Source organism: Asticcacaulis sp. DW145 (assembly GCF_037101385.1).
In the GTDB taxonomy this organism is placed as follows: domain Bacteria; phylum Pseudomonadota; class Alphaproteobacteria; order Caulobacterales; family Caulobacteraceae; genus Asticcacaulis; species Asticcacaulis currens.
The window spans coordinates 420,001-650,686 of record NZ_AP029024.1 but is presented as its reverse complement, the minus strand read 5'-3'; the positions used below and the strand labels follow the sequence as shown (position 1 = coordinate 650,686).

The 230,686-nt window shown below is 60.6% G+C and carries 202 protein-coding genes, 4 tRNA genes, 2 rRNA genes and 1 riboswitch (2 of these 209 running past the window's edge); of the genes, 101 read left to right on the top strand and 107 right to left on the bottom strand.

Features of this window, described 5'->3' with window-relative positions; genetic code table 11:
* From AACH73_RS02950 to AACH73_RS02940, 3 genes are all read left to right on the top strand, one after another.
* On the top strand, window positions 1-2,132 hold the 3' portion of the coding sequence (locus tag AACH73_RS02950) for a PAS domain-containing protein (protein ID WP_338735714.1). Its footprint begins 517 nt before the window's first position; the window shows 2,132 of its 2,649 coding nt (coding positions 518-2,649); its start codon lies off the left edge, out of view; the stop codon is at window positions 2,130-2,132.
* A gap of 75 nt (window positions 2,133-2,207) precedes the next feature.
* Window positions 2,208-3,620 carry a 30S ribosomal protein S6--L-glutamate ligase gene (gene rimK, locus AACH73_RS02945; protein ID WP_338735370.1) on the top strand — a complete coding sequence of 471 codons (1,413 nt, stop codon included), beginning with the start codon at window positions 2,208-2,210 and terminating at the stop codon, window positions 3,618-3,620.
* A gap of 91 nt (window positions 3,621-3,711) precedes the next feature.
* Entirely contained in the window at window positions 3,712-4,317 is a 606-nt protein-coding gene (locus AACH73_RS02940) for a Smr/MutS family protein (RefSeq protein WP_338735369.1), read from the top strand.
* An 11-nt stretch (window positions 4,318-4,328) separates the two neighbouring features.
* Here the strand turns inward: AACH73_RS02940 and AACH73_RS02935 are convergent, their stop codons facing one another.
* Together AACH73_RS02935 and AACH73_RS02930 are read right to left on the bottom strand one after the other, a co-directional pair.
* Window positions 4,329-4,748 (bottom strand): hypothetical protein, encoded by a 420-nt coding sequence (locus AACH73_RS02935; protein WP_338735368.1) that lies wholly within the window; start codon window positions 4,746-4,748, stop codon window positions 4,329-4,331.
* Window positions 4,749-4,886: 138 nt separating this feature from the next.
* Window positions 4,887-5,906, bottom strand: coding sequence for an adenosine kinase (locus AACH73_RS02930; RefSeq protein WP_338735367.1), 1,020 nt, complete (start codon window positions 5,904-5,906; stop codon window positions 4,887-4,889).
* Between the two features lie 64 nt (window positions 5,907-5,970).
* Here AACH73_RS02930 and AACH73_RS02925 point away from each other — a divergent pair, with 64 nt between their 5' ends.
* Window positions 5,971-6,855 carry a hypothetical protein gene (locus tag AACH73_RS02925; protein WP_338735365.1) on the top strand — a complete coding sequence of 295 codons (885 nt, stop codon included), beginning with the start codon at window positions 5,971-5,973 and terminating at the stop codon, window positions 6,853-6,855.
* Here AACH73_RS02925 and nth read toward each other — a convergent pair.
* Complete coding sequence (gene nth, locus AACH73_RS02920) at window positions 6,852-7,490, bottom strand: endonuclease III (protein ID WP_272740702.1); 639 nt, start codon at window positions 7,488-7,490, stop codon at window positions 6,852-6,854. The two genes, AACH73_RS02925 and nth, sit on opposite strands and share 4 nt — an antisense overlap.
* Window positions 7,483-7,821, bottom strand: a complete 339-nt coding sequence (locus tag AACH73_RS02915; RefSeq protein ID WP_338735364.1) for a phosphoribosyl-ATP pyrophosphohydrolase — start codon at window positions 7,819-7,821, stop codon at window positions 7,483-7,485. Before AACH73_RS02915 ends, nth begins: the two co-directional genes overlap by 8 nt.
* A 79-nt stretch (window positions 7,822-7,900) precedes the next feature.
* Between AACH73_RS02915 and AACH73_RS02910 the strand changes: the two genes are divergently transcribed.
* From AACH73_RS02910 to AACH73_RS02900, 3 genes are read left to right on the top strand one after another with little or no spacing between them, the layout of a single operon-like run.
* Window positions 7,901-8,371 carry a low molecular weight protein-tyrosine-phosphatase gene (locus tag AACH73_RS02910; RefSeq protein ID WP_272740704.1) on the top strand — a complete coding sequence of 157 codons (471 nt, stop codon included), beginning with the start codon at window positions 7,901-7,903 and terminating at the stop codon, window positions 8,369-8,371.
* Between the two features lie 38 nt (window positions 8,372-8,409).
* The gene (locus AACH73_RS02905) at window positions 8,410-8,706 is read left to right on the top strand and encodes a DUF3144 domain-containing protein (RefSeq protein ID WP_272740705.1); all 297 of its coding nucleotides are present in this window, start codon (window positions 8,410-8,412) and stop codon (window positions 8,704-8,706) included.
* A 6-nt stretch (window positions 8,707-8,712) separates the two neighbouring features.
* Window positions 8,713-8,997, top strand: coding sequence for a DUF3144 domain-containing protein (locus AACH73_RS02900; RefSeq protein WP_272740706.1), 285 nt, complete (start codon window positions 8,713-8,715; stop codon window positions 8,995-8,997).
* A gap of 33 nt (window positions 8,998-9,030) precedes the next feature.
* Here the strand turns inward: AACH73_RS02900 and hslU are convergent, their stop codons facing one another.
* From hslU to AACH73_RS02870, 6 genes are read right to left on the bottom strand one after another with little or no spacing between them, the layout of a single operon-like run.
* Window positions 9,031-10,329, bottom strand: a complete 1,299-nt coding sequence (gene hslU / locus AACH73_RS02895; RefSeq protein ID WP_272740707.1) for an ATP-dependent protease ATPase subunit HslU — start codon at window positions 10,327-10,329, stop codon at window positions 9,031-9,033.
* Window positions 10,326-10,817 (bottom strand): GNAT family N-acetyltransferase, encoded by a 492-nt coding sequence (locus AACH73_RS02890; RefSeq protein WP_338735363.1) that lies wholly within the window; start codon window positions 10,815-10,817, stop codon window positions 10,326-10,328. Before AACH73_RS02890 ends, hslU begins: the two co-directional genes overlap by 4 nt.
* Window positions 10,817-11,323 carry a GNAT family N-acetyltransferase gene (locus tag AACH73_RS02885; protein ID WP_272740709.1) on the bottom strand — a complete coding sequence of 169 codons (507 nt, stop codon included), beginning with the start codon at window positions 11,321-11,323 and terminating at the stop codon, window positions 10,817-10,819. The genes AACH73_RS02890 and AACH73_RS02885 overlap by 1 nt, the downstream gene beginning before the upstream one ends.
* 13 nt (window positions 11,324-11,336) lie before the next feature.
* Complete coding sequence (locus AACH73_RS02880) at window positions 11,337-11,495, bottom strand: Imm27 family immunity protein (protein ID WP_303651385.1); 159 nt, start codon at window positions 11,493-11,495, stop codon at window positions 11,337-11,339.
* Window positions 11,496-11,500: 5 nt separating this feature from the next.
* Window positions 11,501-12,052 (bottom strand): ATP-dependent protease subunit HslV, encoded by a 552-nt coding sequence (gene hslV, locus AACH73_RS02875; RefSeq protein WP_290796087.1) that lies wholly within the window; start codon window positions 12,050-12,052, stop codon window positions 11,501-11,503.
* A gap of 6 nt (window positions 12,053-12,058) precedes the next feature.
* On the bottom strand, window positions 12,059-12,826 hold the full coding sequence (locus AACH73_RS02870) for a YoaK family protein (protein WP_338735362.1): 768 nt from the start codon (window positions 12,824-12,826) through the stop codon (window positions 12,059-12,061).
* 105 nt (window positions 12,827-12,931) lie between these two features.
* Here AACH73_RS02870 and moeB point away from each other — a divergent pair, with 105 nt between their 5' ends.
* From moeB to AACH73_RS02830, 8 genes are all read left to right on the top strand, one after another.
* Complete coding sequence (gene moeB / locus AACH73_RS02865; RefSeq protein WP_272740713.1) at window positions 12,932-13,699, top strand: molybdopterin-synthase adenylyltransferase MoeB; 768 nt, start codon at window positions 12,932-12,934, stop codon at window positions 13,697-13,699.
* Window positions 13,692-14,117, top strand: coding sequence for an MAPEG family protein (locus tag AACH73_RS02860; RefSeq protein ID WP_272740714.1), 426 nt, complete (start codon window positions 13,692-13,694; stop codon window positions 14,115-14,117). The genes moeB and AACH73_RS02860 overlap by 8 nt, the downstream gene beginning before the upstream one ends.
* Window positions 14,114-14,470 (top strand): c-type cytochrome, encoded by a 357-nt coding sequence (locus AACH73_RS02855; RefSeq protein ID WP_272740715.1) that lies wholly within the window; start codon window positions 14,114-14,116, stop codon window positions 14,468-14,470. Before AACH73_RS02860 ends, AACH73_RS02855 begins: the two co-directional genes overlap by 4 nt.
* 159 nt (window positions 14,471-14,629) lie before the next feature.
* On the top strand, window positions 14,630-15,865 hold the full coding sequence (gene rlmN / locus AACH73_RS02850) for a 23S rRNA (adenine(2503)-C(2))-methyltransferase RlmN (protein WP_338735360.1): 1,236 nt from the start codon (window positions 14,630-14,632) through the stop codon (window positions 15,863-15,865).
* Window positions 15,866-15,983: 118 nt separating this feature from the next.
* Window positions 15,984-16,442, top strand: coding sequence for a DUF350 domain-containing protein (locus tag AACH73_RS02845; protein ID WP_272740717.1), 459 nt, complete (start codon window positions 15,984-15,986; stop codon window positions 16,440-16,442).
* 18 nt (window positions 16,443-16,460) lie between these two features.
* Window positions 16,461-17,288 carry a peptidase gene (locus AACH73_RS02840; RefSeq protein ID WP_272740718.1) on the top strand — a complete coding sequence of 276 codons (828 nt, stop codon included), beginning with the start codon at window positions 16,461-16,463 and terminating at the stop codon, window positions 17,286-17,288.
* 147 nt (window positions 17,289-17,435) lie between these two features.
* Window positions 17,436-18,080 carry a DNA-3-methyladenine glycosylase 2 family protein gene (locus tag AACH73_RS02835; protein ID WP_338735359.1) on the top strand — a complete coding sequence of 215 codons (645 nt, stop codon included), beginning with the start codon at window positions 17,436-17,438 and terminating at the stop codon, window positions 18,078-18,080.
* Between the two features lie 106 nt (window positions 18,081-18,186).
* Window positions 18,187-18,636 carry a hemerythrin domain-containing protein gene (locus AACH73_RS02830; RefSeq protein WP_338735358.1) on the top strand — a complete coding sequence of 150 codons (450 nt, stop codon included), beginning with the start codon at window positions 18,187-18,189 and terminating at the stop codon, window positions 18,634-18,636.
* A gap of 72 nt (window positions 18,637-18,708) precedes the next feature.
* Here the strand turns inward: AACH73_RS02830 and acs are convergent, their stop codons facing one another.
* The gene (gene acs, locus AACH73_RS02825) at window positions 18,709-20,655 is read right to left on the bottom strand and encodes an acetate--CoA ligase (RefSeq protein WP_338735357.1); all 1,947 of its coding nucleotides are present in this window, start codon (window positions 20,653-20,655) and stop codon (window positions 18,709-18,711) included.
* A gap of 165 nt (window positions 20,656-20,820) precedes the next feature.
* Here acs and AACH73_RS02820 point away from each other — a divergent pair, with 165 nt between their 5' ends.
* Window positions 20,821-21,567: a creatininase family protein gene (locus AACH73_RS02820; protein WP_272740721.1), complete on the top strand. Its 747-nt coding sequence runs from the start codon at window positions 20,821-20,823 to the stop codon at window positions 21,565-21,567.
* On the opposite strand, the gene AACH73_RS02815 is transcribed toward AACH73_RS02820, so the two are convergent.
* The 5 genes from AACH73_RS02815 to tsaD are packed head-to-tail and all read right to left on the bottom strand — an operon-like array spanning window position 21,568 to window position 24,608.
* Entirely contained in the window at window positions 21,568-21,855 is a 288-nt protein-coding gene (locus tag AACH73_RS02815) for a type II toxin-antitoxin system RelE/ParE family toxin (protein WP_272740722.1), read from the bottom strand.
* On the bottom strand, window positions 21,848-22,090 hold the full coding sequence (locus tag AACH73_RS02810; protein ID WP_272740723.1) for a type II toxin-antitoxin system ParD family antitoxin: 243 nt from the start codon (window positions 22,088-22,090) through the stop codon (window positions 21,848-21,850). Before AACH73_RS02810 ends, AACH73_RS02815 begins: the two co-directional genes overlap by 8 nt.
* A gap of 39 nt (window positions 22,091-22,129) precedes the next feature.
* Complete coding sequence (locus tag AACH73_RS02805; protein WP_272740724.1) at window positions 22,130-22,465, bottom strand: Rieske 2Fe-2S domain-containing protein; 336 nt, start codon at window positions 22,463-22,465, stop codon at window positions 22,130-22,132.
* Window positions 22,462-23,478 (bottom strand): NAD(P)H-dependent glycerol-3-phosphate dehydrogenase, encoded by a 1,017-nt coding sequence (locus AACH73_RS02800; RefSeq protein WP_272740725.1) that lies wholly within the window; start codon window positions 23,476-23,478, stop codon window positions 22,462-22,464. Before AACH73_RS02800 ends, AACH73_RS02805 begins: the two co-directional genes overlap by 4 nt.
* Window positions 23,475-24,608 (bottom strand): tRNA (adenosine(37)-N6)-threonylcarbamoyltransferase complex transferase subunit TsaD, encoded by a 1,134-nt coding sequence (gene tsaD / locus AACH73_RS02795; protein ID WP_272740726.1) that lies wholly within the window; start codon window positions 24,606-24,608, stop codon window positions 23,475-23,477. Before tsaD ends, AACH73_RS02800 begins: the two co-directional genes overlap by 4 nt.
* A 133-nt stretch (window positions 24,609-24,741) precedes the next feature.
* On the opposite strand from tsaD, the gene hemC reads away from it, so the two are divergent.
* From hemC to AACH73_RS02770, 5 genes are all read left to right on the top strand, one after another.
* On the top strand, window positions 24,742-25,686 hold the full coding sequence (hemC, locus tag AACH73_RS02790; protein WP_338735356.1) for a hydroxymethylbilane synthase: 945 nt from the start codon (window positions 24,742-24,744) through the stop codon (window positions 25,684-25,686).
* A 122-nt stretch (window positions 25,687-25,808) separates the two neighbouring features.
* The gene (locus AACH73_RS02785) at window positions 25,809-26,492 is read left to right on the top strand and encodes a uroporphyrinogen-III synthase (RefSeq protein ID WP_338735355.1); all 684 of its coding nucleotides are present in this window, start codon (window positions 25,809-25,811) and stop codon (window positions 26,490-26,492) included.
* 15 nt (window positions 26,493-26,507) lie between these two features.
* Complete coding sequence (locus AACH73_RS02780; protein WP_338735354.1) at window positions 26,508-27,494, top strand: hypothetical protein; 987 nt, start codon at window positions 26,508-26,510, stop codon at window positions 27,492-27,494.
* A complete protein-coding gene (locus tag AACH73_RS02775; RefSeq protein ID WP_338735353.1) occupies window positions 27,491-29,038 on the top strand; it encodes a heme biosynthesis HemY N-terminal domain-containing protein in 1,548 nt (515 codons plus the stop codon). Before AACH73_RS02780 ends, AACH73_RS02775 begins: the two co-directional genes overlap by 4 nt.
* A gap of 100 nt (window positions 29,039-29,138) precedes the next feature.
* Window positions 29,139-29,214, top strand: a tRNA-Thr gene (locus AACH73_RS02770).
* A 1,892-nt stretch (window positions 29,215-31,106) separates the two neighbouring features.
* Here the strand turns inward: AACH73_RS02770 and AACH73_RS02765 are convergent.
* A complete protein-coding gene (locus tag AACH73_RS02765) occupies window positions 31,107-31,535 on the bottom strand; it encodes a BRO family protein (protein WP_338735352.1) in 429 nt (142 codons plus the stop codon).
* A gap of 1,620 nt (window positions 31,536-33,155) precedes the next feature.
* On the opposite strand from AACH73_RS02765, the gene AACH73_RS02760 reads away from it, so the two are divergent.
* The 3 genes from AACH73_RS02760 (at window position 33,156) to AACH73_RS02750 (ending at window position 36,507) form a co-directional block, all read left to right on the top strand.
* A complete protein-coding gene (locus AACH73_RS02760) occupies window positions 33,156-33,440 on the top strand; it encodes a hypothetical protein (RefSeq protein WP_338735351.1) in 285 nt (94 codons plus the stop codon).
* Between the two features lie 135 nt (window positions 33,441-33,575).
* A complete protein-coding gene (locus AACH73_RS02755; protein ID WP_338735350.1) occupies window positions 33,576-33,842 on the top strand; it encodes a hypothetical protein in 267 nt (88 codons plus the stop codon).
* A gap of 817 nt (window positions 33,843-34,659) precedes the next feature.
* The gene (locus AACH73_RS02750) at window positions 34,660-36,507 is read left to right on the top strand and encodes a type II toxin-antitoxin system HipA family toxin (protein WP_338735349.1); all 1,848 of its coding nucleotides are present in this window, start codon (window positions 34,660-34,662) and stop codon (window positions 36,505-36,507) included.
* A 695-nt stretch (window positions 36,508-37,202) separates the two neighbouring features.
* Here the strand turns inward: AACH73_RS02750 and AACH73_RS02745 are convergent.
* The 3 genes from AACH73_RS02745 to AACH73_RS02735 all read right to left on the bottom strand — a co-directional run bounded on the left by AACH73_RS02745 (window position 37,203) and on the right by AACH73_RS02735 (window position 41,094).
* Window positions 37,203-37,778 (bottom strand): hypothetical protein, encoded by a 576-nt coding sequence (locus tag AACH73_RS02745; protein WP_272740734.1) that lies wholly within the window; start codon window positions 37,776-37,778, stop codon window positions 37,203-37,205.
* A 277-nt stretch (window positions 37,779-38,055) separates the two neighbouring features.
* The gene (locus AACH73_RS02740) at window positions 38,056-39,348 is read right to left on the bottom strand and encodes an HlyD family type I secretion periplasmic adaptor subunit (protein ID WP_338735348.1); all 1,293 of its coding nucleotides are present in this window, start codon (window positions 39,346-39,348) and stop codon (window positions 38,056-38,058) included.
* Window positions 39,349-39,354: 6 nt separating this feature from the next.
* Window positions 39,355-41,094, bottom strand: a complete 1,740-nt coding sequence (locus AACH73_RS02735) for a type I secretion system permease/ATPase (protein WP_338735347.1) — start codon at window positions 41,092-41,094, stop codon at window positions 39,355-39,357.
* 499 nt (window positions 41,095-41,593) lie between these two features.
* On the opposite strand from AACH73_RS02735, the gene AACH73_RS02730 reads away from it, so the two are divergent.
* From AACH73_RS02730 to AACH73_RS02710, 5 genes are all read left to right on the top strand, one after another.
* Window positions 41,594-43,210 carry a calcium-binding protein gene (locus AACH73_RS02730; RefSeq protein ID WP_338735346.1) on the top strand — a complete coding sequence of 539 codons (1,617 nt, stop codon included), beginning with the start codon at window positions 41,594-41,596 and terminating at the stop codon, window positions 43,208-43,210.
* A gap of 730 nt (window positions 43,211-43,940) precedes the next feature.
* Window positions 43,941-44,759, top strand: a complete 819-nt coding sequence (locus tag AACH73_RS02725; protein ID WP_338735345.1) for an AraC family transcriptional regulator — start codon at window positions 43,941-43,943, stop codon at window positions 44,757-44,759.
* 130 nt (window positions 44,760-44,889) lie between these two features.
* Complete coding sequence (locus tag AACH73_RS02720; protein WP_272740739.1) at window positions 44,890-45,198, top strand: hypothetical protein; 309 nt, start codon at window positions 44,890-44,892, stop codon at window positions 45,196-45,198.
* Window positions 45,199-45,451: 253 nt separating this feature from the next.
* Entirely contained in the window at window positions 45,452-46,600 is a 1,149-nt protein-coding gene (locus AACH73_RS02715; RefSeq protein WP_338735344.1) for a hypothetical protein, read from the top strand.
* Complete coding sequence (locus AACH73_RS02710) at window positions 46,597-47,754, top strand: hypothetical protein (RefSeq protein WP_338735343.1); 1,158 nt, start codon at window positions 46,597-46,599, stop codon at window positions 47,752-47,754. Before AACH73_RS02715 ends, AACH73_RS02710 begins: the two co-directional genes overlap by 4 nt.
* A gap of 14 nt (window positions 47,755-47,768) precedes the next feature.
* Here the strand turns inward: AACH73_RS02710 and AACH73_RS02705 are convergent, their stop codons facing one another.
* From AACH73_RS02705 to AACH73_RS02695, 3 genes are all read right to left on the bottom strand, one after another.
* Window positions 47,769-48,215, bottom strand: coding sequence for a hypothetical protein (locus tag AACH73_RS02705; protein ID WP_338735342.1), 447 nt, complete (start codon window positions 48,213-48,215; stop codon window positions 47,769-47,771).
* 66 nt (window positions 48,216-48,281) lie between these two features.
* The gene (locus AACH73_RS02700; protein ID WP_272740743.1) at window positions 48,282-49,085 is read right to left on the bottom strand and encodes a hypothetical protein; all 804 of its coding nucleotides are present in this window, start codon (window positions 49,083-49,085) and stop codon (window positions 48,282-48,284) included.
* Window positions 49,086-49,145: 60 nt separating this feature from the next.
* The gene (locus AACH73_RS02695) at window positions 49,146-50,033 is read right to left on the bottom strand and encodes a peptidylprolyl isomerase (RefSeq protein WP_338735341.1); all 888 of its coding nucleotides are present in this window, start codon (window positions 50,031-50,033) and stop codon (window positions 49,146-49,148) included.
* A 338-nt stretch (window positions 50,034-50,371) separates the two neighbouring features.
* Between AACH73_RS02695 and AACH73_RS02690 the strand changes: the two genes are divergently transcribed.
* Window positions 50,372-50,686 (top strand): DUF485 domain-containing protein, encoded by a 315-nt coding sequence (locus tag AACH73_RS02690; protein ID WP_272740745.1) that lies wholly within the window; start codon window positions 50,372-50,374, stop codon window positions 50,684-50,686.
* Window positions 50,683-52,356, top strand: coding sequence for a cation acetate symporter (locus AACH73_RS02685; protein WP_338735340.1), 1,674 nt, complete (start codon window positions 50,683-50,685; stop codon window positions 52,354-52,356). Before AACH73_RS02690 ends, AACH73_RS02685 begins: the two co-directional genes overlap by 4 nt.
* Before the next feature lie 63 nt (window positions 52,357-52,419).
* Here the strand turns inward: AACH73_RS02685 and AACH73_RS02680 are convergent, their stop codons facing one another.
* The 5 genes from AACH73_RS02680 to ilvD all read right to left on the bottom strand — a co-directional run bounded on the left by AACH73_RS02680 (window position 52,420) and on the right by ilvD (window position 57,768).
* On the bottom strand, window positions 52,420-53,046 hold the full coding sequence (locus AACH73_RS02680; RefSeq protein ID WP_338735339.1) for a DsbA family protein: 627 nt from the start codon (window positions 53,044-53,046) through the stop codon (window positions 52,420-52,422).
* Window positions 53,043-53,435, bottom strand: coding sequence for a protein-disulfide reductase DsbD N-terminal domain-containing protein (locus AACH73_RS02675; protein WP_338735338.1), 393 nt, complete (start codon window positions 53,433-53,435; stop codon window positions 53,043-53,045). Before AACH73_RS02675 ends, AACH73_RS02680 begins: the two co-directional genes overlap by 4 nt.
* A gap of 42 nt (window positions 53,436-53,477) precedes the next feature.
* On the bottom strand, window positions 53,478-54,968 hold the full coding sequence (locus tag AACH73_RS02670) for an SEL1-like repeat protein (RefSeq protein WP_338735337.1): 1,491 nt from the start codon (window positions 54,966-54,968) through the stop codon (window positions 53,478-53,480).
* Window positions 54,969-55,122: 154 nt separating this feature from the next.
* Window positions 55,123-55,839 (bottom strand): DUF4197 domain-containing protein, encoded by a 717-nt coding sequence (locus AACH73_RS02665; RefSeq protein WP_338735336.1) that lies wholly within the window; start codon window positions 55,837-55,839, stop codon window positions 55,123-55,125.
* A gap of 63 nt (window positions 55,840-55,902) precedes the next feature.
* Window positions 55,903-57,768, bottom strand: a complete 1,866-nt coding sequence (gene ilvD, locus AACH73_RS02660) for a dihydroxy-acid dehydratase (RefSeq protein WP_338735335.1) — start codon at window positions 57,766-57,768, stop codon at window positions 55,903-55,905.
* A gap of 655 nt (window positions 57,769-58,423) precedes the next feature.
* Here ilvD and AACH73_RS02655 point away from each other — a divergent pair.
* The 9 genes from AACH73_RS02655 to leuB all read left to right on the top strand — a co-directional run bounded on the left by AACH73_RS02655 (window position 58,424) and on the right by leuB (window position 68,102).
* Complete coding sequence (locus AACH73_RS02655) at window positions 58,424-58,966, top strand: dihydroxy-acid dehydratase (RefSeq protein WP_272740752.1); 543 nt, start codon at window positions 58,424-58,426, stop codon at window positions 58,964-58,966.
* A gap of 96 nt (window positions 58,967-59,062) precedes the next feature.
* Window positions 59,063-60,064, top strand: coding sequence for a ketol-acid reductoisomerase (gene ilvC / locus AACH73_RS02650; RefSeq protein ID WP_338735334.1), 1,002 nt, complete (start codon window positions 59,063-59,065; stop codon window positions 60,062-60,064).
* 208 nt (window positions 60,065-60,272) lie between these two features.
* Window positions 60,273-61,961 carry an acetolactate synthase 2 catalytic subunit gene (gene ilvG / locus AACH73_RS02645; protein WP_338735333.1) on the top strand — a complete coding sequence of 563 codons (1,689 nt, stop codon included), beginning with the start codon at window positions 60,273-60,275 and terminating at the stop codon, window positions 61,959-61,961.
* The gene (locus tag AACH73_RS02640) at window positions 61,939-62,220 is read left to right on the top strand and encodes an ACT domain-containing protein (RefSeq protein ID WP_272740755.1); all 282 of its coding nucleotides are present in this window, start codon (window positions 61,939-61,941) and stop codon (window positions 62,218-62,220) included. Before ilvG ends, AACH73_RS02640 begins: the two co-directional genes overlap by 23 nt.
* Window positions 62,221-62,228: 8 nt before the next feature.
* Complete coding sequence (locus AACH73_RS02635) at window positions 62,229-63,812, top strand: 2-isopropylmalate synthase (protein ID WP_126419456.1); 1,584 nt, start codon at window positions 62,229-62,231, stop codon at window positions 63,810-63,812.
* Window positions 63,796-64,722: a branched-chain amino acid transaminase gene (locus tag AACH73_RS02630; protein ID WP_013478230.1), complete on the top strand. Its 927-nt coding sequence runs from the start codon at window positions 63,796-63,798 to the stop codon at window positions 64,720-64,722. Before AACH73_RS02635 ends, AACH73_RS02630 begins: the two co-directional genes overlap by 17 nt.
* Before the next feature lie 117 nt (window positions 64,723-64,839).
* Entirely contained in the window at window positions 64,840-66,255 is a 1,416-nt protein-coding gene (gene leuC / locus AACH73_RS02625; protein ID WP_338735332.1) for a 3-isopropylmalate dehydratase large subunit, read from the top strand.
* A 162-nt stretch (window positions 66,256-66,417) separates the two neighbouring features.
* Window positions 66,418-67,008, top strand: coding sequence for a 3-isopropylmalate dehydratase small subunit (gene leuD / locus AACH73_RS02620; RefSeq protein ID WP_338735331.1), 591 nt, complete (start codon window positions 66,418-66,420; stop codon window positions 67,006-67,008).
* Window positions 67,009-67,040: 32 nt separating this feature from the next.
* Window positions 67,041-68,102, top strand: coding sequence for a 3-isopropylmalate dehydrogenase (gene leuB, locus AACH73_RS02615; RefSeq protein ID WP_338735330.1), 1,062 nt, complete (start codon window positions 67,041-67,043; stop codon window positions 68,100-68,102).
* 56 nt (window positions 68,103-68,158) lie between these two features.
* Here leuB and AACH73_RS02610 read toward each other — a convergent pair whose 3' ends face one another.
* Window positions 68,159-68,431, bottom strand: coding sequence for a DUF167 domain-containing protein (locus AACH73_RS02610; protein ID WP_338735329.1), 273 nt, complete (start codon window positions 68,429-68,431; stop codon window positions 68,159-68,161).
* Window positions 68,432-68,740 (bottom strand): YggT family protein, encoded by a 309-nt coding sequence (locus tag AACH73_RS02605; protein WP_272740759.1) that lies wholly within the window; start codon window positions 68,738-68,740, stop codon window positions 68,432-68,434.
* Between the two features lie 124 nt (window positions 68,741-68,864).
* Between AACH73_RS02605 and AACH73_RS02600 the strand changes: the two genes are divergently transcribed.
* A tRNA-Ala gene (locus AACH73_RS02600) sits at window positions 68,865-68,940 on the top strand.
* 70 nt (window positions 68,941-69,010) lie between these two features.
* On the opposite strand, the gene AACH73_RS02595 is transcribed toward AACH73_RS02600, so the two are convergent.
* From AACH73_RS02595 to AACH73_RS02580, 4 genes are all read right to left on the bottom strand, one after another.
* The gene (locus AACH73_RS02595) at window positions 69,011-70,486 is read right to left on the bottom strand and encodes a tryptophan halogenase family protein (protein WP_338735328.1); all 1,476 of its coding nucleotides are present in this window, start codon (window positions 70,484-70,486) and stop codon (window positions 69,011-69,013) included.
* A 10-nt stretch (window positions 70,487-70,496) separates the two neighbouring features.
* Window positions 70,497-71,531, bottom strand: coding sequence for a cupin-like domain-containing protein (locus AACH73_RS02590; RefSeq protein WP_338735327.1), 1,035 nt, complete (start codon window positions 71,529-71,531; stop codon window positions 70,497-70,499).
* Window positions 71,531-72,235, bottom strand: a complete 705-nt coding sequence (locus AACH73_RS02585; protein WP_272740762.1) for a SapC family protein — start codon at window positions 72,233-72,235, stop codon at window positions 71,531-71,533. Before AACH73_RS02585 ends, AACH73_RS02590 begins: the two co-directional genes overlap by 1 nt.
* A 131-nt stretch (window positions 72,236-72,366) precedes the next feature.
* Window positions 72,367-75,471, bottom strand: coding sequence for a TonB-dependent receptor (locus tag AACH73_RS02580; protein WP_272740763.1), 3,105 nt, complete (start codon window positions 75,469-75,471; stop codon window positions 72,367-72,369).
* Between the two features lie 445 nt (window positions 75,472-75,916).
* Between AACH73_RS02580 and ahpC the strand changes: the two genes are divergently transcribed.
* Together ahpC and ahpF are read left to right on the top strand one after the other, a co-directional pair.
* On the top strand, window positions 75,917-76,480 hold the full coding sequence (ahpC, locus tag AACH73_RS02575) for an alkyl hydroperoxide reductase subunit C (protein WP_272740764.1): 564 nt from the start codon (window positions 75,917-75,919) through the stop codon (window positions 76,478-76,480).
* 225 nt (window positions 76,481-76,705) lie between these two features.
* Window positions 76,706-78,295, top strand: a complete 1,590-nt coding sequence (gene ahpF, locus AACH73_RS02570) for an alkyl hydroperoxide reductase subunit F (protein ID WP_338735326.1) — start codon at window positions 76,706-76,708, stop codon at window positions 78,293-78,295.
* 72 nt (window positions 78,296-78,367) lie between these two features.
* Here ahpF and argS read toward each other — a convergent pair whose 3' ends face one another.
* A complete protein-coding gene (argS, locus tag AACH73_RS02565) occupies window positions 78,368-80,407 on the bottom strand; it encodes an arginine--tRNA ligase (protein WP_338735325.1) in 2,040 nt (679 codons plus the stop codon).
* A 281-nt stretch (window positions 80,408-80,688) separates the two neighbouring features.
* Here argS and AACH73_RS02560 point away from each other — a divergent pair, with 281 nt between their 5' ends.
* The 6 genes from AACH73_RS02560 to AACH73_RS02535 all read left to right on the top strand — a co-directional run bounded on the left by AACH73_RS02560 (window position 80,689) and on the right by AACH73_RS02535 (window position 88,367).
* A complete protein-coding gene (locus tag AACH73_RS02560; RefSeq protein ID WP_272740768.1) occupies window positions 80,689-80,865 on the top strand; it encodes a hypothetical protein in 177 nt (58 codons plus the stop codon).
* Window positions 80,866-81,268: 403 nt separating this feature from the next.
* Window positions 81,269-81,640 carry a response regulator gene (locus tag AACH73_RS02555; RefSeq protein ID WP_338735324.1) on the top strand — a complete coding sequence of 124 codons (372 nt, stop codon included), beginning with the start codon at window positions 81,269-81,271 and terminating at the stop codon, window positions 81,638-81,640.
* Between the two features lie 30 nt (window positions 81,641-81,670).
* Complete coding sequence (locus AACH73_RS02550) at window positions 81,671-85,129, top strand: response regulator (RefSeq protein WP_338735323.1); 3,459 nt, start codon at window positions 81,671-81,673, stop codon at window positions 85,127-85,129.
* 184 nt (window positions 85,130-85,313) lie between these two features.
* Entirely contained in the window at window positions 85,314-86,141 is an 828-nt protein-coding gene (locus AACH73_RS02545; protein ID WP_272740771.1) for a CheR family methyltransferase, read from the top strand.
* Window positions 86,138-86,707 carry a chemotaxis protein CheB gene (locus AACH73_RS02540; protein ID WP_272740772.1) on the top strand — a complete coding sequence of 190 codons (570 nt, stop codon included), beginning with the start codon at window positions 86,138-86,140 and terminating at the stop codon, window positions 86,705-86,707. Before AACH73_RS02545 ends, AACH73_RS02540 begins: the two co-directional genes overlap by 4 nt.
* Before the next feature lie 100 nt (window positions 86,708-86,807).
* Window positions 86,808-88,367, top strand: a complete 1,560-nt coding sequence (locus tag AACH73_RS02535) for a response regulator (RefSeq protein WP_338735322.1) — start codon at window positions 86,808-86,810, stop codon at window positions 88,365-88,367.
* Here the strand turns inward: AACH73_RS02535 and AACH73_RS02530 are convergent.
* The 3 genes from AACH73_RS02530 to AACH73_RS02520 form a co-directional block, all read right to left on the bottom strand.
* Window positions 88,364-89,431 carry a DNA topoisomerase IB gene (locus AACH73_RS02530; protein ID WP_272740774.1) on the bottom strand — a complete coding sequence of 356 codons (1,068 nt, stop codon included), beginning with the start codon at window positions 89,429-89,431 and terminating at the stop codon, window positions 88,364-88,366. The genes AACH73_RS02535 and AACH73_RS02530 overlap by 4 nt on opposite strands.
* Window positions 89,431-90,729: a glycoside hydrolase family 130 protein gene (locus AACH73_RS02525; protein ID WP_272740775.1), complete on the bottom strand. Its 1,299-nt coding sequence runs from the start codon at window positions 90,727-90,729 to the stop codon at window positions 89,431-89,433. The genes AACH73_RS02530 and AACH73_RS02525 overlap by 1 nt, the downstream gene beginning before the upstream one ends.
* Before the next feature lie 116 nt (window positions 90,730-90,845).
* Window positions 90,846-93,146 (bottom strand): glycosyltransferase family 4 protein, encoded by a 2,301-nt coding sequence (locus AACH73_RS02520; RefSeq protein ID WP_338735321.1) that lies wholly within the window; start codon window positions 93,144-93,146, stop codon window positions 90,846-90,848.
* A gap of 252 nt (window positions 93,147-93,398) precedes the next feature.
* Here AACH73_RS02520 and AACH73_RS02515 point away from each other — a divergent pair, with 252 nt between their 5' ends.
* The gene (locus AACH73_RS02515; protein WP_338735320.1) at window positions 93,399-95,045 is read left to right on the top strand and encodes a M28 family metallopeptidase; all 1,647 of its coding nucleotides are present in this window, start codon (window positions 93,399-93,401) and stop codon (window positions 95,043-95,045) included.
* 174 nt (window positions 95,046-95,219) lie between these two features.
* Here AACH73_RS02515 and phhA read toward each other — a convergent pair whose 3' ends face one another.
* The 3 genes from phhA to AACH73_RS02500 all read right to left on the bottom strand — a co-directional run bounded on the left by phhA (window position 95,220) and on the right by AACH73_RS02500 (window position 96,956).
* On the bottom strand, window positions 95,220-96,086 hold the full coding sequence (gene phhA, locus AACH73_RS02510; protein WP_272740778.1) for a phenylalanine 4-monooxygenase: 867 nt from the start codon (window positions 96,084-96,086) through the stop codon (window positions 95,220-95,222).
* A gap of 125 nt (window positions 96,087-96,211) precedes the next feature.
* Window positions 96,212-96,544 carry a 4a-hydroxytetrahydrobiopterin dehydratase gene (locus AACH73_RS02505; protein WP_272740779.1) on the bottom strand — a complete coding sequence of 111 codons (333 nt, stop codon included), beginning with the start codon at window positions 96,542-96,544 and terminating at the stop codon, window positions 96,212-96,214.
* Between the two features lie 109 nt (window positions 96,545-96,653).
* Window positions 96,654-96,956, bottom strand: a complete 303-nt coding sequence (locus AACH73_RS02500) for a hypothetical protein (protein ID WP_338735319.1) — start codon at window positions 96,954-96,956, stop codon at window positions 96,654-96,656.
* Between the two features lie 245 nt (window positions 96,957-97,201).
* Here AACH73_RS02500 and AACH73_RS02495 point away from each other — a divergent pair, with 245 nt between their 5' ends.
* The 9 genes from AACH73_RS02495 (at window position 97,202) to AACH73_RS02455 (ending at window position 106,863) form a co-directional block, all read left to right on the top strand.
* Complete coding sequence (locus AACH73_RS02495; RefSeq protein WP_338735318.1) at window positions 97,202-99,409, top strand: DUF6311 domain-containing protein; 2,208 nt, start codon at window positions 97,202-97,204, stop codon at window positions 99,407-99,409.
* A 176-nt stretch (window positions 99,410-99,585) separates the two neighbouring features.
* Entirely contained in the window at window positions 99,586-101,703 is a 2,118-nt protein-coding gene (locus tag AACH73_RS02490; RefSeq protein WP_338735317.1) for a DUF6311 domain-containing protein, read from the top strand.
* A gap of 321 nt (window positions 101,704-102,024) precedes the next feature.
* Window positions 102,025-102,498, top strand: coding sequence for a transcription elongation factor GreA (greA, locus tag AACH73_RS02485; RefSeq protein ID WP_041658489.1), 474 nt, complete (start codon window positions 102,025-102,027; stop codon window positions 102,496-102,498).
* 200 nt (window positions 102,499-102,698) lie between these two features.
* Window positions 102,699-103,739 carry a mitochondrial fission ELM1 family protein gene (locus AACH73_RS02480; protein ID WP_338735316.1) on the top strand — a complete coding sequence of 347 codons (1,041 nt, stop codon included), beginning with the start codon at window positions 102,699-102,701 and terminating at the stop codon, window positions 103,737-103,739.
* A gap of 83 nt (window positions 103,740-103,822) precedes the next feature.
* Window positions 103,823-104,809, top strand: coding sequence for a thioredoxin-disulfide reductase (gene trxB, locus AACH73_RS02475; RefSeq protein ID WP_272740784.1), 987 nt, complete (start codon window positions 103,823-103,825; stop codon window positions 104,807-104,809).
* Window positions 104,810-105,039: 230 nt separating this feature from the next.
* A complete protein-coding gene (locus tag AACH73_RS02470) occupies window positions 105,040-105,597 on the top strand; it encodes a 6-carboxytetrahydropterin synthase (RefSeq protein ID WP_272740785.1) in 558 nt (185 codons plus the stop codon).
* Window positions 105,588-105,941 (top strand): dihydroneopterin aldolase, encoded by a 354-nt coding sequence (gene folB / locus AACH73_RS02465; protein WP_272740786.1) that lies wholly within the window; start codon window positions 105,588-105,590, stop codon window positions 105,939-105,941. The genes AACH73_RS02470 and folB overlap by 10 nt, the downstream gene beginning before the upstream one ends.
* Window positions 105,938-106,483, top strand: coding sequence for a DinB family protein (locus AACH73_RS02460; protein ID WP_272740787.1), 546 nt, complete (start codon window positions 105,938-105,940; stop codon window positions 106,481-106,483). The genes folB and AACH73_RS02460 overlap by 4 nt, the downstream gene beginning before the upstream one ends.
* Complete coding sequence (locus AACH73_RS02455) at window positions 106,480-106,863, top strand: hypothetical protein (protein WP_338735315.1); 384 nt, start codon at window positions 106,480-106,482, stop codon at window positions 106,861-106,863. Before AACH73_RS02460 ends, AACH73_RS02455 begins: the two co-directional genes overlap by 4 nt.
* Before the next feature lies 1 nt (window position 106,864).
* Here AACH73_RS02455 and AACH73_RS02450 read toward each other — a convergent pair whose 3' ends face one another.
* From AACH73_RS02450 to uvrB, 3 genes are all read right to left on the bottom strand, one after another.
* A complete protein-coding gene (locus AACH73_RS02450) occupies window positions 106,865-107,482 on the bottom strand; it encodes a DUF3617 family protein (protein WP_272740789.1) in 618 nt (205 codons plus the stop codon).
* 108 nt (window positions 107,483-107,590) lie between these two features.
* Entirely contained in the window at window positions 107,591-107,995 is a 405-nt protein-coding gene (locus tag AACH73_RS02445) for a hypothetical protein (RefSeq protein WP_272740790.1), read from the bottom strand.
* Between the two features lie 300 nt (window positions 107,996-108,295).
* On the bottom strand, window positions 108,296-110,467 hold the full coding sequence (uvrB, locus tag AACH73_RS02440) for an excinuclease ABC subunit UvrB (protein ID WP_338735314.1): 2,172 nt from the start codon (window positions 110,465-110,467) through the stop codon (window positions 108,296-108,298).
* Window positions 110,468-111,087: 620 nt separating this feature from the next.
* On the opposite strand from uvrB, the gene AACH73_RS02435 reads away from it, so the two are divergent.
* The 4 genes from AACH73_RS02435 (at window position 111,088) to AACH73_RS02420 (ending at window position 115,433) form a co-directional block, all read left to right on the top strand.
* On the top strand, window positions 111,088-112,224 hold the full coding sequence (locus AACH73_RS02435; protein WP_272740791.1) for a cell wall hydrolase: 1,137 nt from the start codon (window positions 111,088-111,090) through the stop codon (window positions 112,222-112,224).
* 283 nt (window positions 112,225-112,507) lie between these two features.
* A complete protein-coding gene (locus AACH73_RS02430) occupies window positions 112,508-114,226 on the top strand; it encodes a methyl-accepting chemotaxis protein (protein ID WP_272740792.1) in 1,719 nt (572 codons plus the stop codon).
* 236 nt (window positions 114,227-114,462) lie between these two features.
* Window positions 114,463-114,825, top strand: coding sequence for a hypothetical protein (locus tag AACH73_RS02425; protein ID WP_272740793.1), 363 nt, complete (start codon window positions 114,463-114,465; stop codon window positions 114,823-114,825).
* A 233-nt stretch (window positions 114,826-115,058) separates the two neighbouring features.
* Window positions 115,059-115,433, top strand: a complete 375-nt coding sequence (locus tag AACH73_RS02420; protein ID WP_272740794.1) for a hypothetical protein — start codon at window positions 115,059-115,061, stop codon at window positions 115,431-115,433.
* 95 nt (window positions 115,434-115,528) lie between these two features.
* Here the strand turns inward: AACH73_RS02420 and AACH73_RS02415 are convergent, their stop codons facing one another.
* Entirely contained in the window at window positions 115,529-115,666 is a 138-nt protein-coding gene (locus AACH73_RS02415; protein WP_272740880.1) for a hypothetical protein, read from the bottom strand.
* Between the two features lie 353 nt (window positions 115,667-116,019).
* Here AACH73_RS02415 and AACH73_RS02410 point away from each other — a divergent pair, with 353 nt between their 5' ends.
* Window positions 116,020-116,547, top strand: coding sequence for a TIGR02281 family clan AA aspartic protease (locus AACH73_RS02410; protein ID WP_338735313.1), 528 nt, complete (start codon window positions 116,020-116,022; stop codon window positions 116,545-116,547).
* Here the strand turns inward: AACH73_RS02410 and dusA are convergent.
* From dusA to AACH73_RS02390, 4 genes are all read right to left on the bottom strand, one after another.
* Window positions 116,531-117,562, bottom strand: coding sequence for a tRNA dihydrouridine(20/20a) synthase DusA (dusA, locus tag AACH73_RS02405; protein ID WP_338735311.1), 1,032 nt, complete (start codon window positions 117,560-117,562; stop codon window positions 116,531-116,533). The genes AACH73_RS02410 and dusA overlap by 17 nt on opposite strands.
* Before the next feature lie 149 nt (window positions 117,563-117,711).
* Window positions 117,712-118,749 (bottom strand): LacI family DNA-binding transcriptional regulator, encoded by a 1,038-nt coding sequence (locus tag AACH73_RS02400; RefSeq protein WP_272740797.1) that lies wholly within the window; start codon window positions 118,747-118,749, stop codon window positions 117,712-117,714.
* 128 nt (window positions 118,750-118,877) lie between these two features.
* Entirely contained in the window at window positions 118,878-119,888 is a 1,011-nt protein-coding gene (locus tag AACH73_RS02395) for an SIS domain-containing protein (protein ID WP_338735310.1), read from the bottom strand.
* Between the two features lie 45 nt (window positions 119,889-119,933).
* Window positions 119,934-122,159 carry an alpha-galactosidase gene (locus AACH73_RS02390; RefSeq protein WP_338735309.1) on the bottom strand — a complete coding sequence of 742 codons (2,226 nt, stop codon included), beginning with the start codon at window positions 122,157-122,159 and terminating at the stop codon, window positions 119,934-119,936.
* Between the two features lie 265 nt (window positions 122,160-122,424).
* Here AACH73_RS02390 and AACH73_RS02385 point away from each other — a divergent pair, with 265 nt between their 5' ends.
* Complete coding sequence (locus AACH73_RS02385) at window positions 122,425-123,867, top strand: sugar porter family MFS transporter (RefSeq protein WP_338735308.1); 1,443 nt, start codon at window positions 122,425-122,427, stop codon at window positions 123,865-123,867.
* A gap of 45 nt (window positions 123,868-123,912) precedes the next feature.
* On the opposite strand, the gene AACH73_RS02380 is transcribed toward AACH73_RS02385, so the two are convergent.
* From AACH73_RS02380 to AACH73_RS02345, 8 genes are all read right to left on the bottom strand, one after another.
* The gene (locus tag AACH73_RS02380; protein ID WP_338735307.1) at window positions 123,913-124,920 is read right to left on the bottom strand and encodes an aldose epimerase family protein; all 1,008 of its coding nucleotides are present in this window, start codon (window positions 124,918-124,920) and stop codon (window positions 123,913-123,915) included.
* A complete protein-coding gene (locus tag AACH73_RS02375; protein ID WP_338735306.1) occupies window positions 124,917-125,654 on the bottom strand; it encodes an SDR family oxidoreductase in 738 nt (245 codons plus the stop codon). The genes AACH73_RS02380 and AACH73_RS02375 overlap by 4 nt, the downstream gene beginning before the upstream one ends.
* A 1-nt stretch (window position 125,655) precedes the next feature.
* Complete coding sequence (gene dgoD, locus AACH73_RS02370; protein ID WP_338735305.1) at window positions 125,656-126,843, bottom strand: galactonate dehydratase; 1,188 nt, start codon at window positions 126,841-126,843, stop codon at window positions 125,656-125,658.
* Window positions 126,844-127,130: 287 nt separating this feature from the next.
* Window positions 127,131-129,320, bottom strand: coding sequence for a penicillin acylase family protein (locus AACH73_RS02365; RefSeq protein WP_338735304.1), 2,190 nt, complete (start codon window positions 129,318-129,320; stop codon window positions 127,131-127,133).
* 67 nt (window positions 129,321-129,387) lie between these two features.
* Window positions 129,388-130,749, bottom strand: coding sequence for a Xaa-Pro aminopeptidase (locus tag AACH73_RS02360; RefSeq protein WP_338735303.1), 1,362 nt, complete (start codon window positions 130,747-130,749; stop codon window positions 129,388-129,390).
* Window positions 130,750-131,077: 328 nt separating this feature from the next.
* A complete protein-coding gene (locus AACH73_RS02355) occupies window positions 131,078-131,797 on the bottom strand; it encodes a FadR/GntR family transcriptional regulator (RefSeq protein ID WP_338735301.1) in 720 nt (239 codons plus the stop codon).
* 330 nt (window positions 131,798-132,127) lie between these two features.
* Entirely contained in the window at window positions 132,128-134,977 is a 2,850-nt protein-coding gene (locus AACH73_RS02350) for a TonB-dependent receptor (protein ID WP_338735299.1), read from the bottom strand.
* 262 nt (window positions 134,978-135,239) lie between these two features.
* Window positions 135,240-136,001 carry a LytTR family DNA-binding domain-containing protein gene (locus AACH73_RS02345; protein WP_338735298.1) on the bottom strand — a complete coding sequence of 254 codons (762 nt, stop codon included), beginning with the start codon at window positions 135,999-136,001 and terminating at the stop codon, window positions 135,240-135,242.
* Between the two features lie 161 nt (window positions 136,002-136,162).
* On the opposite strand from AACH73_RS02345, the gene AACH73_RS02340 reads away from it, so the two are divergent.
* Complete coding sequence (locus AACH73_RS02340; protein ID WP_338735297.1) at window positions 136,163-137,128, top strand: prolyl oligopeptidase family serine peptidase; 966 nt, start codon at window positions 136,163-136,165, stop codon at window positions 137,126-137,128.
* Here AACH73_RS02340 and AACH73_RS02335 read toward each other — a convergent pair.
* The 4 genes from AACH73_RS02335 to AACH73_RS02320 are packed head-to-tail and all read right to left on the bottom strand — an operon-like array spanning window position 137,109 to window position 142,765.
* The gene (locus AACH73_RS02335) at window positions 137,109-138,731 is read right to left on the bottom strand and encodes a glycoside hydrolase family 43 protein (protein ID WP_338735296.1); all 1,623 of its coding nucleotides are present in this window, start codon (window positions 138,729-138,731) and stop codon (window positions 137,109-137,111) included. The two genes, AACH73_RS02340 and AACH73_RS02335, sit on opposite strands and share 20 nt — an antisense overlap.
* The gene (locus tag AACH73_RS02330) at window positions 138,728-139,993 is read right to left on the bottom strand and encodes an MFS transporter (RefSeq protein WP_272740877.1); all 1,266 of its coding nucleotides are present in this window, start codon (window positions 139,991-139,993) and stop codon (window positions 138,728-138,730) included. The genes AACH73_RS02335 and AACH73_RS02330 overlap by 4 nt, the downstream gene beginning before the upstream one ends.
* 3 nt (window positions 139,994-139,996) lie before the next feature.
* Window positions 139,997-141,646, bottom strand: coding sequence for a glycoside hydrolase family 43 protein (locus tag AACH73_RS02325; protein WP_338735295.1), 1,650 nt, complete (start codon window positions 141,644-141,646; stop codon window positions 139,997-139,999).
* A gap of 9 nt (window positions 141,647-141,655) precedes the next feature.
* Window positions 141,656-142,765 (bottom strand): endo-1,4-beta-xylanase, encoded by a 1,110-nt coding sequence (locus tag AACH73_RS02320; RefSeq protein ID WP_338735294.1) that lies wholly within the window; start codon window positions 142,763-142,765, stop codon window positions 141,656-141,658.
* A 197-nt stretch (window positions 142,766-142,962) separates the two neighbouring features.
* Between AACH73_RS02320 and AACH73_RS02315 the strand changes: the two genes are divergently transcribed.
* The 3 genes from AACH73_RS02315 (at window position 142,963) to AACH73_RS02305 (ending at window position 147,509) form a co-directional block, all read left to right on the top strand.
* Window positions 142,963-145,119: a glycoside hydrolase 43 family protein gene (locus AACH73_RS02315; protein WP_338735292.1), complete on the top strand. Its 2,157-nt coding sequence runs from the start codon at window positions 142,963-142,965 to the stop codon at window positions 145,117-145,119.
* Between the two features lie 28 nt (window positions 145,120-145,147).
* On the top strand, window positions 145,148-145,690 hold the full coding sequence (locus AACH73_RS02310) for a molybdenum cofactor guanylyltransferase (protein ID WP_272740804.1): 543 nt from the start codon (window positions 145,148-145,150) through the stop codon (window positions 145,688-145,690).
* Window positions 145,691-145,763: 73 nt separating this feature from the next.
* On the top strand, window positions 145,764-147,509 hold the full coding sequence (locus AACH73_RS02305) for an SLC13 family permease (protein ID WP_338735289.1): 1,746 nt from the start codon (window positions 145,764-145,766) through the stop codon (window positions 147,507-147,509).
* Here the strand turns inward: AACH73_RS02305 and AACH73_RS02300 are convergent.
* The 5 genes from AACH73_RS02300 to AACH73_RS02280 all read right to left on the bottom strand — a co-directional run bounded on the left by AACH73_RS02300 (window position 147,506) and on the right by AACH73_RS02280 (window position 153,374).
* Window positions 147,506-148,534, bottom strand: a complete 1,029-nt coding sequence (locus tag AACH73_RS02300) for a methionine synthase (RefSeq protein WP_338735287.1) — start codon at window positions 148,532-148,534, stop codon at window positions 147,506-147,508. The genes AACH73_RS02305 and AACH73_RS02300 overlap by 4 nt on opposite strands.
* A 12-nt stretch (window positions 148,535-148,546) precedes the next feature.
* Entirely contained in the window at window positions 148,547-149,578 is a 1,032-nt protein-coding gene (locus tag AACH73_RS02295) for a DUF1852 domain-containing protein (RefSeq protein ID WP_272740807.1), read from the bottom strand.
* Between the two features lie 102 nt (window positions 149,579-149,680).
* Window positions 149,681-149,874, bottom strand: a riboswitch (cobalamin riboswitch).
* 115 nt (window positions 149,875-149,989) lie between these two features.
* Window positions 149,990-151,180 carry a hypothetical protein gene (locus AACH73_RS02290; protein ID WP_338735286.1) on the bottom strand — a complete coding sequence of 397 codons (1,191 nt, stop codon included), beginning with the start codon at window positions 151,178-151,180 and terminating at the stop codon, window positions 149,990-149,992.
* Window positions 151,181-151,290: 110 nt separating this feature from the next.
* Window positions 151,291-152,472, bottom strand: coding sequence for a hypothetical protein (locus AACH73_RS02285; protein WP_272740809.1), 1,182 nt, complete (start codon window positions 152,470-152,472; stop codon window positions 151,291-151,293).
* A complete protein-coding gene (locus tag AACH73_RS02280; RefSeq protein WP_272740810.1) occupies window positions 152,469-153,374 on the bottom strand; it encodes a response regulator in 906 nt (301 codons plus the stop codon). Before AACH73_RS02280 ends, AACH73_RS02285 begins: the two co-directional genes overlap by 4 nt.
* Before the next feature lie 268 nt (window positions 153,375-153,642).
* On the opposite strand from AACH73_RS02280, the gene AACH73_RS02275 reads away from it, so the two are divergent.
* Window positions 153,643-154,062, top strand: coding sequence for a Tat pathway signal protein (locus AACH73_RS02275; protein ID WP_272740811.1), 420 nt, complete (start codon window positions 153,643-153,645; stop codon window positions 154,060-154,062).
* A 35-nt stretch (window positions 154,063-154,097) separates the two neighbouring features.
* On the opposite strand, the gene AACH73_RS02270 is transcribed toward AACH73_RS02275, so the two are convergent.
* Window positions 154,098-155,702 carry a peptide chain release factor 3 gene (locus AACH73_RS02270; RefSeq protein WP_272740812.1) on the bottom strand — a complete coding sequence of 535 codons (1,605 nt, stop codon included), beginning with the start codon at window positions 155,700-155,702 and terminating at the stop codon, window positions 154,098-154,100.
* A 51-nt stretch (window positions 155,703-155,753) separates the two neighbouring features.
* Window positions 155,754-156,416: a hemolysin III family protein gene (locus AACH73_RS02265; protein ID WP_272740878.1), complete on the bottom strand. Its 663-nt coding sequence runs from the start codon at window positions 156,414-156,416 to the stop codon at window positions 155,754-155,756.
* A gap of 150 nt (window positions 156,417-156,566) precedes the next feature.
* Between AACH73_RS02265 and AACH73_RS02260 the strand changes: the two genes are divergently transcribed.
* Complete coding sequence (locus tag AACH73_RS02260; protein ID WP_338735283.1) at window positions 156,567-157,775, top strand: MFS transporter; 1,209 nt, start codon at window positions 156,567-156,569, stop codon at window positions 157,773-157,775.
* 98 nt (window positions 157,776-157,873) lie between these two features.
* Here the strand turns inward: AACH73_RS02260 and AACH73_RS02255 are convergent, their stop codons facing one another.
* Window positions 157,874-158,263, bottom strand: coding sequence for a hypothetical protein (locus tag AACH73_RS02255; RefSeq protein WP_338735282.1), 390 nt, complete (start codon window positions 158,261-158,263; stop codon window positions 157,874-157,876).
* 64 nt (window positions 158,264-158,327) lie between these two features.
* Window positions 158,328-158,657: a DUF1491 family protein gene (locus tag AACH73_RS02250; RefSeq protein WP_272740815.1), complete on the bottom strand. Its 330-nt coding sequence runs from the start codon at window positions 158,655-158,657 to the stop codon at window positions 158,328-158,330.
* A gap of 72 nt (window positions 158,658-158,729) precedes the next feature.
* On the opposite strand from AACH73_RS02250, the gene AACH73_RS02245 reads away from it, so the two are divergent.
* A complete protein-coding gene (locus tag AACH73_RS02245) occupies window positions 158,730-159,659 on the top strand; it encodes a hypothetical protein (RefSeq protein ID WP_338735281.1) in 930 nt (309 codons plus the stop codon).
* 3 nt (window positions 159,660-159,662) lie between these two features.
* Here the strand turns inward: AACH73_RS02245 and AACH73_RS02240 are convergent, their stop codons facing one another.
* Window positions 159,663-161,459, bottom strand: coding sequence for an ATP-binding protein (locus AACH73_RS02240; RefSeq protein ID WP_338735280.1), 1,797 nt, complete (start codon window positions 161,457-161,459; stop codon window positions 159,663-159,665).
* A gap of 192 nt (window positions 161,460-161,651) precedes the next feature.
* On the opposite strand from AACH73_RS02240, the gene AACH73_RS02235 reads away from it, so the two are divergent.
* Together AACH73_RS02235 and AACH73_RS02230 are read left to right on the top strand one after the other, a co-directional pair.
* On the top strand, window positions 161,652-162,395 hold the full coding sequence (locus tag AACH73_RS02235) for a HAMP domain-containing sensor histidine kinase (RefSeq protein ID WP_272740818.1): 744 nt from the start codon (window positions 161,652-161,654) through the stop codon (window positions 162,393-162,395).
* Between the two features lie 92 nt (window positions 162,396-162,487).
* Window positions 162,488-162,901 (top strand): SufE family protein, encoded by a 414-nt coding sequence (locus tag AACH73_RS02230; RefSeq protein WP_272740819.1) that lies wholly within the window; start codon window positions 162,488-162,490, stop codon window positions 162,899-162,901.
* Between the two features lie 14 nt (window positions 162,902-162,915).
* Here the strand turns inward: AACH73_RS02230 and AACH73_RS02225 are convergent, their stop codons facing one another.
* The 7 genes from AACH73_RS02225 to cysK form a co-directional block, all read right to left on the bottom strand.
* The gene (locus AACH73_RS02225; RefSeq protein ID WP_272740820.1) at window positions 162,916-163,287 is read right to left on the bottom strand and encodes a hypothetical protein; all 372 of its coding nucleotides are present in this window, start codon (window positions 163,285-163,287) and stop codon (window positions 162,916-162,918) included.
* Between the two features lie 421 nt (window positions 163,288-163,708).
* Window positions 163,709-163,963: a hypothetical protein gene (locus tag AACH73_RS02220; protein WP_338735279.1), complete on the bottom strand. Its 255-nt coding sequence runs from the start codon at window positions 163,961-163,963 to the stop codon at window positions 163,709-163,711.
* Window positions 163,960-164,340: a helix-turn-helix domain-containing protein gene (locus AACH73_RS02215; protein WP_338735278.1), complete on the bottom strand. Its 381-nt coding sequence runs from the start codon at window positions 164,338-164,340 to the stop codon at window positions 163,960-163,962. Before AACH73_RS02215 ends, AACH73_RS02220 begins: the two co-directional genes overlap by 4 nt.
* 217 nt (window positions 164,341-164,557) lie before the next feature.
* Window positions 164,558-165,064 carry a PAS domain-containing protein gene (locus tag AACH73_RS02210; protein ID WP_272740823.1) on the bottom strand — a complete coding sequence of 169 codons (507 nt, stop codon included), beginning with the start codon at window positions 165,062-165,064 and terminating at the stop codon, window positions 164,558-164,560.
* Window positions 165,065-165,491: 427 nt separating this feature from the next.
* On the bottom strand, window positions 165,492-165,947 hold the full coding sequence (locus AACH73_RS02205; RefSeq protein ID WP_338735277.1) for a MucR family transcriptional regulator: 456 nt from the start codon (window positions 165,945-165,947) through the stop codon (window positions 165,492-165,494).
* Window positions 165,948-166,074: 127 nt separating this feature from the next.
* Window positions 166,075-167,304 (bottom strand): DUF2336 domain-containing protein, encoded by a 1,230-nt coding sequence (locus tag AACH73_RS02200; RefSeq protein ID WP_272740825.1) that lies wholly within the window; start codon window positions 167,302-167,304, stop codon window positions 166,075-166,077.
* 144 nt (window positions 167,305-167,448) lie between these two features.
* Window positions 167,449-168,435, bottom strand: a complete 987-nt coding sequence (cysK, locus tag AACH73_RS02195; protein WP_272740826.1) for a cysteine synthase A — start codon at window positions 168,433-168,435, stop codon at window positions 167,449-167,451.
* A 297-nt stretch (window positions 168,436-168,732) separates the two neighbouring features.
* Here cysK and AACH73_RS02190 point away from each other — a divergent pair, with 297 nt between their 5' ends.
* The 6 genes from AACH73_RS02190 (at window position 168,733) to AACH73_RS02165 (ending at window position 174,927) form a co-directional block, all read left to right on the top strand.
* Window positions 168,733-169,437, top strand: a complete 705-nt coding sequence (locus AACH73_RS02190) for a histidine phosphotransferase family protein (protein ID WP_338735274.1) — start codon at window positions 168,733-168,735, stop codon at window positions 169,435-169,437.
* 126 nt (window positions 169,438-169,563) lie between these two features.
* Window positions 169,564-171,966 carry a chemotaxis protein CheA gene (locus tag AACH73_RS02185; RefSeq protein ID WP_338735273.1) on the top strand — a complete coding sequence of 801 codons (2,403 nt, stop codon included), beginning with the start codon at window positions 169,564-169,566 and terminating at the stop codon, window positions 171,964-171,966.
* 8 nt (window positions 171,967-171,974) lie between these two features.
* The gene (locus AACH73_RS02180) at window positions 171,975-172,418 is read left to right on the top strand and encodes a chemotaxis protein CheW (protein ID WP_226744684.1); all 444 of its coding nucleotides are present in this window, start codon (window positions 171,975-171,977) and stop codon (window positions 172,416-172,418) included.
* Between the two features lie 75 nt (window positions 172,419-172,493).
* Window positions 172,494-172,859 (top strand): response regulator, encoded by a 366-nt coding sequence (locus AACH73_RS02175; protein ID WP_272740829.1) that lies wholly within the window; start codon window positions 172,494-172,496, stop codon window positions 172,857-172,859.
* Window positions 172,860-172,873: 14 nt separating this feature from the next.
* Window positions 172,874-174,088, top strand: a complete 1,215-nt coding sequence (locus AACH73_RS02170) for a chemotaxis response regulator protein-glutamate methylesterase (RefSeq protein WP_272740830.1) — start codon at window positions 172,874-172,876, stop codon at window positions 174,086-174,088.
* Window positions 174,085-174,927 carry a protein-glutamate O-methyltransferase CheR gene (locus tag AACH73_RS02165; protein ID WP_338735272.1) on the top strand — a complete coding sequence of 281 codons (843 nt, stop codon included), beginning with the start codon at window positions 174,085-174,087 and terminating at the stop codon, window positions 174,925-174,927. Before AACH73_RS02170 ends, AACH73_RS02165 begins: the two co-directional genes overlap by 4 nt.
* A 51-nt stretch (window positions 174,928-174,978) precedes the next feature.
* Here the strand turns inward: AACH73_RS02165 and AACH73_RS02160 are convergent, their stop codons facing one another.
* From AACH73_RS02160 to AACH73_RS02150, 3 genes are all read right to left on the bottom strand, one after another.
* Entirely contained in the window at window positions 174,979-176,280 is a 1,302-nt protein-coding gene (locus AACH73_RS02160) for an IS4 family transposase (protein ID WP_338735271.1), read from the bottom strand.
* A 169-nt stretch (window positions 176,281-176,449) separates the two neighbouring features.
* Window positions 176,450-176,806 (bottom strand): metalloregulator ArsR/SmtB family transcription factor, encoded by a 357-nt coding sequence (locus AACH73_RS02155; protein ID WP_272740832.1) that lies wholly within the window; start codon window positions 176,804-176,806, stop codon window positions 176,450-176,452.
* Window positions 176,807-176,981: 175 nt separating this feature from the next.
* Complete coding sequence (locus AACH73_RS02150) at window positions 176,982-177,494, bottom strand: arsenate reductase ArsC (RefSeq protein WP_272740833.1); 513 nt, start codon at window positions 177,492-177,494, stop codon at window positions 176,982-176,984.
* Between the two features lie 212 nt (window positions 177,495-177,706).
* Between AACH73_RS02150 and AACH73_RS02145 the strand changes: the two genes are divergently transcribed.
* A complete protein-coding gene (locus AACH73_RS02145; protein ID WP_338735270.1) occupies window positions 177,707-178,066 on the top strand; it encodes an MliC family protein in 360 nt (119 codons plus the stop codon).
* 247 nt (window positions 178,067-178,313) lie between these two features.
* Here AACH73_RS02145 and AACH73_RS02140 read toward each other — a convergent pair whose 3' ends face one another.
* The 6 genes from AACH73_RS02140 to AACH73_RS02115 all read right to left on the bottom strand — a co-directional run bounded on the left by AACH73_RS02140 (window position 178,314) and on the right by AACH73_RS02115 (window position 185,393).
* Entirely contained in the window at window positions 178,314-179,015 is a 702-nt protein-coding gene (locus tag AACH73_RS02140; protein WP_013478129.1) for a response regulator transcription factor, read from the bottom strand.
* 447 nt (window positions 179,016-179,462) lie between these two features.
* Entirely contained in the window at window positions 179,463-181,301 is a 1,839-nt protein-coding gene (locus tag AACH73_RS02135) for an SGNH/GDSL hydrolase family protein (protein ID WP_338735269.1), read from the bottom strand.
* Window positions 181,302-181,463: 162 nt separating this feature from the next.
* Window positions 181,464-182,882 carry a glycosyl hydrolase family 28 protein gene (locus tag AACH73_RS02130; protein WP_272740836.1) on the bottom strand — a complete coding sequence of 473 codons (1,419 nt, stop codon included), beginning with the start codon at window positions 182,880-182,882 and terminating at the stop codon, window positions 181,464-181,466.
* Window positions 182,882-183,163, bottom strand: a complete 282-nt coding sequence (locus AACH73_RS02125) for a type II toxin-antitoxin system RelE/ParE family toxin (protein ID WP_338735268.1) — start codon at window positions 183,161-183,163, stop codon at window positions 182,882-182,884. Before AACH73_RS02125 ends, AACH73_RS02130 begins: the two co-directional genes overlap by 1 nt.
* Window positions 183,150-183,404 (bottom strand): type II toxin-antitoxin system ParD family antitoxin, encoded by a 255-nt coding sequence (locus AACH73_RS02120; RefSeq protein ID WP_338735267.1) that lies wholly within the window; start codon window positions 183,402-183,404, stop codon window positions 183,150-183,152. Before AACH73_RS02120 ends, AACH73_RS02125 begins: the two co-directional genes overlap by 14 nt.
* Before the next feature lie 36 nt (window positions 183,405-183,440).
* A complete protein-coding gene (locus AACH73_RS02115) occupies window positions 183,441-185,393 on the bottom strand; it encodes a DUF2075 domain-containing protein (RefSeq protein ID WP_338735266.1) in 1,953 nt (650 codons plus the stop codon).
* Between the two features lie 99 nt (window positions 185,394-185,492).
* Here AACH73_RS02115 and fliI point away from each other — a divergent pair, with 99 nt between their 5' ends.
* From fliI to AACH73_RS02100, 3 genes are read left to right on the top strand one after another with little or no spacing between them, the layout of a single operon-like run.
* Complete coding sequence (gene fliI / locus AACH73_RS02110) at window positions 185,493-186,824, top strand: flagellar protein export ATPase FliI (protein WP_338735265.1); 1,332 nt, start codon at window positions 185,493-185,495, stop codon at window positions 186,822-186,824.
* A gap of 12 nt (window positions 186,825-186,836) precedes the next feature.
* On the top strand, window positions 186,837-187,250 hold the full coding sequence (locus AACH73_RS02105; RefSeq protein ID WP_338735264.1) for a flagellar export protein FliJ: 414 nt from the start codon (window positions 186,837-186,839) through the stop codon (window positions 187,248-187,250).
* A 19-nt stretch (window positions 187,251-187,269) separates the two neighbouring features.
* Window positions 187,270-188,334: an endo-1,4-beta-xylanase gene (locus AACH73_RS02100; protein ID WP_272740842.1), complete on the top strand. Its 1,065-nt coding sequence runs from the start codon at window positions 187,270-187,272 to the stop codon at window positions 188,332-188,334.
* Between the two features lie 29 nt (window positions 188,335-188,363).
* On the opposite strand, the gene AACH73_RS02095 is transcribed toward AACH73_RS02100, so the two are convergent.
* The 11 genes from AACH73_RS02095 to AACH73_RS02045 form a co-directional block, all read right to left on the bottom strand.
* Entirely contained in the window at window positions 188,364-188,834 is a 471-nt protein-coding gene (locus tag AACH73_RS02095; protein ID WP_272740843.1) for a DUF4282 domain-containing protein, read from the bottom strand.
* A gap of 62 nt (window positions 188,835-188,896) precedes the next feature.
* Complete coding sequence (flhA, locus tag AACH73_RS02090) at window positions 188,897-190,912, bottom strand: flagellar biosynthesis protein FlhA (RefSeq protein ID WP_272740879.1); 2,016 nt, start codon at window positions 190,910-190,912, stop codon at window positions 188,897-188,899.
* Between the two features lie 293 nt (window positions 190,913-191,205).
* Window positions 191,206-192,576, bottom strand: a complete 1,371-nt coding sequence (locus tag AACH73_RS02085) for a sigma-54 dependent transcriptional regulator (protein ID WP_272740844.1) — start codon at window positions 192,574-192,576, stop codon at window positions 191,206-191,208.
* Window positions 192,577-192,587: 11 nt separating this feature from the next.
* Window positions 192,588-192,875, bottom strand: coding sequence for a flagellar motor switch protein FliN (gene fliN, locus AACH73_RS02080; protein ID WP_049781676.1), 288 nt, complete (start codon window positions 192,873-192,875; stop codon window positions 192,588-192,590).
* A gap of 47 nt (window positions 192,876-192,922) precedes the next feature.
* Window positions 192,923-193,585 carry a flagellar assembly protein FliH gene (locus tag AACH73_RS02075; RefSeq protein WP_272740845.1) on the bottom strand — a complete coding sequence of 221 codons (663 nt, stop codon included), beginning with the start codon at window positions 193,583-193,585 and terminating at the stop codon, window positions 192,923-192,925.
* A gap of 45 nt (window positions 193,586-193,630) precedes the next feature.
* Complete coding sequence (gene fliG, locus AACH73_RS02070) at window positions 193,631-194,650, bottom strand: flagellar motor switch protein FliG (RefSeq protein ID WP_272740846.1); 1,020 nt, start codon at window positions 194,648-194,650, stop codon at window positions 193,631-193,633.
* A 10-nt stretch (window positions 194,651-194,660) separates the two neighbouring features.
* Window positions 194,661-196,349 (bottom strand): flagellar basal-body MS-ring/collar protein FliF, encoded by a 1,689-nt coding sequence (gene fliF / locus AACH73_RS02065; RefSeq protein WP_338735263.1) that lies wholly within the window; start codon window positions 196,347-196,349, stop codon window positions 194,661-194,663.
* A 279-nt stretch (window positions 196,350-196,628) separates the two neighbouring features.
* Window positions 196,629-196,910: a DUF1153 domain-containing protein gene (locus AACH73_RS02060; protein ID WP_013478113.1), complete on the bottom strand. Its 282-nt coding sequence runs from the start codon at window positions 196,908-196,910 to the stop codon at window positions 196,629-196,631.
* 170 nt (window positions 196,911-197,080) lie between these two features.
* Window positions 197,081-198,499 carry a flagellar hook protein FlgE gene (locus AACH73_RS02055; protein WP_272740848.1) on the bottom strand — a complete coding sequence of 473 codons (1,419 nt, stop codon included), beginning with the start codon at window positions 198,497-198,499 and terminating at the stop codon, window positions 197,081-197,083.
* Between the two features lie 42 nt (window positions 198,500-198,541).
* Window positions 198,542-199,219 carry a flagellar hook capping FlgD N-terminal domain-containing protein gene (locus AACH73_RS02050; RefSeq protein WP_272740849.1) on the bottom strand — a complete coding sequence of 226 codons (678 nt, stop codon included), beginning with the start codon at window positions 199,217-199,219 and terminating at the stop codon, window positions 198,542-198,544.
* Window positions 199,220-199,228: 9 nt separating this feature from the next.
* Window positions 199,229-200,449 (bottom strand): flagellar hook-length control protein FliK, encoded by a 1,221-nt coding sequence (locus AACH73_RS02045; protein WP_338735262.1) that lies wholly within the window; start codon window positions 200,447-200,449, stop codon window positions 199,229-199,231.
* 454 nt (window positions 200,450-200,903) lie between these two features.
* Here AACH73_RS02045 and flgK point away from each other — a divergent pair, with 454 nt between their 5' ends.
* The 3 genes from flgK to mnmA all read left to right on the top strand — a co-directional run bounded on the left by flgK (window position 200,904) and on the right by mnmA (window position 205,583).
* Window positions 200,904-203,021, top strand: coding sequence for a flagellar hook-associated protein FlgK (gene flgK, locus AACH73_RS02040; protein WP_272740851.1), 2,118 nt, complete (start codon window positions 200,904-200,906; stop codon window positions 203,019-203,021).
* A gap of 11 nt (window positions 203,022-203,032) precedes the next feature.
* Window positions 203,033-203,950, top strand: a complete 918-nt coding sequence (locus AACH73_RS02035) for a flagellin (RefSeq protein WP_272740852.1) — start codon at window positions 203,033-203,035, stop codon at window positions 203,948-203,950.
* 424 nt (window positions 203,951-204,374) lie between these two features.
* Window positions 204,375-205,583, top strand: a complete 1,209-nt coding sequence (gene mnmA, locus AACH73_RS02030; protein ID WP_338735261.1) for a tRNA 2-thiouridine(34) synthase MnmA — start codon at window positions 204,375-204,377, stop codon at window positions 205,581-205,583.
* Window positions 205,584-205,680: 97 nt separating this feature from the next.
* On the opposite strand, the gene AACH73_RS02025 is transcribed toward mnmA, so the two are convergent.
* From AACH73_RS02025 to AACH73_RS02010, 4 genes are all read right to left on the bottom strand, one after another.
* Window positions 205,681-206,184, bottom strand: coding sequence for a helix-turn-helix domain-containing protein (locus tag AACH73_RS02025; protein ID WP_272740854.1), 504 nt, complete (start codon window positions 206,182-206,184; stop codon window positions 205,681-205,683).
* 186 nt (window positions 206,185-206,370) lie between these two features.
* The gene (locus tag AACH73_RS02020) at window positions 206,371-206,850 is read right to left on the bottom strand and encodes a hypothetical protein (RefSeq protein WP_338735260.1); all 480 of its coding nucleotides are present in this window, start codon (window positions 206,848-206,850) and stop codon (window positions 206,371-206,373) included.
* Window positions 206,851-207,084: 234 nt separating this feature from the next.
* A complete protein-coding gene (locus AACH73_RS02015) occupies window positions 207,085-208,347 on the bottom strand; it encodes a hypothetical protein (RefSeq protein ID WP_272740856.1) in 1,263 nt (420 codons plus the stop codon).
* A 34-nt stretch (window positions 208,348-208,381) separates the two neighbouring features.
* Window positions 208,382-208,873 (bottom strand): Lrp/AsnC family transcriptional regulator, encoded by a 492-nt coding sequence (locus AACH73_RS02010; RefSeq protein WP_272740857.1) that lies wholly within the window; start codon window positions 208,871-208,873, stop codon window positions 208,382-208,384.
* A 177-nt stretch (window positions 208,874-209,050) separates the two neighbouring features.
* On the opposite strand from AACH73_RS02010, the gene AACH73_RS02005 reads away from it, so the two are divergent.
* The 10 genes from AACH73_RS02005 (at window position 209,051) to AACH73_RS01960 (ending at window position 217,638) form a co-directional block, all read left to right on the top strand.
* Entirely contained in the window at window positions 209,051-210,079 is a 1,029-nt protein-coding gene (locus tag AACH73_RS02005) for a glycosyltransferase (RefSeq protein WP_338735259.1), read from the top strand.
* An 88-nt stretch (window positions 210,080-210,167) separates the two neighbouring features.
* Window positions 210,168-210,244 (top strand) — tRNA-Met (locus AACH73_RS02000).
* A gap of 111 nt (window positions 210,245-210,355) precedes the next feature.
* Window positions 210,356-212,035 (top strand): glutamate--tRNA ligase, encoded by a 1,680-nt coding sequence (gene gltX / locus AACH73_RS01995; RefSeq protein ID WP_338735258.1) that lies wholly within the window; start codon window positions 210,356-210,358, stop codon window positions 212,033-212,035.
* A gap of 508 nt (window positions 212,036-212,543) precedes the next feature.
* Window positions 212,544-212,753 carry a type IV secretory system conjugative DNA transfer family protein gene (locus AACH73_RS01990; RefSeq protein ID WP_338735713.1) on the top strand — a complete coding sequence of 70 codons (210 nt, stop codon included), beginning with the start codon at window positions 212,544-212,546 and terminating at the stop codon, window positions 212,751-212,753.
* Window positions 212,713-213,639, top strand: a complete 927-nt coding sequence (locus tag AACH73_RS01985; RefSeq protein WP_338735257.1) for a HEPN domain-containing protein — start codon at window positions 212,713-212,715, stop codon at window positions 213,637-213,639. The genes AACH73_RS01990 and AACH73_RS01985 overlap by 41 nt, the downstream gene beginning before the upstream one ends.
* A gap of 877 nt (window positions 213,640-214,516) precedes the next feature.
* Complete coding sequence (locus AACH73_RS01980; RefSeq protein WP_272740862.1) at window positions 214,517-215,008, top strand: hypothetical protein; 492 nt, start codon at window positions 214,517-214,519, stop codon at window positions 215,006-215,008.
* Window positions 215,001-216,113 carry an RNA ligase RtcB family protein gene (locus AACH73_RS01975; RefSeq protein ID WP_338735256.1) on the top strand — a complete coding sequence of 371 codons (1,113 nt, stop codon included), beginning with the start codon at window positions 215,001-215,003 and terminating at the stop codon, window positions 216,111-216,113. The genes AACH73_RS01980 and AACH73_RS01975 overlap by 8 nt, the downstream gene beginning before the upstream one ends.
* The gene (gene prfH / locus AACH73_RS01970; RefSeq protein ID WP_272740864.1) at window positions 216,106-216,732 is read left to right on the top strand and encodes a peptide chain release factor H; all 627 of its coding nucleotides are present in this window, start codon (window positions 216,106-216,108) and stop codon (window positions 216,730-216,732) included. The genes AACH73_RS01975 and prfH overlap by 8 nt, the downstream gene beginning before the upstream one ends.
* A gap of 341 nt (window positions 216,733-217,073) precedes the next feature.
* Window positions 217,074-217,370, top strand: a complete 297-nt coding sequence (locus AACH73_RS01965) for a type II toxin-antitoxin system RelB/DinJ family antitoxin (protein WP_338735255.1) — start codon at window positions 217,074-217,076, stop codon at window positions 217,368-217,370.
* On the top strand, window positions 217,357-217,638 hold the full coding sequence (locus AACH73_RS01960) for a type II toxin-antitoxin system RelE/ParE family toxin (protein ID WP_272740866.1): 282 nt from the start codon (window positions 217,357-217,359) through the stop codon (window positions 217,636-217,638). The genes AACH73_RS01965 and AACH73_RS01960 overlap by 14 nt, the downstream gene beginning before the upstream one ends.
* Window positions 217,639-218,436: 798 nt before the next feature.
* Here AACH73_RS01960 and AACH73_RS01955 read toward each other — a convergent pair.
* Both AACH73_RS01955 and AACH73_RS01950 read right to left on the bottom strand, forming a co-directional pair.
* A complete protein-coding gene (locus tag AACH73_RS01955) occupies window positions 218,437-219,288 on the bottom strand; it encodes a hypothetical protein (protein ID WP_338735254.1) in 852 nt (283 codons plus the stop codon).
* 188 nt (window positions 219,289-219,476) lie between these two features.
* Window positions 219,477-220,043 carry a hypothetical protein gene (locus tag AACH73_RS01950; RefSeq protein WP_338735253.1) on the bottom strand — a complete coding sequence of 189 codons (567 nt, stop codon included), beginning with the start codon at window positions 220,041-220,043 and terminating at the stop codon, window positions 219,477-219,479.
* A gap of 566 nt (window positions 220,044-220,609) precedes the next feature.
* Between AACH73_RS01950 and AACH73_RS01945 the strand changes: the two genes are divergently transcribed.
* The 4 genes from AACH73_RS01945 (at window position 220,610) to AACH73_RS01930 (ending at window position 227,644) form a co-directional block, all read left to right on the top strand.
* On the top strand, window positions 220,610-221,488 hold the full coding sequence (locus AACH73_RS01945; RefSeq protein WP_338735252.1) for a MurR/RpiR family transcriptional regulator: 879 nt from the start codon (window positions 220,610-220,612) through the stop codon (window positions 221,486-221,488).
* 164 nt (window positions 221,489-221,652) lie between these two features.
* The gene (locus AACH73_RS01940; protein WP_338735251.1) at window positions 221,653-223,908 is read left to right on the top strand and encodes a TonB-dependent receptor; all 2,256 of its coding nucleotides are present in this window, start codon (window positions 221,653-221,655) and stop codon (window positions 223,906-223,908) included.
* A 138-nt stretch (window positions 223,909-224,046) separates the two neighbouring features.
* Entirely contained in the window at window positions 224,047-225,570 is a 1,524-nt protein-coding gene (locus AACH73_RS01935) for an alkaline phosphatase D family protein (RefSeq protein WP_338735250.1), read from the top strand.
* Window position 225,571: 1 nt separating this feature from the next.
* Window positions 225,572-227,644 carry a phospholipase C, phosphocholine-specific gene (locus tag AACH73_RS01930; protein WP_338735249.1) on the top strand — a complete coding sequence of 691 codons (2,073 nt, stop codon included), beginning with the start codon at window positions 225,572-225,574 and terminating at the stop codon, window positions 227,642-227,644.
* Between the two features lie 611 nt (window positions 227,645-228,255).
* Here the strand turns inward: AACH73_RS01930 and AACH73_RS01925 are convergent.
* From AACH73_RS01925 to AACH73_RS01915, 3 genes are all read right to left on the bottom strand, one after another.
* Window positions 228,256-228,332: transfer RNA gene (locus AACH73_RS01925), tRNA-Met, on the bottom strand.
* Window positions 228,333-228,436: 104 nt separating this feature from the next.
* Window positions 228,437-228,551, bottom strand: a 5S ribosomal RNA gene (gene rrf / locus AACH73_RS01920).
* A 178-nt stretch (window positions 228,552-228,729) separates the two neighbouring features.
* Window positions 228,730-230,686, bottom strand: a 23S ribosomal RNA gene (locus AACH73_RS01915); it runs 821 nt beyond the window's last position.

The following is a 230,686-nucleotide window of genomic DNA, read 5'->3' as shown; positions in this document are numbered from 1 at the left end:
TCGAGATCGAAACTCAGACCGGCGAAGGCGTGGGCGACATCTCCGGCGTGTGGCGCGGTCACTGGTTCACGGCGGCACCGGTCCCCTTCTGGGGTCTGGATCAGAACGGGGCGGTGCTCGACCTCAATCCGCGCGTCGGCAGCCTGCTCGATACACCGCGCGATCAGGCGATGAACGCCAATTGGGCCAAAGTCTTCGTGGCCGATGCCGACTTCCAGAAGGCCGTCGATTTCCTCGCCGACCTGCCGCCCGAAGGTCAGGGCAATGGTCGCCCCTCTTCCATCAACCTGTCGCTGAAGGACGTGCGCGGTCAGACGCACCCGGTCATCCTCACCGCCTGGATCGTCCATACGCAGGACGGCGAAGCGCAGGGCATTACGGTAGCCGCCATCCCGACCACGCAGACCCTTGCGCTCAGCGAAGCCCCCGCCCTGACCGCGCCTGCGGCCCCGGCCCTGTCCGACGATGCGCAGCAGGCGCTCGAAGACCTGCAAAAGGCCGAACTGGCGCGCGCCGCCCTCGGTGTCGGCGTGTGGTCCTACGACCCGGCATCGGATTCGATCGTCGAGGACGAAGGGATGCGCCGTCTGATCGGTCGCGAATTTGACGGTGGCCCGACGCGCATCACGGCCGAAGACCAGTTGCGCGCCAATGAGGTGTTCGGTCAGCTTATGTCGGGGCAGAGCGATACGCTTGATCTCGACCTGACCATTCCGCAGCCGGACGGTTCGGTTCGCCACGTCTCGCTCAAGGGGCAGGCGCAGATGGTCGATGGTCGCCGCGAGCTGTTCGGCGTTGCGCTTGACGTCACCCACGCGAAAGCCGCCGCGACGGTTGCCGTGCCCGTGCCAGAGCCGGTGATTATCGAAGACACGGCGAAGATCGAAGCGCTTCAGGCCGATCTGGCGGCGCTTGACACCGCCCGCAGTGACGCCGAGGCCGAACGCGATGCCCTGCGCGATGAACTGGAAGCCCTGAAAGACGCAGCTTCCAAGGCCGAAACCGCGGAACCCGGCGAAAATCCGGAACTGGAAGCCCTGCGCGCCGAGCTGGAAGCGCTGAAAGCCGAACCCAAGTCGGAACCCGAAGAGAGCCCGCTGAGCGCGGCCCTCGAAGCCTCTCTGGCGGAAATCGAAACGCTCAAGGCACGCGCCAGTGAGCTGACGGCGCTGGAAAACGAACTGGAAACCCTGCGGCAGGATTATGCAACCCTGGCCCAAAGCGCCGCCGAAGCTCAGTCAGATACACGCGATGCTGAAATCGAGGCCCTGAAGGCCGAGGTCGCCGAGTTGCAAGGCCTCAAGGCTCTGGAAGGCGAACTGAGCGCGCTGAAAGACGAAAAGGCCGAACTGGAGGCCGAATTTGCCGCGCTTCAGGCCGCGCCCGCTCCAGAAGCCAAGCCGGAACGCCAACTGAGCGACATCGCCGGAGACCTCAGCCCGCTGCACCGTCAGTGGAAAAGCGACGGCACCCTCACGCGGCTTTCGACCGGCTGGCAGGCCCTGACCGGTTGCGGCGCGCCTGAATTCTTTGGCGAAGGCTGGCTCGACAGCCTGCACCCGGACGATCAGGATCGCATCCATGCCGAGCTGGCCATGCATCTGGCGCAAAAGACGGCGGGTGAACTGTCCTATCGCGTCAAAACGCCCGCCGGTTTTGCTCCGGTGCTGGAACGACTGAGCCCGGTCATGGCGGACGGACAGTTCGAAGGGCTGCTGGGGGTGGCGTTCGACCTGTCAGCGCACCTGCCACCGCCGCCGCCACCGGAAACCGAGGCCGGACCGGACCGTCTGGAATATCTGACGCTGAAAGCCCGCACCGGACAGCTTGAACTGGAGATCGCTCAGTTACAGCTCGCCAAGCTGGAACTGGAGCGTCAGGCCGAACGCCTCGATACGGCACTGATCCTGTCGCAACGCTATGAGACGGTCGGGCGTCTGGCGGGCGATGTGGCCGCCGACTTCTCACAAATGCTGAACGTCATGAACGCCGCGCTCGACATGATCGGGCGTCAGGCCGACAGCCCGGACCTGCGCCGCCTGTCAGAAGCCGCCCTGGCGGCGGGCAAGCGCGGCGAGCGCCTGACGCGGCAATTGCTGGCCTTTACCACCGACGCCAAAGAGAAGGCGTAAGCCGGCGCGGCTGCTATAAAACCGTCGCAAAAACGGCCTATGGGCGGAGGTCTCAACCGTTACGCAGGATCGTTCATGACCGACAGCGCGCCGCTTACCTTTGGCTGGGAAGAATGGGTCGGCCTGCCCGACCTGGCCCTGCCCGCCATCAAGGCCAAGGTCGATACCGGGGCGCGCACCTCGGCCCTGCATGCGGTGGATATCGAGGTGTTCGGCACGCCGGAACGCCCGCGCGTGCGCTTCGTCGTCAATCCCGTGCCCGGCCGCTATGACATCGAGGTCGCCTGTTCCGCCGACCTCAAGGATCAGCGCGAAATCACCTCCTCCAATGGGGAGACGGAGTGGCGCTACGTCATCGAAACGCTTATTTCGATCAACGGGGTCAATCACCCGATAGAGGTGTCGCTGACCAACCGCGCCAATATGGCCTACCGTATGCTGATCGGGCGTCAGGCGCTGGAAAGCCTCGGCGCCCTGGTCGATCCGACGGCGGGGCAACGCCTGCCGGTTCTGTCCTACGACGTCTACAGCCGCGCCGATGCGCCCAAGGCCGTGAAACGCCCCCTGCGTCTGGCCGTGCTGACGCAGGATGCCGGCAACTATTCGATCCGCGCCCTGATCAAGGCGGCGCAGAACCGCGATCACGTCATCGAGGCCATCGAAACCTCGCGCTGTTATATGAACATCAATGTGACGCGCCCCGAAGTGCATTATGACGGCAAGCCGCTGCCGCAGTTCGACGCCATCATCCCGCGCATCGGCGTGCCGATGACCAGCTATGGCCTGGCTGTGGTGCGGCAGTTTGAGACGACGGGCGCCTATTGCCTCAACCGGTCTTCGGCAATCTCCGCCTCACGCGACAAGCTGCACGCGCTTCAGGTGCTGGCGCGCAAGGGCATCCCCATGCCGGTGACGGCCTTTGCCAAATCGCCCAAGGACACCGACTTTGTGGTGCAACTGGTCGGCGGCGCGCCGCTGGTCATCAAGCTGACCAAGGGGGCGCAGGGGCGCGGCGTGGTGCTGGCCGACACGCATCTGGCCGCTGCCTCGGTCATTTCGGCCTTCCGCGACCTCGATGCCGAACTGCTGACGCAGGAATTTATCCGCGAGGCCGACGGCGAAGACCTGCGCTGCCTCGTCATCGGTTCAAAGGTCGTCGCGGCCATGAAGCGCAAGGCCAAGATCGGCGATTTCCGCGCCAACCTGCATCAGGGCGGCAAGGCCCTGTCGGTCGAAATCACGCCGGAAGAAGCCGACATCGCGGTGAAGGCCGCCCGCGCCTTGGGCCTTCAGGTGGCAGGCGTGGATATTCTGCGTTCGCATTCGGGGCCGAAGGTGCTGGAAGTCAATTCCTCGCCCGGCCTTCAGGGGATCGAAAAGGCCTCCGGTGTCGATGTGGCCGACCTGATCATCCGCCATGTCGAGAGCAAGCTGCGCCCGGTCCAGCATCTGCCGAAACAAAACCCGCGCGCCAAACGCCGGGACTGATCCACGCGGAGAGGGGAAGCGTGAGTGAAACGAGCGGGGGTGGGGTGGAAACCCTCTTTCCCCCTGCCCCACTCCATGCCATTTAAGCCCTATGAAGCGCTTTGGCCTGAAGGACGAGGACCTGAAACTGTGGCATCTAGTGACGGCCACGGTGCGTCCGCACGCGCTCAGCAAGAAGAAGCCCGCACCGGTCAAGCCACCCTTCGCCCAACCTGAGATCGAGACGGTTACCATCAAGGGCCTGCCCGAAGGGCAGAACACCCTCTCCGCCCCGCGTATCGAGCGCCCCCTGCCGTTGGTGCCGTTCAAAATCGGTGAGGCCGTGCGCCCACAGAGCGGCTTTCGCCTGAGCGAGGGGACCTCTTTCGCGCCCGACCCGATCGAGCCCAAACGCAAGCGCCGCATCAGCCGCGAACGCGACCCCATCGAAGCGCGCCTCGACCTGCACGGCCTGAACCAGATTCAGGCCGAACAGCGCCTCAAAGCCTTTGTGCAGCAGGCCTGGGCCAATGACTATCGCGCCGTTCTGGTCATTACGGGCAAGGGCATGGCCGAAAACGGCATATTGAAACGCAACGCACCGGATTGGCTGTCCGATCCGGCGCTGGCGCACATAGTGGCCGGGATTTCACAGGCCCACGCCCGCCACGGCGGCTCCGGCGCGCTCTATGTGGCGCTGAAGCGACGTCAGGGCTGAAAGGACTCAGATTAGCCGCGTTCCGTACCGCAATATTCGGCTTCGATATCCCTATAATGGCTCTCATCCGTATTGAGCGGTGTATCGGGGGCCACACTGTTCCTGCGCTCGACAAAGCGCCGGTCGAGCTTGATAGCTTTGCGGATGGACTTGCAGGCCGCAGCCGCATCGCCTCTGGCCTTCTGTGCCTGCGCCTGTTCAAAGGTCGTGCGGGTGCGCTTGCGCAGATCCATTACGACCGCCCAACCCGAACGTTCGGGGCCCGGCTTATACACACCCTCGTTATTCGTGCCGGGTCTGTAGTCACGATCACGATAAACGTTGTCCGGAGACGGGAGGGCGGCAGCGGCCATACGCCCGTCCTGTGCCAGAGCTCCCCCCGCCGAAACCAGCCCCAATACCCCGATTAGACCCCATGCCCTTTTGCGCATGATTCAGCCTCCCTCTTTATGTATGGGGAGGTAATGCACCAACATAAACCATCCCGCTAGGGTGGAGAATGACGTAAGCTCGCGTTTGTGTAAATCGCAATTACTGCACGAAATTGTGTTTTCGTTCGGAAAAAGCGGTCAGATCAGCCCGTTCTGCTTCGCCAGTTCGGCGTAAGAGACCTGCGGGCGCGGGCCGTAGTGGCTGATCACCTCGGCGGCGGCCAAAGCCCCCAGACGGCCGCAGGTTTCCAGATGCAGGCCCTGCGTCAGGCCATACATCACCCCCGCCGCATACTGATCACCGGCCCCGGTGGTATCGACGACCTCGGCCACCGGATAGACAGGGATGTCGTGCGACAGATCGGCCTTCAGCGCCACCGAGCCGCGCTCGGAACGAGTGACGAAGGCCAGATCGGCCTTGGACTTCAGATAGCGCGCCGCCTTGTCGAAATCCTCGGTCTGGAACAGCGACAGAAGCTCGGACTCATTGGCGAAGACAAGGTCGATATGCTGGTCGATAAAAGCCAGCAGGTCGGTGCGCCAGCGATCGACCACGAAGCTGTCCGACAGGGTCATGGCCGTCTTGCGGCCCGCCGACCGCGCGATCTCACAGGCCTTGGCAAAGGCGGCACGGCCCGACGGCGTATCGAACAGATAGCCTTCGAGATAGGTAATCTGCGACGCCCTGATCAGTTGCGGATCGACGTCTTCGGGCTGCACCAGAGCGGCAGCCCCCAGAAACGTCGCCATCGTGCGCTGACCGTCTTCGGTGACATTGATCAGGCAACGGCCCGTGTGGGTCGGGTCGTCGTGCAGGAAGGGCACGTCGAAATGCACGCCGCTCTTTTTCAGGTCGCGGCTGAACACTTCGCCCAGTTCATCGTGCGCTACCTTGCCAATATAGGCCGCCTTGCCGCCAAACGAGGCGACGCCGGCGATGGTATTGCCCGCCGAACCGCCGGATTCCTGTGTCAGGTCTTCGTTATTGGCTTCCGAGCGCGCCACCATCTTGCCATAGAGGTTCAGCGCCCGGTGCTGATCAATCAGCGTCATGCCGCCCTTGGGCAGGCCTTCTGACACGATAAACGCTTCGCTGGCCGGGGCCAGCACGTCCACAATGGCATTGCCAACGGCGGTGACGTCGTACTCAGAAGACATGCGCGATAATCCGGTTGCTATTGGGCGTGTCTTTGCGCAAAAACCGCGCACGGAGCAAGCGAAAATGAAAAAGTCCCTTCTGATGAAGTCACTTCTCATCCTGACCCCCAACCCGGCGCACCCATCGCATCATGGACGCTGGCCCGCCGTGCTGGAGGCCTATCGCGCCGCCTTTGCAGCATTTGAGGTCGAGGCGCAGCCATGGTCGGAGCCTCTGACGCGACCCTATGATCTGGTGCTGCCGCTGGTCGCCTGGGGCTATCACAATGCGCCCGATGACTTCCGCCGCGCTCTGGCCCAGATCAAGGCCAAGGGCTACCGGATGCACAACCCCGCCGAAATCGTCAGTTGGAACGTCGATAAGGCCTATCTGCGCGATCTGGCCGAAGGTGGCATCCGCATCGTGCCGACCCTGTTTACCGACACCCTCACGCCGGAAACCCTCACCCGCGCCCGTGCCGATTTCGGACAGGACGCGCTGGTGCTCAAGCCGCGCATCTCCGCCGGGGCCAAGAAAACCCTCGTCTGGGAAGGGGCCGACGCGCCCGAAGGGGCACCTGAAACGGACGTCATGCTGCAGCCTTTTATGCCCGCCATCCAGTCCGAAGGCGAATGGTCGCTGATCTTCTTCGGCGGCGATTTCAGCCATGCGGTGCTCAAAACGCCCAAGCCGGGCGATTTCCGCTCGCAACCCGACTATGACGCCCATCTGCGGGTGCAGACCCCGCCGGTCGCCGCCGTCGAACTGGCCTATCAGGCGCTGGAATATGTGGGTCAGACCCTGCTCTATGCGCGCGTCGATATGGTGCGCAATGCCGCCGGTGACTTCTGCCTGATGGAGCTGGAGCTGATCGAACCCGACCTCTATCTCAAATACGAAGACACCGCACCGGCCCGCCTCAGCCACGCGGTCGAGCACGCACTGGGGCTATGCGGGCACAGTCACTAACCCACCCCTCGCTTGGGGCATAGGTCTTCGACCAGACAGGCCATGCACTTGGGGCCGCGCGCCGTGCAGGTATAGCGCCCGTGCAGGATCAGCCAGTGGTGCGCCCGCGTCAGCCATTTGCGCGGGATCGAGGCCATCAGTTGCGCCTCGACCTTGTCCGGCGTGGTGGCGCTGTCATCGACCAGCCCCAGCCGGTGCGAGACGCGATAGACGTGCGTATCGACCGCAATGGCCGGCTCGATATGCAGCTCATTGAGCACCACTGAGGCTGTTTTATTGCCCACGCCCGGCAGGCTGAGCAGGTCCGAGCGATTGAGCGGTACCTGACCGTCGAAACGGTTGATCAGGATACGGCACATCTCCATCACATTTTTGGCCTTGTTGCGATAAAGCCCGATGGAGGAGATCATCTGCATCAGCCGTTCTTCGCCCAGATCGAGCATGGCCTGCGGCGTGTCGGCCAGCGCAAACAGCGGCCCGGTCGCCTTGTTGACCGCCACATCGGTCGTCTGGGCCGACAGGGCGACAGCCACCACCAGCGTAAAGGGATTGGAGAAGTTCAGTTCGGTCCTGGGGTCCGGTTGATCGGCCTCAAAGCGCTCGAACAGCTTTTTGACGGCGGCCGCACTACGCATGTGTCGCTTCCGCCGCCATCACATCCTCCCACTTCAGCCATTTCTCGGCGATGGCGGCATTGAGGTCGATACCTTCGGCACGCGCCATCAGCAGCGTCATGCAGATCAGATCGGCCATCTCCATCGCTACCTCTTGCCTGGCCGCTGTGGCGTCGCGCCGCGAACGCCCGGTCATGGCCAGATAGGCCTGGGTAAGTTCGCCCATCTCCTCCTGCATTTTCAGCAGGTGCCAGTCGCCGCTCCGGTCGATGTCATAGACGCGCTCATAGCGGTCGGAAATGGCCTGAAGGCGGTCGATAAAGGGCTCAAGTTCGGGAAGGGGCGCGGTCATGGCGGTATTGTGAAATGATTTCAGCGCCCCCGCAAGACACGCCTTGCGAGGGAAGCATCCGGCGGGCTAAGCCTTTTCCATGATCTGCGTTCTGTTTGTCTGTCTGGGTAATATCTGCCGTTCGCCGCTGGCCGAGGGCCTGTTGCGTCATCACGTCGAACAGGCGGGCTTAAGCGACCGCTTTGTCATCGACTCCGCCGGTACCGGCGGCTGGCACGCGGGCGAAGGGCCGGACCGCCGCTCCGTCGTCGTGGCGGCGCGTTATGGTGTCGATATTTCCGCCCAGTGCGCGCGTCAGCTTCATGGCGACGACTTTTACCGCTTTGACCTGATCCTTGGTCTTGACCGCGATAATGTGCGCAATATCCGCAAAATCGCTCCCGCCGATACGACCGCGACCATCGGTCTTTATCTTGAAGTAGCGCTGGGCCTGACGAAGGATGTGCCCGACCCCTATTACGGCGACACTCGCGATTTCGAAGCCGTCTATCGCCTGTGCGATGAGGCCTCGGCGGCACTGCTGCGCACGTTGACAAAGCGTCCCGCCTAAAGCCACATACGGCACTCTCACATCTAAAGGAGCCGCGTGTGGCCGAAGTCAGCAATGAACGTTTCAGCGAAATGGTCGTCGAACAGATCGAGGTAGCCAACCGCCACCTGCCCGAAAGCGAACCCGGCGTGGCCGGTGCCGCCCTGATGCAGGCGGCGGCGCGCTTTAATGCCTTTGTCTCTTCGCGGCAGTTCGTCAGTGGGCGGATCATGCTGCAAAACAAGGACGCCCATATCGAGCATTATGTGCGTCTGTATAAGCAGTATCTCGAAGAGCAGTTCGCCGACTATGCGGCCAATTACGATGTCTATACCCGTCCCGCGAACAAGGGCTAAGCGACCATGACGTCTCCCGTTTCCAATGAGGTCTTTCGTCAGATGGCCGCCGACCATATCGACCTGACCAATAGCCACGCGCACAACAGCTCGATCGGTGAAGCCGGCGGGGCCCTGCTTCAGGCCGCCACACGCTACACGGCCTTTACCTGCGCCGCTCAAAGCGCCGACAAGACGCAGTTTCTGGCCGCGCGCAAACTCAATGTCGAGCAGTTGACGACGCAGTTCCGCGAACTGTTGCTCAGCCACTATGATGACTTTGGCGACAATTACGAAACCTATCTGAAATAGCAAAAAGCCCCGGAGCGATCCGGGGCCTTTTGTTTACAGAATATAGCGGCTGAGGTCGGCGTCGCCCGCCACCTCGCCCAGACGTTCGCGCACATAATCCGCCGTGATAGTCACGGTCTGGCCCGTCTGATCGGCGGCGGTGAAGCTCAGCTCCTCCATCACCCGCTCGATAATGGTGTGCAGGCGGCGCGCGCCGATGTTTTCCACCTTGGCATTGACCTGCGCAGCCGCCGCGGCCATTTCGGCAATCGCCCCGTCTTCGAAGGCCAGCGTCACCCCTTCGGTGGCCATCAGGGCCTGATTTTGTTTGATCAGATTGGCTTCGGGTTCAGATAAAATACGTCGAAAATCGTCCTGTGTCAGGGCCTTCAGCTCGACCCGGATAGGCAGACGCCCCTGAAGCTCCGGCAGCAAATCCGACGGCTTGGCCACATGGAAGGCGCCCGACGCAATGAACAGGATGTGGTCGGTCTTCACCGGTCCATACTTGGTCGAGACCGTCGTCCCTTCGATCAGCGGAAGTAAGTCGCGCTGCACGCCTTCGCGCGACACATCGGCCCCGCCGCGCTCCTGACGCGACGCCACCTTGTCGATCTCATCGAGGAAGACGATGCCTTCATGTTCAGCCAGCGACAGCGCTTCACGCGACACCGCCTCCTGATCGAGCAATTTGTCCGACTCTTCGGACAGCAGGATCGGCTGGGCCGCCGCGACCGTCAGGCGCACGGTCTTTTGCCGCCCGCCCATGGCCTTTTGCAGCATCTCGCCCAGATTGATCTGATTGCCCGGCTGCCCAGGAATCTCAAAGGCTCCGATCGCGCCCCCCGTGTCGGCGACGGTCAGCTCGACCTCCTTGTCGTCAAGCTCGTTATTGCGCAGACGCTTGCGGAAGCTGTCGCGCGTGGCGGGCTGCGCGGCCGGTCCGACCAGCGCGTCCAGCAGGCGTTCTTCGGCCTGCGCCTCGGCCTTGGCACGCACACCCTGACGGCTCTTGTCCTTGACCATCAGGATGGCCGCTTCGACCAGATCACGCACGATCTGATCGACGTCGCGGCCGACATAGCCGACTTCAGTAAACTTGGTCGCCTCAACCTTGATGAACGGGGCCTGAGCCAGTTTGGCCAGACGGCGCGCGATCTCGGTCTTGCCGACGCCCGTCGGCCCAATCATCAGGATATTCTTCGGCGTGATCTCGTCGCGGATGGCCGCGTCGGTCTGCTTGCGCCGCCAGCGGTTACGCAGCGCCACGGCCACGGCCTTTTTGGCATCGGCATGGCCGATAATATGACGGTCGAGTTCGGAGACGATCTCACGCGGTGAAAAGGTGGTCATTTGGCTTTGCATTCCATTAGCAGGCTGGGCCCCCATTCCGGGCTGATCACTTCCCCATATGGGACGAAACCTGCCTTTTGGTAGGCCCGGATGGCGCGGGCATTGTCCGGGTGCGGATCTGTAACGACGCAGGGAGCCCCTTCGGCAAACAGTTGGACGACGCGCTGACGGATGAAGGCCGTGCCGTGGCCGATACCGACCATGTCCGCCTCGCCGATAATCTGGTCGATGCCGCGCGTCCCCAAGGGGCGATCGAAGAAGTGATGATCGGTATAGAGATGGGGATTATAGTCCTGCATATAGGCAAAAGGCCGGTCATGCAGGCTCACAATCCACGTGTTGAAGTCCGGTTCCTGCAGTATGTCGGCGTCAATAGGCTCCGACGGCCCGCCTGTACCGTCGATCCACCATTGTGCCACATGGGGGCGGGCGATCCAGTCATTGACCAGAGCGATGTCGGCCTCAGTCGGTCGGCGAAACCCGTACATCAGGCGTTCAGTTCCGGTGTGCGCTGCATCAGGACCATGCGGCCGCAGGGCGTCGGGCCGACAGGGACGAAGCCCGCCTTTTCGCTGGCGCGACGCGCGGCGGCGTTGGTCGTTTGGGGGGCCACACGCACGCACAGCGCGCCCTTCTTGAACATGCCGTTGCTGAGTTGGGTCAGGACCTGCGTGCCGATCCCCTCCCCCAGCAGGGCGGCATCGCCGATAAACAGGTCGATCAGAAAGGTGCCCTTCGGCGACTTCGCATGGCAGGGCGTGCCCGGTTCATGATCGGGGTGGCATTCATAGCACTGGGTATAGCCCGCCGGGCGCCCGTTCCAGCTAAAGATCCACGCCGTGGCATTGGCCGCGCCGATATAGGCCAGGGCGTCTTCGACGGCGTCCTCAGCGGTCTGGCCGTCATTGACCCACCACTGGCGCACGTGCGGCGAGGACATCCACAACAGCAGAAGCCCGGCATCGTTATCGGTCAGGGGGCGAAAGGCGATCATACGGTCCTAAAATTCAAAATTGATACTTCTGACGCGCGAAGGTTTCGGAAACCTCATCAAAACGAGGCTGACCACCGCCATGCTGATCACTTTCCGGGTAGGTTTTTTCAAAGTAACGCCCCGTGACGTCATCGTAATGCAGTTCAGACCAGCCGTCGTCAGCAGTGGCCAACTTTCTCACGCTTCCAGCTTTTCCAGAGTGACGCTGTGATTGGTATAGACGCAGATATCTCCGGCGATCTGCATGGCCTTGCGCGCGATCACCTCGGCATCGGGCTCATAGTCCAAAAGCGCGCGCGCCGCCGACAGAGCATAGGTGCCGCCCGATCCGATGGCCGCCACCCCGTCTTCGGGTTCCAGCACATCACCGACCCCGGTAATGGTCAGGATGTGGTTCCTGTCGCCCACCAGCAGCATGGCCTCAAGGCGGCGCAGATAGCGATCGGTGCGCCAGTCCTTGGCCAGATCGACGCAGGCCCGAGCCAGCTGATCCGGATAGAGTTCCAGCTTGGCCTCCAGCCGCTCCAGCAGGGTGAAGGCATCGGCGGTCGCCCCGGCAAAGCCGACGATCACCTTGCCGCCGGCCAGAGTCCTGACCTTCTTCGCGCCGCCCTTAACGATGGTGGGGCCCATCGACACCTGACCGTCACCGGCGATGACCGTCTTGCCATTTTTGCGCACGGCGACGATGGTCGTCCCGTGCCAGTTGGGGAAGTTTTTATCCGTCATGACCGTCTAATTGGCGGTTTCTGTGGGGCCTTTCAAGCCCCGGCGGCGTTTTTGCCGGGACAAGTCGTCCAGCATGGGCACAAGGGCAATCAGACCGAGTCCCAGCGACAGAGGCAACACCGTCACAAAGCCCATATGGCTGAAGCCAAACGCCCCCGTAAGCCCGCCTGCCGCAAAGGCCCCCAGAAGCGACACAAGTAACCGCGCCTTCTTCGGATGAAAGCGCGCCCCGGCGTGGGTGGCATGCCCGAACAGGAAGCGACCGGCCTCTATGCCGAGGTCAGTGATGATCCCCGTCATGTGGGTGGTGCGGATTTCGGCGTGCGACAGCTTGGTCATCAGGCTGTTCTGCAAGCCCATCAGGTAGCACAAAAGCCCGATGGTCAGGGGCAGACTGAGGTTAATATCCCCGATCAGACCCGCAGCCAGCAGACCGAACAGCAGCAGCAACACCGCCTCCAGCCCCAGCGTCAAAGCAAATTCCGAATGCAGCCGCTTCAGCCGCGCCCAGTTGACCAGCAGGCTTGAGGTCACCGCCCCCAGAAAGAAACACAGCACATAGGTGAGCGCCAGAACCGCCGGGCCAAACTTCCCCAGCACCATATCGTCGGCAAAGGAGGCCACCATGCCCGACATGTGCGACGTATAGACGCCGACGGCCAGAAAGCCCCCGGCATTGACCGCCCCGGCGACAAAGGCCAGCGTCACCCCCAGCCGCGCATCGCCCGTTTCCGAGCGCCGTTTGCCGCTGATCTGTCTGAGGGTCCGCCGCATCCAATATCCCTTATATCCTTAAGGGATTATAGGCCGCCGCCCGTTAACGGTAAACGAACAGATGAGGGCTGGCGGGGCGGCACGACGCCCTTTATATCTGAGGTCATGTCCCTGCCCCATGTGCCCCCCGAACTCAGTGACGACGATATTGACCGCTATGCCCGGCACATTGTGCTGAAAGAGGTAGGCGGCATGGGGCAACGCCGTCTGAAAGGCGCCAAGGTGCTGATCGTCGGGCTGGGGGGCATAGGGGCCCCGGCGGCGCTTTATCTGGCCGCGGCGGGTATCGGTACGCTGGGCCTGCTCGATGACGACACGGTCAGTCTGTCCAACCTGCAAAGACAGGTCCTGTACGCCACCAATGATGTGGGGGCGCTTAAATCCGAGGTGGCGCAGGCGCGCCTGTCGGCGCTGAATCCGCACGCCGCGCTGAGCCGGCATCCGGTACGCCTGACGCCCGACACTGCGGCGGAGATCATCAGCGGCTATGACATCGTGCTGGATGGTTGCGACAATTTCGAGACGCGGCATCTGGTCAACCGCACCTGTATGGCATTGGGCAAGACGCTGGTGTCCGGCGCGCTGGGGCGGTTCAGCGGTCAGGTGGCGGTGTTCAAAGGGACGCCCTGCTATCAGTGCCTCGTGCCGGAGATACCGCCGGACGCCGAAACCTGTGAGCGCGTCGGCATTGTCGGCGCTCTGGCCGGGATTATTGGTTCGATGAGCGCGCTGGAGGTGATCAAGCTGATCACCGGCGCGGGCGATCCGCTGATCGGCAATCTGCTGATCTTCGACGGGCTGTCGATGACCTCGCGCGTCATTGCCCTGCCGCCGGAGCCGGATTGCCCGGTCTGTGGAGGGGGCCATGTTTGAATTGACTACCGACCAGCAGTTTCTGTTGCCGTTTCTGGGGCATTTCGCGCTGGTGGCCGGGCTCTATATCTGGCTGACCTGGGAGCGCCAGACGGCGCTTCGCAAGGGGGAGATCAAGCCTGCCGCCTTCGTCAACGCCAATGCCGACCCCGAGCGCTCAAAGCGCGTGGCGCGCAACCTGTCCAATCAGTTTGAACTGCCGGTCTTTGCCCTGTTTGCCGCCGCTGTCATCTATCAGTCGGGCCGCATCGAAGCGATCGACATTGCCGCCGCCTGGCTGTTTCTGATCGGGCGGCTCATCCATACGGGCGTACAGACCCTGACGACGAACGTGCCATTGCGCGGCCTGGTCTTCCTGATCAACTTTGTCGCCGTGGTCATCCTGATGGGGCGCGTGGCGCAGGGGGTGTTTTTATGAAAGCCGCGCTTATTCTGGCGGGCCTGTTGGCCGCCTCCGGTGCACAGGCGCAAACCGTATCCGGCGAAGACCTGTTTGAGCGCTATTGCGCCAGTTGTCACGAAGTGACGGCGGCCAATGGTCAGGGGCCGTCACTCAAGGGCGTGGTCGGCCGCAAGGTGGCCAGCGTGGCGGGCTTTGCCTATTCGCCGGCCCTAAAGGCCGCCGGCGCGAAGGGCCTGCGCTGGGACACCGCGCATCTCGACCGGTTCCTCAGCGATCCGTCAAAGCTCTATCCCGGCACCTACATGCCGCAATCGGTGTCCAAACCCGAAAACCGCGCGGCGATCATCGCGTATCTCAAGGCCCAGTAGAGCCCCCTCCACCCCTTCGGGGTCGCCCTCCCCCGTACGCTTCGCTACAGGGGAGGATGTCAAGCCCATTGGGATACTTCCCAATTAGACATTCCGCACGTTTTCCTGTATAGGCCCCCACTCGCTCCCCGCATCTGTGCCTTTTCTGAGAGTCCCCCCGTGGCCTATACGCTCGACCTGTCCGCCAAACCCGCCGCAAGCGCCAAGGTGAATATCACCGGCCTGACGCGCGATGGCCTGATCGCGGCGCTGAAAGAGTCCGGTGTGGTCGAGGAGCGCAAGGCGAAGATGCGCGCCCAGCAGATCTGGCGCTGGGTGCACCATTACGGCTTCACCGATTTCGACAAGATGACCGATATCGGCAAGGATCAGCGCGGGCCGCTGGCCGAAAAATTCACCCTTGCCCGCCCGGAAGTGGTCGAGCGTCAGGTGTCGAAAGACGGCACGCGCAAGTGGCTGATCCGCATGGCGCCGGGTATCGAGGTCGAAACCGTCTATATCCCGGATGTAGGTCGCTCAGGCGCCCTGTGCGTCTCGTCTCAGGTCGGCTGCACGCTCAACTGCTCCTTCTGCCATACGGGCACGCAGCGTCTGGTGCGTAACCTGACCGCCGCCGAAATCGTGGCGCAGGTACAGGTAGCGCGCGATGATCTGGGGGAATGGCCGTCGCCCAAGGAAGACCGCCGCCTGTCCAATATCGTCTTCATGGGCATGGGCGAGCCGCTGTACAATCTCGACAATGTCGCCGATGCCATCGACATCATTTCGGACAATGAAGGCATCGCCATTTCGCGCCGCCGCATCACGGTTTCGACCTCCGGTGTGGTGCCGGAACTCGACACGCTGGGCAAGCGTACGGCGGCCATGCTGGCCATTTCGCTGCACGCCACCCATGATGAGTTGCGCGACGTACTGGTGCCAATCAACAAGAAGTACCCGCTGAAAGACCTGATGGCCGCCATCCGCGCCTATCCGGACCTGTCGAACGCGCGGCGCGTCACCTTTGAATATGTGATGCTGAAAGGCGTTAACGACTCACCCGCCGAAGCGCGCGCCCTCATTAATCTGATCAAGGGCATTCCGGCGAAGATCAACCTGATCCCGTTCAACCCCTGGCCGGGCACCGACTATCAATGTTCGGACTGGCGGACCATCGAAGCCTTTGCGGCCATCCTTAACAAGGCCGGCTACGCCTCGCCCATCCGCACGCCGCGCGGGCGCGACATTCTGGCTGCCTGCGGTCAGTTGAAGTCCGAGAGCGAGAAGGTCCGCGCCAGCGCGCTGCGCAAGGCGCAGGTCGAAGGTCTGGCCCAGGTCGAAGACGAAACGCCCCATAATGAGACAGACGCGATCGAAACGGAGCTGCCTTACGGCCATCTGGCCTCCGGCATGTAGTTTTGGGCCTGTGTGGCTATAAAAAACGGTCACATTTTCGGCCTTGATCTTGCAACAACCCCGATACAATACTCCTCGTCCGCTTGGGACGGCGGGTGTAATCGGGGCTTTGATTGGCATGATACCGGATTTCCTCAATCTCGATTTTCTGGTGCCGGACGTTTTGCGTCCGGAGGTGCAGGCCTTTGCCTCCGGCTTCCCCATTACCCTGCTGCACGCCGGGGCGACCCTGCTGATGCTGTTCATCGGGGCCTTCATCTATTCGATCCTGACGCCCTATAAAGAAATCCAGCAGATCCGCGACGGTAACTCGGCCGCGGCGGTGGCCTATGGCGGCGTGATCATCGGTCTGGCCGTACCACTGGCAGCGTCGATGGCCGCTTCGACCTCGGTGCGTGAAATTCTGATCTGGGGGGGGGCCACCGTCCTTTTGCAACTGTTCGTCTTCCGTCTGGTGGACTTTCTGCTGGCGGGCCTGCCGCAGCGCATCGACGAAGGCGAGGTTTCCGCCGCCGTGTTGCTGGTGGCGGGTAAGCTGGCCGTCGCCCTGATCCTCGCCGCCGCCGTCGCCGGTTAACCGCAAAGGGGTTTTAGGATGGGCCTGATCCCCGACTGGCTGCTCTACGGTTCGGCAGTGGCGCTGATGGTGATCGTGCCCGGTCGTTGGGCCGACAAATCCATGTCGCCGCCCGCCCCGCCACCGCCCGCGCCCGGCGAAGCGGCCCTGTTCGCCACCTATTCGCCCTTCTCGCATAACGAGATCATCAGCCTGCCGATGATGAACGATATTGATTATCGCGGCACGGCCTTTTCGGTTTCCAAGTCCGGTGAGTGGGTGCTGGCCCGCGAAAGCATCCGCAACTGCCGCTATCCCTTCCTTAATCTGGGTGGCCATCTGGGGGTGCGTATCCGGGTGCAGTATAAGCGCAGCCTCGACAACTATGTGCTGGCCGTCACCGAAAGCGGCGCGCGTCCCCTGCCCTTCGCCGATCCGAAGACGATCAAGCCGGGCATGCGCGGCTTCATGCCGGGTTTTCCGCAGGATCAGGTCGGCGAAGCCACCGGCCGCCTGATCGGGGAAACCCGGCTCAAGACCGGCAAACGCTTTGAGGCGGCAGAGCCCGTTCTGGCCTGGGCCGAGGCCGGACATACCGAGGATGTCTCAGGCAGCCTGAACAAGCTGCTGGGCGGCCCGACCCTCAACGCCCAGTCTCAGGTTATCGGCATCACCCTGAAAACCAAGCCGCGCCGCGGGCGTCTCTATTCCTCGACACCGGCTACTCTGGCCAAGATCGGCAATACGCCGTCGCGTACCTATGATTTCGAGCATGAAGACCTGCTGACGCGCCGCAATTACGGCATCGTCTCCGATACGCTGCGTCGCGATTATCGCGTCGCACAGGTCGGCTGTATTCAAAGCTGACGACCTTATACCTCCCCAGCGTGCTGGGGATGGGGACTGCGCCTGAAAGGCGTGGTGGTGGGGCTTTACCTCCTCTGAGACAAATTACGATTTTAACCGCAATATTCGGGACGTGACGCGCGCGGTCATCCGTGTAAGTCTGCACGCATGATCCCCGGTGACCTCGTCCCCCTTGAACGCGCCCACATGACCGCTCTGGCCGAAGCCGACCCGGCGCTGGCGCCGCTGTTTGCCACCGTGGGCGACCTCAACTTCCGTCACCGGGCCGACGGCTTCGAAGGCCTGCTGCGCCTGATCGTCGAGCAGCAATTATCGGTTAAGGCCGCCGACGCCATCTGGCAGAAGGTGCGCGGCGGCCTGGCCGAAATGAGCCCGGCCCATCTGCTGGCCCTGTCCGATGAGACCCTGCGCGGGCATGGCCTGTCGCGTCCCAAGGCCACATATGCGCGCATTCTTGCCGAAGCCGTCCATGACCGGTCGCTCGATTTCGCGCATGTGAGGGGCCTGGAGGCCGAAGCCGCCATCGGCCACCTGACGGCGCTGAAAGGCATAGGGCGCTGGACGGCGGAGGTCTATCTGATGTTCTGCGAAGGCCGCCTCGACATCTTCCCGACCGGTGACATCGCCTTGCGCGAAGCCGTCGGCTGGCTCGACGGCCTCGATGCCCGCCCAGACGAAGCCTATTGTCGCGAGCGTGCCGTGCGCTGGTCGCCCTACCGCTCGGTGGTGTCGCACGCCCTGTGGGGCTGGTACGGCGCGGTCAAGCGGGGGGAGGCGAGCAAAGCGCTCTGAAGGTCCTTACCCGCGGCTTACACCCGGCTGTAGCTGCGCCATATCGCTCTTACGCAAGGCGGGTCTAGGCTCAGCGCTCAACCTATAATGAGACTGGAGCCGAGGCATGGATATCTATAATTACATCAAAAAAGACCACCGCAAGGTCGAGGACCTGATGGAGCAGGTGGTCAATGCCGCTGATGGCGCGACGCGCCTGCGTCTGTTCAATGAGATCAAAAACGAGCTGACGCTCCACGCCAAGAGCGAGGAAGAGACCTTCTACAAGGCCATTCTGGACGCCACGCGCTCAAAAACCGTCGAGCACAAGATGGACCATGCCAATGAAGAGCATGACGAAATCGAAGCCTTCCTGCAGAAGGTGTCCGGCCTGTCGGCCGACAGCGATCAGTGGCTGCTGCATTTCGGCGAACTGAAGCACGCCGTCATGCACCACGTCGAAGAGGAAGAGGGCGAAATCTTCGAAAAGGCCAAGACCTATCTCAGCGCCGATCAGGCCCGCAAGCTGGCCAAGGAAATGGATGCGCTGAAAAAGGACATGATGGCCGGGGCGTAAGGCTTAATCCCAACACCATCTTTCAAAATGGCCTCCCCGTTCTCAGGGGAGGCCATTTCTTTGCGCTCTGTTTTAAAGCCCCGCGCCCTTGACGAGATCGGCCACCACCGACGGATCGGCGAGCGTCGAAATATCGCCGAGGTTCGACACGTCGCGTTCGGCGATCTTGCGCAGGATGCGGCGCATAATCTTGCCGGAGCGCGTCTTGGGCAGGCCCGGCGCCCACTGGATGACGTCCGGTGAGGCGATGGGGCCGATTTCGCGACGCACCCAGTTGCGCAGTTCAGTCTTCAGGGCTTCGGTGGGCTCCACGCCCTTGGTCAGGGTGACATAGCAATAGATGCCTTGCCCCTTAATGTCGTGCGGGAAGCCGACCACAGCGGCTTCGGCGACGCTGTGGTGCGCCACCAGAGCGCTTTCGACCTCGGCCGTGCCCAGACGGTGGCCGGAAACGTTCAGTACGTCATCGACGCGGCCGGTGATCCAGTAATAGCCGTCTTCATCGCGACGCGCGCCATCGCCGGTGAAATACTTGCCGGGATAGGTCGAGAAATAGGTTTCGATAAAGCGCTGATGATCGCCAAAGACCGAGCGCATCTGACCCGGCCACGAATCGCAGATACACAGATTGCCTTCGGTCGCCCCGCTCAGTTCCTTACCTTCATTATCGACCAGACAGGCCTCAATCCCCGGCAGGGGGTGGGTGGCCGAACCGGGCTTCAAGGCCGTCGCCCCCGGTACCGGGGTGATCAGGTGACCACCGGTTTCGGTCTGCCACCAGGTATCGACGATAGGGCAGTTTTCGTTGCCGACCACGCGATGATACCACAGCCAGGCTTCGGGGTTGATCGGCTCACCCACCGAACCCAGCAGGCGCAGCGACTTGCGCGAGGTTTTGAGCACCGGCGCATCGCCTTCGCGCATCAGGGCGCGGATGGCCGTCGGCGCGGTGTAGAAGGTCGTCACCTGATGCTTGTCGATCACTTCCCAGAAGCGCGACACGGTGGGGTAGTTGGGCACGCCTTCGAAGATCAGCGAGGTGGCCGCATTGGCCAGCGGGCCATAGACGACGTAGGAATGGCCCGTCACCCAACCGACATCGGCGGTGCACCAATAGACATCGCCTTCATGCCAGTCGAACACGGTTTTGAACGTATAGGCTGCCCAGGCGAGGTAGCCGCCCGTGGTGTGCAGCACACCCTTCGGCTTGCCCGTCGAACCCGACGTATAGAGGATAAACAGAGGGTCTTCGGCATTCATCGGCTCGGCCGGGCAGTCGGCGCTTACACCTTCCAGCTCCGGATCGACGCACAGGTCGCGCCCGTCATGGCTCAGCGAGCAGCCATTGCCGGTGACGAAGACGTGCTTCACGCCGGGGCATTGCAGCAGGGCGAGGTCGGTATTGGCCTTGAGCGGCACCGACTTGCCGCCGCGACGGCCTTCGATGGTGGTGACCACGTATTCCGACTGACAGTCATTGATACGCCCGGCCAGGCTGTCGGGCGAAAAGCCGCCAAACACCACCGAATGCACCGCCCCGATACGCGCGCAGGCCAGCATGAAATAGGCCGCTTCCGGCACCATGGGCATATAGATGGTGACGCGGTCGCCCTTTTTGACACCGTATTTTTTCAAAAGGTTGGCGCGCTTGCCTACCGCCTCGGCCAGTTGGCCATAGGTGACGGTGTAGGACTCGTTCGGCTCATCGCCTTCGAAAACAAAGGCCACCGTATCGGCCTTGTGCGGCAGATGGCGGTCGATGCAGTTGGCCGCGACGTTCAGTTGCCCGTCGTGATACCAGCGGATGCGGAAGTCTTCGCGGTTGAAGGACACGTCCTTGACCTGCGTGAAGGGCTTGATCCAGTCGAGCGCTTCGCCCAGTTGCCGCCAGTGAGCCCACGGGTCGGACTTGACCAGATCGCGCTGCGCCTGAAGCGCCGCCGCCGTCACGCTGTTTGCGCGCGGATAGGTCGCCGGCACGGGAAAGAGAGTCGTATTGTTCAGCGTATCAACCGTCATGGCGTCCTCACACATCTTCTTGCTTATCTTGCCGTAGAGATAAGACTGATCCACGGCCCTGTCGAGCCAGCCAACCACAATTTGCGCGGCAGGGAAACTTGGCAATAGGTCGTATATTGGTTATGCAATGTGGATCATTTTTGTGACCATTTTGAAGGACTAGCTGTGCATCTCGCCTTTTCCACATGGCCGGAAATCGAAGCCCGTCTGAAGACCTCGAAGACGGTGATCATTCCCATCGGTTCCAACGAACAGCACGGCCCGATGGGGCTTTTGGGGACCGACTGGCTGTGCCCGGAAATCATCGCCCATGCGGCGGAGAAGCAAGGCGATATTCTGGTCGCGCCGACCTTCAATATCGGCATGGCGCAGCACCATCTGGGCTTTGCGGGTACCATTTCCTTGCGCCCTTCGACCTTTATGGCGGCCATCGAAGACTGGGTGAAGTCGCTGGGGCGGCATGGCTTTGAGCGCATCTATTTCCTCAATGGCCACGGCGGCAATGTCGCCTCGATCGAAGCGGCCTTTTCGGAAATCTATAGCCAGTGGTCATGGCAGGGCGTGCGCTGCCCCTTCGCGCTGAAACTGTCGAACTGGTGGGATTTGCCGGGCATTTCGCCTCTGTGCGCCCGCCTCTTCCCCACCGGGCACGGCAGCCACGCCACGCCGTCGGAAATCGCCCTGACCTGGGCCGCCTATCCGCAGGCCGTGCGCGACCTGACGATGGACCCGCCGATTGCGCCCACCGGCCCGATCCGCGACGCACTTGATTATCGCGCGCGCTTCACTGACGGCCGCATCGGCGCAGACTCATCACTGGCCACGCAGGCGCTGGGGCAGCAGATTCTGGAAGCGGCGGTTCCGGCCCTGCTGAAAGATATTGCCAAGTTTGAGGCTGAGGAACGGCCCTGACTACAGATGCGTTTCGACATCCATGCGTTGATGCAGGATGCGAACAATGTCGAGCCCATCGTTCAGGCGAAAATAGATGATGTGCGACCCACAGGCATATTTGAGATAGCCTGTCCGCACATTCACGGGTTTGCCCTTACGGCGGCCTGCCGCCAGATCATCGAAGGCGGCGGCGATTAAGAGTGTATAACGATCCGCCTGATCCGCCGACCATTGACGGCGGCTGTATAGCCAGATGTCGCGCAGGTCGGCTTGTGCGGCCGGCCGAAGGCTGTACGCCTCAGCCATGTTCGGCGCGCATTTGCTTCAGGAAAGCGTCACTATCGAAGGCTTCAGGGGGACCGGATTGTTCGCCCTCAATCAGCGCCTGTTGCAGCGCCTTGACCTTGGCCTCATGTTCCTCAAGCAGCCTCAGTCCGGCACGCACCACTTCGGTAGCAGACCCATAGCGGCCTTCTTCAAGCTGCGTTGCAATAAAGCCGGTGAAATGGTCACCCAGAGATATGGAGGTTGTGCGTGCCATGGTCAGGCTCCTTCTGTGCTAAATATTAGCACAGCGCGACTAAACCGTCACCACCTCATCGTCGCGGCGTTCGACCGGCCACGGAGTGAGGTGCTCACCGGCGCAGGGGCCGCCGATGCAAAGGCCGCTGTCTTTCAGAAACGACGCGCCGTGCCAGCGGCAGAGGATCACGTCCTGCTCGCGCGTCTGATAATCGCTCTCTTCCTGATCGCCCCCCAGCAGCATCCCGTTGTGCGGGCACGCATCGACATAGCCGCGCGGCAAATAGTCATCGAGGATGACAAACCCCTCAAATCCGTCCTGACGATAGAGGACGGTGCCGGTTACCTGAAGCTCAGCCCAGGTGCAGATAACGGTGCCGGGAGGCGGTCTCACCGTTCGGTCTTCAGGGGACGCGACATCAGATCGCCGATGGCCTTATCGACACTGGCTTCGCCCGACAGGATGGTCGCCACCATGTTGCAGATCGGCAGATCGACACCCAGCTTTTCGCCCAGATGCTTGACCGCCGGGGCCGATTCCACTCCTTCGGCGACCGAAATCTTGCCTTCCAGCGCCTGAGCCAGAGTCTGCCCGCCACCGAGGGCCAGACCGACGCTCATATTGCGCGATTGCGGCGACGAGCACGACAGGACCAGATCACCCATGCCGCACAGACCGCTCAGCGTCTCGGCCTTCGCCCCCAGCGCCACGGCCAGACGGGTCATTTCGGCAAAACCGCGCGTAATCAGGGCGGCGTGCGCCGAACGCCCCAGTCCCTTACCTTCGGAAATACCACAGGCAATGGCCAGAACGTTTTTCAGCGCCCCCCCCGCCTCAGCGCCGATCATGTCGTCGATCAGATAGGGGCGGAAGGTCTGCGTCGCCAAAGTCGTCGAAATCTGCGCCCCCAGCTCGGCATCCTTGCAGGCCAGCGTCACCGCCGTGGGCAGGCCGCGCGCCACTTCGGCGGCGAAGGACGGCCCGGACAACACAGCCGCGCGCGCCTGCGGCAGGGTGGCGGCCAGCACCTCGTTCATCAGGCAGTCCGTGCCGCGCTCAACCCCCTTGGCGCACAGGACGATGGGCAGGCCGTCGCGCACATGCGGCGCAAAGGCCTTCAGCGAGGCGCGCATATGCTGCGCCGGCGGCACGGCCAGAATCAAATCGCAGTCGCCCAGATCGGCCAGATCGGCGGTCGCCTTTACCTGCGGCAGCAGCTCCCGGCCCGGCAGATAGAGGTGATTGAGGTGCTGAGCATTGATCGACTCGGCGACTTCCGGCTCACGGCACTGGATCAAGACCTCGCGCCCGGCCCGCGCGGCGACCTGCGCCAGCGCCGTACCCCATGCCCCTGCCCCGATGATTCCAACCTTGTCAAAGGCTTTGGCGTGCACGAATTGGGTCAAGCCTTGGCTCCCTTGCGTCCCGAAAACTTATGTATGGGTGCACTGAGCGCACGGCGCTCGTCAAGGGGCCAGCGTGGCCGCGCCAGCGCCGACAGTCCATCATGCACCTGTTTGTCCCCATCATAATCGGCCGCCGCCCGCATCAGCGCAAAGCGTTCCAGCCCGGCCAGCGCGATCATGGCCGCATTGTCGGTGCAGTAGGCAAGCGGCGGGGCCACGAATTCAAACCCCTCCTTTTGCGCCAGTGCCGACAGCTCAGACCGCACCGTTTTGTTGGCCGCCACGCCGCCCGCGACGACAAAGGCCGGGCTATCCCCCCCATGTTCCGCCTTGAAGGCGCGCATGGCGCGGGCGGAACGTTCGACCAGTTGCCGCGCTATCGCCGCCTGCACCGAGGCGCACAGATCGGCGCGATCCTGCGGCGTCTTTACCTGCTCCATAGCGATCTTGGCGGCGGCGGTTTTCAACCCCGAATAGGAAAAATCGCAGTCCTTGCGTCCCAAAAGCGCGCGCGGCAGGGTAAAGCGCGCGGCATCGCCCTTCGCCGCCTCGGCCTCCAGCGCAGGGCCGCCGGGATAGCCCAGCCCCAGAGTCTTGGCGATCTTGTCGAAGGCCTCGCCCGCCGCATCGTCGATCGTGGTCCCCAGACGCTCATAATCGCCGACGCCGCGCACGTGGAGCAACTGACAATGGCCACCGGAGACCAGCAGCAGCAGGAAGGGAAACGGCACATCGTGCGTCAGACGTACGGACAGGGCATGACCTTCGAGGTGATTGACCCCGATCAGCGGCAAACCGCGCGACAGGGCAAAGCCCTTGGCAAAGCTCAACCCCACCATCACCCCGCCGATCAGCCCCGGCCCCGCCGTGGCCGCCACCGCGTCAATCGCGTCCACCCCGACGCCCTTTTCAGCGGCCTCAGCGAGCGCCAGCCGCGCCAGATCGTCGATGGTTTCGACGTGGCTACGCGCCGCGATTTCCGGCACGACGCCACCATAGACGGCGTGCTTGACCACCTGAGAGTGGATGACCGAAGACAGGACTTCGACCGCGCCGTCATCGCCCCGCCGCACCACGGCGACCGCGGTTTCGTCGCAGCTCGATTCGACACCCAGAACGCAAAGAGACATTACATATCCTTATCTCTCGCTGCCTTGCGGAGAGAGGGGTTACCTGAAAAGGCCAAATGGCCGCAGGTCAAGGGGCTTGCAAGCCGCAGGGCGAAATTTTAGGGAAGAGACATAGCAACCCGAAGGCTAAGTTATGACCCCACTTCTGAAAATCGGTACGCGCGGTTCGCGGCTGGCCACCACCCAATGCGGCTGGGTTCAGCGTCAGATCGTCACCGCGCTGGGTCACGACCCGGCCCTGTCGCATGAGGTTGCGCCGCTGGTCATCATCACCACGCAGGGCGACCGCATTCAGGACCGCCGCCTGATCGAAGCCGGCGGCAAGCAGTTGTTCACCAAGGAGATTGAGGACGCGCTTCTGAATGGCGACGTCGATGTCGCCGTCCATTCGCTGAAGGACATGCCCGCCGAGGATATTCCCGGCCTCAGCCTGTGCGCCTTTCCGGTGCGCGAAGACCCGCGCGACGCCTTTGTGTCGATCAACTACCGCCGCCTCGAAGACCTGCCGCAAGGCGCAAAGCTCGGCACCGCCTCACTGCGGCGGCAGGCGCAGGCCCTGGCCGTGCGGCCGGACCTTGAGGTCGTCATGCTGCGCGGCAATGTCGATACGCGCCTGTCGAAGCTGGAGGCCGGGCATTGCGACGCCATCCTGCTGGCGGCGGCGGGCCTGAAACGCATGGGGCTTGAAGCGCATATCAAGTCCTATATCGACCCCGACCTGTTCCCCTGTGCCCCCGGCCAAGGCGCGCTGGCCGTACAATGCCGCACCGCCGACCTGGATCAGGAATGGATCAAGCGCCTGCACCACGTCGAAACGCACCTGCAGATTTCGGCCGAACGCGGCGCGCTGGTGGCGCTCGAAGCCTCGTGCCGCACGGCTGTCGGGGCCTATGCGAAGATCGAAAGCGACGGGCTCACCCTGTTTGTTGAGGCCCTGACCGCCGATGGCCGCACGCGCTGGCAAAGGCGCGAAACGATCAGCGCGTCAACGGTGGAATCGGCGCACGCTCTGGGCCTGCGTCTGGGGCAGTCTATCCGCGATGAGGCCGGCGACCGGCTGATCCAATACACAGGCTGATTTTTTAGCATTCTGCGTTTAGTAAAAAGGCACGGCCATAAAAAGCGCCCGACCGGGCGTCGGCGCCCCTGCGCCGCCCCCCAATTATTTTAGATGTCGGGCCCGAACGCAGTGAGGTAGCCGTGAGCGAATTAATATGGATTACCCGAACGGAGCCGCAGGCCAGCGTCACGACGCGGGCGCTGCGGGCGCGCGGCTTTGAGGTGATCAATGACCCGCTGCTTGAGGTCGAATCCTTAAACCCCGACATCGACGTGGCGCGCTTCGCCCATATTGTCGCCACCTCGATCAATGGCCTGAAAGCCTTTACGCGCCAATACGCGACGCGGCATCAGACGGTGTGGGCCGTCGGCGACGCCACCGCCCGCGAAGCGCGTGAGGCTGGCTTCCATACCGTGCATAGCGCCCGTGGCGATGTCGAAGACCTGATCCGCCTGCTGAAAGCTGAGGCCCCGCAAGGCCCCCTCCTCTACCCGCAACCCGAAACCCCGGCGCGTGACCTGACTGCGGCCCTGTCCGGGTTCGACCTGCACCCGGTCCTCTTCTATCGCACCGTGGTGCGCGACGCCCCTGACGCCAGAGCGCAAATGGCGGCGATCACCCATATCCTGCTCTATTCACCGCGCGGGGCGCAGGCCTGCGCCCCCTATCTGAGCGGTGCGACGGCGCGGGTCCTCTGCATCTCAGAGGCCACCGCCCAACGCTTGCGCGAACACCTCAATTTCACTGGAAATTTACCCTCTGCGGGCCTAAACATAGAGGTAGCGGCCTCTCCGGATGAAGAGGCCCTGTTCGCCAGGCTCTAAAACCCACGGACCGCCATGACCGACGACTTCGCCCCGAACCCGATCCCCGCTGCGGCGGAGCCGGAAAAGACCCGTTGGGGGCGCGGCCCGCTGATCATCGCCTTTGCCTTTCCCATCGTCTTTGTGCTGCTGGCGCTGGGGGTGCTGGGCTTTGCGGTCTATAAGGAGCACCTGAGCGCCCCGCAAAAGACCGTGGCCGGCTCTTTCGACCCCGCAGCGGTGGCCAAGGACAGCGAAAAAGACTCCGAAATCGCCCGCCTGACCGCCGAACTGAACGCCCTGCGCGTGCGTCAGGCGCAGGCCGCCGTCGAAACCCCGCAAGCCCCCACCTATGCCGACCCAACGGCCCTCAACCGCCTGTCCGAGCGCCTCGATCGCCTTGAGGCCAATCAGCGTCTGCTGATTCAGGCCGCCGCTGCCGCCACTTCCGCGTCGGGCCTGCAACAGGCGGCCAAGGGCTCTCAGCCGTTCCTTTCCGAACTGGCCGACGTTGAAAAGAGCCTGACTGACACGGTGATGGTCGCGCCGCTTCGGCCTCTGGCGCAAAAGGGCGTGCCCAGCGAAATCGCGCTAGCCCTCAGCTTTCCGGCCTATGCCGCCAAGGCCCGCACCGCCGCCAGCGCCAAGACCGACGACAGCTTCCTGACGCGCCTGACCAATGCGCTCAGCGGCCTGATCAGCATACGCCGCATCGACGGCGCGGCACGAGGCCCGGATGCGCTGCTGCTTCAGGCGCAGGGCCGTCTGGATCAGGGCGATCTTAACAGCGCGCTGACCGTCCTCTCCACCCTGCCCCCGACCTCGCAAGCCGCGCTCAAGCCGTGGATGACCGAGGCGCGAAACCGCGTGCTGGTCGATACCACCACGCGCCGCATCACGGTCGAGGCCTTAAGCCGCCTCAGTCAGGCCAATTACAGCACGGCCAACGGCGCAGACGTCAGCGCCGACGCCAGCGGCCCCGCCAAGGACGGCATCACGCTTCAGCCGGAGCACGGCCTGTGATCCGCACGCTTCTGATTCTCCTCAGCATCCTTACCCTGATTGCCGTCGCCTTTGCCGCCGCCGGTGACCCCGGCACGGCGACATTGATCTGGCTCGGCTACCGCATCGACACCCCGGCGGCCGCGGCCGTCATTGCCATCGGTCTGCTGGCCTTCGCGGCCGTGTGCTTCTGGAACCTCGTCCTGTGGATGTCGCGCGCCCCGCAGCGCGCCGAACGCCAGCGCGCCGCCGCCCGCCGTCGGCAGGGCGAAGAGACCCTCACACGTGGCTTCGTCGCCGTTGTGTCCGGCGATGGGGCCGAAGCCCGCCGTCAGGCGATCAAGGCCGTGGATGTGCACGACAATGTGGCGCTGGTGCGCATCCTCAACGCCTTGGCCGCCGAAACCGCCCAAGACCCGGTCGCCACCCGCGCCGCTTGGACGGCCATGCTCAGTGTGCCGGAGTTGAAACTCGCCGGCCTGCGCGGCCTGATGACCCTCGCCATTTCCGAAGGCGACCGCGCCGAGGCCATCCGTCTCGCCGCCGAAGGCTACAACCAGCCCAAGCCCGCCATGTGGGCCTTCAAAACCTTGTTCGAAGCGCGCTCGACCGCCGGCGAATGGGCCGAAGCGCTCGATCTGGTCGAAGGGGCGCTGAACCGCAAGCTGGTCTCGCCGCTGTTTGCCGAACGCGCGCGCGCCGCCCTGATGGCCGCCTCCGCTGCGCATCTGGAAACTGCCCCTGAGGCACAGATCCGCGAACAGGCGCTTGATTACGCCGTGCGCGCCGCCAAGCTCCAGCCCATGTTCGCGCCCGGTGCGGTCATTGCCGCGCGCCTGCTGGCCGCCCATAACAAGCTCGGCCGCGCCGAAGACGTGCTGGAAGCCGCCTATGCCGCTCAGCCGCACCCGGCCATCTGGCTGGCCTATCGCGACCTCGTCAACGATGAAACGCCGAAGGACCGCGCCCGCCGCCTGCAAGGTCTGATCGACCGCAACCCGCAGCATCGCGAAAGCCGCCTGCTGGAGGTCGAACGCGCCGTCTTGAGCGGTGTGCGCGCGGATATCGACCGCGCCACGGCAGCCCTTGAGGATGAGCTGACCGAGGAGCGCCGGACGCGCCGCCTGTGCGGTCTGATGGCCAAGGCGGCTCTGGCCGTGCAGGACGTGGACGGGGCGCGCGGCTGGGTGGCCAAGGCCTCTCTGGCCAGGGCCGAGCCCGACTGGTCCGACCTTGACCCAGAGGGGAAGGCCTTTGCCTATACGGCGTCCGACTGGACGACGCTGGTCCTGACCTATGCCGAAACGGGGGCTTTGGCGCACCCGCGCCATGAACGCGCCGAAAAGGGTCTGCCCGACGTGCCCGACATGCCGACGCGCTACGTGCCGTCCATGCCCTTCGTCAAGGCGGCGCAGAAAAAGTCGGGCCCCGCCCCCCTGCCCGACAATCTGGCCCTCAGCCCGGATGGATACGACGCGGCCATTGCCGGACACGACCTCGATGAGGCCGAAGTCGCCCCGCCTGCCCCCAAACCCCGCGCCCGCAAGACAAAACCCACAAAATAATTGCCGTCGCGGGCGCTTTGGGGCCTTGCCAAACCGCTATGGGAGCCTGTAAACAGCGCTCTCCGAACCGGGGCGGGCGATTATGCGCCTGCATCTAAGTGCCGCTTTAGCTCAGCCGGTAGAGCACCTCATTCGTAATGAGGGGGTCAGGTGTTCGAGTCACCTAAGCGGCACCACTCTCCCCATGTGTCTATTTTTCTCAACAATTTCAACGGCCTAAACATTTCATCTTTTGAAGTGGTGGGACACTTGGCTGCTGAAATGGTGGGACACTTTTGGAGCTATTTCTAGTACTGCTTATCCTCCCAGCAATGTAGATGCGAGCCGGTTACATACTCTGGGAGCCCTAGGCGGAGTGCGGAGGGTGGGTTTGCGTGTATCTCCCCATCTCTATCCAGATCTAGCCCGTATACAGCATGGCCCTTAAAAATAAGCCTCATACTCGTTGATTGATGCGGGCGATGAACGAAGGTGACCTTGGTTTCCCTTGGCGTCGAACCATCCTCGTACATTTCAACCAGCCACTGCGCCTTATAAAAGCCGCCACCGTCTGGCGGGTCCCAAGGCGGCGGAAAGGCGGCCAAGGTCTTTGGCGCAGCCAGAAACTCGTCAGCAGCCAGTACGTCAGCCCGTGAAAAACTCTCGACCATGGCGAGAATTGATAATGAGATTCAAGCCACGCTACAAGCCTGCTTCGAGAGTATTCAGGTGCCGAGCCAACGAACGATGTCTCGTCGCGGTGACAGGGCTAAGTCCGTTCGGCGGACTTTGGTCATCTGGGTCGAAGAGAGTGCGCGGTACAGACCGCTTTTCCCCGTGGCGGTTCCGGACAGGACGTGCAGAATATCTGCCTGAACGAACCACGGCTCTCCAAGACAAGGTTGAGCTGTGAGTCATTCCGCCCCAGCAGTTCCTGAGCATCCGGGAACCGATCCCGGATGTCCGAACGGGTGAGGCGCATCCTCTCAGTAGGCTTGATGTGCTTCATGCGCTGCGTGGTGCCTGATGAAATATCGAGGCCGAGCGCCCGGCACACCTCCTTAACGACGAACCAAGGCTCGCCGTCGATCATGGTGACCGGCGTGTCGTTATTCGTGGGCTGGAAGGTGAAGATGGGGCGGAATGGCTCCCTAGAGCGCGGGCAATCCACCCTTCGGTGATCTTCAAGCTAGCCACAGGGGAAAGGACGGTGAGCGAGGGTGAGGAGAACTCTCCCTCCCCAACAATTAGATCAGACCTTAGTGAACCCTACACGTGCCCAGCGGACCGCTTGGGCAACAGTAAGCGTCCCTCCCCAGCCCAGTAGCAGTCCTCCGACAGCGTAAAGAGGGATGGGATATGCCTCGGCGAACGCCGCCCTCACGGCTACAGCCGCCTCTGCATCGCAACTTGAAACGAGCTTATGTTGGCGCTCATGAGTCGACTGACATAGCGCTTGAATAACGCTTGCTGTCTCAAGCTTCGGCCACAGAATTGTTCGAGCCCCGGTGAAGACGACGAGTGCCGCCCAGATTACGCTAAGGATCACACCAATCCTGTACCAGCCATTCAGGTTCTTCATGTTTCCCCCCTGACTCACCGAAGGTAACCATAGGTTGGATCGACCCGTAAGTCACCATGTGAAATAGAAGTCAGGCCGCAAGCGGTTTCCTATCCTTCGAGTTAAAGCGCTACGGTAACAACCTCAATCCCCAGAAGGCTTTCTTGCAACGATTGCCGCGCCTATGAGGAAGATGGGCACTATCCCAAAGAATCCCGCACTCCATAATTCGAAGGAGCGAAAGTCTTCCTGTGTGTGTGACTGACTCCTCTTCCCGCAGTAACCGTTGGGTTGGCTAGTTGCGCTGTACGGCGCAGCGGTATCACACTTTCGTATCGGACCGTCGGGAAACAGTACCGCCCCACCTAACATGTAGGCGAAGACCAAAAACATTAGTGTCGACACCGTAATTCGACGGCGCAGACTCGTCTCAGATAACACCCACCAACCGTGATTATTCTTCATGGTGCCCCCTCAGTTTACCCTTGGCAACTATTAGCTGTTTTGGCTGAGATGTCACCATGCAGGCTAGAAAACTGAACTGTTACTGTTCCCTACCCGTCGACCCAAAGCCCGCTTGCCGTCAACCTCAGTCTCCTTCGGGGCACCATTGAAAATGGCTCCCTTGAAGAACGCCCGCCCAAACTTCTCATTCGATGAATGGTGCCCGATCGCGATCCAAACAGGAAAGGCACAGCTTCTTGAGCGTGGTCTAAGCGCGTACTTGCCGGTCTTGCGGATGGACGGGAGGACTTCTTTGGCGATCCATGCGCTAAACTGAGAAGCCTCCTTCTTTTCCGAACGCATGATCACCTTGTAGACACCACTCTCCGAAATCAGGTTTAGCTGGGAGCCATTGCGTCCAAATAACTCGTGAGCATCCGAGGGGTCCGCATTCTGAGCGCGGATGGTCGCTCGGGTCACGCGAAAGCGCTCATGAGGCTCAAGGGACTTCATGTGGTGCGTCGTGCCTGAAGAGACGTCAAGCACGTACTTGCCGGTCTTGCGGATAGGCGGGAGGACTTCTTCGGCGATTCAGTTCTGGAAAACGAGGGCCTCGGCGCGGTTCGAGCGCATGACGAGTATATAGAGCCCGGCTTCTGACACGGCGACGACCGGTCCCTTACCCCCGATCCGATTGGGGGTACCAGTTCGTACAGTTTCGCACGGGAGACAACGTGCACAGGGCCCTTTGAGTTTTCCATAGCTATTTGAACTTCAAATCTGGGCGATGCCGAACATCTGGGCCAAACCTCTGATCATGTGCCATTCGCCACCCTCGCAGCCACTCTGCTCTGAGATTTTCAAGGGTGTATGGGATGAGCCAATAGTAGGTGCCTTGTAGGAAGGGTTCCCTCCCCTCCTGAAAAGCCGCCTCGCCTGAGATCTTCCGCTGCCGTCGGGCAGGGATGTATCTGGGCTTATCTCTATGAGCCCGAAAATAGAGCCAATCGTTTACCGCTCTTTCCGACCAAGCAGTTCGGTTAGGAGACAACCTAATACTCTTGGGAAAGTCACCCTTTTCTATAAGCCTGTAAATTGAAGAGCGGTAAAGGGATGTAAGCATAACTACATCACTCATTCCAATATATCTGATCATAGAATAATCCTCATGTTTCCTTATTACATGGAACCGTTACTCGTACATTTTACCAACTTGCTTGGATGTAATGAACCTAGATTCTTGGCCGGATTTTCGATTTCCGGACTAAATTTTTTCGTCATTAAAATAATTGAATTTGATATTTCATATAATTAACAATTGCTTATTAAAAATTATCAGGAATGCAATTTCCCATAATGTTGCAATCTGGCTAGGATTACTGTGTTGCTCAAATCACAGTAGAGAACGGATTAAAAAGCACCGAACAAGCCACCATTTTGACCGTGCGCAACAGTTTCGGGAGGCGCTAAAAACCTACGAAATCCGCGCCTTCAACAGTCAATTTTCGTTGCAAATGCGACTGCATTACAGCTAAGTCTTTGATTTCGGCTGATGTTACACTTGCAATACGGGTCCGTATTACAAAAATGGGATATTTAATAGATTCAACACCTTGCGCGAACCGCCGACACAACTTTGTTGTGCGTAGCGTGTGCAAATTTTTGGGTGGTTTTGGCTGGTCGATTCAGACCTTCCAAAGCGATTAATCTGGGCTGTTTGAGCGAGCCCTGCTCTCGGTTCGGCGAACGCCATTTTTACGAAAGTTGACCCCGAAGAAACCATCTGTGATTGTGCGCGTCAATCCAAAGGGGGAATCATGGACCGGCGATCTATACTTGTTGGGCTGCTGACGCTGTTACTGGGTTCTGGGAGCGGCGAGCCCGCAGATGCGAGGTCGAAACGCTCCAGAAGGCGCACAGGCAGCCGTAGAAGGCGCTCTAAAGGTAGCTCCGGCTCGTCATACGTTGGAAGTTATTCAAACTGTGCAGAGGTCCGCGCGGCGGGCGCTGCACCTATCCGCCGTGGTGAGCCCGGTTATTCTCGAAAGCTCGACCGAGATGGCGACGGAGTCGCGTGTGAGTGATTGACAGCCCACTCTGATCTGAGAATATTGCAGGTTTGAAGGGGCGGACATGGTATATCTTTTCGGCGCGATGTTGGGTGCTCTCCTTCTCATTGGAGTGCTCAACCGTATTGCCCGCTGGATCATTGGACGAAGACTGACCCCCGTAGCGAAAGCATTTGCTGCAAACGCCTTTGCAGCGGTGGTAGGGGTTTGCTTTAGTGCGTGGCGCGCCTCTGATGGCGGACAAATGGCTTGGGGGGCCGGGCTCTATTACTTATTGCCCGTCGCTGCTTGGCTAGCAATTGATCTGAGCGCAATCGCAACGGCAAAAGGGTCTGATAAAACCAGTTAGGTAAGTTGGACGCGCACGCTACCTTTGCCTCTCGGCTCACCTCCAAAAGCCCCCTGAGCCGGGAGGAGTGAAGACACTACTCTTGAATTTGAGAACCTTCCGTATAATCTGTCAGTGTTCTAAGAGGGGGTCAAAATGTCAGAAATGCAGACTGTCGCAAAGTTCATTGAAAGCGTGCGCCACGTCGACAAGATCAAAATTGAGATTGGTCTGCCGGGCAACAAACAGGTGGGCGCTTATGGTTACCAACGAGCCGCCTCAGATGACACTACTGTTGGCGATTGGGTTGCAAATCGAATAGCAGGACGCCTGCCCGACGGGACCCAAGTTATAGTGTACACGCGTTCTGACAAGATTGCGGCAAGCCACGAGCTTATCCGGTTTTCAAGACGGGTGTTTTAGCCGACCGCTAACCCTTCGGCTGCCGCAATTTCGAAAATTTCCAAAATGATAACGGTAGGCGAATGCAGTTTTACAATTTCAAAAAACCGGCATTCTACCCCGCATACTTATGCCTAATTACCCTAACTTCCTCGGCATTACTGTATGTCATCAAATTTGGGATTTTCGCTTTAATAAATGACATCAAGTTCATATTTGCATATTCAGCAATGACATTTGTGATGGCTATACTTTTGATAGTTTATAAAGGAAAATGTTTATTTATGCCGTATATCGTAATATCACTCGCATTGGGTGCGGTAATTTTGGCGTATTATTCACTCATTTAGATCGACACGATAAATATTTATTCAATTTTCACACACGAAGATAGGCGCAACATCAAGCCTTCGGCTCCCACCATGCAGTGAGCCGGGAGGAATTGCTAACGGGCCCCGTCGGCCTAAGCACGCCTTTTTGATCGCCCCGCTAAGTCTGAGAAATTGGCAACTCGGCACGCCTCCGTTAAACTGATCAATGGGGTGCTGACCGCGATACGCCGTGCCTAATTACCGAGGTCGACCCAGCGGCCGCCATGGACTATTCACGCAGACACCGAAGATCCAACACTCCAATCGCACAGTGAGAGGGCCTTATGGCGATGCCTAGAGGTTGACCGACGAGTGGGGTTAAGGCCAGGGCGCCGTAATGGATGAGCGTAAAGGTAAACGACTTCACCTTGATCGCGGAATTATCTCGCATCTGACATGCGAGATAATTCTTGACAAACCCGCAACGACATAGGAATTATGCCACATGTCAGATGCGAGATAATTCCATGCTGCACCTCGTCGGCGAGACCATTACACCTAAGCAGGCGCACCTTCAGGCCAACAAGGGCGAACTTATCCAAATCGTCCGCGGTGTCTATGCCTCTGCGGTATCTGACGTGGACCAGGTCATCCGCTCCCATGCGGTCAGGATTGCCCACTACCTTTACCCTACCGCGTACCTGGCATCTATATCGTCGTTAAACCTAACCCCCACGTCAGATGGGCGCCTATTCTTAAGCGGACGCCGGAACCAGCGTACCAGACTCAGAACGCTCGAGATCATCCAGAACGAGGCCCCTCCCAGTCCGTCACTGATCGACGTCATCGTCGGTGACGACATGGGTGAGATGCATGCCAAGGCTTCATCGCCGCGCCAACGCTTCCTCGAGGCCTTCCGCCTGAGAAGTGAACATGCCAGCGCCATCACCGAGGACATACGTGCCGCGACCGCCCGGCGATTGAGAGACGAATTCGGTAGCCCCGACGCGATCGTCGATGCGCTATGGCCTTTGGCCAGGGAAAACGGCTGGCTCAAGGAACTGGAAGGTGCCCAGCGCTACCTAAAGGGAATAGACGAAGGCCACCGCCCCGTCAAAAACAAGTCCACGATCAACCTGATAGTTGCTTGGAACAAGAAGCCGGTCGGCAAGCTTATCCACGATGGTGCCGAATGGCGCTGGAAGCCCTCGCCCGCGAAGGTGCCCCCGCTGATTAGAGATACACACCCGGGGAAGCTGCCCGCTCTGGTAGAATCGCTACTACCGGAGGGCTGGCTGGCACAAATCCTGGAGGCCCGCGATGACCGCGACTTCTTGCGCTCCGGCAGACGCTACATGTCGAACATCGACATCGTCCCGTCATCGGCTGACCTGAACGCGCTGCCCGAAGACGTCTTACAGTCTCCCCTTGCAGCCCATTCGGACCATGGGCGTTTCACCGGCACTTACAAAGGCCCCGCCAAGGACGATATCGAAAGCACATTTGAACAAAATCTGGCGAGAGTGTTCATCCATGCCCAGACCCCAAGGCTTTCAGGCGTTCAAATCAAGGCGCCGATGTGCCTGACCTCGGAAGGCGAACTCAAGCCCGCCATCGACTTGCCATTCACTCACATTATGAAGCCAGCGGGCACCTCCGGCTTCGAGGGGCTGCCCGTCGTCGAATGGCTCTGCCTGGAATTGGGACGAGGGGCCGGGTTCGAAACGCCCAACGCAGCCCTCATTGCTATGCCCGAAGGTATGCCACCTGCTCTGCTGGTTGAACGCTTTGATATCCGCAGTTCAAATGATGACCGCCGCTGGCTGGCAATGGAGGATTTTTGCTCAGTCCTGGATCAGCCCGCCTCCACCAAATATGACGGAACAATCGAAAAGATAGGTCGGGGCCTTCGGCCCCTCTCCACGCAGCCAAACGACGATATGAAGACGCTTTTCATGCGTGCCCTCTTCGCCTGGCTGATTGCCGATGGCGACATGCACTTGAAGAACCTGGCATTACTGAAGACCACATATGAAAACGAGCGGTACTTCAAGAGTGTCCGCTTCGCGCCACTCTACGACGCCGTTACCACGAGGGTATTTCCAGGCCTCGGACACGACCGCATGGCGTTGAAGGTCAATGGAAAGGACGACCGCCTGAAGCGTCGTGACTTCGTTCAATTAGCCCAGACCCTAGGTATAACCGTTATCGACGCTGTTTCAATAATGACCACTCTTATCCAGGCCGTTATCGACACCGCCAGGATTTTGGAATTGCCTGACTTGGACTATCCCGCGCAGATAAGAGATCTGAAATCAAAAATACAGGAAATTGTAGCTCGAAGAACCGATGACCTACTGAATGACGCGGATTAGTCCGGGGGACTGCAACTATTGCGCGGTCTAGGCGATCGCTGCGCTCGGTCTCACACACGGGCGGATGAAAGACTACTAAGATCTGTGAGCCATCCCACGAAGCCCCGAGATCAGCGCCGCCGAACTGGATCAAGCCATAGCCGCAGCATTCCAGCGGCGGGGCACACCTATCCCGTCTGAGCCTCCTCCGGGACTTTCAAAAGCCATGCATACCTCCGCAGACGCGAGCCGACGTTGGACGGCTTATGCCGGGTCCAGAGTACCGAACGGCTAAAATTAGAAGAGATCGAAAGTACCATCTGAGGAGTTGTTGGTCCGACTTGTCGGCCTATTTCAGCGGCTCTATGACGCGGCATCTACACGCTCTTGCGCCTAAAAACGGTCCCCATTACAAAGGCCCTACACAGCACCCCAGTTAAGTGCTATTGCGCCCGACGAAGAATGTTCGTGCGGTATCTTTATATTTTTGAGGACCGTAACACAAACAACACAACAGAATTGGGGGCCATTTTGGGGGCCTCTTAATTTTCAAGAATTTCAAAGAAAATTGAATTCAAACGGTTATTTCTAGAATTCGAGTCACCTAAGCGCACCACTCTTTTCCAAAAATTCAAAAGCCTACTGAACTGCGCAGGAATTGCGTCTTGGGCAACAGCTTCGGGCCACATGCCCATACGCTCGCGACAGAGCCGCAGTCACAGCTTGGGTGTCAGGTACAGGTCGCCGTTACGATACAGGACCACGTGCTGCGAGCCCGCCCAGTAGGGCATGGCGGCGGTCTGATCCGCCGACATCAGCCACCAGACGCGCTTTGAAAAGCCATAGGACACCCCGGCCAGCGGCGTCACGATCAGCAGAAAGACAATAAAGCCTGACAGGACATGGCGGTAGGTGCCGTTGAATATCTTGCGCGACTCGATCAGCCAGATCAGCAGCAGGATAAAGCCCAGTGAGAACACCACCGCCATGATGATCGGGGCTTCCAGTCGCATCACATATTTCGACAGGAGGTCAGCGGTCACGCGGTCAATCGACACGCCCTGCCGCATGGCCAGCCATTCGAGGGCAGAGACCCCCGCCACGATCACCATGATCAGGAAGGCATAGACGTAAAGGTGCGCACCGGTTTTGCGCTTTCGCGGGCCCTCTTCGGCCGCAGGGCTCCCGCTTGAGGGCAAAAAGATATGCCCCAGCACGGTCAGAAGCGTCGTCAGAAACAGAAAATAGATATAGTAGAGGCCGATATCATAAGCAGACAGAAACGATATCAAATTTAGTCGCGCCGAAGCAAAATAGCCCCACAAATATAGAATTTCGAATATTAGCGCAAAAATACAGACATGCAAAAAATGCGCGCGCAAATTTTGAAACTTTTGTGAAATCTCCAGCCACTCTTTTTCCATAATCTGCCCCTGTTCTGGAAAAAGCCCCATCCATCTGGCGGGGAAATTTACATACGGAGCCGTATAAGGCCAGAGCCGTCAGCACGCCTCAAAAGCGAATCCGGCGCTTTTCCCGCCGGTCGTGACCTTTATCGCACAGAGGGAGTCATTCCTCGCGGAAGGCGCGGCTGAACTGGTCGTAGAGAGGCTTGAGGAAATAGCTCATGACGCTGCGGCGTTCGGTTTCGATCATTACCTCGACGGGCATCCCCGCCACCAGCTTTTGTCGAAGCGCCTTCGGCACACCGGCCGCAGAGAGGTTGAGGCGGACGAGATAATAGGCTTCGCCTGTCTTGGGATCGCTCAGGGCGTCCGCCGACACGGAGTCGATGCCGGCATCCGCCTGCGGCGTGGTGGTCGCGGAAAAGGCCGTAAAGCGGACGTGGGCAGACGCCCTGGCGCGCACCTGATCAATATGACGGGGATCGACCCGCGCTTCGATCGTCAGGGGATCGCCTTCGGGCACCAGCGACATCAGCACCTCGCCCGCCCCGGCCACATCGCCGGCCGAATGGACGTGCAGGCCCATGACGCGCCCGGCGGTAGGGGCGCGCAGTTCGGTGCGCTGGCGAGCATCGACCGTCACCCGCCGCTCCTGCCCGATCTGAGCCAGAAGCGCCTCCACATCTTTCAGTTCGTCCGCGGCTTCGGTCTGCGTCTGGGATTGCAGTTGCAGTATCTGCATCCGCAAAGCCGACGCCTGGGTGCGGTACTGGGCGCGGCGGCTGCTGACATTGGCCTGCTGAGCGCGCAGGTCTTCGGCCTGTCGTTTATACTGATTGACGCGCGTGATGGGGGCATAGCCCTTACTGTAGAGGTCTTCCATGGCCGCGCCTTCCGAAACGATCAGCGCATACTGGCGGCCATAGGCCTCCCCCTGCGCATCGAGACCTTCCACCGCCTCACCGCTTTGCCGGATCTGGGCCAGAATTTCCTGACGCTTCTCGGCGCGCAGACGCAGACGTGCCTGATAGAGGGCCTTTTCCACACTCAGACGCTGGGCGGCCTCCGGCGTCTGCGGAGCCGTGACCGAGGCGTCGGGCCAGCCGCGACCGGCGATTTCGGCTTCAAGCCGCGACTTGCGCAATTGAAGCCGCGCCCACTGATCGGCGAGGATGGCATCCTGAGAGGCGCTTTGCGTTTCGTCCATGCGGATCAGCACGGCGTCCTTGCGCACATAGTCGCCTTCGCGGACAAGGACGGACTGGATGACCCCGCCTTCCTTGTGCTGAATGGGCTTGACGCTGCCGGTGACCGAGACGCGACCCGGTGCGATCACCGCCCCGACGATGCAGAAGAGGCAGGCCCAGATCAGCAAAGACAACAGGCCCATCACGATCAGGCCGCAGCCGATGGACGACAGCCGGACCATTTTGTCGAAATCATTATGCGCAGTCATGGCGGCTCAGCCCTGATTGACGGCCACAAGGCCGTGTGGTCGGAAAATATCGGCGGGCGCGCCCAGTCGGGCCACCTTACCGGCGGTGAGGACCAGTATCTTGTGCGCGCACTGGATCAGGGCCTGACGGTGGACGGAGACGATGGCGATGCCGCCACGCGCACAGTGGCGTTTAAGCGCCGTCAGCAGGGCTCCTTCGCCATGCGCATCCAGTGCGGCATTGGGCTCATCGAGGATAAGGACGAAGGGGTCGCCATAGAGGGCCCGGGCCAGGGCGATACGCTGCTTCTGACCGCCGGAGAGGACGGTTTCACCGGGGCCGAGTCGGGTATCGAAACCCTGAGGCAGGCCGCGTATCCACGGCCCCAGTCCGGCGGCTTCGGCGGCCTTTAGAATGGCGTCGGACGTTGCGTCCGGATTGAAGCGCGCAATGTTTTCGGCGAGGCTGCCGGGCAGCAGCTCGACCTCCTGCGGCAGGTAGCCGATGATGCGGGCGCGATCGGCGGGCGACCATTGCGACAGGGTGGAATCGTCAAACCGCACCTCGCCGGTACTGCCGGGCAAGGCCCCCACGAGCGCCTTCATCAGGCTCGACTTACCGGCACCGCTGGGGCCGACCACCGCCAGCATCTCGCCCGCCTCAAGACTGAAACCGCTGAGGTCGAGAAAGGGCCGCCCCTCCGGAGTGACGGCCTGCACCTTCTCAACCCGCAGATGACGGCTGGGCAGGGGCAAGCGCACGCCCGGCGTGTCGCTGACCTCGCTCAGGGCCTCTTGCAGACGCTGGCAGGCTTCGCGCGTGGCCACGGCCGGCTTCCACAGGCCGATAGCCTGTTCGATAGGACTGAGGGCGCGACCGAGAAGAATAGAGGCGGCCATCATGACCCCGCCGCTGGCCTTGTCCGTGATGACCAGATAGGCACCGGCGGCCAGAACGACGGATTGCAGGCCCAGCCGGCAGGCCCGTGACAGGGCCGCATACAGACCGGCGGTGGCCCCCTGCTGAAACAGATGATCGCCCGCAAAGCCGCCAAGTGTGCGCCAGTGGCGCTGAAGCTGGGGCACCATGCCCAGCGGCACAAGAGTGCCTGCGCTGTGGCGGCAGGCATCGCTCAGGCTTTGGGCCTGGGCCGCGAAACGCGTGATTTCGCGCTGATGCGCGGCGGTGGCCCGGTTGGCCAGCAATGTCAGGCTGGCCAGCAGGACCATACCGGCCGCGCAGACCACTCCCAGCAGCGGGTGAAGGACAAACAGGAGGATCAGAAACAGGGGCGCCCACGGCAGGTCCAGACCAACGACCGGACCCGATCCGCTGAAAAAGCTCCGCAGTTGCTCCAGATCGCGCAGAAGCTGAGCCCCGACCTGCGGTCTCCCGTCAAGAGCCGCACCGATATGCGCCCGGAACACCGCGTCTGCCAGCCGGTTGTACAGATACTGCCCCATATGGAGGAACAGGCGCGAGCGCACCGCATCGAGCAGCGCCATCAGACCGTACACCAGCCCCATCATGACCATCAGGGCCTGAAGCGTCGGCAGGCTGTGCGCGGGCAGGACGCGGTCATAAACCTGAATCATAAAAAGCGCGCCGGAAAACATCAGAAGACTGAGGAGGCCGCTGAACAGACCTGCCAGTATCAACGGCCGCCGGAGCCGCTGCGTTGCGACCTTCAGAGACAGGCTTTGCGCGTCTTCCGACGGGCGCGACAGGGCGTCAGATGCAGGACGGGGTGTTACAGGGTCGATCATCCGGGGCTCCAAAGAAGATTCCCGGACACCCCAGCAATATTCATGCGTAAATCAGCGCGCTGCCTTTAGTAAATTTCGCCGATAAGCTGCCTGATGCAATAGAAAAATATTACCTAAATTCATAGAGTTGTGAATTTTAACAATTTATTATATGTTAATTTAAAATAATTATAAATACTAATAAAATAATAATGTCTTAATTTGGGTTATGTATAATTGTAATTTTGTTTCAAATAGAGATTTATTTTCAAAATTTCGCAAATAACATTTTTAATATAACGCAAATATAATTTTTGATTTAAACAAAAAAGTTGAATTTCACGCTAATTATTTCGAGTGCAAATTCAAAATGGAGAAATTTATCATTTTGTTAATTATATAAAATCAACAAAACGGTGAATAAATATCACGATTACACCAATTTACAGGTAAGGCGCGCAATTTGCACAAAATCAGGCGCGCCAATACTGGCGTGAATCCATTGAAATGGAGTTTCACAATGTCCATACAGCTTAATGTAAATGTATCTACCGTGTCCGGCTCGACCGTGACACTGGTGGGCAGTGCACCGGACGCCACGAATGATGATTTCATCCGCGGCAGCGCCGGGGCCGATACGATTGATGCCGGAGCGGGTAACGACCGGGTCTGGGCCGGCAACGGCAATGACCTTGTCAATGGCGGGGCTGGCGACGACATTCTCTATGGTGAGAATGGCGATGACATCCTGGTCGGCGGCGAAGGCAATGATATCCTTTATGGCGGCAATGATCAGGACTGGCTGTTCGGCGGAGAGGGCAATGATTACCTCTACGGCGACAGCGGTAATGACGTGCTGGACGGCGGCGCGGGTAATGACCTCCTGTGGGGCGGTACCGGCAATGACCGTCTGGATGGGGGTGCCGGGGCCGATATGCTGAGTGGCGGGTCGGGCAATGACATATTGACCGGCGGTGCAGGCAGCGACCGCTTCGAATACTGGCTCAACAACGCCAACAAGTCGCTCAATCTGGGGGCCGAGTTCGGCAAGGACGTGATTACCGACTTCACCAGCGGCACGGACAAGCTGGACCTGCGCACCCTGTTCGAGCGCCTGTCCGATGCGGACGTGTCCAAGGTACTGACGGCGGCGGACGCGCTGGTCGGGGATAACGGCAAATATCTCTATGAGATGAACCTGCCGGGCTTTGAGATCAAGGCCAGCAACGGTTCGGCCCTGACGGGTGAATTCACCTCGCTGGGCGGGGATGCGCTGAAGTTCGACCTCAGTGTGTCCACGATCAACGGGGCCGGTCAGGTGATCATCAAGGTGCAGAACCTGAGCAATGCGGCGGATACGGGCATGGAAATCAAGCTCGACAACCTGTCCGATCTGAAGGCCAGCGACTTCCTGCGTGAAAGCCTTAAGGTCGTGCACGGCGATGCCGCCGACAATGTGATGAGCGGTTACGACTTTGGCGACAAGGGCGTGAAGCTCTACGGCTTCGGCGGCAATGACACGCTCGAAGGCACCAAGATGAGCGATAACCTCTTCGGCGGCGAAGGGCATGACACGCTGAACGGCGGTAAAGGCAATGACTACCTTTACGGCGAAAACGGCAATGACATCCTCAATGGCGGCGAAGGCAATGATCAGCTCTGGGGCGGTAACGGCAACGACACGCTCAGTGGCGGCGCGGGCAATGACTACCTCTATGCCGGGGTCGGCAACGACACGCTCAGCGGCGGCGACGGCAAGGACGTCTTCGTCATGGGCGGCAAGGTGACGGTGGACTGGACCAAGGGCACAGCCGCTTTCAATGTGGACGAAGGCACCAAGGTGATCACCGACTTCACCAAGGGGCAGGACATGATCCGTTTTGCGGACTTCATCCCCGAATGGAACCTGCAGAACGCCCAGCTTCGCCAGCAGTTCGTCAGCACCTGGTTCAAGGACCACGCCGCCCTGATCGACACCAATAATGACGGTGTCGGCGACACGCTTTCGATCAAGGGCGACAATAACGGTGCAGCCGCAGGCGGTCAGTGGGAGATTCAAATCCAGCACGGCGAAGCCATCTATGCCGACCTGACCGATGGCAGCTTCAACTATCAGGACTACTTCAGCTTCGTCTGATGAGGTCGCCTGAAGGTGAAGAAGCGGAAAAGGCGAAGTGGCCGTGTGCTCAAACGCCGTCACTTCGCCCTCTCAACGGCAGATATTACGCTCTATCGTTGAGGAACCGTCCTCAGAGATAGCGCGGCGCGGCGGATTGTCACCTCCGCAAATCCGGAAATGACGCAAATGTACCAAGCTCGGTTCAGTTTGCCGCTTTCGCCTGCCGGTTGATCGCTTCCTGCCGCCTCACACGACGCCAAACCCCGTGCCGCTCGTCAGGCTTGCGGATGAATACCTGACCACTCGCTGATTCTTTGTGCTGCGCACAATTCTGGCGATAACATTGTTTGATATGGGAAAATGGGCGATTTTTGTGCCGAAGCCGTGCAGAAGTTACCGCTAGTGAAGCCCAAAGCCAGACCACGGGGACGCCGATCAAAAACGCGAATGTCGCAATTGGAACAAATGAAGGGCGATTGACGCCTCCGCGGCAAATTCGCCTCTTACGATAAAATGAAAATGCGATTAACCGTCGCTTAGGAGTGGGCTGATGTCAAATACTAGCGCTTTACCGCAAGGGGAGTGGAGAATTACAGGGGACGGGTTTGATGATCTCGCGCAACTTATGCAGCGTCATTGCGCTATATCGGCGCAACAACGCGACACTACCCAACCAGTAAACTGGGGACTGAATCTCTCCTGTGTTGAGTCTCGCCACCTTAAAGATCACATCTATTTAAAGTTGTGGATGGTGGAGTGTTCGGCGGACTGGTCCTACACCTCAGCGACACCCAGCGACGACATCGTGATGAGCTTTCCGCTGGAGGGGCGTCAGAGCCACACCTTTGCCGACCAGACGGTCGAAATTGGCCAAGGTCAGGCCATCATGTATCAGCAGCGCGAGCAGATTCGTCAGAGCTTCATCGCGGGTGACGGCGTGGCCCGTTCCGTCTCGCTGCGCCTCAGCCATAAGTGCGTGCGTCGCATTATTGCGCGCCGCACCGGGCGCTTCGACCGCCTGCGCACCGATTTCCGTCAGGTTTTCGAACAGAGCCTGCCGGGATTCGCTCTGATACCGGCTCTGGCCACCACGCTGTCCGGGCTGGATTCGGACGCAGTGTTTTCCGTCCTGTCCGAAGAAACGCGGCACGCCCTGATCACGGCCATGGGCGAACTTGTGTTCGACCTTGTGCCCAATGTCACGCGCCGCCACGTCCGCCTGTCGGAGGCCGATGGCGTCCCGCCCTATGTCCGCAAGGCCTGCGATTACGTTCTGCATCATTACCGCGACGCCATCACGATCCGCCAACTGGCCGAACACTGCGCCGTCAGCCTGCGCAAGCTGGAGCGCGGTTTTGACCAGAGCCTGAAGACCACCCCCTCTGCCTTCGTCAAAAAGGTCCGCCTCGAAGCCATCCGCGCGGTCCTCACCTCCGGCGGCTTTCGCGGCACCATATCGGCCCTGGCGGCGGAATGTGGATATTCCAGCCGACACCGGTTTCTCAAAGACTATACGGCGCGATTTGGAGAAACCCCCAGAGAAACACTGCGCGCCCACAAGCAATAACCGACTGTGCAAAACCCTTCGGTTTCAACAGATGCCCCCACGATGGAGATGATGTTAAGCCGAACTTAACCATTCCCCTGCACATATAGGTTGTGCTCAAAAATATCATGAAACTGCGAGGAGCGAACCAATGTTTGCTATTCCTGCGGGTATGGGCACGATTCCTGCCAGCCCCTACGCACAGACGGTCAGTCCGGCAGACCTGAAAGATCGCCGTCAGGTACTGACCTCCCTGGTCAGCGATGCCACGGGAACGGTATCGGTGGATACCAAGGCCAAGGCCCTGAGCGCGCTTAGTCTGCTGCAATTCACAAACGCTCTGGCCGAAACGCGTCCGGCGACACCGCTCACCACCGACACCATCGTCCTGTCCGAAGAAGCCACACGACAGCTCCGGCAATCGCAGGGCGATGCCACAGCGGCCTCTGCTGCCGTCTAATGCCTTAAGTATGGCTCTTGCCGGAGGCTGGCTGAGCCACCCTGGCCACCGCGTCAACGGCGGCTTGAGCACAACAGGGGCAGCGCGTTCTGAAACGCGCTGAAACGCCCCGATCCGTACCTTTTCTGAGTAACGCATCCCACGCGGCCCACCATCAACGGCCGCCCTCTCAATATCGCGCAACCTCACGACACACATCTGAGGCTGGGGGACGTTGCGTCCGCCCAGCGACGGACCGCCACAAGGACACGACATGCCGCCATCTCAGCTTATGGAGCCCAAACGCCCCCCGGCCAAGGCGGGGCGCGATCTGCGCAGTCTCGCCAGTCTGGGCGACACCGCCACGACCAGCCGCGTTCTCAACCTGTCGGAGATAGCCCGGACCTCGCGCGACGATCCGGACTACGCCACCCGCCCCTTTTTCCGCGACCCGCGGCTCAACAAGTGCATCCTGATCAAACACACCCTGCGCAATCACGAGCTGGGTCATTTTCAGCAGCCGCGCCGGACCGCCACAAAGCTGGTCCTGCCTTTCGACGGCAGCAATCTGAAGCTGGGGGGCAGTTCCATCTTTGTGGGTGAGATGGGGTTTGAGGCCTTCTGTAAAGATTTCCTGCAGGGCTGTTCGCTGGCCGACGCCCATCCGGATATCGAACTGCTGATGCTGCTGGACACCATTCCGACGCTCGATCCGTTCCTGCTGCGGGAATTGCTTTCGCGACACGGCTACCGCCCGGCCGCCTGCTATCTGCGCATCTCACCGGCGGACGTTCAGAAAATGCTGGGCTTCGCCAATAGCGAGATCGAACGGCTGGTCTCGATGGCCTTCGGCAGCGCCAATTCGGCAGCCTCCTTGAAGCTGACGACGCGTATCCTGTCGAACGCGCTGGATACCGAACTTTCCGACCTGCAGCAGACGCTCATGCTGTCGGATCATGAGTTTTCCGAAGGCATTTTTTCGTGGCGCGGCTTCCTCTATTTCAAATGGCGCTATCTCCAGATGAAGGCCGAAATGCAGGGCGTGTTTGAGGGCCTGTCCAGCTATCAGCCGCGCCGACTGATCGACCCGGATACGGCGGCCTATCTTAAGTCGGTGCGCCCGGCACTGGTGCACAAGATTACCAGCGTCATGACCGCCATCGGGCGCGCCCTGTCCGTCTATGACCGCGCCTATAGGGGGCTGGTGGAACGCGGCGAACCGGCCCTGTTCCGCGACTTCCTGCTCAATGGCCCCCGATTGTTCTACGAACTGGGCGAATGTTGCGGCGTCATCGGCCATATCGGTTCCTTCTGGGCCTATCGCCTGAGCCCCGGACAGGGTCGTATGGACGCGATGGACTATGCCGAAGTGCTGATGGACTTCGAAGACAGTCTGGCCATCATCGACGGGATAAAGGAATGAGCCGTCCCAAGGTCAAAAACCGCGAATTTCGCAGTCTGGCCAATATAAGCGACTCGGGTTCGACCAGTCGCATCCTCAACCTGTGCCATGTGAAGCTGAACGCCTCCGCCGAAGAGGCGAAGACGACCCAGCCCTTTTTCAAAAGCGCCGAACTCAACAAGTCCATCATCATCAAGCACGCCTTACGACCCAATGAGCGCGAACTGTTCCTCAAGCCCGCCAGCGTCGCCACCAAGATCATCCTGCCGTTCGACTCGCGCGATCTGCGACTGGGAGGCGGGGCCATCTTCATCAACGAGTACGGCTATAAACAGGCCATGGAGGACGTTCTGGGTAAGGAGGCGCGTCATCAGTATGCGGACGACCTCAACATCCTTCAGCTTATCGACACCCTGCCCTCTCTCGACCCCTTCATCCTGCGCGAATGTCTGGCGCGCAACGGCATCCATCCGTCGAGCGCCTATTTCCGCATTTCGACCAGCGACATTGCCTCGATGACCGCCTTCGCCAGCGATGAGTTTTCAAAGCTGGTGCGCATTGCTCTTGACGAAAATCAGGCGGCGGCATCGTCACGATTTGTCACCAAAATCCTGTCGGACAAGGTGGATTCCGAACTGGACCCGTTTCGCACCACCTTGCGTCTGAACGCCAAGGATTTTGCCGAAGGTCTCTTTTCGTGGCGCGGCTTTCTGTACTTCAAATGGCAATATCTTCGGCTGCGCGACGACCTGAAAAAGGTGCTGAACGAAATGCTGACCTACCGCACCATCGGCTTTCGTGACCCGGCGATGCTGGAATATATCGAAAAGGCCCGGCCGCGCGTCGCCCATGACGTATCGGCCGTATTCGAAGCCGTTGGTCTGATGCTGTCGCGCTATGACGAGGCCTTCGCGGCCCTGACCGAACGCCGCGACCCCAATCCGTTCCGCACCTTCCTGCTGAAAGGACCGCAGATGTTTTATGAGCTGGGCGAGCGCGTGGGCGTCCTCAGCCATATCAACTCGTTCTGGGCCTACCACTTCGGCACGCTGGGCGGTCGGCGGATGTCGCTCCTCGATTTCGCCGAAGTCCTGATGGATTTCGAGGACAGTCTGAGGTCCGTTTTCATTGACGTAAATACGCCCCCTCAAAAGCCGGAAGGAATCTCGCGTTGAAACCCGCACATATCCTACAGATACCCAATGATTTGCAGGCCAAGCTGGGGGATACGCCTCTGGACGGCGCGCTGCTGCAAAAGATGGAAGACGCCCTGCAAACCCTGTCCGGCGAATTTCCCCTGTGGCTGGCCGATGAGGTGACGCGGCTGCAAAGGGCCGTCAGGGCGGCGCGGCAAACCCCCGGCTCGGACAGCCGGCGCACACTTCTCAAAAGCTGCGGCGACCTGAAAGGGATGGGGACGACCTGCGGCTATCCGCTGATCAGCCGCGTGGCCAGTTCGGCCTGCGCCCTGCTGAGAGAGGAGAGCGACCTCGCCGAGGCGATGCCCCTGCTCGAAGCGCATGTGGCGGCCATAACCGTGCTTCTGGATTGCCAGATCCGCTGCGAAAGTCACGAGGAAGGCCGCCTGCTGGCCAGCGAGCTGGAGTGTCAGACGCGGTTGTTCAGCGAGCAGCAACTCACCCTCCGAGCCGCCCTCAGGCCGCCTTTGCGGCGGCGGCCCCAAAAACACCGGGAGTCCGGGTCAGGCCCGCGTCAGCTTGCGGAAATTCATCCAGAACAGGATGGCTCCCAGCGGGATGGACAAAAGGATGATCAGTGGCTGATAGAGGCCCAGGCTGAAACGCGACGGCGGCAGGTTGGCCTGGAACAGGTCCAGCGCCATACGCCCTTCCAGCCAGTTGAAACTCATCAGCCCGACACCCAGAAGGATCAGGACGATCCACGCGAAACGCCAGCGCACGCGCGGGGCGGCGATACAGATAAACAGCGTCACCGCACAGAAGATGAGATTGATCACGGCCAGCCCCAGAAGGACATAGTGTTCGATACTCTGCCCGCTCAGGCGAAACTGCGTGCGCTCAAACAGTGACGCGCGATAGGTGTTGATATTGAACCCGGCCACCGCGGCCTTGCCCGATGCGGGTTCGACGGTGATGGTGGCGATGATCCAGCGGTCGGAAAACTCGTATTCCAGGGCGACGAAGACGAAGCGCTTGCCGCTCATTTCACGCACCATATAGCCGACGGGCTGGATATTGCGCGGCGCTTCCTGCGGCAGGTACAGATAGACACGCTCCATGATCAGGTCGAAATTGGCGTCGATATAGTCGCTGTTGATCTGGGCGCGCACGGCGGGCGTGTCACGGGTCTGCATCAGGGCCACAAAATCCTTGGACTGCCCCACCTCCGGCTCCAGTCGCGCCAGTTCACGCGACAGGCGCTCGGCGCGGTCACGCTGGTCCAGCGTCCCGCCCAGCACATAGAGCTGACTGACCAGCAGAATCAGACTCAGCACCGCGCCGATGATTTTCCGGAAAAGTCCCATCTACCCACCCGTTAACCTTTTTAGTGTTGGCACGGGAGGGGCCTTCGCAAAAGTCCTTTTTTACGGTTTTTGGCGAATGGGCGGCAAAGCGTTGCAAATATCCACCGCTCCGGCCGAAACGGCGAAAAAATCATCCTTGCGGTTGGCGCGGGCCTTTACCCAGGCGGCAAAGGTCGGGCTTTGCGTATCGAGATACTGAAAAGCCGGACGCTCCGTGGGCGGAAGATCAGCGGTGATGCGCACGGACACGATCTTTGTGCGCTCCGCCTCGGTCTTGTAGAAACCCAGGGCCTCGGTCCCGCGCGGACGGGCGCTCAGGGCGTCCATGCCCGACACCACACGCCCGGCCATGGCCAGATTGCGATCAAGATGGCGCGGTGCGTGACCGATAATCGCGTAAAGCTGCGATGAGGAGCCCGTATCCGGATTGAGGCCACGCGCCACACCGACCATGCCGTAGCAATGCGGCAACCACTGCGCCTGACCGTCCGTCGCCACGGGCCAGCCGTCCACATGCCCGACCTGAACCGCATAGGCGTCACGATACGGCAGCGGACGGAAGGCCTTTGACAGGGGCTGTTCATATTCGGCAGGTGGCTCGGCCTTCACCGCGTCCGGGTATTTCGGCTCCGGCTCATCGGGCCAGCCCCATTGCGTCACATAATTGTCCTGCGAGCGGATAATGGCCGATCCGTCCCACCACCGGGCGCGGGCAAAGGCACGGACATTGGCCACGTGCTGCGGCGAAAAGGTCGAGGCCAGTTGCACCACCACCTTCGATCCGTCGGCCAGAGTCATGACCATCAGGTCCTCCGCCGCAATGTCCTTCCACGCGGTCGCAGGCGCCGCCTCCAGCACCGAGGACGGCGTGACGGGCTTGTCCTGCGCTGACGCTTGCGTGGCGACGACAGCCAGAAAAACGGCCAGGCTCAGTGTGCGAATGGTCATGCGTGCGTCCCCTTTAGAGCGATATATCGAAAAGTGTGAGCGGTTTTCGACAAAAATATCGCGGCAAAACAAAAATTTAGAGCGGGATGATGCTTCCATTCAAAATCATCCCGCTCTAATAACAGCAGAAACCTTATCCCGCCCCCGGCTGACCGCAAGTGGAAAAATCACGCGATTGGCTGTTGCATTTTGCGACGACTAAAGTCGAATAGCCGCCGGGGCGGGGCTGTTTTACCCTCCCCCTATGATCTTCCGCGCCATAAGGAAGACGAACAAGCGGCTGAAGGTCAAAAACAGGCCCAAAAAACAGGCCAAAACAACAGGAAGGACAACCCGAAATGAGTTCCGACGAGGTCTATCGTCGTATCTACGACAACCCCAGATTTCAGGCTCTGGTCAAAAAGCGCGGGCGCTTTGCCTGGACGCTGTCGGCCATCATGCTGCTGGCCTATTACGGCTTTGTCTGCCTGATCGCCTTTGACCCGAAGCTGTTGGGCACACGCATCCAGCCCGACGCGGTCCTCACCTGGGGCATTCCGGGCGGCATCGGCCTGATCCTGCTGTGCTTCATCCTCACCGGCATCTATGTGCAGCGCGCCAATGGCGAATTCGACCGCGAAGTGCGCCAGATTCTTGAGGAGGCGGGGCAATGAAGGGCTTTTCATTCAGCTGGCGCGCCCTGTTCGGAGCGGCCCTGATCAGCGCGGTCCCGGCCATGGTTCTGGCCGACTCCGTCAATGGCGAGGTGCACAAGCAGCCCACCAACTATATCGCCATCGGCATGTTCCTGGCCTTCATCATCCTGACGCTGGGCATCACCAAATGGGCTTCGGCGCGCTCGGCCTCGACCAAGGATTATTACACCGCCGGCGGCAAGATCACCGGCTTTCAGAACGGTCTGGCCATTGCGGGTGACTATATGTCCGCCGCTTCGTTTCTGGGCATTTCGGCGCAGGTCTTTACCTCCGGCTTTGACGGCCTGATCTATTCGATCGGCTTCCTTGTCGGCTGGCCCATCATCCTGTTCCTGATGGCCGAACGGCTGCGCAATCTGGGCAAGTTTACCTTCTCGGACGTGGCCTCCTACCGTCTGGGGCAAAAGCCGATCCGCTTCCTGTCGGCCCTGTCCTCGCTGACGGTCGTGGCCTTCTACCTGATCGCGCAGATGGTCGGCGCGGGTAAGCTGATCCAGCTTCTGTTCGGGCTCGACTACCTGATCGCCGTGGTGCTGGTGGGCGTGCTGATGGTGCTCTATGTGCTGTTCGGCGGGATGCTGGCCACCACCTGGGTGCAGATCATCAAGGCCGTCCTTCTGTTGTCCGGCGCCACCTTCATGGCCGTGATGGTGCTGAAATCGGTCAATTTCGACTTCTCTGCCCTGTTTGAAAAGGCCGTCGAGGTGCACCCGAAGGGCGATGCCATCATGGCCCCCGGCGTACTGATCAGCGATCCGATCTCCGCCATTTCTCTGGGTCTGGCCCTGATGTTCGGGACCGCCGGTCTGCCGCACATCCTGATGCGCTTCTTCACCGTCGGTGACGCCAAGGAGGCGCGCAAGTCGGTCTTCTACGCCACCGGTTTCATCGGCTATTTCTACATCCTGACCTTCGTCATCGGTTTCGGGGCCATCCTGCTGGTCGGCACCAACCCGGCCTTCAAGGACGCGGCGGGTGAGCTTCTGGGCGGGTCGAACATGGCGGCGGTGCACCTCGCCAAGGCCGTGGGCGGCGACTTCTTCCTCGGCTTTATCTCAGCCGTCGCCTTTGCCACCATTCTGGCCGTCGTGGCCGGTCTGGCTCTGGCCGGGGCCTCCGCCGTGGCGCTCGACCTCTATACCCACGTCCTGCGCGGCGGCAACGTCAATGAAAAGGCGCAGATGGCGGTCTCGAAAGGCGCGGTCATTGCGCTCGGTATCGTGGCCATCGTGCTCGGCATCGTGTTCGAAAAGCAGAATATCGCCTTCATGGTGGGGCTGGCCTTCTCGGTGGCGGCGGCGACCAACTTCCCCATCCTGTTCCTCAGCATGTACTGGTCGAAGCTGAGCACGCGCGGCGCGGTCATCGGCGGGGCCATGGGTCTGATCACGGCCCTTACCCTCACTGTCCTGAGCCCCACCGTGTGGGTCGATGTGCTGCACCATCCGGCCGCCATATTCCCGTATAAGTATCCGGCCCTGTTCGCCATGATCGCCGCCTTTGTGGGTATCTGGCTGTTCTCGGTGACGGACACCTCAGCCAAGGCCAGGGCCGAGCGCGAGAAGTTCTTTGCCCAGTTTGTCCGCTCACAGACGGGGCTTGGGGCTTCGGGAGCGGTGGATCATTAAACCAATGTTCGAGTAAGCGTTTGTGCACAGACTGGCCGCTCCCACCCCGGAGCGGCCTTTTCTTTATACCGCGTTTGGCGTCTGACGGGCACGGGCTTCGGCTACCGCCTGAAGGATGTCCTCGCGGCTCTGAAACGCCCCCGGATAGACGGCATTGCCGACCACAAAGGACGGCGTCCCGTTGAAGCCAAAGCCCATGGCCTGCGCATCATTGCGTAGCAAAAGCGCCTCATAGGCCTCCGCCTTTTGGCGATAAGCCGCCAGCGCCGCGGCCGGCGTCAGGCTGGTCGCAGACAAGGCGGCAAAGACGTCGCCCTTGGTCAACTGACTGCCGGTCGCCATGAGGGCCAGATGCACGTCGAGATACCGCCCCAGCGCCTGCGCCCCCAGCGCCACCTGCGCCGCATAATGCGAGCCTTCGCCGAAGATGATCCAGTCGCGCATGACCAGACGGATCTGGCCGTCTCTGGCCACCACGTCGAGCAGCAAGGGGTGCATCCGCTTGCACACGCCGCACTGATAATCGAAATATTCGACGATGGTCACATCGCCCTGCGGATTGCCCAGCACCGGGGCCAGCGGATCATAATGCACCTCAGGCAGTTTGGGTGCGGGCGGAGTCTCTTGCGCCAGAGCAGGCGCGGCCACAAGCGCCGGAACGGCGGCAAGAAGATGACGGCGGGAGATCATGGGCGCGGACGCTCCGGAGCAGCGGGAATAAGTACAGTGACAGGAATATAGCACAGGCCGTCTTCCTGACAGCCGCGATAGGTGAGCCGAACCGGCCCGGCATGGCGGAGCGAGGCGCGCGCCGTACCGTAATAGACCTCGGTCGGCCCGAAGGTGGGGTCAGGCTTGATCTGACCTGCCGGGGTCTTGACGCTCAGCGGACGCCCGCTGGCGTCCTTCGCTTCGATATGGGCGCGGTAGAGATAATAACCCTTCGGCATCCGCCAGTTCAGCCGCACCTGATCGCCCTGCCGTTGCCAGCTAAGCGCAAAGGCCTTGTCCGGTGGCAAGGGGGCTTCCCGCGCCGACGCAGAGGTCAGCACCAGCGGCAGGCACAGAAAAAGGGACATGGCGCGCATGTCCCTGTCTCTATCAGCCGCCGACGGCAAAAACTAGCTCTTGGGTGCAAACAGCTTTGCCACCTCGGCCTTCTCGGCATCGGTCATCTGAGACTGGATCGACTTGAGCGCCGTTGTGGCGTTTTCATGCCCATGCACGCGCGCGGCCATAAACCACACATAGGCCTTGACCAGATCCTTCGGACCGCCCTCCCCCTTGGTGTACATCACGGCCAGATTAAAGGCCGCGTCCGCCTGTCCATTACGCGCAGCGACTTCGAACCACTGACGCGCCGCCACATCGTCCTTGGGCAAGAGGCCGCCCTGATAGAAGTAGGTGCCGATGGCGTTCTGCGCATCCGCATTGCCGCCGATCGCCGCCTCCTTATAGAAGATCAGCGCCTTTTTCGGGTCCGCCGCGACGCCTTCGCCGCTGTCGTAAGCGACGGCGATCTTGTACATAGCGCCCGGATGCTTGGCCTTGGCCGCTTCGCGGAACCAGCCCAGCGCCGTATTGGGATCGGCCTTGATACTGCCTTCGCCGTATTCGAGAATCTGCCCCACGGCGTATTGCGCCGGGGCATAGCCGTATTTGGCGGCTTCGCTATAGTTCTTATAGGCCTTGTTCAGGTCCTTCGGCACGCCATTGCCGTAATAATAGATGTCGCCGACGATCTTTGAGGCCGGGACGAAGCCGATAGAGGCGGCCTTTTCGAACCATTTCAGCGCCTCTTTCGGATCGCGCGGCACGCCGAAGCCGGTCAGGTAAATCTTGGCCAGCGTCAAGGTCGCTTCGGCCCGCGTCTCCATATAATCCGGATTTTTGGGGTCAAACGGATGCGGCCTGCGCATGTTTACCGGCTGTTCGGCGACCTTGCGTAACCAGAAAATGGCGTCCTTGGGGCTTTTGGGCGTGCCTAGCCCTTCGAGGTACATCCGGGCGATATAGAAGGCCGCGTCCTCGTAACCGATCTTATTATAGGCGGTTTTGAACATGGCCAGCGCCTCGGGGTACTTCTTCTGATCGAAGAAGTCGAAGGCCTGATAGATGGTCTTGTCACGGCGCAGAATGGTGGCGCGGCCGGCAGCAAAGCGGCGGTCGGTATCGGTACAGCCATCGCTGGCACCAGAACCCGTCTCATCCGTACTGCGATCCTGACGATCAAAGAAATCCGTTCCGCCCCCTTCGCGCGACGCATCGCCCAGAGGGCTGTTCTCGCTGAAATTATTAGGGTCGTTCAGATCATAGGTACCGGTCGTTTCACGAATATAGTCGGCAATATAGTCCGAACTGCCGTCGCTGCCGATAAAGCCGCACGAAGAGGCCGTGCGCGTATCAATGCGCATATTCTGCTCAGGAATACTGCTCTTTCTTTTGAGAAAGACGGTGACGTCGGTCACCTCATCCGCCGGGGCAGGGGAAGCGGGGGCCGCAGCCTTCGGTTCGGCGGGCTTGGGTGTCGTTTGCGCCCAGACGCTGAGAGGGGTCGCTACGATCACAAGCGCGCAAATACCGGCGTGAAATTTCGCAATGCCCTGACGCATCGTCTTCCCCCCTCTTTCCCTGTTACCGGCCTTTGCGGCCTTTGATCGTGATGATTGATACGGCACAGCCGCGCAAATCCTGCGCGCAATAATGAACTTCGCGCAGATTACGTCAAGTTCAATCGTAAATGGCAGAGAAAGGGGACGCCCGCGCCTAACCGAACACAGTCCTCAGAAGGACGCTGGTGCGTTTGGCCGGATCGGTGCGGATCGCTGTCTCTTCGGTCCCGACATAGTGGAACAGGCCTCCCAGAGCCTTACCCACCGCAAATTCACTGAGGTAAACCTTGGGCTCTTTCCTGATGTAGCCGTTAAGCCCGTTGCGCTTGATGGCGCGATCCAGCGCCTGCACCGCCCCCGTCTCCTGCAAGGCGATTTCAATCGGTGGTGTGAACAGGTTGGTCAGGCGCGGCGTCGTCGCCTTTTGCAGGTACTGCGTGCCGGAGGTCGGCCCGCCCTTCACGATACCGATGGCGTCCTGAATGGTCATGGCCTTGATGGCGTCGATAAACAGCGCCTTGGCGACCGGAGCGGCGGCTTCGGCGGCACGGTTCATCTTCAGGTGCACATCGTCGAGCGCCCCGGACAGGCCCAGCGGTTTCAGCGTCCTTTGCACCTTCAACAGGGTGTCGGGAAGCGGGATGCGGATCAGGCTGTCGCCCCAGTAGCCGTCGGTCCTCGCCACCCGCGTCACTGCGGCGGCAGCCCCCAGCGACAGGGCCTCGCGCAGGCCACTGTCGGCCTGCGACGAGGTGAGCCCGCCTTTGGATGCCTTTACGGCCTTGATCACCTTCGACAGGTCGCTTTCGGCGGCAGCGTGCGTGGTCCACCCTGCCGAAATCAGTGCCGCTATCACAAAACGCCGGTCCATCCGCGTGCTCCCCATGGCTTCGATTAACGATACGATGGCGCAGATGAATTGGGAATGAAAAAGCTACTTCCGCAGCAAACTCACATCGCGCACCGCGCCAGTATCGGCGCTGGTGACCATGGCGGCATAGGCCTGAAGCGCCGCAGAGACGTAGCGCTCGCGGTTTTTCGGCGTATAGGCGTCGGCGCCACGCGCCTCTTCCTTGGCGCGACGCTCAGCGATAACCGCATCGGAAACCGCCAGCTTAATCGTGCGTTCCGGGATGTTGATTTCGATGGTATCGCCGTCTTCGACCAGCGCGATCAGACCGCCCTGCGCCGCTTCGGGCGAGGCGTGGCCAATAGACAGGCCCGACGTGCCGCCGGAGAAACGCCCGTCGGTCAGCAGCGCGCACTTTTTGCCCAGCCCCTTCGATTTCAGGTAGGAGGTGGGGTAGAGCATTTCCTGCATCCCCGGCCCGCCGCGCGGCCCTTCGTAGCGGATGATGACCACTTCGCCGGGCTGCACCTGATTGTTGAGGATGCCGTGCGTGGCGTCTTCCTGCGATTCAAACACACGGGCCTTGCCCGTAAAGCGCCAGATTTCCTCATCAACACCGGCCGTCTTCACGATGCAGCCGTTTTCGGCGATATTGCCGTACAGCACGGCCAGACCGCCATCCTTGGTAAAGGCGTGCTCGATCGAGCGGATGACACCCGTCTGACGGTTTGAGTCCAGCTCGTCCCAGCGGCGCGCCTGAGAGAAGGCGACCGTCGTGCGCACGCCGCCCGGAGCCGCCTTGAAGAAGGTGGCCACGCGCTCATCGTTCGATTGCTTGATGTCCCAGTGGGCGATCGCCGAAGCGAGGGTCGGGGCGTGCACGGTCGGCACTTCGCCGTGCAACATGCCGCCGCGGTGCAGTTCGCCCAGAATGCCGACAATGCCTCCGGCGCGGTGCACGTCTTCGATATGCACGCTGGAGGTCGCCGGAGCCACCTTGCACAGACACGGCGTGGTGCGCGACAGGCGGTCGATATCCTGCATGGTAAAGTTGACGCCCGCCTCCTGCGCCGCTGCCAGCAGGTGCAGCACGGTATTGGTCGAACCGCCCATGGCGATGTCGAGGCGAATGGCGTTTTCAAAGGCCTCAAAAGTCGCGATCGAGCGCGGCAGGACCGAGGCGTCGTCCTTTTCGTAATAACGGCGGGTATTCTCGACGATCAGACGCCCGGCTTCACAGAACAGGGCCTTGCGATCCGCATGGGTGGCCAGAGTCGTGCCGTTCCCCGGCAAAGACAGCCCCAGCGCCTCGGTCAGGCAATTCATCGAATTGGCGGTGAACATGCCGGAACAGGAGCCGCAAGTCGGGCAGGCGGCCTCTTCGACGGCCTTGACCTGCTCATCGGAGATCGAATCGTCGGCGGCCTGCACCATGGCATCGACCAGATCGAGCGCGTGGGTGCGCTGCACGCCGTCCTTGTCCGGCCACACCACCTTACCGGCTTCCATCGGCCCGCCGGACACGAAGATGCAGGGAATGTTGAGGCGCATGGCGGCCATCAGCATCCCCGGCGTGATCTTATCGCAGTTACTGATGCAGACCATGGCATCGGCGCAGTGGGCATTGACCATATATTCGACGCTGTCGGCGATCAGGTCGCGCGACGGCAGCGAATAGAGCATCCCGCCGTGGCCCATGGCGATGCCGTCATCAACGGCGATGGTGTTGAACTCCTTGGCGACGCCCCCGGCCTTTTCGATTTCGCGCGCCACCATCTGGCCCAGGTCCTTCAGGTGGACGTGGCCGGGCACGAACTGCGTGAAGGAATTGACCACGGCGATGATCGGCTTGGAGAAGTCGGCATCGGTCATGCCGGTCGCCCGCCATAGCGCCCGTGCGCCCGCCATATTGCGGCCGAAAGTCGTGGTGCGTGAGCGATAGGCGGGCATGGGAACCTCAGGGGGAAGGCTGGGGAGAATGGTCACAGGATAGACTGTGACGTGCGGCCATATAAAACGAACAAGGCGAATTGCAACAGCACCTCAGCCGCCCGCAAACCTTCGCAGACGCATCGGGCATTTTTTTGCTCCTGCGAAACTGTTGCGCAAAGCCCGGCGGTTGTGGGGTAATTTTTTCAGAGAAACCGTATACTAAAAAAATATTTTCAAAATATGGCGCTTTTTTATTAAGTTTCACCTGATAAATTCCACCATTCGCCCCCTGAAGAAATTTTTTTTCAATTTTGCCTTTGCAATCGGTAAAGGTTTCAGTCTATATGATCTCACGACGCGGCCATGGTGGCCCGCCGAATGGAGACGCTCAAGGTGCGCAAGGCTATTGCCATCGCTGCCCGCATGGACGTTCAAGGCGCTGCCCTGAACTTGTCCGCTGCTGCGTCCGCCATTATCGTAGTCCTGATTAACCTACTCATCGTAGGCGTACTTGTACGTCCTATGATTACGGAGTGGTAGCGCAGGTCTGAAACCCGCCTGACGAGGAATAACCATCCTCCCGCTCCCTGACCAGAGCGGGCTTTTTTGTACATGCCTGCTGCCTGACCAACCTCAGTATCCCGCGTAAAACCCTGAAAACCGAGATTTCGCCATGAACGCTCACGCTCGCATCATCGACCCGGCCGCCTTACCCGCCTCGAACTTCGTGATTCTGCACGGCTCGCTGTCGCCGGAAGGCTGCGTGATGACCGGTGGCGGTTTTGAGCGCGACCCGCACGAAGCCCGCACCCGCGTCTTTGCCATGGAATCCGACGCCATCGCCGCCATTCAGCAGGGCCGCGTCGCCCACGGTGAGGCCATCGTCATCGCTGCGGCGGACGAAGCGGAAATGACGGCCATCTTCGGGGCCATCGCCGAGGCCGGTCTGCGCGACATCAGCCTGATCTCCAACGGGCGTTTTGCGGCGGCTTCGGAAGGTATCGTCATCGGCCACGTCGGCAAGGCGATCCGCTACGTCCAGAATTTCGACACCATCACCATCGACATCAAAAACCGCCGCCTCGACATCGACGCCGACATGGTGGCGCGCCGGGCGGATGGGCCGCGCGGCGCAAAGGTCAAGAACGGCTTTGCCCCGATGGGCAAGTACGCTGCCCTGATGGCCGAGGCAGATGCCGAGGCCAGACCCACTTAAAATGTTGGCCGAGGCCGACGCCGCTCAGGCCTGATCACCCTTTCCTTTTTCCTTTCAAAGCGACCGGCAAAGCCGGCACTCAATGGAGCCTCCCAAGTGAAAATCTATACCAATGACGACGTTTCGCCGGACAGCCTGAAGGGCGAACGCATCGCCATTATCGGCTACGGTTCGCAAGGCCGCGCCCACGCCCAGAACCTGAAAGAGTCGGGCGCTGATGTGATCGTCGGCGTGCGCGCTGGCGGTGCGGGTCACACCAAGGCGACGGCCGACGGCCTCACCACGGCGGAACTCAAGGACGCCGTGAAGGACGCCACAATCATCGCGCTTCTGACGCCCGACATGTCGCACGCCGACATCTACAAGAACGACATCGAGCCCTACGCCCCCAAGGGCGCGGCGCTCCTCTTCGCCCACGGCTTCTCGGTTCTCTATGGCCGCGTCACCGCCCGTGAAGACCTCGACGTTATCCTGGTCGCGCCGAAGGGTCCGGGCGATCTGGTGCGTCGTGAATATCAACGCGGCCGCGGCGTGCCGTCACTGTTCGCCGTGGATCGTGACGTCACCGGTCAGGCGGCGCGCAAGGCGCTGGGCTATGCCCGCGGCATCGGCGGCACCGTCGGCGGCGTGATCGAAACCTCGTTCCGCGAAGAAACCGAAACCGACCTGTTCGGCGAACAGGCCGTTCTGTGCGGCGGTACGTCGGAACTGATCCTGATGGGCTTTGAGACCCTGACCAATGCCGGTTACCGTCCGGAAATCGCCTATTTCGAAGTGCTGCACGAACTGAAGCTGATCGTCGATCTGCTGTATGAAGGCGGCCTCGAAAAGATGCACTCCTTCGTGTCGGAAACCTGCAAGTACGGCGACCTCGTCTCGGGCCCGCGCATCATCAACGAAGAAACCCGTGAGCGCATGGAAGAAGTGCTCAACGACATTCAGTCGGGTGACTTCGCGCGCGACTGGATCCTCGAAAACATGGCCGGTCGCCCGCGCTACAACGCCCTGATGCGTCAGGACCTTGAGCATCCGATCGAAACCGTCGGTCGTGACCTGCGTTCGCGCATGTCGTGGCTGAACCAAAAGGGTAACGGCTAAAAAAGTAAGACACCCCACCACCCCGCCCTTTGGGCGCGGTCCCCCTCCCCGCACTAAAGTGCAGGGAGGTATAAAGAGAGCGATTTCTTATACCTCCCCGCTGGCGGGGACGGGGACCGTGAGCACAGCGAGCGGTGGTGGGGTGGCTTTCAGGCCAAAACCACAAGAATTGGCGGATCATCCGCACCCAAACACCGAGTAATTTACAATGCCCACCAATAAACCGACCGGCGCGCAACTCGTCATCTCAACGCTGAAGGCGCTGGGCGTAGACGTGCTGTTCGGTTATCCGGGCGGCGCCATCATGCCGATCTATGACGCGCTGGCCGGATCGGGCCTGCGTCACATTCTGGTGCGCCACGAACAGGGGGCATCGTTCGCCGCCGACGCCTATGCGCGCGCCACGGGCCGCGTCGGCGTGTGCATGGCCACCTCCGGGCCCGGCGCGACCAATCTGATCACCGGCATCGCCAATGCCTATATGGACTCGGTCCCCGTCGTCTTCATCACCGGTCAGGTCGCCACGCACCTGATGGGCACCGATGGCTTTCAGGAAGTGGACTTTCTGGGCCTGACCCTGCCGGTCGTCAAACACTCGTGGCTGGTGCGCGACGCCGCGCAAATCCCGGCCATCCTCGCCCGCGCCTTTGCCATCGCCAAGGAAGGCCGCCCTGGCCCGGTGCTCGTCGATATTCCGAAGGACGTCGCGGCCAGCTTTGTCGAAGCCTCTGAAATGGGCGAACTGCCCGCCTGGACGCCTGCTTCGCCGAACGCCGACGCCATTGAGGCTGCGAAAGCCCTGATCGAACAGGCCAAAAAGCCGCTGCTGTACATCGGCGGTGGCGTGCACATGGCCGATGCCGATGCCGAGATGCGCGACTTTGTCGAGCGCACCGGCATACCGTTCGTTTCGACCCTGAAGGGGCTGGGGACGGTTTCGACCTATCACGACCTGCATCTGGGGATGCTGGGGATGCACGGGACCCGCGCCGGGAATATGGCCGTGCAAGAAACCGACCTGCTGATCGCCGTCGGGGCGCGTTTCGATGACCGCGCCACGGGCAAGCTGTCGGCCTTTGCCCCGCACGCCAAGGTCATCCACTTCGACATCGACCCGGCCGAGTTCCACAAGAACCGCCGCGCCGATGTCGCCATTCTGGGCGACCTGAAACTGGCCCTGCCGGCGCTCCGCCCATCCATGCCCGACATTTCGGAGTGGGTGAAGCTTAACAAGGCCAACAAGTGGCAGCACCGCTTCAAGTACGATGCGCCGGGCAAGGGCGTCTATGCCCCGGCCCTGCTCAAATCCCTGTCGGAAAAGGCGGGCAAAAAGTTCATCGTCGCCTGCGATGTGGGTCAGCACCAGATGTGGGTGGCGCAGCATTGCGAGTTTGAGCAGAACCGCGCCCACCTGACCTCCGGCGGCTCCGGCGCGATGGGCTATGGCCTGCCCGCCGGCATGGGGGCGAAGCTGGGCCTGCCCGACCACCACGTCGTCACCGTCTCCGGCGACGGCAGCTTCATGATGAATATTCAGGAGATGGCGACGCTGCGACGCTACGGCATCAATCTGAAGATCGTCCTGCTCGATAACTCGTCGCTGGGGCTGGTGCGTCAGTGGCAGGAACTGTTCTACGAAGAAAATTACAGCGAAATCGACCTGTCCGACAATCCGGACTTTGTCGAGGTCGCCAAGGCGTTTGGCCTGAGTGCGTTCCGCATCACCCAGCGCCACGAGGTCGAAGGTGCCATCGACCGGCTTCTGGCCGCCGACGCCCCGACCCTGTTGCATGTGTTGATCGACCCGCGCGAAAACGTCTGGCCGCTGGTGCCGCCGGGCGCGTCGAACGCGGAAATGATGGAGGAGCGCTGGGATGAGCCAATCGATTCATATTGAGATCGACCGTCTGGAAGGCACGCTCCTGCGGGTGCTGGGCCTGATCGAACGTCGCGGCTTCCACATTGATGAGATCGACCTGTACGATCTGGGCCCCGACACGCGCGGCCTCAGCGTCAGCGTGCGTCCGCGCGATGCGGGCCGCAATATTGACATTCTGGGGCTGCAAATCGACCGCCTCTATGGCATCAAGCGGCTTGAGCAGGCGCCGGAACGGGCGCAAACTGTCCGGCCTAACGCCGAAAAACTGAGCGCCTGAGTTCCATCATGAATGCCATCGTCCCCAACGACCCCAACCGCGTCATCGTCTTTGACACCACCCTGCGTGACGGCGAACAGGCCCCCGGCTTTTCGTTAGGCGTCAAGGATAAGCTGATGCTGGCCCACACGCTCAAGGATCTGGGCGTGGACGTCATCGAAGCGGGTTTCGCCGCCTCATCGCCCGGCGATGAGGAAGCCATCCGTACCATCGCCCGCGAAGTGGTCGGCCCCACCTTCTGCTCACTGTCGCGCGCGCTGGAATCCGACATCGACGCCGCCGCCCGTGCACTGCTGCCCGCCAAGCGCAAGCGCTGCCACATCTTCCTTGCCACCTCGCCCATCCATCGCGCGGCCAAGCTGAAGAAGACGCGCGAGCAGGTGGTTGAAATCGCCCACAAGGCCGTCAGCTACGCCTCGACCATTTTCGATGAGGTCGAGTTCTCGCCCGAAGACGCCATCCGTACCGAACAGGACTTCCTGCACGAGGTGTGTATCGCCGCGGCCGAGGCCGGGGCGCGCACGCTGAATATTCCGGACACGGTCGGCTACACCACGCCGAAGGAAATCTATCAGATTTTCAGCGACCTGAAGGCCGCCCTGAAGGACCATCCACAGGTCATCCTGTCGGCGCACAATCACGACGATCTGGGGCTGGGCGTTGCCAATACGCTGGCCGCCCTCGAAGCCGGAGCGCGTCAGATCGAAGTCACCATCAACGGCATCGGCGAGCGTGCGGGTAATGCGGCGCTGGAAGAGGTCGTCATGGCGCTGCGCACGCGGCCTGAGTTGTTCAAGCTGCACACCGGCATCCATACGCCGCTGCTGAGCAAGGCCAGCCACCTCCTGTCGCGAGCCACCGGCACCATCGTCATGCGCAACAAGGCGGTCGTCGGGCGCAACGCCTTCGCCCACGAATCGGGCATCCATCAGCACGGTATGCTGACCGATGCGCGCACCTATGAGATCATGCGCCCGGAAGACGTCGGGGCGGAAAAGTCCAATCTGGTGCTGGGCAAGCATTCGGGCCGCCACGCCATCGCGAAGCAGGCGGCGGCCTTGGGCTTCGACCTTGATGAGCTGTCGCTGGGCGACCTGTTTGCCGCCTTCAAGCGCCGCGCCGATGAGATCGGGGAAATCGACGAGTTCGAGTTGATGTCGCTGCTCACGCGCGACAATGCCGACAAGGACGATGCGCGCCTGTTCAAGGTGTCGAGCGAAGTCACCAAGGACTTCGTCACGATCACGCTCGACCTGTTCCGCGACAACGGCGAACCGTTGAAGGTGACGGCCACGGGGCTCAATGCCTTTGAGGCCGGGTTCCGCGCTCTGGTGGACGCCTATCAGATCGAGGCGCGCGTCAATGACTGCGAAATCATCCAGTCGGGGTTCACCTTCGACGGCGGGGCCTTTGCAGAAATCAGTTTACAGATTAAGGGTGAGGCATACCGGGGCCGTGGTCGCGGCCCCGACCCTGTATGGGCCGGGCTTCGCGCCATGTGCGACGCTTTTGAAAAATACGTCTTCCTGCACGACCGGAAGACTCATGCCTCAAACCTGAATTCTGAGAAACAACATGAAACCGCTCGCTGAAAAAATCTGGTTCAACGGTGAACTCAAGGCGTGGGAGGACACCAAGGTCCACGTCATGACCCACGCCCTGCACTATGGCACCTCGGTCTTCGAGGGCGTGCGCGCCTACGACACGCCGAAGGGCCCGGCGGTGTTCCGCCTGACCGAACACACCCAGCGCCTGCTCGATTCGGCCCGCATCTATCACATGCCGGTCCCCTACACGCTGCAACAGATCAACGACGCCTGTAAGGAAACCCTGCGTGTCAACGGCCTGAAATCCGCCTATCTGCGCCCGATTGCCTTCCTGGGCGAATGCGGCATGGGCGTGACGCCGAAGCCGGAAAACGTCCGCGTCGATGTCGCCATCGCCGCCTTCCCCTGGGGCGCCTATCTGGGTGACGAAGGCCTGACCAAGGGCGTTGATGTCATCGTTTCCTCGTGGAACCGCGCCGCGCCGAACACCATCCCCGTAATGGCCAAGGCCGGCGGCAACTACCTGTCGTCCTACCTGATCGGCCGCGAAGCGCGCTCGAAGGGCTATGTCGAAGGTCTGGGCCTCGGCGTCGATGGGCGTCTGTCGGAAGGGGCCGGTGAAAATCTGTTCCTGATGATGGGTGGCAAGATCTACACCCCGCCGGTCTCGGCCTCGATCCTGGGCGGTATCACGCGCAACACCGTGCTGACGCTCGCCCGCGAAGAGGGCATCGAGATCATCGAGCAGGACCTGCCGCGCGAAATGCTTTACCTCGCCGACGAAGTCTTCATGACCGGTACGGCGGCGGAAATTACGCCGATCCGCACCATCGACGACATTCCGACGCGTGAAAACGGCCCCGGCCCGATCACCAAGCTGCTGCAGGCCCGTTTCCACGGCCTGTTTAATGGCCAGACCGAAGACAAGTGGGGCTGGCTCGACTACGTGAATTAAACCGCCGCGGGGGTGACCCCGATGGTGCCATTCCAACCACCGCGCGGTTTTTTAGCCGCGCGGTCCCCCTCCCCTGAGATCAGGGGAGGCTCTTTATGAAGTGCACGGACGACCATCATGTCAAAACCCAAATCATTGTTCGAGAAGGTGTGGGAACGCCACATCGTTGAGGAAGAAGGTGCGGACAAGCCCGCCGTCCTCTACATCGACCTGCATCTGGTTCATGAGGTGACCAGTCCTCAGGCCTTTTCCGAACTGGATGCGCGCGGCCTGAAGGTACGTCGTCCCGATCGCACCTTTGCCACGCTCGATCACTCGATCCCGACGCTTGCCCCCGATGCCGACGGCAACCGCCCCTATGTGACAGCGCAGGCCAAGAAGCAGGTGGAAACGCTTGAGGCCAATGCCGCCAAAAACGGTCTGCGCCTGTTCGGCTATGAGGCCGAAAACCGCGGCGTCGTCCACGTCATCGGGCCGGAAATGGGCCTGACCCAGCCGGGCTTCACGGTCGTCTGCGGCGATTCGCACACCTCGACCCACGGCGCTTTCGGCTGCATCGCCTTCGGCATCGGCACCTCGGAAGTCGGCCACGTTCTGGCCACCCAGTGCCTCGCTCAGCGTAAGCCCAAGACCATGCGCATCAACATCACCGGCGCGCTGCAACCGGGCGTGACGGGCAAGGACGTGGCGCTGACCGTCATCAACACGCTGGGCTTCTCCGGCGGCACGGGCTATGCGCTCGAATATGCCGGGCCGGTCATCGAAGCGCTCGACATGGAAGGCCGCATGACGGTCTGCAACCTGTCGATCGAAGCGGGCGCGCGCTGCGGCATGATCGCCCCTGACCAGAAGACGGTCGAATGGCTGCGCGGCCGCGAATACGTGCCGCAAGGCGCGGCCTTTGACGAAGCCGCCACCCAGTGGCTGACGCTGAAGTCCGACGACGGTGCCGTGTTTGATAAGGAAATCACCATCGACGGTTCGGCCATCGAACCCATGGCCACCTGGGGCACCTCGCCCGATCAGGGTGCGCCCATCGTCAAGGGCGTTCCCGTGGCCGCGAACGAAGACGAAGAACGCGCGCTGAAATACATGGGCTTCACCGGCGGCGAGGCCCGCGAGGTGGAGAAGGTCGATGTGGTCTTCATCGGTTCGTGCACCAATGGCCGCATGGCCGATCTGCGCGCCGCCGCTGCCATCATGAAGGGTCGCAAGGTCGCGCCGGGCGTGCGCGCCCTGATCGTGCCGGGTTCGGAATGGGTGCGCGTCGAAGCCGAAAAGGAAGGCCTGCATCAGATCTTCCTCGAAGCCGGTGCGGAATGGCGTCTGCCGGGCTGCTCGATGTGTATTGCCATGAACGGCGACTTCGTGCTGCCGGGGCAACTGGCCGTTTCGACCTCGAACCGCAATTTCGAAGGCCGTCAGGGCCCCGGCTCGCGCACGGTTCTGGCCTCACCGGCCACCGCCGCGGCCTCGGCCATTGCCGGTCATGTGGCCGACCCCCGTCAATTCATGCAACTGCAACCCGCGTAAGAAAGCCCCCCACCACCCCGCCGTTTCACGGCGCGGTCCCCCTCCCCGGCACGCCGGGGAGGTATGATCGAAAAAGCGCTCTTTTACCTCCCCAGCTTGCTGGGGAGGGGGACCCTGAGCGCAGCGACTGGGGGTGGGGGCTCTTATGAAATGGAAAAGACCATGTCCAACCAAGAACCCGTCAACAGCTTCTCCTCACGCATCGTCGTCCTGCCGGAAGCCAATATCGACACCGACCAGATCATCCCCGCGCGCTTCCTGACCACGACCACCAAGGCCGGTCTGGGCAAGGTCGCCTTCAACGACTGGCGCTACACTGCCGACGGCTCGAACAAGCCACACATCCTCAATGAGATCGACCCGACCGAGCACCGCGTGCTGGTCGCCGGCAACAATCTCGGCTGCGGCTCGTCGCGCGAACACGCCCCGTGGGCGCTGATGGATTATGGCTTCAAGGCCGTCATCTCGACCGAGATCGCCGACATCTTCAAGTCGAACAGCCTGAAAAACGGCCTGTTGCCGGTCGTGGTGTCGCCCGAAATCCACGACAAGCTGACGCAAAACCCGCAGCAGCGCGTCACCATCGACCTCGAATCCTGCACCCTGACGCTGGAAGACGGCACCACCGTCACCTTCCAGGTCGAAGCCTTCGCGCGCCAATGCCTGCTGGAAGGCGTCGATGCCATGGGCTGGCTGTTGAAGCGCCTGCCGGAAATCGAAGCCTACGAAAAAACAAACAATAAAGCTGCCTGAGCCCTTACTGCGTCACATACTGGAAAATTATTATGTCCACCTTCAACATCGTCGTGCTGCCGGGTGACGGCATCGGTCCCGAAGTCGCCGCCGCGGGCGTGTCCGCGCTGAAGGCCATCGGTGAGGTCTATGGCCACACCTTCAACTTCGAAGAAAAGCTGATCGGCGGCATCGCCATTGATGAGCGAAACGACCCCTACCCCGCCGATACCGACGCCGCCTGTCTGGCCGCCGATGCGGTGCTGCTGGGGGCGGTCGGCGGTCCGAAGTGGGACCTGCAACCCAAGCGCCCGGAGCAGGGCCTTCTGGCCGTGCGCAAGTCGATGGGTCTGTTCGCCAATCTGCGCCCGATGGACGTCCCGGCCTCGCAGGCCTTCCGCTCGCCGCTGAAAGAAGAGATCGTGTCGGGTGCCGACATGCTGATTGTGCGCGAACTGACCGGTGGTCTCTATTTCGGCAAGCAGACCCGCACCGAAGACCGCGCCGTCGATGAATGTGTCTATACGGTCGAGGAAATCGAGCGCGTCGCCCGCGTCGCCTTTGAAGCCGCCCGCAAGCGTCGCAACAAGGTCACCTCGGTCGATAAGGCCAATGTCATCGAGACCTCGCGTCTGTGGCGCGAAACGGTCATCAAGCTGCACAAGGCGGAATATGCGGATGTCGAGCTGGAGCACGCTCTGGTCGATTCGATGGCCATGCACCTCGTCACCCGTCCGAAGGCGTTTGACGTGATCGTCACCGAAAACATGTTCGGCGACATCCTGTCCGACCTCGCCTCGGTGCTGCCGGGTTCGATCGGTCTGCTGGGCTCGGCCTCGCTGGGCTCCGGTAAAGGCCTCTACGAGCCGATCCACGGCTCGGCCCCGGACATTGCGGGCAAGGACCTCGCCAACCCCATAGGCACGCTGAAGTCCGTGGCCATGATGCTGCGCTTCTCGCTCAATCTGAGCGCTGAAGCCGACGCGCTGGACGCCGCCATCGAAGCGGTGATCAAGGCCGGGCAACTGACCCGCGATCTGGGCGGTACGCTGGCCGGTTCGGAAGTCACCAAAGCGATCGTGGCGCAAATCCACGCGGCCAAGGTCGCAGCGTAAGCGCTTCGCACAATTGCAAATACAAAACCCCGCCGGAGCATTCCGGCGGGGTTTTGTTATGTCAGGGCCTCCCGTAACGCCGCCTCGTCCAGACCCTCGACCTCGATCTGCTTGAGGCGCGACGTATCTCCGGCCAGCAGCGACAGGCGCGATTTGGGCAGCTTCAACCGCTTGGCCATAAAGGCGATCAGGGCGTCATTGGCGCGACCCTCTATCGGCGGCGCGGTGACGCGCACCTTGAGATAGGGCCGCCCCTGCTCATCCGCCTCCCAGCCATCGACGCGATCCGCCGCCGCCTTGGGCGTCAGCCGCACGACCAGCCGGGCCAATTACATACCCGTCAGGCCATAGAGGCTGGCGCGCGCCATCGGAAGCAGGAAGCGCTGCATCCCCTGAATGATCAGGATGGCGATAATCGGACTGATGTCGATGCCTCCCAGATTGGGGATGACACGACGGAAAGGCTCGAGGATCGGATAGGTCAGGCGATCCAGCATTTCCATGAAGCGGTACACGCCGGGATTACGGGTATTGATGACGTTGAACGCCACCAGCCAGCTCAGGATCGCGCTGATGATGATGACCCACACCGCGAAAGACAAAATACCGTTGAGGACGAAGAAGACGAAATCGATCATGAAAAACCCTTGGCACCCGGCATGTCCGGCTTTTTGTGAATATAGCGGTGCCGACAGCTATAACAAGTCAAACCCGACTTGACAGTCTCCGGCGTTCGATTAAAAGACGCCTTCCACAAGGAATGGGGCTATAGCTCAGTTGGTAGAGCGCCTCGTTCGCAATGAGGAGGCCAGCGGTTCGAATCCGCTTAGCTCCACCATTTCTTGCTCGACCTCACGCCCGCCGCGCTTCCCGCCGGCGGGCGTCGGTTTATTCGCCGCCTCTCAAACTCACGCCGCCAGATAGCTTTTGAGGAAGGCCTCGTGCGTCGGCATGGCATCGACCGTGCGGGCGATGTTGGTCTTAAGACCCTCCAGCGCCTGACGCAGTTGCGCCTCGCTCATCAGTTGGCCAATGGCGTGGTGCGATTGCGGCTCAAGCCTTTGGCCCAGCAGCACCTGCACCCACGAATCGACGCGGAACAGATCATCGGCCGCCTGCCAGGCGTGACCGTGTTCGCGGAACATCTCTAGCCGCTCGGTCAGGCTGTCGGGCACGCTCATCTCGCGCCGTTCGCGCCAGAAGGCCGTGTCGTCGCGCTGGGTCAGCTTGTAGTGCAGGATCACGAAGTCGCGCACCTTCTCGATTTCACGACGCGCAATCTCGTTATAATGGTCGCTGACCGCCTCGGTGATGCCGCCGAAGGGGAACATCTGGATCAGGCGCGTCACGGCGATCTGGAACAGGTGGATGCTGGTCGATTCCAGCGGCTCGATAAAGCCGCTCGACAGGCCGACCGTCAGGCAGTTCTTGTTCCATATCTTGTTGCGCCGCCCGGTGCGGTAGCGGATCAGGCGCGGCTCGGTCAGGGGCTCCCCATCGACCAGTGACAGCAGGCGTTCGCGCGACGCCTCATCCGATAGGTGCCCGCTGGCATAGACCAGCCCGTTGCCCACACGGTTCTGTAGCGGGATGCGCCAGCGCCAGCCTTCGCCGTGCGCAATGGCGCGCGTATAGGGATCGAGCCGCCCGGATGGCGCGGTCTGCACGGCCAGCGCCCGATCGGTGGGCAGCCAGTGGCTCCAGTCCTCAAAACCGGTCTTCAGCGTCTCTTCGATCAGAAGCCCCTTAAAGCCCGTGCAGTCGATAAACAGGTCTCCGTCGATCACCTCACCCGACTCCAGCGCCAGCGCCGTGATAAACCCGGTATCGGCGTCCTGACGCACCTCACGGATGCGGCCTTCGATGCGCCTGGCCCCGTGCGCTTCGCTGAATTGCCTCAGGAACCGCCCATACAGCACAGCGTCGAAATGATAGGCGTAGTTGATGCGCGCCGTATCCGAGGTGAAGAACTTGCCCTCTTCCGCCGCCCGCAGCTCAAAACAATAGTCGCCGAGATCGCCGCCAAAGCCCTTATCACGCGCCGCCATCCACACATGGTGAAACGGGGCCATCCAGTTGGATTTGCCGATCTCACCGAAGGAGTGGATGTAGCGGTCGCCGTCGCGCGCCCAGTTTTCAAAGGCGATGCCCAGCTTATAGGTGGCATTGGTCGCCTTGAGGAAGGCGCGTTCATCTATGCCCAGAAAGTGATGGAAGGTGCGGGCCGTGGGGATGGTCGCCTCCCCCACCCCGACAATACCGATCTCTTCCGACTCGATCAGGGTAATATCGATCAGCGTCCCCAAAAGCTTCGACAGGGCCGCCGCCGCGCACCATCCGGCCGTGCCGCCGCCGGCAATGACTACCTTTTTGACCGGTTGCATGTCTCTTCCCTCAGCGATTTAATTTTTGCAGAAGTTGCGCCCGCAGGCGTCTGGCCGTCATGTCGTTCAGCGTCCCCAGTGCGCCGCGCGCCGCTTCGGGGATATGCGCGCCCGCCTGCTCGGCCGGGCCGAAGATGTAATAGTCGAACAGCGCCTTCCAGGCGTCCTTTTCCGGCTGGGGCCGATCGCGCAGGCTCAATAGGCCGTGCAGCAGGGTGTTCATCGGCGTGTCCATGAAGGCCGGAGAGGTGTTCCACCAGTAGTTCACCAGAATGTTGAACGGTGCCAGCGCCTCAACGTGGTGCCACCACAGCGCCGGATAAAAGAGGACATCGCCCGGTTCCATATCAGCCACCTGACCGGCGGCTTCGGCGTCGCGGAAGCTCGGGAAGCGGTCATAGTCGGGATCACGGAAATCGACCAGACTGACCACCTGACCGCCGGGCGTCGGCTCCAGCGGGCCGGGATAGAGGTTGGCGACCTGATCCGGCGGGAACAGGGTAAAGCGCCGCTGCCCGGCGACGCAAACCGCGATATTGTGCGACATGTCGAAATGGCAGGTCGCCGTGGTGCGGTTGCCGATCCAGATACTGGCCAAAGGCGGATTAGCCACGAACATGGGATGGTTCAGGCTCAGGTCGTTGCCCGCCTCACGCAGGCCCGGCAGGTACAGACCCAGATCGGTCGAGCCGATATAGAAGGACGGCGGCGCAGGGTCGTCGAGATGCGCCGCCACCTCTTCGAGAAACGCGCTGAGGTCGGTGCGCGCGGCGGTGAAATTGAGCCCCGCCATATCGTCGCGGTAGAAGAAGCGGCCACCAATCTCCTGCGCGCCCGTATAGGCGGTCACCGGCCGTCCATGATAGAAGCGGCGCAAAAGGTCCATCGCCGCCGCAGCGCTCTTTACCCCCTCACGCACCAAAGGCCAGTCGCGCGCCACACCCTTGAGGATGACCGGCTTTTGCGCGGCCATAAGTTCATCAAACGCAATGGCGTCCGGCGCAATACCGGTCACGACCTCCGTACGGCGGGTAATCGCAGCCATCAGAGCGCGGCCCGCTTGCGGTTCTTCAGCTCAATAATGCGGGCCATATTGCCCATCGAGCCCACGATCTGAAAGGCCAGCGCCAGGAAACCGGCGCGGTTCAGGCGTTCCAGCGCCTCTCCGCTGAGCTGCGACAGGGCCTCCTGACTGATGGAGAACAGCCCCGGCATCTTGTATTCGGTGGTGTCGTCGAGGCGGATGGCGATTTCGACCGGCGCGATCAGGCCCTCGGCCTGAAACGCCGCGAACATCGGCGTATTGAGTTCGACGCCCTGATGGATAGTGCGCAGCGCCCGCATATGGCGTTCCAGAGCGGGCGCGTTACCGCCGTGCGGGAGGAATACGGGTTCGCCCTCGCTGCGGCTGAGGCGCGGGTGGTCGAGATCGACCATCAGCATGGGCTGGTCGTCGTTCATGCCAATCAGGAAGGGACCACGATTGCTCATGGCCGGAACGTGGCGTGCCTGCCACTGACCGTCGGCCAAAAACAGGTTTTCGTCCTTATCGAGGCCCAGCAGGGCATAGGTCTGAAAGCCGCCGTTTTCCGTCTCCCGGAAATAGAGCGGATAGTCGCGCTGAAGCTCGGCAAATTCGGTCGCAAAGACGGGGATTTCATTTAACGCGTCGCCAAAATGCGAGCCGTGGCCGGCGATGACCCTCAGGTCGTGATGCTGGACATTGTCGAGAAGGACGGCGTTGGGCATGGAAGTACTTTCACAAATACATAGAACTTACCCCGCCCGTCTCAAACAGCAAGATGCCAGGCGACAGGGCGGAAGGCAGCAAAGGCCGCGGTTCCCCGCGGCCTTTGCCGTTTACGCACGTAAAGCTCTTATCAGAACTTGTAGCGGACGCCGATCTGATAACGGGTGTCCAGTTCCTGAGCGAAGTAGAGGTTGGTGGTATCACGTCCGTACTGACGGATGTGTTCCTTGGTCAGATTCAGACCTTCAAAGGTGATCTGAATGTTCGGCGTCACAGAGTAGTTGACCGAAGCGTCCAGAACGCCGAAGGCCTCGAAGTACTGCGGGTCACCCTGCGCGCCAACATTGGTGTTGGCGATGTACTTGTCGCGCCAGTTATAGGCCAGACGACCCGACAGCGGCCCCTTATCGTAGATCAGGGTGACGTTGTACGTGTCCGACAGACCGAGAAGCGGGAACTGAAGCGTGCCCGGTGCCGCCGAATTGTCGAAGCCGATGTCGCCATCGACCGTCGTCAGGCTGCCCGAAACGCCCCAGCCGGTGTTGCCGAAGAAGTGCTGGAAGGCCAGTTCGAAGCCGTGGATATTCGCGGTCTTGTTATTGACCGGGATAGCGGTGTCGAAGTTGAACAGCGGATCGTTGGCATTGGCGGTAATGTCGTAGGCGGCGAGGATCTGATCCACGAAGGCCTGATTGAGGTTACCGCCGGTAGAGTTGGCGGTGTACTCGTTCTTGGCGGCCGTCGTGTTGCCGTTGTTCTTGATAACCAGAGCGGTCATGGTGAACAGGTTGACGTCGGTCGGCGATTGACCCAGTTCGCTGAGCGCAGTCTTGGCCGTGCCGGAGCGCGAGCCAGCCGTAGCAGCGGTCGGGTCACGCAGGCTGAACAGGTTCTGCGTCACGCGGCCGGTACCGATGAAGTTCGCCACGTCCTTGTTATAGAAGCCGAGCGACACATAGTTGGCTGGGCCGTAGTACCATTCCGCCGAGAAGTCGATGTTCGACGATTCCAGCGGCAGCAGGGCCGGGTTACCCGAAGAGGCCGTCGGGTTGGTCCCGTTGGCGGTCGGACGCGGCGGCGTGTTGACCGTCGTCGTAGCGTACATGTTGCCATAGGCCGCACGCGCGATGGTCTTGGAGTACGAGGCCCGCAGGGTCACGTCAGCACGCACATTCCACGTGATATCGAGGTTCGGCAGCCAGTTGTCGTAATCCGCCTGGCTGCTGAGGGTCGACACGCCCGTGCCGAAGTCGACGGCAAAGTCGTTATCGGCGGTCCAGCGGATGGCGGTCGGAACGCTTTGCAGAGCCGAAGCCGTCACATTGGTTTTTTCATAACGCAGACCGGCGACCACTCCGACCGGCTTACCGAGGAAGTCGCCCTTAAGGGTCAACTGACCATAGATCGCCTTGATCTCTTCTTCGATGGTGTTGGCCGTCAAAGAGGTGGTCGGCAGCGACTGATTATAGCCCTTGGCCAGAGCGCGGTAGATGTCGAGGGCATTGCCACGGAAGGCCACGTTCGACTGACCCGGCGTGAAGTCCTGGAACAGGCCACCCAGATCATAGGTCGTGATCATGCCGGGCGCATACTGCGCCACGTCACCGGGACGCGAAATGCCCCAGTCACCCAGCGCCTGATAGGTCGAACCCGTCGTGGTCGTCATGGTCGACTTCAGCAGGTCAACACCGCCGTCAAAGCGGCTTTCACCGTCGAAGTCATAGGCGAAATCGACCTTGAATTCGTCGATCTTGTTAGTCTGGCTGTTGGTCCAGGTACGACCAACCTGAGACCCCAGATCGCCCGCGTCGAGACGACCGTTATTGTTGCCACGCAACGCATCATTGATGGTGTACTTCTGGATCGGGATTTCACCGCGGAAGTCAACCGAGTGCGAGGCAATGACCGGGGCGCCAATGGAGATGGCGACAGTGGTCGAACCGTCCGGGTTGTTCGGCAGCACCTTGCCTTCCGACGAATGGGCGTCGAAGGTCAGGCTCATCTTGTCGTTGATGTCCCACTTGGCGTTGAAGCCCAGCGACTTCAGGGTGCTCTTCAGGCTGACCAGTTGCTGTTCGAAGCCGATATCCTTCACGCCCGACAGGTTTTCCTGAAGGAACAGCGCGTTGTAGATGCCCGAATCGCCCTTCTCGAAGACGATCTGGTCGAACGGACGGTTGAACCAGTTGGTTTGTTCCGCACGCCGTTCGGTCGCTTCGTTCTGCACGTAGAGGGCATCGGCGGTGAACAGCCAGTTTTCGACCGGACGCCATTGCGCTGTCGCCACGAGGTTGCTGCGCTCATTATGCGTTTCAGACAGGGCGTAACGGCTGTCGTTCGGATAGGCGACCAGCGCACCGGCGGGCGGCGGGTTGGTGATCTGCGTCAGCAGTGTCGTCTGGTTGGAGGCGTAACGAAGACGGCCGCTGGAGGCGCTGTAGAATTGATCGCGGGGATCAAGGTTCCAGCTGTTCTGGGTGGCCTGACGGGTCGCGACGTCCTTCTCGGCGAACTGACCGAACAGGGCCACGCCGAAGGTGTTATCTTCGTTCGTCCACTTATAGGTACCGGCGATTTCCGGCGTCCAGTCCTTGCCGTCGATCAGGTTTTCGCCGTGCACAGCCTTGGCCGAGATCGAGCCCGAGGCCCCGGCCTTGCCGATCGGACGCAGGGTCTTGATGTTCAGCGTGGCACCGATACCGCCTGAGGCAATATTGGCCTTACCGGTCTTGTACACTTCGAAGCCCGACACGCCGTCAGAGGCGATGCTTGAGAAGTCGAAGTTACGCGAACCGCCGCCCGCAGTGCCGTTACCCGAACCCACGGCGTTGATCTGCGCTGCCGGCATCACGCGCCCGTTCAGGGTCACGAGGTTGAAGCCCGGACCGAAGCCGCGCACGGTAACGGTCGAACCTTCGCCATTGGTGCGGTCAATCGACACGCCCGGAATGCGCTGAACCGATTCGGCCAGGTTGGTGTCCGGATACTTACCGATGTCTTCCGACGTAATGGCGTCCACCACGCCCGTAGCGTTGCGCTTGACGTTCATCGAGCGTTGCAGCGAGCCGCGCACACCCGTAACCACCACGGTTTCGATATTGTCGCTAGACGCAGGCGCTTCCTGCGCAAAGGCGGCTCCGGCCAGCATCGCCATACCGGACGCGCTGCACAAGACCACATTACGAATCACGCGACGCGCGCCGCGAGAAGACGCACCGAAATTCGGTGAAGTCATGATTTCCTCCCAGAAGTTGGATATTTTTACTAATGAAAACGCTTTTTGGATACGTGATTTCGCCGTCGGTTTTACTCTTAACGGAAAAACCACGTTACTGATTGACACATAGCGGCCCGCCATCCATGCTGAATGGCAGCGGCTCAGTTTCTCGGCAAAGTCGGAAAACCCTGCGCGCTCTTCCCTCTGCGACTTGAGTCGCTTATTGTGGGAGGTAGCGCTAACATGACAACGCTGTCCTTTCTACTGCTTATTTTGAATTTTTCATCATCGTTTTTCCTCGTTGCCTTAATGTCACAACCGCGAGTTAACCCTGCGTACCCCTCGGCGTGCCCACCAGCCCCCCCTTATAAAAAAAACTTATCCATAATATAAAAATTATAGATTTGTCTTTTGCATCGAAATGGGGAATACAGCATCGTCCATTCACGAAAGGATTTCCCCAATGGCCCTCATCAATACCCCGATCAAGCCCTTCAAAGCCACCGCGTACAAGGAAGGCAAGTTCGTCGATATTTCCGATGCCGATACCAAGGGCAAGTGGTCGATCTTCTTCTTCTATCCCGCTGACTTCACCTTCGTCTGCCCGACCGAGCTGGAAGACCTGGCCGGTATCTATCCGGAGCTGCAAAAGCTGAACGTCGAAGTCTATTCGGTCTCGACCGACACCCACTTCTCGCACAAGGCCTGGCACGACACCTCGCCCGCCATCGGCAAGATCAACTACTACATGGTCGGCGATCAGTCGGGCACCCTCACCAACAATTTCGACGTGATGCGTCCAGGCGTCGGCCTAGCCGACCGCGCCACCTTCCTCGTCGATCCGGAAGGCATCATCCAGTTCATGGAAATCACCTCGGAAGGCGTGGGCCGCAACGCCACCGAACTGTTCCGCAAGGTGAAGGCGGCTCAATACGTCGCTTCGCACCCCGGCGAAGTCTGCCCGGCCAAGTGGGAAGAGGGTGAAAAGACCCTGGCCCCGTCGCTGGACCTCGTTGGGAAGATCTAGAGCGCAATCCGATAAAGTGGACACCACTTTTCGGAAAAATTGCGCGACCAAACAAAAACTTGGAGCCATTCGGCGGCTCATCTTAGCCGACGAAGGCTCTAAGGCGCGCATGGGGGGAGGCCCGCCTCCCCCCATGTCCCCCCGCACCCACGTCATTTTCTTTATCCGGGCTTTGCGGAGCCCGCATATAGACAATGATTTTCACGACAATTTACGGAGTACGCCATGCTTGACGACGGCATGAAGGCCCAACTGAAGGCCTATCTCGAAAACCTGCGCACGCCGATCGAACTGGTGGCGCACACCGATGATCAGCCCAAGTCGCGTGAACTGGTCGATCTGCTCGAAGACATCGTGGCCGCCTCGCCCAAGGTGACCCTGACCGTCTCGTCCGGCGGTGAGCGTGTGCCGTCCTTCGACATCGTGCGCAGCGGCAGCCCAGAGGTCGCCGTGACCTTTGCCGGCCTGCCCATGGGCCATGAGTTCACCTCGCTGGTGCTGGCGCTTCTGTGGGTCGGCGGCCACCCGCCCAAGGTCGAGGCCGAGGTGATCGAACAGGTCAAGGCGCTCGATATCGACGGCGAACTGCGCTTTGAAACCTACTTCTCCCTGTCGTGCCAGAACTGCCCCGACGTGGTGCAGGCGCTGAGCCTGATGAGCGTGCTGAACCCCAAGATAAAGCACGTCGCCATTGACGGTGCCCTGTTCAAGGACGAGGTCGAGCAGCGTCAGGTCATGGCCGTGCCGACCATCCTGCTCAACGGTCAGCCCTTTGGTCAGGGCCGCATGGGTCTGGAGCAGATTCTGGCCAAGCTCGACACCGGTGCCCAATCGCGTGAAGCCGAAAAGATCAGCGCCAAGTCGGAATTCGACGTGCTGGTCGTCGGCGGTGGCCCCGCCGGGGCTTCGGCCGCCATCTATGCGGCGCGCAAAGGTATCCGCACCGGCGTCGTGGCCGAACGCTTCGGCGGTCAGGTGCTCGACACCATGGACATCGAGAACTTCATCTCGGTGCCGCACACCGAAGGCCCGAAGCTCGCCACCGCCCTGGAGCAGCACGTCAAGGACTATGAGGTCGATATCATGAACCTCCAGACGGCGACGCAATTGATCCCGGCAGCGACCCCCGGCGGCCTGATCGAGGTCAGGCTGCAAAGCGGGGCTTCGGTGAAGTCGCGGACCGTCATCCTTTCGACCGGGGCCCGCTGGCGCAATATGAATGTGCCCGGCGAAACCGAGTACAAGAACAAGGGCGTAGCCTACTGCCCGCACTGCGACGGCCCGCTGTTCAAGGGCAAGCGCGTGGCGGTCATCGGTGGCGGCAATTCGGGCGTAGAAGCGGCCATTGATCTGGCCGGCATCGTTGCCGAAGTGACACTGCTGGAGTTTGCCGCCGAACTGCGCGCCGACGCGGTTCTGCAACGCAAGCTCTACAGCCTGCCGAACGTCAAGGTGCTGACCAATGCCCAGACGACCGAGGTCAAGGGCGACGGCAGCAAGGTAACGGGCCTGAGCTATAAGGATCGCCTGCACGACGTGACGCACGATATCGCGCTGGAAGGCATCTTTGTGCAGATCGGTCTGGTACCAAACACCGAATGGCTGAAAGGCACGCTGGCCCTGTCGAAGCATGGCGAGGTCGAGGTCAATGCCAAGGGCGAGACCTCACTGCCAGGCGTCTTCGCGGCGGGCGACTGCACCACCGTGCCCTATAAGCAGATCATCATCGCCATGGGCGAAGGCTCCAAGGCCTCGCTATCGGCCTTTGACCACCTGATCCGCAGCACGGCCCCGGCGGACGTTATCGCCGCCTGAGTCTGAAGGACTGAAACGAGAAAAGCCGCTTCCTGTGGGAGGCGGCTTTTTTTCATCAGATCGCTTCTCTTATCAGATCGCCTCAGGGCACTCAATATGGCAGATCGACAGTGCGCGGGTCAGGGCCACCTGAACGGCTTGCGTGATCATCAGGCGCGCGGGGTTGGCCACGCCGTCGCTGATCACCGGCACGCGGGTGTAGTAGGAGTTATAGATCGCCGCTACGTCCATCAGGTGACGCACCAGCACTGACGGATTGGCGGCTTTGGCGGCGGCCACCACCTTTTGCGGGATCTGCTGCACCTTCAGGAGCAGGTCGGCTTCCTGCGCGTCGATCTCATAGGTCACACCATCGATATTCGCCGTACCGCCGCCGTTTTTGCGCAAAATACTGCGCGCCCGACACGCCGCATAAACGACATAGGCCCCGCCTGAGCGTTCAAACCCGGCGATGGTGGCATCCATATCCGAGGCGTCGATTTCCACCGCGCCTTTCAGGTCCTGCTTGAGGTCATTAAACACGATAGAGCCGATGGCCAGCTCCTGCGCTGCGCGGCTCAGTTCGGCCTCATCGGAGTCCACCCTGTCGGACAGGCGGTTACGGAAATAGACCTGCGCCGCCGACAACAGGCCGATGACGTTCGACACCGACTGACGCGACGACAGCTTTTTGCCGGTCTTCGCATCGACGTAGAAACCGAAATAGACGTGCTGAAACGCGGTCTTCTCCGCGTCGGCAATCCCCGTCGCATAGGCCGAGCGGAACAGGCGGTTGAAGTGCACCTGCTGCTCCTGACCCACAACGTAAAAGACGTCAGTAGGGTCGAACATCTGCGCGCGCAGTTGGATGGCGCCCATATCGCGCGTCGAATAGATGCTCTGGCCGTCGGCACGACGCACCACGAAGCGCTCATTATTATCGAGCAGGACCACTGCCGCGCCGACGTCCTTGCGGATAGACTTTATCAGGGTGTCACGTTCGATTTCACCGATCTCGCTGGCGGCAAAACGCGCCTCTTCGATGGCGATGGCGGCTTCGGCATCGGCCTCGCTGAACACCACAGCCTTGCCCGACGCCAGCGCCGCTTCGACCACGGCATCGCCCGCCTGATAGTAGAAGCTCTCGCCCAGGACGAGGTCGAAGTGGATATTCAGCGCATCATAGAAGCCCTCGAACGACTGAAGGCTCCACTTGACCATTTCGATCCACAGGGCGACCTCATCGGCATTGCCCTGCTCCAGCGCCCGGAAGCGGGCATCTGATGCCGCCACATAGTCGGCGAAGGCAGATTTCAACAGTTCGAGATTTGTCGCATCAGGGAAATAGCGCCCGGCGATGGCGGCGTCTTCGGCGTCCCATCCATCGGAGGCCTTGCCGCCTTCGAGGATGCGCTCAACCGAGCGGCGGATCTTGTAGATTTCCAGCAGCTTGTCGTTATCGCCGAAATCCGCCGGGAAGACGGTACCAAACCGGCGATAGCCTTCCAGCATGAAGCCGAAACCGCCAAAGTCATTGATATGGTTGACGCGGAAGGTGTCGGCCCCCGACCGCTCCCACAGGTTCGACAGCACATGCCCCACAATGGTCGAGCGGATATGCCCGGCGTGCAGCGTCTTGGCGACATTGGGCGATGAGTAATCGACCACTGCCGAACGCCCCCTGAGCGCGTCGGAATCGCCAAAATGCGCGCCGATTTCGGTCACGGCCTGCGCCCCGCTGAGCATCCAGCCATCGGACAGGGTCAGATTGATATACATGCCCTTGGTTTCGAGCTTGGCAATGGCGTCGGCAAAGTCCGTCCCGGTGAGGATGTCCACGATCCACGGCAGGTGGTTGGCCATAAAACCCTTCGGCCCGCCGTCCTTCAGCAGTTGCGGAAAGCGCAGGGCAATATCGCCGCCCATCTTGGTGCGGTCGATCAGGTCGAACTTGATATCGAGCGCATACCCCACCTTCGCCGACAGGGCGTCGGTGATGCGCTTTTCCAGTTGCGGCAGGGGATAGGCGTCAAAAGCCACCGAAGCCGCGGCCGCGCGCTCACGGCGGTAACGCGCGACAAAGGCGTTGACCTCCGACAGGCGTGACGAATTGACCTCAGCGAGCGCGTTCATGGGAATCCCCTGTACTGAACAATACCAACGTCCGAAGGTGCTGACCGCACCCGGCCGTTGAAGACACGAGACGGTCTCATATTTATCAGCGACATGAGACCGTCTCGAATGGAATACCAAGAGTCATTTTCAATGACCCTTGGTATAGGGGCCTGCATCTATGGCAAACGCGCCCCAATATCAAGGATCACGCTTATCCCCTCTTTGCGCCACGCTGGCGCTTGCCTCTCTCGCCCTTACCTTTACGGCGTTAAGCTTGGGGTTCAATGGAGACGAACCCCATGATCCAGACCATACGCATCGTCAGGGCCTTCTGTGACGGCTTCCTTCACCCCAAACGCTCGCTGAGCCATTGCCATCGTGAAGACCGCGCGGTGCGCGACAACCTCGCCGAAGATCAGGTGGACACCATGGTCGAAGATACCTTTCCGGCCTCAGACCCGCCCAGCACCTACTGAGCGGCAGGCGCACTTAATCACAGACCAATGATAGTATATATAGACCAAATTCCCTTTACTACGCCCCGACCCACGCCCCATTAATCGCAAAAAATCTGTCAAAAATTAAAAACTAAAATACTATTACTCTGATTTTATTTTTTATATACTGAAATTTTACTGATAATAAAAATATAAATAATCCATAAGCGTTTTAATAAAGCATTCACTCGCCTTTCCGGCGCCTCTATATTTCAAAAGATCGCGCGCGACGGTTGCCTTGCCATAAAAAAGGCCCTATTGTTTTCGCGGGCGTCGTGAAGGGCGGCGTCCGGTTTTTTGCGTGCTGTTTCCATATCGACATTCGCCTTCCCGGCTCTCTGCGGGCCGGCCGCACACGCATCGCGTAATCTCAGGGACACGTATGAAGATTCTGATTGTCGAGGACAATGAAGCTTTGGCCCAGACCACTGGCTGGATTATCGAAATGCTGGGCTATGATTGTCGCATCAGCCTGACGCCGCAGGCGGCGCTGACGGATGGTGAAGCCTATGTCCCCGACGTGGTGATGATGGATATCGGACTGCCCGGCATGAGCGGCTATGATCTGTGCCGGGAAATGCGTCAGAAGCCGGTTCATGCGGGGGCCGTTTTCGTTGCTCAGACCGGCTGGGATGAGCGCGAGCACCGCGAACAGTCCGCCGAGGCCGGTTTTGCGCACCACCTGACCAAGCCCGTCGATCTTCAGACCCTCGAATCCGTGCTGAACGCCATTGCGGCGGACATGCGCGTCTGATCTCCACATTTGTCCCGAGGCCGCCTGCTTATGACTCCGAATGGTCCGCTTCACGCTTTGAAGTCCTTCCTGTTTCCCGGAAAAAGCCACGCCGCCAGTAGCAGTCTGGGCGTCCTCCTGTCCCTCATTTTTGTGGCCGCCTTTTTCCTGATCAGCGGTTTTATCTCCTACACCAACATTGTCACGCTGCGTAAAAACAGCGAGGAAGTCACCCAGACGCACAAGACCATACTGGGCCTGAGCGAACTGATTGCCACCCTGACCGACGCCGAAACCGGGCAGCGCGGTTATATCATCACGGGCGACGAGGCCTATCTGGTGCCCTATGAGAACGCCACCTTCGTCCTCAAGGAGCGCGCGAAGGTCCTGCAAACGCTGCTGGCCCAGTCGCCCGAGCTGAAACCGCAGGTCGATGCGATCGAAGAACGCATCAATCTCAAAATGGCGGAATTGCACCGCACCATAGATATCCGTCGCACGCAGGGGATGCAGGCCGCCGCGATTGAGGTCAGCCGTCACCTTGGCAAGAACCACATGGACATCATCCGCCGCGAAATCAAAGAGATCGAGGCGGCGGAAAATGCCCGGCGTCAGGCGGGTATCCGCCAGCGCGCCGAAGCCTTTAACACGGCCATCCTGTCCACCACCGCGACCGCCATTCTGGGCGTGATCCTGACCCTGATCATCGCCATGATTGTGCGCCGCTCGACCGAAAGACAGGCCCTGCAAAACTGGCTGTCCAATGGTGAGGTCGGGCTTGGGGCCGCCCTCGCCGGAGACCCCAGCCTGGATGAGGTGGGGCAACGGACCCTGGCCTTCCTGTGCGACTATCTGGGGGCGCAAAGTGCTGCCTTCTACGCGCGCGACGGGGGCATATTGAAGCAGGCCGCCACCTATGGCGTCCCCGGCGAAACGGGCCTGCCGCTGACGATCAAGATGCACGAAGGCCTGCTGGGTCAGGCGGCAGCGGAGGGCAAGATCGCGGTCCTCTCCGACCTGCCCGATCCGCTGCTGAGTGTCGGGACGTCGCTGGGGCAATGGCAGCCGCGCCACGTGGTCATAGCCCCTGCCGCCACCGAAACGCAGGTCGATGCGGTGGTTGAACTGGGCTTCATGGCCGGCGTCGATCCGGCCACCGTCACCCTGCTTGAGCGTTCGTCCGATATTATCAGCGTCGCCGTGCGCTCGGCCAATTACCGGGCCATGCAGCAGAACCTGCTGGAGGAAACCCAGCGGCAATCCGAAGAGCTTCAGACCCAGGCCGAGGAACTGCGGGTCAATAATGAGGAGCTTGAGGAACAGAGCCGCGCGCTCAAGGAATCGCATCTGCGCCTTGAACAGCAGCAGGCCGAACTGGAACAGACCAATGTGCAACTGTCCGAGCAGGCGCGCATACTGGAACAGCAGAAGGACGACCTGAACCGCAGCGCCGCCGACATCGCGCTCAAGGCGCAGGAACTGGAACAGGCCAGCCGTTATAAGTCGGATTTCCTCGCCAATATGAGCCACGAACTGCGCACGCCGCTCAACTCGTCGCTCATTCTGGCCAAGCTGCTGGCCGACAACCGCGACGGCAATCTGAGCGAGGAACAGGTTAAATTCGCCCGCACCATCCAGTCGTCGGGCAACGATCTTCTGGCGCTGATCAACGACATTCTCGACCTGTCGAAGATCGAGGCCGGTCAGATGGACATCAATGCGGAGCCGGTCTCGTTCCGCCGCCTGGTCAGCGACATGACGCGGATGTTCGAGCCGCTGGCCAATGAAAAGGGCCTGACCTTCCGTGTCGAAGCCGATGAAAACCTGCCCGACCTGTTCGATTCCGACCGCCAGCGTCTGGAGCAGGTGCTGAAAAACCTGTTGTCCAACGCCCTGAAATTCACCGAAAGCGGGTCGGTCATCCTGCGCATGTCGGCAGCCGACAACAAGGTGCGCTTTGCCGTCAGCGATACGGGTATCGGCATCTCCACCGAACAGCAGAACAGCATTTTCGAAGCCTTCCGTCAGGCGGATTCGACCATTTCGCGCAAGTACGGCGGCACGGGTCTGGGCCTGTCGATTTCGCGCGAACTGTCGCGCCTGCTGGGCGGCCATATCGAGCTGAAAAGCGAACCGGGCGAAGGCTCGACCTTCACCCTTATCCTGCCGCTGATCTACGACCCGCAGCAGGTGGCCCCGCGCGAAACGCCGCGCAGCGCCCCTGAACCGCAGATTATCGAAACCTTTGCCGAGGCACCGGCGGCCCCGATCCTGCCGACCCGTACCCGTATTCCGGATGATCGCGACCGGCTCAGCGGCGACAAGCGCCTGCTGCTGGCCGTGGAAGACGATCCGTCCTTTGCCCGCATTCTTTACGAACTGGCGCAGGATCTGGGCTTTCAGTGCTTGATCGCCAGCACGGCCGAAGACGCCATGCTGATGGTGCGTCAGTACGTGCCCTCCGCCGTGGTGCTCGACCTCGGCCTGCCCGATCATTCCGGCCTGTCGGTGCTCGACCGCCTCAAGCGCGACCCCAAGACGCGGCACATCCCCGTGCACGTCGTGTCGGCCAATGATTACATGCACGCCGCCCTGTCGATGGGGGCCATCGGCTACATGCTGAAACCCGTCAAACGCGACGAACTGGTCGAGGCCTTCACTCAGCTTGAGACGCGTCTTGAAAAGCGGATGCGCCGCGTACTGATCGTCGAAGACGACGCCGTGCAGCGTGACTCGGTGATGGCGCTGTTGAAGACGCAGGACGTCGAAACCGTAGCCGTCGGCACGGCGGCGGAGTGCCTGACGGAACTGAAGTCACACACCTATGACTGCATGGTGCTGGACCTGAGCCTGCCCGACGCCAGCGGCTACTCGTTGCTGGAAACGCTGTCCACCGAACAGGACTACGCCTTCCCGCCGGTCATCGTCTATACGGGCCGCGACATCTCCGCAGCGGATGAACAGAAGCTGCGCCGCTATTCCAAGTCCATCATCATCAAGGGCGCCAAGTCGCCGGAACGCCTGCTCGACGAAGTCACCCTGTTCCTGCACCAGATGGTGTCGGACCTGTCGCCCGAACAGCAGAAGATGCTGCACCGGGCCAAGGGCCGCGATAACATGCTGGAAGGGCGGCGTCTGCTGGTGGTCGAAGACGATGTGCGCAATGTCTATGCCGTCACCAACATCTTCGAGCCTCTGGGGGCCATCGTGCAGATCGCCCGCAATGGTCGCGAAGCCCTTGAGGCTCTGGAAGTGGCGCAGACCTCACACGAAACCGCCATCGACCTGGTACTGATGGACGTCATGATGCCGGAAATGGACGGCCTCACCGCCACGCGCGAAATCCGCAAGCGTGCGGAATGGAAGAAGCTACCTGTCATCATGCTGACCGCCAAGGCGATGAAGGACGATCAGGAACGCTGCCTCGAAGCCGGTGCCAATGACTATATGGCCAAGCCGCTGGATGTCGAAAAGCTGGTATCGCTGGTGCGCGTCTGGGTGCCGAGGTAACTTAAACCGCATCCGGCCATTGAAGACTCGAGGCTGTCTCACATGTGTCAGACACATGAGACCGTCTCGAAAGGCATACCGAGTGTCATTTCCAATGACCCTTGGTATCAGTTACTGATTTTATTTTTATGCGTGATGGTCCTACAGTGGCTTTCCTTTTAGCGGCTGGCGTGCGTGACGGGTTGTGCATAACAAGATCGAGGATATAGAAATTCGCCTTTTCCTTGAGGCGATATATCTCAAATATCACTATGATTTCAGAGGCTACGCCATGGCCTCGATCAAACGCCGCCTGTTGCAGGCCCGCGATCAGTTCGGCTGCCGCTCGATTTCGATGCTTCAGGACATGGTGTTGCACGATGAAGACATGCTGGCCGCGCTGATGAGCTACCTGACGGTGCAGGTCTCGGAGCTGTTTCGTGACCCGGCCTATTTCCGCGCCATCCGCGAAAAGGTCGTGCCGCACCTTAAGACCTATCCGTCGCTGAAGGTGTGGATCGCCGGCTGTTCGACCGGCGAGGAGCTTTATGCCTTCGCCATCCTGTTCCGCGAAGAAGGACTGGAAGAACGCACCCTCTTCTACGCCACAGACATCAATCAGGAGTCGCTGCGCAAGGCCGAAGCCGGGGTCTATGACCTCGACCGGATGCGTTTGTTTACCGAAAATCACCGTCTGTCGGGCGGCAAGACCTCGCTGTCCGACTACTACACCGCCGCCTATGGCGCGGCCACCTTCGACAAGTCCTTGCGCAAGCACGTGGTCTTTTCCGATCATTCGCTGGTCACGGACGCGGTATTTGCCGAAACGCAGTTTGTGTCGTGTCGCAATGTGCTGATCTATTTCAACCGCGACCTGCAAAACCGCGCCGTGGCCCTGTTTGCCGAGTCCCTGTCGCGCAAAGGGTTTCTGGGCCTAGGCGCCAAGGAGACGCTGCGCTTTACCGATCATCACGATAAATTCGACGAATTCGCCCGTGAAGAACGTCTCTATCAGAAGCGGGAAGCCGCATGAGCTCCTCCCCTCGCAAAGCCGTCGTTATCGGGGCCTCGGCAGGCGGCGTAGAGGCCCTGTCCAGCCTGTTGCCGCACCTGCCCCCCGACTATTGCCCGGTGCTGGTGGTTATTCACCTGCCGCCGACGAAATCGAGCGTTCTGGCCGATCTGTTTCACGACAAATGTCGTATGAGAGTGGTGGAGGCCGAAGATAAGGCCCCTATCGAGGCAGGTACCATCTACTTCGCCCCTCCGGATTATCACCTCATGGTCGAAACCGATTTTACCGTCGCCTTGTCGAACGAAGCGCCGGTGTGGTTTTCGCGCCCGTCCATCGACGTATTGTTCGAGACGGCCGCCGATGCCTACGGAGCGGGCCTGACAGGCCTGATCCTGACCGGCGCCAATGAGGACGGCGCGGCGGGTCTGCGCAGGGTCATGGCACAGGGCGGGCGCGGCCTGATCCAGTCGCCGGAGACGGCCTATGCGCGGCTGATGCCGGAAACGGCCCTGTCCCTGTGCCCGAAGGCGCTCGTACGCCCTCTGGATCGCCTTGCGGCGGAACTGATTACGGAAGCCGCTTAGAGCGTGTTTCGCTCAGTTTGATCGAAATGACGCTCAAAGTTTTTAGTTTAACGCGCTTTTTCGCCCGAAAAGCGCGTCCCACTTTTCGGAAAGCGCTTCAATGAACACGCCCGCCCCCATCTTGCTGGTCGATGATCTCGAAGAAAACCTGCTGGCGCTCGAAGCCTTGTTGCGTCGTGACGGCCTGACCATCCTCAAGGCGCGGTCGGGCGTCGAGGCGCTGGAGATCCTGCTGCGGCAGGAGGTGGCGCTGGCCCTGCTCGACGTGCAGATGCCTGAAATGGACGGCTTCGAACTGGCCGAAACCCTGCGCGGTGCCGAACGCACGCGGCGCATCCCTATCATCTTTCTGACCGCCGGGACCACCGACCGCGAACGCCGTTTCCGCGGCTATGAGGCCGGGGCCGTCGATTTCCTGCAAAAGCCCATCGAAGGCGACATCCTCAAATCCAAGGTCGAGGTCTTCGTCGAACTCTACGCCCAGCGTCGTCAGATCGCCCAGCAGCGCGACGCCCTTCTGGCGCAGACGGATGAAATCCGCCGCACCTCGGAGGCGCTGCGTGACGCCGACCACCGCAAGGATGTCTTCCTCGCCACCTTGGCCCACGAACTGCGCAATCCGATGGCCCCTATCCGCAACGGGCTCCAGATTTTACGCATGGCCCCGGACAGCCCGATGGCGGCGCAGGTGCGCGACATGATGGATCGTCAGATGACCCATCTGGTGCGCCTTGTCGATGATCTGCTGGATGTGTCGCGCGTCAGTCAGGGCAAGATCGAGCTGAAGCGCGAGCACCTGACCCTGCGTTCGGTGGTCGAGGCCGCGGTCGAAACCGCGCGTCCCGTCATCGACCTCGCCGGGCACACCTTTACGCTGGACCTGCCGGCGGAAGAGTTGTGGGTCGATGGCGACCTGACGCGGCTGGCGCAGATCGTCGCCAACCTGCTCAACAATGCCGCCAAATATACGCCCGAAAGCGGCCGCATCGGCCTCAGCCTGCGTCGGGACGGGACTGAGGCAGTCATCCGCGTCAGCGATACCGGGCTGGGCATAGATGCCGATATGCTCCCAAAGGTATTTGAACTCTTCACGCAGGTGGACCGCAATATCCACCGCGCGCAGGGCGGGCTGGGGATCGGTCTGGCGCTGGCGCAAAAGCTGGTGGCCCTGCATGGCGGTTCGATCCACGCCGAAAGCGCCGGGGCCAACAAGGGCTCGACCTTCGAGCTGCGCCTGCCTCTGGCCGAAGCGCCGCACGCCACGGCGGACGGTCTGAGCGAAGCGCAGACGGCGCGCGCCCTGAACGTGCTGGTGGTCGATGACAACCGCGAGTCGGCCAGGACAACAAGCTGGATGCTCGACCTGATCGGCCACCATACGCGCACCGTGCACGACGGCATTGCGGCTCTGGCCGCCGCCGACAGCGAGACGCCCGACGTTATCCTGCTCGACATCGGTATGCCTGGTATGAACGGCTATGAGGTCTGCCGCGAACTGCGCAAACGTCCGCAATTGCAGGAAACGGTGGTGATTGCTCAGACCGGCTGGGGGCAGGACAGCGACCGTCAGGCGGCGTTTGAGGCGGGCTTCAACCACCACCTGACCAAGCCGGTCAATCTCGACAGCCTGAGCCGCCTGCTGGCCGATATAAGGGCTTAAACCGATAAGCGCTTCTTCAGGAAGCCGAGGACCATCACCTCATCGGGGTCCAGTTCCGCCGCCCCGCTCAGTTCAGCGTCGATTTCGTCCACGATCTGCTGGCTCAGGGCCCCGTCCAGATAGGCGCTGATCACCTCCGGGTGCACATAGCCCTTTCGGCACACGGCGGGCGTATTGCCGAGCCGGCGCGCCACGTCTTCGATGGCGGCCTTGAGATTGCGCTTGGCCTCGGTCTGGGTCTCAAACGCATCAAAAGCCTGAAGCGCCAGCGCCGCCAGCACCGTCCCCGTAAAGGTGCGGAAGTCCTTGGCGGTGACGGCCTCGCCGCTGATCTCTTTCAGATAGGCATTGACGTCCGACGAAGTGACGTCGTGCACCCGTCCGCCTTCATCTACCCAGGCGAACAATTCCTGCTCGCCGAGGTCCTGAAGGCGGCGGATGACGGCGGCGGCACGCCTATCGCTAAGTTTCAGGTTCCACGCCTTGCCCGACTTGCCCATAAAGCGAAAACGGACGCTCTGGCCTTCGACCGAAACGTGCTCGTCTTTCAGCGTGGTCAGGCCGTAGGATTTGTTGGTGCGGGCATATTCGTCATTGCCGACGCGGATCAGGGTCTTTTCCAGAAGATAGACGACGGTGGCCAGCACCTTTTCACGGCTTAGGGTGCGTCGGGCCATGTCGACGCGCACGGCGGCCCGGATGCGCGGCAACACTTCGCCAAAACGCAGGATATGGCTGAACTTGGTGGCATCGCGCACGCTGCGCCAGTCGGCGTGATAGCGGTACTGCTTGCGGCCTTTGGCGTCCATGCCCGTCGCCTGAATATGGCCATTGGCAAAGGGGCATATCCACACCTCTTTCCACGCCGGCGGAATGGCCAGCCGGTCGATGCGGGTGCGCACCTTTTCGTCGTCAATACGCTCACCCCTGGTGTCGAAATAGACGAAGCGGCGACCATATCGCCGCCGCGTCAAGCCGGGCCGCCGGTCATTGACGTAGCGCAGGCCACAGGCCTTCGCCTGTGCACTCGCATCCCCCTCTCGCACGGGCAGGCCGCCGTCCATCAGAAGGGCCGCAGGTGCTGAAGGATGTCATCGACGTGCAGCGAGGCGAAGCGGATCGAGGAATCGGCCACCCCATAGGGCAGCAGTATCCAGTCGCCGTGCTTCAGCGCGCCGCAGCTATAGACGACATTGGGCACATAGCCTTCGCGCGTGTCTTCGCCGGGGGCCAGAATGGGCGTGCGCGACCGGCCGATGACCTGACGCGGATCGGCCTTGTCGAGCAGAACCGCCCCCAGACAGTAGCGGCGCATGGCCCCAACGCCGTGGGTAAAGACCAGCCACCCGGCGTCCAGTTCGATGGGCGAGCCGCAATTGCCCATCTGCACCATTTCCCACGGATGTTTGGGCGAGACGATGCGGTCGCCATAGTTCCACACCATGCGGTCTTCGCTTTCGAGGTAGAACAGGCTCTCGTGGTCCAGCCGCCCGATGGCCGCATAGCGTCCGTTGATGCGGCGCGGAAACAGGGCCAGCCCCTTGTGCATGGCCGCCAGTCCGCGAAACGGCGTCAGATAGATCGTGTCGAAATCCTCGGTCTCGAACAGCTCGCAGCCGATCTCGCGCCCCGAATAGGCGGTGTAGGTCCCCAGATAGGTGGTGTCGCCGTCGTCTTCGGTAAATTGCACCAGACGCAGGTCTTCAAGGCCGTTCGATTGGGCGCGCGTCACCGGGAAGATGACCGTGCCCGACACGGAACAGGCCTTATGCCGCATCAGGGTCACCGGGCCGTCGGTCGCGCCCTGCGCCGGTTTGGCGGCGACGATAAAGTCGGAATCGGGCTCAAGCTCGACCGTGCCGTCGGCATGGAAGACGCCTTCGCGGAAGGAGATGGTCGAGATGTGCCCCTCGCCTACCGTGCGCACCGACATCAGGAAACGCAACGCCCCCTGCGCGACATCGCTCTGTTCCGGGTGGACGACGACGGACGGGTTCATGATCGCCGCCGCTTCGAACGAATATTCCTGACAGAAATAGGCCCCTATCAGCGCCGCATGGTCCTCGTCGATCTCATCCATGCCTTCGATGGCGCGGCCGATCATGCTGCGGATCGCCTTGAACCGATCGAGGAAGATGGAGCGCGCCTGAAGGTGGCGGCCGCTGAAATCGCGGCTGACGCTGTCGAGTTCGGCGCAACATTCCTCTCGCGTCAGCCTGAGCAGCGAGCGGCAGATACGCTCGGCCCGCGACATGGTGCCCAGCGCCGTGTTATAGGGCTCAACCGAGATGGTGAAGGGGCGCAGCACAACGCGCTCAGGGTCGGCGCGCAGCACGATGTCGCTGTACTTGATCTCTTTCATAGGCACTCTGTCAAAAGCGCAGTCCGAAACGTGTGAAGCGGTTTTCGGACCCAAATGCGCGATAAAGCAAAAGTCAGAGCTGGGTTTCGATACCGTCTCACGAAACCCGGCTTAGCTTATAATCCGGCATCCTTCAGGGCGCACCAGCTCAGGTGCAGGGCCAGCACCGATTCCGCTCCCTGATTTTCGTTGAGTCCGTGCAAGGTGAGACCGTCGCAACAGCCGCCATCCTCGCTCATCAGGCTGAGGCCGTGATCATTGTCACCGCGGAACCATTGCCAGACGCGCAAAGCCTGCGCCTTCCAGCTCGCCTCTCCCGTCAGCCGCCACGCCGTCAGGCAGGCTTCGATAGAGGCTTGGGCCTCCAACGGCTGCTGATCGAACAGGGCCTCACGCCCGCCCTTATGCGATTGCCCGGCGGCGAAGCTGCGGGTCGGAATGGGGCGGAAATGACCGGCCTCGGCGGTTTGCAGGGCCATGATGCGCACGCTGGCGCTCAGGGCATTTTGCACCATCCGGGCATTGCCGAGACGCTTCCCGGCCAGCAACAGGCCTTCGGGCAGGCGCGCATTGTCGTAGGACAGGGCGGGCTCAAACCACCCATGCGCCGCGGCGTTGTGGCAATAGGCCGCGTGCAGCGGTTCGGCCAGTACCTCCATCAGCCGCAGGACCTCGGCCGCCTCGCCTACCTGATCGACAGTGGCATCCAGCGCACGCAGGCTCACGGCGCGGGCGCGCTGCGACGGCCACTCGGCGACGTGCGGCAGGACGCGCTGGCTGAGCTCCCGCGCCCACTGACGCAGATCGTCCGGCAGCGGAGAACGCACCACCTCGATCAGGGCCTCAAAGGCGCGGGCACAGCAATCGTCCGAGCCGCCCTCGTCCAGCCATTGCCGTGCAAAGCTCATGAAGTTGCGGAAACGGCCTGTTTCTGCGTTCCAGGCGTGGTTGACGAAGCCGGCATAGCGATAGGCGAGGTCCATGCGCTGTTCATCGAAGCGCTCGAACCTGGCCCGGCGCGCCATCAGCATCAGGGCGCGGGCATTGTCGTCGGTGCAGTAGCCATGCGCACGATCAGGCAGGCGGTAGCGGCTGTGCTGGGCCATGCCGCAATCGTCCGACAGCCGCAGAACGGCGCGCCAGGCCGGGGCCGATCCGATAGACGGGACCACAGACATCGCCTTCCCCTTTGTCGTGATGTCGGCGCGGGCGCGCCCGGTATAGGCGGCGGCCACCGCACTCCAGCGCGACGGCAGGGCCGCCTCATAGGCGCGCGCACTCATGGCTTCCCGTTTGGCCTCATCGGTCAAAAGGTCGATAATGGCATCGGCAAACGCGGCGCTGTCGCGGAAGGGACAGACGACGCCCACCCCGTCGGCCAGCGCCTCCACCGCGTGCCAGTAGGGGGCCGAGACCACCGGCTTACCCACGGCCAGCGCATAACTCAGCGTGCCTGACGTGATCTGCGTCTCGGTCAGATAGGGTGTCACATAGACGTCGGTCGCCTGAAGCAGGTCGATCAGGTCATCGTCGGATAGGAAGCGGTTGATGAACCGGATATGGTCTTCGACCCCCAGTTCGACGGCGCGCGCCATCAAACGCTCGCGGTAGGCTTCGCCCTCATGCAGGATCAGATTGGGGTGGGTGGCCCCCACTACGAAATACAGCACATCGGGGCAGGCGTCAGAAATGGCCGGCAGGGCTTCGATGATCGTCTCGATCCCTTTATTTGGCGACAACAGCCCGAAGGTGGACAGCACCCGCCGCCCTTCGGCGTCCAGACCGGCCTTGAAATCAGCGGTGGGGCGCAAGGCCCGCGACGGGGCTCCGTGCGGAACGACCAGAATCTGCGAGTCCGGCACGCCATAGATACGCTTGAGGATGTCCGCGCCCTTGTGGGCCATGGTGATCAGGGTCGAAGACAGGCGGATCAGCCCCTCCATTACGTGGCGCTGTTCGGCATTGGGGGTTTCGAGGACCGTGTGCAGGGTAGTGATGACCGGCATATCGACGCGCTCAAGACACGCCAGCAGATGTGCCCCTGCCGGGCCGCCGAAAATGCCGTATTCGTGCTGTACGAACAGCACCTGCATACGGGCGGCGTTGAGATCGGCGGCCAGTTGCCGATAGGCGGCCACCTCGTCCTGCGGCAGGTGGCGCGTCACTTCGGGCGGATAGGCATAGGGCCCGGCATGATCGTCCATGGCGATCACTTCGAAGCGTGCCGACGGCAGGGCCCCATGCAGACACGTGTAGATATCGCGGGTAAAGGTGGCCAGACCGCACTGACGCGGCGGGAAATTGCCAATCACGGCGACGCGCGACAGACCCGCTTCGGGTTTGAGACGGGCACGGCTGAGAATATCATCAAGGCTGTGGGCCTCGGTTTCGACGGCAAAATGCTTATCCTGAAGCATGGCGAACCCTTCGCGTAAAAAGCCAGCGTGGCGGATCGGGTCCGGCGCAAAATACCGCCGGAAGACACATCAAAATCGGAAGTCGGAAGAGAATTAAGGTGTGGGACGATCCGTCCGCAGAGCCTCACAATGGGCCGATAACGGATAAAGATGCAGTCAGGAAAGCGAAAGCCGCCATAAACCGGACATGATCTTGACACCTGCTCTTAGGGATTTAGCTTAATTTGAAACTGATCCCCGAAGGAGCCCCGCATGTCTTTCCGACCCGTTATGGCCGCCAGCCTGCTGGCCCTCGCCTTTTGCGTTCCGGCGCTGGCCGCCCCCAAGACGCCAGACATTTCCGGTGCGCGCATGTCCGCCGATGTAAAGGTGTTGTCTGACGACAGCTTCGAAGGCCGTGGCATCAACACGCCCGCTGAGCCCAAGGTGATCGACTATCTGTCGAAGGGCTTTGCCGCCGCCGGTTTTCAGCCGGGCGGCCCTGGCGGTGAGTGGACGCAGGCCGTGAAGCTGCGCCAGTTCACGGTACAAAACCCCACCCTCTCGCTCAGCAGCGGCGGCAAGGCGACGGCGCTGATGCTGGGCACGGACATTGTGGTTTCGACGCGCGGCGCGCTGGGCGATGTCAGCTTCAAGGACACGCCGCTGGTCTTTGTCGGCTATGGCGTCACGGCCCCGGAACGCGGCTGGGACGATTTCAAGGGTGTCGATGTGAAGGGCAAGATCGTGGTCGTGCTGATCAATGATCCGGACTTTTATGCCCCCGAAGCCAGCACCTTTGGCGGCAAGGCGATGACCTATTACGGACGCTGGACCTACAAGTACGAAGAGGCGGCCCGGCAAGGTGCTGCGGGTGTGCTGATCATCCACGACACGACGGCGGCCTCCTATGGCTGGGGCACGGTGAAAAATTCGTGGAGCGGACCGCAGTTCGATATCGTGCGCCCCGACCCGTCACAGCACTTTACCGGCCTTGAAGGCTGGCTGTCGGCGGAGAGCGCGCAAAGCCTGTTTGCTCAGGCGGGCCTTGACCTGGCGGCGCTGAAGGTCGCAGCACGTTCCATAGATTTCCGGCCGGTGGACCTGAAGACCACGCTCAATGGGGGTTATCAGGTGACGGCGAAGGAGATCGTCTCACACAACATCATCGCCCGCCTGCCCGGCACGAAGCACGCGGATGAAACCGTCGTCTATGGCGCGCACTGGGACCATATCGGCATCGGTGCCCCCGACGCCAATGGCGATAAGATCTTCAATGGTGCCGTCGATAACGGCACGGGCGTCGCCGCCCTGCTGGAACTGGCGCGCGCTTTTGGCAAGGCACCAAAGCCGGAACGCAGTGTGGTGATGATCGCCTTTACCGGCGAAGAAAGCGGCCTTCTGGGCTCGGAATACTACGCCGCAAACCCGGTCTATCCGCTGGAAAAGACGGTGGCGGGCATCAATATGGACGCGCTCAACGTCTCTGGCGCGACGAAAAACATCGTGGTGGTCGGCAATGGTCAGTCCTCGCTGGAAGACGATCTCGGCACCTTCGCCAGGGCGCAGAACCGTATCCTGTCGCCCGACGAAAAACCCGAAGCGGGGTACTTCTTCCGCTCGGACCACTTCCCCTTCGTCAAGCGCGGCGTGCCCATGCTCTATGCCAAGGGCGGCAAGGACCTGATCAAGGGTGGCATCGCAGCGGGCACGGCCAAAGAAGCCGAATACCGCGACAAGCGCTACCATCAGGCCGATGACGAATGGTCGGCGGACTGGGACATGGCGGGGATGGTCGAGGACGTGACGCTTTATTACCAGATCGGGGCGAAGCTGGCCCATTCGCGCGAATGGCCGCAATGGCGCGCCACGTCGGAGTTCAAAACCGCCCGAGATACCTCCGCCGATCAGCGGAAATAAACGGAAAAGCGCCTCCCCTGATCCTGGATCATTATGATTTCTGGTGGAAACATAATGATATGGATTTTTGTTTAGCCCCTCGCCGGGTACGGGCTCCGCCACCTTGGCCGCCGCCTCAATGGCGGCTTAGGCGGAATGATTCCCTTAGAAATCATTCCGCTATAGGGGGAGGCTCTATCGGTGATAGTTGCCCGTGCCGCGGTGAAAAACGCGGTCGGTGGCTTCAATCCTACCCGGCGTCAGGTCGGGCAGACCGGCCAGCGCCTCATAGATCGGTCCGAAATCCTTTTGCGCCAGCCCCAGAAGCGTATCTATCGACGGCAGGACGAAATAACCCTCCTGAAAATCGTCGATGCGATAGACGGTGCGCATGACGCGCTCCAGATCGAAGCCGATACGGTTCGGCGACGGGCTTTCCAGCGCAAACTGCGTCTCGGTAAAGGACGACAATATGCCGGCGCCGAAGATGCGCACACCACCGGCCTCTTCGACCAGTCCGAACTCCACCGTGTACCAGTAGAGCCGCGCCAGACGGTCGAGCACGCCCAGCTTTTCGGCGCGCAACCCGCCTTCGCCATAGGCCTGCATGAAGTCGGCCATGACCGGGTTCATCATCATCGGCACATGGCCGAACAGGTCATGAAAGACATCCGGCTCGACCAGATAGTCCAGTTCGCGACCGTCGCGGATAAACTGCCCCGCCGGGAAACGCCGGTTGGCCAGATGGTCAAAAAAGATGTCATTGGGCACCATGCCGGGCACGGCCACCACCGTCCAGCCGGTGCGGCGGTAAAGAACCTCGCTCAGGGCGTCGAAATCAGGGATGGCTTCGGCTGTGATCGGCAACTGGCTCAGGCCGTCCATATATTCTTCGCAGGCCCGGCCGCGGATGGTCTGCATCTGACGCTCGAACAGGGTGCGCCAGGTGGCGTGCTCGGTCGCCGTGTAGGCGTCCCAGTTTTGCGGGATGGTCCAGTCGGGACGGTCCGGCACATAGCCGCCGACAATACCGTGGCGCGCAGGCTGTGTTTGTGTATCCATCCCTTACCCTCCTTTAGAGCGATGTGCGGAAACGAAGTTCGGCGAAGCCAAAAGTGTGAGCGGTTTTCCGCAAAAACATCGCGACAAAACAAAAATTTAGAGCGAAATGACGATTCCACTCAAAGTCATTTCGCTCTAGCCGCGTTAAAACGGGTGGCTGCAGCGTCGATCGCTTCGGCCAGCGCCACATCGCGATCGCTGAGCCCGCCCGTGTCGTGGGTCGTCAGGCGGATCGACACGCGGTCATAGACATTGGACCATTCCGGATGGTGGTCGAGCCGCTCCGCCGCCTGAGCCACGGCGCTCATAAAACCAAACGCCGCCGTGAAATCGGTAAAGCGCAGATGGCGCTCTATGGCCTTGTCCCCCGCTTCGCGCGTCCATAATGGCAGGCGCTGCGGCAGGGCCGCGATTTCAGCGGGCATCAAAGGCGTAGCCGGGGGCAGGTCAGCGTGCATGACGGGTCCTCTTCAAGAAAGATGATCCCCCCGAAGGTCGAGAAAATCTTTCTTATTTTTCGCCCACACGCCAATTTTGCAAAATGGTTTTCCGTCAAATGGCCAGTAGCTAGTCGGTCTTGCTTCGCCGACGGGCGGCCCCGGCACTGCCGCCACCCCATATAAAGGACAGGCCCAGCAGGAAGCCGAAATCGTACCAGCCGCCCGAATTGGGCACGGCATAGATGCGAATGCTGTGATCGAAAATATGCCCGATCAGGGCCAACGGCGCTATAGCCCCGTGCACCAGCCCCATCCAGAAGCCGGGCACAGCGGGCTGAGCCGGCGGTGCCCCCTGCGTCGCGCAGGCCGTAAGCAACAGGCCCGTACCGACCAGCGTCAGAAACAGACCCCCAAAGCGATTCACCGTCATGAGCAGACCCTCCCGATCCACAGGAAACGACCTCAGACCCGTCCTGTCAATCGCCCGGCGTAACCCGCTCACCAGCCGGTTCACAGCCCAGCGAAATTTTCGATGGCAGGCCCGAAAATTGCCTATTTTTAGGGCTTGATCACGCAACTTGTGATGTGTGGCGTTTTCGCTATGATGCGCCGCGCCAGAACTGACCCTATCCCCGTCATTTTCGATAGAGCTGTCCCATTCGTACCCCGTCCTATTTGCCGCATATCCTGATCTGGGCCCGCCGTCTTCTGACCGTGGCGACGCCCTTTCTTCTGTTCAGTTTGTTCTTCCATATCGAGATCCTTGATCCGACGCGGATTGGCTGGCTGCTGGACGAGGACTGGGGGCAGCACGTGCTGGGCTGGCACGCCTTCCGTAATGTGCCGTGGGCGTGGCCGTTCAACTATCAGGACCTGCTGGCGTGGCCGACGGGCATCAGCATTATCTATACGGACTCCAATCCGTTCTTTTCTTTTATTTTCAAAGCGCTCAGTCCGCTCCTGCCCGATAATTTCCAGTTTATCGGACCGTGGTTCCTGCTATGCGTGGTGATGCAGTTCTTCTTTGCGTGGAAGCTGGTGCGCCCGCATGCGCCGGGTCCGTGGTCGGCCCTGGCCGGGGCGGTCATCATGTCGCTGCTGCCAGCCCTCTATTACCGGATGCGCCACGACACGCTGGTGGCGCACTTTCTCATCCTGTGGACGCTGTGGATCTTCTTCAACGTCAGGGACGAGCGCAAAAAGAACATCTGGTACGCCACGGCGCTGGGCCTGACCGGCTTCCTGCACCCGTACATGCTGTTCATGATGGCGGCCGTCTGGGGTGCCGACGTGCTGCGGATATTCGTCCCGGCGGCGAAGGCCATGGACCGTCCGCGCGTACTGCGCATCCTGCGCGATGCGGCGCTGGTCTTTATCTGCCCTCTGATCACGCTGGGGATTTCAGGGGCCTATTCCGGCTCCTCGGCCGAAGCGCGCGGTTTCGGCTTCTATTCGATGGGGCTAGATGCGCCATTTAACCCGGTGCAGCCAGACTTCTCCTTCTTTATCAAGGCCCACCCGCAGGATATGGGGCAGTATTTCGAAGGCTATCAGTATATGGGCCTCGGCATTCTGGGCCTGTTGCTGGGCGCTCTGCTGCTCTATCAGATCACCTTCTCGGCCCGTCAGGCGCGTCCCTTTATCGACAGCGCCAAGCCGCTAATCATCCCTTTTATCTGCCTGTTAGTCATCGCCGTGTCGCACCACGTTCAGTTCTACGACATCGTGCTGCTGAACCTGCCCCTGCCGAAATATCTGCTGGAAAAGCTGGCCGTGCTGCGCGCCTCGGGCCGCTTCTTCTGGCCCATCGCCTATACCCTGATCCTGATTGCGCTGGTCATCGTCTATAAGTCGCGGCCCAAGGTGATGAAGGTCGTCCTGCCGCTGGTCATCGTCGTGCAACTGATCGACCTTCAGGGCTTTGTCGTCGCCATGCGCAAGCAGACGGAACTGGCCACCAGCAAGGTCATCTTCGATCAGGCCCCGGACCCCATCTGGGACAAGCTGATTTCCGGCGCCAAGGGTGTGGACTTCTACCCGGCGCAGGTACACCTGAACGATAAGCTGTTCTATGAGATCGCCTGGCGCGCCGTGTCGCAGCACCGCTACGTCAACACCATGTACATGGCGCGTGAAAACTATGAGCAGCGCGCCATCGAGCTGAAAGGCCGCGAAGCCTATCTAAACGGCAATATCAATAACGACAACCTGTACGTCTTCCTCAATCAGTGCATCGCGCCGGCCAATCTTCAGCCACTGATGCGTGAAGTGGACGGCGTGTGGATCATCCCGCCGCAGTCGATGCGCAACCTGCCGCTGGCCCTGCCCGAATGGAAGCCGATCAAGGCGCGCATGGGCTTTGGCTATCTCAATCAGGGCTCGTGCCTGCTCGACAAGAACTGGGCAGCACCTGAGGCCGACGGGGCGTGGACACTAGGCAAACGCGCCGAGCTGGTCATCCCCATTCAGGAGGTGCAGTTCGAAAACGATGCCCGGCCGGTCAAGCCGTCGATCCGTCTGGTCGCCAAGAGCTTCTTCCGCCCGATGACGGTCGATGTGCTGATCAACGGTCGCAAACGTGCCACCATGGAGCTGGAAAAAATCCGCTCCTATGAGGATATTCCCCTGCCGCCTTCGGTGTTCAACCGTCCCGACATGAAGGTCTCCTTCATCGTGCGTGACCCCCTGTCGCTCAAGGAGCTGGGCCGCGGGGATGATGAGCGCCAGTGGGGCATGAAGCTGTTCCGCCTGACCATCGAAGACGCGGCTGTGCGCGAGAAGGAAGAGGCGGAAAAGAAGGCGAAGATTGCCGAGGCACAGGCGGCGATAAAGGCGCAGCCGGCGGGCGTCACGGCCGGCCAGCAGGCACCACAGAAACCCTGATTACCTGCGAAAAGCCCGGATTCGTCCGGGCTTTTTTCCTCACACCTGCTTGTTTTGAGAAAAGGCTCTCTTTAAAGTCGTTGCTGCCGAGGGGGCGGTCCTGTCCGGAAAAGACAAGACATGACGTGCATCACTGACTGCGCGCGTGCTTCCGTTTGACAGACCATGGGACCGATATGCCTGATAGTACCCAAACCTCCTATTATCGTCTGGCGCTCTTCGGCACGCCCGTTCTGCTGTTTCTGGTCTTCTTCAACCCTGCCATTCTGGACCCGACCAATATCGGCTGGCTGATGCACGGCGACTGGGGGCAGCATTTTCTCGGCTGGCACGCCTACCGCAACGGGGCGGACGGTTTCAACCATCAGGACCTGCTGGCCCACCCCACAGGCCTCAGCATCCTCTATACGGACTCCAATCCCCTGTTTTCCCTGCCTCTGAAGCTGATCAGTCCGTTTCTGCCGGCAAACTTCCAGTTCATCGGACCGTGGTTCCTGCTGTGCCTGTGTCTGCACTACGTCTTCGCCCTGCGCCTGATGGAGCGGTATGCCCCCGGCGCATGGAGCGCGCTGGGCGGGGCGCTGCTGCTGTGTTTGCTGCCGACCCTTTATAATCGCATCGGCCACGATACGCTGTTTGCGCACTGGCTGATCCTGTGGTCGCTGTACATCTTCTTCGTCGTTGAGACGCCGCGCGGCAAGGCCACAGGCTGGGCGGCCAATCTGACCCTGGCATCGCTGATCCATCCCTATCTGCTGATCATGTGCCTGTTTATCTGGGCCGCCGATCAATGGCAGGCGGTGCAGCCCCTCCGCCGCACCCGCGATTTGAAAGCGCTCTCAGCGCTCGCCATCAGCGCCGTGATCAGCGCCGGTCTTTGCCTCACCGCCCTGTGGGCCGGAGGGGCGTTTTCGGGCACCAGCCCGGCGGGCGACGGTTTTGGCATCTATTCTATGGGACTGGATGGTCCGTTCAATCCGTCCGGCCTGCCATCCTTCCTGTCCTTCCTGCCCAGACAGGAGGCGCGTCAGGGTTTCGAAGGCTTCCAGTATCTGGGGGCCGGGCTGCTGGTGCTGGTCGGTGCGGCGTGGTGGATGACCCGCCGGACGAAAACGCTGACGACGGACAGCACGCTCGACCCGGAGATATTCAGTATAACTGAGCCACAAGGTCAGGATACGCAGGCCGTGACCGCTCGGGCCTTCGATCGCGCCCGCACGCTGAAATGGGTGCTGATTGCGCTGAGCGTGCTGGCTGTTTCAACCAAGATACAGATTTTCGGCAAAACTCTGATCGACATCCCCCTGCCGGAAGCCGTCGTCCCGGTTCTGGGTGTTATCCGCGCCTCAGGCCGCCTCTTCTGGCCGGTGGCCTATACGCTGATCTTCCTGAGCCTTCTCGTCCTCTATCGCTCGCCTAAACGGACTATATGGCTAGGCCTGATCGTCGGTCTTCAGATTCTCGACCTTGGGATCTTTGCCGGATACGTCAAGGGCCTGACGGCGCGAGCCTCGGATCGCACCATCGTCAGCATCGCCAAAAGCCCCCAATGGACCCAACTGATCGCCGCCAGTGCGCAGGTTAATTTCGTGCCGCCCGATCCGCACATCAATACAGATCGCTTTTATAACGTCGCCTATCGCGCCGTGTCCGCAAAGGTACCCGTCACCACCATGTACGGCGCCCGACCGGATATCCGGCAACAAAGGCTCGAAATGGAGGGCTATAGCCGCTTCCTGAAAGGCGAGGCGGCACCGGATCAGCTCTATGTCTATCTTAATCCCTGCCCGCCGCCCCCGGCTCTGCGGGCGCGCCTGCGTGAGCTTGACGGTTATTGGATTCTGCCGCCACTCAGAGCCGCCTCGGTCGGTCATGCACCGGTCTATCCGACCTTGCCTCTGAATGCGATGCAGACGGTCGCCCGCGACAAGCCAACGGCCTGCGGATTCGGCGCGGACTGGGCCCTGCCGGAAGAAGCCGGCATCTGGACGCAGGGCAGCCGAGCCGTCTTCCTCCTGCCTACGGATATCGATGCAAGCGCCGCAAGACAGGTGCGCCTGACGCTCAATGCGCGCCGCCCGTCGCAGGTGACGGTCTCCATTAACGATAAGAAGGTGGCGACGCTGCTCCTGAGCAAAAAACCTTCGACCCACAGTCTGGCCGTACCGGCGGGCGCGTCCGGGCCGGTGCGGGTGTCGTTCGTCGTCAACGATCCTCCCGCCCCCGGCAAACCGGTGCCAGAGGACCTAAAGCGCCTGAAAATCTCCCAATGGGGGCTGTTTACCGCCCCTTGACCCCCTATTTGACAGCAACGGCCGAAGACGCTGAACGCATATGGCCGTTGAGACCTCGCGAACGTCTCACCTGCGCCACGGGCATGAGACATTCGCGAAACGAATACCCGGTGTCATTTTCAATGATACAAGGTATGAAACAAGATTTGTTTTTTCGCGCGTTTTGCGCTATGAAGCGTGCCCCGTCGTCCAAGGGTGCTCGTAAATAGCACCCGACGCGCGGCTTAAGTTCCAACACAGGTTTTCCGGCCGGTCGCAGGCGCCCTCGACCGTCGTCGGCTCTATTGTCTTTCACTCAGGGCGTTTCAGAAACAATCGCACATGGAAAAAGTGCCGATGACCGTCGCCGGCTATCAGAGCCTCGACGACGAACTCAAGCGTTTGAAGTCGGTAGAGCGTCCCGCCGTTATCGCTGCGATCGCCGAAGCGCGTTCGCATGGCGACCTGTCGGAAAACGCCGAGTATCACGCGGCCAAGGAACGTCAGGGCTGGATCGAGGGTCAGATCGCCGAGATCGAGGACAAGATCAGCCGCGCCCAGGTGATCGACGTTTCGAAGCTGTCCGGGAACCAGATCAAGTTCGGCGCGACCGTCACCGTGGTCGATGAGGACACCGAGGAAGAAGGCCGCTATCAGGTCGTCGGCGAACACGAAGCCGACGTCAAGGCGGGCCGTATCTCGCTCAGCTCGCCTTTGTCGCGCGCCATGATCGGCAAGGAAGTGGGCGACGTGGTGGAGGTCAACACCCCCGCCGGCGTCAAGGCCTACGAAATCCTCAAGGTCGAGTGGATTTAGCTAAATTCACGCCCTGATCTGACGATCAGGACGTGGGGATTGGAATCGACAAACTCCGGCTCGGGGCGGCCCGTCGCCGGAGTTTGGCATATTTCATACCTCCCCAGCTCGCTGGGGAGGGGGACCGCACGAGCCTGCCACCCGGCAGGTGAGATGCGGTGGTGGGGGCTTTTTCTGTCTCCGCATCTTGGGATTGAAGCGTGTTAACTCCGCCCGTCACAACCGAAGAGTCGCTGAAGATTCCCTCGGACCGCCCGCTGATCGTCTGGGCGGTATCGGACGGGCGCGCCGGTATCCACAATCAGGTGCTGGGGCTGGCCGAAGCCATAGCGGCCCTCACCCCGACCCAGATCGTCGTCCGACACATCCGCTATCGCCGCCTGTTCGATCGCTGGCCCACTGCGCTGCGTTTGTGGCCCGATGTGATGCTGAAGCGCGATTCCGACCTCATCGGCCCGCCCTATCCCGACATCTGGATCGCCGCCGGACGCGCCACCCTGCCCCATTCCCTGCGGATGCGTCGTCGCTCTCAGGGCAAGACGTTGGTGGTCCAGCTTCAGGACCCGCGCGTGCCGTCCGGCCGCTTTGACATGGTCATTGCGCCGAAGCACGACGAGGTGAAGGGCGACAATGTCTTGCCGATTCTGGGCTCGACCCATCGCATCACGCCGGAACGCCTCAGCCGTGAGGCCGTCCCGTGGGCCGAAAGCCTGTCGAAATTCGAAGGCCCGTTTGTCGCCGCGCTGATCGGCGGGCGCTCCAAAAGCCATGACATGTCTCTGGCGCGCGCCGAAACCCTCGTCCAGCAGATTCGCGCCGCCGTCAAAGGCAAGAAGGCCACCCTGCTGCTCAGCGTATCGCGCCGTACCCCCGAAGCCGCCCGCGCCATCCTGACCGAGGGGCTGAAAGACCTCGACGGCATCATCTATGAGGGCAAGGGCGACAATCCTTATTTCGCCTTTCTCAACGCCGCCGACCACATTCTTGTCACCGAGGATTCCGTGAACATGGCCACCGAAGCCGCCGCCACGGGCAAGCCGGTGCACGTCCTGCCCATGGATGCGCGCGGTACAGGTGCGAAGTTCGGCCGCTTCCATCAGGGGCTTCAGGAATACGGTGCCGCCCGTCCATGGTCGGGCGAACTGCGCACGTGGAAATATACGCCGCTGAACGAGACGCATCGCGCCGCCGAAGCCTTACTCGCCCTGTATAATCAAACGCACCCAGACGAAAAACGTTAACAGCCTTTAACGGAGGGATGACAAGGCGACAGCCGGTCATTATCTAAGGGGCCAGTTTACCCCAAGATAGAATCGAATCTCCAATGACCACGCCCCGTACTGTTCGTTGTGCCATCATCGGTTCCGGCCCGGCGGGCTGGACAGCGGCCATCTATGCCGCGCGGGGCCTGCTGCACCCAGTGGTGTTCACCGGCCCGCAGACGGGTGGTCAGCTCACCATCACCACCGATGTCGAAAACTATCCGGGCTTTGCCGAGGTCATTCAGGGCCCGTGGCTGATGGATCAGATGAAGGCACAGGCCGAGCACATGGGCACCGAGGTCATCACCGACATCGTAGTCAAGGCCGACCTCAGCCAGCGGCCTTTCCGCCTCGAAACCGATGCCGGGAACGTCTATCTGGCCGAAACCGTCATCATTTCGACCGGCGCTCAGGCCAAGTGGCTGGGCCTTGAGTCCGAAAAGACCTATCAGGGCTTCGGTGTGTCGGCCTGCGCCACCTGCGACGGTTTCTTCTACCGCAACAAGACGGTGGCCGTGGTCGGCGGCGGCAATACGGCGGTCGAAGAGGCTCTGTTCCTCACCAAGTTCGCCTCAAAGGTCTATCTGATCCACCGCCGCGACTCGGTACGTTCGGAAAAGATTCTGGCCGAACGCATGTATTCGGAGCCGAAGATTCAGCCGGTATGGAATTCGGCCATCGACGAGATTCTGGGTGAAACCAATGAATTCGGCGGGGCCAGCGTTACCGGCGTGCGCCTGAAAAACGTCCATACGGGCGATACGCACGAACTGCCGCTGGACGGCGTGTTTATCGCCATCGGTCACGCACCGTCCTCACAATTGTTCCAGGGGCAGCTTGAAACCAATGCCGGCGGCTACCTGAAGGTCGAACCCGGCACGCCGAAGACCGCCATCAAGGGCGTCTTCGCGGCGGGCGATGTGACCGACGACGTGTACCGTCAGGCGGTAACGGCGGCCGGCATGGGCTGCATGGCGGCGCTGGAAGCCATCCGCCTGCTGGCCGAAGAGGACCACCACCGTCAGGACGCCAAGATCGGTGCGTGGTAAAATTTGGCCGCAGATTCTAACCACGAAAATCACGAAATCCGCTGTATTGAAGCCTTGCGCGAAGCGCCCTTGATAGTCGCTCACAAACGAGGCTAACAGCCCTTCGGGCGAGGACCACCCGATGTTATGCATTTCGTGTTTTTCGTGGCCAATACTTCCAGATACGGCGCGTGATTTGACTCACGCGGGCTTTTGCGCTTTTAGCTGCCGCTCAAGAAAAGGCCCTTCCCGTGCAGATTCAGTTCACCCGTCGTTTTTCCATGGCTCACCGGTTGCGCGCCGACCGTTCGTCGAAGTGCGCGACCCCGCACGGCCATAATGAATTCGTGCGCGTGACGCTGAAGGCCAAATCGCCGGACACGGTGAAGTGGGGGCAATCCAACTACGCCCAGAGCTTTGATGCGCTCAAGCGCGACTGGCATCGCTTTGTCGATGACGCGCTTGATCACGCCTTTCAACTGGGGGCCGATGACCCGCTGATCGGCTTTTTTCAGGCGCATGAGCCCGATCTGCTGCCGCGTTTGCTGATCATTCCGGGCGACCCGACGACCGAAGGGGTGGCGCTAGCCCTCTATCACAAGCTAAACGCCATCTTGTCCGCCAATGTGCCGGACTTTGCGTGCGTGCGCTTTGAAATCGAAGAAACCCCGACCAATACGGTCATACTGACGCCCGACGACCTCAGCCACGGCCCGCGTCTGGCCGACTGGTGCCATCGGGCCGATCTGTCGATCAACGATCTCCTGCCGCCCGATGTGTGGGGCCGAAAGGACAGCCCATGCCTCTGATCAGCCGCCATGTCTTTGTCGAAGGGCTAAGGGTCGAAGCTGCCATCGGCGTCTATGACTACGAACACGGCCGCACCCAGCCCCTGATCATCGACGCGGATATCCGCATCGGCCGGCATGAGATCAAGGGCCTGAAAGACACGCTGAATTACGAGATGGTCGGCAATCTGGCGCGCGACCTCATCGCGCGCGGCCATATCAAGCTGGTCGAAACCCTGGCCGAGGACCTGGCCGAGGCCGTGCTGGCCCTACCGCAGGCCGAAGAGGTGCGTATCCGCATCTCCAAGCCCGAAGCCCTGGCTGATGCTGACCGTTCCGGCTGCATCGTGGTGATAAGCAAGTGACACATAAGACGCATCTGGGTCTGATGGCCCGCTATAACCAGTGGATGAACGCCAGGCTGCTGGAGCTGATGGCCGCGCATCCCGACGCCGATTTCCACGCCGATACAGGGGCTTTTTTCGGTTCGGTGTGGGGGACGCTCAACCACCTGATCGTGGCGGACCTGATCTGGATGGGCCGTTTGAGCGGCCATACGAGCGGCAGCGCGCTGTCGGCCGCCAAGACCCTGCCGCAGCCAAAGGGCCTCAATGACGCGCTCTATAGCGAACTGAGCGCCTTCGCGCCGGTGCGCAGGGAACTGGATCATCTGTGGCTGAGCTATAGTGAGGGCCTGAGCGACGCCGATCTGGAAACCCCCGTCACCTATCGCCGCGTCAATGGCGATGCCCATACCAAGCCGCTGGGGCTGGTGCTGAGCCATGTTTTCAATCACCAAACCCACCACCGTGGGCAGATTACGACGCTTTTGTCGCAGATGGGGCTTGATATAGGCGTGACGGACGTGCTTGTTCTGGTACCTGAACTCGATCCGGATATAAAATGACTGTGCCCGCCACCCGCACCAAACTCAGCGACACGACGATCATCCCCATCGTCAACTACCTGCTGCTGTTTTTCCTGATCGTCGGTGGCATTTCGGGCGTCGTTGCCATTACCCTGATCTATCTCTTTCAGGACGAATCCCCGGACTGGCTCAAAACCCACTACGCGTTTCAGAAAAAGACCTTCTGGGTGGGCATATTGGCCTTCGTGCCGCTGGTGGTACTGCTGACCTCACCGGTGATGTCGAGCGTGGTACTGGGCGGCATCGTGCTGATCCTCGTCTTCGCGCTGTTCCTGTGGATCGTCGGCCGCTGCACCATGGGCTTCAACCACGTCTTCCATAAACGCCCGATCCCCAACCCCAATAGCTGGTTGGTCTGACCTACTTCGCCTTGCCCGGCTCGCGCCCGGCCATGTCGAATAGGTTGAAGCTGACGTCACCGCCGGGCAAGCTCACATCACCGGGCTTCTGATCCGGTTTGCAGGGGCTAAGGCGTTTAGATTTGATCTTCATATTGACCACGCGGTTCATGTGCGCCAGCGCCGCCCCCGTCGTCTGAGTACGCAGTGTCATAGTATAGTCGCGCGTATATTCGCCGGTGATACTGCCCGACACTTCCATCTTGCCGCCAGAGCCCATATTGCATTCGGCCAGAATGCCCCAGGTTCCGTCCTCCAGATGGCTCACCGTCGTATAGCGGCAGCGATTGCCGTTGAGGTCGGTGCCGGTAATGCCCAGCTCTTTTTCCGTAGCGGCGTCGATACAGATACGCATGGTCTGCGCCTGACTTTCCGAGCCCTCTTCGCTGAGGGTGGTCTCCCACAGGCCGGGGCGACGCGCGGGCAACGGTTCCTGCGGTTTCGGCTCCGGCGCGGCTGCGGAGGCCGGTGCCGGGGCGGGCTCAGGGGCGGGCGGCGCTTCTTTCTTGCCGCACCCCGTCATCAGGACCACAGAGGTCAGCAAAGAGAGAGTCACACCTGACTTTATAAACCCGGCCATGTTCTGTGCCTCCCTGTCCGTTACGGAGGCAACAGATGTAAGGGCAAAACCCCAGACAGGCGAGTCGAATTGTGAAGGTTATGGCCGCAGAACCCACAAAATACAGGTTCAGAGGCTCTTTTTGGTAACGATGCGCAAGGTTTGCAGCGTGCGCGGCAATTCATCCGCCAGACGACGGCTCAGTTCGCGCGCCCCCACCGGATAGGCCTCGCCGCCTTCGGCGATCTCATTGGCCATCTTCGCCGTGGCGTCGATCAGGATTTCCAGCTCGGAAATCTGCTCACGCGCCAGTGCCTTGGCCTCCTCCTGGAGGCGACGCACACGTTGCGTGCGGCTTTCGCGCGCCGAAACCGTCGCATCGACAAGGGATTGCAGGCTGTTGGTCGTGTTGAGGGTCACGGGCACGACATTGATAACCTCGTGGACCGGCTCGCCCCCGCCGCCCATCATCTCGGCTTCGATCGCCACCCCCTTTGTCGAGGGCGGCACCACATTCAATCTGGTTCTACGCATATCACACCCCAACCTCTTCTCTGTGCGCCCCGAAATGTCCTGACATCAGCCGATTTGAAACGCGCCAGGGCCCTGATCACAGGTTATGCACAGGCTGGGCCACAGAGTGAGGCATTTCGCCGCGGAAATCCAGCGGGTTTCGTCTCAAACTGGCACATTTTCGTAACAGGGGCGTGACGCACGCGCATCAGTCGCGCATTGAAATGCGCCAGGCGTGAGGCGAAACGAATCCCCCGATCAGGCCGAAGGGCGGCAGTCGGCCGGGTCAGGCCAAAACCGCGGTTTCAAGCGCCGCCCGCCCTAGCTGCCATCGCCGCCGATCATATCCTTGGCGAACTCCAGATCGAGCAGTTTGAGCCGCTTGATCTCGTCGCGCAGGCGCGCGGCCTCTTCAAACTCCAGATTGCCCGCCGCCTCACGCATCCGCGTCTCAAGGTCCTTAAGCGTCGCCTGAAAGTTCGAGCCCAGAAAGGGTTTCGAGTCCTTGGCCGCCACGCCGACCGGCACCTGAACGCGGTCTGCCCTTTCATACGGACTATCTAGAATATCGGAAATGCCGCGCTTGACGCTTTCCGGCGTGATGCCGTGTTCGGCATTGTAGGCCATCTGCTTTTCACGGCGGCGGCTGGTTTCGGCCAGCGCACGTTCCATCGAGCCGGTCATCTTGTCGGCATAGAGGATGACGCGGCCTTCGACGTTACGCGCCGCCCGCCCTATGGTCTGGATCAGCGAGGTTTCCGAACGCAGGAAGCCTTCCTTGTCGGCATCAAGTATGGCCACAAAGCCACATTCGGGGATGTCGAGGCCTTCGCGCAGCAGGTTGATCCCCACCAGAACGTCGAACGCCCCCAGCCGCAGGTCGCGGATGATCTCGATGCGCTCCAGCGTGTCGATGTCGGAGTGCATATAGCGCACCCGGATGCCCTGCTCGTGCATATATTCGGTCAGGTTTTCCGCCATCTTCTTGGTCAGCACCGTAACCAGAGAGCGATAGCCGTTTTTGGCCACTTCGCGCACCTCGGCAATCACGTCATCGACCTGATTGGCGCCATTAGTCGAAACGGGGCGGATTTCGACCGGCGGGTCGATCAGGCCGGTCGGACGGATCACCTGTTCGGTAAAGACTCCGCCGGTCTGTTCCATCTCCCAGTTGCCGGGCGTCGCCGAGACGTGCACGGTCTGCGGCCGCATCGCCTCCCACTCCTCAAACTTCAGCGGCCGGTTATCCATGCATGACGGCAGGCGGAAGCCGTATTCGGCCAGCACCGACTTACGCGCAAAGTCGCCGCGATACATACCGCCGATCTGCGGTACGGTAACGTGGCTTTCATCGACGAACAACAGCGCGTTTTCCGGCAGATATTCAAAAAAAGTCGGCGGCGGCTCGCCCGGCGCCCGTCCCGTCAGATAGCGCGAATAGTTTTCGATACCCGCGCAGGCCCCGGTGGCTTCCATCATCTCCAGATCAAAGGTGGTACGCTGCTCAAGGCGCTGCGCCTCCAGCAGCTTACCCTCGGCGTGGAGCTGATCCAGCCGCAACTTCAACTCGGCCTTGATGCGGTCTATGGCCTGACGCAGGGTCGGACGCGGCGTCACATAGTGACTGGCGGCATAGACCTTAAGGTCTTTAAGATCCGCCGTCTTCTTGCCGGTCAGCGGGTCGAACTCGGTCAGGGCCTCGATCTCATCGCCGAACAAAGACACCCGCCAGGCGCGGTCTTCGTAGTGGGCCGGGAAGATTTCTATGACGTCGCCGCGGCGACGGAAGGTGCCGCGCTCAAAGGCCGCGTCATTACGCTTGTATTGCAGCGCTACCAGATCGGCGCGCAACTGCGCCTCATCTATGGTTTGCCCCACCTTCAGCTCGAAGGTCATAGCCGTATAGGTTTCGACCGAACCGATACCGTAGATGCACGACACCGAAGCCACCACGATGACGTCGTCGCGTTCAAGGATGGCGCGCGTCGCCGCGTGGCGCATCCGGTCGATCTGCTCGTTGATCGACGAGTCCTTCTCAATATAGGTGTCGGTACGCGGCACATAGGCTTCCGGCTGATAATAGTCGTAGTAGGAAACGAAATACTCGACCGCGTTTTCCGGAAAGAAGGCCTTGAACTCACTGTAGAGCTGCGCCGCCAATGTCTTGTTGTGTGCCAGAATCAGCGCCGGACGCTGGGTCTGCTCGATCACCTTGGCCATGGTAAAGGTCTTGCCTGACCCGGTGACGCCCAGGAGCACCTGATCGCGTTCGCGGGCATTGGCCCCTTCGACCAGCTCGGCAATGGCCGTCGGCTGATCACCCGCCGGCTCATAGGCCGAATGCAATACAAACCGCCGCCCGCCTTCGGACTTTTCCGGGCGATCAGGCCGGTGCGGCGACCAAAGGGTTGGCGGGAAGTCCTGCGCACCGGTTTCGGGCGCGTGACGGCGGCCATCGTCAAAAATGAGGCGGGCGAGATGAGAACGGTTCATGAACATAACATAGCGTTCCGCAAAAAAATGAAAAGGGCCGAGGCTCGGCTTTTACGCGGGGCGCTAAAATCGCGACCTCCGCGGCCTTCAAGTTTTCGTGACTCCGCCCCTGTGAGAGGATTCACTCGTGATTCCAGTGCCTTGAAATCCCAATTTTCACGTAACAATGTTCTATACATGTGCCCTGCCTGAGTTTCACTTCTGCGCCACGTGAGTAAACTTCGTTAAATTGTAATTATCAAAAATTTAAATGGACACGCCATGAATATCGAAAGAAAAGATCGGACAAGCTTATCTCTTCAATACTGTGCAAAATAAAAAGTCATGATGCCATACATCTTGACCAAAAATTGGCAGGAAGTGAGAAAAATTCTCACATATACCCCCTCTGGACTGATGCTCTTTTTACGCGATTGACCACCTAACACATTTCTGCCATATTCCTGGCTATAAGACGGGCCGTCGATAGCGCAGCGTTGGTGCGCTTTGTCGGCTCCGGCGCCCCCGGAAGGCCCCGTCTCCTGACTGTGAGCGGGCCTGATGCATTCAGAAGAATGTATGGTGGGGTTGCCCTCTGTCAGGGAGCGCAGTGCGCTCTCGTTACTGAGGACAAGACACCTTTGGGTCTGAACCTGTCTCTTACGCGCCGTCAGATGCGCCTGTTGACCGCTGCGGGCGGCTCCAGTCTTATGCTGACCGCGGCGTTCGGCTCCGCCTGGCTGGGCGGCAAGCTGACGCGCGATGCGCAAATCCGCGAACAGGCCGAAAGCCTGATGAGCCTGAACGATCATTCCTATGGCGCGGACCGTCTGCGTCATCTCGACGGCCAGAAGAGCGTGGCCGCCCTGCAGGACGATCTGGACCGCCGCGCCATTGCGCTGGTCATGCGTCACGAATCCTACACCTCGCCTGTGGCCACGATGCGGATGCGTCAGGACCGCCAGCGCACCAACCTGTTTGCCTCGCTTGTGAGCCCGGCGCGCACGCACAAGGCCGAGGCCGCGCAGGCCCCGGTACTGAAGGCCAGCCTTGATCTGGGCCTGATGCGGGCCACGCCGCGCACGGCACCGGCCTCGCCCTTCGATCTCAAGAACCGTTCGGCCTCCGACCTCGATTGCCTGACTCAGGCCGTCTATTATGAGGCGCGCGGCGAAACCGATTCCGGTCAGCGCGCCGTGGCTCAGGTGATCCTGAACCGGGTGCGCCACCCGGCATATCCCAAGACCATCTGCAATGTCGTCTATCAGGGCGCGGTCAAGCGCACGGGCTGTCAGTTCAGCTTCACCTGCAACGGCATCATGACCAACCGCGTCGAAAGCTGGGCCTGGAAGCGGGCGCGCACCGTCGCCGAAGATGCGCTGGACGGCTATGTGATGAAGTCGGTAGGCGCTTCGACCCATTTCCACGTTCTGGGCATCTCGCCGGACTGGGCGGACCGTATGCAGCGCACCGCCACCATCGGCAACCACGCCTTCTATCAGTTCTCCAGCCGCGGCGCTCAGATGCTGGCCGCTGCAGATCAAGTTCGCCCCTCGGCGGTGCCGACGCTCGAAAAGGCGAAGGAGAGTGATCTGACCGCCGCTTCGGCCTCGTCGGCCGCACCGGTGGAAACAAAGCCGTCCGAAACGCTCAGTCATCTGCGTGACAACGCCAAGGACACAGCCACAAAGTCGGTGGCCCTGTCGGCGCAGGTTAAGGGCGAGGACGCTCAGGCGCTCACTCAGGCGATAAAAACGACCGCCCCCAGCCGTCCCTGATCTGCCTTCGACCGCCCCTCTTAACGAAGAATTCTTTAAAAACAGCGCCTTGGCACGCCCGGGGCGCTCTTTTCATTGGTTACTTCTATTATATTGTATTACAAAAAAAATCCTCAGTGTTAGGGTTTCAACAACTATGTTCTGGCAACTTGCGTGACAATCCGGGGTCTTAGGCCGCGTGGTGAGTCGGATCACGCGCCGGGGCCCTTGAAAGAACCACTCTTCCGGACGGTCCCGCAGTACCGCACCGGGGAACAGACACCAGAAATTGTCAGGGGCCATAATGACGAAGTCGAAATCTGCCGGCGGCAAGCTGAGCATCTCCAACCTGTCCTTCACGCTGAAGTTCATGACTCCGGCCGCCGTCGCCACGGCGCTGATCGTCGCGCTTGCCTTCGGCGCCGTGACCGTGATGAACACGCAGGGTAAGGCTATCGAAGCCATCAATACCCAGAGCCTCCCCGCCGTTCAGGCCATGGGCGACATCAAGTCGGCCATCAAGGAAGCCAATGGTCAGCTCTTCCGCGCCATGACCGATCAGGCTTCGGGTGCCGGTACCAATGCCGATCAGAAGGTCGCGCTGGTTGTGCAGGATCTGGGGAAGATCGAAGCCAGCCTCAAGACCATGGCGGCGGCCACCACCGATGCCGAAAAGAAAAAAGACCTTGAGAACCTCGGCAAGGAAGTGAAGACCTATAAGGAGGCCGTCGAATTTGCCGGTTCCGTCATGACCGTCGACTTCCCGTCGGTGGCTCCGCTGATGTCGCAGTTCGACGACGGCTATGCCAAGATGTCGCAGATCTCGGACAAGATCATTGCCGGTCAGGTCGCCAAGGCCAAGGCTGATGCCGAAGCGGCCCGCGCGGCCCAGACGGCGGGCATCTCGCTCCTGACCATCTTCGCCGCCGTGATGGCCGTCCTGTCCTGCGGTATCGCCTTCTTCTTCTCGCGCGCCACGGTGACCGGGATCAACCGCATCGCCAAGACGACCGAAGAACTGGCACGTGGCAATCTGAACGTGGACATTCAATCGCTCGCCCGTGGCGACGAACTGAAATCGGTCGTCGATAGCCTTAACGTCTTCAAGGCCAATGCCGAAGAAAAGCTGCGTCTGGCCGAAATCGAAGCCGCGACGATGAAAACCCGCGAAGAGCGCGCCCGTCAGATGTCGGAACTGGCCGAACGCTTCCGTCACGAGGCTCAGGACATGCTGGACGCCCTGTCGGCAGCCGCTTCGGACCTCGATGCCAACGGCCGCACCCTTCTGACCATTGCGCAGGAAAACGAGCGCCGCTCGCAATCGGCGGTGTCCTCGATCCGCAACTCGGCTGACAATGTGCAAAACGTCGCCTCGGCAACCACCGAACTGTCGGCCTCAATCGGCGTCATCGGTGATCAGGCCGTTCGCTCGGTGGAAATCGCCGCCGAAGCCGTGTCGGAAGCCGACAAGACTAACGAGTCGATGGTCGAACTGAGCCGTGCGGCGGATCAGATCGGTGAAGTCGTCGATCTCATCAACGCCATCGCTCAGCAAACCAACCTCCTGGCGCTGAACGCCACCATCGAATCGGCGCGCGCCGGTGAAGCCGGTAAGGGCTTTGCGGTCGTGGCCTCGGAAGTGAAGTCGCTGGCCCAGCAAACCGCCAAGGCCACCGACGAAATCCGCGAACGTATCAAGGACATCCAGACGGCGGCCCAGAACGGCGTCTCGGCCATCCGCGGCATCGGTGCGACGATCAAGCACATGAACGAAATCGCTTCGTCCATTGCCGACTCGGTGCACCAGCAAGGCGACGCGACGAACGAAATCGCCCGCAATGTTAACGAAGCCTCGGACGGCACCACCACCGCCTCTTCGTCGGTATCGCAACTGTCGGCTTCGGCCGCCGATACGGAAAAGGCCTCGACTGAAATGCTGGGCGCTGCCCGTCAGCTGACGCAGCGGACGGAAGCCATGAGCGAGAATATCCGCCGCTTCCTGTCCGAACTGACCGCCGCCTAAAGCCGGCGAAACGTCCCAGACTAAGAAACCCCTCCGGAGGCCCCTCCGGAGGGGCTTTTTCATGCCCTCATGCCAACTGAAAACGTTTTGAGCCGTAAAAATTTGCCGCGACGCACAATAGATTCACCGGCAATTAAACACTCATAGGTATATTAAACTCGCGCTATCCAACGCATCCTGTATTCCTCCTCCCGATGGGCCGAATGCCCAGTGTTCATTCAGAAAGAGTATTAGTCGTGAAAGCCGTTATCTTCTCCGCTCTCGCCCTGACCGCCCTCGCCGCTCCGGCCTTTGCCGAGTGTGATGAAGCCCAGGAAGCCGCCGCCGGTAAGGCGATCGCGGCCGCCACCTCAGCCGCCGTGTCGAAGGCCGTGGCCATTGAAGGCAAGCAGATGGTGAGCCTGAATACCTGCGATGCCGCGGGCAAGACCGCGGTAGCCGAATTCAAATACAACTTCCTCGGTGCCGGCGGCCTGTACTGGGTCGAAGGGACGGCCAAGTACAACGGTTCGGCCGTTACCGAACTGAAGCTGAAGCGCCTGAGCCCGAACCTGGCCGCCGCCGAAGCCAAGGCCGGCATCAAGCTGGCGTCGAACTAAGCCTGCAAGCGCCGCCGGGCAGCTCGCAATCGGGTTCCCGGCGGCCTTTTTTGCGCATCGCGTTCATATTTTTTCGCCCCATTTGCGCTGTTAAGGTTTGCCCCTTATATTTCAAGTGATTGAAATAACGGAGTTAACCTCTGTAAAAATTTCTTAACTCCCTGTTTAACTTAAGATTATTCATTATCTTGTAGTGTGTAGCCATCCTGAAGAACCTCAAGGAGCTACAAAACATGATCAAGAAAAGCCTGATGATTGCCGCCGTCGCCGTTCTGGGTATGACGGGCGCCGCCCAAGCCACCGAGTGCGACGATTCGCAACAGGCCGAGGCGGGCTCCACCCTGGCTGGTCTTGCCAAGGCCGCCGTGTCGAAGGTCGTCCCGGTCACCGGTAAGCAGATGGTCAACGTCAATGCCTGCGACGTGCGCGCGGGTACCTACGCCATCGAATTCAAGTACAACTTCCTCGGCGCGGACGGCCTGTACTGGGTCGAAGGCACCGCACGCTTCGGCGCGGGCGGTTCCAATCCGTCAGTGAAGATCACCAAGGCATCGCCGAACATGGCCGCTGCGGAAGCCAAGGCGGGCGTTAAGCTGGCCGCCAACTAAGTCGTCTTCCGACGTCTGAAAAAAGCCCTCCGCGATCACTCGCGGAGGGCTTTTTGCGTTTACGGTTTGCGTCACGCTCTATTTGACCGATCGCTCTATTTACGCCCGAAGGGTCTGAAATCCTGCGGCCGGCTCTGTATCGGCCCGGATTTGGGCTTCTGGCCTAAAAATACCCCGCCGAACAGGGCGAACGAAGTCATAGCGTGTTGTTTCTTTTCATTGTCGTTCATCACAATGCGCCTCCTTTTTCATGACAAGATGAACAAGAAGACGCGTCGCAAACTCTCAGGGGACTCTCACCTCTCTCAGCCGTCGTCGCGTCGGATACCAATATTGCACGGAACGCAGAAATGCACAATAAACATTCCGTAACCGGAGTAAAAAATGGATTAAGAGCTTCTTATGTATCTGAATTAATTGTTTTATTTATTTTTCGAAAGATAATTTTTCATACCAAATTCGTCCGAACACGCCCCATTCTGGCGATTCACGATAAAAAAACCTTATCCCTCTAGACTGCGATCAGGCCGGAAAAGACCGGCGGCCCTCAACGGGCGACCCGGAAGCGGTGGTTGGTGAAAACGTCATGCTGAAATCTGCCTTTATCCTGGGATGCGCCATCACCAGCGCGGTGGCGACGGGCCTGCTCGTGGTTCGGCATGAAGGCTTCACCTCGCGTGGGGACGAAACCGCCATCGTGGCCCAGACCTCTCAGAGCCAGAGCCTGTCCTCACCCAGCAGCATAGGCGGGGTTACCGCCATACCCAAAGCGGCGGACGGCCACTACTGGGCCGAAGCGCGGGTTAATACGACGACGGTCAAGTTTCTGGTCGATACCGGGGCCTCGGTCGTCGCTCTTACGCCGCAGGACGCCCGCCGTCTGGGGATCAACCTGAACACCCTCAGCTACGATCAGGACGTCACCACGGCCAGCGGCAAGACGCAGGCCGCGCGTGTCGTCATCGACCATATGCAGATCGGCCAGAGCCAGATGGACAATGTCGAAGCCCTGGTTATTCCCAACGGCCTGTCCAGCTCGCTTCTGGGCATGAGCTATCTGGGACGTCTCAGCCGCTTCGAAGCCACCCAGGGCAGCCTTATCCTGCGTCCGTAAGACTGGCCGCATAGGCTTCGCGCCGCGCCTGTGACGCAGCCATGGCATCGCGTACGGCGTCGATGGCCTGATCCAACACCTCTATACCCGCTCCGGGTCGAATGGACTCCACGGTCAGGATGCGCCGGAAGGCCCGCGCCCCCGGGAGACCGTGCATCAGACCCAGCATATGGCGCGTGATGGCCGGCAAATGCACCCCGGTGGCTAGTTGTGCTTCCATATAGAGGCGATAGGCCTCCAGCGCCTCGAACGGCCCCACATCGCCCTCTGCGCCAAAGATGCGCCGGTCCACCTGCCCCAGCAGGGCCGGTTCATGATAGGCCGCACGGCCCAGCATGACGCCATCGACGTGTTTCAGATGCGTCTCAGCCGCCTCCAGCGTGCTGATGCCGCCATTGATCGAGATCGTCAAATCCGGATAGGCGCGCTTTAGGGCATAGACCAGCTCATAGTTCAGCGGCGGGATGTCGCGGTTTTCCTTGGGCGACAGGCCCTTGAGCCACGCCTTGCGCGCATGGACGATAAAGGTCCGCACTCCCGCCTGGCGGCAGGCTTCGACCAGCGCAAACAGGGCCGTCTCTTCGTCTTGATCGTCCACCCCGATGCGGCATTTAACGGTCACGGGCAGCCGGGTCGCCTCACCCATGGCCTGCATACAATCAGCGACAAGCTGCGGCTCACGCATCAGACAAGCCCCGAACGACCCCGACTGCACGCGATCGGACGGACAACCGCAGTTGAGATTGACCTCGTCATAGCCCCAGTCTTCAGCGATCTTCGCGCAGGCCGCCAGTTCATCCGGCTCAGACCCGCCCAGTTGCAGCGCCACCGGGTGCTCGACTTCGGAAAAACCCAGCAGCTTCTGACGGTCGCCATTAATGACCGCCCGCGAGGTTACCATCTCCGTATAGAGCAGCGCGCCCTTCGTCAGGGTCCGGTGAAAAGCCCGGCAATGCCGGTCCGTCCAGTCCATCATTGGGGCAACGGAAAATTTAAACGCTTGATTTTTAGTCATCCAACTCACTCAGGGCCTCTCGGCGAACGCCTCGGCATCCGCAATCCCTATTTCCCCACATGGTAACGCCAGTGCACACAGACTGCACATGTTTTATTGGGAGTGAGGTGTCCGAAGGCGCGTAACCGGTGTGCTGTCGCGCGCGCGGCTCAGATCTGAGTGGCCGACTCGCGCACGATGAGGCGGTGCGGCACCACTTCGAAGCCGAATTCCTGACTCTCCACGCCGTTCAAGACCTCGATCAGCTTTTCGACGGCCCGCGCCCCGATCTGGCGGATCGGCTGATGGATGGTCGTCAGGGGCGGCCACACCACTTCAGAGACGGGCGTATCGTCAAACCCCACCACGGACAGGTCAGCGGGCAAGCTCAGGCCCATACGATGCGCTGCAAACAGCGCGCCCGTAGCCATGTCGTCATTGGCGCAGATCAGCGCGGTCGGGCGTTGCGGCCCCTTCAGCAAGTCAACCGACTGATCGGCACCTGAGCGGAAGGTAAAGTTGCCGCGGGCCGTCGGCATGGCGTCCGGCGAGAGGCCGGCTTCGCCCAAAGCGCGCCTGTACCCGGCATAACGGCTTTCAGCCGAGGTGTGGCTTTCCAGACCCTGCAGGAAGGCAAACCGCCGATGACCGAGCCCCAGCAGATAACGGGTGATTTCATACCCGGCCACTTCATCGTCCATGCCGACGCCGGCCATTTGACGGCGCAATCCATCGCCCGGCGAAACCGCGACATGCGCAATATTTTGCCGCAACAGGGCCTGATGCAGGTCCGCGTCATCGGAAAAGGGCGGGGTCAGTATGACCCCGTCGCAACGGCGCGAGGCGATGAAATCGATGATTTTCTGCACCCGGTCGAGGCTGTGCTGATTCACGCCGTGCATCAGAAGCTGAAAACCCGCCGGCGCGCAGGCCCGCAGCGCGCCCAGCTCCAGACCCGAATAGTAGTAGGAGTTTGGCTCCGAATCGAGATCCGAGGCATGGATCAGCGCCAGGAGCTGCGAACGCCCCCCAGCCAGAAAGCGCGCCTGCGCATTGACCTTATACTGAAGTTTTTCGACCGCTTCCAGTACGCGCATACGGACTTCCGGGCGCACATTCGGCCCGTTATTGAGTACCCGTGAAACCGTGGTGCGGCCCACACCTGACAAGGCCGCGACATCATCAATCGTCGGTTTCGCCTTTTTCACCCGCACCTCTGCACAGACGCCCCCTCAACGGGCGGTAATGGGCCTCTTTACATCAGAAATTTTCGAAACACGCAATTGCCCGGATACGGTATAAGTTTTTCTCTGGCGGTCTGGGGCTAACGGCACGCCTAATAGGGCACTTTGCCCATATAGCGCGTATTGCTAAGCGGTTGCTGATGCAGGTGCGCGAGGTGCGCAGCAATACGTTCCACCGCTATCCCCGTCACATAGGGCGCGACAATCGGCCGGATAAGCGGATCAATGCCGGGCATGGCCATATCGCGCGAATCATAGACCTCGGTGCGCGGCGTGTAGCGCTGACAGAAGGCGAGCGCCCGCTCGGCGATCGGGCGGCTGGTATCCTCCCCCAGCATCACCACAACGGGCAAGGTGTCATCCAGTATTTCGAATGGGCCGTGGAACCATTCGGCGGCCTCCACCGGAACGCAGTGCATCCACTGGCTCTCTTGAAGAATGCACACCCCTACATAGTAGGCCATGGTGAACATGGGACCGGCGGCGATAAAATAAACGGTACGATCGCTCTTGAGGCGTTCGGCGACAGAGCGGGCCCGGTCGTCCTGCGCCTCTACGGTCTGGGCCAGCACGGCCGGCAAGGCCCGCAGGGATTCAAGCAGATGGTCCAGATGCGGCCAGCCGTCCCGGCCCGCCAGGAGCCCGCCTGTCAGGGCCTGAAGGATCATGAACACGCCATAAAAGGGCTCAGGCGTGTCCCCCAGCAGGAAGCGGGTGTCAACAAAGCCCGCAATGGGTCGGTCATCGGATTGCGTGACCACCAGGGTGCGGCAGGGCTTGTCGCTCAGCCACTGCGCCATCTCCACGGATTCCTTGGTACGCCCCGACTTGGAGGCCAGCACGACAAGGGTGCGGTCATCCAGGCGCGGCGGCGACATGGCCATGAACTCCGCCGGATAGCCGCAGCGGACCTCAAGCGTCCGGCTCAGGCTTTCGATCCAGTAACGCAGGCCCTGCATGATACGGTTGGGAGCCCCCGGCGCCACGAAATAGATGCGGTCTATGTCTGCGGACAGGCTCTGACCATAGGCCGCCGCGCGGTCCAGTTCAGCGGCCGCACCTCCCAGCGAGCGTTCAAAGGCGGAGGCATCGAAGGCCATCATCAGTCAACTCCTTGGTAGTTAATTCTGTCATCTGCCAAACGGGTTTCAGACGGCATCGAACACACAGGCTGCGGCCTGAAAATCGCCCCTGAGCGGCAGTTTCACGCCGTGATTCATCCAGTAGGCACCGCTGGCGACCTTTGGCGTATCGTCCGCCACAGTCCCGGCAATGGCACGAACGGCGTAGCGCGTCTGAGGCTCCAGCCCGCGCAGTTGAATGCGGGGTGCGGTTTCGAATTTGGAACTGGAATGCAGGAAAGCGAACAGCACGGCCTGACGTCGGGTACCCGATACCGACAGGGTGGCCGAGCGCGGTGAATTGTCCTGCGGTGAGATCAACCGGTATAGATCGCCGCGCTGAACCGTGGCACGCATGGCTTTGTATTCGGCGATGAGGCGTTTAGCCGTGGCAAACTCGTCCGGCGTCCAGTGGTTCAGATTGTCTCCGATGCCCAGACACCCCTGCATGGCCGACAGGAAGCGGTATTCCAGCGAGGTCGAACGCTTGTTGACCCAGTTGGGCGAAGCGGTCACCCACGCCATCATCACACCGGGCATATAGGCCTGAGAAAAGCCATCCCGCATTTTGAGGCGGTCGAAGGGGTCGGTATTGTCCGTCGGCCAGACCTGATCGGAAAAGCGCATGATGCCCAGATCGACCCGCCCGCCACCACCGGCACAGGATTCGATTTCCACCCTGGGGTGACGCCGCCGGATTTCCGCCAGAATGGCATAGAGGTTGCGGGTATAATCAACATACAGTCTTTGTTGCTCCGCCACCGGCCGTTCCGGCCAGCCCGGCTCGGACCAACTGCGATTATGGTCCCATTTGAGGAAGGCGATGTCGTTTTCGCTGAGCAGCAGGTCGAGCGATTTGATGATGTAATCGCACACCTCCTTACGCGCCAGATTGAGCACCATCTGGTTGCGCCCCTCGCTGCGCGGGCGGCCCTTGAAATTGATGACCCAGTCCGGATGCGCGCGGTAAAGATCGCTGTCGGGATTGACCATTTCCGGCTCAACCCACAGGCCAAACTCCATGCCCAGCTCCCGCACACGGCGGATCAGCGGCGTCAAACCTTGCGGGAACTTTTCGCGGTTGACGGTCCAGTCCCCCAGCCCGGCGCGGTCATTATTGCGTTTGCCGAACCAGCCATCATCCATGACGAAGCGTTCGACCCCCAGAGTCGCCGCCTTTTCCGCCAGAGCGACCTGCCCCTGTTCCGTAACCGCGAATTCGGTCGCTTCCCATGAATTGTACAGCACCGGGCGCAGCTTGGGTGCCGGGGCACCGGGGAGAATGACGGTGCGCTGAAAGCGGTGCATCCGGCGCGATGCGCCGCCCATACCGTCCGGCGAATAGCCCGCGTAGAAGACCGGGGTTTCAAGGCTTTCACCGGGTTTCAGCAGATAGGCAAAATCGAAGGGATTATAGCCTGCCGTTATACGCGACTGGCCGAGAATGTCCTTTTCGAAGACCATCCGCCACGACCCGCTCCAGGCCAGCGCCCCGAACCAGACCGGCCCGTTCTCTTCTTCGCTCACATCCTTGCGGCCGACGGCGAACCACGGATTGTTCTGCGAGCCGGTCATGCCCAGCCGGCTTTCCAGAACGGTGCTCCCTGCCTCCAGCGGGCGCTTTTGCACCGTCCATTCCCCCGCCCATCGCCCGGTCAGGTAATGCAGTTCGTAATCGTCCGCGAAGGGCAGGTTGAGCGTCGCTGCGGCCATCTGATCAATGCGCAGCGGTCGGCGCGTGCGGTTGTAAACCCGCGCCGAACGCGACAACATACCCGTCGCCTTATCCATGCCATAGGTCAGTTCAACGTGCACCTCGGCCGAAATGTCCTTCAGGCGCACGCGGATGCCTTCTGCCGTCATCTCATGACCGGCATAGCGCAGGACCAGATCACGCCCACCGTCCGGGAAGGCGACTTTCAGAGAGGGCTCAGTGACCAGACCGCCACCGAAGGCCACATATTCCAGCGGCGTGACCGAGTTGGCCCGGTCGAAGCCGGAAAAGTCGGACGGATTGGGCGCGGCCGGCAACGGATCATCCACCGCCAGCGACCCGCCCCAGTGCAGGGCCTGAATCTGCCCGACGCTGTCGATCCCAAAGGCGTAGGTGACGCCGTCACCATCCAGACGAAACACTTTGATACGCTCGTCGAAGCGCGCGTCGGCATCCGAGCGGAAGGGCACGGCCAGAGCCGCCATCCCCCCGAGAAGACTGAGGCAAGCGGCGCGCCGGTTCAGACTGGTCACAGGCATAAGACCTCCCTAATTTATATTATTTATATGTATCGCAGAGCGGGTGCATGACGTCAATAGCGGCCTGTGGAGAAAACGTCACCGCACGGCATTATGCAATAATCTCATAATCTTATGCCGCACCGCATCATATGAGGCTTTCACCCTCGCCAAATATGTAATATATATTGACGCATCCCACAGGCTTGCTTAAGGTGCCGCCCAAGGCCGCACCTCTGACAAGGCGGCCAGATTTCAGACAACGCCGTTAGGGATGAACACGCCGATGCATATTATCTCCGCAGACGACACACAGGCGACCCCGCCGCCGGATTACCGGCTTAACATGGGCTATGTCTGGATGATCTCCGCCATAGCCGCGCTGGGGGGACTGCTGTTCGGTTACGACTGGGTGGTGATCGGCGGGGCCAAGCCCTTTTACGAGCCCTATTTCGGCCTGACGACCGAAGCTCAGATCGGCTGGGCCAACAGTTGTGCGCTGCTGGGCTGCCTGATGGGCTCTATCTTCTCCGGTTTGCTGAGCGACAGTATCGGGCGCAAGAAACTGCTGATCGTGGCGGCCCTGCTGTTCGGCGTATCGTCGGTGGCGACGGGGTGGGCGCACAGCTTCGACAGCTTCATTATCTGGCGCATTGTCGGCGGCATAGCCATCGGCATCGCGTCGAATGTCTCCCCCACCTATATTGCCGAAATCGCCCCGGCGAAATGGCGCGGGCGTCTGGTGACCCTGAATCAGCTGACGGTAGTTGTCGGCATACTGGGGGCACAGATCGTCAACCTGCTGATCGCCGGTGATTTTGACGGTCGCGCCTCGGCAGAAGCCCTGCGCGACTCGTGGCAGGGGCAATATGGCTGGCGCTGGATGTTCACCGCCGTCGCCGTGCCGTCCCTGACCTTCTTCATCTGCGCCTTTCTGGTGCCGGAAAGCCCGCGCTGGCTGCTCAAAAAAGGCCAGACGGAAAAGGCGCGTGCCATATTGAGTAAGATCGGTGGACCGACCTATGCCGACGCCGAAATCCGTGACGTCGATGCGGCCCTGTCGCAAGAAGCCGACACGCGCGGCGCGTGGCCCGACCTGCTGCGCCCGGCGGTGTTCGGTCTGTTGCTGATCGGGGCCGGTCTGGCCATTCTTCAACAATGGAGCGGCACGAACGTCATATTCAACTACGCCGAAGAAATCTATCGCGGGGCCGGTTATGACCTCAGCGGCGTGATGTTCAATATTGTCATCACCGGGGCGATCAATCTGATATTCACCCTTGTCGCTACCTTTACCGTTGATCGTCTGGGCCGCCGGGCGTTGATGCTGTGGGGCACGGGCGCGATCACCCTCATGCACCTGATGCTGGGTATCGCCTTCTTCATGGGCATAAAGGGGCCGCTCGTTCTGGCCCTAACGCTCGGGGTCATCGCCGCCTATGCGACCTCCCTGGCCTCAGTCACCTGGGTGCTGCTCTCGGAAATCTTCCCCAACCGCATCCGCGGACTGGCTATTTCCATCGCCGTGTCGGTGCTGTGGATCGCCTGCTTCGCCGTCACCTACACCTTCCCCATTCTCAATGCGCGTCTGGGGGCCTCAGGGACCTTCTGGTGCTACGGGGCGATCTGCTTCCTGGGCCTGCTGTTCATTGCCCGCTTCGTGCCGGAAACCAAGGGCCGCACGCTGGAAGACATCGAAGAAAGCCTGACGCGCAAGCGTCAGGCCTGAATATGCCCCATCCCTTTCCTGCCGGCACCGCTCTGAGACGCGATCTCAGAGCAGTGTTTCGTTATCAAAGACGTAGTGCGTCACGCGGTGATAGGTCTCGCCCGGGTGCAGCCACGGGCTCAGGAAGCCCGGCTGATTCACGGCGTCGATATAGCCCTGCGGTTCCAGCGCCAGCGCGCCGAAGGGGGCGACCTCCCTCGACAGCCCGCTATAGACCTGAAGGCACGGCTGATTGCTATAAAGGGTCATACGCAGCCCGCTCTGCGGGGCCGACACGCTGGCCATCGGCCCCGTCGCGGGGTCTGAGACCCAGCACTGGTTAAGTCCAATCGCCGTCAGTTGCGGATGCGACTGCGCCAGCACGTCGTACAGCGCCTGCGGCTGACGCAGATCGAACGGCGTGCCGTCCACACTCAGTCGCGTACCGGTCGCCAGATAGGCCGCATCGACCTCCAGCACCTCGTGGCCGCCCACGCCCAGCCGATGGGTGCCCAGTTCGACCTGCCCCAGATTGAAATAGAGATGGTGGGTCAGATCGACCGGACAGGCGGCATCCACCTGCGCTTCGTAGCGGATCTCAAGCGTCAGGGGCGACGGCAGCGAAAAGGTCACACAGACGCTCAGCGTGCCGGGATAGCCCTCGCTGCCCGCCGGGGAGACGTGGCGCAACACCACCGGCGCTTCATCGCTGTGGCGGGCATCGGCCTGCCAGACCTGACGGGTCAGCCCGCGTGTCCCGCCATGCAGATGATTGCAGCCTTCATTGGCCGTGACGCGCCATTCGCGCCTCTCATGGGCAAACCGCGCCCCGGCTATCCGATTGACGGTTCGGCCGATGATCGCGGCCTGATAGGTTCGGTCTGCCTCATAGCGGGCCAGATCGTCAAATCCGATGAGGGTCGGCACGGGGCCATCCGGCCCCGGCACGCTCAGGCTCTGAACCGTGGCTCCGTAGGTCAGTATATGGGCCTCAATGCCGCCCGGCGCGCACAGCCTCAGCCGGTGCACCGCCTCGCCGCATTTCAGTGTACCGAAAAGGCCGGGTACCGTCATAGTTTGGCCAGCCGGCCGCCATCCACATTCAGCGTCGCCCCGCTGATAAAGGCCGCATCCTCTCCGGCCAGAAAGGCGACGGCATTGGCAATGTCTTCGGGCTTGCCGATGTCACCGGCTTCGAGCACCTCGGCTCCGGATTTGAGATTGGGGCTGGCCCACAGCATGGGCGTGTCCACCGCGCCGGGCAGGACGGCGTTGGCGCGGATACCGCGCGGCTTGCCCTCAATGGCGGTCGAGCGCGTCAGCGACGCCAGCGCCGCCTTGGCCGCCGCATAGGGCGCCACCAGAGGCGAGGTCTGAAAGGCGTGGATGCTTGAGACATTCACGATGGCGCTGCCCGGCTCCATGCGGCGCAGGGCCTCGCGCGTGAACAGGGCTGCCCCGATCAGATTCACCCCCAGAAGACGGTGCCAGTCTTCCCCCGTCAGTTCGTCCAGCGGCTTATAGATCATCATGCCGGCGACATTGACCAGGGCATTAACGCGCCCGGACACGGACATGCCCTTTTCACAGACGGTGGCTACCTCGGCTTCGACCGAAACATCACAGGCAGCGAAGGTGGCACTGGCCGCTCCCAGCGCCCGCAGTTCGGCCAAGGCCGCCTCGGCCTGGTCGCCGACGCGATCGACCAGCAGCAGATGCGCGCCATTGGCCGCAAAACGGCGGGCACAGGCCAGACCGATGCCGCCGAGCGCGCCGGTTATCCATACGGTTCCGGGACCTGAATTCACCTTACCACTCCTGTACATAGCCGTCGGGACCACGCCAGACGGGGTTTCGCCACGGCTGATGCTCGCGGCTGGCATCACGCACGCGGTCCTCGTCGATCTCGACCCCCAGACCCGGCGCGGTTAAGGCCGCGACCATGCCGTCATGAACGGCAAATATGTCCGGATTTTTCAGATAGGACAGGAGGTCGTGCGCCTCCGAATTGTAATGGATGCCAAGAGACATTTCCTGCAAGGTGAAGTTAGGCGTCGAAAGCCCGACCTGCATACAGGCCGCCAGCGCAATCGGCCCCAGAGGGCAATGCGGCGCCAGTGCCACGTCGTAGGCTTCGGCCATGGCGGCCATGCGGCGCACTTCAGAAATGCCGCCCGCGTGGCTGATGTCGGGTTGCAGGATGTCTATGCAGGCAGCCTCAAGGAAGGGCTTGATGTCCCAGCGCGAATAGAGGCGCTCCCCCATGGCGATGGGGATGCGAGTCAGCCCGGCCAGTTGCCGGATGGCTTCGGGGTGTTCGCCCAGCAGCGGCTCTTCGATAAACAGCGGCCGCAGGGGCTCCAGAATGCCGGCCAGTTGCTTGGCCATGGGCTTGTGCAGACGGCCGTGAAAATCGAGCCCGGCATCCAGTCCCAGGGCCTGCACATCGGCCAGACGCTGCGCCACCCCATCGAGGGCGCGCGGACTGTCGAGCCAGCCTGTGCCGTCCGTGGCGTTCATCTTCACGGCCTTGAAGCCCTGCCCGATACGCTGACGCGCCGCTTCGACCACGGCGTCGGGGCGATCGCCCCCAACCCAGGCATAGACGGCGACCCGATCGCGCACACGCCCGCCCAGCAGTTGATGCACCGGCAGACCCAGCCGCTTGCCCTTGATGTCCCACAAGGCCTGATCAAGGCCGGACAGGGCCGACATCAGGACAGGGCCGCCGCGGTAGAAACCCAGACGATAGGCCGTCTGCCAGACGTCCTCGATGCGGTCCGCTTCAAAGCGCAGGAAGCGATCCCGCAACGAGGCAAAAGCCCCCATCACCGCCTCGGTATGGCCCTCCAGACTGGCCTCCCCCCATCCGACCAGACCGTCATCGGTTTCGACCCGCACAAACAACCAGCGGGGCGGGACGGCAAAGGTCTCGATACGAAGAATTCTGGAGCCAGCGGCACTGAGCGGTTCCGGCCGCTTCGCCAACGTTGTCACTGGTTTCCGTTTCTGTATCTGCATTGTGAGCTCACATTCCATTCCGACCCGAACGCTGGTGCCGGACGATTGAGAATTGAATATTACGCGCGCGAACAAACGTCAATATATGTATTATAAATAACCCTCTGGCCGGTGACGCGTCCGTGAATGTCGTCCGCGTTTAAGCCTATGGTCTGTCCGCAGCTTTTCCAGAGATTACTTCCCTGTCCCGCGCCTGTCGAAGGCGCAGTCTAAGGCGGTTTATATGAAATAATATATAATATTTATGAATGCGCAAAACGCTTTCAGGGCCGTACACCGGGCACATAATGCCTCTCGACATGCCCCTGAAGTTCATCGGGATAGAAATAGACCTTGCGCAAAGTCGCGGTGCCGTAGCGCTCGATCTGGTCATTGAAATGCGGCGACCGGGGATCGCCGCTTTGCCCGCCGATACTGACGGCATAGGCACGCACGCGCGGCCCGAACTCTACCGTGGCCACAAAGCTGTTGCCGGATGTGCCGTAATATTTGCGCGTGCCCGGATAGGTCCTGGCCCCGAACGAGGCCAGTGCCCCCCACTGGTTAGAGGTAAAGGGGATGGGATAGCTAGGGCGGCTGTCGTCAAAGGTCTGAGTCACCGCGCCGTCATTGCGCTGAAAGCGATTGATGTCGCCCCAGGCCACGCGCCAGGTACCGAAGTCGGTCTGCAAACGCGAGACCGCTTCGGAAAGGGCCCCCAGCCTGTCCGCCGCCGACGCGCGCTGATCCATATAGTCCCAGACGCTGAGGTGTGCCGTCGCCGCCTGTGCCGCCACGCGCCGCCATAGGGCTTCCCCCCAGAAGACAGCCAGAGAGGTCGCCTGTGACTGCGCCGACCAGCGGCGATCCCAGCCCGTCAGGAGGGCCATCGGCTCAGCCAGACGTTCCCGCTGCGGATCGCCCTCCGGCAGGGCGGCATAGGCTTGCTGAAGCCGGGGAATAAGCGAGTCGAAGGTCGGCAGCCACGGATCATAGGCGATGTCGCGCAACCCCTCCAGAGTGACGCCTCGTGCCGGGGTGAGCAGTTTCACCAGATGCAGCCCACGCGGGTTTTCTCCCGCCTGATCCATATAGCGCGGATAATCCTTCTGGCGGGGGCTGTCCGGCCCGGCCGCCGTCCACGGCCAGTTATTGGTGTTGAAGGCATACCCCGAAGGCGGGTCAATGACCTGTGGCAGTTGGCTCAGGTCGTGTACGCCTTTCCAGCGGGTCGCCGGATCGCGGCCATCCACGGGGCGCGTATAGTCGAAACGGTCATCCCGCACGGGCACGAATTGCGGGTGGAGATAGCCGATATGCCCGGCCTTGTCGGCAAACAGGGTGTTGTTTGACGAATTGGCCTGTAGCGCGGCCACCTTCAGAAAACCGTTCAAGTCCGCCGCCTTGGTGCGCAAGAAGGACTGCTGAAGGGCGGCCAGCGGACGGTTCATCAGGGCGACCGATAGCCATTTGTCACCTGACCGGCCCACAATCGGGCCGCTGCGGGTGCTGTAGACAGTAAACCTGCGCGTGGCCATCTCGCCCGAGGGCTGGCGATAGCTGAGGGTGATCTGGCGCTGGCCCACCGGCCGCCACCTTGCGCCGTCCCTGTACTGGCGGGTGCCGCTGGGGGTGATCCTGATCGTCTCGATAAACTCGTCTATGGCATCGACGCCGCTGGAGGTATGCATCCAGCCGGCGGTCTCATTGAAGCCCTGATAGATGAAGAACTGCCCCCAGGTCGCCGCACCATAGACATTCAGCCCCTCTTCGCTGGTGACCTGCTGCTCGGCGCGGAAGAAGAAGCTGGTATGCGGATTGATCAGCAACAGCGCGTGTCCGTCGCGCGTGCGCGAGGGGGCGAGGGCGATGCCGTTCGAGCCGGTCGGCTCCTCATAGGTCAGGTCGGGCGCACGCTCGGCGCGCAGCGACGGCGTGTCCTCATAAAAGGCCTTTAGTCGCTCCAGCGGGATCTGCTCGATATCACCTCCGATACTGCCCTCGGAAAAGCTGAGCGCCATCCACGGTTCGAAGCGCCGGATCACCTGCGGCCTGACCTGCGGATGGCTATCGAGATAGGCATTGAGTCCGTCTGCCCACGCCTCCATCAAGGCTTTCAGCCACGCCGGGCTGCGGGCATATTGCGCCTTCAGCGCCTCCGGGTCGATAAACAGGCGCTGACGCAGATCGGTCCACAGCGCCGCTTCACCGTCCACCTCGGCAACACGGCCGAGTGCCTGAAGATAGTTCCGTTCGATGCGCGGAAAATCGTCTTCGGCCTGCGCATACATCATGCCGTACACGGCATCGGCATCGGTCTTGCCACGCACATGCGCAATGCCCCAGTCGTCGCGCGTAATCACCACCTGCCGCTCCGCCGCCGATACGCCCGGAGGCAGGATGGCGAAGCCGGCCGCCAGACACAGATGCAGAACCGCTTTGCGGGAAAGGGGGCGGGGCAGGTGAAAACGCATGATGACGTCCCTGAAAATCGCTGTGGAGGGCGGCCGATGCGCCTCAGCCCCGACCACCCGTTAGATGTCACGCCCGAACCAGCAGATGATCCGACTTCAGCCAGAACGGCGGCAGGCAGGCGGGCGTCGATCCGAGCGGCAGTATGGACGGCTTCAGAGAAATGCCCAGCTTCTGATCCATAAAGGCCCGCCGCGCCTCTATACGCGCCATGACGTCCGGGTGACGGGCCGCCAGTTCGGCGCGCAGGGCTTCGTCGGCCAGCACCACCGGGTCTTCGCAATTGAGCGCCCAGCCCAGAGGCAGGGGCGTCGGGATGATATCAACCTGAAACACCATGCCGGAGCGCAGCGTATGGCGGCTGGCCGGGCGGATCGGCGTGTTGATCCACTCTTCATGCCCCCCCAGATGGCCCGGATTGAGCATAGACCTCAGCCCGCCTTGCGCCAGGGTCTGCGTCACCTGCTCAAATACGTCGCCGCCCCGGACGCCGATATCTGCGCTGTCGTACCACGCGCACAGACCGGCGAAATAGCTGCGGGCCAGTTTATAGAAGCGGTCATCGCCGTCGCTGATCAGGCCCGCGCGCGCCGACAGCCCACCCCAGTAACCGACCGCCGTCGTCACCCCGTCGCCGCGCGACAGACGCCGCGCCGTAGGGCTGCGCAGGCCGACCACCGGCCCCGACGCGTCACTGGAGGCCAGCATGACGTGGGCGCTCAGCGGCTCACCGGCGTAGGCCATGCGCGCCGCGGCCTCCAGTTCGCTGTCGCCTTCGCGGACCTGCGTCACGATGCGCCAGACGGCCGCCGTCGCTCGCGCTGCGGCCCATTCAAAGGCCGCGATCTGATCCGCATCGACGCAGGCTCGCAGCCCCTGCTCCGGATGCATCAGCACGTCGGTGCAATCGCTGACGGCATCGTAGTCGAGCGTCAATCGGCGCAGAGCATCGACATAGACAGACGGCACAAAAAAGCCGGCATCTTCACCCGGTTCACGCATGGCGGGCTTCCAGCCGACCAGACCGACGCGATGGCCATCGCGGATACCGATGGACGACAGGACCGCGGTAAGGCCCGGCGCCTCGGACCGGTCCTGCCCGGGCAGACTCATGGCCTGACACAGGTGGACTTCAATGGCGCTCAGCCGGGTGACGATCTCGGCAAACGACACGCACTCATTGCCGGTGACGATGATGCGCCGCTCCTGTGGCCCCAGAATCAGCAGGGCCTCTTCGAAGCGGGGCTCGAATTCACACAGAAAGGCGATGTTCGCGAAATGCTCACGATCGGCATAGACCACCAGCCAGTCGCAACCGGCCCGCTGATAGGCGGCACGGCACCGCGCCTCATAGACTTCTGCCGGAACAGTGGGCCGCGCCAGGGGCAGACCGAAATCGGGCACCGTTACGGGAGCAAGTTCAATAGTCATAGCTGATCTTTCGCCTTTCAAAGGAAGTTTTTGCGGCAGCGCACCCGGTCTTTCGACGGCACTTGCGGTCCGGCCCTCTCCGGTGTGACGAGATCGCCGCACAGGGGGTTTTAATATTATCTATATTACATATATAAGTTGCAGCGACGGACCCTGCTGTCAATGCCAAAATGCAGGACAGGGGGAGGGAAAAGATAATGGAAGGGTCTGGGGGGCACCCCGGATCAGGGCCTGAACCCTCAGCGGTGCCGGACACACAGGGGCGAGCCGCGTCAGCCTGCGCCGCGTGGTCGGAAGAATGAGACAGGAAAAGAGAGAAACGCCGCCCTTACCGCGACGTGGCCTGCTCGGCCTGAACCTTCAGCATGAGGTCGAGCGCCCCCTGAATGAGGTCACGCATACGACTCTCGGCCTCGGCGCTGTCTCCGGAAAGGATGGCATCGGCCACCCGTTTGTGATCGACGACACTGGCCAGACGCACGCCCTTGAAGTCGTTGGTCTTGCGGATACTGAAGCGCAGGGCGGTTTCAATCAGCTCCCGCATCTGACGATAGAAGCGGTTGCCGCTGGCCTGAAGGACGGCCACGTGGAAATCAATATCTGAGGTCAGGGTGTCGTCTTCGCCTTTTTCCGCGGCGAACATACGTTTGATGGCGTTATTGATCGCCGCCCTTTGCTCGCCCGTGGCCACCCTCGCCGCCAGCGCCGCCGCGCCCGGTTCGACGCTGAGACGGATTTCTGTAAATTCGATCAGCAGTTCGAGCGAGAAATTCCGCTCCAGCAGCCAGCGCAGCACCTCCGGATCGAGCAGGTTCCAGTGGTCTTCGGGTTCGACACGCGTGCCCTGACGCGGACGGGCCGACAACAGACCCTTGGAGGTCAGCATCTTGACGGCTTCGCGCGTCACCGTCCGGGCCGCGTTGAAACGCTCGGACAACTCGACCTCCTTGGGGAAGACCTGATTGCGGTACTTGCCCGTAACGATTTCCACCCCCAGTTCCTGGACGATGGATTGTGTCAGGTTGGTGGGGGTCAGTCGTGCTCGCATCTGTCGCGCCTATCCATTCTGCCTTTTCCGGTGGCAGCTTATGTGGCGAGTGGTATCAGACCTCGCGCGCGATAGGAATGCCAAATTCGGGAATTTCCCGCGCCTGCGGCTTAGCCCGAACGGGACCCGGGACTGCGAAAACCCCTCCTGAGCAAAAAAAAGCGCGGCGCCTGTCGCAGACGCCGCGAGAGACATAACGTTCCGTGGGAGGACGAAGGGACTCGTGCCCGGACCGTCATGCGCTGTAAAGGAAACCCGATCTTGACCGCCCTGCGGGGGAGACAGACCGGTCCGAAAGCCGCGGGGGCGCTTGCGGACCGGGCCTGTTTTTTAGAACGTCATACGGAAGCCAAGGTTATAGAACGCACCGTCGAGATTATCGCCGAGCAGTTCGTTATTATAGAAGCCCTTCTGGATAAGGTGTTCCTTGGTGACGTTGGTCCCTTCGAAGAAGACGTCCATGCGCTCGTTAAGCGCGTAGGAGGCGCGCATGTCGATCTGCTTGTAGTCCTGCGTGAAGACCGGACCACCGGAGCCGTCGCCGCTGAGGCTGGAGAGGAAGCGTTCGCGGTTGTTGTAAGCGAGGCGGACGGAGATCGGGCCCTTTTCATAGAAGCCGACCACGTTATAGGAGTTGCCCAGCCCCGGCAGGGCAAAGGTACGTCCCGTGACCTCCGAAGCATTGGACACCTTGGCATTGCTGTCCACGAAGGTCGCGTTCGCCGTCACACCGAAACCGCTCCACCAGCCGGGCAGGAAGTCGAAGCTGTAGGTCGCCGCCAGCTCGATACCCTTGGCCTCAGTATTGGCGAGGTTGCGGGGACGACGGGTCAGGAAGGTGGCCGTGGTCGCGGTGAAGGCCGGATCGGCGAGGTGGGTTTTACCGTCGATGACGCTGGTCGTATCCAGACGCTGGGCGTTGGTGATAGTGAAGCGCTCAGCCACAGAGCCGTAGTCGATAAAGTCGGACACGTCCTTCTTGAAGGCGGCCACGGCGACATTAAGGTTCTTCTTCGGATACCATTCAAGCGACAGATCGAGGTTCTTCGACAGGTACGGCTTGAGGGCCGGGTTGCCGCCGCTGGCCAGCATATTGCCCTGACGCGCATCGTCGATCGTGGTGTTCGGACGCATGTCGCCGGGGCTCGGGCGGGTCAGGGTCTTGGACGCGCCGAAGCGGGCCAGCAACTGCGGCGTCAGGTTCAGCTTGAAGTTCAGGCTGGGCAGGAACTTGCTGTACTTGGCCTCTACGGTGCGCTCGACCGGCGTGGCGCTGGCATAGACGGGCGTCTGGTTACCTTCGGAAATCCAGCGCACGTCCACGAGCTGACGGTCGGAGCCTGCCGCCTTGACTTCGGTGCGGACATAGCGGCCACCCAGGTTCAGCGACCACGGCATATCCCCCAGATCGCCGCGGAAATTGGCTTCGACATAGGCTGAGGCGGTGTTTTCCTCGACCCAGTAAGAGCTGGGCTGACGCTTCAGATTATAGCCGCCATTGGCCGCCAGTTGCGCCGCCACCGAACCGGGGGCGCGTCCGTAATAGACATCAAGCTGCGCCAGCGCTTCCGGCGACGCCAGATAGTCGAGCAGGGCCAGACCATCGAAGGAGAAGAATTTCAGCGGCGCATTGGGCCCCAGACCACCGCCCAGGAAATCGCCACCCAGATCCAGCGGCTTCAGGAAACGCTGCGGCAGAACCACCGGGTAGCCGCAATAGGTGCAGTAGGCATCGCCGATACCGAACGACTCGTTTTCCTTGCGCGTCTTGTTAAAGGCCGCACCGACCAGGAAGGAGTCGAATATCCCCTTGTTCACTTCATAGGTGGCATCGAGCTTGCCTTCGGTGACCTCGGTAGAGGTGTTGCCGCCGCCGCGCGTCGCATAGTGGGCGCGGGCGTTGGACGGGTCGCTGATGCTGTTGCCCAGCACCTGAAGCTGCGGCAGGCTGCCGTCTGCAGGCTGTTTCCAGCTGACATTGGTCGGGATACCCACGACGATGTAGTAGGAGCCCGAGCCACCGGTATTGCCGGCTTCGGACTTTGACAGATCACCGACCACGGTCAGCTTGTCCGTCGGCTTCCACTGCATGTTCAGACCCAGCGCCTTGGTATCCGAGTTGCGCGGATAGGCCTGCATGACCATGTCCCACTGACCGTTTTCCGTCTGTTCGACGACGACGCGGTTGGAGTCGATCGCGGCGGTACGCACCTGATTTTCAAGGAAGTAGAAGGCCCCGGTCGCCACGGTGCGCTCAATGTCATAGTGGCTGTAGAGCGCATCGAGCGTAAAGGTAAGCTGATCGTTGGGACGGTACTGATAGGTGGCGGTCAGGCCGGTACGTTCCTGACGCTGTTCGCTCAGATTGAGGTTATAGTTGCGCGGGAAGCGCACATTGTCGAACAGCCGCACATTGGGGTTAAGGTTCGGTCCATAGCCGTTGGTCTGACCGGCCTGCGTACCGATGCTGGCATTGGGCACATAGCCGCTGACGCTGAAAGAATCTTCGCGGGCATCGCGCAACTGATAGGAGGCGGACACCATCAGCCCCATCTTGCCGTCGGCAAAGGTGGTGCTGTAGAGCGCAAAGGCACTGGGGGTGGTTTTGCCGCTCAGGGTTTCGTTGTGCGCCTTGACGCTGAACACCCCCTTGGTCACGCCGATATCCAGCGGGCGCGGGGTTTTCAGGTCGATCGTCGAACCGATACCGCCTTCAGGTACCGAGGCGCGCGAGGTCTTGTACACATCGGCGCCGCTGATCAGTTCGGCGGCGATATTGTCAAAGCCGAAGCCGCGACCACCGCCATCATTGGCCAGGCTGCGGCCATTGAGCAGCACATTGTTGAATTGCGGACCGAAGCCGCGCACCGTGACGCTGGAGCCTTCGCCCAGGCTGCGGTCGATGGACACGCCGGGGATGCGCTGAAGCGATTCGGCGACGTTGGCGTCCGGAAACTTGCCCAGATCTTCCGAGGTGATCGAGTCTAGGCCGACAATCGACTGACGCTTGTTGCGTGCGGCGGCACTGAGACTTCCGCGGATCCCCTTGACGACGACAAGCGTCGCATCGTCGGCCTCCGGCTGCTCTGTCTGCGCATAGACGATACCCGGCAGCATGACCGACGATAAGGCTGCGGCGACGACCGCAATACTGGCACCTCTTAGAAACTCCTTACGCATCTCTCTCCCTTTCCAATTTTGCCCGCACACGTCGCGGCTCTGTCAAAGCGCGGAGTCGCCGAATACGCCGCCCGCCCATATTATATGTAATATATATATGCTCTTTTTAAGTCAAGTCAGTGATGGGGATAATCGACGCGGCTGCGTGATTTTGGACACAGGCGGAGAAAGCGCCTTGTATTTGCGGGGAAAGTGCGCACGCGTCCTCTTAGGGCGCGCGGGATCAGTGCGGGAGGATAGGACGTGCCGGAGGACCTGCTCTTTAGTCGGCCTGCGGCGCAAGCCAGCCGGCCTGACGCAGATGCACCACGGCCGAGCGGGCAACCGGGGCGGTGAGGCCGTTGCCCAGGTGCAGGCGCATGGCGCGCGGCGTACCCTCAATAGACCTGACCGCATGACGCGCGACCCACCAGGACCGGTGCGTCCGCAGCCCTTCGATCTCAAGTTGGGCGATCGCCTGATGCAGGGGCATCAGCATCAGTTGTGCGCCCGTGGGCGTATGGACGCGCACATAGTGGTCTTCCATCTGAAGGGCCAGCACATCCTTCGGCAGGGTGGCGGGCGGTTCCGAGCCTGCGGGGATGGAGCGCGAGGCCGCGCGGCGCTGAAGCCCCCACACCACAGCAACCATCAGCCCGCCGATCAGCAGGGTCTGGCCGTACCACAGGACCGGCGACAGGTCGAAGCGGTGCAGCTCCGGCCACAGCCAGAAGGCCGCCGTGCGGGTCAGAAAGGCCTGAAACAAACTGACAAGCCCAAAAGCGACGGCCAGCAGACTGAGGCTTTTCGTTCCGCCGCCGGGGACGAGGCGCCTGACCGCCCACAGGGTGCCCCCGAACAGCGCCGCGCCCACCAGCATCGACACCACCCAATAGGCGATGCGCTTGTCGAGTCCGGTATTCAGATAGCTGCCGAAGGGTCCCAGCGCCCCCAGTATCAGACCGGCGACCGTGGCCACGGCCGCCCACTGTGCGACGGGGTTACGGCTCAGGCGCATCAGGCGGGTGGAAAGCGAAGGCAGCATCAGGGCTCAGAGGATAGCGGTTTGCCACACTATAGCGGCCTGTGCCACCCACCGCCAGAGTGCCCAGTCGCCGGACCACGTACCCGTTTGCCCATTGGCGAATGACGCCTTTACGCGCTGTGCATGGCGGTTAAAGCGGACGGGTCAAACGGAGGTTTCTCATGCGCTGTCGCCTTTTATTCGCTCTCTTTATTTTGCTCGCCGCCCTTGGCGTGGTTGCCCACGCGGACACCCCACAGGTCGGGTTCCGCAAGACCGTCACGGCTGAGGGCGTCGAGGTCGGCATATGGTTTCCTGCCAGCGGCACGTCTGTCCGGCAAAGGCTGGGGCTGTACAGCCACGCTGTCGTGGCCAATGCCGCGCCCCTGCCCGGCGCGCATCCGCTGATCGTCATGTCGCACGGCACCGGCGGCAGCTTTTCAGGCCATGTCGATACGGCGGTGGCCCTGGCGAAAGCGGGCTTCGTCGTAGCGGCCCTCACCCACCCGGGCGACAACTGGCGGGACAATAGTCGCGCCACCCGGATCGAGGAGCGCCCGAAGGCGCTCAGCCAGCTCATCACCTATATGCTGAACGAGGCACCGGAGCGTGGCGTCATCGACCCGCAGCGCATCGGGGCCTTCGGCTTCTCAGCGGGCGGGTTCACGGTTCTGGCGGCTGCCGGCGGGCGTCCGGACTTTGCGCGCCTGATCTCGCATTGTCAGGCGCATCCGTCCTATTTCGATTGCCAGATGATCGCCAGCCATCCGCGCCCGACCACCGCCGTTCCCGCGCCTGCAATGCCCGCCGATACGCGCATCAAGGCGCTTGTGGTGGCGGCTCCGGCACTCGGTTTTACCTTTGCCGAAGGCCTGAAAGACCTGCGCCTGCCCGTGCAATTGTGGCGCGCCGATGCCGATGAGATTCTGCCCGCGCCCGACTATGCCGACGCGGTGCGTCAGGCCCTGCCGCAACCGCCGGAATTTCACGCAGTCCCCAATGCCGGGCACTTCGATTTCCTTGCCCCGTGCGTGGACGTCAATCTGGCCCCGCACATCTGCAAAAGCCGGGCGGGCTTTGATCGCGCGGCCTTCCACGACGCCTTTAATGCCGAGGTGGTGCGCTTTTTCAGCCAATCTCTGCGATAAAGTCGCGCTCGCGATAATCGAAAGTCGCAAAATCGGCGGGCAAGCCTTCGCCCGACGTATCCTGACAGGCCATGCCGACAAAGGCGCCGGTAAAGTTAGGCGCCCCCGGCACCGTGGCCTCGTCCGACAGGATGCTGGCGTCGAAATGCCCCTCGATCCACGTCCAGTCAGCGTCCGCCGCCAGCCGAAAGGCAAAGCGCAGGCGCTCATAATCGACCTCGGCGCGCAGATGGATCGGACCATCGGCGACGGGATAGAGGGCGCTGAAAGCGTCACTCGTGGTGGACTCCGGCAGGGCCGACATGACCCGCACGTGCCGCCCGACTTGTTCATCTTGGGTGACGTGCAGATAGTGATACTTGCTGCCATTATAGTAGCAGACCAGCCCCGCCGCCTGCTGATAATGGCGCGGCTGATAGTCGAGCACGGTTTCCACCGTATAGCAGAAGGCTTGCTGACGGCGCGCCACCAGCGCCTGCTCAAACAGGCTACCCAGGGTTTCGCGTCCATAGAGCCGCAGATGGCCCGGGCGGTCACTGAGGCTGAACAGCTTTTCGGGATAGGGTGAGCGCAGCCACTGGAAGTCTATGGGCAGATCCGGGCCATTGAAATCGACAGGGGTAGGCTCAAAGACCTCACCGACCGGCTCCGGGCTTTCGGCGATCAGCAGGGGCAGGCCCTGCCCGTCCAGCGTGCGCAGCCAGCCGGCTTCGTCCCAGCGCATCGGCTGGATGGCCGTTTCGCGCCCCAGCACACAACGCCCGCGATTGGGCAGGGGCCGCCCGCACAGATAGACCAGCAGCGGCGTGCCGTCGCGCGCTTCGACCAGATCACCATGACCGGCGCGCTGAAGCGGGCTGTCCGGGCGCAGGCGGCTGGAGAGAATATGCGTTTCGGGGTGCAACTCATAGGGCCCGGCGAGGGTCCGCGACCGGGCCATAGTCACCGCGTGGTTCCAGCCCGTACCGCCCTCCGCCGTGATCAGATAGTACCAGCCGTCGCGCTTATAAAGGTGCGGCCCTTCGGCCATGCCGAGCGACGTGCTCTCGAAAATCACCTGACGCTCACCGATCAGGCGCTGCGCAGCGGGGTCGTATTCCTGCAGGACGATACCGGCGAACCGCACGTGGCCCGGCCGATGATCCCACAGCATATTGATCAGATATTTGCGCCCATCATCGTCGTGGAACAGCGACGGATCGAAGCCGCTGCTGTTGAGATAGATGGGGTCGGACCATTCGCCGTCGATCGTGGGACAGGTGACCAGATAGTTGTGGAAGTCGCGCAAGGACGCACCGCTTGCCCCGCCGACTGTGGTGCGGCCATAGCGCTTCACATCGGTATAGATGAGGTAGAACAGGCCGTTATCGTAGGTCAGACACGGGGCCCAGACACCGCAACTATCGGGCGCGCCACGCATGTCGAGCTGCGCCGGGCGGCGCAAAGGCCGGGTGATCAGCCGCCAGTGAATCAGGTCACGCGAATGGTGGATCTGCACGCCCGGATACCATTCAAAGGTCGAGGTGGCGATGTAGTAGTCGTCGCCCACGCGCACGATGGACGGGTCCGGATTGAAGCCCGGCAGGATGGGATTACGGATCACGTTGCAGGCTCCGGCGTACTTTTCGGGGCGCGGACCAGCGTCCACAGCACCACCGCGGCGATCAGGTCGAGCAGACCCAGTATCACAAAGAAGGGCTCATAGCCGATCGTGCTGACCAGCGCGCCGATGGCCAGGGAGAACAGCAAGACCCCAAGATTGGCGAAGGTCCCGGCCATGCCGGTCACCGTGCCCACCTCGTTCTTGCGGAACAGGTCCGAGGACAGGGTGATCACCGTCACCGACAGGGTCTGGTGCGCGAAAGCCCCCAGACACAGCAAGCCGATGGCGACGAAGGGACTTTTGACCCAGCCGACAAACATGATGCCGGTCATAAGCACCGCGCCCAACGTGAACACCCATCGGCGCGCGTCGATCAGGCTGATGCCGCGCTTTTGCAGCCACAGCACCACCGCCGGGCCGAACAGGCAGCCGATATCGGCAAAGACAAACGGCAACCAGGCAAACAGGGCAATCTCTTTCAGATCAAAGCCGCGCGCCGTCGAAAGATAGAGCGGCATCCAGAAGGTCAGCGTCCCCCAGGTCGGGTCGGCCAGAAAGCGCGGCAGGGCAATGCCCCAGAAGTTGCGCTGCCCCAGAATTTTCAGTGGTGACGGGCGCGCCGCCGTGGCCTCCAGATGGCGCTCCTGACCGTCGCGGATATAGGTGCGCTCGCCGTCCGAAATGGCCTTATGCCTGTCCGGCGACTGATAGAAGAGGAGCCACAGGACGACCCAGACCAGAGCGATGACGCCGGTAATCACAAAGGCGGCGCGCCAGTCATAATAGAGGATGGCCCACACCACTAGAGGCGGGGCCAGCATCGAGCCGAACGACGCCCCTATGTTATAGATACCGCCCGCCAGACCGCGTTCCTTCGCCGGGAACCATTCGGCGACGACCTTCAGGCCGCCCGGGTGCGCCACCCCTTCGGCAAAGCCTAAAAGCCCGCGCAGCATGGCCAGTCCCTGCCAAGTACCGGCGAGGCTGTGGGCGATGGTGATAATCCCCCACGCCGTGGCAAACAGGGCAAAGCCGATGCGCAAGCGGATCAGGTCGAGTATGTAGCCCGCAACCGGCTGCATCATGATGCCCAGTTGAAAGGCACTGGTGATGTAACTGTATTGCTGCGGCGTCAGGCTCAGTTCCTGCGTCAGGGTAGGGGCGGCGACGCTCAGCGTGCTGCGCGTCAGGTAATTGATAATGGTGCCCAGCATCACCAAAGCGATGATCCACCAGCGCAGATGCCCGACCCGTTTGAGCATCACCTACTTCGCCTCATAGGCATAAGGGCCGATCAGGGTGCCGACAAAGCCACCCGCCTTGCGCGTAGACAGGAAGGTGATATCGACGTCGCGGCTAAGGGTGCGGGTCTGACCATCCGCCGTATAGTCCGCCGCCAGACGCCCGCCGTCAAAGCGCAGAGTGAGGGTGACATCGCGCGCCGTCAGCGGAGCCGCAGCGATCAGCTTGTCTGCAGCGGTGTTTTCGCGGGCATAAAGAGCGATCTGCGGCTTGCCGTCTATGCGCGTCAGGCCGAAGAACAGCCAGGCGTCATCGTTTTGCAGCGCCGCCAGTCCGGCACGGTCGCCGTCTTTTTCCGGGCTATAGCGGAGGGTGGTGGAGACGGTGGCCACGTGGTGCTGCTGACGGTGGGCGATGAAGGCCGGCGTCCCTTTCAGGTCGCCGAGCGCCGCCCCAGAATTGAGCACCAATGCCCCCTTGTCCAGTCGATAGACGGGCGTGCGCGGCGTGCGCACCCCGATCCAGGACAGGGGCAGGCTCTTGCCGTCAAACTCTTCGCTAAAGCCGAAATCGCCATTGACCGGCTGAGCCGGGGCGGGCTGCGTCGGCAGGTTGGGCTTTTTCCCCGTAAAGGGAATGGCCTTGCCGTCTTCCAGAATGACCGGCCAGCCGTCCTTCCACGTCACGGGCAAGAGGAAGGTTTCGCGCCCGATATTGTACAGGTCCGGACCATAGGGCCGCGTGGCGAGGAAGGTCGCCCACCATTCGCCCGTCTGGGTCTGCACCAGCTTGGCATGACCGGCGGAGGTCACGGGGTTTTTGCGCGCCGGGTCCAGCGTGCGCTGGCTGAGGATCGGGTTTTTGTCGTAGGGGACAAACGGTCCGCGCACGCTTTTGGCGCGCAGTACCACCTGCGAATGCTGATCGCCCGTACCGCCTTCGGCCGCCGTCAGGTAGTAGAAACCGTCCTTGCGCAGAATATGCGGCCCTTCGACCCAGATGGGCTTTTTGGAAATATCGACGCCGCCATTTACGATCTGCGTGCGCTCACCGACCAGTTTCAGCGCCTTATAGTCGAATTCCTGCACCCAGATGGCGCGGTGGCCGTCATAGCGCGGCGTCTCGTTCGGCGCGCCGTTGTTGACGATATAGGCCTTACCGTCCTCATCCCAGAAGATCGAGGGGTCGATGCCTTCGAAATCGAACCACACCGGGTCCGACCACGGACCCGCCGGGTCTTTGGCCGTGATAACGAAATTGCCTTTGCAATCCACGCAGGTGTTGACGATGTAGAACAGGCCGTCGTGATAGGAAATATCCGGCGCGAAGACCCCGCGCGACACCTTCAGCCCGTCGAAATCGAGTTGTTCCGGGCGGCTGATGGCATTGGCGATCTGCGTCCAGTGGATCAGGTCTTTGGAATGGAAGATGGGCAGACCCGGAAAGTGCGTGAAGGACGAATTGACGAGGTAGTAGTCGTCTCCGACGCGCGTCACCGACGGGTCGGGATAATAGCCCGACAGGATGGGGTTGAGATATTCCCCCGGCCCCGCCTTCGCCTGCTCCTGAGAGCGGCCCTCATAGGTGAATCTCTCAAAGCGCGCCGGCTCTGCCAGAGCCGGTAAGGACAGGCCCACAGACAGGGCGGCGGAGAGGGCAGGCAGATATCGCATGTCGGTCTCCTATCTTTTCGGGGCGGCCTTAAGCGCAGCGGCAATGGCGTCGCGCAGGGGCTTGGGGCGGTACTGGGCGTCATAGGGGGTCGGGCGCTGCGGCGTCTTGTCGGTGCGCGGCGTCCAGCCCTGAAGCCAGCTATGGTTATCGCTCATGCCCCAGCACAGGAACTGATCCAGTTGCTTGTAAGAGAACATCAGGTCAAGATAGTCCTTCGCCGCTGCGGCCACCCCGGCGTCACGCGCCACCGTGTCGGTCGGCAGGTCCTTGTCATTGACGTCGAATTCGGTGATCAGTAGCTTGTAATTCATGCCCACCGCGGCGTCGATAAAGGCGCGCCACTGTTCGTACTGCGCCTCCTTGATGTGGCCATCATTGCCGATATGGCTCTGGATGCCGAAGCCATCGACCGGGACATTCTTCGCCCGCAGGGTTTCCAGCAGCTTGAGCACACCCTTGCGGTGCGTCTCGTTGCCACGCTCCCAAGACATATAGTCGTTATAGACCAGTTGCGCCTTCGGGGCATATTCGCGCGCCGCCTCAAAGGCGATGCGGATACAGTCAAAACCCAGCGCCTTGGTGAAGGGCGTGTCGCGGATTTCGCCGGTCTTGGGGTCGATGGTTTCGTTGACCACATCCCACGAGATGATTTGATCACCATAGTGGGTGCACACCCGCTTGATATAGTCGCGCAGATAGCGTTCGGCCTCGCGCGCCGGGTTTGACCCAAAGTCGATATCGAGCAGCCACTTCGGCATGAACTCGACCTTGTTCCACAAAAGGGTGTGGCCCCGCATCTTCATACCGTTGTCGCGCGCAAAGCTGGCGATGGCGTCGCCCGGTGCGAAGTTGAAGCGGTCCGGCTGAGACGAGATGACATAGACCTTCAGCTCGTTCTCCGGCACGATCAGGCCGCACTCCGCCTTGAGGATATCGAGATACGGGGCCTCACTGATGCGGGCGCTCAGGGCCGAACCGAACAGGATTCCCTTTTCGGCGGCCAGAGCCCGCAGCGACGGGCCGGTGGCGGCAAAGGCGGTAGGGGAGACTATCGCCGGAAGGGCGGCAGCGCTCAGACCCGCCAGCACGTGGCGGCGTGTCGGAAGTGGATTAGGCATTTGTGTCCCTGCACGAAGCTTGTTTTTATGTTAACGCTAACAAATCACGGTTCCGTCGCGCCTGTCAATCGGCATGACGCTTCACATTTCGCTGACGCCGCACCCAAAACCCCCGCGATCCTTGTCCAGCAAAGCGCGATTGACCGGATAACTCAGACTATTATAGTGCGCCAAAACACAGATAACAGGAAACGCTCATGCCCGCCCGCCCCTTGTCTGCCCGCCGGGTGCCTACCGCGCTGATGGCCGGCCTCGCCCTTCTCGCCCTGCCCGCCCTGGCACAAACCCCACCCGCCCAGACCCTGCCAAAGACGACGGCGGCCACCACATGGACGCCGGACAACGGCAATGGCACTTTTACCAACCCGTTGTTTAACGACGAATTTTCCGATCCTGATATTATCCGCGTCGGCGACGACTACTATATGACCGGCACCACCATGCACACCATGCCGGCCCTGCCGGTGCTTCATTCGAAGGATCTGGTGAACTGGCGGCTGCTCGGCTACGCACTGGACCGTCTGCAGATGGGGCCGGAATACCGCCTCGAAGGCGGCAGGGACGCCTACGGTGCCGGCATCTGGGCTCCCGCCCTGCGCTATCACAACGGCACCTTCTACATCTTCTCCAATATCAACGGTTACGGGATACAGGTGTTCACGGCGACCAATCCCGCCGGGCCGTGGATGCATAAGTCGCTCGACAGCAAGATTCACGACCTGTCGGTGCTGTTCGACGACGATGGCAAGATCTACGCCGTCTACAGCTATGACGAAGTGCGACTGGTCGAGTTGAAACCCGATCTGAGCGGCGTGGTCGAAGGCAGCGAACGGGTCATCATCCCGGCGGGCAATGCCATGGGCGAAGGCCACCATTTCTACAAGATCAAAGGCAAATACTACATCATCAGTGCCAACTATGCGCCGGTCGGACGTATGCAGGCGGCGCGCTCAGACAGCCCGTTCGGCCCCTATGAAACGGTGACGATCAGCGCACGGGAGACCATGGGCACACAGTTCGGCTGGCGCACCCAGGGCGTCGGGCGCAACCTGCCTGCCCCCGGCGACAAAATCAGCGTTTCGCCGCCCCCGCCGAGCGGCAATGCCTTCGGCGCCGATCCCCTGCATCAGGGCGGGCTGGTCGAACTGCCCAATGGCGACTGGTGGGGCTTTTCAATGATGGATGTGAAGTCGATGGGGCGCACCACCTTCCTGTCGCCCGTCACCTGGCAGGACGGCTGGCCCTATTTCGGCCTGCCCGGCAATCTGGGGCGCAGCCCGCGCACCTGGCTGAAACCCGCCACAGGGGCCACAGTCGCCCCGACGCCGACCTATCAGCGAAATGACGACTTCTCTGGCCCGAAGCCGCAAGCGATCTGGCAGTGGAACCACGTGCCGGACGACCGCAAATGGTCGTTGTCAGAGCGGCGCGGCTATCTGCGTCTGCACAGCCTACCCGCCCCCCACTTCCTGCTGGCCCGCAACAGCTTGACCCAGCGCGTGATCGGGCCGGAATCGACGGCAACGACGACGCTGGATGCCAAAGGGCTGAAGGACGGCGATTTGGCCGGTCTGAGCCTGCTCAACATCCCCTACTACTGGCTGGGTGTAGTGCGTGACGGTCAGGCCTATCGCCTGCGCTTCTATGATCAGTTGACCAACAAAACCATTGAGGCGCCCCTGCCGGGACCGCGCGTGCAGTTGCGCGTCAGCGGCAATTACGACACGGAGCTGTCGCAGTTCAGCTATTCCACCGACGGCAAGACCTTCACCCCGATCGGCGGCGACGTGCGCACCGCCTATCAGTTGCGCACCTTTCAGGGTGTGCGCTACGCCCTGTTCGCCTTCAACGAAAAGGGGATGACGGGCGGGCAGGCGGATTTCGACGATTTCCGCGTCGATGAGCCTCTGGCCGACCGCTCGCAGAACATTCCGGCGGGCAAGGTCGTGACCATCCGCAACTTCGCCAATGATCAGCCGATGTGGGCCAATCCGCACGGTATGCTGCATTTTGCGGCCAACGGCTCGAAAGAGGCCGCCGGACCCGGCGTCCGCTTCCGCGTCCACGATCGCGGGCAGGGGCGCGTGGCGCTGGAGGCCATGGATGGCAGCGGCTTCCTGACCGTTGTCGGGCTTGGCCTGTCGTCGGACGTGCGGCTGATGAAAACGGAAACGCCAGACAGCCTGTTCCAGTGGCAGGACATGCTGCGCAAACAGTTCATGCTGATGTCGCTGCGCACGCACCGCTATCTCGGCCTTGACGTGCGTACCGGTGAGCCCTACGCCGCCGACTGGCCCGGTGCCGATCCCGACCGCAAGGACGGCACGGTGCTGGTGTGGGAAGAGGTAAAGTAACACGAAATCCTTTTGGAGATCAGGCCACATGTCCCTTGCCGGTATTGTTCTTTGCGGGGGGAAATCGCGGCGCATGGGCGTGGACAAGGCGGGCCTGATCTTCGACGGCCGGACGTGGCTGGAGATCGCCGCCCACACCCTCACGGCAGCGGGGGCAGACCGCATCCTCTACAGCGGGCGGCCCGACCTGCCCGGCGGACTGGCCGACCCGACACCCGGCAGCGGTCCGGCGGGCGGGGTGGTGGCCGCCCTGCGACAGGCCCGCCTGTATTCCAATCAGGTCCTGTGTGTGCCCGTCGATATGCCGCAACTGTCACCCGACGCCCTGCGCCGACTGGCGGCACAGCCCGGCATCGGGGCCTGTTTCGAAGGTGAGCCTCTGCCCTTCGCCCTCAGACTGACGCCCGCTATCCTCGCGATAGCCGAGGCCTGCCTTTCTGCGCGAGGCGCGCCGTCGATACGCGCCCTTCTGCATCAGGTGGGCTGCGTCGAAATTCCGACCCCGGCGGGACTGAAGTTGCGCAACCTCAACACGCCCCAGGACCTCGCGTCGCTCAAACCCGACGGCTGAGCATAATCCCTATCGCGCCTTTACGGGTGTTACCGGCAGTAGAAGGGCCTGCCTTCGACCGGACCTCCGCTGGATGGACTTAAGCCCCCTTGTTTCCCCCGCCCTCATCAGCGCGCTGATTCTAGCCGGGGCCCTCGTGCTGTTCGTCACCGAACGGGTGCGCCACGACCTGATCGCCGTGCTGGCCTTGTTGACCGGACTGATCACCGGGGTCGTCAAGCCCGATGACGCCTTAAGCGGCTTCGGCGACCCCGCCGTGGTGGCGGTGGCCGCCGTCCTGATCGTAGGTCGCACGCTGGAACTCAGCGGCGTGGCGGCCAGGCTGGCGCGCTACATCATGTTCGGTAAGGCGACCTACAGCCTGCAAATGGCCATGCTGATGGCCGTAGGTGCGCTATTGTCGGCCTTCATGAACAATATCGCGGCGCTGGTCATCGTCATGCCGCTGGGGGCCGAAATCGCGCGTCAAAACAAGAAGGCGGTCGGCACCATCCTGATGCCGCTTGCCTTTGCCACCATTATGGGCGGCATGATCACCCTGATCGGTACCCCGGCCAATATGATCCTGTCGTCGGTGCGCGAAGAGCGGCTGGGGCAGGGATTCGGCTTCTTTGCCATGGCACCAGTCGGCATCGCCGTGGCCGTGGTCGGCATCGTCTATCTGGCCGTCATCGGGTGGCGGCTGCTGCCGCCGCGCCGCGGCACGATGGAGGGCCACGCCGCCCCGTGGAAGGTGTTTGAACTGACCCTCACCCACGCCGTCGAACTTAGCCGCCACGCCCTATCGAAGCAGTTGCACACCAGCCGCACGCGCCTCCTGCGCCTTATCCGCCGCGACAAGATCCTGGACTGGCCGCAGGAAGGGCGTCTCAAGCGCGGCGACAAGATACTCCTTTTGTCGCGCTACATGCCGGGCGACGTGGCCGACAGTCTGGAGGTCAAAACCGCCGCGCCCCTGCCGGCCGAGCATGAGGTGACGGCGCACATGGTCGTGGCGCACGGCTCCCCTATCATCGGCGAACGTTACGATGCGATAACCCACCGCAGCGGCGGTGCGCTGAATGTCACGGCCGGCGGCCCACGCGCCGCCCGCCTGAAACAGCCGCTGGGGGGGATTATTCTGCAAGGCGGCGATCAGTTGTTTATCCGTGGGCAGGCCGCCGATATTGCACGCTTCGGTACGCAGCAACGCCTGCTGGAAATCGACCGCGCCGACACCGCACCCGTCAATATCCGCGCGGCGATCCAGACGGTCGGCATCTTCGTGCTGGCCATCGTCGTGACCGTGCTGTTCGACGTGTCCCCCGCCCTGACCTTTCTGGCGGCGGCCGCGGCGATGGCGGCCCTGCGCCTGATCCCTGCCCCGGAAATCTATAAGTCCATCGACTGGAGCGTCATCGTCCTTTTGGCGGCCATGATCCCGGTGGGACAGAGCTTTGAAAGCTCAGGCGCGGCGAAAATGGTCGCCGATGCACTGGCGGGCGGGCTTCAGGGCTCGCCGCTGATCGTCTGCATCGCGGCGGTCTGCGGCCTCACCCTGTTTCTGACCATCCTGCTCAATAATGTGGCTACGGCCCTGATCATGGGTCCGCTGGCCATTCAACTGGCGCAGATCCTCGACGTGCCGCCCGACGCTCTGCTGCTGGCGGTGCTGGTCGGCACCTCCTCGGACTTCCTGACGCCCATCGGCCATCAGAACAACCTGCTTGTCATGGCACCGGGCGGCTATCGCTTCACCGACTATGCACGGGCGGGCGCGCTGCTGGCGGTGCTGGTCGTGGCCACCACCGCCGTCGTGCTGAACGTGCGCTTCGGTTAACCCAAAAGCTCCCTGCGCACGATAGCCGCCCCGGCGCCCAGCGCCCGCAGCTTGGCCATAGCGACCTCCCGCGACAAAGGGGCCATGCCGCAATTGGTACAGGGATAGAGCTTGTCGGCATCGACAAATTGCAGGGCCTTGCGCAGCGTCCCGGCCACCTCTTCAGGCGTCTCAATAACAGAGCTCGCTACGTCAATCGCTCCGACCATCACCTTCTTGCCGCGAATCAACTCGATCAGGTCCATTGGCACACGCGAATTGTGACATTCCAGCGAGATGATATCGAGGCTGGAGGTTTGCAGTTTTGGGAAGGCCTCTTCATACTGCCGCCACTGCGAGCCCAGCGTCTTTTTCCACTCGGTATTGGCTTTGATGCCATAGCCGTAGCAGATGTGCACCGCCGTCTCGCACCTTAAGCCCTCGGCGGCCTTTTCGAGCACCGCCACGCCCCAGTCATTGACCTCATCAAAGAAGACATTGAAGGCGGGTTCATCGAACTGGATGATATCAACGCCGGCGGCCTCCAGCTCTCTGGCCTCCTGATTGAGTATCTCAGCGAACGCCCATGCCAGTTTTTCGCGGCTCTTATAGTGGGTATCAAACAGGGTATCGACCATGGTCATCGGCCCCGGCAGCGCCCACTTGATCGGTTGCTTCGTCTGCTGGCGCAGGAACCGGGCGTCTTCGACAAAGACCGGGTGTGGGCGAGAGACCGCTCCCACCACTGTCGGCACACTGGCGTCATAGCGGTCGCGAATCCGGACCGTTTCGCGTTTTTCAAAATCGACCCCGTCGAGGTGCTCGATAAAGGTGGTGACGAAATGTTGGCGGGTCTGCTCGCCATCGCTGACGATCTCGATACCGGCCTGAAGCTGATCGTCCAGCGCCAGGCGTAGGGCATCGCGCTTGCCCTCTATCAGGGCGTCGCCTTGCAGTTTCCACGGCGACCACAGGGTCTGCGGCTGCGCCAGCCACGACGGTTTCGGCAGGCTGCCGGCGGTAGAAGGGGGAAGAAGGAGCGTCATCGGAATTACCTCTCAGGCGTAGCGGGCGGACCACTGCTCAAGCAGGGTGCGGTAGGGGGTGATGAAATGGGCCTCGGCAAAGCGTCCCTGTTCGACCGCCAGACGGCTGCGTTCTTCGCGGTCATAGACGACCTGAGTCAGGGAGTAGTCCCGGTGCTTCAGACTAGGTCGATAGACGGCGCCGGCCACGGAATTGGCATTGTAGATTTCGGGCCGATATATCTTCTGAAAGGTGTCCATCGTGCTGATGGTGCTGATCAGCTCCAGAGGGCTGTAGTCCGAAAGCAGGTCACCAGTGAAATAGAAGGCCAGCGGGGCCACGCTGTTCGGCGGCAGGAAATAGCGGACCCGCAACCCCATTCTGGCGAAATACTGATCGGTCAGGGAATAGTCATCCTGCCGGTATTCAACACCCAGCACCGGGTGATGATTGTCCGTCCGTCGATAGGTGCGGGTATGGGACACGCTCAGACAGATGACAGGTGGTTTGTGAAAATGCGCCTTATAGGCCGGTGAATTGAGGAAGCTCTTAAAGAGCTTACCGTGCAGGACGCCATAGTCCGCCGGCGTGCTGAAGGTCGGCTGATCCTGGTTGTGCGCCAGCAGTAAAACGCTAAAGTCGTAATCGCGCACGTAAGAGGACAGGTTATTGCCCACAATGCCCTCTGTGCGGGTGCCGGTTGTGCGGTCCAAGATATGGGTTCTCAGGATTTCCAGTAAGGGAAAGGCCTCCCGCTTTCCCTGTCCCCCCAGCGTCAGCTCAACAGAGATGATGTCGAGTTCGACCGCATAGCGATCCCCCTGCGGATTGTCCCAGTGCGCCATCGCGTTGAAGCGAGCGTCGATCATTCTCAGGGCATTGCGCAGGTTTTCGCGGCGGTTGGCCCCTCGGGCCAGATTGGCAAAATTGGTCGTCAGCCGCGTCGTTTCGGCGGGGGTATAGTCTTCATCAAAACGCAGACTTTTGATGGCGAAGTCGAACTCCGTCTGTGGCGTGACAGGCGACGGATGGCGGGTGGCGACAGGCGGTCGGGTGTGTGACACGGGGGGCCCCTTGGCTGTCGGGGGAGCGCTATGGGCACGGGTCCGCGGTCCCGCGACGGGCCGCAGGATCAGAAGACACATGCCCGTGGCCCTCCGCCCGGGATGACATATAAGGTCAGTGGCAGGTCTCCTGGCTTGCGGATCAACGCGTGGACCCACCTTCTCAGGGCGCACCCCAATGGTCTTCCGGATCGACGCTCACCGCCTACAGTTGCGGGGGCAGCGCCGGCTTTGGACCGGCTTCCCTTTTAGCCGCGTGCCACAGGACAGGCGGAACCGCTGACGATCCAAACCTACGCGCCCCCGCCGCAAGAGTCAATAATCATATAAACATATCTTTATATGATTATATTTTATCCAAAGAAAAAAGGCGGGGGTCACCCCTTCGCCTTCTCTTCCCTGTATCTCTTTTTAACCCGCCGGGGCGCTGGCCCGCAGGTAGCCCGACGTGGTCGTGTTGAAGCTGGGCCCGTCTTCGAACAGGTAGTTTAGCCCGCTTTCAAAATCCATCAGCACATCGGCGTACTCCACGGGCTTCATCGGCTTCCCCGTGTAAAGGGCGCGGCTCATGCGGAAGCTCCAGAAGGACGAAATATGATCGAGCGTGCCGATGATTTCCCCCAGCTCGGTAAACAGACCCGACCCATTGAGCAGAAAACGTTTAAAGGGTCCCGGCTTGTTATGGCTGACCAGATCGGAATAGGCCGTGTCATAGACGTTCAGCACATCATAGGCGTGGTTCAGCGCCCGTGCCATGCCGCGCGCCAGCCGGATGCGAGCATGGGTGATATAGTCCTTGACGCGGTCGTCGCTGACGCCGAACGGCTGATAGCTGCCGATGCCGGAGAGGACTTCGCGTAGCTTGTCCTGAAGGTCCAGATAACGCCATTTATAGTAGAGAAAACCACGCCAGGCGAAGATCCCCTCGGCAAATTCCGAGTCGGACATCCGGAAGGTATCCTTCAGCGGCCACAGTTCGCGGTCGAGTTGATCGGATAGTATCTTGTTGCCGAGCTTCATTGAGGCCCCGGCATAGTGATCGCCCAGCGCCGTATTGACCAGCCGCTCGATTTCGCCCGAGGTGAATTGCATCATGCGCGACAGATCGGCCGGCGACAGACGCAGATAGATGCCCGCCGGACGATGGCCATGGCGCGCCAGGGTTTCGCGGATCAGAAACGGGTCAAGCGACGGCAACTGATCCAGACGACGCAGAATCTTGATGTCCGGATTCTTGTCGTAATCGCCGATGGACAGATATTCCTTTGCCAGTTGCTCGAAGCCGATCTGGTTGATGAAGATGCTCGATGCCCCCAGACGCAGATCGAAATGGTCGTAGGGCAGGATGATCTTGGTCACAGTACGGCGGGTGCCGTGATAGAAGTGCCGCTCATTCAGCCGCAGGGTATGTTTGAGAATGATGCAGCGGTTGAGCAGCGAGGACTGAAAGAAGGGGTTTTCCCCATAGTCCTCATCCTTGTGATGCAGGCGGTACACCCGCGACAGGTTGAGCACCCGCGTCGAGGCCGCGGTTTGCCCCAGATTGGCCAGATTACGGTATTCGCGGATGACGCGGCTCGGCTGATCGGGGCCACGGGTCATCTTGTAATTTCGGCGGGCCGTTGAAACCATGACTATCCTGGGGGCAACTGGGGACGAGGCGTATCCCAGACCCTAGAAGACAGGTTCCAACAGGGCGTGAATGAAGAGGGTTAATCCTCGTCGTCAGGCCCCAGAATCATCAGGCTGTCGTCAAAGTCCATCAGCACGTCGGCATATTCCAGCGCCGTCAGGCGGTGGGTGGCGAAGCTCGACGTCATGCGATAGCTCCAGAAGGACGCGATGTGCCCCAATATGCCGATGGTTTCGCCCAGCTCGAAAAACAGTTTCGGACCTTGAAGCAGGAATTGCCGGAAGGGACCGGGGTTCTGCCCCTGGGTCAGGGCGTGATAGGCGCGGTCATAGATGCCGATGGTGCGGGCCACCTCATTAACCGCCTTGGCGATACGCCGCCCCAGACGCGGACGCACCTCGCGCAGATAATCGCGCACCTGATCGTCGACGGCCCCAACCGGCTGATAGGACCCCAACCCCTGAATGACGCGGCGCATCTCGTTTTGCAGTTCTTCGTGTCGCCATTTGAAATAGAGAAAGCCGCGCCACGAAAAAATACCCTCGGAAAACTCTTCTTCGGACATGCGCAGGGTCATACGCAAAGGTGACAGTTCCTGATCCAATTCGTTCGACAAGATCTTGCCCGCCAGCTTGATACTGGCCCCCCCGATCATGGCATGGCCAAAGGCCGTGCGCACCAGTTGCTCGATCTCGGCATTGGCAAAGCCGATCATCCGCTGGATGTCATTGGCGGAAATATTGAGATAGCAGGTGCCGGGCTTGAAGCCGTGGCGCGACAGGTGCTCACGCACAAGAAACGGATCGAGCGACGGCAGGGCGTCGAGCAGGCGCAAAATCTGTACGTCGATATGGGAATTGACGTCGCCAATGCCGAACTGCGTACGGCAGAAGGCTTCAAACCCCACCTGATTGACCATCACCGAGCGTCCGCCCAGGCGCAGGTCGGTGGCGTCGAAGGGCATAATGACCTTGGTGGCCGTACGGCGCGTTCGGCTGAACAGATCGCGCTCATTGGCCCGCAGGGTGTGCTTGATCAAGATGGCGCGGTTAAGCTGCTTGTCTCGGAAAAAGGGCCTTGCGATATAGTCTTTTTCATTGGACATGACGAGACCGATGGCCGCCAGATTGAGAACGCGGCTGGTGGAAGCCGTATCCCCCAGATTGGCCAGATTGCGTACATCGCGCGTAGCGGGCTTGCCCTTGTCCGAACGCGCCTGAAACGCCCCCCGGGTCTGTTGGTAGGTCGCCACAGCCGTCATGCCGATAGTCTCTTCCTCTTGCGATTCCTAACCAGCGCCTCAAGCTGACGGATGATGGCCACAGCCTCCGGCATCTCTTCATTGCGCAAGTCATTGAGCCGACGAATGGAACCCAGATGCACGTCGAGCACGTCCGGTTCGGTCTCATTTCCGAAAAATGCCACATATTCCTTTAAAGAACGTGTAGCTTCGGCCAGAAGTTTATGGCGATATTTTACCGCCTGCGTTTCGGCCTCGGTCGTGCGTTCAATCAGATAATCAAGCGTCTCCTTATGCAGGCCGCCACGCGCCGCCATCAGGGCATGCAAGGCCTCAAGTTCTACCGACAGCCCCTGCTGGAACAGGATACGCGAGTGGCGGTCAGCCGCCGCTTCTATGTCATCGACACGGCGCATCAATCCCCGATAGTCGGCATCGCGCCGACGGCGGCGGCACGGCCCTACATAGCGCATGGAAACGATAAATGGACGCGGATGACACAGGGCCGAGGTCACGCCCCGCAACAGGCTGCGGGTCGAGAACGGCTTAATCACAAACTCATCGACACCGGCATTGCGGGCTTCGGCTACGTCGCGCGAACGCTGACGACCGGTCAGCATCAGGACGGGGATGCGCGGATTGGGGAAACGGAGATCATCATGCACCGCCGCCTGACGCAGCAACAGAGTCAGTTCAATGCCCGACAGGCCTGGCAGGTTCCAGTCCAGGATCATCAGGTCGGGATTATAGGCCCCCAGAAGCTCAATCGCTTCTTCGGCATCGCGCGCCTGCACCGTTTGGTGAAAGCCAGAGGACCGCAAGACCTCAACGATCATCCGCCTCAGGCCATCATTATCTTCAACGATCAGAACCGTCGTGCCGGACAGATTGACATTGCGCAACAACGCAGAGGCTTCAGACATGATAAGGGTACCATATAATACCATGGACGGAGAGGTTGATCGCCTCCCGGCCGTTGAAGGCACGAAACGATCTCATCTGCATCCGCGACATGAGATCGTCTCGAAAGGCATACCGAGGACCATTTCCACGAACCTTGATATCAACATGCGAGGCGAGCCTAGAGCACAATCCTTAACCCAGACTTTAACCAATTGAAAATACTATGGTTAATTGAAATTAAGCGCAGCTGGAAACCGCTTGTAAACCCTGTTGTGCTAGTCTGTGACCATGAACAGACGTGACCTTTTAAGATGGCAATTGTCCGGCCTGACCCTGATGGCGGTGGGCGGCGCGGCTTCGCAGGCGCTCGCCAGCGGTGCCCCCAAGAAGAAGGGCGGCGGGGCCGATTTTGTGCAGATGCCGTTGCTGACCGTCTTCACGAAGGCGCGTGGCGGCAAGCACGGTACGCTGACGGTCGAGGTGGGCCTCGACACCAACAAGAACGAAAAGCTGGCCGAAATGCTGAGCAGGTCGGTTCCGCGCCTGCGCGACGCCTATGTGGCCCGCCTGCAAGCCTACGCCATGGGGCTGACGGCCTCGTCTGTGGTCGATCTCGACTATATGACCCGAGAGCTTCAGACGGCCACCGACGCCATTATTAAACAAAAGGGCGTCAGGGTACTGCTGGGCAGCGTGGTTCTGGCGTAAAAACAGCCTGCCCCTGATATCAGGGGCAGCGCTTGTTACCCCCGCTCCTTGGTGCGCAGGAATTTCACGTCGGGATAGCGTTCGGCGACATAGCCGATCTCCCAGGCCGACTTGCCCAGAAACACCGGAAACTCGTCGATATCCGTGCCCATGGCTGAGCGGTGCTTGCCGGCAAAGTCCTCGATCTTGGCCGCATCCCCGCCCAGCCAGCGCGCTTCGGCATAGGGTGAGGGCTCAAAGATCACATCCAGCCCGTATTCGTTGGCCAGACGGTCGGCCATGACTTCGAACTGAAGCTGACCCACGGCACCGACGATAAAGTCTGAACCGATGGACGGACGGAACAACTGGGTCACCCCCTCTTCGGCCAGCGATTCCAGCGCTTTTTTAAGGTGTTTGGCCTTCAGCGGGTCTTTGACGCGCACGCGCTGGAGGATTTCCGGCGCGAAGTTGGGCAGGCCCTGAAAGCGCACTGTGCCGCTTTCCGACAAAGAGTCACCGACACGCAGCACGCCATGATTTGGGATGCCTATGACATCGCCGCCAAAGGCGTCTTCGGCCAGTTCGCGGTCCGAGGCAAAGAACATGATCGGCGCATTGACGCTCAGTTGTTTACCCGTATTCTGCACCTTGAGCTTCATGCCACGCTGGAACTTGCCCGAGGTCAGCTTGAGCATGGCGATACGGTCACGGTGGTTGGGGTCCATATTGGCCTGCACCTTGAACACGAAGCCGGTGACTTCCTTGTCGGTCGGATCGACCGCGGTGTCGGTCCCGGCCTTCGATGCCGCCACTGTCTTGGGGGCCGGGGCGAAGTCGCCAATCGCCTGAAGCAACTGATTGACGCCGTAATGGCGCAGCGCCGAGCCGAAGATGACCGGCGTCATATGGCCTTCGAGGAAGCTCTCGACCTCAAACGCCTTGAAACCGCCCTCCAGCAATTCGGCCGTATCGCGCAGTTCGTCGAGTTCGCCTTGGTCAAGCCAGCCCTTGGTCACGGCCTGATCCAGCGGGGCCGGGGCTTCGTGGCCCTGATCGTATTCCGAACCCGACTCGCGGCGGGTGAAGGGGTAAAACAGGCCGGTCTTCAGCTCCAGCATCCCGCGGAAACGGTTACCCGATCCCGCCGGCCAGTAGAGCGGCGACGGATCGAGTTGAAGCTTCGACGCCACCTCGTCCAGCAGGGCCAGCGAGTCCTCAGCCTCACGGTCCATCTTGTTGATGAAGGTGATGATGGGGATATCGCGCAGGCGGCACACTTCAAACAGTTTGAGCGTTTGCGGCTCGATACCCTTGGCGGCGTCGAGCACCATGATGGCGGCGTCGGCGGCGGTCAGAGTGCGATAGGTGTCTTCCGAAAAGTCTTCGTGGCCAGGCGTATCGAGCAGGTTGAACACCTTGCCATCGTGCTCAAAGGTCATCACCGAGGACGACACCGAAATGCCGCGTTCCTTTTCGATCTTCATCCAGTCGGAACGGGTGCGGCGGTTTTCGCCGCGCGCCCGGACCTGACCGGCGGCGCGGATCGACCCACCGGCCAGCAGCAGGTGCTCGGTCAGGGTCGTCTTACCGGCGTCCGGGTGCGAGATAATAGCGAAGGTACGGCGGCGGGGCGCTTCGGTGGCGGGGGTATTAGACATGCGGTGCGGATAAGGCTTTGGGGGTAAAATGTAAAGGCCCCGAACCCGCCGTCAATGCCCGACCAATACCACGCCGACGAGCACCGCGCACCAGTGCAGGACAGCCCCCGTAATCACGTGGCCATGCCAGATGGCCCGGCGGAATTTCAGCCGCTTCATCATGTAGAAGATAGCTCCGACGCTATAAACCACCCCGCCAATGGCCAGCAGGATCATGGCCGCGGGCGGAACATCGGCGATCATCGGTTTGAGTGCAATCACCACCAGCCAGCCGAGGATGAGATAGAGCGCCACCCACACCCCCTTGCCCACGCCCGGCATGAACAGCTTGCCCAATATACCCAGCCCGGCCAGAGTCCATACGCCAGCCGTCATGCCCCAGGCCCACGGCCCGCTTAGGGCCTGCGTGGTGAAGGGTGTATAGCTAGCGGCGATCATCAGGAAAATGCCCGCGTGATCGAGGCGGCGTAGAAAAGGCTGAAAACGCGGGCTGGCGAAATTATAGGCCGTCGAAAAGGCTAGCATGGCGATCATGCCCACCGAATAGATGATCACGGCGGCCACCATGCCCAGCAAACCTTGCGTGACGGCCAGCCCCAGTGCCACCCCGCCACCGAACAGGGCAAAGGCCAGTCCCGTCACGTGCACGATCAGATCGGCGTGGCGCGCCCAGCGTGTGGGATAGTGCGGCAGAGGGGGCAGGGAAATATTCATGGGCAGAGGATCGCGCAAAGGCTGGTCAGGGTCAATTCAAACCCTGTTGCATCGCATTGTAACCGCCTGCCGCAACGGAAAGGCAAGCCCCTTTCGCCCCCGTCCGGTCCAAACGTTTGCATCTTCGAAAACGCCACCCATATGTGCGCCATGACCGATACCCGCGCCCCCGCCCCGCCTAACCTGTCGCCCGCACTTGTGGCGCTGTTCGCCTTCGCGTGCGGCGCCATTGTCGGCAATCTCTACTACGCCCAGCCGATTATCGAGCTGATCGCGCCGGATGTCGGCCTGTCGCAGACGACGGCCAGCCTGATCGTCTCATTGACCCAGATTGGCTACGTGGCGGGGATGGTGTTCATCACGCCCTTGCTCGACCTGTTTGAGAATAAACGCCTGATCCTTATTACCCTCGGTCTAGCGTTTGTCAGTCTGATCCTAAGCGCCACGGCGCAAAACGGCGGGCTTTTTCTGTTCGTTGCCTTTCTGACCGGGCTGGGGGCCGTGTCAGTGCAAATGCTGATACCGTTAGCAGCGCATCTGAGCCCGGAAGAAACGCGCGGTCGCACGGTCGGCAATATTATGGGCGGGTTGTTGACCGGGATTTTGTTGTCGCGGCCCTTGTCGAGTTTTGTGGCCGATCAACTGGGGTGGCGGGCGGTGTTCTTTATCGCCGCCGGGCTGATGATCGCCATTGGTCTGGTGCTGGCCCTGACCCTGCCGCAGCGCCGCCCGGCGCACACAGCCTCTTACGCGGCCCTGCTGCGGTCGATGGCATCGCTATGGCTCAACCAGCCGGTGCTACGGCAGCGCTCGCTGCTTCAGGCGACCATGTTTGGGGCCTTCAGCCTATTCTGGACCGCTGTGCCGGTGGAGCTGTTCCGGGCGTTTCACCTTAGCCAGTCACAGATCGCGCTGTTTGCCCTGTCCGGGGCCGCAGGCGCTCTGGCCGCCCCGCTCAGCGGACGGCTGGGCGATGCCGGGCACGGAGCAAAGGTCACTCTGTTTGGCCTGATCGGTGCGGCTCTGGCTATGCTGAGCGGCACCGTGCCGGCTGTGGTCAGCATTCTGTCGCTGATGGTCGCCGGGATCGTGCTCGATGCCTGCGTGCAACTGACGATGATCCAGGGGCAGCGCGCCATCTATGGCCTCGATTCGCACAGCCGCGGCCGTCTCAACGGGCTCTATATGGCGTCGATCTTTTTAGGCGGTGCAATCGGCTCGGCGGTGGCCAGCCCACTCTATGGTCTGGGCGGCTGGATGGCCATTGCCATCGCCGGTACCGTCGCGCCTCTGATCGGTCTCACCCTTTTCCTGACCCGCGAGCGGAAGAACGCAACCTCACCCATTACGCGGTGGTAAAAGGCTGAATTTTGGATAAGATGTCAGGAGCCTAGCGCTGGCTTTATATGGATACAGCCAGGCGACAGCGACGCCCCAGATTGCCAAAAGGCAGGCTATTACGCGGCGTGGCGGTGCCAGACGGCTCCATCCACCTTCGCGGCATCCAGTTGTCCGGCGACCTGTTGCTGGTACATCATACCGAGCGCCATTTCATTTAGCGCCTTGAAATCCGCCAGCACCTCGGCGGCCTGACCGCGACCGCCGTGATCCAGAAACTGCGCCGCGTTGACGTGCGGCATCTTGAGATGCAGCAGGTAGCACAGACGGCGGGCGCGTTCCGGGTTGTAGCGGTGGGCCTGCGGGTTTTCGGCAAACATCTCTTTACCCAACTGGGCGATGTAGTCGATCGACAGCGCCTCAAAGCGCTGCGCATCCAGCGGATGCATCATGCGCGAGGGGTCAAGATCGAAGACGACATCGTTGAGGAGAAAATGCAAGGCGATCACCTTTATGAACTACTAGGCGATCATCATGACACAGAGGGTTTGAAATCCCGTTTAGGAACAGGGTTTACAAAAGCTGAATAGACTCGGTGAGGAAATGCCGCCCCTCGGTATCCTCGATTTCGACGACCCACAGATCGGAGTCGAAGCGGCGTTCGCGCACAATATAAGACTCAATGGCCTCAGGATCGCGTGAGGTGATGGGCTTCATCCACTTCACCTCGTCCCCAGCGGTGACCTGACGCAGAATATAGGTTTCGCGTTCGCGAAGGTGGGTGATTTTGAGAATGACGGCCCCGGCCCGTGCATCGCCCTTTTTCAGCACGTAGGCAAAGGCCCCGGCCTGCTCGGCGCGTCGGATCAGGGCCGATACCCAAAGGTCGGTCGGCAGTAACATGTGGTTTACCCTGTTTGCTCACCGGGACTTAAACACGTTCGTCTATAGTCGGCCTGCGAAGGGATGTCGAACGTGAACCGCTGCAAAATACTGGCTTCGGCCGTGGCTCTGATGCTGACCGCCACAGGTGCGGCCGCCGAAACCGTGTCTCTGGAGACCCTGACCCGTCGTCAGTTTATCAGCAGCGCCAATGCCCGCTGTAACTGGTTCGAAGGCCCCACCTTGCTGGCGCTGAAGGCCGGGTTGCTGCAAAACCGCAATGCGGCGCTGAACCATGGCATCGCGGCCTCGACCGTTTACGCGACGATTGATCAGGCGCGTGCCGCCGCCAACCGCGCCGACTGCAATAATCCGGCCCTGAAACAGGAGGTCGAAACCCTGCGCGGCGCCTATCGCGGGTTTGTGGCGCAAAACCGTCTGACCCTGCGCGGCGTGCGCAGCGAATGGCTGGCCGACCGCACCGAAGAACGCCTGTCGAAATGGCGTCTGGTGCAGTATCAGCAGACCGGCGATGTAAGCATGGGCTTTGGCCTTTATGGCACGCTGAAAGTTCAGACGCTCAGTGTGATGGCGCAATTCCGGGGCGAAACGCCCTATGCGGCGCGGCTGATCGTGCGCGATCCGGCCCGCCGTTCCGGCCTGATCAACCGTGACGCTCTGGCCGTGTCGGCGCAGATGCCGAAAGGGGTGAGCCCGTTTGATCTCAGCTTTGCCGCCTCCGGTCGTCGCAGCACGCAGATCGCGCTGACCAACGCGCCGCGCGTCAATCTGGCGGGGTTCACCGTGGATGGCAAGTTCGCCGGTCACGCCGAAAAACGCGACACCCTGCGCTTTGATTTCCCTCTGAGCGCGACGGTCGCCATCGGCAAACTCGACCCGCGCGAAGACGTTGTGGTGGCGTTCGACTTCAACAGTGGCACGCAGTATGCGCGCTTTGAAGCCGGGGATTTCGTACCGGGTCTGGTCTTCGCCACCCTGCCCTCGCCGTATGGGGTGAAGTAGAGGTTACGACTTCGGGGGGCGGATGACAAAATCACTGCCGGTCAAGTCGGGCGGCGTGTAGAGACGGTCTTCCAGTGGCCTGGGCGTTTCAGTTGACAAGGCGACCAGCGTATCGCTATCCGGGGCTCCAGGCGGGCTGAGCGGCAATTCCGGCTGATCCGTATTGACCGCGACTGGCAGCAGCAGGCTGACGCTTGTCCCCACCCCCAGCTCGCTTTCTATCGTCATACGCCCCCTATGAAGCCCGGCCAGGGCCTGCACCAGCGACAGGCCGAGCCCTGTGCCCATGGCCCGCAACTCCATCGGCCCGGACTGCTCATAGGGCTTGCCCAGCCGCTTGAGGTCTTCGGGCGCGATGCCGACGCCGGTGTCGGTGATCTGGATGTCGATACTGTCCTGCCCGGTTTCGCTGAGCATCAGGGTAACCGTGCCGCCCTGCGGCGTGAACTTTACGGCATTGGACAGCAGGTTAAGGCACATTTGCTTGATGGCGCGCTTGTCGGCCGTGACCTCAAGCGGCGTCGGAGGCAGGACGGACTTCACCGTCACCCCCTTGTCGTGCGCCGTCGCCAGTATTAGGCGCAGCGCCGCCGACACCGGATCGCGCGCATCGAAACGTTCCAGCGACAGCTCATAGCGGCTGGCCTCGATCTTCGACATGTCAAGCACGTCATTAACGAGATCAAGCACGTGCTGCCCGGACTCCCAGATCAGTTGAGAGTATTCAGCGTATTTGCCAGTCAGGGGGCCAAACATCTGCTGACGCATGATGTCGGAAAAGCCGATAACGGCATTGAGGGGCGTACGCAGTTCGTGGCTCATCCCGGCCAGGAAACGCGACTTGCCCTCATTGAGCGCCTGCGCTTCCTGACGCGCCGTTTCCAGTTCATCCTCGCGCGCGTGTTGCAGCGAGGCGTCGGACAGAACGCCATAGAGCTTGCCGTCCGCCCCGCGTCGCAGACTGAGGCGCAGGAAATGATTGAGTGCGGCGTGCGGCATAAAGCCGGCTTCGGCGCGGCCCGTATCCTGCGCCGCCTCCAACGCCTGCATCAGGCCCAGACGGTGCGGGACGTGCGCGCACGTAATCAGGCCGTGCTTCATCAAAAGCCCCATATCGAGCCCGGGCGGTGATTCGCCATAGGCCGATAAGAGCCGCCCCTCGCCATCGACGCTGATGATCAGATGGGGCTGTTCGCTGAGCAGGGTCAGGAAGCGCGAGCGGTCGTGTTCGACGCCACGCACCGCCTCGGTCCTAACGCGCAGGGCGGGCAAAAGCGAGAGACCGAGCCCCGTCACCAGCGTTACCACCGCCACTGAAGCCAGCCAGAAACTTTCGACAATGTCCGGCAGGGGAAACAGCCGCATCAGCGAAAACAGTATGCCGAAAAGGGTCACCGCCACCGACAGGGCCGCGCCCAGCAGGATAAGACGCCGCTGATTGAGTGCCACGGCAGCGGCCATCGGCGCGGCCACCCACGGCGCCAGCGGCCCCAGCACACCGCCTGAAAGACCGAGCGCCAGAAGACAGGCCACTGCCCACACCCAGACCAGCATCTGGCGGGTACGAAAATCATCGCGATTGAGCAGGAAGACACTGCACACACCCGGCAGGGAGGCCGCCGCCAGCGCCGCCAGCACATTGATCGACGCCGGCAGGAAGATCAGATAGACCATGGAGGCCAGACTGACCGCAGACCAGCCGAGGTGCCAAGCAATGACCCCCAGGCGCACGCGACCCCGCGGCGTGGCCATGGCCCCGGTGGGTGATCTCAGTTCCTGAAGATAGGATTTCAGCGGCACATCATGACTCTTGTACGGACTGGCTATCCTAACCAATTGCCTGCCAAAGAGAAAGGCTATCACCCGTCAAGCGAGAAAACCGACAGAAGGCCCGAAAATCCGGCCTGCGTCCGGAAACCTCTGCTTAAGACGTTAACTGTACGATTCACCTCAAAGTTTTATTCTGGTCCCCCTCCTTCCGGCGCAGGCTTCATGGACAAACAACCGGTGGCCCTCCCCCCCTCTGCCTGTCCCCAACCGGAGAGCGATTTCGGCAAGCGCGCCTTCATGCGCATGGTCAGCCACGAACTGCGCACTCCGCTTAACTCGATTATAGGCTTTGCCGAAGTCCTGACGCACGAACTCTACGGCCCCCTGGGGGCCCCCCAATACACCGAGTATGCCGGGATTATCCGCGACAGCGGCAAGAAACTCCTAAGCCTGTTCAACGATGTGCTGGAACTGGTGCGGCTGGAGAGCGAGCCCGGCCTTCTGCGCCCTGAGGTCGAGGCCCTGCTGCCCCATATCCATGACGCCGTACGCCGCCACACCCCGGCGGCGCAGGCGCGCGGCGTCCATATCCTGCCCGGACTGACCGATTCCGAACTGAGCGCACATTTCGATCCGCGCGGCCTGTGCCTGTGCCTCGACCACCTGATCAGCAATGCGATCGACTTTACGCCCGAAGGCCGCGATGTCGAAATCACGGTGCGCCCGGAGGGCGACCATGTCGATATCGCCGTCTTCAATCCGGGCAAGGCCCCGGACCCTGCCGATATTCCGCGCCTGATGCGGCCATTCGAACAGGGGGCCAGCGACTATAACCGCAGCCGCGAGGGGGCGGGTCTGGGCTGGCCGGTCGTCCGGCTGGCCGCTGAGGCGATGGGCGGCACCTTTTCGGTGCAGTCCGACCCCCGCCATGGCCTGAAAGCCACGGTGCGATTACGACGCCGCTGAGTTTCGGAACACGCTTTTTTTTCGACGCGCATTTGATCTTGAAAACCGTTTCACACTTTCCGGAAGGCGCTTTCACGCGCTATAGCCACCCCATGACCGATACATTCGACGCCCGACTGAATGACCTGCTGGAAGAATTCGACCTCTTCGACGACTGGGAAGACCGTTACCGCTACATCATCGACCTCGGTAAGACGCTGGCCCCGCTCAGCGAGGCCGAGCGCAACGAGGTGACGCGCGTGCGCGGTTGCGCCTCTCAGGTATGGCTGATGATGGATGAGGCCGGTGGCGGCATCTTGCGCTTTCGCGGCGATTCCGATGCCCATATTGTAAAGGGGTTGATCGCCATTCTGGTGCGCTTGCTGGACGGCCTGCCACGCGCCGACGTGCGCGACTTTTCGATCCGCGACACCTTGACCCGGCTGGGGCTTGACGAAGCCCTGTCGTCGCAGCGGACCAATGGCCTGATCTCGATGGTCGAGCGCCTGAAACAGGCGGCTGCCTGATCAGGTGACGCGTCTCAGGCCCGCATGCGGATATCGGCTTCGATATCGCGCAGGCGACGGGCGCGCCGGCGAGCGATCATGCCCATACTGTACATGACCGACAAGGCGGCGCAGAACAGGCCGAACTGGAGCAGACCTTCCGGGCGGAACCCGTAGGCCGTGCCCTGCGTGATATAGCCGTGCAGCAGGGCCACCGTGCCGGGCAGGCTGCCAACCGCTATGCCTATGGCGGCCCAGACATATTCAGTGATGTGTTCGCGACGGGTTTCGCACAGCGCATCCAACTCCTCATTGCTCACGACGTGGCGCAGCGGCTTGTCCAGCGTGCCGCGCAGAGGGCTTTTGAGGCTGGTGACCGAACCAGCCGAAAGTTTGTCTTCAGACATGATGCGTCCTTTTTCCGAACTCTGCCCCTATCCTCCTCTTGCCGTGCCGTTGCGTCAATCGCTGCGCCCGCATTCTGTAACAGCGTCATCTGCGCGCTACAGTTTGCCCCGCTTTCGTTTCATTGCGGCACAGCACACCGTTACCCGCCAATCTGATAATCAACCGCAAGATGCTTATAGGCTTCCTGGAGTTGTGCAGCGCCACATGAGGCCTAGGACAGAAACCTGTCCTCAAGGCCTACCCGACGCCCCAATCCGGCCAGATCACCCAGAACCCCCGCCGCCTCTACGCGCCAGAGCGGCAGACTAGAAGCACAGGTACCACGCCCTCCGCCGCCGAAACGGCCTCAGTCCCAAGTGAGCCGGTCGCCGCCATGGGCGGTGGCATCAACACGCGGCCACAGATCGAGGGCAGCCACTGTTAGCGATCAAAATAGCCTTCGCGGATCAGTCCGCTGAGATCATCCGACGGCGGCATCAGGCTCAGCCGCCCGTCCGCGTGACGGGTCAGCGGCCCCAGCGCCTGCACGGACCTCAGGTCAGCCTCACTCAGCCCGTCAACCGCCGGGCCCCGTCCGTCAGATGTCAGACGCAGTTCATAGCCGCCCGGCACGGGTTTCAGATGGGCGCCCGGTGTCCTCATCCGTTCGCGCAAGGCGTTGGCCGTGCCCCTCATCTGGCGGCCCGCCCACCCGACAGGGCCAGTCCCGCCGGTGTTTCCTGAAGGCAGGCTTCCAGCCGCTCGATCTGCTCATCCCACTGCCGGTTATCCCGCAGGTCCTCGATACGGCGGCAGGCGTGGCCCACCGTCGTGCGGTCGCGGCCGAAGGCTGCCCCGATGCGGTAAAGCGGCCATTGCCAGGCGACCGAGATCAGGTACATGGACAATTGCCGCGCCCGTGCGGTGCGCGCATCTTTGCGATCGGTCGCCCAGATATCGCTAAGCGGTACGCCCGTCACCACCGACACCAGCCCTATCACATATTCGACCGGCGCCGTGTCCGCCTTCGGATCGCGCCCCGTCTCTGCCCCCGCTTCCCTGCTGCGTTTCACCAGATATCCCCTTTCACGAGATTCAATTGTTGCCAATTTGTTCTCATGTTAAGCGCAGGGGATATTGAGAGGATAGTTTTCCTATTTCAAATTAAAACGTGGGAAATTGCGCCTATTTTGGCGTGGGGCTAGGCGCATCCGGGTAATTTTACGAGCACGAATCCTTGACGCGCATACACGTTCATTCTCTGTCAGAAGGCTCGGCCGGGCGAAAAAATCAAGCGGCGCGGATGCCGCTGGGGCCGGTCAGGTCGGGCTGTCCGATCAGGGCATCGTGTCCCAGAATCATATCGACGTGCACGCCATCGGACGCCAGAGGCAGTCGTAGCCAGAACAGGCTCAGCGACTTCGCCCCGCGCCAGGCCATGGAATGCAGACCTACGCCGGGCTTGCGCGAGCGGACCACGAAGGTGAGTTCCTCGGCCCAGTAACGCGCCTCATCCGGACCATAGATTTCGGTAAAATGCTTGCCGGTAATTTCCATACCGTAGGCCGTGTAAAGGTCGGTCCCGGCCAGACGCTGACGGAAACGATCCGGGCTATTGGCCGGATCTTCCGACAGCACATCGATCAGCGAGATGGTCGGCAACAGTTTGCGTACACTGCATGGATCAATGTCCGCACGCGAAGGCAGGCGCCCGGGACGGCGCAGGCTCTTCCAGTAGCGGAAGACCTCCTCATGCATGCGCAAAGCGCTCAGCATTTCAGCCGCCATGCCCGTCATAACTGTCCTGAAACCACGCCCCGTATACGAATCACCGATGTTCACCTTCTCTTAATCAGCGATTCCTTGGCAAGCAAAAAAGGGTTAACCAGAGATTTAAACCCGGTTAGCCACCCCTTCTATCCACAGATGCAGAGGCAATGCACGCGGCCACAGGGTTTAGACTCCTTTTGTTCTCATAAAGGGCCGTATCTTGTAAAAAACGGCCTTTATTACCTCCTGAAAAACCCAGAAGAGGCCCAGAGTTCCACGCTCTGAAATATCGGGTACTTTGACGAGTCTTGTGCGGCGGGTCGCGTGTGGCGATTCTATATTTAGAGCGCCTTCAAAAAGCATGCAGCGGTATCAGAACTCGCATGTGCGACCCTACACACGCTTAGCGCGGGACGATCCCTTAAAAGATCAGTCTCTTTTAAATCATACCGCTCTAACGACGGCCAGCCCCCAGCGCGGCACTGCGGCTCGCCCCTTTGGAGGCGGGCTCAGTGGGACCACGCGATTGGCCCAATCCCATCTGCCGCGCCAGATCAGAACGCGCCTGCGCATAGCCGGGCGCCACCATTGGATAGTCCTGCGGCAGGTTCCAGCGGGCACGGTACTCTTCCGGACTCATCTGGTAGCGTGCGCGGAGGTGTCGTTTGAGGGATTTGAACCGGAGACCATCTTCCAGACAGACGATATAGTCGCGGGTGATGGATTTACGTATCGGCACGGCGGGTTCACGCGCCGGGGCCGCTACGCTTACGCCGCGCGACAGGGCCGACAAGGCACCGTGCACACCCTGAATTAATGCAGGCAGATCGGCCGAGGACAGGGAGTTTTGCTCCACGTAGGCCGCGACGATTTCCACGGTTCTGTCCGTGATGCTGGACCTAACAGTCATGGCACACCTGAAGTGGATGGAAGATATAGGTAAAGAAATGCGTTCCGTCCGCTCATAGGAAAGGCTGCATCAAAAAGGGATATGGAATTTCCCTGGGCTTTCGCCGCCCTCGGCGACAGACCGTTAGCTAGCGCTTCAGATCCTGCGCAAAGGCCAGCATGGCCACGCGTTGCGGCACGGACAGGGCGTCTATTTCCATGGCCTCGCCCTGCGACAGGGCTCGGATCATCATTGGTGTCAGGGCCGAAGACAGCGACCAGTTCCAATAGCGCAGAACCGTTTGGGCCCGGTCCACGGCTAGGGTATCATAGACGACCAGCACCCGTTCCAGATCGGGGTGCACCTCGCCATCCATTTGGCCCGGACGCCGCAACGCCCTCCACAGATTACGCAGATCGGCCTTTTTGAGCCCCGTTGCCTTGCACAGAACGGCCAGCCCTTCCCCGCCCCGGTCACGCAGGATCTTGGCCCCCGTCGAAGGCTTGATGCCGGACAGGTAGGCGATTTCCTCCGCGGTGTGGCGCGACATCCCACTGCGCGCCGCTTCGGCGATGGCGGCTTCGAGACTGGCGAAGGGACTTTTTTTCAGGGCTTCGCGGTTGCGCTGTCGGCGCTCAATGAATTGCAGGGCCTTGCGCGCCAGCGGATCGCCCCAGCCTTCGCCCGCGGCCATGGCAAAGACATCGCCGGCGGAATCCTGCATGACCTCGCGATTAACCGCAAAGCGGCTAAGTATGACGCGGCGTACATCGGCGTCGGCCCACCAGAACATAACGTAGGCCGAGCTGGGACGCAGTTCGAGACGACGGATAAGAAGGGGCACTAGATGCGGTGCGTCCTGACTGAGCGACACCGCCACCTCAATCGCGCCTTGCGACAAGGTGGCCGTGCGGTTTTTCAGCAACTGCTCGACCGTCTCGATATCGCCCGTATCGGTCAGGGCTTCGGCCACCACCGGCCCGATATGTTTACGGCTCGCCAGAAGGCGGCAATGGACCGGGGTCGCCCGGCGGATGCAATAGAGCAGATCGGTTTCGGCAAGAGACTCGCAATCCTCAATCAGAAAGCGGGCAATCTCCGGGTCATCGGTGATCAGCAGACGCACCAGCGTGTGGGGCACTTCGCTTAGCTTACTGAGACGGCGGGCCACGCGCAGGCGCTCGCCCTTTTGGGCCTCCCGCAACATTTCCACTAGCAGGTCGGCGGTCACCGCGCGCTCAAACGCATTGACGCGCGTTTCGGGCAGACAGACCACATCGGCCAGGCGTTTTAGCAGGGTCTGACGCGCAGGAAAAACCTGTTCCGGGACCTCGTCGGGCCGCGCACTGCCCGCGCCCGGGCCGTCATCGACGGACATATCATCTTCGGGGCCTATGGCATGTGAGTCGGGCGGCGTGCTCATGAGGGCACTATGCCTAGCGAGATATTAAAAGAGGTTAAAGCCGGCCCCGAACGCCTCTTTAGTCGGCCGCTCCCCTACAATCAGGGGAGCGGCTTGATTTTAAAGTCCGTCGAACAAAGCGGTCGAGAGATAGCGCTCGGCAAAGGACGGAATGATGACCACAATGGTCTTACCCGCATAGGCGTCCTGGGACGCAAGACGGAAGGCGGCCTTCAGCGCCGCGCCCGACGAAATGCCGACCGGCAAGCCTTCCAGCTGGGCCGCTTGACGCGCCGTGGCGAAGGCGTCGTCGTTCGACACCTTCTCGACCTTGTCAATGACGCCCTTATCGAGAATGCCCGGTACGAAGCCCGCGCCAATACCCTGGATCTTGTGCGGGCCGGGCTCACCGCCCGACAGGACGGGCGAGGCTTCGGGCTCGACGGCCACCACTTCGACCGAGGCCTTCTTTTCCTTCAGTACCTGACCGATACCGGTGATCGATCCGCCGGTCCCGACGCCCGAGATCAGCACATCTACCGCGCCCTCGGTATCGTTCCAGATTTCCTCAGCGGTGGAAATGCGATGGATTTGCGGGTTGGCGGCGTTTTCGAACTGCTGCGGCATGACCGCGCCCGGGGTGGCCGCAACCAGTTCCTGCGCGCGATTGACGGCTCCGCGCATCCCCTTCTCCGCCGGGGTCAGCTCAAGGCGCGCTCCCAGAAGGGCCAGCATCTTGCGGCGTTCCAGCGACATGGATTCCGGCATGACGAGGATCAGCTCATAACCCTTTTGCGCGGCGACAAAAGCCAGCGCGATACCCGTATTACCGGACGTCGGCTCGATAATGACGCCGCCGGGCTTCAACTGGCCCGTAGCTTCCAGCGCTTCGACCATGGCCACGCCGATGCGGTCCTTGACCGAGGCCAGAGGATTGAAAAATTCCAGCTTGGCCAGAACCGTTGCCTTGGCGCCGTATTCGGCCGACAGGCGCGGCAACTTCACCAGCGGCGTGTCGCCAATCGTGTCGAGGATCGATTCGAATACCTTGCCGCGGCCTTTGCGGGCAAAACGCGGGGCTGTTGATTGCGGTTGCGTGTCGGGCATTGGGAAACCTCCGTAACAGGTTCGATGAATAGGGCCTGGCGTCCCGCATGGGCTGACCGGCACGGCGAGCGGGCACCAAAAACAGGTGTCCAGCCCTATAGGATATGGGTTCGCATGGCCATGGCCGCGACGTGCAGCATCGCCATCGACTGCGAATTTTAGCGATTATAGCCGCAAGGGTGTTCCCTGATAAGGCAAATCACCTCACACATGGCGCGATCAGAACTAAACTGCCTGGTTCGAAGCCGGGTCTAAATCCACATCGGTTCGCCGATCCCACTGCAGAGACTGAAGACCATGGACGACCTCTCGCTGGCCACACCTGAACAGGGTTCCGAAACCGAGGCCAAATCCCCCGCGCACGCCCTGCCCAACCCGCATGAACTGGCGACGCAACTGGTAGCCAAGCTGTGCCACGACTTTATTTCGCCGACCGGGGCCATTATTTCGGGCCTTGACCTGCTCAGCGACCCGTCGGCGCAGGACATGCGCGACGATGCGGTCAACCTGATCCAGACCTCAGCGACCAAGCTGGTCACGCTGGTGCACTTCGCCCGCGTGGCCTTCGGGGCGGCGACCTCGGCCGAAGCCTTTTCGGCCAAGGAGTTGAACAGGACCCTGTCCGATGTCTTTTCGACCATGCGCGCCACGCTGGATTTCGACGTGGCCGACGATATCGTGTTTGAAAAGCCGGCGGCCCGAGCTCTGATGAATCTTGGCTATATTGCCGGTAACGCTTTGCCGACCGGGGGCACAGCGACCATACGCCGCGAAGACAGCGATGAGGCCATCACCCTGAAGGCGCAGTCCAACGGGCCGCGCGCCCGCCTGAAGCCCGAAGCGGTCGAGGGCCTGAACGGTCAGCCACTGTCGGACGGCCTTAGCGGGCAATGGATTCAGCCCTACTGGCTGTACAGTGTGGTCCAAGAGGCCGGCGGCACGCTGGAGGTCAATCTGGCACCCGATTCACTAAGCATTAAGATCGTTCTTCCGAAAAAATAACAAAGTTCACGTTTCCAGCCCGTTCTGCAAACACTCCTTTAACCAAACCATCTGATGATGGGCGGTCAAAGGTCCGACCCACGCCCTCGATTCCGGGTCGGCCATAGTGTTCTGACGGGGTGTAAAGTGGACGATCTAATTGCGGAATTCCTGACCGAGACGGCCGAAAGCCTTGAGGTGGTCGATAGTGAACTGGTCAAGTTCGAGGCTAACCCCAACGAACGAAAAACGCTCGATAATATTTTCCGGCTTGTGCACACCATCAAAGGCACCTGCGGGTTTCTGGGCTTGGGCCGTCTCGAAGCGGTCGCCCACGCAGGTGAAACCCTGCTGGGCCGCTTCCGCGATGGCAAGCTGGAGGTCACGCCGACGGCGGTGACGCTGGTTCTGCACTCCATCGACCGCATCAAGCTGATCCTTAACGGTCTGGAGCAGACCGGCAATGAGCCCGACGGCGATGATCAGGACCTGATCTCGCAACTGGAAGCCATGGCCGAGGGCCGCGAGGTCGCTATCGAGACCGTTCAGGCGGTTCAGGTGCCCGACCGCCCGATCAATGCCGACATCCCCGAAGTGGTGATCGCCGAGACCAAGCCGGAGCTGGATCGCCCGCTGCGTCCGGGTGAGGTTTCGCTTGATGAACTGGAAGCCGCCTTCCTGGCCGCCGAGGCCCCCGACTGGATGAGTGATCCGGAGCCGGAACCTGCGGTCGAAGCCCAGGCCGAAGCACCCAAGGCGGAAGCGAAGCCCGAACCCAAGGTCGGAGTCCCCGTCACCGCTGCGCCGAAGGCTGAGCCGGTCGAAGCGCCGTCCGGTGCCCTCGCCGCCGCGCTGGGTGAAGAAAACGGCGGTATCGCCACCACCCAGTCGATCCGTGTCTCGGTCGATGTGCTGGAAGGGCTAATGACCCTCGTGTCGGAAATGGTTCTGACCCGCAATCAGCTTCTGCAAATTTCGCGTAACCGCGAAGACTCCGCCTTCGCCACTCCGCTGCAACGCCTGTCCACCCTGACCGGCGAATTGCAGGACAGCGTGATGAAGACCCGCATGCAGCCCATCGGCGCGGCGTGGAAAAAGCTGCCCCGTCTGGTGCGCGATCTGTCGCACGAACTGGGCAAGAAGATCGACCTGATCATGGAAGGCGAAGGCACAGAACTGGACCGTCAGGTTCTGGAACTGATTCGCGACCCGCTGACCCACATGGTCCGCAACTCGGCCGACCACGGTTTGGAGCCGACCGAGGAGCGCATCGCGCTGGGCAAGCCCGCCAATGGTCAGGTGAAGCTGGCGGCCTTCCATGAAGGCGGCTACATCGTCATCCGCATTTCTGACAATGGCCGCGGCCTGAACACCGCCCGCATCCGTGAAAAGATCGTCGAAAAGGGTCTGGCCACCCGCGCCGAAGTCGAAGGCATGAGCGATCAGCAGATCCATCGCTACATCTTCGCGCCGGGCTTCTCGACGGCGGCCAAGGTCACCAACCTGTCCGGCCGCGGCGTCGGCATGGACGTGGTGCGCACCAATATCGAGCAGATCGGCGGTCAGATCGACCTCAACTCGATCGCCGGTCAGGGCACGACCTTCACCATCAAGATCCCGCTAACGCTCGCCATCGTTTCCGCACTGATCGTCGGTGCGGGCGGCCAGAAGTTCGCCGTACCGCAAACCTCGGTTATGGAACTGGTCCGCACCGGTACCAATGCCGAGCACAAGATCGAAAAGATCAACGATGCCCTCGTCTTGCGCCTGCGCGACAAGCTGCTGCCTCTGGTCCAGCTTGGCCCGACACTGCAACTTGAAACCGCGACCGAAGAGAACGCCACCTTCGTCATGGTCATCCAGGTCGGTGAGCGCCGCTACGGACTGGTCGTCAACGACGTTCTCGACACAGAAGAAATCGTCGTCAAGCCGCTGGCCTCCATTCTGCGAGACGTCGATCTGTTCTCCGGCGCGACCATTCTGGGCGACGGCTCGGTGGTGCTGATCCTTGACCCGAACGCCCTGTCCGAGCGCGCTGGCAACATGCTGGAAGAAAAGGTCGAAGACGGGGCCGAAGACGCCATCGCCGAAAGCGCGCTGGGCCAGAAGGTGGCCATGCTGCTGTTCCGTGCGGGCGGCGGTGCGCCGAAGGCGGTCGAACTGGAGCATATCACACGCCTCGAACACATCGAGTCGGACAAGATCGAACGCATGGATGGCCGCGCCGCGCTCCAATATCGCGGCAAGCTGATGCCGATCCTTAATGTCGCCGACACTTACGGCTTCAAGGAGCAGGACATCCAGCCGCTTCTGGTCTTCACCGGCGAAGGCTACGCCATGGCGCTGGCGGTCGATGAGATCGTCGATGTGGTCGAAGACTTCCTCAATATCGAACTGTCGCCGGATCGTCCGGGGGTACGCGGCACGGCCGTCATTACCGGTCGCGCCTGCGAAATCCTCGACGTCGATCACTACCTGCTGCGCGGTCTGGCCGAACACGCCCGCCGTCAACACCCGTCCGCCCAAGACCTTATCACCGAAGCTGCCTGAGGTTCATAATGAGTATCCGTGATTACGTGACCCTGCGTGTCGGTGGCCAGTTGTTTGGCGTCGATGCCGCCCGCGTCCATGATGTTTTCCATCCGCGCGGCCTGACCCCGGTGCCTTTGTCGCGCACCGAAATCGCTGGCGTGCTGAACCTGCGGGGCCGCATCGTGACCGCCGTCTGCGCCCGCCGTCGTCTGGGCCTTGGGCCGCGTCCGGCCGATGCGCCGGAGCCGCTGGCCATCGGCCTCGAAGTTCATGGGGACTCCTACGGTCTGGTCATCGACTCCGTCGATGAGGTGCTGAAGCTGGACGATGAGAAATTTCACGCCCCGCCGGGCAACCTGCCGCCGCGCTGGGCAGAAATTATCGTCGGCGTTTATCAATTGGAAAAGGAACTTCTGATAGTTCTGGACCCGCACACCCTTCTGGACGCTGCCCACCTCAAGGCCGCTTAAAGTTTGGCGCGCGATTGAATCCGAAAACCGGTGCCCACTTTTCGGATTGCGCTTACGGGCTCAGGAAAAAGCGATATGAAAACCTGCCTCGTCGTCGATGACAGCCGCGTTATCCGCAAGGTGGCGCGCCGCATTCTGGAAAACCTCCAGTTTGAAGTGGCTGAGGCCAATGACGGTCTGGAAGCCCTCAATTACTGCAAGTCCTCCATGCCTAACGCCATCCTGCTCGACTGGAACATGCCGGTCATGGATGGCATCACCTTCCTGCGTCAGTTGCGCAAGGAAGAAGGCGGTACGGCCCCGGTCGTAGTCTTCTGCACCACGGAAAACGATCTGGCGCATATTACCGAGGCCCTGACCGAAGGCGCTTCAGAATACATCATGAAGCCCTTTGACGGGGAAATCCTCGAAGCCAAGTTTTCCGAAGTCGGCCTAATCTAAGGTTTTGTCAGCGTATGTCGCTTAACCCCAATCCATCGGTATCGCTGCGCCCACTGCGGGTGATGATCGTCGATGACTCGGCCGTCGTGCGCGGCCTTGTGACCCGCTGGATCGAAGCGGAAAGCGATATGGTTCTGGTCGGTTCCGCCACGGACGGTCAGAAAGGCATCGACAAGCTGAAAGAGCTTCAGCCGGACGTGCTGATCCTCGATATCGAGATGCCGAACATGAACGGCCTCGAAGCGCTGCCGAAGATGCTTGAGGCCAAGCCGGGCCTGAAGATACTGATGGCCTCCACGCTCACCACACGCGGCGCGTCGGTCACCATCCGCGCCCTGGAACTGGGGGCGGCGGACTACGTGCCCAAACCCGATTCCGCCCGCATCGGCGGTGCGGACGGCTTCAAAAGCGAGCTTTTGACCAAGGTTCGCGCCCTGTGCGGTCGCACGCGCGCCTGGCCGAGCGCCGCCGCAGCCGGTGCATCAACCACGGCCCCAAGCGCCCCGGTTAACCTTAATACGCCCACACCTGGCATCATAACCCCTATTCGCCGCATTGACCGGCCCGCCGCACCGTCCTCGACCGGTCTCGGCACCGGCCACGTGGCCGCCGCTCCGCGTGTGCGCCCGGCCGCGGGGCCGCGCCGCTGCGACATCCTGCTGGTCGGCGCCTCCACGGGCGGGCCCCCGGCCCTGCGCAACTTCCTTGCCGGTCTCGGGCCGGACTGGCGTATCCCGGTGCTGATCGTTCAGCACATGCCCTCGACCTTTACGACCATCCTCGCCGAACACCTCGACAAGGCCCTGCCGCAGAAGGTGGTCGAAGCCCAGGACGGTATGGGCCTGAAAGGCAGCCACATCTATATTGCGCCCGGTGACTTCCACATGACGCTGAAAGGCACACCGGGTCAGCCATCGATCCGCCTCGATCAGTCGGCCCCCGTCAACTGGTGCCGTCCGGCGGTCGATCCGTTGTTTAAATCCGGCGCGGAACTCTATGGCAAGAATGTCGTGGCCGTCGTCCTGACCGGCATGGGCCACGATGGCCGTGACGGTGCGCGGGCTTTGGTCGATGTCAATGCCACCGTGATGGTGCAGGACGAAAAGTCGTCGGTCGTCTGGGGAATGCCCGGGGCCGTCGCCGAAGCCGGACTGGCCGAATTTATAAAACCCATCGATGGACTGGCGCAAACGTGCCGTGCCATCGCCAAAGGTGAGAAAATTATATGACCCCGGAAGATACCGAACACCTTGCGGCCCTGCTGAAGCAACGCTCCGGTCTGATCCTCGGCTCGGACAAGACCTACCTCATCGAAAGCCGTCTGGCCCCCGTGGCGCGCCGCGAAGGCTTTGCCAATGTCGGTGCCCTGCTGACGGCCTTGCGTACCAAGCGTGACGAAAAGCTGATCTATACCGTCACCGACGCGATGACGACGAACGAGACCTTTTTCTTCCGCGACAAGACGCCGTTTGATCAGTTCAAATCCGACGTCCTGCCCGCTTTGGCCAAGAGCCGCACGGGCGACATCAAGATCTGGTGCGCGGCCTGCTCGACCGGTCAGGAACCCTATTCCCTGGCCATGATGATGGAAGAATCGCGCGCACAGTTTCCGCGCGTCAATCTCGACATCCTGGCCACCGATATTTCCGAACGCTGCCTCGAAAAGGCGCAGGCTGGCCTCTATACCCAGTTCGAGGTTCAGCGCGGCCTGCCCATCCAGATGATGGTCAAGCACTTCGAAAAAATCGACGAAATGTGGCGCATTTCGCCTAAAATCCGTCAAGCCGTCCGCTACAAAAAGCTGAACTTGCTCGACGATCTGCGTTCGGTGGGCCGTCAGGACGTTATTTATTGCCGCAACGTGCTGATCTATTTCGACCTCGAAACCAAGAAACGCGTTCTGGAGCAAATGGCCACCCTGCTGGCAGATGACGGCTTCCTCTTCCTTGGGGCCGCAGAAACCGTGCTTGGCATTACCGAGGTGTTTAAGCCGATGGCCGGGATGCGCGGGCTTTACGTAAAAAATCAGGCCAGTGCGGCGCCGACAGTGCGCAAGTTCGGCACCTGATTACGAGCTCCTTGCGATGAGAAAAACCCCGCTCTCACAGCGTAATGCAGTTCACTTAAGGGCCGATACAGTTCTCTGGTCGTATTTTCTGGGCAGAGTTTTGACGACACGGGGGCATGATCGCCCCCGTTTTGTTGAGAGTAACAAATCGCCGAGTCTGTTTCGCAGCCTGACGAGATGTGCTGGGATTTTTCCGGGCGCTTCGATCGCCATCCATCCCCATTCCTGACGCAGATAATGCAATGTGGCGGTAAAGCTGAGCTGAGTTGGCGGAACTTCGGCTTCGACGGCGATTTCGGCCATTTCCAATCGGACCAGATTGTAGGCCAGCAATGCCCCCCAGACCTCTTGGCAGACGGTTTCGGGGGTTCCGCTACGCAGGGTAAGTTCACTGCCAAGAAGCTCCTGCTTGAGTTCGCGATAGCTGGTTTCGATGCGCCAGCGTTCCTCGTACTGATGGACGATGTCCTTGGCCGGATAGGCCTTGGTATCCATCAGGGATGTCAGCAGGATGCGCTTTTTGCCATGTCGCGTGGTCGTCTCGATCGCCCTGGCCTCCCATGAGGCGGGTAATCCCGGTTCAGCCTGGCGGGCCTGCGGTGACACCTTCATACGCACCCGATAGTCACCCGGGGTTTGATCGAGGCGCTCCCACACGCAGTTTGCTTTGGCCGGGATCAACCAATGGCGCTGCGTGCCTTGCGTCTGCAACCGCAGCAAAAGACTAGCACTAAAGAATCCCTTGTCGAAGACTGTCAGAGAATGGTCCGGCACCTGGTCAACAAGGGATTTAGCGTAGAGCATCTCGTTTGTATCGTAGGCGCCAAACACCGCGTCGCGCACCAGATGTGTAGCAAGGGCCGTCAACGTCAGCAGGCGTAACTGCGGATAACTGGCAACAACGCCCGACGTGTAGCTTTGAGCGCCAAAATGTGCACGGTTCTCCTCGCTGTCGGACGTCCGCAACGTGCTTCCATCCACGGCGTAACGCGTAAGTCCGCGCCAGGCTCGACCGTTTTGATGCCGCTCGTCCCAGCAGGCGGCGCATATGGCAAAGAGCTGCGCCAAAGGGGCTTGACCCAAGCGTTGCCGGGCCTGGGTCAGGGCACTCTTGGCAATATCGGGATTCACCTCGTCGGGCAAAGCAAGGCTAAGATGGGCAGCCACATCCGCAATCGACTGATGGCGATAAAGAGCGAGCGCTATCACCAGCCACACCACCTGCTCCGCAGGAAGTTTACGGCGCCGTACACTCGCCTTGCCTGTCGCCGCTAAGGCCTGCGAGATCCACCCCACATCGACCGAGCGGGAAAGAGCCGTTAAATCAACATGATGTCCAATGCGAGCGCGCATGAAAGTAAAGCCAGAATGATGAACGAATCACCATCCTGGCTCATATATTTTACTGAATGATTCTTAAGTGAACCGCATTAGCTCTCACAGCGGGGTTTTTTATTGCCTGTTACGTTTTGTTTGATACCAAATTTGATTTCGAAACGGAGTTCGGAATACGCTTTGACGATCAGGCCGTCTTCTTGGTGCCCGGTTCCGGCACGGTCAGTTGACTCCACGCCTCCGGCTTGCCTTGCGCGCAATCGTTGAGCAGATAGTCCGCCAGGTCCGACAGATGCGTCAGCTCCGCGCTGTAGATGATAGAGCGTCCGCTGCGATAGGCTTTGAGAAGACCTGCCCCGGTCAGAATGCTGAGGTGAGTCGAGGTCGTATTGGCGGGAGCCTTAATGGCGCGGGCGATCTCACCGGCGGGCATACCGGAGGGGCCAGCGCGCACAATGGTGCGAAAGGCTTCCAGCCGGCCCGGATGGGCAAGGGCGAACAAGGCAACGACGGCATCATCCATTTCCATGAGCAAACCATACATGAAAGCGCCGGGGCTAAAAACCCCCGGCAGGGGAAATTGCAGACGAAAACGCTCGTTTTCTGACGCTGTAAATATAAGGAAACCATAAAGAAAGGGCGGTTGCGCAAAACAACCGCCCAAGGTCAGGGAGAAATTCGAAAAACCCGACATTCAAACGGTTTTTTACGGCCGCCTGTCAGGCCGCCAGACGGATATAGGCCTCGCCCATGCGCTCCAGACGGTCGGCTGCGGCTTCCCCCGCGAGGAAGGTGGGGCTCATCTGGCTTAGCGTTTCGATGCGCGAGCAGAGCGCGCCAAACAGGTCGGCATAGGCGGTGGCGATCATGGCCGGGGAGCCCATCACGTCTTCGGGGTCGGGGAGGAACCAGTCGATCAGGCGGGGGTTGCCCTTGAATTGCGGCAGGCGGCCCTGCGGCAGGTGGTGCGAGAGGCGGAAGACGAAGTCCAGCTCCGGCGCATCCGCCGCGCCGAAGTCTTCGACGGCCTTGGGCACAAGGGTCTGAATATTGTAGTTGATGCGGTGCAAAAGCGCGATGGCGTAGGGGCTTATGGCCACAGCCGGCGTCACCCCGGCGGAAAAGGCCTCAAAGCGCCCGGCGCCCAGACGGTTGAGCAGGGCTTCGGCCAGAATGGAACGCGAGGAATTACGCTCGGCCAGGAACAAGACGTGGATCGGACGATGATACATGTAGGCTCTCCCCGGCCCCACACCCCGGCGGCCGTCTGCAGGCGGGAGGAAAACGTCCTTCCCACAACTACGTTATCAGAGCTTGATGAGTTTGCGGTTTACAGACAGGGTTAAGATATTCCTGACAAAAATCAGTGGTAAACCTTATCGTGAGCTTATTTCTAAGCCGCTGGAAACCGGCTATGGTTTGCATGAAAATTGTGGAGAACCCTATGCGTCGCAGCCTGCCTATCGTCGCTCTTTCCGCTTTGGCACTGACCCTTGCGGGATGTGTCACCACGACGCCCACGACCGACAGCGGCATGGTCCCGCCGCCTCCCCCGCCGCCGCCGGTGGTCGAAGCCCCGACGGGCGTGCTCTATACCTGTCAGGACGGGACGACCTTCCGCATCGCCTTCAGTGAAAAGGCGGCGACCGTGACGCTGAAAGACGGCACAAAGCTGCACCTGCCGCAGCAGGTGGCGGCTTCGGGTATCTGGTATTCGTCGGGCAAGCACGATTTCCGCGGCAAGGGCCGCGACGCCACCTGGACCGTCGGCAAAAAGATGCCGACCCAGTGCATAACGGATTAACCGGCAAAAGCTTAGCGGGTGGACGCGCCTGGTGGCCGAAACGTAATGGAGAACTTCAGCGGTTCGCTGAACGGCATAAATAGTATCGCGATCAGCAGAACGGTACCTATGAGAATCGTAATCCATAGAATAGTCTTACGCGTCATAGTCCCCTACTTTTGCTTTCGCCAATTCCGGTTCACCGATAAAAAAAACGCCTGCCGTGAGAGGTCGGCAAGCGTTTTTTCGTAGTCGTAGAACCGTAGGCTTAGGCGGCGACGATGCCGCCCTGCTCTTGCGGGTCGCGCAGCACATAGCCACGACCCCAGACGGTTTCGATGTAGGAGTTGCCGTCGTTAGCCACGGCCAGCTTCTTGCGCAGCTTACAGATGAAGACGTCGATGATCTTCAGTTCCGGCTCGTCCATACCGCCATAGAGGTGGTTAAGGAACATTTCCTTGGTAAGCGTCGTGCCTTTGCGCAGTGATAGAAGCTCCAGCATCTCATATTCCTTGCCGGTCAGGTGCACGCGGTTGCCCGCGACTTCGACCGTCTTGGCGTCGAGATTGACGATGATGTCGCCGGTCTTGATAACCGACTGGGCGTGACCCTTGGAGCGACGCACCACCGCATGAATGCGGGCGATCAGCTCGTCCTTGTGGAAGGGCTTGGTCATATAGTCGTCGGCGCCGCCGCCGAGCGTTTTGACCTTGGTTTCGATTTCCGAGGTACCCGACAGGATCATGACCGGCGTATTGACCTTGCCGACGCGCAGCTGGCGCAGCACTTCGAGGCCGGACATGTCGGGCAGCGACAGGTCGAGCAGGATCAGGTCATAGTCATAGATCTTACCCAGATCCACGCCTTCTTCGCCCAGGTCCGTCGTATAAACGTTGAACCCTTCGGATTTCAGCATCAGCTCAATGCTTTGAGCGGTCGCGCTGTCGTCTTCAATCAGCAATACGCGCATGTAGCCCCTCCCGGCTATGGCAAACACAAAGTGCGAAGGCGCAGACGCCCCCGTGTGGTGAGAATTTGAGGCTAGCCCGCAAATCCCTTAAGATTAGTTAAGCCTAACGAAATCTCAAAGAGGGGTAAGCTGATTTGCGAATCGCTGACAAGAGTCGTGAGTCAAGAGGCGGGCTTTTCCCCAGGTCTTTTTTCATTCTTTTTTAAGAAAGAGTCTTTTTTCGCACACAGTCGGGGCGATAATGCGCCGCCACCTTTATAAATTCCTGATTTTATGATGTTTTTATATGCTTATTCGTCATGATCTTGCCCAAGCAAGGGGCGAAGTCGGCCTTGGCGACAGGCGTCGAGCGGACTTTTTAGAAGAAAGCACAAAAAAAAACGGAGACCTTCCGACGAGGGCCTCCGTGTTTCTTTTCTGCGCTCCGTTAAAAAATAAAATGCCAGATCAGAAGGATTTGGTCAGCGCGATCAGGGCCGACTGGGTCTGATAGTCGTCCTTACCGAAGCTGCCCGCATAACGGGCCGTCACGCCAAAGCCCATTACCTCAGTCGTCAGGCCCACCCCGGCGATAACCCCTTCCGTGGGCCGCTCGCCCATCTCACGGCTAAACGGCTGGGCGCTGTTATTGATCAGACGCCCCTTCAACGGGTCCGCCTCACCACTGATGACGTCTTCGTAGCCCACCGAACCGGAAAGCCGCGTCTTGTCGCTTAGACGCGCCTGAGCCCGCAGTTCCAGAGCACCGGACACCGCTGATACTTTGCGACCTTCGAAGCTGACCGCCCCGATGGTGTAGTTTTCATCAAAGCTGCGCATATGACCACTGACCCAGGACAGGCGCGCCACCGGCGTCAGGGTCACAGAGCCCACGTCGTGCCGCCAGCCCGTTTCGACCTGCGCCGAGGCCGACCACGCCTGCACCTTTTCCTGCTCGATGGCGACCGCTGCCAGAGTGGTTTGGCGCCGGTAGTCTTCGAACTCCTCGTAGCCGACACCGAGGCCGAAGGTGACAAAGTGCGGCCCCTTATCCCATTTGGCCCCCGCATCGACGCTCATCACCGTCGGCTTGGCCGTCAGGAGGTAACCCGTGGCATCGCCCTTCAGCAGGGTCACGCCCGCTCCCAGCGTGGTGCTGTCGCCGTGGCCGAAGACCGTGCCGAAACGCAGCCCCGTCAGGTCGTAATCATAGGCCTTGGTCTTCAGTCCCATCGCCGTCGCACCGGGAGCCGATTGCAGGCTGACCATGCGTTCCGACGTTGCCTGATCGCCAACCACCTCGACAAAAACACCCTTTTGCCCGTCATAGAGGCGCTGATTGAAGCCTAGCATGGCCGAGCGGCGCGCGGCATAGGAAACGTCGGCAAACAGGCTCACCCCTTCGGACAGGGTCGGCGTATAGAGATATTGCGTCGCCACGGCCGCCACCAGTCGATGACCGGCGGCGGTCGGGTGTACCCCATCCCAGAACAGGTAGTTATTCTGCACCGAGGCCCCACCAGTGACGCAGGCCGTGGTGGCCACGCAGCTAGAGGACACATCGCTGAGCCCAAAGGCCTGCGGATTGGCGAGGATCAACTTGAACGCCGTGTTGATATCCACCTGCACGATATTGGTGGTGGGGCGGCTGGCGGCGACGGTCTTCACCGCGGTGTTCAGCGCCGAATTAAAGGATGAGCCGGAAAACCCGGCCAGATCCTGCGCCGCGGTGCCTTTGAACTGCGGCGTATTGTTAAGGTCAGGCAGGTTCAGCACCAGCACCGTGCCGGCTCCCGCACCGGCAATCGTATTGACCTGAGACGCAATGTCAGCGGCCGCCGTATTGGCGAGGCTGCCCATCACGCCCGTCGCCGTGGAGGGGTTGGTCGCCGCGACCGGCAGGCCCTGAAACAGGTTGTTGGCCCCGGCCCACATCGTCACCACATCGCGCGCCCCAAAGGTGCCGCCGCGCGCCTGATAGGCCTGAAGCTGCACGGCGGTGCCGGGCGGATTGGCCTGCGTGTCGGTACGTGCGCCGCCAAAGGCGAAGTTGACATTGCCCGTCAGCGCCCCCGGCGTCGTATAGCCGTTCATGGTCCCGACCAGATATTCGACCCACACCTTGTCATTGGTGAAGCGGCGATTATACGGCGCCGGCGGCTGCGTCCCGCCGGTCACGGCGTAGAGATTGCCGGAATCGCTCAGCGAGTCACCAAAGGTAATGACGCGATCATAGGTCTGGGCTGAGGCCGCCCCTGCCGATAAGGCAAGGAGTGAGGTTAGAATAAGCAGGCTGCTGCGTTTCATGTGAGGGTCCGCCCTGTACGGAGTTTATGTTCTGCACAGGAGGGAAGGCCCGTTTCACACGGATGGCAAGTGTGACGCATCGTCAATTTGTGACGTTTTGATGCCAAACGTCACAAAATTAACACACTGAATTTTCTGTATAATTTCGCAAATGCGAAAAATTTATCGCTTAAGCGAGACAGCATGATACAGGGTCTGCGGCCGCGCATCCGGGGTTTGCGTCGCCATCTCCAGCCCCTTTAGCTCAAGCCCTTCGACGTGGCGCGCCCACAGACCCCAGGCCGGCGTCACCCCAAACATGGACGGCTCCGGATAGGCGCTCGGCAGGTCATTGACAAAGGGCGCGACCGAAGCCGGGCTCAAGCCACCCAGATAGGTCAGGGCGACGTTTTCCAGCGTCACATTCTGAATAGGGCTTTCAGGCAGGCCCATGATCAGCGCGCAATAGTCGGGCAGGACGTCGGTGGCCGTCAGGTTGCGGATCGTCACGTTACGGATGCCGCCGACCCTGGTGCCTTCCGGCCCACGCAAGCGCGCGCCCACACGCAGGAAGATCGGCGCGGTGGTGATCTCAGACAGACTGAGGTTTTCGCACAGCACGTCCTCGATGAGGCCGCCATCGACCGTCTCCAGCGCCAGCCCACGCGAGCGCTCAAAGCGGCAGTTGCGGATGCGGATGCGGCGGAAATCGCCATTGGACTCGGTGCCTATCTTGATGCGCCCGGTGACGCGGTCCTGATCCGGCGCGCGGTCCTGCGTGCGGCCATAGGTGCCGTCCAGCACGGTCCCCAGATCATAGCCCGACACGGTGCAGTCTTCGATGGTGATGTCTTCGCAGGCCCGTGCCTCACCCAAGGCAAAGCTCGATTTCAGCACAATGGCGTCGTCATTGGGCGTGTTGACGCGGCAACGACGGATGGTCACACGACGGCAGGCGTCGATATCCAGCCCGTCGCGGTTGGTATCGAGGCTTAAGCCCTCGATCTCCATATCCTCGACCCCGGTGGCCAGCAGGGCAAAGTGCCCGCCGTTCTTTATGGTGAATTCTTTCAGCGTCACCTGGCGGCAGTTTTTCAGCGCAATCGCCTTGTTGCCCAGCCCCTGCATGGCCGACACTTCGGGGGCCAGTTCGGCCATCACCTCGGCCGACAGACCACGCATGGACAGGGGAAATTCACCGGCCTGCTTTTGCCACTGAGAGCCCGGCCCTTCGCGGGTCAGGCCTTCGCCGTCGATCGTGCCTTCGCCCGTAATAGCGATGCGCTCCGCCCCTTCGGCCCAGATCAGGCTGTTGCGCCAGTGCGAATGACCAAAATCCTGATAGAGGTCAAAAGCATTGTCTTCGGGCAGATCATAGTGCCCGACATGCCGCGCCGGATCGGCCGCGATCAGCACCGCCCCATTGTCCAGATGCAGGGTCACACCCGATTTGAGATGGAGCGAAAAGCTGAGATACCGCCCGGCCGGAAACCGCACCACACCGCCATTGACAGCCGCAGCCTCGATCGCCGCCTGAATGGCAGAGGTATCCAGCGCCTCCCCCGCGCCCGTGACACCGAACGCCCGCACATCCCACGTCATTAATCCAGCCTGCTGTCTATGTCTTCGTTATGGTGAAAGATTTGCACGATCAGGACGCCGTGATCCGTCTGTGCATAAAAGACTGTGTGCGAGCCGTGCTCATGGCGTCGATACTGACGAAAAGTCTGCCCCATCAAAGGGTGCTGCGCCAAGAGATCAAACACAGCGTGCAGGCCATAGAAGTAGTCATCGGCCTGTGCCTCTCCGAAATTCAACAGGGAATAGGCATAGATTTCAGCCAGCTTGCGCTCTACTGCCGCCGATAACCTATAGACGGCCATCGGCCTTCAGCTTTTGTTTGACCGCCTGCATGATGTCCGGCAGCGATTTGTCACTCAGGCCACTTTGTTCGGCCTCTTCCAGAAGTTTAGCGAGGCGCAGTTCCTGATTTAAGCGCTCCTGATCACGCCGCACCAGATCGCGGATGTATTCGCTCTCATTATGATAATCGCCACTGCTCACCCGTGATTTAATAAAACCGCGCATGGTTTCCGAAAGGGACACGCTCATCGACGACATCATGACCTCCGTTTGTTGAGACCAATAGATAATATTAGATCACAAATCCTGCAATCCACAGGCTTTCAAAAACGCATAGGTGGCATCGTAAAAGCCCGGCGGACGGGTCGGATCATCGGCATCGCCCTTTGGTACGAAAATGACCATACCTTGCCGCGCACGGGTTAGAATAACGCGATAGGCATTCTTCAGATACAATTGCGCAAACGCATCGTTCACATGGCGCCATTTGGTGCCGGCAAATTTGTGGTGCTGCCAGCCGTCGTCTGAGTAACGGTAATCGGCATCCCAGCAGACACCCACCCAATCCAGTTCCAGCCCCTGAACGTCGAACTCGGTTGCCACGTCCTCCAGATACCAGGACGAGCGCACATCCTCTCGATCATTCAAAAACCAGTTGGCCGGCTCGATACTGGCCTTCACGTGCAGGCCCTCGGATTTAAGACGATAGGCGCCTGAGGAGGCCACCAGACCATAGCGTTCTGTGCCGCGGGCTTTGCGGCGTAACCAGCAGCGGGCGACATTCAGATCACGGGTGATGACAATGGGATAGGCCGTCAGTTGCGCAAAGGCGGTACGAGCGGCCTCGGCCTCACCGTTCAACAGATGCGCAACAAAGCCGGACAAAGTTTCCGCGCGGAAAGAGCGCATCGAGACACCCAAGTGCAGGTCGTCGCTCAGCGTCACCTGATCCTGCTGGATGAAACTGCGGGCGTCGTGGTTCAGATCATAGTCCGGCTGCACAATCTGCCCCGAGGCATAGACCCGCCAGTGCGTGAAGCGCGCCCGGATCGCCGCCATCCATTCGGACAAGCCGGCCTCGCCCGTATTGATCTCCTGCCCGCCACCGATCAGGCACACCACCGTGCACCAGTCAGGGTGACGGTCCATCACGCTGAGCAGAAATTCCGGTTCGGACATGTCGAAATCGGCAATGCCGCGTTTGGCCTGCATGAATTTTGAGGCCTGAGTGCGAGTCCAGGCCCGCTGCGCCTCATCAAACACAACCACGTGTTCGCTGGGGATGGTCGCACTGCCCGCATTGTCGTCGCGGAAATGGTGGATGTTCTGGATAAAGGCGCGCACATCGCGTTCGACATGCTTTTTGGAACGACCGGTGCGCGCACTCTGATCGCGCGCCAGCGCCTCACGCAACACATCGACCAAAGGCCCGTTCCCCGACAAAAAGGTCGCGTGTTCGTCGGCATGGGACTCGCTGCGCTGGGTGGCGATATTCAGCCCGGCCAGCGTCTTGCCCGCTCCCGGTACGCCGGTGACAAAGCAGACCGTTTTGCGCTGGTGCGACTTGGCGTCCTCAATCACCGCGGCAATATAATCCTGCGTGCGGCTAAGGTTGATGGCGTCGGCGTCTGAGCGTGCGATATCCCTGACATCGTGCCGGGCATAAAGCGCCCGCGCCGCTTCGATAATGGTCGGGGTCGGGCGATAACCACTGGAGGCCCATTGGGCCACATCCAGTTGCCGGTGACGGTGCTGCGCCGCCGCGTGCCGGAGGATGTCACCAAGGTCGATGACATTGGACAGCAGCGGCTTTGACACATGATCAAGCGCCAGTTCTGGTTGCGACATCGGCGACGTTTTGGCCCGCGTCGCCACCAGAATGGGTACGATCGACAGATGATGACTGCCCGCATGAAAGTTTTTCAGATCGAGCGCGTAGTCTTCGACCTGCTCGATAGCGTGGCGGTCAAAGCCTTCGCTGCCGACCTTAAATTCAGTGATGAAAATACAGTCGCCAATCACCACCACCGCATCGGCGCGCTTGCCCATGCGCGGGATGGTGAACTCGAAATATAGGGTGAAGGCGTCAATCGCCATCAGCGCATTGCGCAGGATGGGTATCTGCTGAAGCCACGCGCCCTTCTGTTCAAGGTCGAGCGCAGAGGTATTGGCGCGTGCCAGTTCACCGAGAATCTGATCATCGGAATCGCTGAAGAATTTCTCCCGGTCGGCGGTATAATAGGCGCGCATCTGTCCCCCTTTAAGAGAGCACCCTGCCAGGTCTTCTGACTATTGAAAAGTGGCAATCCGTTAACCTTTCTTAAGGCCCCGTTCACCATACTCCTGGCCATGCAGGACCTTCTCCATACCGCTCGCAATATCGACCCGATGCAGGTCTATGGCCGTGTGGCCGTGGTCAATGGCTTGCTGATCGAAGCCAAGGGCGGCATGTCGTTCATGGAGGTCGGTTCGCGCTGTGAGATCATGCGTCGCCACGCTGCCCCCCTGCCCGTCGAAGTCGTCGGTTTCCGCGAAGACCGCGCCCTGATGATGCCTTTCGGCCCGGTCGAAGGCGTCGCCCCCGGTGCCGAAATCCGCATTTCGAACGAAGGGGCCAAGGTCTATCCTTCGACGGCCTGGCTCGGGCGGATTATTGACGCCTTCGGTGACCCCATCGACGGGCTTGGGCCATTGCCCAAGGGCGGCATCGGTTACCCGCTGAAGGCCGCACCGCCCCCTGCCCATTCGCGCGCGCGGGTGGGGGAGCGCCTCGACCTTGGCGTGCGGGCGATGAACGTCTTTACCACCTGCTGCCGCGGTCAGCGTCTGGGGGTGTTTGCCGGTTCCGGCGTCGGTAAGTCGGTGCTTCTGTCCATGCTGGCGCGCGAAGCGGCCTGTGACGCGGTGGTGGTCGGCCTGATCGGCGAACGCGGCCGCGAAGTACGTGAATTCGTCGAAGAAACGCTTGGGGAGGCGGGGATTGCGCGCGCTATCGTCGTCGTCGCCACCTCGGATGAGCCCGCGCTGAAACGGCGGCAGGCGGCCTACATGACTTTGGCCCTGTCGGAGTTTCTGCGCGATCAGGGGCTTGAGGTCCTGTGCCTGATGGACTCGGTGACGCGCTTTGCCATGGCGCAGCGCGAGATCGGTCTGGCTACAGGGGAGCCGCCGACAACCAAGGGCTATACCCCTACCTGCTTTGCCGAATTGCCCAAGCTGCTGGAGCGCGCCGGACCGGGGCCGGTCCTGCCAGACGGGACGCAAACCGGTCCCATTACCGGGCTGTTCACCGTGCTGGTCGATGGCGACGACCACAATGAGCCGATTGCCGACGCCGTGCGCGGTATTCTGGACGGCCACATCGTGATGAGCCGTTCGATTGCCGAACGCGGCCGCTTCCCGGCCATAGACGTACTGAAAAGCATTAGCCGCACCATGCCCGGCTGTCAGACCGTTCCCGAACGTGAGATCGTGCGCAATGCCCGCGCCGTTCTCTCGGCCTATACAAATATGGAGGAACTGATCCGCATCGGCGCCTATCGCACAGGGGCCGATCCGCTGGTCGATCGGGCCATTCAGCTCAACCCCGGCATCGAACAATTTCTCTCGCAAAGCCCCGATGAAGCCACAAGTCTTGACGACTCCTTTACCCTTTTGGCCCAGATTCTCAGCTCTGAATAAGGGAGTTGCGTGATGGCCTCGTGGGTAAAGTCTCTAATCCGTATTTCGACTTTCGAGGTGGAGACGCTGCAGAAGCGTCTGGCCGAGGTGGCCACCCGCCGCACGCACGTTGAAATGAAGATTTCGACCCTCGATGCCGAACTGGCACTTGAAATCGCCCGCGCCGCTCAGGAACCGACCTTCAATTTCGACCTCAGCGCCTATAAGAAGGGCTGGGCCTTGCGTCGCGAACAGTGCGTCTCGGAACTCGAACTGATCGCCCACGAAGAGGCTGGTATTCGCGACTCCCTGAACGGCGCCTTTGAAGAACTGAAGAAGTTTGAGCACGTCGCCGAAGCGACCCGCCTGTCAAAGATGGCCGCCGAACTGAAACGCGAAAGTGCGGCCATGGACGAGGCGGCTCTGCGTGTGCGCTTCGTCGGCTAAACTTATCGCGGGGGGACATGTGACGACAAAATCCCAAGGTTTTCCCCGCCGCACGGCCCTGATGGGTCTGGGCGCGACACTTGTCAGCGCCTGTAGCCGCGGTGAAGCCGCAACGGGCGACACGCTTCCGCTCAAATCACACGTGAGTTTCCCGCTGGGCGTTTGCGCGATGACCGCGCAAGTGAATGATCCGCAGTGGGCCAGCCTGATCGCCACCCATTTCGACCGCATTACGCCGGAATGGGAAATGAAGATGGAATACATCCTCCAGCCCGACGGCAGCCTGCGTTTCGACGCCCCCGACCGCATTGTGGCGCAGGCCCGGCTGAACGGACAGTCCGTACTCGGCCATACCCTGATCTGGTATGCGCAGGATGGCGACTATTTCCAGCAGCTAAAGGCGGATCGGCGGGATTTCGAAACCGCCTACCGCACCTATATCCGTCAGGTCATGAGCCACTACAAAGGCCAAGTCGATGGCTGGGATGTGGTCAATGAAGCGATCAGGGACGACGGTTCGGACCTGCGTGACTGCCTGTGGCGCGAAGTACTGGGAGAGGCCTATATCGACATCGCCTACCGCGCGGCACATGAAGCCGACCCGGCCTGCCCCTTGATCCTGAACGACTACAATCTTGAATACTACCCGGCCAAACGCAAACGCTTTCTGAAACTGGTCGAGGGGCTGCAAAAGCGCGGGGTACCGCTAAACGTTCTGGGGACGCAAACCCATATCGCCGCCGATCTGTCGAAGGGAGCGATTACCGAGACGCTGCGCGATCTGGCGGCAACGGGACTGAAAATCCACCTGTCGGAGCTGGATGTCAGCCTGAAAGAGGCGGCCAAAAACGCGCTCGACTTCCGCAATTACCGCGATGCGCAGCGGGCCCTCTATGAAGAAGTGGCTGAAGCCTATACGGCGCTTCCGACCGCGCAACAGTTCGGCCTGACCCTCTGGGGTCTGCGGGATGAGGACTCATGGTATAACCGGCAAAACAAGGGCATGGTCGCCGACGAGCCGCTGCTGTTCGATGACGCCGGACGGCTGAAACCGGTCGGTCAGGCCTTCGTCAAGGCGTTGTGAACCACCCGTTTTCGGGGAGGCGGTTAAGACTAATCTGCCTTTTTGGGCGCCGTAAACGGGTTTTCCAACACGTCGGTTTCGCCCGTTTCGGCCGCTGGCGTATCCACTGGCGCGGTAAAGATGGGGTTGGCCACAGGCTCAGCCGCCACCGGCTTTGTGCCTTCGGTCACCGCTCGCAAGGCCCGCAGATCGTCGGAGATGCGGAAAATGGCCACGTAGAACTCGCAGAAGGAGCGCCACAACAGAAGCGCCGCCACAAGGAACAAAAGTCCCCCGATCAGAAACGGAATTGCGAGAAAAATACCCCAGGGCATTTCTTCGCGCATGGCGATGCCGACCGTCCCACCCAGCACCGCAAACAGGCCCAGCGCCACCAGCGCCAGACCCGCCCAGTAGATGAGGTGGATGACCGGCTTGGTCAGCAGGCGGTCAAAGGTCATCAGATCGACGACAATGTCTTTCGGCTTCGTGCTGCCGAAGGCTTTTTTGATCACGCCCATGCCCTTGCCTCTTCGTTGCGCAAACGCGCTTTGGATTTATCCAGACCCGCTGTCAATAGATATTACACCTGTCCTACCGTCCGCAGGCGGACCTTCGGATGGATTTCGTTCTGGCTCATGACGGTAGTATTGCCGCGGAAGCGTTCGACGATCGAGCGGACATAGGGGCGGATGCCGGGGCTGGTCAGCAACACCGCCACTTCGCCCGACATGGAGACGCGCTCAAAGGTGTCGCGCACCGCGCGGATAAAGTCCTGAAGCTGCGACGGAGCCATCGACAACTGCCGCTCCTCGCCTACCCCGATCAGCGCCCCGGCAAAGGCGTTTTCCCAATCGTTCGACAGGGTGACGATAGGCAGGGCACCGTCTTCGGCGCGGTTCTGCCAGCACAGTTGCCGCCCCAGGCGCGAGCGGACGTGTTCGACCATCTGGGTCACCGACTTGGTATGCGGGGCCACCTCACCCAGCGCTTCGAGGATGGCGGGCAGGTCGCGGATCGAAACGCGCTCTTTCAATAGCGCCTGTAAGACACGTTGCAGCGTGGCTACCGTCACCACCGACGGGATCAGGTCGTCGATCAGCTTCTTCTGACCTTCCGGTGCGTCTTTCAGCAGCTTCGCCACCTCCGAATAAGACAGCAACTCGGACATATTGTCCTTGAGGATTTCCGTCAGGTGCGTGGTCAGAACTGTTGCCGGATCGACGATGGTATAGCCCATGAAGGTCGCCTCTTCGCGCAGCGCATTGTCGATCCAGGTGGCCGGAATCCCGAAGGCGGGCTCCTTCATGTGCTCGCCCGGCAATTCGACCTGACGCCCGGACGGGTCCATCACCATCAACTGCCCCAGCCGCACCTCGCCGCTGCCTGCCTCCATCTCCTTGAGGCGAATGGCATAGCCCTGAGTCGGCAGACGCATATTGTCCATCAGGCGCACAAATGGCATGACGAAGCCGTATTCCTGCGCCAGGGTGCGACGCAGCGCCTTGATCTGATCGGTCAGCTTGCGGCCTTCATTGTCATTGATGAGGCCCAGAAGCCCCAGCCCCAGCTCCACCTTCACATCGTCGATGGCGAGGGTTTCGGCCATGGTTTCTTCGGCCGGGGCAGCCGGGGCGGCCTGAAGCGCTGCGGCCGCCGCGGCAGGGTCTTCCTTGGGCTTGCGCCCCAGCTTCCACGCCAGAAAACCCGCCCCCATGGCAATCGCGGCAAACGGAATGATCGGCATACCCGGGACAAGACCCAGCACCCCCGCCGTGGCCGACACCATGCCCAGCACGACGGGATTCATGGCCAGCTGTGCCACCAGTGCCTTGTCGGCCGAACCGTCAACGCCGGATTTCGACACCAGAAAACCCGCGCCCATCGAGATGATCAGGGCCGGGATCTGCGTCACCAGACCGTCGCCGACAGTGAGCTGGATATAGGTCGAGGCCGCCTCAGCCGCCGGCATACCGTGCGACAGAATACCGATCAGGATACCACCGACGATATTGATACCGGTGATGATCAGCCCGGCAATGGCGTCGCCGCGCACGAACTTCGAGGCACCGTCCATGGCACCGAAGAAGTTCGACTCCATCTCGACTTCCTTGCGCTTGCGCTTGGCCTCTTCCATGTCGATTATGCCCGCCGACAGGTCGGCATCAATGGCCATCTGTTTGCCGGGCATGGAGTCGAGAGTGAAGCGCGCCGACACTTCGGCGATCCGGCCCGACCCCTTGGTGATGACCACGAAGTTGATCAGGATGAAGATTGCAAAGACGATCAGCCCGATGATGAAGTTGCCCTGCATGATCAACTGGCCGAAGGCCTGAATGGTCGCACCGGCGGCGGCGTGACCTTCGTGACCGTGGCTGAGGATCAGGCGCGTCGAAGCAACGTTCAGCGCCAGTCGGAACAGGGTGGTGATCAGCAGCACCGTCGGAAAGGCCGAGAATTCCAGCGGCTTCTTGATCAGGATGGCCGTCATCAGGATGAGTACCGAGGTGGCGATCGAGATGGACAGCAAAAGATCGAGCAGGATGGCCGGGATGGGGATGATCAGGAAGACGATGATCATCATGATGCCGACGGCCATCACGACTTCACCGCGCTTCAGCCAGCCCGCGACCTCAGACAGCTTGAAGGGCTGAACCCCTGTATTGGCTGTTGCCGCGTCCGCCACTCACTGTCCCCGAAACCAAAGCCTGTATCTACGCGCAGAAGGCACACTTCTGGCATTAGGCAAAAATTACCTATGGCGTGGTGAAGAAAGGGTTAAGGCCGGTTAACGCGCGCGCTTTTAAGCGGGCGGACTGGGGCATTTTCCAGCTTTTCGTGGCTAAATCTGGCTTCAGGGGTCCGGGGCCAACTGGCCCCGGGGCCTTAGCCTTACGCCGCCGAAGCGCCCGATTGCGGGGCCGGGATATTGAGCCCCTGAGCCGCGTATTCGTTCAGCTTGTTCCGCAGGGTGCGGATCGAGATACCGAGGATATTAGCCGCATGGGTGCGGTTACCGAGGCAGTGGCTCAGCGTATCGAGGATCAGCTTCTGCTCGACCTCAGCCACCGTCGAGCCAACGAAGGAGCGCGCGGCGCTTTCAGCGGCCTGAGCGGCGCGGTTGATATAGTCCATGCCGATCGGGGCCACCGGGTTGAGCGGCTGACCGTCTGGCAGTCGGATGGCCTCTGCGTCGATTTCCGCCCCCGCCGACAGTAGCACCGCGCGGTGCATGGCGTTTTCCAGCTCACGCACATTGCCGGGCCAGCCGTGCGCCTGAAGGCGGCGCTTGGCTTCCACACCGATGGGCTTTTGCGGGATGCCATTGGCCTCGGAATACTTCTTCACGAAGAATTCCGACAGGACGAGGATGTCGGCCGGGCGTTCGCGCAGCGGCGGGATGGCCAGATTGATGACATTGAGGCGGTAGAGCAGGTCTTCGCGGAAGATCCCGTCCTTAACCGCCTGCGCCAGATTGCGGTTGGAGGTCGCCAGCACGCGGATATTGACCGGCACCGGCTTGGCCCCGCCAACACGGTCGATGACGCGTTCCTGAAGGGCGCGCAGTAGCTTGGCCTGAAGGCGGGCGTCCATTTCCGAAATTTCGTCGAGCAGCAAGGTGCCGCCGTCGGCCTCTTCGAACTTACCGATACGGCGCGCCATAGCCCCGGTGAAGGCACCCTTTTCGTGGCCGAAAAGCTCTGATTCCAGCAGATTGTCGGGAATGGCCGCGCAGTTGACCGAGATGAACGGCTTTTGCGCGCGCTTCGATTTTTCGTGGACGTAGCGCGCCATGACCTCCTTACCGACGCCGCTTTCGCCGGTAATCATGATCGAGGCATCCGACGCCGACACCTGATCGGCGAGCTTGATCACCGCTTGCATGGCCGGATCGTGCGAGATCATCGGGCGCGAGTCGTCGGCGACAGCGGCCAGCACGGCGGCGATCAGCTCGGCATCGGGCGGCAGGGGGATGAATTCCTTCGCCCCGGCAGTAATGGCCTGCGCCGCCTTGCGCGGATCGGGATTGACGCCACAGGCGACGACCTGAACGTGGATGCGTTCGCGCTCATTGGCTTCGATCAGCGCGCCGATATCCAGCTCGTAATCGACCATAAGGAGGTCCGCGCCCTGCCCCTTGCGCAGGGCATCGGTGGCCTGCGTTACGGTTTCGACGTGCGCCACCTTGGCTCCGGCATCCATAGCCATCTTCACGGCGGCGGAGAGTTGCCCGCTCAGGCGTCCAACAACCAGCAGTCTCATATCCCTACTCCTTACCCGGCCGAATCTTCAGACTTGATGATTTCCGTCATGGTCACGCCCAGACGTTCATCCACCACCACCACTTCGCCACGCGCGACCAGGCGGTTGTTCACGTAAATATCAATGGCTTCACCGACCTTGCGGTCCAGCTCCAGCACGCTGCCCTGCCCCAGCTTGAGAAGCTGCGACACCGACATATAGGCCTTGCCCAGCACGGCGGAGATATTGACCGGCACATCGAAGACGGGCGCGAGGTCTGCCGCCGCCTTGGTGCCTTCATCGTCACCGCCGGGCACCATGGCCTGACCTTCGCCGAACTCTTCAAGCTCGAAATTCTCAGACATGGTTATGCCTCTCTCGCTAAGGGCGCATGGGCCGCATTCTGACTGTGGGCCATCTCGGCCATCAACACTTCCTTGAGCGCGGCGCGCAGCGCCTCGGTGATGCGCTCTGGATCATAGGCGGCACGGCCTTCGGGCCACTGAATCTCAAAGGCCCCGACGTGACGACCACCGCCCTCGCGGAACTGGATCGCGCCCTGAAAGCCGGTCAGGGCGGCGGCTTCGCGCGCCGCCTTTTGCAGATTGGCGTCGGGTGAAGACGCCGTAATGATCAGGCGCGGCGCGCCGGAAATCTCTTCGGCCAGCGCTTCCAGCGCCGCCTTGACCGGCGCTTCCGGGAACAGCTCCAGCGCCTGCGCGGCGATCTTCTGGGCGCAGACCAGAGCCAGTTCGACGCATTCGGCTTTATGGCTCATCAATACGGCATTGAGCGCCTCAAGCCCCTGACCAGCGGCTTCGGCCAGAGCCTGAACGGCTTGCGCCTGTGCCGCCTGAGCGCGCGCCATGGCCGATAGCTCACCCTGGGTATAGGCCTGCTGACGGATGGCCTCCACTTCGTCGGGGGTGTAGTATTTCTTTTCCTTTGGGGTGCTGGCCAGCACATGTCCCCCGTCGCCATAGACGGTGCCGAACTCGAACTTTTTGTACCGGGGCGGGATCTGGGTCATGCGAAGACTCCCTGCCCTTCGCAAAGAGACGCGGAGAAAAGAGACTTAATAGATAAGCTCATCGTCGCCTCCCTGACCGGCCAGCATGATTTCGCCCTTGGCCGCAAGGTCCTTGGCGACCTGCACCATGGCCATCTGCGCGGAATCGACATCTTTCAGGCGCACCGGCCCCATGGAGTTCATGTCGTCGCGCATGATCTTGGCGGCGCGTTCGGACATGTTGGAGAAGAAGAGGTTGCGTAAAGAATCCGACGCGCCTTTGAGCGCCAGCCCCAGCTGATCCTTTTCCACCGCCCGCAGCAGAGTCTGCACCCCGCCCGGATCGAGCTTCGACAGGTCTTCGAACACGAACATCAGGGCGCGGATACGTTCGGCCGACTCGCGATTGCGCTCTTCCAGAGCGGCGACGAAGCGGCTTTCGGTCTGGCGGTCGAAATTGTTGAAGATTTCCGCCATCAGTTCATGCGAGTCGCGCTTGGAGGTGCGCGCCAGATTGGACATGAACTCGACGCGCAGGGTCTGCTCGATCTTGTCGAGGATTTCGCGCTGGACCGGCTCCATGCGCAGCATCCGCTGCACGCATTCCAGAGCAAAATCCTCGGGCAGGGCCGACAGGACACGCGCCGCGTGGTCGGACTTGATCTTCGACAGAACGACCGCCACCGTTTGAGGGTATTCGTTCTTCAGATAGTTGGCGAGCACCGCTTCATTGACGTTGCCCAGCTTGTCCCACATGGTGCGGCCCGCCGGACCGCGGATTTCTTCCATGAGCGCATCGACCTTGTCCGACGGCAGGAAGGATTGCAGCAGACGCTGGGTCTGTTCGTAAGACCCCATGATGGTGCCGGAATTCGACAGACCGGACACAAATTCGACCAGCAGTTCTTCGACCACATTCGACGAGACCGTGCCGAGCGACGACATGGCCTGAGAGATTTCCTTGATCTCTTCCTCATCGAGCTGACGCCACAGCTCGGTGTGATCCTCGCCAAGGGCCAGCATGACTACCGCCGCCTTTTCGACGCCGTTCAGTCGTTTGGGATCATCAATGATGTTCTTTGCCACGGGTTACGCCTTAACTGTCGTGCAGCCACGAGCGCAGGATCGAGATCGATTCCTCCGGGTGGCGTTCCACGAATTCCGATACGCGCTTGACCGAAGAGGCCTTCACCTGACCTTCGATCTTGGCGATGTCGATGCGGCTGTCTACCGGGGCCAAGGCCAGCCCGGTACCCGGTGTCCCCTGATAATCGAGCGCGGCCGCCGCAGGCACTGCGACCGGGACACCATCGGCCCCCATCACCATCTGAACCGGCCCCCCGGCGCCAGCCAGCGCCGGCACGCCGCCCGGTCCGGCCACCACGCCGGTGTTTACGAATTTCAGCAGCGGGCGGGCGACGAAGAAGAGGACCAGCAGGGCCACCACCAGCAGGATCAGCCACTGGATGGCGGTCACAATATCGTCCTTGGTGAAGTCGAACATGCCCGCCGAAGCCGCCGTGCCGCCCAGACCTGCCGCATCACGGGCAAAGCGGATATTGGTGACCTTCAGTTCGTCCTTGCGCCCATTGGGATTGGTCGCGGTCTGATCCGTGTAGCCGATGGCGGCGCGAACCAGTTCTTCGATCTGCTGCATGTCCTGTGCAGAGCGCGGCGTATAAGTCGGCGGCGACTTGCCATCCGCCGCCGGGGTCCAGGTGCCATCGACCACCACCGCCACGGCCAGCTTCTTGATCGCCCCGGGGGCGACCACCTCGGTCGTCTTGGTGTTCGAGATTTCGTAATTGGTCAGTTCCCCGGTCGTCTGGCTCTGATTGCCCGTCGTCGTCTGCCCGCCCGCAGGGGCACCGCCGGGGATATTGGCCTGCGCCGTTACCGTGCCGTTATTGGCCGCGTCCGAAGACGAATCGGTCGAAGAGTCCGAACGTGTCGAACGCACCACCTGACCGTCGGGATCATATTGCGTCTGTTCGCGGGTCAGCGAGTTGAGATCCAGTTCCGCCGTCACGGTCACACGCGCCGCGCCCGGCCCGACTACGCCTTCGACAATATCCTTCACGCGCTTGCGCAGGGTTTCCTCGACCTCGGTCTTGCGCTCGGCACCGCCCGCGCCCATCAGGCTGTCGTCTTCACCACCGGCCGCCAGAAGCCGGTTCTTGTCATCGACCAGCGTCACGGCATTGGCCTTGAGGTTGGGCACGGCGCCGGCCACCAAATTGCGGATGGCGCGCACCTGCTCGCCCGTCAGTTCGGTATTGCTCAGCCCCACCACGACGGAGGCGGTGGGTGCGGCCGCCTCTTCCTGAAACAGCTCGCGCTTGGGCATGACGAGGTGCACCCGCGCAGAATTGATGCCTTTCAGCGTGGCAATGGTGCGCGCCAGCTCGCCTTCGAGGGCGCGCTGGTTATTGAGGTTCTGCACAAACTCGGTCTGGCCCAGCGCCGGGGCCTTATCGAACAGCTCATACCCCACCGAACCAGCGGTCGGCAGCCCCTTGGACGCCAGCATCAGGCGCGTTTCGCCCACCGTGTCGCGGTCAACCATGATCGTCGAGCCGTCGCCGCGGGCCTGATACTTGATGCCAGCTTGATCAAGGGCGGCGGTGATTTGCGAGGCTTCTTTGAGGTCGAGATTTGAATAGAGCAGCGCCTGCGGCTTACCCGTCATATTCAGCGCAATCGCCGCCAGAACGGCAGCCACACCAATAGAGACGCCAATAATGACGGCCAGACGGCTCAGCCCAAACTGTTTGAGGAAATCCACGACCCCGATACCCTGCCACCAGACACGACTACAGACCCGTTTTCGGGTCACTAGGCAGTAATTTCCCAGTGAAGCGTAAACGAGCCGTTAAGGGATGGGGTAAACGGGTAAATTCTTAATTTGCGCTTCGCCACAGGCGAAGCTCTTAGCCAAAAATGCCAAATCCAGGCGAAGGGCCCCATTAAAAAGACTCAGAGCGTTTTCCGTATATCGGAAAACGCTCAGGGCTTGGATTTGACGGTCCCATGCTTTGCGTTTCGGCTACGAAACGCAATGAGGTTAACGGTACTGCTGGATGCGCGTGGTGCGCAGCCCGGCCATACCGTGGCTGTCGATCGCCTTCTGCCAGCCGAGGAATTCCTCGGAGGTAATACCATAGCGCTCGCAGGCCTCTTCGAAGGTCAGCAGACCGCCGCGCACGGCCGCTACCACCTCAGCCTTGCGCCGAATGACCCAACGCTCCGTTCCCGGAGGCGGCAGATCGTTCAGGGTTAATTTGGCACCGGTTGGTCCAATCACGTATTTTTCGCCTTTGCTATCGCGGCGTTGTTCTTGCAGCATGATTCTTCACGCCTTTCTTACCATCACCATGGATGGCAAGATAACGCATGGAATCTAATATCCGCTTAATTGCCTTAGTAAACATATTACTAATAACGGCACATCAGGATATTAACATTCCATTCACCATGCTTTACCGCGCGTTATTACAAGTTAATCAAACTCAATACTTAGCGCTTGATATTCAGCAACTCTTGCAACATCTCATCTGCGGTGGTGATTGTTTTGGAATTGGCCGAATAGGCGCGCTGGGTGACAATCAGGTTGGTAAATTCTTCGGACAGATCGACGTCTGAGGCCTCCAGCGTCCCAACCCCCAGAAGCCCGGCACCGGACACCCCCGGCACCTTCAGCGTTAGCGGACCGGACTCATTGGAGACCGTGTACGCATTACCGGAGACCGGCGTCAGGCCGTCGGCATTGACGAAGGTCGCCAGCGCCAGTTGCGCGATGTCGCGCGTCGATCCGTTCTTGAACACCGCTGTGACCAGACCCGCCTTCGAGATCTGCACCTTGTCGAGGCCCGAAAACGGCGTGCCGTTGGCATCGACGCGATTGGTGCTCGAAGAGTTGAGCTGGGTGAGGCCGCCCTGATCGCCATTGAAATCGACCGTGACGGTCTGAGGCGCGACGCCGATACTGCTTTTCCAGTTAAAGCTGAGGTTCAGGGCCGTAGAACCGGTGCTGATCCCAGCGGCGGTCTGGACGTCGCTGAGCTTGCCCGATGAGTTATAGACCAGACGACCGCTTGACACGATGCCCTGGCTGGAGGCCGTGGTGGCGGGGGTGACGCTGGGGTCCTTGACGTCCGGCGACCAGACCTCATAGGCCCAGGTATTGGCGAGGATCGGCGGTGTGGCCGAAGGATTGGCTGGCAGCTTGATCAGAGAAACGGTGAGGTTGCGTTCGCCGCCCTGACTGTCGGACACCGGAATGGTGATGTCGTAATCGGGGCGCGTCGAAACCGAGGTATTGGGGGCCGACGCGTCATAGGCGGCCATGGGTAGGGTCGTCGGGCTGGCGGCATAGTCGTCCGCCCGGTCCGAAACGGCCTGATTGGCATTGAGATTGCCAACGATCTGCGCGTAACTGGTCGGCTCGATCTGCGCGGCGATATTTTCGACATTGATGGTGCGCAGCTGGCTGAGGTCGGCCGCCGACAGGGTCGGCCCGCCGCCTGCCACAATGGGCCAGCCCTGAAGATAGAGGTTCGAGGCATTACGCAGATAGCCGTCTTCGTCGGCGAAGAAGGAGCCGTCGCGTGTGAACAGGCGCGCGTCCTCCGTACCAGGTGCGGCCTTCTGAGTGGTGACGAAAAAGCCTTGCCCGTCAATGCCGAGATCGAGCTGGCTCGAGGCCTTTTGCAGAGTGCCAAGCGTCGAGATCATGTGACGGGTCGTCGAGGTCACACCCCCGGCATTATAGCCGGTGGGCGTGGAGGAGGCCGTCACGATCGACTGAAAGTCCGTGCGCACGCGCTTATAGGCGGTGGTGGTGGAGTTGGCGATATTGTTGGAGATCGCCGACAGGGCATTGGAGTTGGCGGCCAGACCGGCAACGCCGGCCTGCATGGAGGCGCTCAGGCTCATAGTTCAGACTCCGGACAAAAACGCAGAAAACGAAGGATGGGATCAGGCATTGGCGGTTTCCCGCACGCCGGTGACGTAGGACATGGGGATCAGCGAATAGCCCATGCGCAGGACGATCTCGCCGTTGATCAGTTCAGTGGCATCAACGCGCTGCTGAACGGACACGGCATTGGAAATGGCGGCACCATTGGCCGAGGTCGCAGTGACCTTGAGCGTGTAATTGCCCTCCTTCACCGTGGTGCCGGTCGAATCCTTGCCGTCCCAGGTAAAGCTGTTGTCGCCCTTGTTCAGGCTATTCGACGCGCCTTTCCAGACGATCTTGCCGTCGGCGTCGCGCACCTCGACATCAACATTGGCGGCAGTGTTGGCCAGTTCGTAGTGCCAGGTCAGCGCCTTGTCCTTGAAGCTCTGGGTGTCGATATCGGCCACGGCGGTCTTGCCGATCATATTGACGGAGCTGGCGACATTGCCCGCCCCCAGACCGACCAAAGACTTCAGATACTCATTGGCCTTCAGTTGCTGCTCGACGCTCGAATACTGAACAAGCTGGTTCGTCCATTGCGTCGAATCCATCGGCGACAGCGGGTCCTGATTCTTGATCTGCGCCGTCAGCAGACTCAGAAACGTCTGATAGGTGCTGCCCAGCCCGCTGGCCGAAGCGCTCGAGGTGGAGGCGGCATTGGTATTCGAGCCGGAGGTATTGGATACGGAACTGACCATGACGGCTCCTTAGACGAGGACGCTGAGCGACAGGGTCCGCGCCGGGCCGTAGCCGTCAGCGGACATCTGAGCATAGAGGGCGGAATCCACAGACGCTGCCGCCATAAGCTGAGCGTCAATGAGGCTATGGGCATCGGCCGTCACCGCTTCCGGCTCGGGGGACGGGGCGTCATAGGTGGGGCGTTCGGCTTCGGCGTACTGACGTCCGCGGCCCTGATCGCCGGAAGCAAAGTTCAGGGATGCGTCATCCATCTGAAAACCGGCCTGCTCCAGTTGCCGGCGCAGATCATCCTGCCGCCCCCGGAACTCGCTTTCCGCCACCGGGCTGTCGAAGCGCAGGTGCGCCGTCAGCTTGCCGTCCTGACCGATTTCCAGCTTCACATCGACCTTGCCCATATCGGCCGGGCGCAACTCCATATCGAAGCTGGTCGATTTGCTGCCGAGACGGCGCGTGATCTGGGCGCTGAGGGCGGCAAGGTTTTCCGCCGTGTGCGCCGACAGGGTATAGGTCTGCACGGTTTGCGGCGCGGTAGGGGGCGCAGGCGTAAAACGCACGCCGCTGTCCGTTTGTGGCAGGGTCTGCGCCTGAATCTGGCTTAAGGAGGAATTGACGAGCGCGGGCGTCTGCGGCACCGCACCCCCTGGGGCCGTTCCGTCAGCGGCATTCAACGCGCCGGACAGGGTTTGCAGCAGATCGGCTACGGAACGCCCCTCGCTCTTCGCGGCTGAAGGGGTCGCCTTACCCTCCCCGTCTGCGGCGGTCAGGCCGTTGAGCGCCGCATCAAAACCGGCTTCGTCGGACGTTTCGGCATCCGCCCCGGTCGTCGGACCTGCGGCCAGAAGGGCCGCAACGCTCTGCGTTTGAGCCGACGGCAGCGTCAGGGCCAGCGCATCGGCGGCAATTCCCTCCGCAGGCTGCGCCTGCGTCGTCGGCCCATTGACGGGCAGCGGGGTTTGCTGCGCGAGCAGAGCGGCAAGAAGATCGGACCTCAGTTCGCCATTCCCCTGCGCCTGATCCGTCTTGTCGCCGTCCGGCTTTTCGCTTTCTTTGGTTGCAGCTTTGTCCGCCGGGGCGGGGGGGTCTTCGCGCTGCGCCGAAGCCAGCGCCTGACCGAAACGGCCCGCCGTCTCCGCCCGGTCATCGGCAGAGGGCACGCCGCCGCTCACCGGGGCCGCCGGTAGGGCCGTGGGGGCGGGAGACGCTTTCGGAGGCAGCAGGTCTGCGGACACGACGGGGCCATCTTCGCTGAGGACCGATGCGTCCCTTCAGGGCGCCGCGGCAGGGGTCAGACGAACGCCTTTTGCGTCCGAACATCGTCACCCCCTGATCGCAAGGGTCGTGCCAATTTTTAAGTAATTGTTTTTATGTATTTTTATAAAATGACCCCGGCGCATTTTGCCGGGGAAGACGGACCGGGGCCGGAACAAACTTGCCGGGGGCAGACGGACTCTGCCGCCCTGGGGTATGAAAATCTGGCCAGCAATCGCGATACATTGGCCCGCCGACAGACGAGTGGCACCGTATTTGAAACCCTCACCTTAGTTTACGCGTTACGTGGCGCACGGAAAATAGCAAGCCAATGAAAAATATAGATAAATTTTTCAACTCGACCCAGGGGACACGGCAAATTCTGCCTCTGGTCGGGCAAGGCTTGCCTAAAACGCCTCAGCGGGAGGCCTGATCATGTCGCTCAACTCCATTCTCAATATCGGGTCCTCCGGCCTGATGACGGCGCAAAGCCAGTTGAGAGTCGTTTCGGACAATATTTCGAACGTCAACACACCGGGCTATATCCGCAAGATCGGCACCCAGCAGGCCAGCGTCCTGGGGTCTCAGGGGGCTGGCGTCATGTCCGGTCAGGTGCTGCTGGCCGCCGACAAATATCTGCAGCAGGCCTCCCTGCGCGCCTCGTCTTCTGCGTCGCAGGCCGAGGTCTTTCACGACCTGTTCGATCAGATTCAGTCGCAATTCGGGGACCTGACCGACAAGAACGGCCTGTTCAATCTGGGCGACAAGGCCCTGTCGGCGGCGGCGGCGGCGGGGGAAAGCCCGACCTCCAGCGCCTCGCGTCAGGAAATGCTGTCGGCGCTCGAAAGCTTTATGGATGAAGGCAAGCGCATCTCGCGCGAAATCCAGAATGCACGCGGCAATGCCGACAGCCGCATCGCCACGACGGTCAAGTCGATCAACGACCTGATCAAGAATATCTCGGACCTGAACCCGACCATTTCTCAGGCCAACATCAGCGGCAACGACGCCTCTGGCGCGCAGACCAAGCAGGCCGGCTATATTGACGAACTCTCGAAACTGATCGACGTCGAAGTCAGCACCAACAGCAATGGCGGCGTCACGGTGCGCACGGCCTCTGGCATGGTTCTGGCCGGAGATCAGCGCGCAACCCTCAGCTATCAGCCGACCAGCCCCGTCTCGGCGGCCACGACCTTCAATCCGATCATCGTCACCGGGCCGAACGGCGAAAAGCGCGATTTTTCCGAGCATATCAAGACCGGCGAACTGCGTGGCCTGCTGGACGTGCGCGACAAGGACTCCACCGCCGTCAATGCGCAGCTGGCCGAATACATGTCGGTCTATGCCGATCAGCTGAATGCCGCGCACAATGCGTCTTCATCGGTTCCGGCGGCCAGCTCCCTGACCGGCAAGGCAATGAACCAGACCCTGAGCGAAGCCCTGAACGGCTTTACGGGCAAAACGAATCTGGTGGCGCTCAATGCCAACGGTACAATCGCGCGCAAGGTGGAGCTGAACTTTTCTACCATGCAGATGTCGATTGACGGCGGTGCGCCCAGCGCCTTTACGGCAGGCAGTTTCCTGACCAGCGTCAATACGGCCTTGAGCGGCTACGGAACGGTCGGGTTTGCCAACGGCAAGCTGAGCGTCAACGGCACGGGCAGCTACGGCGTGGCCATTGCGGACGACCCCACCACGCCATCCTCAAAGACGGGGAAGGGTTTTTCGCACTTCTTCGGCATGAATGATCTGGTGCGTTCGGATACACCGATTGACTATGCGACGGGCCTGACCGCCACCTCTGCCCACGGGTTCGACACGGGCAGCGTCAAGTTCACGGTGATGAACGGGGCCAGCGCCCGGGTTCAAAATCTGGAAATGACGTTCCCGGCGGGTGGCACCATGACCGATCTGGTCAACACGCTGAACGATACGAGCAACGGACTGGGGCGCTATGGCACCTTCTCGCTCAGCCCCAACGGTGAACTGAGTTTCCGCGGGTTCGGCACGCCGGCCAACAGCCTGGGCATAACTGAGGATACGACCGCCCGTAACGGCACCGGCGCCTCCTTGAGCAGCATGTTCGGACTGGGCGGCATGGCCAGCGAACGTACCGATGGCCTGAGTGTCGATCCCGTCATTCTGAACAATCTCGACCGGCTGTCTCTGGCGACGCTGAAGCTCGATGCAACCGCGCCGACCCCGGCTCTGGTGGCGGGTGACGGCAGCGGCGGTCAACGTCTGTCGGCCATCGCCACCAAGAATGTCACCTTCAAGGCGGCCGGTGCCAATACAGGCGGCACTTCCACCCTGACGCGCTATGCCTCTGATCTGGCCGGGCAGGTGGGCACCATCGCCTCCACCGCCAAGTCGCGCATGGACGGGGCCGCCGCTCTGGCGTCGGAGGCTTCTTCGCGGCGCAGTGCCGCCGAAGGCGTCAATCTCGATGAAGAACTGATCAACCTGACGACCTACCAGCAGGCCTATTCGGCTTCCTCGCGCCTTATTCAGGCGGCGAAGGATATGTACGATACCCTGCTCAGAATGTTCTGAGGTAAATAGACATGCGTATTTCAACCGGTCAGATGTGGGGCAACGCCCTGTCGAACCTCATGCAGGCGCAGGTCCGCAAGGACGAAGCCAATAACCAGGTATCGACACGAAAAGTGGCGACCGATTTCGGCGGCTTCGGACGGGGGGCCGAGGTCATCGCCGCCTATCAGTCATCGCTGGAGCGTATCACGGGTTATACAAAGATCGCACAGAGCGTATCCGACCGCCTCGACAGCCAGAATATCGCGCTGGAACGCGCCAGCGACGGTATCGCCACCGGCAAGGACGGCATTATGGATGCCATCGCCAGCAAGTCGCTCGATGGCCTAACCACGGTTCTGCAATCGAGCTATATGGCCTTTGCTGACGGCCTGAACTACAAACATCAGGGCACCTATCTGTTTGGTGGCGGCAATGAAACCGACGCCCCTCTGGCGGCGGAGACGCTGGCGGATCTGGCGACAACACCCGCTGCCGGTACTTTCAAGAACGGCAGCGTCAAGAAGGCCTCCAAAATCGACGGCACCACCACCCTGCAAACCGGTATGCTGGCCAGCGATATCGGGGCCGAAGGCGTATCGGTCTTCCGCGACCTGAAGACCTTTATCGACGCCAATGCGCCCATGCAGGGCAAGATGACCGACGCTCAGCAGACCGCGCTTCAGGCACTGGCCAATCGTCTTAACACCGCCTACAGTAATATGGTGGATCATACGTCGCTGAACGGTACGTTTCAGAACCGCGTCGAAAACACCATGAAGTCGCTCGAAGGACAGGAAAGCAGCCTGAACAAGCTGATCTCTGACAAGACGGACGTCAATCTGGCCGAAGCCTATACCAAGCTGGAACAGGCGGACCTGACGGTGCAGGCGGCGGCGCAGGTGGTGTCCAATCTGAAATCCGTATCCCTGCTCGACCTGCTTAGATAATACCCAGGTCATACCCACTTGGTATAACTCACCGGTTTGTGAATTTATCCACAAGGCGACGAGGTGTATTCTAGAGGCGTGGCTTGCCACATCAAAAGACCCCGCGCGGGGCCATCGCAATGTTGTGCCGTTCACGCTGAGACCTGAACGCCTTGAGATGAAAACCCGGGATGCCCTCCCGCCGGATCGTCGCCCCAAGGCTTTCGAGCGATGCCGGAACCGCCCATTCGGGATGAAAACAAAAAGGCCCCGTCTTCCGACGGGGCCTTCTGTTATACATCCCAAGTTTGCCGGGCAAGAGGGACCTTAAGAGCCGAAGAGGGAGATACAGTGGTCGGGGCTTAAGAGGCTACTGAGCGGTTATTTAACGAATACGTCGGCTGCCCCCTACTCTTTTGCGCCCAAAAGCCTTATTTAGCGCCTCATGACCGCCTCTGTACCCGCCTGCCCTGTACCTGTATTTGATACCGCCGATCTGGGCGAGGCGATTGCGCGCGTCCGTGACAGCGTCAGCCTGCCGCCAGGGGCGCGGGTCGTGGCCGCCATGTCGGGGGGCGTGGACTCTTCGGTCGCCGCCGCCCTCCTGCACGCCGCCGGCTATGAGGTGATCGGTGTCACGCTCCAGCTTTACGACCACGGTCAGGCACTGAAAAAGACAGGGGCGTGCTGTGCCGGGCAGGATATTCATGACGCCCGCATCGCCGCCGAAAAGATCGGCATTGCCCACTATGTGCTGGACTATGAGAGCCGCTTCAAGGACTCGGTGATCGAGGAGTTTGCCGACTCTTATCTGCGTGGCGAAACCCCGGTACCTTGCATCCGCTGCAACCAGACGGTCAAGTTCCGCGACCTGCTGGACGTCGCGCGCGATCTGGGGGCCGAGGCCATGGCCACCGGCCACTATGTCGAACGCCGCGATACGGGCAACCGCGCCGAACTGCGCCGTGCGGTCGATCGCAACCGCGACCAGTCCTATTTTCTGTTCGCTACTACGCGTGAACAACTCGACTTTCTGCGCTTTCCGCTGGCCGACATCCCCAAGCCGCAGGTGCGCGACATTGCGCGTCAGATGGGGCTTAATGTCGCCGCCAAGCCGGATTCGCAGGACATCTGCTTTGTGCCCGAAGGTAAGTACACCACTCTGATCGACCGGCTGCGTCCGCAAGGCCGCGAAGCAGGTGACATCGTCCATCTCGACGGGCGGGTGCTGGGCCAGCATCAAGGGATTACCGGCTACACGATTGGTCAGCGGCGCGGCCTGAATATTGCCGTGGGCGAGCCCCTATTCGTGGTCAAGCTCGATGCCGGGACGCGCCGTGTCATCGTCGGGCCGCGTGAAGCGCTGAACACGGCTGCGCTGGTCATGAAGGAAACCAACTGGCTGGGTGATCACGAGACGCTGGAAAAGGCTGCGGCCGATAATCTGCCGGTTCTGGCCCGTGTACGCTCAACCCGTCCCCCCGTCCCGGCGCGGCTCAATCTGCGTGAGGGTCAGGTGGAGGTGGTGTTTGATGCTTCGGAAGAAGGCGTCGCCCCCGGTCAGGCGTGTGTCCTCTATGATCCGACGGACGAGGACCGCGTGCTGGGCGGCGGGTTTATCGAGCGCACCCGCGCCGTAGAGTTTGCGGTGTAGAACGGACTTCGTTCAGATTGAACCGAAATCCCGCTCTAACCTTTGGTTTGTCGCGCCTTTGATTCCGAAAACCGTTGCACACTTTTCGGAATGCGCTTTAATCGACAGCGATGCCTTTGCGGATATAGAGTTCCGACAGGCTCATGCCCCTGCCGTCCTCGCGCGCCTTCAGCACGCTGTGTTCGCCGATCATCTCACCACAGGCTTCGCAGCGGGGCTTGGTGGTGAAAATCCCGGCGCAATCATCATGCACAAGCTCGAAAAAGGGACCGTCATCCGCGTCATAGACATGCTCACGTCCCCAGCCGTAGAGGGACACCAGCACGCCCTTGAGGCTGCGCCCCTTTTCGGTCAGCAGATATTCATGACGCAAAGGCCGTTCCGAATAGGGCACGGCCTGCATCAGGCCCAGCGCCACCAGACGCTTCAGTCGCGCCGCCAGCACGTTGCGCGCCACGCCCAGACTTTTTTGCCATTGCTCGAACCGACTATGCCCCAGAAAGGCATTGCGCACGATGAGCAGGGTCCACGGTTCTCCGACGATATCCACTGCCGCCGCAATGGCGCATCTTTCACCGGAATAGTCAGCCGAACGTCCCATATATGTGTCTTTTCTTCTGCGCGGCGTCAGCAAAGACGTCGCCACACCCCGGCCCAAGGCTTAAGGACAGTGGGTTGATGAAAACCTAAAATTTAGGACTAATACAGGCCTGAGAATGCGATTAAGTCTAAAAAACGGGACTATCTCAGCGGCACCGGTATCTATTCACCAGTGCATTGTTTTTCCTTACGGATTAAACGCAAACAGGGTCGCCACGGCGCGGCTGAGGCGCACCTCGTCGCTGTGGACAAAGTCCTGATCGAAGGTCTGCCCGTTCCAGTGCACCAATACCGTCACGCCGTCGTCCAGAGACAGGATCAAACCGTCAGTATGCGTTTCTATATCGGCGTTGCAATGGTCGGAGAAGCTGCCGCAATCGACCTGATAGGTGGCCGCCGGTGCGCGCTGCACCTGCGCCGCCAGACGCGCATCAAGGCTGATGACCTTGACCTCTTCGCCACGCCCCAGACGCATATAGACCGCCTGACGATCCCCGTCTTCGGCGCTGAAGACCACATCGTCGATACGTCCGTCACCGTCGAAATCGCCTTTGAGTGAGGCCGACAGCCCGCTGAACGGGGCCTTGGAGACATCAGCACGCAGATCGGCGGCACCTGCCGTGCCCGCCAACATCATACCTACTACCGCTGCCACCAGTGCCCGCATTCGTCGTCTCCGCATCCGTGCAGCGCTGTTATCCCGTATGTGTACAGGAAGGGGCTGCTCATCCTGACTATAAGCAGGATCGGTGCCAACCACTGCCACAAAGGTTAACGGCGGTAAAGCGCTTTCGTTAACCAATCAGGTGATTGAGAGGATTAGATTTTTCGCTTATTTGGCGTAACACGGTTAACGCTTTGTGTGCCTTATAGACACATCTTTTGTATTCTTCGGCTGAATTTACGGCTTGAGCGCGATTTCGCCGATGACCACCGGAGCCGGGACGTCGCGGCGGATATTGCCTTTGTCGTCAAATTCCGACCACTGACTTCGGGCTACAAACACAAAACGGTCCCCGATCACCTGACCGCCGGTCGGTTCTTCAAGATCGGGATGGCCGCGTAGCAGGACCTCGGCCTTTTCCACCGCGCTCCAGTCAGGATTCATACGCAGGCGCAGGATACGGTTCGGTTTGAAGCCGTTTTGCACAGCGATCAGGTCGTTGCCATAGCGGTAAAGGCCGTCGATCCCCAGGAGCACTGTCTCTTCTGGGGCCTTCAGCCGCGTCAGCGCCCCCTTGGCCAGATCGACGCGATAAAGTCCCGACGCATAGTCAGAGACGATCAGAACGCTGGCCTCGGCATTTTCGCTCAGGCCCTGCGGCGAACCGAGATAGCCTTCGGGGATCAGCACCTGCAACCTGCCCTGATAGCCGGTCAGGCGAAGCACCTCCCCTGTATTGCCGTCGGAAACATAGAGGTCTTCCTTGCCAGCATACAGGTCGGCCAGACGCCGATCGGGCCGCTTGTCTTCGAACTGCGCCAGTATCTTGCCGGTGGCCAGATCGACCTTGACCAGCTTGGAGGCGATTTTGGCATCCGGCGCATAGCCCACGGTCTGACGCGACGCCGCCGTAGAGGCCCACAGTACGCCGTCTTTCACCGCAATGGCATTAGCGGCGACCCCGGCGCGCAGCGACAGGCGCTTGGCTACGCCGGCTTCGCTGAGCGGCCCCACCACACCGTTGCGCAGGCTGGTGGCCAGAAGCGCGCCGTCGGGCAACGCCGCTACCCCTTCGATCAGGTTGAGACCTGAGAGACGATTGAGTGTCTTCAAACTACCTACACGGGCGGTATTGGTGGCCTGAAGCGACTCCAGATCGGCGTCCCAGAGGGTATTGAATTCCGGATAGCGACTGAGATCGAGAACGAGACCCCGCTTCAGATAGTCAATCAGCGCCGCCCGCGCCGCCGGCTGGCGCTTCAGTTCCAGTGCCGTTTGCGCCTTCAGCAGCAACACCGAAGGCGAATCCGGCAGGATGTCCCCGGCCTGACTGAGGCGATCAAGGGCGGTCTGGCGGTCGTTCTTCTGCAAGGCGGCCATCCCCTCCGCCCGCAGGGCATGAAAACGGCCAAGGTCAGAAGCAGGGTCAATTTTCTGAGCGGCCACAGGGGTAGCCAATACCGCCACCAGCCACGCCAGCGCGATCAGGGAAGTCTTCATCCAGTCTCTCTCGTCAGTGCGCCCCTACCGGAACCTAGCCTTCTGCACCGGGGACGACAAGTTTCAACGGTAGGGCGGTAGTCGTTTTCACCGAGCGGATGACGATACGACTTTCTATGGCGGAAACGAGGTCGGACGCCAATAATTTGTCGCGCATGAAGTCGTCATAGGCGTGCATGTCGCGCGTCACGATGCGCAGCATATAGTCTTCGCGCCCCGTCACCGTGGCACAGGAGACGATTTCCGGCCATTCCGCCAGCCGCGCTTCAAAGGCTTCGAGATTTTCGCGCGACGGCAGGGAAAGCTTCACTGCCGCATAGACCTCAAACCCGAGCCCCAGTTGATCGGGTTCCAGCAGCGTCACCCGTTTGCGGATAACCCCGATGTCTTCCAGCCGTTTCAGACGCCGCCAGCAGGGGGAGGGCGACAGATTGACCTTCTCGGCGATTTCGGCCACCGACAGGTTGGCATCTTCCTGCACCAAGGTCAGTATCCGCGCATCCAGTTCGTCGATATCAGCGGACACCTTTGCCCCCTCGCCTGCATTTTGTGAAAAGTCATTTCCATAAAAGCGCATTCCGCAAAAAAATCCACCCTTAATCCGTCGGCTGAACGTCTGTCCGACGAGAAAACCGGGACTTTCGGGTGTGAGGCCTTTTCGTGGCACACACACCGGAGTACACCGGTACAAAGGGAGCGGCTGATGCGTATTGTCAATCTGATGCTGGCCAAGGGACGCGGCGGGCTGGAAAGCATGGCCGTGCGCTATCACGAGGCGCTGGTGGCCGAGGGCTTTGAGGTGATGAGCATCGGTCACGCCAAGGGCCTGCTGGCCGAAAAGGTCAAACCCGAACAGTTCGCCCGCCTCAACAGCGGCTTTACCGGTGACCCGCTGGCGGCCTTGACCCTGAGAAGGCTGGCCAAACGCTTCAAGGCCGATCTGATCATCGCCCACGGCAATCGCGCCATCGCTCTGGCGGGGCACGCGCTGGCGGGATGGGGTGGCCAGACGCTGGGGGTGGTGCACAATTTCCGTTTCAAGCCGGGCCTGACCAAACTGCGCGCCGCCATCGCCGTGTCGCCCGCCGTTCAGGCCGCCATTACCGCCCGTTATCCACGTCTTGAGACCCATCTACTGGAAAACTTCACGCCTCTGGTGATGCACCCGGTCAAGACCTTCCCGCTTGACGCACCACGCATTGGCTCGCTGGGGCGGCTGCATGTCAACAAAGGCTTTGACGTGCTGATCCGCGCCGCCGGTCTTCTGCGTGACCGCGGTACCGAGGTATCGCTGCTCATTGCCGGAGACGGCCCGGAAAAGGGCGCGCTGGAAGCGCTGATCGGCGAACTGAAAGTGCAGGACCGCGTGACTCTGGCCGGCTGGATCGAACCGCCGCACGACTTTCTGGCGTCGCTGGATCTGTTCGTCCTCTCGTCGCGCGTTGAGCCCTTCGGACTGGTGGTGGCCGAAGCCATGGCCGCTGGCGTTCCCATCGTCTCCACCCGCATCGACGGGCCGCGCCATATCCTTCAGGACGGCGAACTGGCCACCCTGATCCCGCCCGAAGACCCGCAGGCTCTGGCTGGCGCCCTTGAGGCTATTATGAATGACTGGCCGCCCGTGCTCGACCGCGCCTGCCACGCGCAGGCCCACGCGCTGGAAACCTACGGCCTGATCGCTGGTCAAACGCGCCTCAAAAGCCTTATCAACCAGTTTGAGCCGGAAAACTGAAAAAGCGCACTTGAACCCCCGGCTCAATTTGGATATAGCGGGCGCCTTCCTAAGGCGTGGACCTTTGTCCGCCTGAGGAAACCCGGCTGGTTGGGTAGCTCAGATGGTTAGAGCGGCGGATTCATAACCCGCAGGTCGGCGGTTCGATCCCGCCTCCAACCACCACCTCTCCTTCAAAAATCCTTGTTTCCCCCCGCACCCTGCCGTGTCACGGGGTAGCTATCATACTGAATGTGATGTAACTACCCGTTCCCCTTTGCGCCTCTTGATTTTCAGATGACCATGACCCTTGCACATAATTCCGAGCTACTGGCCGAAGTGATCGACCTGATCTTCCCGGACGCTCTGCCGACGCCGGCGGAGCTGGAAGCCCGTTACCCCCCGCGCGATCTGCCGCAAGGGGCCATGGTCACCCGCGTCGGCCCCAGCCCGACGGGTATGATGCACATCGGCACCCTCTATGTCGGCTTGCTCTCGGAACGCTTCGCGCAGCAAAGCGGCGGCGTCTTCTTCCTGCGCGTCGAAGACACTGACAAAAAGCGTGAGGTCGAAGGTGCCACGGACTTCATCTCCAACGCTTTTGAACATTACGGCGTCGTTGTAAATGAAGGCCGTGACGTTCAGGGCGTCGAACACGGCGCCTACGGCCCCTATACCCAAAGCGCCCGCATGAGCCTCTATCAAACCTATGTCCGCCACCTGATGAGTGAGGGCAAGGCCTATCCGTGCTTCTGTTCGCCCGAAGAACTAGATGAACTACGCACGCGCCAGCAACTGCGCAACGTAGCTCCCGGCTATTACGGCGACTGGGCCATTTGGCGTCACAAGTCGCTGAATGAGGCGCTTGAGGCCCTCAAAGCTGGCAAACCATATGTGATCCGCTTCCGCTCGCCCGGCAATCCGGCCGAAAAGGTCGCCGTCACCGATCTGATCTTCGGCGAGCGCACCTTCCCGGAAAGCGATCAGGACATCGTCATCATGAAGTCCGATCGCCTGCCGACCTATCACCTCGCCCACGCCGTCGATGACCACCTGATGCGCACCACCCACGTTATCCGCGGCGATGAGTGGCTGGCCTCGCTGCCGACGCACCTGCAACTGTTCCAAGCGCTGGGCTGGACGCCGCCGACCTATGCCCATATCGCGCCGATCAACAAGCTCGACGGTTCGTCCAAGCGCAAGCTGAGCAAGCGCAAGGACCCAGAAGCCAGCGTCATCTACTTCATGGATCACGGCTATCCTACCGCCGCCCTGATCGAATACCTGCTCAATCTTGCCAACTCCAATTTCGAAGACTGGCGCAAGGAAAACCCCACCGCGGATTACCGCAGCTTTCCGCTGTCGTTCGAGCGTCTGGCCAAGAGCAATGGACCGCTGTTCGACTTCACCAAGCTCGACAACATCAGCCGCGACATTGTGGCGCGCCTCAGCGCCGAAGAGGTCTATGCGCAGATCGTCGAATGGGCAACGACCCACGACGCACCGTTCGCGGCGGTACTGGAGGCCGAAAAGGCATACGCCATCGCCATCCTGTCAATCGAGCGTGGCGGCCCGAACGCGCGCAAGGACATCGCCAAATGGCAGGACGCCAAGGCCTTGATGGCCCCGTTTTTCGACACCGAATTTACCTCCACGACCGAAGACGCGCTGAGCGTTCTAGGCAATCGCACGGCCGAAGAGGTGCGTGAGATCGTGAGCGACTTCCTGGGCGTCTATGACGAAACAGACAGCAAGGAAGCGTGGTTCGATAAGGTCAAGACCATTGCCCGTGACCGCGGCTTTGCCGAAAAGGCCGGCGATTACAAGCGTAACCCCGAACTCTACAAAGGCACGGTCGCCGACGTGGCCAAGATCTTCCGCGTCCTGCTGCTGGGCCAACCGCAAACGCCCGACCTGCATGAGGTCATGGCCGCGATGGGCCGCGACCGCGTGATCAAACGGCTGACCCGCGTTTGACGCGTCTAACAGGCATCCGCCGGGCTAGGAATGGTTGCCTTCCAAGGGGACTTATAAAGGCTGGACGCTCTCAAAAGCATAATGTTCGTAGAATTCGATGATCTCCGCCTAGATGTCTATGAGGCGATTTTCGACAACGGTGCACTCGTTTTCAGCGTTGCCATGGAACCAGGCGGCAAGATTCCAGGACACAAGAAAGACCTGAGTGGGCATGGGATAGGAGGTAGGGTGCGAACCGGTTAACCGTCAGCAAGGTACGAAAGGGACAGTCCAAATCTGTACGAGCTTCTTTCTTACCGGCTTCGCGCCCATTGGGGCCCGTTGGGACGACCTAGAAATTCTCGAAACCGGACCTGAAAGAGAGGGCTCTGGGGCCAAGTTGGTATTAGTGTGTTGATTTTCAAACCAAAGTGACTCCTGTTTGTGCTGGGGATTGACCCAGGCCTGCTGTGATCCTGTAACGGGTTCACCTCCAAAACGAGGGGCAAAGTGAAACGAACATTTCGAGATTCAAAGGGTCACTTTTGGTGAAACTCAACAGACCGGCATCTCCTACAGTGAGCATCACACCGGCAGTGCCCTTCTGACGCCTGATGAGGTGTGTCGGATGCATCCGGATACACAACTCCTGTTCCTCAATGGACAACGCCCCATTGTGGCAACCCGGCTCCGGTACTATGCTGATCGCGAACTGCGGGGCCTTTTTGATGCTGGCTGATAAGCTCGAACACCTTCCGGATGTGAAACGGCGCGAACTGACCCGCGTCGTGCAGATCCTGTTTGACGAGTTCGAGGATGCGACAAAGACGGCGCTCTCCGATAAGCGCAAGGCCGGGCGCATCTTGAAGATCATCCTCTTCGGCTCCTACGCGCGTGGTGACTGGGTTGAAGACCGCTCCTCCGGTTATCGTTCGGACTATGATCTCCTGATCGTCGTCAACGGTCAGGCCTTCACCGATCTGCAGGACTACTGGGCCAAGGCCGACGAGCATCTGATCCGCGAATACACCGTCACTGAGCATATCCGCACGCCGGTCAACTTCATCGTGCACAGCCTCAATGAAGTGAACGACAACCTTGCCAGAGGCCGGCCCTTCTTCGTCGATATCGCCCGTGACGGCATCATGCTGTACGAGGCCCCGGGGCACCCGCTGGTCGCGCCCAAGCCGCTGACCGAGGCAGAGCGGCTGGCAGAGGCCAAGGGGCATTATGAGCAGTGGTTTTCCAAAGCCGTAAACTTTGAGAAAGTGGCGAGCTACTGTCTGGAAATTGACGACCTTAACCTCAGCGCCTTCAACCTCCACCAGGCGGCAGAAGCGCTCTATCACTGTCTGCTTCTGACGTTGTCCCTCTACAGCCCTAAGAGTCATCGCATCACCATTCTGAGGTCGCAGGCGGAGGCGCTGGATGATCGGCTAAAGGGGATATGGCCGAGCGAGACGAAACTCCACCGGCAAGCGTTTGATCGGCTGAGGCGCGCGTACGTCGAGGCGCGATACTCAGCGAGCTACAGCATCGGCGAAGACGAACTCTCGTGGCTTAGTGAACGGGTCGGATTACTGCAAAAAACGGTAGAAGCCGTGTGCCAGGAACGTCTGGTATAGGGCCTGGCTTTGTTTTCAAGGGACTGGAGCCAAAAAATGCATAACCCGCTTGATTACGGATGCGGGACGCACGCTTTCCCCTATGCCTGCTTCACTTGCAGGAAGTCGTTCAAGCGGCCATTGGTCAGCCTTGCAAAACCACGATCTATGGGAAAGTCGACCCGCACAGAGTTTGAGCGTTCTGCGAGGCAGTTTGAACGTCAATTTAGTCACAAGTGCCCGCACTGCGGCGGCGTGGCCCACTTCATGGGCCGCGATTTCAAGGCCCCGAAAACACCGGACAAAAAGGCATGGGCTATAGTTCAAAAATTCATCAATTTCGGCAGGACCTACCATCACCAGACGCCCGTCGATGACGTGAGATGACCTGTACGTTGAAACGGCGTTTTGCCGACTGGTTTAAACCAGTTGATGGTCGAGGCACCCGGACGAGACCGAAATTTACTGGTCAACAAGGCGAAGACCTTCGCGCCAAAAGCCTCTGCTACGGGTGGCCGCAATCCGTCATGGGGTATCACCATCGGGCGGAAGATAATGGTCTCTGGACAGCAGCACACTGATGCAAACGGGCTACAGGTTTCGTTACACGCGTGACGACTATCGCAAACATGGTTGCCATCAAGGGGTTTAACCTCTAATTGCCCCGTAGCCAATCCCGGCATGCCCTGAAGAAGGAAAGGAGAAAATCATGCGAGCAGTGTTCCTCAACCTCGAATCTGATTTCCCGATCCAAAATTCTCAGGAACACATTGCATGGGCAATTTCCTATCGGGCGACTATACGCGCCTGATCCCTTATGGCCGCGCCAATGGCGCCGCTACCCCTACCCGCTTTAACATTCATAACTTGACGTCTTTCCAGAAACTTGGAGGCGGCGATGCGCACTGACATGTTCAAAGTGATTGTCGAGAGACCACGATGGGGCGCCGGTCACGCCGCCTCTCCCAAACTTAAAAGGACCAAAGACTACACTCTAAAAACTATCGGCCATAAACGGCACGCCATCGAGAGCACGCGTTACACCAAGGGCTTCAACGAGAATCTAGCGCCACTTGTCCGCTTCTTAAGAAGCCGATGTGGACAACGCTGGGATGACGTCTTCAGTGAGATATGCGCGCAACTTGACACCGGCAGCACAATGAAAATGCATGTGCGCCAGCACATAGAGGACTTCGTGCTCGCGCGGATTTCCATTGGCCGATACGGTAAATGGCTGTTCGAAGGTGAAATCCTCGGTTCGAATGAACGCCGATATCGGCGGCGACAATTCTTTGTAGATCCGACAGATGGCGTCCTGAGGGAACAACGGTTCCTATCCGAATGCCTACCCGTTGCAAATCGGATCATGGGGGCGGCACACCATGAATAAATGCTGTGAGATATCCCTCATTGGCCGCGATCTCGCCCGGTTTGACCCGGTGGCAATCGACCAGTTGGACACCACCGCACGTCTGGAGGGGATGGGAAAGGTAGTCGGCTTGCCTGATCTGCATGCTGGCAACGGTATTGCCGTAGGGGCCGCCTTCTGGTCGCCGGACCGGATCTGGCCCCATCTCGTGGGAAGCGATATTGGTTGTGGCATGGCCCTATGGGAAACGAGCCTTCCGGTTCGCAAATTCCGCGTGAGCCAGGTAGGTCGCCGCCTACAGGGACTCGATGATCCCTGGGAAGGTGCGATGGAGGCCGCTCTAAGTGCCGCTGGCCTTCCCGCCAGTCTGGCTAGCCCATCACTTGGAACCATCGGTGGCGGCAATCACTTCGTCGAGTTTCAACGGATCGAAGACGTTCTGGATACAGACCGATTTGCGGCACTTAACGTCAAGGCGGACCGGGTCTTGATGATGGTTCATAGCGGGTCCCGCGGACTGGGTCAGGCCGTTCTGCAAGAACAGTTGGCGCGAACGGGTAAGTCTGGCCTCATGGCGTCTGAGCCTGAGGCGAAGGCATACCTTTTGGGGCACGATCAGGCCGTTACCTGGGCCATCGTCAATCGGCGAATAATCGCACAACGGTTTATGGACGCCATCGGCGTATCGGGATCCTGCATCCTGGATATCGTCCATAACAGCGTGACCCCTCATGACAGTGGTTGGCTGCACCGTAAGGGTGCTGCGCCCGCAGACCGTGGGTTAGTCGTCATCCCAGGATCGCGAGGGGACTTCAGCTATCTGGTCGAACCCGTACCCGATTTTGCCGAGAAATCCCTCGTTTCACTTGCGCACGGCGCGGGCCGAAAATGGAGCCGAAACGACGCACATGCGCGTCTTTCGCGTCGATATCGATCGTCCGACTTGCAACGCACTAAACTTGCAAGCCATGTCATCTGCGAGGACCGCCGGCTGATATTCGAGGAGGCCCCGGAGGCTTATAAAGATATCGCAGGGGTTATCGCGGATCTCGAGGCCGCTGGGCTCATAAGGGCTATCGCGCGACTACGGCCTCTCCTGAGCTACAAGACGAGGCGCCATGACTGAGATCATTCTCCACTTAACTTCCGGCAAAGGTCCGGACGAATGCCGATGGATGGTCGCTCAGCTCTCCAGAGCCTTTACCAGGGAGGCTCTGAAGGATGGAGTCGTATGCGAAGTCATCGACTCTGAAGAGGAACTGCCCGCATCGCTGCTCCTGAGCGTGACGGGCGATCAAGCAGAGGCCTTTGTCTCCGCCCGGGTGGGGACCATTCAATGGATAGGCGAAAGCCCATTCAGACCCCGTCATAAACGCCGGAACTGGTTTGTTGGTGTAAACATCGCACCATCGCCCGACGCTATGCCCGATCTGAGGGACGAAGATATTGTGTTTCAAACGATGAGAGCGAGCGGACCTGGTGGGCAGCATGTCAACAAGACAGACAGCGCGGTTCGGGCTACGCACAAGCCGACGGGCCTGATTGTGACCGCCCAGGAACAACGGTCTCAGCATGCAAACCGAAAACTTGCCAGGCAAAAACTCGCTGCTTTGTTGGATGCACAACGCGAAAAGGCTGGCGACAATGCCCGCCAGGCGCAGTGGTCAACTCATCAAAACCTAGAGCGCGGGAAGGCTGTGAGAACCTACACCGGCCCACTCTTTGCCCTAAAGAGCCCCAGGTAAGGCCTTCGCTGCTGCGGCGCTGGAAACGGCACCACAGCAGCGAGGCCGTTCACCCCCCTGCGAAACTTAGCAGCGTTCACGCGCTATGGCCGGCCAATATTCAGGTTATTGCCTGGCCGTCAAACCCTTGCATCTCAGAAGAAGCGTCGCGATTAACCCTGAAAAAAATGAGTTGTTTTCATCCTCTTCGCGCCCTGAGCGGCCATTCGACGGACGTTCATCCGCCAGCTCCCATTGCGGACAGCGCGAAAGGCCCAATTACCTGAGCGCATACGCAAAACACAAAATGAGTTGCGCGTCTCTCAATTGAGATACATACTGGTGCGCGAGAGGAGGCTCTTATGGCCCAGACTTCAATGCTTCACGTTCGCGTTGATGACGAACTCAAAGCCGCTGCCGCTGAGAAACTCGCTGACTTCGGCCTAACTATCTCCGATGCTGTTCGCATCTTGCTTACCCGCGTCGCAAAAGACGGCGGCCTGCCAGTTGGGCTCATGACTTCACAAGAGGCCTACGATGACTGGTTTAAAGCGAAGGTCTATGAAGCTCTTGAGGAAGAAGGTTCCGGCATCAATCATCAACAGGTGATGGACGAAACCGAAGCTCTTATCGATAGGAAGCGTCGTGCTGGCGCTTGAATGGCGTTCGGCAGCGCGCGCAGACCTCTTCGCGATAATCGACTACATCTCAGATAATAATCCGGACGCCGCGCAACGGCTGAAGGATCTCATACAAACGAAGATCGCAAAGCTTCAGGCCCGGCCCAAACTGTTTCGGCCAGGCCGAGTGCCGGGAACGCGCGAAATGATGGTCCACTCCAGTTACGTTGTCATTTACACTTTCGACGCTGAGAAGGTTTCAATTTTGAGAGTCCTACATACCGCAAGGCAATGGCCTGCGAGCTAAAATTTTGTCGCCCCAGCGCCCACTGCGGTCATATGTCGAGTTAATGACCTTACCGCCCGTAAGCGGTCATCACCGCCCCAGTTTTCTCCTACCAAGCGGATCAAGACATGGGGCAACGTCGGAAGGCCTCTACAACCTCCGCAGCGTGCTCCCTGCGGTCGATTGAGGACAGCGCCCTTAAGAAGGGCATCCGCCCAACTTTACTCAAGCCATATTCCAACAGACCACCAGCGGCGAGTATCTTCGGCAGTAGGACCATCCAAAAAGATCAAAACTTTTCGAATATCCGGCGCGTGCTCAAAGAACGAGACTGGGCAGACACCTTCTCCCCAAACATAAAGATCCGGATCTCCCGGCCTGAGAGGGGAGTCGACATAGGTGGCAGGTGGCACATTGGAATGTTCACAGCCACGTAGTTCTACGCTCAGCCAGCCAAAGCTGCCGTCGAAATGTGATTCTACCTTTTTTACCTGACCATGCCTCAGCCAATAACTCGCATCATGGAGCTTTGCGCCGAACAAAAGGTACGTAGGGGGCTCTGACAGCCGGTGCATACGAAGTCCAATAACGTCAAAACTTTAAACATTTTAACCACACGACTCAGGTAGTCATACAGCCAATGAAGCAGGGCGTCCGAGTACAAAGTCGTCTTGCAACATGCACCCATTTCCTTCGCATTCAGGTTCGCGCCCAATGCAGACATTTCGGTCCAGCCTGCACGTCGCCTCTGAAACCGGACATAGCGACGGGCCGCTTATTCCGCACCAACGGATTAGACGTGGATTAAAGAGAAAAAGACTACTGAGGTAAATTTGCCCGGCGGACGACCGTAAGGCGTTCGATTTCGCCCGGCCAGAGCCCTTTGTGGCCCGCCGGCCCCTTGAAAAAAACGCCATCAACTCTGATCGCACTATCATTGATAAACGGCACATCTTCAGGGGCGGCGAAGGAAGACGGCTGACCTAACCAAACGCAGGCGTTATACCGGTACGTGGTGGCTGCTTCCTTGTCTTCGCAGAAGGTTTGGCCTTCGAATTCCCCGTGGAAATAGCCAGTGACTGATACCCGTTTGCCATCGAAGTCGTCCGCGTGCGTCAGTAGTGTCGTGAGGGTAACATCGCGTGTCGGCTGAAGGTCTCCCTCGGAAACAGTTGTGAGATTATTTGTCACATCGGCCTTCATGCGAGTCGCGTAATCACGGATGACGGCATCGACCGCTTGAGCCACACCGGTCGTCGGGGCGGTATAACCGTGGAAATCATCCTCGCGATTGCGAATCCTTACACTTAGCCACCAAGTTTCATCGGGATTGCCGCTTTTGGACGGCGGCGGATTGAGGTCAAACACACCTGCGTCGAGCAGCGCCTGACCGAAGGCAGACTGGTCGTCCGGAGACATGATCAGGCCTTCGTTGGAAAACGTCGTGCACTTGACTACAGGATCAATAGCGCCGCGAATCCACTCTTGGCGGCGGTAACCGAAACCATTCGCACCCGCTAGATAAATGGTGATCGTTACGTCGCGATCGTCAGTGCCCGAACGAATATGCTTGTTGACCTCATAACTGACGAACAGCGACTTTTCTTCCGCAACTGCTGGTCCGGCACAAATGGAGGCGAAAAGCGTCAGAAATAGGCTGAACCGGATCATTTGTTGCCCGTATGCTGATATCTGCCTTATAGATACACCAAACTGAAAAATGCCGGGAGGTATTTCCGCGGCCGCCAGCGAAGTCACTTCATTTGCGCGCCCAATCCGGACATTCGCTACACTGCAAACATTCATGCCTATGAGCGGACTAAACGGGTTCTACCAAATAGCGCTCGGCGTGCATTTGGTCAGCCACCAAGCTTATTCCGGTTCTGATCAGAATACCATTCAGCTGGGAAACGCGAGAAATATCGCTCCTCTTCTTTTCGCTCAGCCTCGGTGATAGCATTTCGCATTTTTCCTGCCCCGTAGGTACCGGGCGACGGCCAAGTTGGCCGCGTACCTTTTGACTCTGGGTAAATTCGCCAACCTACGATTTGAGGAAGCATTTTAATTCGTATAATTTCCGATGGTTTGATCGAGCGCGGTATAAGGATCTCCCAACCCATTGAAACTTTGACGTGCGCCATCGTCACAGCTTCAACCGCACTCATTTCTTCAGGCTGTTTATCGAACCGGCCAACATGAACAGACTGAGTGTCTGGAACGCGAAAATACACCCCACAAATTCTCTCTCTGCTTCGCCGGCGAAGTTCGTGCAACCATTGATGGGTTGCGTAAAAATCAGGAAGTACCGGAAAACAGAAGACACCTTTAGCTGGGACTGTCTCCCTCATGAAGCGAGACGGCGTTAGACCATTGCGCCTGATAGACGCCACAGACGACTCAGTTGTCAGGTGCACAAATGTCGCCATGTGAGTTCTCTTACACCGCCAATGCTATCGACGTTAAAACTGCCTCGCACCGTCGAGAAGATAACTCACTAAGGGCAAGGGCAAAATTGTCGTATTGATAAAATATTCTGCACACTGAGCTCGGAATAGGGAACCCTGAAAGAGTCTGCTCGTTATGTAAATTGAACCTTCTGATGTGCGCCCACAGCGGCCATTCGACGGATGCCGAAATATGCCGCTAGCGATCATCAGGTTTGATCGCGCGGTGCTTCGTTGTGCCTTTTGGCGCGGGTCGACGTACGGTTCGGTATCGACAGGAATATTTTGTTTTAGATTTCGATCCGGACCGTATGCTTAGATTAAGTGACGAGCGATAAACCACGGCGCTTTGGGGAATTTACCTGACTTGCCGTCTTTCCACGGTCAAGGTGTCCAAACATGTGCACTGGTCACCCAACTCATTGTTATAGGGATCACTGCGTTCAAGGTTTGACAATAAGTTGTTTGTGTTTCCGTTAGCGAGTTGACATATGAAAGCCATCCGCGAACCGGCGGTATTACCAAACTCAATCCTGTGTGTCGTTTGAATGCCCGCCTCCCGATCTGCGTCAGCACCCGCCCCCATACCTAATTTTTTGTCGCGCTTAAGTGCCGCCCGCAGCAATCTGGGGCCCAGTGCCCGGCTGGTGGCTGACTACATCCTGCAGAATGCCGGCACCGTTGTGGGAGTGTCCATAACGGAACTCGCGGAAAAGGCGGGGGTGAGCGAGGGCACCGTCATCAACCTGTGTCAGCAACTCGGGGCGAAAGGCTTTCAGCAACTAAAATTATCGCTTGCGCAGGAACTGGTTCAGCCGGTGCATTTCATTCATGAGGACCTTGAGCCCTCGGATGATATCGAAACCACCTGCCGTAAAATCTTCCATTCTGGCGCCCAAGCGCTCAGCGATACCCTCTCGGTGCTGGACCCTGCAGCCATGAGTGAGGCCGTGCGGCTTATGACCCGGGCGAAGCGTATTGAAGTTTACGGTATCGGGTCATCGGCACCGGTGGCTGAAGACGCCAATTACCGCTTACTGCGTATTGGGCTGGAGTCGAAAGTGGTTGTCGACTCACACGTACAAGCGATCAGTGCGTCACGAACGGACCCTGACGTAGCGGTTTTGACCATTTCACACTCCGGGGCAACACAGGAGACGCTAACCTCGACCCGATTGGCACATGAGGCCGGGGCCAAGACAATCGTCATAACGAACTTCACCCGATCGCCCATCTTCGCCCATGCAGATGTACGTCTACTGACTATGGCTCGTGAAACCCTGTTTCGAACCGAGGCTATGACGAGCCGCATCGCTCAGCTTTGTGTCGTGGACGCGCTCATTGCCGCCTTGGCCCTGCATGATTTTGATCGAGCGAGCCAAACCCTTCAGGAAACGTTCGATGTTCTCTCTCTTAAGCGCTCCTAGTGAGAGGCCTGGCGCTTGAGATAATTTCAATTATTATATATTTTGACCTGAGATTTTTTCACTAATTCGTCACGGATTTGCCGCCACAGTTTAACAATAGGTGAATATTCCCCTTCTTCATGCGGTCCGCTCACCGGGCTGCCTGACATATTGGGGACATTTCAATGAAACGCTATTTCTTCGGCGCAAGCACGAGTGTGCTCGCCCTGCTGGCTGCCGGAACGGCGATGGCCGCCGGCCCCGCCGATACGGGAAAAGACACTACCGTCGATCAAACCATTCAGGAGATCACCGTCAAAGGTGAAAAGAACCGCACCTCACTCCTGGCCAAAGAAGCCGAAGCCTACGGCACCGAAGTTCAGGTGGTGGGCGCCAAGGCTATCGAGGACTCTGGCGCAATCAATCTCGCCGAAGCCATGCAGTTCCTCGTCAAGGGCGTCAACATCGGCTATTCGCCGGACGAGGGCGAATTTACCATCCGCCTTGATGGCGGCGGCGACCGCGATACCCTGGTCACGATCGACGGCGTGCCCACCTATGACCGCGGCCCGGCCCTCGAAAACATCTGGGGCGCGACGGCCATCGACCCGCACATGATCGACCGTATCGAAGTCTATCGCGGCGGCAACAGCCTCTACTTTGGCTCCAATGGCGGCATCGGGGTGGTCAATGTGATCACCAAAAAGCCCGATGGGACAAAGAAAGGTGAGTTTGGCGTCTCTTACGGCTCGTTTGAAACGCGGGAGATCTGGGGCAACTATGCCTTCCCGCTCGATAAAGACGGCAAGCACAGCCTGATGGTCTACGGCACCATGCTAGCCACCGACAGCCCGCGCATCTTCGATCCTGAAAAATTCACCGATAACGTCAAGCTGTCGGGCGGGGTGCAGGACTATCCCTACAACCGTAACAATATCGGCGCGAAATATCTCTGGAAGATCGACGACAATACCGAATTCCGCGCCAATGCCATCTATGTGGAAAGCTGGTTCCAGGACCCGTTCCCGTCGGGTGAGTCCTACTCTCCGAACACGCTGCGCTATCCGATCCTCGACGCTGCCTTCACCAAGCGCGTTTCAGACAAACTTTTGTTCGAGGCCTCGGCCTATTACTCCAATCCGAAGCTGTGGAACGCGGAACTCTACCCCGAAATCTGCCGTATCGCTGCGGGATGTGTTGATCCGAACAACCCGTCAAGAACAATACCGCGCGGCGACTGGACCGGTGCCGTTGAACCCGCCTTCGCTCACGGTTTCGGGACGACCAACCAGTTCAAATCGGGTTACAAGGAAATGGGGGCCACTGTGCGGGCCACCTGGCAAGCGCACCGCCTGCTCGAAGTGATCGGCGGGTTGCAGTACGTAACCTATAAGGACGACTCCTCGGAAGCGTTCGCCACCCCGAACAATGATTTTGCGACCACGGGCGTCTTTGTGGACCTGCACCCGAAACTGGCCTTCAGCCCGGATACCAATATCTCGCTGGCCGTGCGAACGGACTTCTCTGACGCTTTTGACTCCAAAACCATCTGGAAGTTCGGTCTGCGTCAACCGGTTTTCGGTTCGGGCTACATCCGGGCCAATGGCGGCACCTCCTATTCGTTGCCGCAAACCAACGAGCTTTATCAGAACAATCCGCGTCCGCCCGGCGCGACCAGCCCGGTCTTCACCGTCGGCAACCCGGATCTCTTGCCCGAAGAAACGAAGACCTTTGCGGCCGCCATGGGCTATAGCCGGACCTTCGGGGATATCTCCGTTGCCGGTGAACTGGGTGGTTTCCATACCGAAATCACCAATCGCATCACCACGACCTCGGGTCTGACGCCGAATGTGTATTTCAACTCATCGGCCATTACCGAAATCAAGGGAGCAACCGCCTCGCTCGACATGAGCGTCGGTGATCAGTGGGATATGAACTTCGCCTATACAAGCACCGACGCATCGGAAACGTCGGGTTCGCGTAAAGGCCTGCAACTGGCTGAAACGCCGTCGTGGTTCTCGACGGCATCGGTGAACTGGACGTCGCAAAACCGTCGCTGGAAATTCCTGGCACTGGCCCGCATCCAGGGTTCGGAATGGGCGCGCGGCGGTCCGGCCATTGCTGGCACAACCAAGCCCGCCGTCAACGGCCGGGGTCAGGACACCGGGGTTCCGAAGTTCAGCCACAACTTCGGCAACTACACCGTCGTCAACGCCTCCGTCACCTACCTGGCGGGTGAACAACTCCAGCACCGCTTCCAACTGCGTATCGTCAACCTGTTCGATGAGTATTACGCGGAGCGCTACGGCTACGGAAACAACTTCTACGGCTCGGCGTTTAACCGGGGTGAGTACACCAATACCGATGACCGTTACTTCTATGGTTATCCGTTTGAAGGCAAGCCGCGCAGCTTCTACGCGACCTTTGCCACCTCGTTCTGATGCGTCTCACCCCTTCCTCCCTTTGGGAGGGAGGGGTTTTCCTGAACAGATGAGACCGACCCTTCCTGCCTTAGGTCCTGTTTCTATCCGGGCGCGCCCCGGACGCCCCGCCTGGCCTCTTGTCGAAAGCCCCTTGCCATGTTTTCGCGCCGTTTGTTCCTGACGTCCGCTTCGGCCGCACTCTGGGTGCCAGCCTCCGCGCGGGCCTGCGCCTATCCTTTCACTCTGGGGGTGGCCTCCGGCTCACCGCGTGACGACGGAATGGTGCTGTGGACGCGGCTTGCGCCAGAACCGTTGAAGGGCGGCGGCATGAGCGGCCCCGCTGAGGTTCGCTGGCGCCTGTGTGCAGACGAAGGCATGACGAAGGTGGTCCGTCAAGGCGTGGTGATGACCGGTGACGACGTCGGTCACAGCGTCCATATCGTCATCACGGGTCTTCAAGCGGGCCGCGACTACTTCTATCAGTTTCATTACGCCGATGCCGACAGCCCGATCGGCCGCACCCGCACGACCGCGCGCACGGCCACGACGGCGAAACTCGCCCACGCCAGTTGCCAGAGCTACGAGAGCGGCTACTTCACCGCCTACAAGGATATGGCCGAATGGCTGCCAGATTGCGTCATCCATGTCGGTGACTACATCTATGAAGGCGGCATCGGCACCCTCGGCACCCGGATGCGAGACATCGGAAAGGGGCGTCGTCAGGCGTTTGAAACCGTCCGTCTGCACAACAGCGCCGAAATCGTCACCCTTTGGGATTATCGCAACCGCTACGCCCTCTACAAGATGGACCCCCATCTTCAGGCCGCCCATGCCGCCGCGCCGTGGATCGTGGCGATGGACGATCATGAGGTGGACAACAACTGGGCGGGCGACACGCCGCAAGACCCCTATGCCCAGACGCCTCTTGAATTCCGAGTGCGTAAGCTGGCGGCGTTTCAGGCCTACTGGGAGCACATGCCGATTGAAAAGCCACCGGTACTTGAGGGGTTAAAAAGCACCCTTCAGATGTACGGTCGGTATCGCTTCGGCCCGGCCGAAGTGAACCTTCTCGACACCCGGCAGTTTCGCGACGATCAGGCCTGCGGCGACAATCGCAAAACCCCGTGTACAACCTTGCTCGATCCGAAGCGCACCCTCACCGGTGTGGCGCAGGAAGACTGGTTACTTAAGGGGATTGATCGGTGTGAGGCCCCGTTCACCGTTTTGGCTTCGCAGACCTGGTTTGGCTCTTTCCGTTATAATGGTGCCCCCGATGCGCCTGAACGCAATCTCGATCAGTGGGATGGCTACCCGGTTCAGCGCCAGCGGCTGATCGATGCGCTGGCCGCGGGCAAGGCCCGCCCGATCGTTTTGTCCGGCGATTGGCATTGTTCGGCGGTGATGAGTTTGCACCGCGATCCTTATGAGGCCAAAACGCCGCGCATCGGTCATGAATTTGCCGGCACCTCCATCGCCTCGGCTTGCCCGTGGGCGAGAGACATGCAGGATGCCCTGTCGCATAACCCGCATGTCCACCACTATAACGGCGATCAGCGCGGCTATGTGCGCCACACCGTCACACCGGACAACTGGGCCGCAGACTATCGCGTGGTGGCTGACGCCGGCATCGAAACCAGCCCTGTACGAACCGACATCACTTTCCATACAAAGGAGGCCTGAGATGGCCACTGATCGCCGTTCGTTTCTGCGTCTGATGGGCGCAGGCGTAGCCACAAGCGCCCTTTATCCGGAAATTGCCGCCGCTCTCGATATTCCGGCAAAGCGGGTTTCAGGGACCCTTCAGGATGTGAAGCACATCGTCATCCTGATGCAGGAAAATCGCTCCTTCGACCACTATTTCGGCACCCTGAAAGGCGTGCGCGGTTTCGGTGACCGACACCCCGTGCCCATGCCGGCCGGACCTGTATGGCAGCAATCGGACGGACAAAACATCATTGCGCCCTTCCATCTCGATACGAAAACGACCAACGCCATCGCCGTGCCGGGCACACCGCATTCCTTTGCGGATTCACAGGCGGCCTGGAATCAGGGCCGCTTCGGTTACTGGCCGAGGTTCAAAAACCCCTATTCCATGGGCTACTACAAACGGTCAGACATACCGTTCCAGTTCGCCCTGGCCGAGGCCTTTACTATCTGTGACGCCTATCATTGCTCCATTACAACCGGTACGGACCCGAATCGTATCGTCTTCTGGTCAGGCTCCAACCATGACCCGCAGCTTCGGGCAAAGGGCATCAACGCCACAGAAGCGAATTCAGAACCCAACAATCTGCGTTGCTGGATCAAGGGGGCGCTGCCTGAGCCCGGATATACCTATCAGGGGACGGCGTTTGACTGGCCTACCATTCCGGACGTGCTTGAACAGGCCGGGGTCTCGTGGCGCATCTATCAGGACCCGAACGATAACTGGACCGGTGCCATGCACGGCGGCCTCGCCTTCCGCAGTTTCCGCGAGTGCAAGCCGGGTGAACCCCTTTATGAAAAGGGCATGGCGCACTGGTCGCTGGAGCAATTCGCCGAAGACGCCCGGCAAGGCACACTCCCGGCGGTCTCGTGGATATTACCGCCCAAGGACTGGTCAGAGCATCCCTCAGCCTCTACGCCGCTTCAGGGCGCGGAGTTTACCGCCAGCATTCTCAAAGCCCTGACCGCCAATCCGGAGACCTGGAGCCAGTCGGTCTTCTTTCAGACCTTTGATGAAAACGACGGCCTGTTTGACCACGCCCCTCCGCCGGCTCCGCCGTCGTACCGGGCTGACGGAACGCTGGCCGGCAAATCCACCCTGCCGCTGGAGGGCTTCTATTTTTCGGACCCGGATGGCAAGTATCGCGATCCGCGCGACACGGTATCCGGCAGCCTACGGCCCTGGGGGCTTGGCCCCCGCGTGCCGATGTACGTAGTATCGCCGTGGTCGAAGGGCGGGTTTGTCGCCTCCGAAGTCTTTGACCATACCTCCGTCGGTCAGTTCATCGAAAAGCGTTTCGGCGTCGTGGTGCCTGCGATTAGCCCCTGGCATCGCGCCGTGTGCGGCGATCTGACGTCGTGCTTTGACTTCGATACCCCCAATGACCCGGCCTTTCCGCCTCTGCCAGACAGTTCCAACTCTGAGCGCGAGGTTCTGAGACAAATCCATCGCAAGGCGATCACGCCGCCGAGCGTGCCCCAGCCTTTGCAACAGGAGTCGGGGGCACGGCCCTCGCGTCCACTGCCCTACAGGCCAGAGGTTACGGCCCGGGTGGGTGGCACAGACCTAACGCTTGATTTGCGCACTTCCGGAACAAAGGGTCTGGTCCTGCATGTCTATGACCGGCTGAACCTCGACCTCATTCCGCGCCGTTACACGATCGAAGCGGGGAAGCACCTGTCTGATGTCTGGTCGGTAAAGGATAAGGCCTATGACCTCTGGGTTTCAGGTCCGAACGGCTTTCTGCGCATCTTTGCGGGGCAATCGGACTTTGCTGCCGAAACGGCACTTGAAACCCGCCGCAATACCGTTGTCCTCACGCTGAAAAATCACGCAAAAACACTTCAAAAACTCACGATGGATCAAAGCGTTTACGGCGGACCTGTGCAGACAGTGTCACTGGATGGGGGCAAGACACAGAGCGTCACGCTCGACACAGGCGCCAGCGGCGGCTGGTACGATGTGACGGTTTCAGCGGAGGGCTTCCTGCGGCGCTACGCGGGTCGTCTGGAGAACGGGCACGCGTCGATCAGCGACCCGGCGGTTTAGTAGTTTCTGAAACACGCCGTGATGAGGATGGGGCAAAGTGCGAGGCGTCAAGTTAACGAGCACGCTGCCGCAGGTTGCTCCACACAGCGACAGACTTCTCTGAATGAGCAGAGAGCGGTTTGGCCTTTGAGACAACAAATAACCATCAGTTGTGAAACTGGCGTTATACCGTCCTTTAAGCAGATTTCGGCCGTATAGCCTCAACGTTCCAGTCTCTTCGTTGAAGGCGCCCAACCAAGCTAGTCATTTATCACCCTTTAAAGCCCGCTTTAAAGCTTCGCATGCTCGTCCGCGTGACCGCTTGGGGCCAAATCCGGTAAAACCTGCTTCCCGTGACCTGCGGTAAAAAGAGGCCGTTCGGCCTGTTTGCCTAGTCGGCGCTCGCCCGCGCAAACCACACCTGGCCGCGCTTAAAGAGCTGAACCTTACCGCCAAGAATGGTGTGCGTTTGCATAGCCCTCAGCCATAAATCGCCTTATGCGATAGCATCGCACCACCATCGCGCGACCCCTTCAATCCGGGCTGATTTTTGGGCTAGGTTTGGGCTAACGCAAAAACGGCCCTTCCGAGGAAGAGCCGTTTTAGCAAACAACTGATATTGTTTAAGATCTTGGGTGCGGGAGCCAGATTTGAACTGACGACCTTCAGGTTATGAGCCTGACGAGCTACCGGGCTGCTCCATCCCGCGACACGTTTAACCAGAGGGGTGTCTGGTTAAGCAAAAGACCGGTCTTTGGTGGACCGGCCTTTTATATATGTGTGCCTGAAGGGTTATTTTCTTATGTTTGATAGACCTGGCGGCGACCTACTCTCCCGCGCCTTAAGACGAAGTACCATTGGCCCAGGCAGGCTTAACGACCGAGTTCGGAATGGGATCGGGTGGGGACCGGCCGGCATAGCCACCAGGTCAATCGAACACAAGATATGGCTCTCACATCAAAGTGTCCTCGGCTTTGCCTGCGGTACTTTGAAGTGGGAACAACATCGACAAAAACATCTCGGGGCGCCCCTTCGATATTTTTGGCTTTGTTAAGCGAAGACATTGTATGAAGAACGAGCACTGTAGGGTGCGTTTATTTGAGGGAACGATCAAGCCGATCGGATTATTAGTACTGGTTAGCTTCACTCCTCACGGAGCTTCCACACCCAGCCTATCAACGTGGTCGTCTACCACGATCCTCAGCGAGACCTTGTTTTGAGGTTAGTTTCCCGCTTAGATGCTTTCAGCGGTTATCTATTCCATACTTAGCTACCCTGCTGCGCGGCTGGCGCCACGACAGGTCCACCAGAGGTATGTCCATCCCGGTCCTCTCGTACTAGGGACAGATCCTCTCAAGTCTCGAACACCCACGGCAGATAGGGACCAAACTGTCTCACGACGTTCTGAACCCAGCTCACGTACCACTTTAAATGGCGAACAGCCATACCCTTGGGACCTGCTCCAGCCCCAGGATGTGATGAGCCGACATCGAGGTGCCAAACTTTGCCGTCGATATGGACTCTTGGGCAAAATCAGCCTGTTATCCCTAGAGTACCTTTTATCCGTTGAGCGATGGCCCTTCCACGCAGGACCACCGGATCACTATGGCCGACTTTCGTCTCTGCTCGACTTGTCAGTCTCGCAGTCAGGCGGGCTTATGCCATTGCACTCAGCGAACGATTTCCGACCGTTCTGAGCCCACCATCGCGCGCCTCCGTTACACTTTGGGAGGCGACCGCCCCAGTCAAACTACCCACCACGCCATGTCCCGGACCCGGATAGACGGGCCGCGGTTAGACGCCAACAGCAATAAGGGTGGTATTTCAAGGATGGCTCCACAGAGACTGGCGCCCCTGCTTCATAGCCTCCCACCTATCCTACACATGTTGCTGCTAACGCCAAGGCGAAGCTATAGTAAAGGTTCATAGGGTCTTTCCGTCTGACCGCGGGAACCCCGCATCTTCACGGGGAATTCAATTTCGCTGAGCCTATGCTGGAGACAGTGGGGAAGTCGTTACGCCATTCGTGCAGGTCGGAACTTACCCGACAAGGAATTTCGCTACCTTAGGACCGTTATAGTTACGGCCGCCGTTTACCGGGGCTTCAATTCGGAGCTTGCACCCCTCCTTTTAACCTTCCGGCACCGGGCAGGCGTCAGACCCTATACGTCGCTTTACAGCTTCGCAGAGCCCTGTGTTTTTGATAAACAGTCGCTACCCCCTGGCTTGTGCCACTCAGTCCTGCTTGCGCAAGGTGAGTCACGCTTATCCCGAAGTTACGCGTGTAATTTGCCGAGTTCCTTCAGCATAGTTCTCTCAAGCGCCTTGGTATGCTCTACCTGACCACCTGTGTCGGTTTCGGGTACAGTCTATGTATGAGTTATTTCCAGGGACAGCTTCGCTGCACGTACAATCCAATAAGCACGTACAACTTACACCATCCGTCACTTCATACTGGCTCCGGAATATTCACCGGATTCCCATCGACTACGCCTTTCGGCCTCGCCTTAGGGGCTGGCTAACCCTGCGCAGATTAGCTTTACGCAGGAACCCTTGGTCTTTCGGCGAGAGTGTCTCTCACACTCTTTATCGCTACTCATGTCAGCATTCTCACTTCCGATACCTCCAGCCAACCTCACGATTGACCTTCTCAGGCTTACGGAACGCTCCGCTACCGCTCACTTACGTGAACCCATATCTTCGGCGTATGGCTTGAGCCCCGTTACATTTTCCGCGCAGGATCGCTTGATCAGTGAGCTGTTACGCTTTCTTTAAAGGATGGCTGCTTCTAAGCCAACCTCCTGATTGTCAATGCAATCCCACATCGTTTCCCACTTAGCCATAACTTGGGGGCCTTAGATGATGGTTAGGGTTGTTTCCCTTTTCACGACGGACGTTAGCACCCGCCGTGTGTCTGCCGGACAGTTCTCTTGGGTATTCGGAGTTTGGTTAGAATTGGTACAGCTCGCGCCGCCCGCATCCATCCAGTGCTCTACCCCCCAAGGAATACATCCGACGCTCTACCTAAATAGATTTCGCGGAGAACCAGCTATGTCCAGGTTT

Coding starts and splice junctions, on each gene's coding strand:
- AACH73_RS01950 (WP_338735253.1), bottom strand. CDS start 220,043: ATGGCGACATTTGTGCACCTGACAACTGAGTCGTCTGTGGCGTCTATC.
- hemC (WP_338735356.1), top strand. CDS start 24,742: ATGACCCCACTTCTGAAAATCGGTACGCGCGGTTCGCGGCTGGCCACC.
- AACH73_RS02235 (WP_272740818.1), top strand. CDS start 161,652: ATGGACAAACAACCGGTGGCCCTCCCCCCCTCTGCCTGTCCCCAACCG.
- rimK (WP_338735370.1), top strand. CDS start 2,208: ATGACCGACAGCGCGCCGCTTACCTTTGGCTGGGAAGAATGGGTCGGC.
- AACH73_RS02855 (WP_272740715.1), top strand. CDS start 14,114: ATGAAAGCCGCGCTTATTCTGGCGGGCCTGTTGGCCGCCTCCGGTGCA.
- AACH73_RS02890 (WP_338735363.1), bottom strand. CDS start 10,817: ATGTACGGGTTTCGCCGACCGACTGAGGCCGACATCGCTCTGGTCAAT.
- AACH73_RS02815 (WP_272740722.1), bottom strand. CDS start 21,855: ATGGCTGAGGCGTACAGCCTTCGGCCGGCCGCACAAGCCGACCTGCGC.
- AACH73_RS02720 (WP_272740739.1), top strand. CDS start 44,890: ATGTTTGCTATTCCTGCGGGTATGGGCACGATTCCTGCCAGCCCCTAC.
- AACH73_RS02555 (WP_338735324.1), top strand. CDS start 81,269: ATGAAGATTCTGATTGTCGAGGACAATGAAGCTTTGGCCCAGACCACT.
- AACH73_RS01975 (WP_338735256.1), top strand. CDS start 215,001: ATGAATAAATGCTGTGAGATATCCCTCATTGGCCGCGATCTCGCCCGG.
- AACH73_RS02135 (WP_338735269.1), bottom strand. CDS start 181,301: ATGAAACGCAGCAGCCTGCTTATTCTAACCTCACTCCTTGCCTTATCG.
- AACH73_RS02885 (WP_272740709.1), bottom strand. CDS start 11,323: ATGATCGCCTTTCGCCCCCTGACCGATAACGATGCCGGGCTTCTGCTG.
- AACH73_RS02175 (WP_272740829.1), top strand. CDS start 172,494: ATGAAAACCTGCCTCGTCGTCGATGACAGCCGCGTTATCCGCAAGGTG.
- AACH73_RS02130 (WP_272740836.1), bottom strand. CDS start 182,882: ATGACGTGGGATGTGCGGGCGTTCGGTGTCACGGGCGCGGGGGAGGCG.
- AACH73_RS02095 (WP_272740843.1), bottom strand. CDS start 188,834: ATGGGCGTGATCAAAAAAGCCTTCGGCAGCACGAAGCCGAAAGACATT.
- AACH73_RS02260 (WP_338735283.1), top strand. CDS start 156,567: ATGACCGATACCCGCGCCCCCGCCCCGCCTAACCTGTCGCCCGCACTT.
- gltX (WP_338735258.1), top strand. CDS start 210,356: ATGACCATGACCCTTGCACATAATTCCGAGCTACTGGCCGAAGTGATC.
- ahpF (WP_338735326.1), top strand. CDS start 76,706: ATGCTTGACGACGGCATGAAGGCCCAACTGAAGGCCTATCTCGAAAAC.
- AACH73_RS02655 (WP_272740752.1), top strand. CDS start 58,424: ATGAACGCTCACGCTCGCATCATCGACCCGGCCGCCTTACCCGCCTCG.
- AACH73_RS02605 (WP_272740759.1), bottom strand. CDS start 68,740: ATGATCGATTTCGTCTTCTTCGTCCTCAACGGTATTTTGTCTTTCGCG.
- AACH73_RS02410 (WP_338735313.1), top strand. CDS start 116,020: ATGCTGAAATCTGCCTTTATCCTGGGATGCGCCATCACCAGCGCGGTG.
- AACH73_RS01980 (WP_272740862.1), top strand. CDS start 214,517: ATGCGCACTGACATGTTCAAAGTGATTGTCGAGAGACCACGATGGGGC.
- fliI (WP_338735265.1), top strand. CDS start 185,493: ATGCAGGACCTTCTCCATACCGCTCGCAATATCGACCCGATGCAGGTC.
- AACH73_RS02075 (WP_272740845.1), bottom strand. CDS start 193,585: ATGACCCAGATCCCGCCCCGGTACAAAAAGTTCGAGTTCGGCACCGTC.
- AACH73_RS02170 (WP_272740830.1), top strand. CDS start 172,874: ATGTCGCTTAACCCCAATCCATCGGTATCGCTGCGCCCACTGCGGGTG.
- AACH73_RS02300 (WP_338735287.1), bottom strand. CDS start 148,534: ATGACGCTCCTTCTTCCCCCTTCTACCGCCGGCAGCCTGCCGAAACCG.
- AACH73_RS02740 (WP_338735348.1), bottom strand. CDS start 39,348: ATGACTGCGCATAATGATTTCGACAAAATGGTCCGGCTGTCGTCCATC.
- AACH73_RS02835 (WP_338735359.1), top strand. CDS start 17,436: ATGATCCCCGGTGACCTCGTCCCCCTTGAACGCGCCCACATGACCGCT.
- AACH73_RS02200 (WP_272740825.1), bottom strand. CDS start 167,304: ATGTCCGTCGATGACGGCCCGGGCGCGGGCAGTGCGCGGCCCGACGAG.
- AACH73_RS02550 (WP_338735323.1), top strand. CDS start 81,671: ATGACTCCGAATGGTCCGCTTCACGCTTTGAAGTCCTTCCTGTTTCCC.
- AACH73_RS02515 (WP_338735320.1), top strand. CDS start 93,399: ATGTCTTTCCGACCCGTTATGGCCGCCAGCCTGCTGGCCCTCGCCTTT.
- uvrB (WP_338735314.1), bottom strand. CDS start 110,467: ATGAACCGTTCTCATCTCGCCCGCCTCATTTTTGACGATGGCCGCCGT.
- AACH73_RS02730 (WP_338735346.1), top strand. CDS start 41,594: ATGTCCATACAGCTTAATGTAAATGTATCTACCGTGTCCGGCTCGACC.
- AACH73_RS02505 (WP_272740779.1), bottom strand. CDS start 96,544: ATGCACGCTGACCTGCCCCCGGCTACGCCTTTGATGCCCGCTGAAATC.
- AACH73_RS02270 (WP_272740812.1), bottom strand. CDS start 155,702: ATGTCTAATACCCCCGCCACCGAAGCGCCCCGCCGCCGTACCTTCGCT.
- AACH73_RS02925 (WP_338735365.1), top strand. CDS start 5,971: ATGAAAAAGTCCCTTCTGATGAAGTCACTTCTCATCCTGACCCCCAAC.
- AACH73_RS02760 (WP_338735351.1), top strand. CDS start 33,156: ATGGTATATCTTTTCGGCGCGATGTTGGGTGCTCTCCTTCTCATTGGA.
- AACH73_RS02020 (WP_338735260.1), bottom strand. CDS start 206,850: ATGCGGGCACTGGTGGCAGCGGTAGTAGGTATGATGTTGGCGGGCACG.
- AACH73_RS02525 (WP_272740775.1), bottom strand. CDS start 90,729: ATGAAAGAGATCAAGTACAGCGACATCGTGCTGCGCGCCGACCCTGAG.
- AACH73_RS02580 (WP_272740763.1), bottom strand. CDS start 75,471: ATGACTTCACCGAATTTCGGTGCGTCTTCTCGCGGCGCGCGTCGCGTG.
- phhA (WP_272740778.1), bottom strand. CDS start 96,086: ATGGATACACAAACACAGCCTGCGCGCCACGGTATTGTCGGCGGCTAT.
- AACH73_RS02445 (WP_272740790.1), bottom strand. CDS start 107,995: ATGCGTAGAACCAGATTGAATGTGGTGCCGCCCTCGACAAAGGGGGTG.
- AACH73_RS02695 (WP_338735341.1), bottom strand. CDS start 50,033: ATGACCATTCGCACACTGAGCCTGGCCGTTTTTCTGGCTGTCGTCGCC.
- AACH73_RS02225 (WP_272740820.1), bottom strand. CDS start 163,287: ATGTCTGAAGACAAACTTTCGGCTGGTTCGGTCACCAGCCTCAAAAGC.
- AACH73_RS01955 (WP_338735254.1), bottom strand. CDS start 219,288: ATGATCCGGTTCAGCCTATTTCTGACGCTTTTCGCCTCCATTTGTGCC.
- AACH73_RS02380 (WP_338735307.1), bottom strand. CDS start 124,920: ATGACGGTACCCGGCCTTTTCGGTACACTGAAATGCGGCGAGGCGGTG.
- AACH73_RS02755 (WP_338735350.1), top strand. CDS start 33,576: ATGTCAGAAATGCAGACTGTCGCAAAGTTCATTGAAAGCGTGCGCCAC.
- AACH73_RS02540 (WP_272740772.1), top strand. CDS start 86,138: ATGAGCTCCTCCCCTCGCAAAGCCGTCGTTATCGGGGCCTCGGCAGGC.
- AACH73_RS02250 (WP_272740815.1), bottom strand. CDS start 158,657: ATGTTACTGCCGACCGACCTTTGGGTATCGGCCCTGATCCGACGCGCC.
- AACH73_RS02035 (WP_272740852.1), top strand. CDS start 203,033: ATGCGTATTTCAACCGGTCAGATGTGGGGCAACGCCCTGTCGAACCTC.
- AACH73_RS02180 (WP_226744684.1), top strand. CDS start 171,975: ATGAGTATCCGTGATTACGTGACCCTGCGTGTCGGTGGCCAGTTGTTT.
- AACH73_RS02205 (WP_338735277.1), bottom strand. CDS start 165,947: ATGACTGTTAGGTCCAGCATCACGGACAGAACCGTGGAAATCGTCGCG.
- AACH73_RS02900 (WP_272740706.1), top strand. CDS start 8,713: ATGACGTCTCCCGTTTCCAATGAGGTCTTTCGTCAGATGGCCGCCGAC.
- AACH73_RS02940 (WP_338735369.1), top strand. CDS start 3,712: ATGAAGCGCTTTGGCCTGAAGGACGAGGACCTGAAACTGTGGCATCTA.
- AACH73_RS02590 (WP_338735327.1), bottom strand. CDS start 71,531: ATGGCTGCGATTACCCGCCGTACGGAGGTCGTGACCGGTATTGCGCCG.
- AACH73_RS02420 (WP_272740794.1), top strand. CDS start 115,059: ATGATCAAGAAAAGCCTGATGATTGCCGCCGTCGCCGTTCTGGGTATG.
- AACH73_RS02500 (WP_338735319.1), bottom strand. CDS start 96,956: ATGACGGTGAATCGCTTTGGGGGTCTGTTTCTGACGCTGGTCGGTACG.
- AACH73_RS01940 (WP_338735251.1), top strand. CDS start 221,653: ATGAAACGCTATTTCTTCGGCGCAAGCACGAGTGTGCTCGCCCTGCTG.
- AACH73_RS02395 (WP_338735310.1), bottom strand. CDS start 119,888: ATGATGGCCTTCGATGCCTCCGCCTTTGAACGCTCGCTGGGAGGTGCG.
- ilvD (WP_338735335.1), bottom strand. CDS start 57,768: ATGCCCGCCTATCGCTCACGCACCACGACTTTCGGCCGCAATATGGCG.
- AACH73_RS02120 (WP_338735267.1), bottom strand. CDS start 183,404: ATGATGTCGTCGATGAGCGTGTCCCTTTCGGAAACCATGCGCGGTTTT.
- AACH73_RS02840 (WP_272740718.1), top strand. CDS start 16,461: ATGGGCCTGATCCCCGACTGGCTGCTCTACGGTTCGGCAGTGGCGCTG.
- AACH73_RS02430 (WP_272740792.1), top strand. CDS start 112,508: ATGACGAAGTCGAAATCTGCCGGCGGCAAGCTGAGCATCTCCAACCTG.
- AACH73_RS02860 (WP_272740714.1), top strand. CDS start 13,692: ATGTTTGAATTGACTACCGACCAGCAGTTTCTGTTGCCGTTTCTGGGG.
- AACH73_RS02490 (WP_338735317.1), top strand. CDS start 99,586: ATGCCTGATAGTACCCAAACCTCCTATTATCGTCTGGCGCTCTTCGGC.
- dusA (WP_338735311.1), bottom strand. CDS start 117,562: ATGACTAAAAATCAAGCGTTTAAATTTTCCGTTGCCCCAATGATGGAC.
- trxB (WP_272740784.1), top strand. CDS start 103,823: ATGACCACGCCCCGTACTGTTCGTTGTGCCATCATCGGTTCCGGCCCG.
- AACH73_RS02345 (WP_338735298.1), bottom strand. CDS start 136,001: ATGCTGCCTTCGCTTTCCACCCGCCTGATGCGCCTGAGCCGTAACCCC.
- AACH73_RS02220 (WP_338735279.1), bottom strand. CDS start 163,963: ATGAGGGGCACGGCCAACGCCTTGCGCGAACGGATGAGGACACCGGGC.
- tsaD (WP_272740726.1), bottom strand. CDS start 24,608: ATGTCTCTTTGCGTTCTGGGTGTCGAATCGAGCTGCGACGAAACCGCG.
- mnmA (WP_338735261.1), top strand. CDS start 204,375: ATGACCGCCTCTGTACCCGCCTGCCCTGTACCTGTATTTGATACCGCC.
- AACH73_RS02765 (WP_338735352.1), bottom strand. CDS start 31,535: ATGAAGTCCCTTGAGCCTCATGAGCGCTTTCGCGTGACCCGAGCGACC.
- AACH73_RS02340 (WP_338735297.1), top strand. CDS start 136,163: ATGCGCTGTCGCCTTTTATTCGCTCTCTTTATTTTGCTCGCCGCCCTT.
- AACH73_RS02530 (WP_272740774.1), bottom strand. CDS start 89,431: ATGGACGGCGGCCTGCCCGTGCGAGAGGGGGATGCGAGTGCACAGGCG.
- AACH73_RS02230 (WP_272740819.1), top strand. CDS start 162,488: ATGACCGATACATTCGACGCCCGACTGAATGACCTGCTGGAAGAATTC.
- AACH73_RS02055 (WP_272740848.1), bottom strand. CDS start 198,499: ATGAGCCTGAGCGCCTCCATGCAGGCCGGCGTTGCCGGTCTGGCCGCC.
- AACH73_RS02690 (WP_272740745.1), top strand. CDS start 50,372: ATGAGTTCCGACGAGGTCTATCGTCGTATCTACGACAACCCCAGATTT.
- AACH73_RS02830 (WP_338735358.1), top strand. CDS start 18,187: ATGGATATCTATAATTACATCAAAAAAGACCACCGCAAGGTCGAGGAC.
- AACH73_RS02455 (WP_338735315.1), top strand. CDS start 106,480: ATGACTGTGCCCGCCACCCGCACCAAACTCAGCGACACGACGATCATC.
- AACH73_RS02585 (WP_272740762.1), bottom strand. CDS start 72,235: ATGCCCAACGCCGTCCTTCTCGACAATGTCCAGCATCACGACCTGAGG.
- AACH73_RS02635 (WP_126419456.1), top strand. CDS start 62,229: ATGAATGCCATCGTCCCCAACGACCCCAACCGCGTCATCGTCTTTGAC.
- AACH73_RS02450 (WP_272740789.1), bottom strand. CDS start 107,482: ATGGCCGGGTTTATAAAGTCAGGTGTGACTCTCTCTTTGCTGACCTCT.
- AACH73_RS02560 (WP_272740768.1), top strand. CDS start 80,689: ATGATCCAGACCATACGCATCGTCAGGGCCTTCTGTGACGGCTTCCTT.
- AACH73_RS02700 (WP_272740743.1), bottom strand. CDS start 49,085: ATGGGACTTTTCCGGAAAATCATCGGCGCGGTGCTGAGTCTGATTCTG.
- AACH73_RS02640 (WP_272740755.1), top strand. CDS start 61,939: ATGAGCCAATCGATTCATATTGAGATCGACCGTCTGGAAGGCACGCTC.
- AACH73_RS02715 (WP_338735344.1), top strand. CDS start 45,452: ATGCCGCCATCTCAGCTTATGGAGCCCAAACGCCCCCCGGCCAAGGCG.
- AACH73_RS02115 (WP_338735266.1), bottom strand. CDS start 185,393: ATGCGCGCCTATTATACCGCCGACCGGGAGAAATTCTTCAGCGATTCC.
- AACH73_RS02320 (WP_338735294.1), bottom strand. CDS start 142,765: ATGCCTAATCCACTTCCGACACGCCGCCACGTGCTGGCGGGTCTGAGC.
- AACH73_RS02520 (WP_338735321.1), bottom strand. CDS start 93,146: ATGCTTCAGGATAAGCATTTTGCCGTCGAAACCGAGGCCCACAGCCTT.
- AACH73_RS02780 (WP_338735354.1), top strand. CDS start 26,508: ATGACCGACGACTTCGCCCCGAACCCGATCCCCGCTGCGGCGGAGCCG.
- AACH73_RS02595 (WP_338735328.1), bottom strand. CDS start 70,486: ATGCAACCGGTCAAAAAGGTAGTCATTGCCGGCGGCGGCACGGCCGGA.
- argS (WP_338735325.1), bottom strand. CDS start 80,407: ATGAACGCGCTCGCTGAGGTCAATTCGTCACGCCTGTCGGAGGTCAAC.
- AACH73_RS02285 (WP_272740809.1), bottom strand. CDS start 152,472: ATGACGGCTGTGGCGACCTACCAACAGACCCGGGGGGCGTTTCAGGCG.
- AACH73_RS02845 (WP_272740717.1), top strand. CDS start 15,984: ATGATACCGGATTTCCTCAATCTCGATTTTCTGGTGCCGGACGTTTTG.
- AACH73_RS02535 (WP_338735322.1), top strand. CDS start 86,808: ATGAACACGCCCGCCCCCATCTTGCTGGTCGATGATCTCGAAGAAAAC.
- flgK (WP_272740851.1), top strand. CDS start 200,904: ATGTCGCTCAACTCCATTCTCAATATCGGGTCCTCCGGCCTGATGACG.
- AACH73_RS02105 (WP_338735264.1), top strand. CDS start 186,837: ATGGCCTCGTGGGTAAAGTCTCTAATCCGTATTTCGACTTTCGAGGTG.
- AACH73_RS02680 (WP_338735339.1), bottom strand. CDS start 53,046: ATGATCTCCCGCCGTCATCTTCTTGCCGCCGTTCCGGCGCTTGTGGCC.
- AACH73_RS02145 (WP_338735270.1), top strand. CDS start 177,707: ATGCGTCGCAGCCTGCCTATCGTCGCTCTTTCCGCTTTGGCACTGACC.
- AACH73_RS02675 (WP_338735338.1), bottom strand. CDS start 53,435: ATGTCCCTTTTTCTGTGCCTGCCGCTGGTGCTGACCTCTGCGTCGGCG.
- fliN (WP_049781676.1), bottom strand. CDS start 192,875: ATGGTGCCCGGCGGTGACGATGAAGGCACCAAGGCGGCGGCAGACCTC.
- AACH73_RS02210 (WP_272740823.1), bottom strand. CDS start 165,064: ATGACGGGCATGGCGGCTGAAATGCTGAGCGCTTTGCGCATGCATGAG.
- AACH73_RS02735 (WP_338735347.1), bottom strand. CDS start 41,094: ATGATCGACCCTGTAACACCCCGTCCTGCATCTGACGCCCTGTCGCGC.
- AACH73_RS02390 (WP_338735309.1), bottom strand. CDS start 122,159: ATGCCTGTGACCAGTCTGAACCGGCGCGCCGCTTGCCTCAGTCTTCTC.
- leuC (WP_338735332.1), top strand. CDS start 64,840: ATGTCAAAACCCAAATCATTGTTCGAGAAGGTGTGGGAACGCCACATC.
- leuD (WP_338735331.1), top strand. CDS start 66,418: ATGTCCAACCAAGAACCCGTCAACAGCTTCTCCTCACGCATCGTCGTC.
- AACH73_RS02160 (WP_338735271.1), bottom strand. CDS start 176,280: ATGCGCGCTCGCATTGGACATCATGTTGATTTAACGGCTCTTTCCCGC.
- hslU (WP_272740707.1), bottom strand. CDS start 10,329: ATGACCACCTTTTCACCGCGTGAGATCGTCTCCGAACTCGACCGTCAT.
- AACH73_RS02350 (WP_338735299.1), bottom strand. CDS start 134,977: ATGCGTAAGGAGTTTCTAAGAGGTGCCAGTATTGCGGTCGTCGCCGCA.
- AACH73_RS02290 (WP_338735286.1), bottom strand. CDS start 151,180: ATGACCCGTGGCCCCGATCAGCCGAGCCGCGTCATCCGCGAATACCGT.
- AACH73_RS02810 (WP_272740723.1), bottom strand. CDS start 22,090: ATGGCACGCACAACCTCCATATCTCTGGGTGACCATTTCACCGGCTTT.
- AACH73_RS02365 (WP_338735304.1), bottom strand. CDS start 129,320: ATGCGTTTTCACCTGCCCCGCCCCCTTTCCCGCAAAGCGGTTCTGCAT.
- AACH73_RS02150 (WP_272740833.1), bottom strand. CDS start 177,494: ATGTATCATCGTCCGATCCACGTCTTGTTCCTGGCCGAGCGTAATTCC.
- AACH73_RS02685 (WP_338735340.1), top strand. CDS start 50,683: ATGAAGGGCTTTTCATTCAGCTGGCGCGCCCTGTTCGGAGCGGCCCTG.
- greA (WP_041658489.1), top strand. CDS start 102,025: ATGGAAAAAGTGCCGATGACCGTCGCCGGCTATCAGAGCCTCGACGAC.
- AACH73_RS02310 (WP_272740804.1), top strand. CDS start 145,148: ATGTCCCTTGCCGGTATTGTTCTTTGCGGGGGGAAATCGCGGCGCATG.
- AACH73_RS02140 (WP_013478129.1), bottom strand. CDS start 179,015: ATGCGCGTATTGCTGATTGAAGACGACAGCGCGACCGCTCAAAGCATT.
- flhA (WP_272740879.1), bottom strand. CDS start 190,912: ATGGCCGTCGGCATCATGATGATCATCGTCTTCCTGATCATCCCCATC.
- AACH73_RS02870 (WP_338735362.1), bottom strand. CDS start 12,826: ATGCGGCGGACCCTCAGACAGATCAGCGGCAAACGGCGCTCGGAAACG.
- AACH73_RS02305 (WP_338735289.1), top strand. CDS start 145,764: ATGGACTTAAGCCCCCTTGTTTCCCCCGCCCTCATCAGCGCGCTGATT.
- AACH73_RS02265 (WP_272740878.1), bottom strand. CDS start 156,416: ATGAATATTTCCCTGCCCCCTCTGCCGCACTATCCCACACGCTGGGCG.
- AACH73_RS01985 (WP_338735257.1), top strand. CDS start 212,713: ATGCTGATCGCGAACTGCGGGGCCTTTTTGATGCTGGCTGATAAGCTC.
- AACH73_RS02060 (WP_013478113.1), bottom strand. CDS start 196,910: ATGCTGCAAGAACAACGCCGCGATAGCAAAGGCGAAAAATACGTGATT.
- leuB (WP_338735330.1), top strand. CDS start 67,041: ATGTCCACCTTCAACATCGTCGTGCTGCCGGGTGACGGCATCGGTCCC.
- AACH73_RS02915 (WP_338735364.1), bottom strand. CDS start 7,821: ATGACCGCGCCCCTTCCCGAACTTGAGCCCTTTATCGACCGCCTTCAG.
- moeB (WP_272740713.1), top strand. CDS start 12,932: ATGTCCCTGCCCCATGTGCCCCCCGAACTCAGTGACGACGATATTGAC.
- AACH73_RS02190 (WP_338735274.1), top strand. CDS start 168,733: ATGGACGACCTCTCGCTGGCCACACCTGAACAGGGTTCCGAAACCGAG.
- AACH73_RS02930 (WP_338735367.1), bottom strand. CDS start 5,906: ATGTCTTCTGAGTACGACGTCACCGCCGTTGGCAATGCCATTGTGGAC.
- AACH73_RS01965 (WP_338735255.1), top strand. CDS start 217,074: ATGGCCCAGACTTCAATGCTTCACGTTCGCGTTGATGACGAACTCAAA.
- AACH73_RS02315 (WP_338735292.1), top strand. CDS start 142,963: ATGCCCGCCCGCCCCTTGTCTGCCCGCCGGGTGCCTACCGCGCTGATG.
- AACH73_RS02360 (WP_338735303.1), bottom strand. CDS start 130,749: ATGACTATTGAACTTGCTCCCGTAACGGTGCCCGATTTCGGTCTGCCC.
- AACH73_RS01930 (WP_338735249.1), top strand. CDS start 225,572: ATGGCCACTGATCGCCGTTCGTTTCTGCGTCTGATGGGCGCAGGCGTA.
- AACH73_RS02005 (WP_338735259.1), top strand. CDS start 209,051: ATGCGTATTGTCAATCTGATGCTGGCCAAGGGACGCGGCGGGCTGGAA.
- AACH73_RS02325 (WP_338735295.1), bottom strand. CDS start 141,646: ATGCGATATCTGCCTGCCCTCTCCGCCGCCCTGTCTGTGGGCCTGTCC.
- AACH73_RS02355 (WP_338735301.1), bottom strand. CDS start 131,797: ATGCGAGCACGACTGACCCCCACCAACCTGACACAATCCATCGTCCAG.
- AACH73_RS01935 (WP_338735250.1), top strand. CDS start 224,047: ATGTTTTCGCGCCGTTTGTTCCTGACGTCCGCTTCGGCCGCACTCTGG.
- AACH73_RS02710 (WP_338735343.1), top strand. CDS start 46,597: ATGAGCCGTCCCAAGGTCAAAAACCGCGAATTTCGCAGTCTGGCCAAT.
- AACH73_RS02910 (WP_272740704.1), top strand. CDS start 7,901: ATGATCTGCGTTCTGTTTGTCTGTCTGGGTAATATCTGCCGTTCGCCG.
- prfH (WP_272740864.1), top strand. CDS start 216,106: ATGACTGAGATCATTCTCCACTTAACTTCCGGCAAAGGTCCGGACGAA.
- AACH73_RS01945 (WP_338735252.1), top strand. CDS start 220,610: ATGCCCGCCTCCCGATCTGCGTCAGCACCCGCCCCCATACCTAATTTT.
- AACH73_RS02935 (WP_338735368.1), bottom strand. CDS start 4,748: ATGCGCAAAAGGGCATGGGGTCTAATCGGGGTATTGGGGCTGGTTTCG.
- AACH73_RS02050 (WP_272740849.1), bottom strand. CDS start 199,219: ATGGTCAGTTCCGTATCCAATACCTCCGGCTCGAATACCAATGCCGCC.
- AACH73_RS02155 (WP_272740832.1), bottom strand. CDS start 176,806: ATGTATGGTTTGCTCATGGAAATGGATGATGCCGTCGTTGCCTTGTTC.
- AACH73_RS02330 (WP_272740877.1), bottom strand. CDS start 139,993: ATGCTCAAACGGGTCGGGCATCTGCGCTGGTGGATCATCGCTTTGGTG.
- AACH73_RS02630 (WP_013478230.1), top strand. CDS start 63,796: ATGAAACCGCTCGCTGAAAAAATCTGGTTCAACGGTGAACTCAAGGCG.
- acs (WP_338735357.1), bottom strand. CDS start 20,655: ATGACGGTTGATACGCTGAACAATACGACTCTCTTTCCCGTGCCGGCG.
- AACH73_RS02025 (WP_272740854.1), bottom strand. CDS start 206,184: ATGGGACGTTCGGCTGACTATTCCGGTGAAAGATGCGCCATTGCGGCG.
- AACH73_RS02750 (WP_338735349.1), top strand. CDS start 34,660: ATGCTGCACCTCGTCGGCGAGACCATTACACCTAAGCAGGCGCACCTT.
- nth (WP_272740702.1), bottom strand. CDS start 7,490: ATGCGTAGTGCGGCCGCCGTCAAAAAGCTGTTCGAGCGCTTTGAGGCC.
- ilvG (WP_338735333.1), top strand. CDS start 60,273: ATGCCCACCAATAAACCGACCGGCGCGCAACTCGTCATCTCAACGCTG.
- hslV (WP_290796087.1), bottom strand. CDS start 12,052: ATGACGGATAAAAACTTCCCCAACTGGCACGGGACGACCATCGTCGCC.
- AACH73_RS02125 (WP_338735268.1), bottom strand. CDS start 183,163: ATGGCCGTCTATAGGTTATCGGCGGCAGTAGAGCGCAAGCTGGCTGAA.
- AACH73_RS02725 (WP_338735345.1), top strand. CDS start 43,941: ATGGTGGAGTGTTCGGCGGACTGGTCCTACACCTCAGCGACACCCAGC.
- AACH73_RS02165 (WP_338735272.1), top strand. CDS start 174,085: ATGACCCCGGAAGATACCGAACACCTTGCGGCCCTGCTGAAGCAACGC.
- AACH73_RS02670 (WP_338735337.1), bottom strand. CDS start 54,968: ATGCGTCAGGGCATTGCGAAATTTCACGCCGGTATTTGCGCGCTTGTG.
- AACH73_RS02015 (WP_272740856.1), bottom strand. CDS start 208,347: ATGAAGACTTCCCTGATCGCGCTGGCGTGGCTGGTGGCGGTATTGGCT.
- ahpC (WP_272740764.1), top strand. CDS start 75,917: ATGGCCCTCATCAATACCCCGATCAAGCCCTTCAAAGCCACCGCGTAC.
- AACH73_RS02275 (WP_272740811.1), top strand. CDS start 153,643: ATGAACAGACGTGACCTTTTAAGATGGCAATTGTCCGGCCTGACCCTG.
- cysK (WP_272740826.1), bottom strand. CDS start 168,435: ATGCCCGACACGCAACCGCAATCAACAGCCCCGCGTTTTGCCCGCAAA.
- folB (WP_272740786.1), top strand. CDS start 105,588: ATGCCTCTGATCAGCCGCCATGTCTTTGTCGAAGGGCTAAGGGTCGAA.
- AACH73_RS02085 (WP_272740844.1), bottom strand. CDS start 192,576: ATGAGACTGCTGGTTGTTGGACGCCTGAGCGGGCAACTCTCCGCCGCC.
- AACH73_RS02280 (WP_272740810.1), bottom strand. CDS start 153,374: ATGTCTGAAGCCTCTGCGTTGTTGCGCAATGTCAATCTGTCCGGCACG.
- AACH73_RS02665 (WP_338735336.1), bottom strand. CDS start 55,839: ATGGACCGGCGTTTTGTGATAGCGGCACTGATTTCGGCAGGGTGGACC.
- AACH73_RS02385 (WP_338735308.1), top strand. CDS start 122,425: ATGCATATTATCTCCGCAGACGACACACAGGCGACCCCGCCGCCGGAT.